Below are 224,443 nucleotides of genomic sequence, written 5' to 3'. Positions count from 1 at the left end.
GAGCATGGAGCCCTCGCACGCGATCCACCGCGTGCAGATCAACACGGATCGCGACTACTACGCACGGTTCCAGGCCGACGCCACGGCGGTCGTCGATGCGCTGTCCGGTCCGTGCGACTGACGCCGTCGCATTTGACCCGGTGCCGTCCAGGGCGGAGCCACCGATCGCCCGCCTAAGCTGAAGCCGTGGCGCAGAGCATCTACATCACCTCGGCCGAAGGACACACCGGCAAGTCGACGATCGCCCTCGGGACGCTCGACGCCCTGATGCGCGTGTCGCCGCGCGTGGGGGTGTTCCGCCCGATCGCGCGCTCGGTCACCGCGCGCGACGAGATCCTCGAGCTGATGCTCGCGCACGACGGCGTGCACCTCGACTACGAGGACTGCATCGGCGTCACCTACGACGACGTCCGCGCCGACCCGGAGGGGGCGCTGTCGACGATCGTCGCGCGATTCAAGGCCGTCGAGGCCCAGTGCGACTCGGTCGTGATCATCGGCAGCGACTACACCGATGTCGCCAGCCCCGCCGAGCTCGGATTCAACGCCCGCATCGCCGCGAACCTCGGCGCTCCCGTCCTGCTCGTGCTCAGCGGGCGTGACCAGCAGCGTCAGGCCGAGCAGCTCGGCACCACGACCGCACGCGCCGCCGCCGCCGTCGGGCAGATCGCCGCGCTCGCGCTCTCCGAGCTCGTCGAGGAGCGGGCGGAGCTGTTCGCGGTCGCCGTGAACAGGGCCGACCCCGATGCTCTGGGCGGGATCATCGACGCGGTGCACGCCGTGCTCCCCGACGACCGCACCCCGGTGTGGGCGATCCCGGAGGACCGCGCCCTGGTGGCACCGTCGATCCGCGGCATCCTCGCCGCCGTCGACGGGAAGCTCCTCCAGGGCGACGACGACCGGCTCACCAGGGAGGCGCTGACGATCGTCGTCGCCGGCATGTCCATGGTGAACGTGCTCCCGCGCCTCACCGAGGAGGCGGTCGTGGTGATCCCCGCCGACCGCACCGAGGTGCTGCTGGCCGCGCTGCTCGCCGATTCGTCCGGCACCTTCCCGCGCATCGCCGGGATCATCCTCAACGGGCCGTTCCCGCTGCCGGAGCCGATCGCGCGGCTGCTCGACGGATTCGCCTCCTCGGTGCCGATCATCACGACCGACCTCGGCACCTACGACACGGCGGTGCGGGTGATGGGCACCCGGGGGCGGATCTCGGCCGACTCCCGCACCCGCTACGACCGCGCGCTGGGGCTGTTCCAGGCGCACGTCGACATCGCGGAGCTCACCGAGCAGCTCGGGCTCGCGACGGCGCACGTCGTGACGCCGCTGATGTTCCAGTACGGACTCATCGAGCGCGCCCGCGCCGACCGCCGCCGCATCGTGCTCCCCGAGGGCGACGACGACCGGATCCTGCGCGCTGCAGCCACTCTGCTCGCCCGCGAGGTCGCCGACCTCACGATCCTGGGCGACGAGGCGGCGGTGCGCGCGCGTGCCGTCGAGCTCGGCGTCGACATCGCCGCCGCCCAGGTGCTCAGCCCCACCGATCCTGCGCTGGTCGAGCGCTTCGCGGCCGAGTACGCGCGCCTGCGCGCCCACAAGGGCATCACGCTCGCGCAGGCGGCCGACACCGTGACCGACGTGTCGTACTTCGGCACGATGATGGTCCACCTGGGCCTCGCCGACGGCATGGTGTCCGGTGCCGCGCACACGACGGCGCACACCATCCGCCCGTCCTTCGAGATCATCAAGACCAAGCCGGGCGTGAACGTGGTCTCCAGCGTGTTCCTGATGGCGCTCGCCGACCGGGTGCTCGTCTACGGCGACTGCGCCGTGATCCCCGATCCCACCAGCGAGCAGCTCGCCGACATCGCGATCTCCTCGGCGACGACCGCCCGTCAGTTCGGCATCGATCCGCGCGTCGCGATGCTGTCGTACTCGACCGGCGAGTCCGGATCGGGCGCCGACGTCGACAAGGTGCGCGCCGCGACCGCCCTGGTGCGCGAGCGGGCACCGGAGCTGCCGGTCGAGGGGCCGATCCAGTACGACGCCGCCGCGGACGCCGCGGTGGCCAAGGCCAAGCTGCCCGACTCGGCGGTGGCCGGGCGTGCGACCGTGTTCGTGTTCCCCGACCTGAACACGGGCAACAACACCTACAAGGCGGTGCAGCGCTCCGCGGGCGCCGTGGCCATCGGACCGGTGCTGCAAGGCCTCAACAAGCCCATCAACGACCTGTCGCGCGGGGCACTGGTCGACGACATCGTGAACACGGTCGCGATCACGGCGATCCAGGCGCAGGGCGCCGAGCGGACAGGGGATGCGGCATGAGCGCGATCCTGGTCATCAACAGCGGCTCCTCCTCGCTGAAGTACAGCCTGATCGACATCGAGCAGGAGAACCTGCTCGCGAGCGGACTGATCGAGCGCATCGGGCAGGAGGTCAGCCCCGTCGCGCACACGGTGCGCCCCGAGGCGGGTGGCGACGCCATGCCGACCCTGCTCGAAGCCACGTATCGCGACGAGCGTCCGATCGCCGATCATGCCGCCGCCTTCGAGATCATGCGCGAGCAGTTCGCCGCGCACGGCCCCTCCCTGGAGGAGCACCGGCCGGTCGCCGTCGGACACCGCGTGGTGCACGGCGGTGCACGCTTCTACGCGCCGACGCTGATCGACGCCGACGTGGAGCGGCAGATCGACGAGCTCGCGGTGCTCGCGCCGCTGCACAACCCCGCGAACCTCGCCGGCATCCTCGCCGCGCGCGCCGTGTTCGACGAGGTGCCGCACGTCGCCGTCTTCGACACCGCGTTCCACCAGACGCTCCCGCCCGCCGCGTACACCTACGCCATCGACGCCGCGCTCGCCGCGGAGCATCGGGTGCGCCGCTACGGCTTCCACGGCACGAGTCACCAGTACGTGAGCGAGGCCGCGGCGGCGTTCCTCGGGCGCGACCTGGGCGACCTCCGACAGCTCGTGTTCCACCTCGGCAACGGCGCCTCCGTGACCGCGATCGACGGCGGGCGCTCGGTGGAGACCTCGATGGGGCTCACCCCTCTCGAGGGGCTGGTCATGGGCACTCGGTCCGGCGACCTCGACCCCGCGGCGCTCGTGCACCTGTCGCGCCGCGCCGGCCTCTCCATCGACGATCTCGACGCGCTGCTCAACACCCGCAGCGGCCTGGCCGGTCTCGCCGGGCGCAGCGACATGCGCGACATCCTCTCCGGGGTCGCGGCGGGGGAGGAGGCGGCCGTCCTCGCCTTCGACGTGTACGTGCACCGGCTGCGCGCCTACGCGGGCGCGTACATCGCGCAGCTCGGGGGAGTGGACGTCATCTCGTTCACGGCCGGCGTCGGCGAGAACGCGGCGCCGGTGCGGGCCGCCGCGATGGCGACGCTCGGCTTCGCGGGGGTCGAGATCGACCCGGCGCGCAACGAGGCCGGGGATCGCGGCATCCGGCGGATCTCGACGGATTCGTCCGCGGTGACGGTGCTCGTGGTGCCGACCGACGAAGAGCTGCAGATCGCCCGGCAGACCGCCGAGCTGCTCTGATCCACCCGCGGGGGTTACCCGCCGGCGCGGCATCGCATTACGCTTGCACAGTGGCACGGAGAGGTGCCGGCCCGACGATCGACCTTCTCCTGGAGGCACTGTGCCAGAAGCACTGCCCGACCTGTTCCACGCCGACGGCGTGCTCTTCGACCTCGACGGCGTGCTCACACCGACCGCCGAGGTGCACATGCGCGCCTGGAAGACCGTGTTCGACGACGTCTTCGCCCGCTGGGACATCACTCCGCCGTACACCGACGCGGACTATTACGACTATGTCGACGGCAAGAAGCGCTACGACGGCGTCGCGAGCCTGTTGCGCAGCCGCAACGTCGAGGTGCCCTGGGGCGAGGTCGACGACGACCCGTCCGCCGAGACCATCTGCGGCATCGGCAACCGCAAGAACGCCGCGTTCGCCGCCTCGCTCCGCGGGACGGGCATCGCGCCGTATCCCGGATCGCTCGCCCTGGTCGAGAGCCTGCATTCCGCCGGCATCCCGCTCGGCGTGGTCTCGAGCTCCAAGAACGCCGAAGAGGTGCTGGGCGCCGCCGGCATCCGCTCGTACTTCCGGATCGTGGTGGACGGCGTCGTGGCCGAGCGCGACGGTCTCGCCTCCAAGCCCGCCGCCGACATGTTCGCCGCCGGTGCCGTCGCCCTCGGGGTGGACCCCGCGCGGTCCGTCGCCGTGGAGGACGCCACCTCCGGCGCCGCATCCGCCGCCGCCGCCGGTTATGCGACCGTGGTCGGCGTCGACCGTGGCACGGGTGCCGACGCCCTGCGTGCCGCCGGCGCGACCGTCGTGGTCGACGACCTCGCCGTCTTCCTCCCTCCTTCCCGCACCGACACCCCGGAGACCGCATGCGACGTACTGAGCGACCGGAGGGAGTCGAAGTGATCGACCGCGACCGTTTCCCCGTCGACCCGTGGCGCCTGATCGACACGCACTACTCGGAGGAGGGCGTCGGCGAGACGCTGTTCTCCGTCGGCAACGGCTACCTGGGCCTGCGCGGCAACCACATCGAGGGTCGCGGCGCGCAGGAGCACGGCACCTTCATCAACGGGCTGCATGAGACCTGGCCGATCCGCCACGCCGAGCAGGCCTACGGGTTCGCCGAGGTCGGGCAGACCATCGTCAACGCTCCGGACGCGAAGGTCATGCGCGTCTACGTCGACGACGAGCCCATCTCGCTCGATGACGCCGACATCCGCGAGTACCGGCGCACGCTCGACCTGCGCACGGGTGTGCTGGAGCGCCACGTCGTGTGGGAGACCCCGTCCGGCAAGCGCGTGCGCATGCGCGATGAGCGCATCGTGAGCTTCGAGGAGCGCCATCTCGCGGTCCTCCGCCTCGAGGTCGTGGTGGAGAACGCCGACGCCCCGGTCACGATCAGCTGCCAGCTACTCAACCGTCAGGACGGCGCGGGAGTCTACGCCGGCACCCCGATCGGGACGAAGGCCGCCGCCTTCGACCCCCGGAAGGCCGAGAAGATCGCCGACCGCGTCCTGGAACCGGCCGAGCACTGGCAGGACGGCATGCGCTCCGCGCTGTCGTACCGCGTCGCCGACTCGGGCATGACCGTCGCCGTGGTCGCCGATCACATCGTCGAGACCGAGAACGAGTACAACGCCCGCACCCTCGTGGAGCCGGACATCGCGAAGAACGTCTTCCGCGTGCAGGCGAAGGCCGGGGTGCCGATCACGGTCACGAAGCTCGTGAGCTATCACACCTCGCGCGGCGTGCCGCCGCGCGAGCTCGTCGACCGCTGCCGCCGGTCGCTCGACCGCGCCGCGCAGGAGGGCGTCGAGACCGTGTTCCTGCGTCAGCGGGAGTGGCTCGACGCGTTCTGGGAGCGCAGCGATGTGCGGATCGGCGAGCGCGACGACCTGCAGCAGGCCACGCGCTGGTGCCTGTTCCAGCTCGCGCAGGCCTCGGCGCGCGCCGACGGCGCAGGAGTCCCGGCCAAGGGCGTCTCCGGTTCCGGCTACAGCGGCCACTACTTCTGGGACACCGAGATCTACGTGCTCCCGTTCCTCACCTACACGACGCCGCGGTGGGCGTACAACGCACTGCGGGCGCGGGTGAAGATGCTGCCCGCCGCGCGTCGCCGCGCCGCACAGCTCAACGAGGCCGGGGCGCTCTTCCCCTGGCGCTCGATCAACGGCGAGGAGGCCTCGGCGTACTACGCGGCCGGGACCGCGCAGTACCACATCAACGCCGACATCAGCTTCGCGCTGGGCAAGTACGTCCGGGCGACGGGGGACGAGGAGTTCCTGCGGCGCGAGGGTGCCGACATCGCGATCGAGACCGCGCGGCTGTGGGCGACCCTCGGGTTCTGGCGCGCCGCGCGCCTCGTCGGGGAGACGGGTGCCGGCGACGGGATCGAGACCTTCCACATCCACGGTGTGACGGGGCCGGACGAGTACACGACGGTCGTGAACGACAACCTCTACACGAACGTCATGGCGCGCTACAACCTCCGCTACGCGGCGAAGATCGTGCGCGAGATCAAGGAGAGCTACCCCGACGACTACGTCAAGCTGGTCGACCGCACGGGCCTCGGCCCCGGCGAGGCCGAGGCGTGGGATCGGGCGGCGGAGGCGATGTACATCCCGTACAGCGAGGGCCTCGGCATCCACCCTCAGGATTCGCTCTTCCTGGAGCGCGAGGTCTGGGATCTCGCGAACACGCCGGCCGAGCAGCGACCGCTGCTGCTGCACTTCCACCCGCTGGTGATCTACCGGTTCCAGGTGCTCAAGCAGGCCGATGTCGTGCTCGCGCTGTTCCTCCAGGGCAATCACTTCACCCCGGAGGAGAAGAAGGCCGACTTCGACTACTACGACCCGCTGACCACCGGCGACTCGACGCTGTCGGCGGTCGTGCAGTCGATCCTCGCCGCCGAGGTGGGGTACCAGGACCTCGCGCAGAAGTACTTCGAGCAGTCGCTGTTCGTCGACCTGCACGATCTGCACCACAATGCGGCCGACGGCGTGCACGTCGCGTCTGCCGGCGGCGTGTGGACCGCTCTGGTGTGCGGCTTCGGCGGCATGCGCGACTACGCGGGCGATCTCAGCTTCGACCCACGTCTGCCCTCGGCCTGGCCGTCGCTGTCGTTCCCGCTGCAGTGGCAGGGGTCCGATCTGTACGTGACGGTCACGAAGGAGGAGCTGCGCGTGCAGGTGCGCAGCGGACCCCCGGTCCCGTTCAGCGTGCGCGACACCGCGTACATCGCCACCACCGACGACGAGGTCGTCGTGCCGCTCGCCGATCAGGGCCCCCTGATCCCCGGGCGCCCGACGCTGCGCCAGTTCGCCGACGCCCGCCGCGAGGACGGAACGCGGATGTCCGCCTCCGTCCCGGTGATCACGACGACGATCCCGGTGATCGAGACCCTCGACTGACGCTCGGGCCCGCCGAAGGTCGGTGGCAAGCCGTAGGCTGTTGAGGTGACCACAGCCCTCTACCGCCGCTACCGACCCGAGACGTTCGGCGAGATGATCGGGCAGTCCCAGGTGACCGATCCGCTCATGACGGCGCTGCGCGGAGACCGGGTCGGCCACGCCTACCTGTTCTCCGGTCCTCGCGGGTGCGGGAAGACCACGTCCGCGCGCATCCTGGCGCGCTGCCTGAACTGCGCCGAGGGACCGACCGACGTGCCGTGCGGCGTCTGCCCGAGCTGCGTCGAGCTCTCACGCGCGGGTGGCGGTTCGCTCGACGTCGTCGAGATCGACGCGGCGAGCCACAACGGCGTCGACGACGCGCGCGACCTGCGCGAGCGGGCGACGTTCGCCCCCAGCCGCGACCGGTACAAGATCTTCATCCTCGACGAGGCGCACATGGTGACGCCGCAGGGCTTCAACGCGCTGCTCAAGCTCGTCGAAGAGCCGCCGGAGCACGTCAAGTTCATCTTCGCGACCACCGAGCCCGAGAAGGTCCTCGGCACGATCCGCTCGCGCACGCACCACTACCCGTTCCGGCTCGTGCCGCCCGCCGCGATGCTCGAGTACGTCGCCAAGCTGTGCGCCGAAGAGGGCGTGATCGTCGAGCAGGGCGTGCTCCCGCTCGTCGTCCGCGCCGGTGGTGGCTCCCCGCGAGACACGCTGTCGCTGCTCGACCAGCTGATCGCCGGATCCGATGCGCCCGCCGGCTCCGAGACGGTCACGGTCGGCTATGCCCGCGCCGTGTCCCTGCTCGGGTACACGCACGCCGCTCTCCTCGACGAGATCGTCGATGCGCTCGCCGCGGGAGACGCGGCCGCCGCCTTCCCCGCGATCGACCGCGTGGTGCAGACCGGTCAGGACCCGCGCCGCTTCGTCGACGACCTGCTCGAGCGTCTGCGCGACCTCATCGTGATCGCCGCCGTCGGCGCCGGTGCCTCCGCGGTGCTGCGCGGGATCGCCGAAGACGACCTGGAGCGCATGCGCGCCCAGGCCGCGGCCTTCGGCTCGGCGCGACTCTCGCGCACGGCCGATGTGGTCAGTGCCGCCCTCGACGACATGTCGGGCGCGACATCGCCCCGCCTGCACCTCGAGCTCATGGTCGCCCGCGTGCTCGCCGGCGCGGCACCCGCGGTCGAGCGCGCCGCCGCTCCGGCCCGCGCCTCCGCTCCGGTCGCGCCCGCCCCGACCGTGTCGGCTCCGGCACCCGCGACGCCCGCTCCTACCGCGCCTGCACCTGTTGTGCCTACGGCTTCTGCGCCCGTCGAGCCGACCACGGTCGCCGAGCCGGCTGCGAGTGACAGCATCGCTCCGGAGCCCGTCGCCGCGCCCGAGCCCGCGCGCGCAGAACCCGTCTCCGCAGAACCCGCCGCTGCAGAGCCCGCCGCTGAACCCGCAGAGCCGGCCGCCCCGCAGGGGCCGGTCACGTTCGAGCGCATCCGCTCGTCCTGGCCCGCCGTGCTCACCCGGCTCGAGGACATCAGCCGCACCTCCTGGCTGCTCGCCACGGCCGTGCAGCCGCTGGCCTACGTGACCGACACCGAGGTCCTGACGCTCGGATTCACGAGCCAGCACGACGTCGCGAAGTTCAAGGGAACGACCCCGGGGTCCGGCCCGTCCGACCACCTGCGCTCCGCGATCGAGCAGGAACTCGGCGTCCGGGTGAAGTACCTGCCCGCGCCCATGCCCGCCGGCGGTGCGCCGCGACAGCCCGCAGCATCCGGGCCTTCGACGCCCGCCGACTCCGCTCCCGCATCGGAGCCTGCGTCAGCGAGGCCCTCCCGTCCGCAGGTCCATGGTGCCGCCGCCTCCGCGGTGACGGAATGGGCCGTGGCGCCGATCCCCACGACACGGGAGGAGCCGCAGGGCAGTCCGCCCGCCCCCTCGGCACCGCTCCCGGTCGACGACGAACCCGAAGAGGTCGAGGCCGCGGCGTCCGCCCCGGTGCCGCCGTCCGACGGTGCGGTCGATCGTGACGAGCCGCCGCTGCCCGGCGACGACGAGGCCCCCGCTTACGACGAGGAGCCGCCCTACGACCCGTCGTACGAGCCGCCCGTGTCCCGTCAGGCCCCGCCCGAGCGCGCCGCGCGACCGGCATCGCAGGCGCAGCAGCGCGCGGCGGCCGCCGCGCCGGTCGTCATCGAGCGCGCCCCCACGGTCGGGGGAGTGCAGCGCTACGGTGAGGCCGTGATCCGCCAGGTGCTCGGCGCGACGTTCCTTCGCGAAGAGCCCTACGAGCCCCCGACGAGGTTCAACTGATGTACGACGGCATCGTTCAGGAGCTGATCGACGAGTTCGGTCGGCTCCCCGGCATCGGCCCGAAGTCCGCCCAGCGGATCGCGTTCCACATCCTGCAGACGCCGACGTTCGACGTCGCGCGTCTCGCCGAACTGCTCGGCGAGATCCGCACCCGCGTGCGGTTCTGCGAGATCTGCGGCAACGTGGCCGAGCAGGAGCGGTGTGCCATCTGCCGCGATCCGCGCCGCAGCCAGGCCTTGATCTGCGTGGTCGAGGATGCGAAGGACGTCGCTGCCATCGAGCGCACGAGGGAGTTCCGCGGGCTCTACCACGTGCTCGGCGGCGCCATCAGCCCGATCGCGGGCATCGGGCCGGACGATCTCCGCATCGCCCAGCTCATGACGCGTCTCGCCGACGGCACGGTGCAGGAGGTCATCCTCGCCACCAACCCCAACCTCGAGGGCGAGGCGACGGCCAGCTACCTCAGCAGGCTGCTCACGACCATGCAGATCACGGTGTCCCGGCTCGCCTCCGGGCTGCCCGTCGGCGGCGACCTCGAATACGCCGACGAGGTCACCCTCGGTCGCGCCTTCGAGGGCCGGCGCATCCTGTGAACGCGAGCGGCGGCTTCTCGCGTCGCGGCTGGTTGCTCTTCGGAGCCATGGCGCTGCTGTGGGGCGTGCCTTATCTGTTCATCAGCGTCGCGGTCGAATCCATCTCGCCGCCCGCGATCGTGGCAGGGCGCACCCTCATCGCGGCGCTGCTGCTGCTGCCGTTCGCCATCCGGAGCGGAGCGCTGCGTGCGGCGCTGAAGCACTGGCCGTGGGTGCTCGCCTTCGGTGCGGTCGAGATGGCCGGTCCGTTCCTGCTGCTCGGCCACGCCGAGATGACGCTGCCCTCCGGCATGACCGGGCTGCTCGTCGCCACGGTGCCGCTGTTCGCGGCGCTGATCGCCCTCGGCGGCGGTGACCGCGGCGTGCTCCGTCCCGCCCGGGGCATCGGACTCCTCGTCGGCTTCATCGGCGTCGCGGTCGTGGTCGCGGGGCCCGGACTCTTCGGTGGCGAGGTGAGCCTGCTCGCGGCGGGGGAGGTGCTCCTGGTCGCCGTCCTCTATGCGACCGCGCCGTTCATCGTCGCGCGCAAGCTGAACGACGTGTCGTCGCTCGGCACGATCACGCTCTCGCTGCTGATGATCGGGATCTTCTACCTCCCCATCGGCCTGCTGACGCAGCATGAGGTCCCCACGCTGCCGTCTCTCGGCGCTCTGCTCGCCCTCGCCGTGATCTGCACCGCAGTCGCGTTCCTCGCGTTCTTCGCCCTCATCCGCGAGGTCGGCCCGGTGCGCGCCCCGCTGTTCACCTACGTGAACCCGGTGGTCGCGATCATCCTCGGGGCGATCGTGCTCGCGGAGCCGCTGACCCCCGGCCTGCTGCTCGGCTTCCCGCTGATCATCGTCGGATGCTGGTTCGCCGCGACGGGCGGCCGGCTCCGCCCGGTCTCTCCCCAGGCCCTCCCACCCTCCCTCTGACCCGCCCCGCGCCCCCGCCCCGCCCGCCTTTTCGCCGAGTGCACGGCTTGCTGTCGAGCGCACGGCTTATCCACGCGAAGTTCCCGTGCACTCGTCGAGGTCCCGTGCACTCGACACCCCGCACGCGCCCCGCGCCTGCACGCCGGGCGCGCGCCCCGCACCCTGCGCGCACCCCGCACGTGCCCGCGCCTCTTCGCTGAGTGCACGGCTTGCTGTCGAGCGCACGGCTTATCCGCGTGAAGTTCCCGTGCACTCGTCGAGGTCCCGTGCACTCGGCGCTCCGCACGCGCCCCCCCGACACATGCGCAACGGAGCATACGCGCCGATCGTAGAATGAGCGTGGGCGGATCCGCCCGACATCCCAGGGAGTGATCGTGGCCCTCATCGTGCAGAAGTACGGCGGCTCGTCCGTCGCCGACGCAGAGAGCATCAAGCGCGTCGCCAAGCGCATCGTCGACACGCGTCGTGCAGGCCACGACGTGGTCGTCGCCGTGAGCGCGATGGGCGACACCACCGACGAGCTGCTCGACCTCGCGAACGAGGTCGCGCCGATCCCCGCACCCCGCGAGCTCGACATGCTCCTCTCCAGCGGAGAGCGCATCTCGATGGCACTGCTGGCGATGGCGATCCACTCGATGGGCTTCGAGGCGCGCTCGTTCACAGGCAGCCAGGCCGGCATGATCACGGACTCGCAGCACGGTGCGGCTCGCATCGTCGACGTCACCCCGGTCCGTCTGCGCGAGGCTCTCGACGAGGGCGCGATCGTGATCGTCGCCGGGTTCCAGGGCTTCAACCGGGACACCCGCGACATCACCACGCTCGGCCGCGGTGGCTCCGACACCACGGCCGTCGCCCTCGCTGCGGCGCTCGACGCCGACGTGTGCGAGATCTACAGCGACGTGGACGGCATCTTCACCGCCGACCCGCGCGTGATCCCGAAGGCGCAGAAGCTCGACCACGTCTCCAGCGAGGAGATGCTCGAGCTCGCCGCCAACGGCGCCAAGGTGCTCTACATCCGCGCCGTCGAGTACGCACGCCGTCACGGCGTCCTCATTCACGCTCGGTCGACGTTCTCGTCGGCCGAGGGCACGTACGTTCTGGGCGAGGGAATGAAGAACCCTCGCGAAGCCGAGGGAGCAGTCATGGAAGAACCGATCGTCGCCGGGGTCGCCACCGACTTCAGCCAGGCCAAGATCACGGTCGCCGGCGTGCCCGACGTTCCGGGCAAGGCGGCCGAGATCTTCAAGATCGTCGCGAAGTCCGGTGCCAACGTCGACATGATCGTGCAGAACGTGTCGGCCACCGGCCGCACCGACATCTCCTTCACCGTGCCCAAGGCAGATGCCGCGGCTGCCCTCAAGGCCCTGGCCGGCGAGCAGACCGAGGTCGGGTTCCAGAACCTGATCCACGACGACCAGATCGGCAAGCTGTCGGTCGTCGGAGCGGGCATGCGCACGCACTCCGGCGTCTCCGCGACGCTCTTCGAAGCGCTGTCGGCCGGCGGCATCAACATCGAGATGATCTCGACCTCCGAGATCCGCATCTCCGTGGTGCTCCGCGACACCGACCTGACCGAGGCGGCACGCACCGTGCACACCGCCTACGGGCTCGACGGCGACGCCGAGGCCACGGTCCACGCCGGCACCGGCCGCTGATCTCGGCCAATCCTCTGCGCTTTCCTGCCGTGTGGGCAGCAGCGCGGAACCTCGCGGCGGCACCCCGTCGCACCACGGTAGACTCGCCGAAACCCTGACACCGGCGCCAGGCGCAGCATCAGCACCCCGACGCCGCGCCCGAAGCCTCGTACGCAGTACCGCACGACGCCAAGGAACATCATGACCCGCATCTCCGAATCAGGACTCTCCGTCGCCATCGTCGGCGCCACCGGCCAGGTGGGCACCGTGATGCGCGAGATTCTCGCCGAGCGGTCGTTCCCGATCCGCGACCTGCGCCTGTTCTCGTCTGCGCGCTCCGCCGGCACCGCGATCGAGTTCGGCGGCGCGACGGTCATCGTCGAAGACGTCGAGACGGCGGATGCCTCGGGCATCGACATCGCCCTGTTCTCCGCCGGGGCCACCGCGAGCCGCGCCTACGCGCCGCGCTTCGCTGCAGCGGGCGCCGTCGTCGTCGACAACTCGAGTGCCTGGCGCATGGACCCCGAGGTCCCGCTCGTGGTCAGCGAGGTCAACCCGCACGCGATCGACGAGCGCCCCAAGGGCATCATCGCGAACCCGAACTGCACCACCATGGCCGCGATGCCGGTCCTGAAGGCCCTGCACGCCGAGGCCGGCCTCGAGCGCCTCATCGTGTCCACGTACCAGGCCGTCTCCGGTTCCGGTCTCGCCGGCGCTCAGGAGCTCCTCGGCCAGGTCGAGGGCGTGCTCGCCCAGGGCGACACCCTCCGCCTCGTGCACGACGGCTCCGCGGTCGACTTCCCCGAGCCCGAGAAGTACATCGCGCCGATCGCCTTCGACGTGATCCCGTTCGCCGGCAACCTCGTCGAGGACGGCGACAACGAGACCGACGAGGAGAAGAAGCTCCGCAACGAGAGCCGCAAGATCCTCGAGCTCCCGGGTCTGCGCGTCGCGGGAACCTGCGTGCGCGTCCCCGTCTTCACCGGCCACTCGCTCTCGATCAACGTGGAGTTCGCCCGCGACATCACGCCCGAGCGGGCGCGCGAGGTGCTGAGCACGGCCCCGGGCGTCGTGCTCGACGAGGTCCCCACGCCGCTGCAGGCCGCCGGCAAGGACCCGAGCTTCGTCGGCCGCATCCGCGCCGACCAGTCCGCTCCCGAGGGCAAGGGCCTCGTGCTGTTCCTCAGCAACGACAACCTTCGCAAGGGCGCGGCACTGAACGCCGTGCAGATCGCCGAGGTGCTCGCCGAGCGTCTCACCCCGGTGAGCTGAGACCCGCATCCGCGCACGCCGTCGCATGGTCTGCGACGGCGTGCCCGCGAACTAGACTGGTTCGGTGACTGAAAACGTCGATGTCGTCCTGATCGGCGGTGGCATCATGAGCGCCACCCTGGGTACACTCCTGCACGAGCTGCAGCCCGAGTGGAAGATCGTCGCCTTCGAGCGACTCTCCGACGTGGCTCAGGAGAGCTCCAACCCGTGGAACAACGCGGGCACAGGGCACGCCGCCCTGTGCGAGCTGAACTACATGCCGCAGCAGGGCGATGCGCCGCTCGACCCCGCCAAGGCCGTGTCGATCAACGAGCAGTTCCAGCAGAGCCGCCAGTTCTGGTCGTCGCTGGTGGACAAGGGCGTGCTCGACGCCCCCTCGACGTTCATCAACGCGACCCCGCACATGACGTTCGTGCGCGGCGAGAAGGATGTCGCGTACCTCAAGAACCGCTACGAGGTGCTCAAGGAGCAGCCGCTGTTCGCGGGCATCGAGTACAGCGAGGACTCCCGCGTCATCAACAAGTGGGCCCCGCTGCTCATGCAGCAGCGCCGCAAGGGCGAGCCGTTCGCCGCGACCCGCGTCCCCGCGGGCACGGACGTCGACTTCGGCGCCCTGACCCATCAGCTCTTCGACCACCTCACCGACTCCGGCGTCACGCTGCGCACCAACCACGAGGTCCGCAGCCTGAAGAAGCAGAAGGACGGCACCTGGCTGGTCAAGTACCGCAACAGCCTCGGCCACACGCCGAACGAGGTGCGTGCGCGCTTCGTGTTCGTCGGCGCCGGCGGCTGGGCGCTCAAGCTGCTGCAGAAGTCGGGCATCCCCGAGATCAAGGGGTACGGCGTCTTCCCGATCGGCGGGCAGTTCCTCAAGACCTCCGACCCGAAGATCGTCTCGCAGCACAAGGCCAAGGTGTACTCGCAGGCCTCCGTCGGTGCTCCGCCGATGTCCGTCCCGCACCTCGACACGCGCGTCGTCGACGGCGAGGCCTCGCTCATGTTCGGCCCGTTCGCCACGTTCAGCCCGAAGTTCCTGAAGAACGGCTCGATGCTCGACATCGTGTCGCAGGTGCGCGCGCACAACCTGCTGCCGATGCTGCAGGTCGCGGTGAAGAACCCCGACCTCATCACGTACCTCGTCAGCGAGCTGCTGAAGAACCACGCCAAGAAGGTCGACAGTCTGCGCACGTTCATGCCCACCGCGAAGGATGAGGACTGGACGCTCATCGACGCCGGTCAGCGTGCTCAGGTGATGAAGAAGGACCCGAAGAAGGGTGGCATCCTCCAGTTCGGCACCGAGGTCGTCGCCTCCGCTGACGGATCGATCGCCGGTCTCCTGGGAGCTTCCCCCGGCGCCTCGACCGCCGTCCCGATCATGCTCGACCTCCTGAAGAAGTGCTTCCCGGCGGAGTACCCGGGCTGGGAGTCCGAGCTGCGCGCGCTGATCCCGACGTTCGGCCAGAAGCTCAACGAGGATGCGGCGCTCGCGGAGAAGTCCACGGAGGCCACCGCCGCCACCCTCGGCATCAACGTCTGAGACCGCACCGTGGCGAAGCTCTACTTCCGCTACGGCGCGATGAACTCCGGCAAGTCGACGGCTCTGCTGCAGGCCGCGTACAACTACGAGGAGCGCGGGCAGCACGTCCTGCTCGCGAAGCCGGCGATCGACACCAAGGGTGCGTCCGAGATCGAGAGCCGGCTCGGTGTCACCCGCCAGGTCGACTTCCTCATCGCTCCGGACGACGATGCGCGTGTCCTCTTCGCCGAGCATCGAAAGCGCATGCAGCACGCGTCCGATGACGAGCTGCTCCCCGGCGGCCCGACCGACGTCGCCTGCCTGCTGATCGACGAGGCGCAGTTCCTCACCCCGAGCCAGGTCGACGATCTCTTCCGCATCGCGGTGGAGGACGCCATCCCGGTGATGGCCTACGGCATCCGCAACGACTTCCTCACCCACGCGTTCCCCGGATCCGCGCGCCTCCTCGCGATCGCGCACTCGCTGGAGGAGCTCAAGACGATCTGCCGGTGCGGACGGAAGGCCGTGTTCAACGGTCGGGTCGTCGGCGGACGGTTCGTCTTCGACGGCGACCAGGTGGCGATCGACGAGGGGGCGATCGGATCGGCGTCGCCCGAGCTGACGACCTACGAGTCGCTCTGCGGCACCTGCTACCTCGAGGAGTCCGGCGGACGCCTGGGCTGAGAGGTTTCGTCTCGTCGCGGCGCCCGCGCTCGACGACCGGGTCGTGGGTGTGTTCCGGCGTGGGGGCTCGTCGCTGCGCGCCGGCGTACCCAGCCCCGGTCGTCGAGCGAGCGAAGCGGGACGTAACGTCGTCACTCCTGTTTTGCGTGGTCTGACCACACGGAGTAACCTGTGGTCAGACCACAGGAGGATCGATGGCGGAGCAGCCGGCACGTGCATGGCGACTCGTGCTCGAGCACATCGAGCGCGATCTCCTCGACGGCCGTCTGGGCCCGGGGGATCGCCTGCCGTCGGAGCGTGATCTCGCGACCGACCTCGGCGTGGGGCGGTCCAGCGTGCGGGAGGCGTTCCGCGTGCTCGAGGTCATGGGGCTCATCCGCACCGCGACCGGCTCCGGCCCGCAGTCCGGGGCCATCGTCATCGCCACGCCCACCGGTGGCATGTCGGCACTGCTCCGGCTCCAGGTGGCGGCGCAGGGGTTCCCGCTGGACGATGTGGTGCGCACCCGTCTGGTCCTCGAAGATGCGGTCGTCGCCGCGCTGGCCGGTGCATCCGACCGCGACACGGCTCGTGCCCGCGAACTGCTCGAGGCGATGGACGCTCCCGGTCTCGCGCCGTCGGAGTTCCTGGCGCTCGACGCCCAGCTGCACCTCTCGCTCGCGGAGGCCAGCGGCAACACGGTCATCGCCGCGATGATGGCCGGACTGCGCTCCTCGATCGAGTCCTACGTGCAGGCGGGGGTCGCCGTGATCCCGGACTGGGAGTCGATGGCCGCTCGTCTCCGTGCCGAGCACCGCGCGCTGGTCGCCGCGATCGAGGCCGGGGATGTCGATGCGGCCCGCGCCCGGGTGCACTCCCACATCACCGGCTACTACACGTCCACGGGGCTCACCCGTGACATCCCCTCCCCGAACTGAGAGGCACATCATGGTGCAGCGCCAGGTCCCCAATCCCGTCGAGCTCCTCGAGCTCATGAAATTCAAGAAGCCCGAGCTCGACGGACGCAAGCGCCGCCTCGACGCCGCGCTCACGATCGACGACCTGCGCCTGATCGCCAAGCGCCGCACGCCGAAGGCCGCCTTCGACTACACCGACGGCGCCGCCGAAGGGGAGCTGTCCCTCACCCGTGCACGTCAGGCGTTCCAGGATGTGGAGTTCCACCCCGGCATCCTGCGTCCGGCGCCGACCGTCGACACGAGCGTCGAGATCCTCGGCGGGCCGTCCGCCCTGCCGTTCGGCATCGCCCCCACCGGGTTCACGCGTCTGATGCAGACCGAGGGGGAGACCGCGGGCGCCGGAGCCGCGGCGGCCGCCGGCATCCCGTTCACCCTCTCGACGCTCGGCACCACCTCGATCGAGGGCGTGAAGGCCGCCAACCCGCACGGACGCAACTGGTTCCAGCTCTACGTCATGCGCGATCGCGAGATCTCCTACGAGCTCACCCGTCGCGCGGCGGCCGCGGGCTTCGACACCCTGCAGTTCACGGTGGACACCCCCGTCGCGGGCGCGCGTCTGCGGGACAAGCGCAACGGATTCAGCATTCCGCCGCAGCTCACCCTCGGCACCATCATCAACGCGATCCCGCGGCCGTGGTGGTGGTTCGACTTCCTCACCACGCCCAAGCTCGAGTTCGCGTCGCTGAGCACCACCGGCGGGACGGTGGGAGAGCTGCTGGATGCGGCGATGGACCCCACGATCAGCTACGACGACCTCGAGGTCATCCGCGGACTGTGGCCCGGCAAGATCGTCATCAAGGGCGTCCAGAACGTCGAGGACTCGGTGCGTCTGCGCGACGCCGGCGTGGACGGCATCGTGCTCTCGAACCACGGCGGACGTCAGCTCGACCGGGCCCCGATCCCCTTCCACCTGCTGCCCGAGGTGCGTCGAGCGGTCGGTGACGACTTCACGGTGATGATCGACACCGGCATCATGAACGGTGCGGACATCGTCGCCGCCGTGGCGCTGGGAGCGGACTTCACCCTGATCGGGCGCGCCTACCTCTACGGTCTGATGGCCGGGGGACGCCAGGGCGTCGACCGCACGATCGCGATCCTGCGCAGCGAGATCGAGCGCACCATGCGTCTGCTCGGGGTGGCCTCGCTCGCCGAGCTCGAGCCGGGACACGTGACCCAGCTCACGCGCCTGGTGCCCGTGTCGCGCGCGGCCGCCGAGGCCCGCACGCGCTGAGCACGCCCGCTGCGCCCGTGCCGGACGGCGCCCCGCCCGCGGTCAGGACTGCGGGGCCACGGCACGGGTGCGCGGCGGCCAGGGGATCAGCATGGACGTCGTGCGCCGGTACTCGGCATAGGCCGGGTACTTCGACGCGGTGATCGACTCCGTGAAGATCGTCGAGCCGATGAACAGCACGGTCAGCAGCGCCGGGCCGATGATGGTCGGATTCAGCACACCGCCGATCACCCCGGCTCCTCCGGCCACCGCGGCGGTGGCGCCGAGGGCGTAGAACGCCCACCACTGCGCCTGCTCGAAGAAGAAGTTCGGGTGGCGGCTGTAGCGGAACAGCCCGGTGGTCGCGAAGCCGGGTGCGAGAGTGCCACCGGCTTTCTTCTTGCGCTGGTGGAACACCCACTGCTGCTGGTCGGCGATGGTCTCGCCCACCAGGAAGGCCAGGAACACCGCCACGAACAGCGCATCCCATCCGGTGAGCGCGGAGGGGTTCTGCGCGGCGATCAGCGCCGGCAGGGTGATCAGCACCAGCAGCGTCATCTGATAGCCGATGATGAACAGCACGTTGAAGGTCTGGAACTGCCACGGCCGCATCCGCTTCCGCAGGATCGCCCACCGGTAGTCCTCCATGCCGGTGTAGCCGCCCTTGCGCGCGAAGTTGAAGGTCAGCCGGGCTCCCCACGCGGTCGCGAGCACTCCCATTAGCACCACGCGGGCGGATCCGTCACCGTTCGCGAAGGCGCCGGCGACGAAGATCCAGACGTAGGCCACCGGGACGATCGACCAGGCACGGTCGACCCAGGAGGTGTCGCGGGTGATCAGGGAGAGGACCCAGCACGCGGCGCTGGCGACCGCGGCGACGATGATGACGATCAGGAGGGCATCCATGACGCCATGCTAGGGCCCCGCGGCGACATGGCGCTGCTCCGCGTGTTGCGGCGCGCTCCTCAGAGCGTCGGGAGGAGGGTGTCGAGCTTGTCGGCGGTGTCTTCCCAGCCGTCGACCGCGATCGAGGGGACGCCGATGGCGAGGACCGGGTAGTCGTTGCCGCCTTCGTCGAGGCGGTCGCCGTAGAAGAGCATGTCGGTGAGGGCGATGCCGGTGCTCTCGGCGAGCTGCCGCATCCCGAAGGCCTTGTCGATGCCGGCCTGGGTGATGTCGATCGACGTCGATCCGCCCGAGCGCACCTCGAGGCCGGGCAGCCGCGCGGCGACGGCGTCGCGCAGGGCGCCGCGCTTCGCGCCGGAGGGGTCCCAGTCGTGCTTCGCGTCGCGCGGGGCGCGCTGGCCCAGCGCGGAGAAGGTGATCTGCGAGCCGCGGTCCTCGAGGATCTCTCCCCACGGCTCGGCCTCCCACAGTCCGAGGCGCTCGGCCTCTTCCCGCAAGGCCGAGAGCGCGGCGGTCTTGTCGTGTTCGCTGAGGTCGTGCGCGTACACAGCGACGAAGTCCGTGCCGTCGTAGCGCAGGTAGCGGGTGCCACAGGTGGGCAGCAGGTGCAGGCGGGCGAGGTCGGCAGGATCCGCGTCTCCGAGCTGCGCGATCACCTGGGAGCGGAACTGCGCCTCGTTGCCGCCCGAGATGATCGCGACGTCGACCGCGCGCAGCAGAGCCCGCAGGAGGTCGGCGATGCGAGGGTCGATCGGACCCTTGGACGGGGCGAGGGTGTCATCGAGGTCGAAGGCGACGAGAGCAGGCGCGGTCATGATGTCTCCAGCCTAGGAGGTCGGCGCCGCGAGGCGCGTGGGGCGAGCAGCAGGGCGCAGAGCACGGCGAGGAAGACGCCGAGCAGGGCGCCGGCGGAGTTCGCCACCACATCGGTCACGGTGGCCGCCCGGTGGGGGAGCGCGACGCGCTGCGCCGTCTCGATCGCCAGGGACAGCAGGGGCCCGACGAGGAGCGAGAGCACCGAGAGCCGCCGGGGGAGCAGGATGAAGGCGAGGATGCCCACCGGGACGAACACGAGGACGTTCGCGATGATCTCGAGACGCGTGAAGTCGAGCGAGGCCCAGCCGAGTCGATGCGCGGCGCCGAGGACGAGGTCCAGCAGATTCGGCATGGCCTCCTCGACGCGCGAGGGAGTGAGCGTGAGCGCGGCGAGGCCGGCGAGGAAGGGGATGCCGAGGGCGAGGGCCCAGACGCGCGTGCGGTGGCGCGGCGGCGGGAGCAGAGAGCCCATGCGTTCCCTTCGTGCACGATCCCGATACAGAGAAGGCCGCCCCTGAGGGCGGCCTTCCGGTGTCACTGGTCGGGGTGACAGGATTTGAACCTGCGACCTCTTCGTCCCGAACGAAGCGCGCTACCAAGCTGCGCCACACCCCGTTTGCAACCCTCCGAGTCTACAGGGAAATGCTCCGTGCGCCGAATCGAGGCGAGGATCAGTTCCGTGCGGTCAGCGTGAGCAGCGTCGCCTCGGGCCGGCAGGCGAAGCGCACCGGCGCGTAGATCGAGTGCCCGCACCCCGCGCTGACGTTGAGCGGCACCGTCCGACCGCCGTGCGACCAGGTACTGAGGCCCTTGGCCTGCTTGAGGGGGATGTCGCAGTTCGCGACGAGGGCACCGTATCCGGGGAGGCAGACCTGTCCGCCGTGCGTGTGACCGCCGAGGATCGCGTCGGCGCCCAGGTCCGTGAATCCGTTGAGCACCCGCTGATAGGGCGCGTGGGTGACGCCCAGCACCGGAGTGGAGGCATCGCGCGGACCGAGCCCGTCGATCGCCGCAGGCAGCACGTCGAGGCGGTCCCAGTCGCGGTGGGCGTCGTTCACACCGAAGAGGTCGACGGGAGAACCGGCGATCGTGAGTCGCGCGGCCGCGTTGTTCAGACTGGTCCAGCCCAGATCGTCGGTGAAGTGGCGATCCATCGCCTCGGTGTCGAGGAGCTCGGGCTCGTGGTGCTTCTTCGACGGTCCGAGGAAGTAGCGGAGCGGGTTCCGCGGCGAGGGTGCGGTGACGTCGTTCGAGCCGTGCACGAAGACGCCGGGGATGCCCGCGAGAGGCTCGAAGGCCCGGCGGATGCCGTCCAGTCCGTTCGCGTGTCCGAGGTTGTCGCCGGTGTTGACGATGAGATCCGGCCGCAGCTCCGCGAGCGACGCCAGCCAGTCCTGCTTGCGGTGCTGCCACGGCGCCATGTGCGCGTCCGAGATGTGCAGGATGCGCAGGGGAGCGGCGCCGGAGGGAAGTGCCGCGGCGCTGACCTCGCGCACCGTGAACAGGTACCGTTCGATGCCGATCCCCCAGGTCGCCGCGGCCACGCCGGCGGCCCCCACCGCGCCGAGCGCGATGAGGGCCGGGTGTGGCGCGCGGTGTGCGCCTACTCGCATTTCACGCTCACCGCGGTGGACTTGTTGGCCGCGGTGCCTGGCGCCGGGTTCGTGGAGCTCACGACCGATTCCGGAGGGTTGCAGGAGTTGTCGAAGTTCACCGAGGCGAACCCGGCACCGCCGAGGGCGGCGGCGGCCTGGGCTCTCGACATCCCGACGAGATCCGCGGGAACCGTTGTGCCCTGACCGTTGCTGGGCGAGATCGTGATTGTCGAGCCCCCCGCGGTCTGTCCCTGCGGGTCTTGCGCGACGACGATGTTCGTCGGCTTGTCGCTGTCGACGGAGGCGCCGACCGCGACGCCGAAGCCCCGACTCTTGAGGGTCGACTCGGCCTCCTCCATCGTCATGCCCACGACGTTCGGGACCTCTGCCATCACCCGACGGGTGAGCCTGTCGTCCGGACGTGGGAAGTCTTTTCCGCCATATGCCGCGTTGGCGGCGGCCTGGGCAGCCTTCGCCAACGGGTAGCGCATACCGTTGAGCTGGTAGTTCCCGGCCCACTTCTGGTAGATGTTCGACTGGCCCTTCCAACGACCTGCCCAGACCGCCGTGGCGACCTCGGTGCTGGACTCGATCATCATGGTGGACCAGCGGTCGTGCGTGCCGGTCTTGCCGATGAGCGGGGTCCCGTCGTATGGGTTCGCGTCGCGACCGGTACCGCCGTCCATCACGCCCTTGAGTGCGTATGCGGCGGTTGCGGCGACCTCGGGGGAGATCACGCCATCGGTGCACGACGCGGCCGGCAGCTCGCGGTCATTGCCGTCGGGACCGACCACGCGGTCGATAGCGCGCGGGGTGCAGTACTTACCACCGCTCGCGACGGTCGCGTAGGCGTTCGCCATGGCGAGGGGGGAGATAGCCTTCGGGCCGAGCACGTCGGAGACGACATTCTCCTTGGTGACCTTCGTGCCGTCGGCGAGCGTGACGCCCATCCGGTCTGCGACCTTGTTGATGTCGCAGATGTCGAGTTTCGACGCCATCGCGAAGTACCCGCTGTTCAGCGACTGCCGTGTGAAGTCCATGACGCTCGCGGTGTATCCGCCGCCTCCGCCGAAGTTGCCGATCTCCTTCGTGTCGGCGGTGAGGGTTCCTCCGCCGCACGACGCGGTCGTGAACTTCATGTTGGTCTGCACCCGGCCGTTGAGGACCTCGTTGACGGAGTGCCCCTTCTCGAGCCAGTCGATCAGCGTGAACAGCTTGTACACCGAGCCGACCTGGAAGCCGCCGGAGTTGCCGTGTTTCTGGTCGCCGGCGAAGACGAGCGAACTCTTCCCGAGGTCATTCGTCGCAGTCTCGTCGAATTGGGTGTTCTGCGTGATCGACAGGATGCGACCGGTTCCGACCTCGATCGAGACGCCGGCAGCGCCGAAGTAGTCGTTGTCGTAGTTGGCCGGGACGATGTCGCGCATGGCCTGGGCCGCAGGGGTCTGGACGCGCAGGTCGAGCGACGTGTAGATCTTGAGGCCGCCGCGGCGCAGCAGGTCGCGACGATCCTGCGGCTCGGCGCCGAAGGCCTCGTCGTTCTCGACGATGGACTTCACGTACTGGCAGAAGTAGGCGTTCGTTCCGGCCGCCGCGCAGCCCTGCGTCGGACGCTTGATCGCGGGCGTGATCGGCGTGGCCTTGGCCTCTTCGTACTGGGCCTTGGTGATCTTGCCGTCGTCGAGCATGCGGTAGAGCACGTAGTCACGACGGTCGAGGGTGTCCTTGAACCCGTCCTCCGCGGTGTTGTGCGCGACGCCCGCCTTGTCCGTCCAGGTGCCCTCGGGTAGGTCGATGCGGTACGTGTTCGGGTTCTGGACGATGCCGGCCAGCGTCGCGGCCTGGACCACGGTCAGCTTCGCCGCGGTCGTCGAGAAGTAGTACCGGGCCGCGGCTTCGATGCCGTAGACGGTGCCGCCGAAGTTGGCGATGTTGAGGTAGCCGAGCAGGATCTCGTTCTTCGAGTAGTCCTTCTCGATCTGGATCGCGTACCGCATCTCCTGCAGCTTGCGCTCGATGCCGTCGACACCATCGGCGTTCGTGGCGTCTTCCCAGCACTTGCGGAGTTCTTCGGTATACGTGTCGGAGGTCGTGTCGACCTTCTGCTCGCACTCCTGGATGCGCACGTTCTTCACGAACTGCTGGCTGATCGTCGAGGCGCCACGGCTGGACGTGCCGCGCACGTTGTCGACGAGCGCCTTCACGGTCGCGCCGAGGTTGACACCGCCGTGGCTGTAGAAGCTCTTGTCCTCGCTGGAGAGGATCGCGTCGTACAGCACCGGGGAGACCTCGTCGTACTTCACCGGGACGCGGTTCTGCTCGTAGAACGACGCGAGAGGGACGGGCTTGCCGTCCGGGTCGGTCGCGTAGATGGTGGACTGCTCCATAGGGGCGTTCACCTTGAGAACCTCGGGGAGCTCGTCGAAGAGGGTGAGCGCCTGGGTGCCTGCGAGGCCGGTCATCGCGAGGACGGGGGTGACGCTGGCAGTGACCAGGAGACCGGCTACGGCGCTCAGGCCGACGAGCCCGACGAGACCGCCGAGCACGCCTCTCACCGTGCGATTCTTTTGGGGCATACGCTTGATCGTAGGGGAGTTCCCTGAATACCGCCTTTGACGAGCCCGGCCCGGAAATCCGGTGTCGCGCCCCGATCGACAGGAGTGCCATGACCACGTGGGAGTACCTCACCACGCCGCTGCTCATCCACAACACCGCCGCGATCCTCAACAACTGGGGCAAGCAGGGCTGGGAGCTCGTGCAGGTCGTTCAGGGCCCCGAAGGCGGCCTCGTGGCCTACCTGAAGCGCCCTGTGACGTCGGACGCCTCGGCGAACGCCGGGCTCGCCGCCGCCGAGCAGGCCGCACGCCAGTTCGAGGGAGGCCAGGCATGAGCGTCGCCGCGCGCCTCGACGAGCTCGGCATCGAGCTGCCGGCCGTCGCCGCCCCGGTCGCCGCCTATGTGCCCGCCGTCGTCCACGGCGGACTCGTCTACACCTCCGGCCAGCTGCCGTTCGTCGACGGCGCCCTGCCCGCGGTGGGCAAGGTCGGTGCCGACGTCTCCGCGGAGGACGCGAAGTCCTACGCGCGCACGTGCGCTCTCAACGCCCTCGCCGCCGCGGCCGATGCCGCGGGCGGCCTCGAACGCATCGCCGGCGTGCTCCGCGTCGGGGGCTTCGTGGCCTCGGCGGAGGGATTCACCGGTCAGCCCGGCGTCATCAACGGTTCGAGCGAGGTCCTCGGCGAGATCTTCGGAGATGCCGGACGCCACGCGCGCGCGGCCGTGGGTGTCGCCGAGCTCCCCCTCGGCAGCCCGGTCGAGGTCGAGGTCACCTTCCTCCTCTCCTGACGGTTTCGTCACCGCAGCCTCACGCGAGAACGCCCCCTTCCCGATGTCGGGAAGGGGGCGTTCTGCGTCGAGTCCTACTTCACCTGTGCGGAGATGATGCTCATCACGGCGGTGTCGGCCAGCGTCGTCGTGTCGCCGACCTCGCGCCCCTCGGCGACGTCGCGCAGGAGGCGCCGCATGATCTTGCCGGATCGCGTCTTGGGCAGCTCTCCGACGATGTACACGTCGCGCGGACGGGCGATCGCACCGATCTGCTCGCCCACCCAGAGCCGCAGCAGCTGGGCGAGGCCGGCCGGCTCGTGCTGAGCGAGGTAGCTCTCCTTGATGATGACGAACGCGACCACCGCCTGTCCGGTCGTCTCGTCCGACGCTCCGACCACCGCGGCCTCGGCCGTGGCCTCGTGGGCGACGAGCGACGACTCGATCTCGGCAGTGGAGAGGCGGTGTCCCGAGACGTTCATGACGTCGTCGACGCGGCCCAGCAGCCACAGGTCGCCGTCCTCGTCGAGGCGGGCGCCGTCGCCGGCGAAGTAGTAGCCCTGGTCCTCGAACTTCTCCCAGTACGTCTCGCGATAGCGCTCGGGATCGCCCCAGATGCCGCGGAGCATGCTCGGCCACGGCTCGGTGATGACCAGCAGCCCGCCGTTGCCGTTGCCGACCTCGACGCCCTGCTCGTCGACGACGTCGATCGAGATCCCGGGGAGCGGCACCTGCGCCGACCCGGGCTTCGTCTCCGTGACGCCGGGGAGCGCGGAGACCATGATCGCGCCGGTCTCGGTCTGCCACCACGTGTCGACGATCGGCGTCTTGCCCGCTCCGATCACGTCGCGGTACCACATCCACGCCTCGGGGTTGATGGGCTCGCCCACGGAGCCGAGGAGGCGGAGGGACGAGAGGTCGAACTTCTGCGGGACGCTGCGGCCGACCTTCATGAACGAGCGGATGGCGGTCGGCGCGGTGTAGAAGATCGAGACCTTGTACTTCTCGATGATCTCCCACCAGCGACCGGGGTGCGGGGTGTCCGGCGTGCCTTCGTAGAGCACCTGGGTCGCCCCGTTGGCGAGGGGCCCGTACGCGACGTAGCTGTGTCCGGTGATCCAGCCGATGTCGGCCGTGCACCAGAACACGTCGGTCTCGGGGTGCAGGTCGAAGACGTACTTGTGCGAGTACGCGACCTGCGTGAGGTAGCCGCCCGACGTGTGCAGGATGCCCTTCGGCTTCCCGGTGGTGCCGGAGGTGTACAGGATGAAGAGGGGGTTCTCCGCGGGGAAGGCCTGTGCGGTGTGCTCGGCGGATGCCGCCGGGACCACGTCGTGCCACCAGAGGTCGCGACCCTCGGTCCACTCCACCTCGTTCTCGCCGCGCTTGACGACGAGGACGTGCTCGACGGTCTGTTGCTCTCCGTCGCCGCGATCGGCGAGAGCCTGGTCGACCGCGGGCTTCAGGGCGGAGACGCGGCCCTTGCGGTAGCCGCCGTCGGCCGTGATCACGAGCTTGGCGCCGGCGTCGTCGATCCGCGAGCGGAGGCTGTCGGCGCTGAAGCCGCCGAACACGACGGAGTGGATGGCGCCGAGACGCGCGACGGCGAGCATCGATGCGATCGCCTCGGGAATCATCGGGAGGTAGATCGCGACGCGGTCGCCCTGGCCCACGCCCAGCCCCTCGAGCACATTGGCGACGCGCTTGACCTCATCGGTCAGCTCCGCGTAGGTGATGCGGCGGGAGTCGCCGGGCTCGCCCTCCCAGTGCAGCGCGACGCGGTCCCCGTTGCCGGCTTCGACGTGGCGGTCGAGGCAGTTGTAGGCGACGTTCAGCTCGCCGTCCTCGAACCACTTCGCGAACGGGGGATTGGTCCAGTCGAGCACCTGGGTGAACGGCTTGTGCCAGTGCACCAGGTCGCGCGACTGCTCGCCCCAGAAGGCCTCGCGATCAGCAGCGGCACGCTCGTACAGCTCGGGCGATGAGATGGTCTGGGCGACGAACTCCTCCGACGGAGGGAACCGCCGGGTCTCGTCGAGAAGGTGGTCGATCTGGCTGCTCATCGGCAGGCGCTCCTTTGCGGCATTCGGTCGTTCGAGCACGGTCGTGGGGTGGACGACCGGGTCAGGGCGAATCTATCCCCGCGAGATTCGCTCGCATACTGCCGAAAGTCGGTAGTCGCGTTGGTTTTGTCAGGACGGTTGCCTTGCGTACACTCGACGACAGCCGAAATCACATTCCGGCCTTGGCGCGCCCGGTTCCCCCAATCGTGGCCCGCCGTGGGCGGCATCTCATTCCCCCCGTGAGATGCCGCCCATTTCCGTTGAGAGCGCTCCCGAGGCTTCGTCGTGACGCGCGTCCCATGCTCCTGCACGGGCGTCGGACGGGGCGATCTCTGCACAGCCCTCGAGCATCCCGGTCGCTCGCGAGATCTCGCCGTGCGGGTGCCGCCTACCGTCGCGGTATGCCCGATTCCTTCGTCATCCGGCCCCGAGAGGGGCAGCCGGCCGCGTCCGCCATGGATGCGGCGCCGGAACTCCATCTCGACCCGGCGTTCGGGCCGCTCCGCACGCACATCGACGACGCCGTGACCGATGTGTTCGTGAACGGTCCGACCGGACTCTTCCTCGACAGGGGAAGCGGCGCCGAACCGGTGCCGCGCTGGCGTGCGTCGGAGCGGGAGGTCCGCGATCTCGCCGTCGCGCTGGTCGGTCTCGGCGGGCGCCACCTCGACGACCAGGCGCCGTGCGTCGACGTCCGCCTCGACTCCGGCATCCGGGTGCACGCCGTGCTCGCGCCGGTCTCCACCTCCGGCACCGCGCTCTCGATCCGCATCCCTCGGGTGCGGGCCGCCGACCTCGAAGCGCTCGCCGCGCTGGGTGCGTTCGATGCGCACCAGCAGAGCTGGCTCCTCGGACTCGTGGCAGAACGCGCGAACGTCCTCATCACCGGGGGCACCGGGACCGGCAAGACCACCCTGCTCTCCGCGCTGCTCTCCGAGGTGTCGCCGACGGAGCGGATCGTGACGATCGAAGATGTGGCCGAGCTGCGGCCACGTCACCCCCATCACGTCGCGCTCGAGGCGCGGCAGGCGAACCTGGAGGGCGCCGGAGGGATCACACTCGCCCGGCTGGTGCGCGAGTCCCTGCGGATGCGGCCGGATCGGCTGGTGGTCGGCGAGTGCCGAGGGGAAGAGGTGCGCGAGCTGCTCACCGCGCTCAACACCGGGCACGACGGGGGAGCGGGCACCCTGCACGCCAGCGGGCTCCGAGACGTGCCGGCCCGACTCGAGGCGCTCGGCGCGCTGGCCGGGATGGATGCCGTCGCCCTGGGCCGCCAGGCGGTGAGCGCGTTCACGATCGTGCTGCATCTCGATCGCGCCCCGGGCGGGGTCCGCCGGATCTCGCAGGCCGGGCGCCTCGTGCTCACGGGCGACCGACTCGACATAGAGGAGGTGCGGCCGTGGTGAGCGTGGCCCGCCGCAGCCACGAGGCCAGGCACTCCGGAGCGGACGCCGCGACCTCGGTGCAGACCCTCGCCGTGCTGCTGCAGGCGGGCGCGGTGCCGCTGACCGCGTGGCGTCATCTCGCCGACACCGGTGATCCGCCCGCGACCGCCGTGGTCGACCGGGTCGATCAGGGCGTCCCGCTCCTCGCCGCCATCGAGGCCGAGGGAGGAGCGTGGCTCGATCTGGCCGCTGCCTGGGAGATCGCGACCACGGTGGGCGCCCCGCTCGCCGAGGTGCTGCGGATGATCGCCGAGACCCTGCGCGATGCGGCGGCCGCGGCCGACGACGTGCGCATCGCCCTCGCCGAGCCCGCCGGGACGGCGCGACTGCTGCTGTGGATGCCGTTCGCCGGACTGCTCCTCGGCTTCGCCCTCGGGTTCGACACCATCGGCGTGATCATCGCGAACCCGCTCGGCACCGCGTGCGTGGGCGCCGGACTGCTGCTGGTCCTGGCAGCACGGCTGTGGACGCGGCGATTGCTGCGACGGGCGCGGCCGGCGCCGGGAACGCCCGGGATGCGTGCGGAGCTGGTGGCGGTGGCCCTCGCCGGCGGTGCCTCCATCGAACGGGCGCTGCAGCTGGTCGCCGAGAGCTCCGTGTCGGAGGGGAGCGATGACCGCGTGCGCGCTGTTCTCGATCTGTCCCGTGCCGCGGGGGTGCCCGCCGCGGAGCTGCTCCGGGCGTCCGCCGCCCAGGACCGGCACGCTGCCAGGGTGCAGGGTCGCCTTCGCGCGGCGAAGCTCTCGACCCAGCTGCTCATCCCGCTCGGCGTGTGCACGCTGCCGGCCTTCCTCCTGCTCGGCGTGGCACCGATGCTGCTGAGCGTCCTCGCCTCGACACCTCTTCCGTCGTGACGCCCGTCGCCGACGACACCACCTCGTGCGCAGCACCACCCGATGCGAAGGCATCCCAGAGAAAGAAGGAACATCATGAAGAACATCCCCCGGCTGGACCGGCACCGCGCGGCCACGCTGTTCGGCGACGACAGCGGCGCCGCCACGGCCGAGTACGCCATCACGACCATGGCCGCGGTCGCGTTCGCGGGACTCCTCGTCGTCATCATGCGCTCCGACGAGGTCCGCGGCATCCTCACCGGCCTGGTGCGGCGGGCGCTGACGGTGTCGTGATGCGGAGGAGGAGTGTCGGCACCAGAGAAGAGGAGTGCCGCACGGCGGGTCGAACCGGGGACCGCGGATCGGTCGCGGCCGAGCTCGCCCTCGCCCTGCCGGCCGTGGTGCTGGCGCTTCTGCTGGGCGCCGGAGCGCTCGGAGCGGCATCACGACAGGTCGCGCTGCAGGATGCCTCCGCGGACGCGGCTCGTCTGCTGGGGCGGGGTGAGGGTGCGGATGCGGCGGAGCGCGTGGTGCAGATGGCGGTCCCCGGCGCGGGTCTGTCGTCGGCGCGCCGGGGTGACCTGGTGTGCGCCACGGCGTCGATGACCGCGTCGATCGGAGCGCTGGTCCGACTGCCGTTGCGGGCGTCGAGCTGTGCGCTCGACGGTGGTCTCTGATGGCCGGCTCGGCCCTCGCCGCCGGGGTGCTGACCGTCGCCGCCGCGCTCTCGCTCGGACTCGCGGCCGTCGGCGGCGCAGCGGTGACCGGGCAACGTGCGGCGGGTGCGGCGGATGCCGCGGCGCTCGCCGCAGCCGACGCCGCGAGCGGGGCGGTGCCGACCGGGGAGGACCCGTGCACCCTCGCCGCACGGGTCGCGAGCGCCGCCGGCGCCGCGCTCACGGGATGCTCCCTCGAGGGCTTCGTGGCGACCGTGGAGGTGCAGGCGGCGTACGCTGGACTCGCAGCCGTCTCCCGAGCCCGTGCCGGGCCACCCGAGGGACAGTGACGGCAGCGCGACCTCGCTCACTGTGAACGACCCCACACAGTGGTGTGTATGGTGTGCTTCGAAGAAAGGACGCACCCTTGGCTGAAGGCAAGAAGCTCGTCATCGTCGAGTCCCCGACGAAGATGCGGTCTATTCAGGGATACCTCGGCGACGGCTACGAGGTGCTCAGCTCCGTCGGCCACATCCGCGACCTCGCTGACAAGAAGGACATCCCGGCTGCCGACAAGCAGGCCTACGGGAAGTACTCCATCGACATCGACAACGGGTTCGACCCCTACTACGTCGTCTCCGATCGGAAGACCAAGACGGTCGCCGAACTCAAGCGCGCGCTGAAGAGCGCCGACGAGCTCCTGCTCGCCACTGATGAGGACCGCGAGGGCGAGGCGATCGCCTGGCACCTGCTCGAGACCCTGAAGCCCAAGGTCCCGGTCAAGCGCATGGTCTTCCACGAGATCACGAAGGACGCGATCCAGGCGGCCGTCGGCAACACCCGCGAACTCGACCACGACCTCGTCGACGCGCAGGAGACCCGCCGCATCCTCGACCGTCTGTACGGCTGGGACGTCTCGCCCGTGCTCTGGTACAAGGTCAAGACCGGCATCTCTGCAGGGCGCGTGCAGTCCGCCGCGACCCGTCTCATCGTCGACCGGGAACGCGAGCGGATGGCGTTCACCTCTGCCGAGTACTGGGACGTCGACGCGGCAGCCGCGGCATCCGGCACGTCGTTCAAGATCCGACTCGTCCGCGTGGACGGTGGCCAGCTCGCGCGCGGCACCGACTTCGACGACAACGGAAAGCTCAAGAAGGCCGTCGTCATCCTCGATGAGGCCACCGCGGCGGCACTCGCGCAGGCCATCGACGCCGTGGGTGCCGGCACGGTCACCAAGGTCGAGGCCAAGCCCGGAACCCGCAGCCCCTACGCGCCCTTCACGACCTCCACGATGCAGCAGGAGGCGGGTCGCAAGCTCTCGATGGGCGCGAAGCAGGCGATGGGTGTCGCCCAGCGTCTGTACGAGAAGGGCTACATCACTTATATGCGTACGGACTCCACGTCGCTGAGCACCCAGGCGGTGCAGGCGGCACGGAGCCAGGCGGTCGCGCTCTACGGCGATGCCGCCGTCCCGCTGAAGCCGCGCGTATACAAGTCCAAGAGCAAGAACGCGCAGGAGGCGCACGAGGCGATCCGTCCCTCGGGCGACAACTTCCGCACGCCCGCGTCGCTGTCCTCCGAGCTCGATCGCGATGAGCAGCGTCTCTACGACCTCATCTGGAAGCGTACGGTCGCCAGCCAGATGTCCGACGCGAAGTACGAGACCACCACGGTCACGATCGCCGTCGACGCGGCAGGGCAGAAGGCCGAGTTCACGGCGTCCGGAACCGTCTACACCTTCAAGGGCTTCCTCGAGGCCTACGAGGAGGGTCGCGACGAGAAGCGCGGCGATGCGGATGCCGCCGAGAACCAGTCGCTCCCGGCCGTCGCCGTCGGCGACGAGCTCGCGGTGTCGGATGCCGAGGCCAAGGGTCACCGCACCACGCCGAAGCCGCGCTACACCGAGGCTTCGCTCGTGAAGGTGCTCGAGGAGAAGGGCATCGGTCGTCCCTCGACCTTCGCCTCGATCCCCGAGACCATCCTCGACCGCGGCTACGCGGTCAAGCGCGGTCAGGCCCTCGTGCCGACGTGGCTCGCCTTCAGCGTCGTCCGCCTTCTCGAGGAGCACTTCGCCGAGCTGGTCGACTACGACTTCACGGCGGCGCTCGAAGACGACCTCGACACGATCGCCCGCGGCGAGCAGAACCGCGTCGAGTGGCTCAAGTCGTTCTACTTCGGATCCGACTCCCATGTCGGCCTCCGTCAGGTCGTCGACAACCTCGGCGAGATCGACGCCCGTGCGCTGAACTCCACGCGCATCACCGACACGGCCACGCTCCGCTTCGGCAAGTACGGCCCCTACCTCGAGGTCACCGACCCCGAGAACCCGGACCCCGAAGCCAAGCCGCGCATCGTGAACGTGCCGGAAGACCTCGCCCCCGACGAGCTGACGGCCGAGAAGGCGCAGGAGCTCATCGATGCTCCGGTCGCCGGCGATCGCGTGCTCGGCGAGAACCCCGAGAACGGCAAGATCATCGTCGTCAAGGACGGGCGATTCGGGCCGTACGTGCAGGAGAACGACCCGGTATCGGAAGACGCCGCGGTCGACGAGACGACCGGTGAGGTCGTCGAGGCCCCCAAGCCCAAGCGCGGAGCGAAGAAGGAGGCGGCTCCGAAGCCGCGCACCGCCTCGCTGTTCCGCTCGATGTCGGTCGACTCGATCGAGCTCGACACTGCGCTGCAGCTGCTGAGCCTGCCGCGCGTCGTCGGCGTCGACCCGGAGACGGGCGATGAGATCACGGCGCAGAACGGTCGCTTCGGTCCGTACCTCAAGAAGGGCACCGACTCCCGGTCGCTCGAGAGCGAATCGCAGATCTTCGACGTCACGCTCGAGCAGGCGCTCGAGATCTACTCGCAGCCGAAGTACGGTGCAGGACGCCGTGCTTCCAGTGCGCTCGCCGAGTTCGACGCGGACCCGGTCAGCGGGAAGCCGATCCGCATCCGCGACGGCCGCTTCGGCGCGTACGTGACCGACGGCGAGACGAACGTGACCATCCCGCGGGGTCAGAAGGTCGAGGACATCACGTTCGAGATCGCGGTGCAGATGCTCGCCGACAAGCGCGCCAAGGGCCCGGCCCCCAAGCGCGGCTCGGCGGCGAAGAAGGCTCCGGCCAAGAAGGCTCCGGCCAAGAAGCCTGCGGCGAAGACCGCTGCGTCCAAGAGCACGGCGTCCAAGAGCACGGCCAAGAAGGCTCCCGCGAAGAAGACCACGGCGGCGACCTCCGCAGCGCGTTCGGCTGCCGCCAAGAAGGCTGCGGCCACCCGCGCCGCCAACGCCGCGGCGAAGGCGGCGGAGAAGGCGGACTCGTGACCTCAGGCCGCGGCGTGTGGGTGACGCTCGAAGGCGGGGACGGCTCGGGCAAGACCACGCAGTCGAACCTGCTCGCGGAGTGGCTCGAGGGCGCCGGTCGCACAGTCGTGCGCACCCGCGAGCCGGGCGGCTCCGAGGTGGGCCAGCTCATCCGCGACATCGTGCTGCACCATCGCGGAGACATCGCCCCCCGTGCCGAGGCGCTGCTGTACGCGGCGGATCGGGCGCACCACGTCGCGACCGTCGTGCGACCCGCCCTCGACCGGGGCGACATCGTGCTGCAGGATCGCTACCTCGACTCGTCCGTGGCGTATCAGGGAGCCGGTCGGGTGCTGGACGCCACCGAGATCCGCGACCTCTCGCTGTGGGCGGCGGAGGGAGCCCTCCCCGACCTCACGCTCCTGCTCGACCTCGATCCTGCCGCCGCGCGCACGCGTCTGGACTCCGCCGACAAGCCCTTCGACCGGCTGGAGGCCGAGAAGGCCGAGTTCCACGGCCGCGTCCGCGACGCGTATCTGGCCCTCGCCGAGGCTGAGCCGGACCGTTTCCTCGTGCTCGACGCCGCCGCCTCCCCGGAGGAGATCGCCGAGCGGATCCGCGTGCGGGTCAGCGCGCTGCTGGACTGATCCACAGCCGCGGCCACGAGTGCCGTGCGCGTCGGTGGTCCCGATTAGGCTGAGTGCATGCCCCAGACCGTCGCCGCTCCCTTCCCGTGGGCGGACGTGTGGGGGCAGGACGCCGCCGTCGACACGCTCCGCGCCGCGGCATCCGACCCCTCTGCGCTCTCGCACGCCTGGCTGATCACGGGCCCGCCCGGATCGGGGCGCTCGACCCTCGCCTACGCCTTCGCCGCCGCGCTGATCGCCGACAGCCCCGACGACGAGACCGTGATGCGCCAGGTGCTCGCCGGCACCCACCCCGATGTCACCGCCCTGCGCACCGACAAGGTGATCATCACGATCGCCGAGGCGCGCAGCCTGGTGGAGCGCTCGTACTTCGCCCCGTCCGCCGGACGATACCGGGTCATCGTGGTCGAAGATGCCGACCGCATGGTCGAGCGCACCTCCAACGTCCTGCTGAAGGCCCTCGAGGAGCCGCCGGAGCGGACAGTCTGGATCCTGTGCGCGCCCAGCGAGGCCGATCTGCTGCCGACCATCCGCTCCCGCGTGCGGTCGCTGCGGTTGCGGGAGCCCGACGTCGCGGATGTGGCCCGACTCATCACCCTGCGCACCGGGGTCGACGGGGCCGTCGCCGAGCAGGCCGCACGGCATGCGCAGCGCCACATCGGCATGGCTCAGCGGCTCGCCACCGACGACGCGGCCCGGCGGCGGCGCGACGAGACCCTCCGGTCGGTGCTCGGCGTCCGCGGTGTCGGTGACGCGGTCGAGGTCGCCGGGCGGATCATCCAGGCGGCGACCGAGGATGCGAAGGCGCTCACGGCCGAGCGTGACGCCGCCGAGCGCGCGTCGCTGCTGCACACGATCGGCATCGCCGAGGGACAGGCGGTACCGCCGGCGCTGCGCACGCAGCTGTCGGCCCTCGAAGACGATCAGAAGAAGCGGGCCACCCGCAGTCTGCGCGACGGGATCGACCGCGTGCTCACCGACCTGCAGTCGCTGTTCCGCGATGTCGTGATGCTGCAGTTCGGGCGCGACGACCTCATCAACAGCGAGCTGCGGTCGGAGTTGACCGACCTCGCGGCCGCCTGGTCCGAGGCCCGTACTCTTGTCGTACTTGACCACCTTGCCGAGACGCGGCAGTCGCTGGAGCGCAACGTCGCCCCTCTGCTCGCCCTGGAGAGCTTGCTCGTGACGATCACGAGCGGGAGGAAACCGTGAACGATCGACCGACTTCCCGCTTCCGTCGTGCCGCCGCGGTCGTCGCCGGCCTGGCCGCCGCCGCTGTGGCGCTCTCCGGCTGTCTGTACGCCGCGATCCCCGAGCAGTCCTCGCGGCCGTCGACGACCGCCGCGCCCGACACCGAGGGCGTCGCGGAAGACCTGCTGCCCTTCTACTCCCAGGAGCTGGAGTGGACCGACTGCGGTCCCGGCTTCGACTGCACCGAGGTCACCGCGCCGCTCGACTGGGAGAACCCGGGCGACGGCGACATCACCCTCGCCGTGGTCCGCCACCGCGCCGAGGGCACGCCCGTCGGGTCGCTGCTGACGAATCCGGGCGGCCCCGGTGCGAGCGGTATCGACCTCGTCCTGAACAACCTCAGCTTCGCGGTCGGCGCCGACCTCATCAAGAACTACGACGTGATCGGCTTCGACCCGCGCGGGGTCGGTGCGTCGACGGCTGTGACCTGCTACGACGCGCCGGAGATGGACGACTACCTGTACGGGATCCCGGCCGCCGCCCGCGGCACCGCGGAATGGGAGGCCGAGCTCCTCGCCGCGCACAAGGGCTTCGCCGAGGCCTGCGACGCGAACAGTGACGGCATCCTGCCCCACATCACCACGATCAATGCGGCCCGCGACATGGATCTGATCCGTGCCGTGCTGGGCGACAAGCAGCTGAACTACCTCGGCTACTCCTACGGCACGTTCCTCGGTGCGACCTACGCGAAGCTCTACCCGGAGAAGGCCGGGCGACTGGTCCTCGACGGCGCCATCGATCCGGCTGTCCCCGGGCTCGAGGTGGGTGCCACCCAGGCTCTCGGCTTCGAATCGGCGCTGCGCGCCTACATGAAGAGCTGCCTCGACTCCGGCGAGTGCCCCTTCAACGGCACCGTCGACGAGGCGATGGCCGACCTCGGCGCCCTGCTGGCGAGCGTCGACCGCACGCCCCTGAAGAACGGCGACGGACGTCTTCTGGGCGCGGACTCCCTGATGACGGGCATCATCGTCGCGCTCTACTCGCAGGACAGCTGGGGATACCTCACCCAGGCGCTCGACGAGGCGCTGCAGGGAGATCCCACATCGGCGTTCGTCCTCGCCGATTTCTACAACAAGCGCGACAAGAGCGGTGCCTACACCGACAACTCGACCGAGGCGTTCCGTGCCTACAACTGCATGGACTACCCGGTGGAGGACGACCCGGCTGCCGAGGCGGCCATCGACGCCAAGATCGCCAAGGGCGCACCGACCATCGCCCCGTACTGGAGCGGTCCGGACTCGTGCGAGGTGTGGCCCTACCCGCCTACCGGCACGCGCGGCGAGATCACGGCGGAGGGCGCCGGACCGATCCTGGTGATCGGGACGACGAACGACCCGGCGACGCCGTACGAGTGGTCGGAGTCGCTCGCGAACCAGCTCGAGGAGGGCGTCCTCATCACCCGGGTCGGCGAGGGGCACACCGGATACAACAAGGGCAACGTCTGCGTCGACGACGCCGTCGAGGCGTTCCTGCTCGATGACGTCGTGCCGGAAGACGGGCTCCGCTGCGAGTGATGCGGGCTCGATTCGCGAGCGAGCGCGAGACAGGGTAATATCGGTGATCGCGCCGCTCACGCGTCGCACGCCGCTTTAGCTCAGTCGGCAGAGCATTTCACTCGTAATGAAAAGGTCGTCAGTTCGATTCTGACAAGCGGCTCCATCCAGAGAAGGCCCCCGGTGATCCGGGGGCCTTTCCTGTTGCGACGGCGTACCCTCGAAGCATGAGCAGAGCGCTTCTCATCGTCGACGTGCAGAACGACTTCACCGAGGGCGGCGCACTCGCCGTCGCAGGCGGTGATGCGGTGGCCACCGCCGTCACGACGTTCCTGGCCGCGCACGCCGCGGACTATCAGGTGATCATCGCCTCGCGCGACTGGCACGATGCCGACGGCGACAACGGCGGACACTTCGCCGAGACCCCCGACTTCGTCGATTCCTGGCCGGTGCACTGCGTCGCCGACACCGACGGCGCCGCGTACGATCCGCTCCTGGTCACCACGTCCGTGACGCATCATGTCCGCAAGGGCCAGGGTCGGCCGGCGTACTCGATGTTCGAAGGTGAGACGGAGGCGGGGGAGACCGTCGGCGCGATCCTGACCGCTGCGGGTGTGCTGAGCGCCGACGTCGTGGGCATCGCGACGGATCAGTGCGTCCGCGCCTCCGCACTCGACGCCATCGCGCACGGTGTCCGCGTCCGCATCCTCACCGACCTCGTCGCCGGCGTGGCCCAGGAGCCGAGCGAGGCGGCGCTGGCCGAACTTGTGCACGCGGGAGCGGAGCTCGTCGAGAGCGTCGACGCGTGAGCCGCAGCGTCCTGCTGCTGCGGGCCGTGAACGTCAGCGGCCGCAACAGTGTCCCGATGGCCCGCCTCCGCGAGGTCCTCGCCGCCGAGACCGACCTGTCCGACGTGTCGACCTACATCGCCAGCGGAAACATCATCTGTCGGACGCCCCCGGACCCGGACGCCGCCTGTGCCTCCGTGCGCGCGGTGATCCACGACGAATTCGGCGTGGACACCCCGGTCATCCACCGGAGCCATGCGCAGCTGGTCTCGTCCGAGTCGGCGCAGCCGTTCCCCGAGGGTGACGTGAAGTTCGTCCACGCGATGTTCCTGGAGGGGCCGCCCTCGCCCGATGCGGTCGAGGCGCTCGAGCAGCGGCTTCTCCCGGCGGAGCGTCTCGCGCTCATCGGGAACGACCTGTGGATCGACTACGGCGCCGGCGGTGTGCACTCCACGAAGCTCACCAAGGCGGTGTTGGACCGTGCGCTCGGAGTGGCTGGGACGGCGCGAAACCTCCGGACGACCCGCACGCTCATCGAGCTGACCGGGTGAGCGCTCCGGACGTGGTCGAGCTGGCGCTGACCTTCACCGGGCGGTGGCTGGTGCAGAACAGTCCCGCATCCCGCATCCCGAGCCACGGCACCGAGCTGTTCGGCACGTCGCACGCGATCGACTTCGTGCCCGTGGGGGCGGATGGGCGCAGCGCGCCGCGCGGGGTGTCGAGCCTGATCGGCACGGAGGCGCCGGAGTCGTTCGTGGGGTTCGGGCGGCCGATCCTCAGCCCGGTCGCGGGCGAGATCGTGGCGGCCCATGACGGAGAGGTGGACCACGTCGCACGTCGATCCCCGCTGTCGCTCCTGGCCTACGCGCTCAGTCAGCGCTCGCGCATCCACGGCGGGGCTCCGGCGATCGCGGGGAATCACGTCGCGATCCGTATCGGCGGTGCCGTGGTGCTCCTCGCGCACCTGCGGCGAGGGAGCGTCCGGGTGCGCCAGGGGCAGGAGGTGGGGGTCGGTGATCTGCTGGGGGAGTGCGGCAACTCGGGCAACAGCACCGAGCCGCACGTGCACGTGCAGGTGTCGGATTCGCTGACGGCGGAGGCACGTGGTGTCCCGCTCGTCTTCGTGCGGCCGGACGGCGGGCGATGGCTTCCCCCGAACGGCGATGTCGTCGACGCCTGAGAGGTCGCTCGGATCAGGTCGGCGTGGCACCCAGCTCGGTGCTCAGCGCGAGCGGTGGCATGTGCGGGTGCGTCTGCACGTCGACGCGACGGGCGCCGCACTCGTCGCAGCGCACATAGAGCACGATGCCCTCGCTCGTCGGATGCCGGGACTCCACGAGCCAGGCGTGTTCGTGCGTCTGCGTGGCGGGCCGGATGCGGGGGATCGGGAGGGTGTTCAGCGAGGTCATGCATCCAGCGTGATGTAATGGTCTTATGCATCTCAACCCTTACGGCGAATACGCGGTGCTGCTCGCGGCCTCGCTGGCAGATGACTGGCCGGAGGACCGAGCCGGCATCGAGGAGCGCACCCTCGCACTCGGGATGACGCAGACGTTCCCGCCGGCCCCGGACGATCACGAGAAGGTGCGCGCCGTCATCGACGACTGGCTCGCGATCGTCGACGAGCCCGATCCCGACGCGCGGGCGCTGCTCCTCAACGCCCAGCTCGCCGCCGCGGCCGCCTATCCGCGCCTGACGAACCACGACGGCGAGGGCTGGCACCTCCACTACCGCGACGACGTTCCGTCGCTGCCTTACGTGCTGCGAGCGATCATCAGCCTCGGCACATCACTGCACCTCGTCACGCGGGGGATGAGCAGGCTGGGCCGGTGCCAGGCCGCACCGTGCACGAACGTCGTCGCGGACGTGACCCGCAACGGCCGTCAGCGCTTCTGCTCGGTGCGCTGCGCGAATCGGGCGGCCGTCCGACGGCACCGGGCCCGCGCCTGACGTTCCCGCCCGGGGATCAGGCGGTCTGGCCGGAGTGCTTCCCCTCGCCGATCTCCTCGACGAGCTTCGCGTTGAACGCCGGCAGGTCGTCGGGCGTGCGGCTGGAGACCAGGCCCTCGTCCACCACGACCTCCTCGTCCACCCAGGTCGCTCCGGCGTTGCGGAGGTCGGTGGTCAGGCTCGGGTAGCTGGTGAGCGTCCGACCGTCCACGACATCGGCCTCGATGAGGATCCAGGCGCCGTGGCAGATCACGCCCACCGGCTTGTGCTGCTCGAAGAAGGCTCGGGCCAGGGCGATGGAGGGCTTGTCGAGACGCAGATGGTCGGCGTTGACGACGCCGCCGGGGAGCACGAGCGCATCGAACTGATCGGCCGACGCATCGGCGGCCTGGAGATCCACGGCCTGCTCGTGGCCGTTCTTGCCGGTGATGGCCGCGCCGTCGGGGGCGATCAGCGTCGCGCTCGCTCCTGCTGCGGTCACGGCATCCCACGGGCTGGTGAGCTCGCTGTCCTCGAAGCCGTCCGTCGCGAGGAACGCCACTCGGTTGCCGGTGAGAGTCATGATTCATCCTTTCGTCGAGGGTCGTCCGCCGTTCTCGGGGACATCTCGACCCTCTCCCGATCGACGGAGGGAGTGAAGGGGGTGGCCGATCGGGAGGGGTGGTGATACAGGGGAACGGGCGGCGAATCAGTAGCATCCAGATATGCGTCTCCGTCCCGCCCTCGTCCTCCTGCCGATCCTCGTGCTCCTCGCAGGCTGCGCTCCCGAGCCGGCTCCGACCCCCACTCCGTCCGCGACCTCGTCGACGCCGGCTCCCACCCCGACGCCGACCGAGACGGCGACGGCCACACCAGGTCCGTCCGAGCCCGCGGCGAAGTTCACGACGAGTCAGCTCGTGACGCTCTGCACCGACCGAACCCGTGCGCTCGCACCGGACGCGAAGTATCTGGCCGACATGGCGACCACCGAGTGGCTCGCCGACGTGTCGCTCTGGTTCGTGGTCATCCCCAAGACGCTGGGCGACCAGGACAGCGTGGCCGTGTGCGCCATCGGCGGCACACCGGATGCACCGACCTTCGAGCTCGAAGGCGAATCGCTGCCCTCGGGCGTGGCCGAGATCCGCGACGAGCTTCTCGCCGGCAACTCCGGCGGCGGGGAGTAGGCGCGGGGCGATCAGCCGAGCTGGTCGAGGACGAGCTCTCCGCGCGCGTTGAGGTTCTCCATCATGTGCTCGATCCGCTTGGTGTCGATCACGGGCATCTTGGCGTTCTCGAAGGCGAAGACCAGCGGGATGCTCGGGTGCATCCAGATTGTCAGGCGGCCGGCCGGGTTCCTCTCGTCCGACAGCCAGGTCATCATGAAGCTCTCATGGCGACGCAGCTTCGTCCCGATCACGATCTTCAGGTGCGCCAGAGTGATGTCGTCGACGTCGATCGGCGGGCGAGCGCTGTTGTACTCGAGTGTTCCCATGAGGTGCACACTACTCGCCCGGAACATTCCCGGTGGACACGCGCTGCGGTGGGCCCCGTGGGGCTCGAACCCACGACCCGCGGATTAAAAGTCCGATGCTCTGCCAACTGAGCTAGAGGCCCCTGCAGGAAAGTCTAGTGCGCACGACGAGGGGCCGTCGGCGGCACAGCACCGCCGACGGCCCCTTTCCTTCCCGGAGATCCTCCCCCTGCTCCCGAGAAGGGCGCGTGCCGGGTGTCCTCCCACCCGGCCATCCCGTGCTTACTCAGCCGGGGGCATCAGGACCGAGTCGATGAGGTACACGGTCGCGTTCGCGGTCTGCACGCCACCGCAGATGACGTTGGCGTCGTTGACCTTCCACTCGTCGCCGCTGCCGGTGACCTCGAGGTCGGCACCCTGCACGGTGGTGTGCGTGCCGGCGATGTCGGCGGGCTCGATCTGGCCGGGGACCACGTGGTACGTCAGGATCGAGCTCAGCGTCGCGCTGTCGGTCTTGAGGGCCTCGATCGTGGCGGGGTCGATCTTCGCGAAGGCGTCATCCACCGGTGCGAAGACCGTGAACTCGCCGCCGTTGAGCGTGTCGACGAGGTCGACGTCCGGGTTGAGCTTTCCGCTCACCGCGGCGACCAGCGTGGTCAGCAGCGGGTTGTTGGATGCGGCGACGGCGACCGGGTCCTGGGACATGCCCTGGATCGAGCCTGCGCCGTCCGGCACGGCGTCGGCGTAGGCCGCGCAGCCGGGGCCGACGAGGTTCGCGGCCGGGTCCATCTCCATGGGCGTCGACTCCGACGTCTCGGGAGCCTTCGTCTCGGTGGAATCGTCCGTGGTGCTGCCGCTGCCCATGGAACAGGCGGAGAGCAGGAACGCGCTCGCCAGGCCGAGGGTGATTGCCGCGGTGACCTTCTTCTTGGTGCTGAACATGTCGAGCTCCTTCAGAACTGAGCCACGGCCTCTCCGTGGCGTCGAGGGCTGTTCGGAGCACTCTCGGGATCGGATGGGAGAAATCTGAGAAATCTCCGAATCCGTTCGGATCCAATCCGATGACGCCCCCGGAGCGAACAGCTCCTGACAGAAGTGGGGACCTCATGGACCTGATCATCATCGGCCTGCTCGGCGGGCTCATCACCGGCATCTCGCCGTGCATCCTGCCCGTGCTTCCCGTGATCTTCCTCACCGGTGGCGCGCAGTCCGCGAAGTACGACGACGAGGTGGTGCCCGCCCGACGCAGCCGGCCCTACTTCGTGATCGCGGGGCTGGTGCTGAGCTTCACGCTCGTCACGCTCGGCGGTTCCCTGCTGCTCGGACTGTTGAACCTGCCGCAGGACATCATCCGCTGGGTCGGCATCGCCGTCCTGGTCGTCATCGGCGTCGGCCTCATCGTGCCGCGCTTCCAGCACATCCTCGAGCGTCCCTTCCAGCGGTTCGGGCAGCGCGAGGTGAAGAACCGGGGGAGCGGCTTCGGCGTCGGCCTGGCGCTCGGCGCCGTGTTCGTCCCCTGCGCCGGCCCGGTGCTGGCCGCCATCATCGTCGCGGGTTCGACGGGACAGATCGGTATCGGCACCGTGCTGCTCACCGTCTCCTTCGCGATCGGCGTGGCAGTGCCGCTGCTCATCTTCGCGCTCGCCGGTCGCAGCGTCGTCGAGCGCATCCGCTCCTTCCGGTCGAAGGAGCGCGGACTCCGCATCGCCGCGGGCATCGCGATGATCGCGCTCGCCGTCGGCCTGGTGTTCAACGTGCCGCAGGCACTGCAGCGGCTTCTTCCCGACTACACCGCGCCCCTGCAGGAGCAGATCGCCGACTCCGACCAGGTGAAGGATGCGCTGGATCTCGGCGGACTCGTCAACGAGGAGAACAAGGACCTCGACAAGTGCACCAACGGCGCGGAGGAGCTCGAGTCGTGCGGCACCGCGCCCTCGATCAAGGGCATCCAGGAGTGGCTCAACACGCCGAACGGCGAGGCCCTCGACCTGAAGGATCTGCGCGGCCAGGTGGTCCTGATCGACTTCTGGGCGTACTCCTGCATTAACTGCCAGCGGTCGCTGCCGCACGTCGTGGCCTGGGACAAGGCCTATCGCGACGCGGGGCTCCAGGTGATCGGCATCCACTCTCCGGAGTACGCGTTCGAGAAGGATCCCGGGAACGTCGCCGCCGGTGCTCGTGACTTCGGCATCGACTATCCCGTCGCGCTGGACAACAACCTGTCGACGTGGACGAACTACCGCAACCGGTACTGGCCCGCCCACTACCTGATCGACGCGGAGGGCACCGTCCGCCACATCTCGTTCGGCGAGGGCAACTACGCCGCCACCGAGTCCATGATCCGCGAGCTGCTGAAGGATGCGGACCCGTCCGTGAAGCTTCCGGCGGCGACGGACGTCGCGGACGACACCCCCGACGTCGGATCCACGACCAGGGAGACCTTCCTCGGATCCTCCAAGGACGTGAACTACGGCGGCGGTGGCGAATACCGGAGAGGGACGAACACCTACGCGTTCCCGAAGGATCAGCCCGCCGACAGCTTCGCCCTCGACGGCGACTGGACGATCGAGACGCAGTACGCGACGCCGGAAGGTGGCGACGGGGAGATCAACCTCGAGTACCACGCCGCCGAGGTCCGGATCGTGGTCGCCGGAACGGGTGACATCGTGGTGCGGCGCGACGACGGCTCGAAGGAGACGATCGCGATCGACGGGACACCGCGCTCGTATGAGCTGCTCAAGCAGAAGGACATCGACGAGGGCGCCCTCACGCTCGAGGTGCCGGCCGGCATCCAGGTCTATTCCTTCACGTTCGGGTGACGTCTGCGCGCGATCGGGGAGGAGATACGGCATGCTGGTGGAGATGGTCATCGATGGATTCGACGTTCCCGAGGACGGCGCGACGCAGGATGCTGTCGCCGACCTCCTCGTCCGCGTCGCCTCCGGTGATCAGGGTGCCTTCGCGGCCCTCTACGACACCCTCTCCTCCCGCGTGTTCGGCCTCATCCTCCGGGTGCTGGTCAACCGCGCACAGAGCGAGGAGGTGCTCCAGGAGGTGTTCCTGGAGATCTGGCAATCCGCTTCGCGCTTCGCTCCGAACAGAGGACAGGGACGAGCGTGGATCATGACGATCGCTCATCGTCGGGCCGTCGATCGGGTGCGTGCATCGCAGTCGAGCGCCGACCGGGATGTGCGGGCGGGGTTCAAGGACATCGGCGTCGCGCACGACAGTGTCGCGGAGCAGGTGGAACTGGGCATCGAAGGCGAGAAGGTCGTGGATGCACTCTCGGGGCTTCCCGAGGTGCAGCGCGAAGCACTCGTCCTCGCATACTACGGCGGTTACTCTCAGAACGAGATCGCGGCCCTCGTGGGGGCGCCGCTGGGGACGATAAAGACACGGATGCGAGACGGGCTCACCCGTCTGCGCACGGCGATGGGGGTGACGGCATGAACGAGAAGGACTTCGCAGAGCTCGCGGCAGGTGCCGCGCTGCACTCGCTCTCGGCGGACGACGAGCGCCGCTTCCGCGCAGCGCTCGCCGAGCACCCCGAGTGGCGGTCGATCGCCGAGGCGGATGCCGCGTCGGCGGGCCTCCTCGCCGACGCCGCCGCGCCCACCCCGCCGCCCGCATACCTCCGCTCGGCGCTGCTCGCACAGATCGCCGAGACGCCGCAGTCCGTCGTTCCGGAGACGGATGACGGGGCGCCGCTGACATCGCCGGCCGATGAGCCGACCATCGAGTCGGCCGACGAGCTGACCAACGAGGCCGTCCCGAAGCCCCGCCGCTGGGCGCGGACCGTCTTCGCGCTCGCCGCCTGCCTCGCCGTGCTGGTGGGCGTGGGCATCGGTGCGGTCACCCTGAACGAGCAGCTGAACCGTCCCGCGAGCGTCGTCGCGCTGCAGGAGATCGAGTCGGCCGGAGACGCCGAGCAGGCGACCGTCGCCCTCGACGACGGGGGCACCGCGACCGCGCACTGGTCGGCCTCCGCCGGCAAGGCCGTGCTGGTCGCCGACGGCCTCCCGAACCCGGGTGAGGGGCAGACGTACGAGCTGTGGTTCGTGCGTGGCGATGCTCCGGTCTCGGCGGGCGTCTTCGACGTCGACGGCGGCGATGCCACGGCGCTCCTCGCGGGTGACATGCAGGCCGGTGACGCGATCGCCGTGACGGTCGAGCAGGCCGGGGGCTCGCCGACGGGGCAGCCCACGACCGACCCGGTCATCGTCATCCCCACCGCCTGAGCACGACTGATCGCGCGTACCCTGGAGGGATGCCCGAGCAGCACCACCGCCCTGTGCGACGACCGACGAGCGCCTTCGACAACATCGTCGGTGCGCACGATCCCGCCGAGGAGACGCGGGTGGCGCATGCCACCGCCTCCGCCCTGCTGACCCGTGTCCGCGCGGACGAGAGCGGGGCGAGCGCCGAGCGGCTGGTCGCCTTCACCGCGGAGCACGGCATCGACGAGATCGCCGAGCTGTGGTCGAAGGCCCCGTCCCGCACGCTGCCGGGGTCCCTGTGGCGGCTGTACGTGCTGCAGCTCGCGATCCACGCCGACCCTCGCACGGCCGCTCTGCTGTACGACCGCGGACGGGTCGAGCTGCCGTCGGCGGACGCCGTGATCGCCGGGGCACCGGTGCCGGCGAGTCCGGACGAGCTCGTCGCCCTCATCGACACGATCCTCCGTGGCGCTTTCCGCGGAGACTTCGCGGTGGCCCTCGACCGCGCGGCCGCCTTCTGTCGGGTGCAGGCCTCGGGCGCGACCCATGCCGCCGACGACTACGAGCCGACCGAGCCCGCACGGGCCAGCGAGCTGACCACGCGGGCGCTGCGGCTGAGCAGCTATGCGCAGGATCTCGCGGCGGCCGCCGTGCTCTGGCGGATGGACGCACTGGCCTGAGCGGACCCGCTGCGCGAGTGGCCGCGTCCGGGAATGAGAAGACCGGGCCGCAAGAACGCCTCTCGGCGGAAGGCCGCTCGCAGCGGCAAAAAATGGAGCCCGGGGTTATGCGGCCCGGCCGTTCAATTGTAACGCGATGCAGCGCCGGGTATTCCCGCCCTCTAGGCTCGGATCATGACCGCGCGCTTCGCACTCATGATCGATCCGGTGGCCGCCGAGGAGCAGCGCGCCGACTACGCCGACACGTTCACGCAGGTCGATGCCGCGGCTCCGGCGCTCAGCGTCGGCGAGCTGAGCACCCAGCGCGGTGACGGCGTGTTCGAGTCGATCGGCGTCGTCGACGGGCATGCGCAGGAGGTCGTCCCGCACCTGGAACGGCTCGCGCACTCGGCGCGCCTGTGCGACCTCCCGGTGCCGAACCTCACCCAGTGGCGTCAGGCCGTCGACCGCGCGGCCGCCCAGCTCGGTGCGGGCGAGTCCGTCATCAAGCTCATCCTCAGCCGCGGCGTCGAGCACGGGCCCACCCCGACCGCGTGGGTGACGGCGGCACCGGCTGCCGACTTCTCCACGGTGCGGGAGAACGGCGTGCGGGTGGTCACGCTGGACCGTGGCTACGACCTCGGAGCGGCCGAGCGGGCGCCCTGGCTGCTGCTGGGGGCCAAGACCCTGTCCTACGCGGTGAACATGGCCGCGCTGCGCGAGGCCCACCGTCGCGGGGCGGACGATGCGATCTTCCTGTCGAGCGACGGCTTCGTGCTCGAGGCGCCGACCGCGTCGCTCATCCTGCGCTTCGGCGACCGTTTCGTCACGCCGGCGCCCAACGGCGGCATCCTGCACGGCACGACGCAGCTCAGCGTGTACGAGCACCTCGCGGAGCAGGGGTTCGAGGTCGGGTACGACCGCATCCCGGCATCGGATCTGGCGCGGGCGGATGCCGCGTGGCTCGTGTCGAGCGTCCGGCTCGCCGCGGCCATCACCGCCGTCGACGACGACTCCCTCCCGGTCGACCACACCCTCACGGCACAGCTGAACCGGTACCTGCTCTCCCCGCGCGACTGAGGCCTCACCTCCGAGGCGCTCAGGCGAAAAGGGCCCGGAAACCGAAGTTCCCAGGCCCTGAATCGTCGTGCTCAGCTCATCCGAAGCGGCCGGAGACGTAGTCCTCGGTGGCCTGCACGGACGGCGTGGTGAAGATGCTCGTGGTGTCGTCGTACTCGATGAGCTTGCCGGGCTTGCCGGTGCCGGCGATGTTGAAGAACGCGGTCTTGTCGGACACGCGGCTCGCCTGCTGCATGTTGTGCGTGACGATCACGATCGTGAACTCGTTCTTGAGCTCCCCGATCAGCTCCTCGATCGCGTAGGTCGAGATGGGGTCGAGGGCCGAGCAGGGCTCGTCCATCAGCAGCACCTGCGGCGACACCGCGATGGCACGGGCGATGCACAGACGCTGCTGCTGTCCGCCGGAGAGACCCGAGCCGGGCTTGTCGAGACGGTCCTTGACCTCGTTCCAGAGGTTCGCACCGGTCAGCGACTTCTCGACCAGGGCTTCCTGGTCGCTCTTCGACATGCGGCTGTTGTTGAGCTTCACGCCGGCGAGGACGTTCTCCTTGATCGACATCGTGGGGAACGGGTTCGGGCGCTGGAACACCATGCCCACCTGGCGGCGCACGAGCACGGGGTCGATGCCGGGGCCGTAGAGGTCCTTGCCGTCGAGCAGCACCTCGCCCTCGACGCGGGCGCCCGGGATGACCTCGTGCATGCGGTTGAGCGTGCGCAGGAAGGTGGACTTGCCGCAGCCGGAGGGGCCGATGAAGGCCGTGACGCTACGGGGCTGGATGTCGAGGGAGACGCCCTCCACGGCGAGGAAGTCGCCGTAGTAGACGTTCAGGTCGTTGACTTCGATGCTCTTGGACACTGCGGTTCCTTGCTTGTCGGGTCGAGGCTCAGCGGCCGGTCTTGGGGGCGAAGATCTTCGCGACGAGCCGCGCGATCAGGTTGAGCAGCATGACGATGATGATGAGCGTCAGGGCGGCGGCCCACGCGCGTTCGACATAGGCCTCCGCGGGGATGCCCTGGTACGCGTACTGCGAGTACGTGAACACCGGGAGCGTCTGCATACGGCCGCTGAAGAGGTTGTAGTTCATCGCGTCGGTGAAGCCGGCCGTGAGGAGCAGCGGGGCCGTCTCGCCGATCACGCGGGAGATGGCGAGCATCACACCCGTCGTGATGCCGGCGATCGAGGTCGGCAGGACCACCTTGACGATCGTGAGCCACTTCGGCACGCCGAGTGCGTAGGACGCCTCGCGGAGCTCGTTCGGCACGAGGCGCAGCATCTCCTCGGTCGAGCGCACCACGACCGGGATCATGAGCACAGCCAGCGCCACCGAGCCCGCGATGCCCATGCGGACACCCGGGCCGAAGATGAGCGCGAACAACGCGTACGCGAACAGACCCGCGACGATGGAGGGGATGCCGGTCATGACGTCGACGAGGAAGGTGATGGTGCGGGCCATGCGGCCGCCCTTGCCGTACTCGACGAGGTAGACGGCCGTCATCAGGCCGATCGGGATCGAGATGATCGCGGCGGCGAGGGTGACCAGGAGCGTGCCGATGATGGCGTGCAGGGCACCGCCGCCCTCGCCCAGGACACCGCGCATCGAGGAGGAGAAGAAGAGCCCGTCGAAGCGGGCCACGCCGTTGGCGACCACGGTGATGGCGACGGAGACCAGCGGCACCATCGCGATCGCGAAGGCCGAGGTGACGATACCGGTGATGAGGCGGTCGAGGGCCTTGCGCGAGCCTTCGATGATGCGCGACATCACGTAGATGAGCACCAGGTAGATGACGGCGCCGAGGACCACGGAGCCGGCGATGTTGAGGTCGGATCCGCTGGCGAGGGCCTCGAGCGCGAAGGGCGTGAAGCCGATCAGCAGCGACAGCCCGAGAAGCGCCCAGGGCGCCCAGCGGGGGAGGTGTCCGGAGCTGAGGGACAGCTGGGTGGGAGCGGCGCTCGCCGTGCGAGCCGTTTCGGGGGCGGTAACGGTCATGTCAGTTCGCTCCCGAGAATTCCTTGCGGCGGTTCACGAACCAGCGTGCGAGAGCGTTCACCGCGAACGTCACGACGAACAGGATCAGACCGGTCGCGATGAGGATGTTGATGTTGACCTGGTACGCCTCCGGGAACGTCAGCGCGATGTTCGCGGCGATCGTGGAGGGGTTCGTGGAGGTGAGCAGTTCGAACGTGACGGCCTTGCTCACCGAGAGGACCATGGCGACGGCCATGGTCTCACCGAGCGCGCGGCCGAGGCCCAGCATGGAGGCGGAGACGATGCCGGAGCGGCCGAAGGGCAGCACGGCCATCCGCACCATCTCCCAGCGCGTGGCGCCGAGAGCGAGGGCCGCCTCTTCGTGGAGGCGGGGGGTCTGCAGGAAGATCTCGCGGCAGATCGCGGTGATGATCGGGACGACCATGACCGCGAGCACCATGGCGGCGGTGAGGATCGTGCGCCCCGTGGGGGAGACGACACCGCCGAAGAAGGGGATCCACGACGCGTTCGTGTTCAGCCAGACGTAGATCGGCTGGACGGCGGGTGCGAGGACCAGGATGCCCCAGAGGCCGAACACGACCGAGGGGACGGCCGCCAGGAGGTCGACGATGTAGCCGAGGCCCTGGGCGAGGCGTCGCGGGGCGTAGTGCGTGATGAACAGCGCGACGCCGAGCGACAGCGGCACCGCGAGGAGGAGGGCCAGGAAGGCCGCCCACACGGTTCCGAAGAGGAGCGGGCCGACGTAGTCCCAGAAGTTCGTCTTGAGGAGCGAGGCGTCTTCGGCGGTCGCCGTGAACGCGGGGATGGACTGAACGATGAGGAAGATCGCGACCGCGGCCAGCGTGATCATGATCATGGATCCGGCGGCGACCGCCGTGCCGGAGAACCAGAGGTCACCGGCGCGCTTCTTCGCGACGATGCGCGTCGACGCCGGCGAGGTCGTGGCTGTCATGGGAGCTGCTTCCTGCTCAGTGGAGATCGGGTGTCTGACGCGAGCAGACGGTCTCCGGGACGCCGCGAGGCATCCCGGAGACCGTCACTGACTCACTTGATGAGGTCGATCGCAGCCTGGGCCTGCGTGCGCAGGTCGTCCGAGATCGGGGCGCTGCCGGCGTTGGTCGCGGCGACGTCCTGGCCCTCGGCGCTGATCGCGGTGGTGAAGAACGCCTTGGTCAGAGCGGCGACGTTCTCGTCCTCGTACTCGGTGCAGCCGATGAGGTAGCTGACGAGGAGCACGGGGTACGCGCCGTCGGCGGTCGTGGTGCGGTCGATCGCGAAGGCGAGGTCGCCGGCGGTGCGGCCCTCCTCGATCTTCGAGGCGTCGAGCGTGGCGGCGGCACCCTCGGCGGAGTGCGGGACGAACTTGTCGCCGACCTTGACGTTGACCGACGAGAAGTCGGCGGCCTGCGAGGAGTCGATGTAGCCGATGAGGCCCTGTCCGCCCTTGACGGCGTTGGCGACGCCCGAGGTCTTCTCGGCGGACTCGCCGGCGAGGTCGGCCGGCCACTCCTCGACGCTGCCCGCGGTCCAGACGTCACCGGCGGTCTGCGCGAGGTAGTCGGTGAAGTTGCCCGTGGTGCCCGACTTGTCGGAGCGGTGCACCGGCGTGATGGCGAGGTCGGGGAGCTTGGCGTCGGGGTTGTCCTTGGCGATCGCCGGGTCGTTCCACTTGGTGATCTTGCCCGCGAAGATCGACGCGATGGTCGTCGGGTCGAGGTTCAGCTCGTCCACGCCGTCCAGGGAGAAGACGATGGCGATCGGGGAGACGTAGGCCGGGATCTCGACGAGGTCGGATCCGTCGACGCACGCACCGAAGCCGCCCGCGGCGATCTCGTCGGTCTTGAACGCGCGGTCGGAGCCGGCGAAGTTCACAGCGCCCTGCTGGAACGACTCGCGGCCGCCACCCGAGCCCTGCGGGTCGTACTCGACCTGGGCGTCGGGGTTGGTCTTCTGGAACTCGGCGGTCCACGCCTGGATGGCGACCTGCTGCGAGGACGCGCCTGCGCCGACCAGGGAGCCGCTGACGGCTGCCGCGCTGGAGGTGGGCTCCTCGGTGGAACCGGTGCCGCCTTCGTTCGCGGCACAGCCGGCGAGGGCGAGAGCGGCCACGGCGCCGATGGCGCCGATTCGTGCGATTCGGGAGATCTTCACTGTGGATCCTTCGATCATGGATGGGTGGGGCCCGGTGCAGGGCACACAGTGACGCTATGGGCGACGGTTAACGAGACTCTCCCGAGCAGGTGAACGGCAGGTGAACGACGGGCGACTCTCTGGGGTGCGCCCGCGAGAAATCAGGGGTGCGTCAGACCTTGGGGATGTGTGTCTCGATCGCGATGATGCCCGAGCCGGGGTTCGTGGCCGACAGATGCACGACGGAGAATGCCGCCGGCTCCAGGTCCGAGGCGCTGCCGAGATACGAGCCGTGGACGGTGCCGGTGGCCAGGGCGATCTCCGACAGCAGGGCGGGGAGCACCGGTCCGTGGCTGCACAGCACAGCCGGCTTGCCGGCACGGACCCGTCGTCCGACGATGCTGCGCAGGTCGGCGACGCCGTCCTCCCAGGCGTCCTGACTGATCTTCTCGGTCTTCACGGGTTTGCGATCGAGGGCCTTCGCGAGGGGGGTGACCGTCTCGACGCAGCGCACGGCATCACTGGTGACGATCTTCCGCACGCCGAACGCGCGCAGCGGGCCGACGATGGATTTCGCCTGCTTGCGGCCGCGGTCGGTCAGCGGTCGTGCGGCGTCCGACAGGTCCCAGTCCGAGCGGGACATGGCCTTCGCGTGCCGCAGCGCGATCACGGGGAAGGTGCGGAGCACGCCGTCGTCGACGAGGTTGGAGAAGAAGTCGAGGATCTCCAGGTCGACGGGGTAGCTGAGACGCGAGCGAGCCTTCTTGACGCTGACCCACTCCAGTGCCGCGATCTCCCGATTCGGCACGAAGGTCGATTCGCGGATCGCGTCATCGGTCGCCTCCGCGGCCCAGTAGTGGACCACCTTCTGCTTCTGGGAGGCGAGGTAATACCTGCTGACGCCGACCGGCACGCCGAGCGAGACGCGGATGCCGGTCTCCTCGTGTACCTCGCGCACGGCGGTCTCGGCGAGCATCTCGCCCGGGTCGACCTTGCCCTTGGGCAGCGTGATGTCGCGGTACTTGGTGCGGTGGATCAGCAGGATCCGCAGCTTACCCTCGACGATGCGCCACACCACGGCCCCGGCCGCGTACACGGCCTTGTCCGCCCACTTCGGCCGCGTGGCCGTGTCGGGCGGGAGCTGCAGCTGCCGCCCGGTCATCGAACCGCCCGTGCGCGACGTCGCCGCTGGATCAACCCCATGGTCTTATCCTGCAGGTCGATCAGCGGCTTGCCGTCGGCGCTCACGGCGTGGCGCTCCCAGACGCCGCCGGCGCCGAGATGCCAGGACGAGGTCCCGTCGTCCATCGCGAGGTCGAAGAACGCCTGCAGCTCCTTGAGGTGGGCGGGGTCGGTGACCCGCACCAGCGCCTCCACGCGACGGTCGAGGTTGCGGTGCATCATGTCGGCGCTGCCGATGTACACCTGCGGGTCTCCGGCGTTCTCGAACGTGAAGATCCGCGAGTGCTCGAGGTAGCGGCCGAGAATGCTGCGCACCGTGATGTTGTCGCTGATGCCCTCGAGGTCGGTGCGCAGGCTGCAGATGCCGCGCACCCAGACGTCGACCTTCACCCCGGCGGCGCTCGCACGGTAGAGCGCGTCGATGATCTCCTCGTCGACCATCGAGTTCACCTTGATGCGGATGTGCGCGGGGATCCCGGCCTCGGCGTTCCGGCGCTCGGCGTCGATCTGGCGGACGAGCCCCTTCCGCAGGTGGAGCGGAGCCACGAGGAGGCGCTTGAACTTCTTCTCGATCGCGTAGCCGCTGAGCTCGTTGAAGAGCCGCGTGAGGTCCTTGCCGACCTGCGCGTCGGCGGTGAACAGTCCGAAGTCCTCGTAGATGCGACTGGTCTTCGGGTTGTAGTTTCCGGTGCCGACGTGCGAGTAGTGGCGCAGCGTCCCCTCTTCCTCGCGGATCACGAGGGCGAGCTTGCAGTGCGTCTTCAGGCCGACGAGGCCGTACACGACGTGCACGCCGGCCTTCTCGAGCTTGCGGGCCCAGACGATGTTGTTGGCCTCGTCGAACCGGGCCTTCACCTCGACCAGCGCGAGCACCTGCTTCCCCGCCTCCGCCGCGTCGATCAGCGCCTGCACGACGGGGCTGTCGCCCGAGGTGCGGTACAGGGTCTGCTTGATGGCGAGCACGTGCGGGTCGCGGGCCGCCTGTTCGAGGAATGCCTGCACGCTGGTCGTGAACGACTCGTACGGGTGGTGCACGAGGACGTCGGACTTGCGGATCGCCTTGAAGATGTCGGCGCGGTTGCTCGAGCCCGCAGGCTGGAAGGCCACGGCCGTGGTGGGGAGGTGCGGCGGGTAGCGCAGATCCGGACGGTCGATGCGGGAGAGGTCGAACAGCCCGCGCAGGTCGAGCGGGCCGGGGAGGCGGTAGACCTCCAGGTCGGTGATGTCGAGCTCCCGGACCAGCAGGTCCATCGTGACCTCGTCCATGTCGTCCGTGATCTCGAGACGGATCGGCGGGCCGAAGCGGCGGCGCAGCAGCTCCGCCTCCAGCGCCTGGATGAGGTTCTCGCTCTCGTCCTCCTCGATCTCCACGTCCTCATTGCGGGTGAGGCGGAAGGCGTGGTGGTCGAGCACCTCCATGCCCGGGAACAGGTCGCCGAGGTGGTTGGCGATCAGCTCCTCCAGGCGCAGGAAGCGCTTGATCTCGCCGCCACCGGGCACCTCCACGAAACGGGGGAGCATGGGCGGCACCTTGAGGCGCGCGAACTCCTGGCGACCCGTGCGGGCGTTGCGGATGCGGATCGCGAGGTTCAGCGACAGACCGGAGATGTACGGGAACGGATGGGCCGGGTCCACGGCGAGCGGCATCAGCACCGGGAAGACCTGGAGCTGGAAGTACTCGGACAGCGCGGAGCGCTCGTCGTCGGTCAGCTCGGACCAATCGGTGATCTCGATGCCGGAGTCGGCCAGGGCCGGGCGCACGAGCGAGGTCCAGGCCTCCGCGTGACGCAGCTGCAGGGCGTGGGCCTCGCGGGAGATGTCGGCCAGTGCGTCGACGGGCGAGCGGCCGATGTTCGTCGGCACGGCGAGGCCGGTCATGATGCGGCGCTTGAGTCCGGCGACGCGGACCATGAAGAACTCGTCGAGGTTGCTGGCGAAGATCGCCAGGAAGTTCGCCCGTTCGAGCTCGGGCAGCGACGGATCCTCGGCGAGCTCGAGCACGCGCTGGTTGAACGCGAGCCAGCTCAGCTCCCGATCCAGGTAGCGGTGGTCCGGGAGCTGGGAGTCGGGCGACTCGATGGCGTCGAAGTCGTCGTCTTCGGCGTCACCGAGGCCGGCGTCGGCGAGTGCGGGATCGATCATGGGGTACATCTAAGCACCGAGAGGTGACGCGCGTGTGAACGGAGTCGTTCCTCAGCCGGCCGCGACGAGGCTGTCGTCCTCGTTGACGTTGAACCGATAGCCGACGTTGCGCACCGTGCCGATGATCTGCTCCTGGTCGCCGAGCTTCGCCCGGAGCCGTCGCACGTGCACGTCGACCGTGCGGGTGCCGCCGAAGTAGTCGTAGCCCCAGACCTCGCTGAGCAGCTGCTCGCGGGTGAACACTCGGGACGGGTGGGTGGCCAGGAAGTGCAGCAGCTGGAACTCCTTGTAGGTGAGGTCCAGCGGTCTGCCGCGGAGCTTCGCGGAGTAGGACTGCTCGTCGATCGTGACGCCGGACGCCTGCACGCGCGCGGGCTCGGCGACCTCGTCGCGCCTGGCCAGCGCGAGACGGAGGCGGGCGTCGATCTCGGCGGGGCCCGCCGTGACGAGCAGCACGTCGTCGATGCCCCAGTCGCCGGAGAGGGCGCTCATGCCGCCCTCCGTGACCACCAGCAGCAGCGGCGCGTCCTGACCGGTGGCCCGCAGCAGACGGCAGAGGGACTTCGCGGCGACCAGATCGTGACGGCCGTCGACGATCACGACGTCGTACTCCGGGGCGTTCACGAGCTGCGACGGCTCGGCCGGGATCTGGCGCGCACGATGGCTCAACAGCTCCAGGGCGGGTAGGACCTGCTCCGAGAGCGGAGCGTTGGTCAGAACCAGGACCAGGGCCACGCGCACTCCTCACCGACGCGGATCGACGTCGTGCCGCCATGATACCGGGAGCGGATGCGCAACAATGGTGTCATGACGGAACCAGCACTCGCACCGCGCAACGCATCCGTCGGTGTGGTCGTCGTGTGGGCGACGGCGTTCGTCGCGACCGTCGCGATCGGCATCTTCGTCCCGGAGGAGTGGCGCGTCCCCTGGATGCTCGTGGGCTTCGGCGGCGTCGTGCTGCTGTCGTTCGCGGTGCAGCTCTGGTACGGCCGCACGCAGGGATTCATCTTCCGGGTGGCGAGCAGCGTCACCGGCGCCCTGCTGCTGATGGGGCTCATCTCGGTCGGATTCGGCCTCGCGGCCCTGATCCCCTCCTGACTCTCCTCACCCCGGGCGTGGCGCGGTAAGGTGGAGCACATGGACATCATGGCGCTCGAAATCTTCTTCATCGGCCTGCTGGGCCTCGCGAGCCTCGCTATCGTCTTCGTCTCGGCAGTGGTGCTGCGCAACCTCTTCCGCGGCCAGCGCTGACGCGATCGTGATCGAGCTGCCCACCGACCTCCCGGCCGATCTCGCCCCGCTCTCGTGGCTGATCGGCGTGTGGGAGGGCACCGGCGTCATCGACTATCCCGTCGGTGAGGAGCGCCTGCAGGGCGAGTTCACCCATCGGGTCAGCTTCAGTCATGACGGCGGCCCGTTCCTCAACTACTCGGGCACGGCGACCTTCCTGACCGAAGACGGAGCCCCGGCGGCAGCGCTGCTCGCCGAGACCGGCTTCTGGCGCCTCGCCCGTCCGGCGACCGAGGCGGATGCCGGTCCCGCGCTGCTTCCGCCGACGGCGCCCGCGGTCACCCGCACCGTCGACGACGTCGAAGAGTTGCGCGCACCGAGCGGCGGCTTCCCGATCGAGGTGTCGGTCGCCCACGCCGACGGCGCGCTCGAGCTCTACATCGGCGAGATCAACGGTCCCCGCATCGACATCGCGTCGGATGCGGTCGTGCGCAGTGCGGGTGCGAAGGTGCACACGGCGTCGTCGCGCATGTACGGCCTCGTCGACGGTCACCTGCTGTGGGCATGGGACATCGCCGCGCTCGGCACCCCGCTGCGCTCGCACGCGTCGGCTCGCCTGGCGAAGGTCTGACATGCGCGGCTTCCGCCAGATCGACGGCGCCGTCGCGGACGGCGACCTGATCGCGCATTTCGGCGATGCCTTCCGCGAGCAGCGGCGTCTCGCCGACGGCGCGGCTCTCGTTCCCCTCGGCGACCGCACCGTGATCGAGGTCGCCGGACCGGAGCGGCTGAGCTGGCTCGACTCGATCACCTCGCAGTCGGTCGGCCGTCTCGCGCCGGGGGAGAGCACCGAGCTTCTGGTGCTCGACCCGCAGGGCCGCGTCGAGCACGCGGCCGGTGTCCTGGACGACGGTGCGTCGACCTGGCTCATCGCCGATGCCGGTGACGCCGAGGCGCTCGCCGGGTGGCTGACCCGCATGAAGTTCCGCACCCAGGCCACGGTCGAGCTCCGGTCCGACCTGGCGCTGGTCGGCTACATCGACGGTGGAGCCGTCGCATCGGCCGCAGCCGCCGCGGCATTCGCGCCCCAGGGGATGCCCCTCGTCTGGGCCGACCCCTGGCAGCGGATCAGCGCCGGAGGACACCAGTACGCCGAGGTCGCCGAGCATCCCGCCGCCGACTTCGCCTGGCGGATCGCGATCCTGACGGACGAGGGAGCGGATGCGCTCGTCACGACGCTCGACCGCGATGCGCTCGCGGGTCTCCTCGCCGCCGAGGCGCTGCGCGTCGCGGCCTGGCGCCCGCGCTGGGCGACCGAGGTCGATGACCGCTCGCTGCCGCACGAGTCCGACTGGATCCGCAGCGCCGTGCATCTGAACAAGGGCTGCTACCGCGGGCAGGAGACGGTCGCCAAGGTGCACAACCTCGGGCACCCGCCGCGTCGTCTCGCCGCCCTCCACCTCGACGGCAGCGATGCGGTCCTCCCCGAGGTCGGCGCGCCGGTGTTCGCGGGCGACGACGAGATCGGTCACGTCACCTCGGTGGCGCGTCATCACGAAGACGGTCCGATCGCGCTCGCCATCCTCTCGCGCCGTGCACCCGTCGGCGACCTCGTGGTGCGTGCCGACGGCATCGACATCGCGGCGTCCCAGCAGGTCATCGTGCCGGCTGACGCCGGTGCCGTGGCGGACATCCCGCGTCTCACGCGGCTGTCCCGGCGCCCGTCCGCGCCGGACCCGCGCGACGCCGGCGCCGCGAGCTGAGACTCAGTCGGAGCGGGGAGCGACGGCGGCCCAGGGCAGCGTGAGCTCGCCCAGCCGCCAGCGGGTGCGCCCGCCGAGCACCGGCCAGCCCTGATCGCGCAGCGCGGTCACAGCCGCCAGGAAGCGTTGCGTGGCGCCGAACGTCGACAGCGGCGCCGCCCGATCCCACTCGCGGTCGAGTTCGATGAGCAGAGCGTGGATGCGCTCACCGGGGACGTTGCGGTGGATCAGCGCCTTGGGCAGACGCTCCGCGACGATGCTCGGCCGCTCCAGGTCGGCGAGTCGGAGGGAGATCGTGAAGCGCAGCGGCGCCGCCTGCGCGTCGACGTCGATCCAGCTCGAGACGCGACCGATCTCGTCGCAGGTGCCCTCGAACAGCAGCCCTCCGGGAGCGAGGCGCGAGGCCATCCGGGACCAGGCGTCGGGCACGTCCCGCTCGTCGTACTGACGCAACACGTTCATGGCGCGGATCACTGCGGCCCTGCGCCCATCGGGCAGCGGCACCTCGAAGCCGCCGCGGGCGAAGGACACGGGCAGGTCGCGGGCGAAGGGCGTGCGTCCCGCGCGCACCTCGCCCAGCTGCGCGTCGGCCGTCGCCACACGGGCGGGGTCGATCTCGAGTCCGCGCACCTCGACGTCGTCGCGCACGCGGACCAGGCGCGTGGCGAGCTCGAACGCCGTGACGCCGCTCGCGCCGTAGCCGAGGTCGACGACCAGCGGATCGGATGCGCGGCGCAGCGCGTCGCTCGCCGCGATCCAGCGGTCGTTGCGCCGTAGCCGGTTCGTCCCCGTGGTGCCGCGGGTCGGCCGACCGAGGGGAGATGACGCCATGTCTCCATCCTCCCAGGATCCGACTCGGCTCCCGGCCGCGCGCGGATAAACTGGCCCCATGACTGCGACGCGTACCCTCATCCTGCTCCGCCACGGCCGAAGCGAGTGGAACGAACTGAACCTCTTCACCGGCTGGGTGGACGTCCGCCTCAACGAGCAGGGCGAGAAGGAGGCCCGCCGCGGCGGCGAGCTGCTCGCCGAGTCCGGCATCCTGCCCGATGTGCTGCACACCTCGCTGCTGAGCCGTGCGATCCAGACAGCGAACATCGCGCTCGACGCCGCCGACCGCCTGTGGATCCCCGTGACCCGCTCCTGGCGCCTCAACGAGCGTCACTACGGTGCGCTCCAGGGCAAGGACAAGGCGCAGACGCTCGAGGAGTTCGGTCCTGAGCAGTTCCAGCTGTGGCGCCGCTCGTTCGACGTGCCGCCGCCCGTGCTCGACGACGAGAGCGAGTTCAGCCAGGTCAATGACGTCCGCTACGCGGGCATCGACGGCGAGGTGCCACGCACCGAGTCGCTCAAGCTCGTCATCGACCGTCTGCTGCCGTATTGGGAGAGTGCGATCGTTCCCGACCTCGAGGCCGGCAAGACGGTGCTCGTCACGGCGCACGGCAACTCGCTGCGCGGACTCGTGAAGCACCTCGAGGGCATCAGCGACGACGACATCGCCGAGCTGAACATCCCGACCGGCATCCCGCTCGTCTACGAGCTCGACGAGAACAACGTCCCCACCGGACCGGGCCGCTACCTCGACCCCGAGGCCGCCGCCGCCGGTGCCGCCGCCGTCGCGGCCCAGGGCAAGAAGTAAGGCCCGACACCCCGGGCACACGCCGAAACCCCCTGCTGCAGACATCTGCAGTAGGGGGTTTCGGCGTGAAAGCGGATCTCGCGTGCGACTCAGACGTGCCCGAGCGTTCTAGGATCTGAGCGATTCCGCGGGTTCGATGCGTGCCGCTCGATTCGCTGCGACGATGCTCCCGAGGATTCCGGTGGCCAGGCCGATGAGTATCGCGACGGGGGCGAGACGCATGTCGAACACCGGAGCCCATCGCTGGCTGATGGTGATGGTGAGGAGGGCTATCAGCCCGACGAAGAATCCAGCCACCCCGCCCAGCACCCCGACACATGCCGCTTCGACGGAGATGAGCAGCCCGATGTCTCGATTTCTGGCACCGAGTGCTTTGCGCAGCCCCACCTCGCTGCGGCGGGTGTTGACGCTGAGGGTCGTGGCATTCGACAAGGCAGCGATCGCGATGAGGACCGACAGCACGGTGAAGGCGAGCAGCGTGACCTCGACGCCCTGTTCGATCTGACTGCGCAGCTCCGTCGGGTCTGTCGGTGCACTGATGCGTACGTGATCGGGCTGAAACGGATTCAAGGCGACCGGGGCCTGCTCGGCGACGCGCTGGGCCGCGCCGGGCTGCGTGAGAAGCAGCGCGGACACTTCGTGACCGTCGACGGGGTCGTAGCCGGCGTCAGCGGAGAGGAGCGCTTCTCCCACGAGGAGTGGCAGACGACGGGAATCCTCGATGAGCCCGATCACACGGTAGGACTCGTCGTCGAGGCGGACGACCGGGCCTGCGTCCAGTGGCCCGATCTGGAGCTGGTCCGCGAGCGCGCGCCCGAGCACGATCTCGTCGTGTGCCCATCGACCGGGGCCGCGGCCGGCGGCGTACGCGATGGTGATGGCACCGGCGCGCTCGACGTCGCCCCAGATGATGTGCGGCTGGATCGTCCTGCCCTCGGCGTAGGTGGTGATCCCCGTCGGCGGGAGGTCCGCGATGGCCATGGCCGCCTGTACTCCGGCGACGTCGGAGACTATCCCCTCGACCTCGTCCTCGGGCGGTGCTCCGTCCGAGGACGAGTCCCATGACGCGGTGACCTCCCTGTTCAGCTGGGCATCGAAGGTGGCCGAGACCTGTGCTCTGGACGAGGAGGATATTCCGAGCGTCGTCAGGGCTAGAGCCACTCCCAACGCGACGGCGAGAAGCAGCCCGATCGTTTGAACCGGACGGGAGATGATCGAGGCCCACGCATCGCGCAGGACATCGAAGGCCGTGATCCGCGCGGGAGATCCTGGACGGACGCGTCCAGCGTGGCAGTCCACAGACGGCGCGTGTCCGGGTTCGCTCGTCTGACCGCAGTCGACGGTCCCATCCGATACGGTGATCCGCCGGTCTGCGACGGCCGCGACCGATTGATCGTGGGTCACGACGATGACCGTCGCCCCCCCGCTGGTGCAGTTGCTGCAACTCGTCAATGACCAGCCGAGAATTCTCCTGGTCCAGGTTTCCGGTCGGTTCATCGGCGAGGATGACGGGTGCTGAAGTGGCGATCGCACGCGCGATCGCCACGCGCTGCCGCTGGCCACCCGACAGACTGCGGGCCACTTCGGTTGCGCGCTCGGCGATGTTCGAGGATGAGAGCGCTGCCCGGGCGATTCCGCGTCGAGCGGACAGCGGCACCCCTCGATACATGAGCGCGAGCTCGACGTTGTCAAGGACGGAGCGGAGGTCGAGCAGATGGAACGCCTGGAAGATGAAGCCGAACTCCTTGGCACGATGTGCCGCCAGCGCAGCGTGATCGGTGAAGAGCACAGGTTCACCATCGAGGAGGTACAGCCCCTCGGACGGGGCATCCAGAAGCCCGATGATGTTCAGCAGGGTTGACTTGCCGCCGCCGGAGGGACCGACTATGGCCACGAACTCGCCCTGATCGATACGGACGTCGACTCCGCGCAGCGCGTGGACGGCGGGAGCCCCCTTCGGGCGGTACACGCGGCTCACGTTCTTCAGCTCGATCGACGACATGCGCTCAGCCGACCCGCACCCGATCATCAGCACTCAGCTCGACCGAGCCTGTCGCCTGCACGGCGACGATGCCCCGCAATGAGCCGATGATCCGCACGGGCACTTCGATCAGCGTTCCGTCGGCCTGTCGTTTGACCACCACGCCTTTGCCATCTCCACGGTCGACGACGGCGCTCACAGGGAGGAGCAGCGCGTCATCCGCAACCACGGATCTGGTCACGACGACTGTTGCGTCGGACCCACGTGCGACCTGAGGCTGACGTTCGCTGAAGGTCGCCGTCGTCGTCGTCATCTCCGCTCCGTCGACGGTCGAGGAAGACACTTTCCCTATGGCGCCCGGCAGTTCTGAACCGTCGAGCCTGATAGTGGCCGGCGCGCCGTCAGCCACGCCCTCCGGCGGTGACCCGGCGATCTCGATTCTCACGAGGACAGAGGTCGAGCCGAGTACAAGGTCAGCGGCTTCCGGGTCGCCGACCCGCTCGCCCACGTCGATGCCATCGATGACGAGCGCGGGAGAGTCCGTGATCGCTGCCAGCTCGGCGATCGGCATGTACGGATCGGAGATCGGCGCGGCCGCCCCCTCCGCATCGGCTGCCGGGCGTATGCGCCTCGGGACCGAATAGCCGGCCTCGGTGTAGAGCTCGGCGACTGCTCGGGCTGTCTGTGGACCGAACCTGCCATCCGCATATCCCAGGTGGCCGGCATCGACGAGAGCGATCTGCAGCTGACGCACATCCGGGCCGACGTCTCCGAACGCCATGTCACGGTAGAACTCGAATGGCGACTCGGCGACGAACACGGGTCGTCCGTTCACCTCCGTCAGCAGCTCGCCGGAACTCTTCTCTCCGCCGACGGCGACGGGAGCGCCGGTGATGACGGATCGAGGCGCTCGCGCATCCGCGGGAAGGGTCAGCGGATGCTCGCTCGACGAGGCGACGGTTCCCTGGAGGACGATGTCATCCGAGAGCGACCCTTGCTCAACTGTGCCGAAGATGGGCTTCGAGTCCGGGGGAGCGGCATCTGCCTCGCGTTGCTGGGGGGATTGAAACGCTGATGCCAGCAACCATGCCGCGCCGCTCAGGAGGATGAGACTGGCGATCGCGATCGTCACGGCCCCGTAGCGGAATCGCGTACCCGCCCGCCGTTCAAGGAGCGGGAGGCGCATTCTCGGCGATCAGGCTGAGGGTCTCGCGGTGCCGCGCTTCCAAGGTGGCTCGGTTGCGGTCCAGAGTGGCACGATTCTCCGAGATCAGCTCTTCCTGGAGTGCCCACTCCGCGTCGTACAGCGCCTCTGAGTAGCCGCTGGACTCCATGCACGTGGCGTCGGCGACGGCGACGGTGACTTCCTCAGCGGTCGGCTTCGAGCCTTCTTCCGCGGACGTCTGGTCGATCCCCTGCGGCAAGCCGAACTGGTCGCTGAGTTGTGGCGTGGGCATCTCCTGGGGCGAGTCGGGAAGAGACGGAATTCCCAGCGGGAGCATGCACTCACGCCAATCCGCAGCCGCGGCCACCACATCCGGGGTGGTCGCAGCCTCTTGGGCCGCACGGACGACGAGACCATGAGCGAAGTACTGCTCGTCCAGGAGGAGAGGCCGGTCCTCGCGGACGGTGGCTATACAGGCGGACATCGCGGCGTTGAAGTCAGCGTCTCGGTTCAGCGTGCTCGTCTGCGATTGGAACGCGGCCCACGTGCGTGCGCTTGCACTGTCGCGAAACGCATTCCGGTATCCCCACTCTCGGGCGAGCCGTTCATCGAAGAGCTTTCGCCCGCTTGTGCTCATGGTCTCAGGGAGTGGTTCACTCATGTCCTGCCAGGGCACAGGCCATTCGTATCCAGCCCTTGCCAGGCACGGCCGGACCAACAGCTGTTCGGCATAGTTGTCGATCCTGCCGTCAGCTTCCGCATACTCATCGAGTGGCAGCACCCAGAGCTCGCGATTGGGCTGCGGACCGACGTCCCCATCGCTTGCGTCGAGGGATGACGGGGCGGGCCCGGGAGTGGCCGGCCACGAGCTGTCGGCGTCAGTGAGCGATTCGCCTGACTCCGGAGTGCAGCCCGATATGAGAGTGGCGGCCAGTACACAAGCCGAGGCCGCCATCAGCCGAACAAGGGTGCGACGTAGTTGCATGTTCCGCATCCGAGTTCCTACATGAACCATCCGGACGACGCGGTGTTGTCGTAGCCGTAGTCCGACGCGCGGTTGTCGCCGGCCTTGATGGGCAGACAGAACCACGGGCTTCCACTCTTGCTGCCTGCGTTGTTGAAGACGCATGCCTGGGAGTAGTTGCCGTTGTTGTAGAAGGAACTGACGGTGTTCCCGACGGTGATAGAGGTGCCACCGTATCTGTACCCGTGCATGTTGGGTACCGAGTTGTACCAGTACAGCATCTGCCAAGATCCGCCGGCCGTCGTGTAGCCGGGGTCGCCCCACACGCACGCGGCTCCGGAGGCACAGCTCGCGGGAGCGGAGTACGTCGGCGCGGCGGAGGCGGACACGGTGACGGATCCGCCGCAGATGACTCCGAGAGCCACGGCGCTGAGCGCGAGTTTCGTGATCCGACCTTTGATCGAAATCGACATCAGTATCCCCTTTGACACGTCATGGGTAACATTTTACCGATGACTGTACTGGTGACAGAACTTTGAAGCAAACGTGACCCTTCATCAGACCGTGAATTGGGCTGTGAATGGAGAAGCCCCCGATGCGATGGCATCGGGGGCTTCTCCGTCTCTCGACGAGAGTGTCAGGCGTGGCCGAACTCCTGCTGGCCGAGCTCCTGCTGCTCGACGGCGAGGGGGATGTCCTCCTCCTCGACCGCCCAGTCGCCGGTGGCGAGGTACACGACCTTCTTCGCGACGGCGACCGCGTGGTCGGCGAAGCGCTCGTGGTAGCGGCTGGCGAGCGTGGCGTCGACGGTCGCCGTGGCCTCGCCCTTCCAGTTGTCGCTGAGGACCTTCTCGAACACGGTGGCGTGCAGCTCGTCGACGTCGTCGTCCGCATTGCGGATGGCGTCGGCGAAGCGCAGGTCCTGGGTGCGCAGCAGCTCCGAGAGCGTGCGGGCGACCTCGACGTCGAGCTCGCCCATCTTCACGAAGGTGCCCTTGAGGCCCTTCGGGATGGCGCGCTCGGGGAAGCGGAGGCGGGCGAGCTGGGCGATGTGCTCGGACATGTCGCCCATGCGCTCGAGCGAGGCGCTCACGCGCAGGGCAGTGACGACGATGCGCAGGTCGCGGGCGACCGGCTGCTGGCGGGCGAGGATCTCGATGGCCTGCTCGTCGAGGGCGACGGCCAGCTCGTCGATCTTCGCGTCGTCGGCGATGACCTCTTCGGCCAGGGCGACGTCGCTGGTCGCGAACGCCCGAGTGGCCTTGTCGATCGAGACCGTGACGAGGTCGGCGATCTCGACGAGGCGGTTCTGGAGGTCCTCGAGGGACTGGTGGAAGACTTCGCGCATGTTGGGGCGCAACCTTTCATTCGGATCTCGGCTGTGGCAGCGCGAGACGGCGGGTCGTCCGCACGAGAGCAGGTCTGTGCTCCCGCACAAGCCCGAAGCGATTGTCTGCTTCGAAGGTTAACGAACGGTGCCCAGCACGTGAATAGTACTTCTCCTGTTCCCGCCAGGGCGCGGAAACCCGCCGGACGGACGGTGAACGCACTCTACGCTGGTGTCATGACCCTGCCGCAGCTCGCGCTGTCTTCGCTCGCCATCGGGCTGGTGATCGGCGTCGGCCTCTCCCTCCTCGTGGTGTGGGCGTACCGGGCGAGGGCGCGTGTGCAGGAGGAGACGTCGCTGGCGATTCCGACCGGCATCACCGACGTCCTGCGGAGCATGGACGATGCCGCGGCCATCGTCGACACGTCCGGTCTGGTGCTCGCCTCCTCGCAGGCGGCCGCCCGCTTCGGCATCGACGTCGGCTCGACGCTCGACAACCCGGAACTCCGCCAGCTCGTGCGGGGTGTGCGGGAGAGCGGCGGCTCCGTCACGGAGTCGATGCGTCTCACCCGCGGCGGGCTCAGCCTCGATCCGCGCCTGGTCTCGGCCCGTGCGAGCGTGATCGGCACGCGCCTGGTGCTGCTGATCATCCGCGACGTCACCGAGCAGGAGCGTCTCGACCAGATGCGTCGCGACTTCGTGGCGAACACCAGCCACGAGCTGAAGACCCCTGTGGGCGCGGTGAGCCTCCTCGCCGAGGCCATCGAGTCCGCCGCCGACGATCCGGCGCAGGTGCGCATCTTCGCCGCGCGCATCTCGGCGGAGGCAGGGCGGCTCGGGCAGCTGACCGGGCGCATCATGAGCCTCTCCCGGCTGCAGGCGGAGGACGGTCTGACGAAGGTCGGTCCCGTCTCCATCGACGAGGTGGTCGCCTCTTCGATCGAGGCCCACGTCGTGCAGGCCGATTCCGCCGGGGTCGAGCTCGCCCGAGGCGGCGATCGCGGCGTCTGGGTGCGCGGTGACGCGCAGATCCTGATCGAGGCGGTCGGCAACCTCATCGCCAACGCGATCGTCTACTCGCCCCGCGGCTCCCGAGTCGGGGTCGGCATACGCGCGGAGGACGGAGTGGTCGAGATCGCCGTCTCCGACCAGGGCATCGGCATCGCCGAGGCCGACCGCGAGCGTATCTTCGAGCGGTTCTACCGGGCCGACGAGGCCCGTTCCCGACGCACGGGAGGTACCGGACTCGGGCTCTCCATCGTCAAGCACGCCACCCAGCGTCACGGCGGGGAGGTGCGCCTGTGGTCCCGTCCGGGGCGCGGCTCCACGTTCACGATCCGGCTTCCCCGGATCGACGCCCCCGACAACGTCGACGCGGGTAAGAAAAGCAAGAAGAAGCGCGCACGGAAGGCGGCCAAGGCCGCCGCATCCACGCGCGTCCGAAACGGAGAGAGAGCATGACCCGTATCCTTCTCGTCGAAGACGAGCCCGACCTCGCCGATCCGCTCGCCTACCTGCTGCGACGCGAGGGCTACGAAGTGGAGATCGCGGAGGACGGCCCCGGCGCGCTGGCGGCCTTCCGGGAGCGCGGTGCCGACATCGTGCTGCTCGACCTGATGCTGCCGGGGATGCCGGGCACCGAGGTGTGCCGCCAGATCCGCTCCACGTCGGCCGTGCCGATCATCATGCTCACGGCCAAGGACTCCGAGGTCGACATCGTGGTGGGGCTCGAGCTCGGAGCCGACGACTACATCACCAAGCCGTACTCGTCGCGCGAGCTGCTCGCCCGTATGCGGGCCGTGCTGCGCCGGGTCGTGCAGGCCGACAGCGAGCTCGACGAGCGGGTGCTCGACGGCGGCCGGGTCTCGCTCGACATCGACCGGCACACCGTGGCCGTCGCCGGCGAGCAGATCAACATGCCCCTCAAGGAGTTCGAGCTGCTCGAGGTCCTGATGCGCAACTCGGGGCGCGTCCTCACGCGCGGCCAGCTCATCGACCGGGTGTGGGGGAGCGACTACTTCGGCGACACGAAGACGCTCGACGTGCACATCAAGCGCATCCGCTCGCGCATCGAGGAGAACCCGAGCGAGCCGGTCATGCTCGTCACGGTGCGCGGCCTCGGCTACCGCTTCGAGGGCTGAACGCAGAGGAGGCCGGCACCCCGTGGGGTGCCGGCCTCCTGCATGTTCAGCGGGGTCAGTCCGCGGGTGCCGGAGCAGCCGTGTCGGTCGGGGTGGGCTGCGGGGTGCTCACCGTCTCCGAGGGGACCAGGTCCGAGTAGTAGGGGAGCGAGCCGTCGAGGACCGGGATGTCGGCCTTGACGCCCGTGGAGTCACCGGACTGGAAGTGCATCTCGACCGTCGCGCCCGGCTTCGTGTCGAGGCCGACGATCCGCAGCGGCTCGTCGTTGGCGCCCAGGCTCACCGTGCCGCCCGCGGGGACGCTGACCGTGAGGTTCTCGCCGCCGGCGATCGAGATCGTGAGCGTCGCGCTGTCGTCGGTGGGGTTCACGATGGCCGCGATGAGGTTGCCCACCGAGCCGTCCTCCGTGGCGATGACGAGGGCGTTGCGCACGTCGATCGGCCCGTCGGCGTCGGAGACGTTCACGCCGTCGGAAGCCGGGTACTCGATCTTCGTCGACTGGGGGGTGATGAACGTGCACCCGGTCGCGCCGAGCAGAACGAGGGCGCTGAGGGCTGCAGACGCAACAAGGCGCGATTTCACGGGTCCTCCTGAGGTCCGGCGGGATATCCGCATCCATTCTATGGGTAAGTCGTGAGGGGCCCGTGGCCCAGGGGGCGCGAACCTTAGCGCATCTCCCCTGTGGTATCCTTGAGGTTGCCGAAAGGACACGTTTTTATGCTTTTTGAGGTTGGCGAAACCGTCGTCTATCCCCACCATGGCGCTGCGACCATCATCGAGGTCAAGGAGCGCATCATCAAGGGTGAGGCGAAGAAATACCTGAAGCTCAATGTCACCCAGGGTGACCTCATCATCGAGGTGCCCGCCGAGAATGTCGACCTGGTCGGCGTTCGCGACGTCATCGGCAAAGAGGGCCTCGATCATGTCTTCGAGGTGCTGCGTGCGCCCTTCACGGAAGAGCCCACGAACTGGTCCCGCCGGTACAAGGCGAACCTCGAGAAGCTCGCCTCGGGCGATGTGATCAAGGTGAGCGAGGTCGTGCGCGACCTGTGGCGCCGTGACCAGGACCGCGGACTCTCCGCCGGTGAGAAGCGGATGCTGGCGAAGGCTCGTCAGATCCTCATCTCCGAGCTCGCGCTCGCGGAGAAGACGGACGAGGACAAGGCGGGCGCACTGCTCGACGAGGTCCTCGCCTCCTGAGTTCTGCACGAAGGGGCGGATGCTGCGGCATCCGCCCCTTCGTCGTTCCCGCCACGCGGTAGCGTGAGACGGTGAGCTTGCTTCCCGTCCCCGACATCGCGATCGTCGTCGTCGCCGCCGGTTCCGGCACCCGCCTGGAGGCGGGCGCCCCCAAGGCCCTGGTCGGGATCGACGCGCATTCGATCCTGCGCCACGCGCTCGACGGCGTCTTCGCCGCACGCCCCGCGCAGGTGATCGTGGTGGCACCCCCCGGCCATGAGGGCGACGTCCTGGCAGAGCTGGAGGCGGCCGCGGGGGAGCGGCGGGAACTCGGCCGTGTCGTCACCGGCGGCGACACCCGTCAGCAGTCCGTCGCGGCAGGACTCGCGGCGCTGTGGGGCGACGTGAAGACCGTGCTCGTGCACGATGCGGCCCGCGCACTGACACCGCCGACGCAGATCGATGCCGTCGCGGCCGCCGTCACAGCGGACGAGGGCGTGATCCCGGTGCTGCCCGTCGTCGACACGCTCAAGAAGGTCGCAGACGGGGCCGTGCTGGCCGCCGTCGACCGGTCGGAGCTCGCCGCGGCGCAGACGCCACAGGGATTCCCCCGGGCCGCGCTCGAAGCGGCGTATGCCGCAGCGCTCGCCGACGGCGCCGAGTACACGGACGATGCCGCGCTGTTCGCGGCGGCGGGCCACCGCGTGCGCCACATCGACGGATCGGCGCGCGCGTTCAAGATCACCACTCCCGCCGACCTCGACCGGGCCCGGCACCTGCTGGAGGCGTCGGCGCCGACGTCTTCGGTGCCGCTCTCCGCGCCGATCGGCCGCCTCGGCGTGCCCCGGGTGGGCATCGGCACCGACGTCCACGCGTTCGGTGGCGAGGGCGTGCTGTGGCTCGCGGGGCTCGAATGGCCGGGGGAGCAGCCACTGTCCGGTCATTCCGATGGCGACGCCGTCGCGCACTCGATCGTGGATGCCCTCCTGGGCGCGGCAGGGCTCGGCGACATCGGCGAGCACTTCGGCACCGCGCACCCGCAGTACGCCGGAGCACACGCGGACGTCTTCCTGACGCGCACCCGAGAGCTGCTGGAAGACGCCGGGTTCGAGATCGGCAACGTCTCGGTGCAGCTGCAGGGCAACCGCCCGCGGTTCAGCCCCCGGAGAGCCGAGGCCGAGGCGGTGCTCTCCGCTGTCCTGGATGCTCCCGTGTCCGTCACGGCGACGACCACGGACGGGCTCGGCTTCCCGGGCCGAGGCGAGGGCATCGCGGTGACCGCCGTCGCCATGGTGGTTCCACGCCGCCGGAGCACGTGACGGACGGCGGAGGATTCCCTTCGATCCGTCCGCGCGACGTCATGACTTCCGCGAATCCGCCGCACAGGGCGGGCGCCCAGCGGTCGCCGAGTAGGCTTGAGCGGTGACTCTCCGCCTCTACGACACCCGCGCTGCTCAGCTGCGCGACTTCGTGCCTCTCGATCCCGAGAACATCACGATGTACGTGTGTGGACCCACGGTGCAGTCCGGCCCTCACATCGGACACGTCCGGGCGGCCCTGAGCTTCGACCTGCTGCGTCGCTGGCTCGAGCTCCGCCACGGCCGTGTGACGTTCGTGCGCAACGTCACCGACATCGACGACAAGGTGCTCGCCAACGCGACCGCGTCCGAGCCCTGGTGGGCGCTCGCGTATCGGATGGAGCAGGAGTTCACCGCGGCGTATGCCGGCGTCGGAATCCTCCCGCCGACCTACGAGCCCCGGGCGACGGCGTCCGTTCCGCAGATGCAGGAGCTCATCGCGCTGCTCATCGAGCGCGGGCACGCGTACCCCGCTCCGGACGGCTCGGGCGACGTGTACTTCGACGTGCGCTCCTGGTCCAAGTACGGATCCCTGACGCATCAGTCGCTCGACGCCATGGAGGCGGCGGAGGACGCGGATCCGCGGGGCAAGCGCAACCCCCAGGACTTCGCGCTGTGGAAGGGTGCCAAGCCCGACGAGCCCGCGGATGCGACCTGGGAGTCGCCGTGGGGTCAGGGACGCCCCGGCTGGCATATCGAGTGCTCCGCGATGTCGAAGCGCTATCTCGGTGCCGAGTTCGACATCCACGGAGGCGGCCTCGACCTGCGCTTCCCGCACCACGAGAACGAACTCGCCCAGTCGACGGCCGCCGGCGACGGCTTCGCACGGTACTGGGTGCACAACGGCCTCGTGACCGTCGACGGGCAGAAGATGTCCAAGTCGCTGGGGAACTTCACCCTCGCGGCCGACGTGCTGTCCGCGCACGACCCGCTCGTCGTGCGCTACGCCCTGGCGTCGGCGCACTACCGGTCGAGCCTCGACCTCACGGACTCGTCGTGGGCCGAGGCCGAGGCGGCGCTCGGACGCATCGCCGCATTCCGGCAGCGTGCTGCGCGCGCGGCCGGAGGCGGGTTCGGGTGGTTCGCATCGCAGAGCCTGCCCGAGGCGTTCGCGGCGGCGATGGACGACGACCTGGGCGTGCCGCAGGCCCTCGCCGTTCTGCATGAGACGGTGCGTGCGGGGAACTCGGCGCTCGACGCGGGGGAGACGGATGCGGCGCTCGATGCGCTGCGGGCCGTCATGGCGATGACGTCGGTCCTCGGCCTCACGCCCGCATCCGACGCGAAGAACCACGCGTCGGAGACTGCTCTGGACACGCTCGTCCAGACGATGATCACTCAGCGCGCACAGGCACGCGCTGACAAGGACTGGGCGGCGGCGGATCGCATCCGTGACGCGATCGCCGCCGCAGGAATCACGCTGGAGGACACTCCGGCCGGAACTCATTGGAGTATCGATGGCTAAGCCACAGCGCCCCGGCGCGAACAAGGGAAACAAGAAGGGCCCGACCAAGGGCACCGGCGGGCTCGGGCGCAAGGCGCTCGAAGGCCGCGGACCGACCCCGAAGGCTGAAGACCGCGCCTGGCACCCGGCGGGCAAGCGCAAGGCCGCGGCCGAGCGCTACGCCGCATCGGGCGGCAAGGGCAAGCCCGGCCAGCGGCAGACCTCGGGCGGCAACCCCAACCGCTCCGCCCGGGCGAAGGACAACACCACCGACACCGAGATCGTCACCGGGCGCAACTCGGTGCTCGAGGCGCTGCGGGCGAAGATCCCGGCGACGGCGTTCTACATCGCGCAGCGCGTGGAGATGGACGACCGCGTCAAGGAGATGCTGTCGATCGCCACCCACCGCGGTATCCCCGTGATGGAGGTCACCCGTCAGGAGCTCGACCGCATGGCCGGGTTCGACGGCGTGCACCAGGGCGTGGCCGTCAAGGTGCCGCCCTACGAGTACGCGCACCCGCAGGACCTTCTCGAGCAGGTCATCGACAAGGGCGAGGTGCCGCTGTTCGTCGCCCTCGACGGCGTCACGGACCCGCGCAACCTCGGCGCGATCATCCGCTCCGCCGCGGCTTTCGGCGGGCACGGCATCATCCTGCCGCAGCGTCGTTCGGCGGGCGTGAACTCGGCGGCGTGGAAGACGAGCGCGGGCGCTGCGGCACGCATCCCCGTCGCCCTCGCGACGAACCTCACCACGCAGCTCAAGGAGTTCAAGAAGCAGGGCGTGTTCGTGCTGGGCCTGGACGGCGACGGCGATGTCTCGCTCCCCGACCTGCAGCTGGCCGACCGCCCCGTCGTGATCGTCGTCGGCTCGGAGGGCAAGGGGCTGTCGCGTCTGGTCACCGAGACGTGCGACCAGATCGTGTCGATCCCGATCTCTGCGGCCACCGAGTCGCTGAACGCGGGCATCGCCACCTCCGTCGCCCTGTACCAGGTGGCGACGGTCCGCGCCGCGAAGAAGTAGACGTTCGAGGAAAGGCAGATCATGGCTCGCATCATCGTGCTCGGCGGGACCGGCTACGCCGGTCGTCACATCGTCACGGAGGCGGTGAGCCGTGATCATGCGGTGATCGCGATCTCCCGTTCGGTGCCGACCGATCCGGTGGCGGGAGCCGCCTACGTGCAGGGCTCCGCCCTGGACATCGCGTCGATCGCCGACACCTTCGTCGGGGCGGATGCCGTGGTCTCCGCGCTCTCGCCGCGCGGAGACATGGAGGATCGTGCGCTCGAAGCGCTGACGAACGTCGTGGATCAGCTCGCAGGCACTCCCACGCGCCTCGGTGTGGTCGGTGGTGCCGGCGGGAGCCTGGTCGCCCCCGGCGGACCGCGCCTGTTCGATCAGGGCTTCCCCGAGGAGTACAAGCACGAGGCGCAGGTCGGTATCGACTCGCTCGCCCTCCTCGAGGCGACGGACGCCGGTCTCGACTGGTTCTTCATCCACCCGGCAGAGGTCTTCGGTCCCTGGGCCGAGGGAGAGCGCATCGGCACCTACCGGGACGGCGGCGACGTGCTCGTCCGGGATGCGGACGGCAAGTCCTACATCTCCGGCGCGGACTTCGCGGTCGCCGTGGTCGACGAGATCGAGCAGGGCAACCACCACCGCGAGAGGTTCACGGTCGGCTACTGAGTCCCGCCCATCGGCGTCGGCGGGTCAGACCAGATCCCGCCAGTCGATGTCCTCATCCTCGTCATCCGCCACGGGCGTCACGCCGGTGATGACGGGCAGGCTCATGGTCTCCGTCGGCGGACCCATGATGGTGGCCTCGTCGCGTCGGTGGCGGAGCACCTCGTTGATGTAGCTCGTCAGGACCTCCGCGAGGGGGACCGAGCGCCCCTGCGCCTGTGACAGGTACCAGCGGTGCTCCAGGACCTGGTGGAACACCTCGGCGGGCTCGAGCTTCGCACGCAGCTCGTAGGGGATCGCCCGCACCACGGGCTCGAACACGCGGGTGAGCCACTCGTGCGCGTACATCTCCTCATCCGCCCACTGCTTCGTGGACCGCGCCCGGAACTCGTCGAGGTCGTTGAGCAGCCGTCGGGCCTGGTTCTCCTCGACGTCCAGTCCGGTCAGCCGGATGAGGCGACGCTGGTGGTGGCCGGCGTCCACGACCTTGGGCTGGATCTCGACGACGGTGCCGTCCGCCGTCGTCGACATGGACATCTCGTCGATGTCGAACCCCAGGGCGTTGAGTCGCTCGACCCGTTCCGTGATGCGCCAGGTCTCGGCGGCGGAGAACGACTCCTGGGCGGTCAGCTCCGCCCAGAGCGAGCGATACGACGACACGATGCCGTCGGCGATGGCGATGGCGTCCACGCCGTGCTCGAGGCGGCCGCCCGCCGCAAGGTCCATGATCTCGCCAGCGATGTTCGTGCGGGCCAGGTCCAGGTCGTAGGCGCGCTGGCCGTCGGTCAGCCCCTCTTCGTGGAGCTCGCCGGTCTCGGCATCGACCAGGTAGGCGGCGAAGGCGCCGGCGTCGCGGCGGAAGAGCGTGTTCGAGAGGGAGACGTCGCCCCAGTAGAAGCCGACGTTGTGCAGGCGCACCAGGAGCAGCGCCAGGGCGTCGACGAGTCGTGTGGCGGTGTCCGGACGCAGCACGCGGGTGAACAGCGCGCGATACGGCATCGAGAAGCGCAGGTGCGAGGTCACGAGGGCCGCGGGCAGGGCCTCACCGTCGGCATCCGTGCGTCCGGCGATCACCGCGACGCGATCGACGCAGGGCACGTCGAGGCGGGCGAGGTTGCCGAGCATGTCGTACTCGCGCTGGGCCATCTCCGCCGTGGTCTCCTTCACGGCGATGACCCGGCCGGAGAGGTCGGCGAAGCGCACGAGGTGGCGGGAGAGCCCCTTCGGCAGCGACACGATGTGCTCGGACGGCCACTTCGCGAGGGTGGTGGACCAGGGGAGGGAGAGGAGTCCCGGGTCGATCTTGCTGGCCGTGATACGCAGCGAATCCTGCATGACACTCCCTGGTCGAGGTGGAGACGAAAGAGACGCGGCGCAGGCGACCGAAGTCAGCCTGCGCCGCGTCTGTGGATCCGATCAGGCGGAGACGACCGGCTTGTCGTTCAGGCGCTCGCCGGACTCGATGTCGAACGCGTGCACGTGGCCCGGGTTCGCGGCCAGCGTGACCGTCTCGCCGGCGTTCGGGTGGCTGCGGCCGTCGACGCGGGCGACGATGTCGCTGCGCTTGCCGTTGATCTCGGTGTGGCCGTAGAGGTAGCCGTCGGCGCCGAGCTCCTCGACGAGGTCGACGACGACCGGGAGGCCCTTGCCGTCGGCCGGTCCGACCGTGATGTCCTCGGGGCGCACGCCGACCGTGACCTGGCTGCCGTTGGCACGGCCCACCGTGTCGCGGTCGAGCGGGACGATCTCGGAGCCGAAGTGGATGCCGCCGTCGGCGAGGTCGGCCGCGAACAGGTTCATCGCGGGCGAGCCGATGAAGCCGGCCACGAAGACGTTGTTCGGCTTCTCGTACAGGTCACGCGGGGAGCCGACCTGCTGGAGCAGACCGTCCTTGAGGACCGCGATGCGGTCGCCCATGGTCAGGGCCTCGGTCTGGTCGTGGGTGACGTAGACCGTGGTGACGCCGAGGCGACGCTGCAGCGACGCGATCTGCGTACGGGTCTGCACACGGAGCTTCGCGTCGAGGTTCGACAGCGGCTCGTCCATGAGGAACACCTGCGGCTGACGCACGATCGCGCGGCCCATGGCGACACGCTGACGCTGACCACCCGAGAGGGCCTTCGGCTTGCGGGTCAGGTAGGGCTCGAGGTCGAGGAGCTTCGCAGCCTCGAGCACGCGAGCGGCACGCTCTTCCTTGCCGACGCCGGCGATCTTGAGCGCGAAGCCCATGTTCTCGGCGACGGTCATGTGCGGGTACAGGGCGTAGTTCTGGAAGACCATCGCGATGTCGCGGTCCTTCGGCGGGACGTCGGTCACGTCGCGGTCGCCGATGAGGATGCGACCGGCGTTGACCTCTTCGAGGCCGGCCAGCATGCGGAGGGACGTGGACTTACCGCAACCGGAGGGACCGACGAGGACGAGGAACTCGCCGTCTCCGACCTCGAGGTTGAGCTTGTCGACGGCCGGACGGGTTCCGCCGGGGTAAAGGCGGGTGGCCTCGTCGAAAGTCACAGATGCCATTGTGGTTTCTCCTTCACCGGCAGGTACGTGCCGGACGATCCGTTGTGAGAAGCGGCGGAATGAACCGCCGTGACCCGTCTTTGGGTCGGGATCAGTATGACACGAACGGCGGTACCTGGGTATTTCTCAGCCTCACTGGTTAGCATCGAACTCGGCCGCGCGCTGCGGCGATCGTCGCCGAGCGGCGGTCGGGGCCAACCCGGACCCCCCTTGAGACTCACAAGAGGAACGATGTCGAGCGACGAAACGCCGAACGTCCCCACACCCCGCAATTCTCGCGAGGCCGTGCGGGAGAAGGCCCAGCAGGTGCACGCCCAGCAGTCACGGGCGCGTCTCATGCGACGGATCATCATCGGCGCGGTCGCGATCGTCGCGGTGGGTGCGATCGGCACCGCGGTGACGCTCGCGGTGTCGGCTCAGGTCTCCAAGCCGCGGCTCACCCCGACCGGCATGCAGTCCGACGGCGTCGTCCTCACCGACATCACCTCCGTCGCAGGATCCGAAGAGGTCCCCGCGAGCCCGGACCCCGAAGCGACGGAGACCGGCGCGTCGGCCTCGCCGACCCCGCAGCCGACGTCCTCCGAGAAGGTCGACATCCACGTCTACGTCGACTACCTCTCCCCGGACGCCGGCAAGTTCGAGCGTGCCAACGCCCGTCAGCTCGCCGGATGGATCAACGAGAACGCGGTCACGGTCAGCTACCACCCGGTCGCGCTGCTCACCGCCAGCTCCAACGGGACGAAGTACTCGCTGCGAGCGGCGGCCGCTGCGGCCTGCGTGGCGACGCACTCGCCGGCGCAGTTCTACCGGTTCAACCACGACCTGCTCGACAAGCAGCCGGACGTCGGCAGCGACGGTCTCTCCGACGAGGATCTCGCGGACCTGGCCGGTGCGGTCGGCGTCGACAACAGCAAGACCGTCCGGTCGTGCATCGAGGACGGCGACTTCGTGAGCTGGGCGAAGGAGGCGACGACTCGCGCTCTGGACGGTCCGCTCGCGGGATCCGATGACCTCGTGCTGACGGCGGGCGCGATGATCGTCGCGAACGGCGAAGCATATGTCGGCGCCCTCGAAGACCCCGCCGAGTTCTCGCAGTTCGTCCTCAGCGTCGCGAGCGACGCGTCGCGCGCGACCGAGACGCCGACGCCGACGCCGACCGACACGTCGACCCCCGCCCCGTAGGTCGGAGCGGAACCGATGCCATCGCTAAGCTGGTGGCATCCGCCGACTTGGCGCAATTGGTAGCGCACCGTACTTGTAATACGGGGGTTACGGGTTCGAGTCCCGTAGTCGGCTCGTCATGCGAAGGCCCGCGTCCCCGGGAACACCGGGACGCGGGCCTTCGTCGTCTCGGCGTGCGTCGGGCTACCGCGTTCGGCGCCCGGACGCCGGACAGTCACAAGCCCGAGTTCAGTCGACGCGCCCGTTCGAGCACGTCGACTGTGCGGCGGAGTTCCCCTTGATGTCGTCGGGGAGGGCGATGGGCGTCTCCGTGGACGGCGTCTCCTCGGCCGGCGTCGTCGGCTCCTCGATGATGACGCCGTCGTTGCTGGTGTTCTTGTGGGTCACTTCCAGGCGCTGGTTGGCGGCGATCGCGTCCCACATGACCCGCGCGGACCCGTAGTTCGGCACGACTCTGTTGGGGTTGTCCGGGTCGGTCGACGACGGGTACTGCAGGAAGACGATGTCCTCGAACGAGACATCCTTCACCGCGAGGCCGATCTGGACGAGCGTCATCGGGTTCGTCAGCGAACTGCTCGCCTGGATGTTGCTCAGGGCCGCATTGGAGAGCCGGAGCATCGTCGGCACATCGCCGAGCACCTCACCGCTGATCAGCTTCTTCGCGAGGTTGGACATGTACTGCTGCTGGTTGCCGATGCGGCTGAGGTCGCCTCCATCGCCCACACCGTGGCGGGTCCGGAGGAACTGCAGCGCCTCGTATCCCTGCAGGGTGTGGGTGCCCGCTGCCAGGTCGAGGCGGGTGTGATAATCCCGGATCGGCGAGGCCAGGCAGACGTCCACTCCGCCGATCGCGTTGGTGATCTCGATGACCCCGCCGAAGGTCACCGACGCCGCGAAGTCGATGCTCTGACCTGTGAGCTCCGTGACGGTCGTCGCCACGCAGTTGATCCCGCCGTACATGTAGGCGCTGTTGAGCGGCTGCTTGCTCATCGCCGAGGTCTTGCTGCCGTCCTCTCGCGTGCACTCGGGAATCGGGATCATGAGGTCGCGGGGCAGGCTCACGGCCGTGATGCGTCTCGGCTCCTCCGAGACATGCACGAGCAGGTTGACGTCGTTCAGGTCGCCTTCGGCATCAGGTCCGTCGCATCTGCCGGGGAACAGGTGTGCGTACTCGGGCTCGCACACGTCCAGACCCATGAGCAGCAGATTGAATCCGCCTTCGTACTCGCGGATGTCCGGCGGGACGGGGCGCTGCCCCTCGAGCTCCACCGCGTCGGCGGTCGCCGTCCGGTAGAGATCCGAGACCACGAATGCGGCGACGCCTGCGCCGCTCACCAGCACGACGGCCAGGGCGATGCCGACGAGCTTCATCAGCTGGCTGAGCGGGCCGGGGGTGTGCTGCTGCCCGTGCCGGGAGACCGTCGTCCTCCGGAATGTCCTGTCTCGCGCCACGAAGATCCCCCGTCAGTGTCCGTTCCCTGTGCGGGACCTGCATCGCGCCAGCTTAGACGGCGATCCGGGAGAAATCATGACCGCACTCGGGGGCGGCAGCGGCGGATGCGACATCGCGACGGGACGTGACGACTGGCCGTGCCGCGGCCGATCCGGGGTGGGAGCCGCCCCCGAGCGCTCCGGTCACACGTCCGCGCGGGGCGTCCTCCGGTGCATCAGGACCGCGCCCGCGACCAGGGCGAGCAGGCCGAACACGACGGCGGCGATCGGAGTCGCGGAACCGGTCGCCGCGAGCGACCCTCCGCGATCCGGAGTCGGGCCGGGGGTGGCCGGCACGACAGCGGCCTCCCGTTGCACGGTCACCGTCTGGGCGGCATCATCGATGTCCTTGTGCTCCGCGCGTAGGATGCCGGTCGCATCCCTTCCTTCGTAGAGCTCCTCGAAGGCGACGAGGGTCTCACCCGCGAACCCTTCCGGCACGGTGAACGGTACCGAGACGGTGCCGGTCGGCGCGGCCGGGGTGAACGTCGTCGACCCCGTGATGCCGGTCGATGATCCGTCTCGCTTGCGCATCAGCTCCCCGCGGACGGTGTATTCCGCACCCGGTACGAGGTTCTCGTAGGCGACGGTGTCGGTCACCGTGCCGCCGTTCCAGGCGAGGACCTGGTCGCCGTCGGCCGCATCGACCAGGGAAGTGCTGATCGCCGGCACGGTGGCCACGGGCTGCGCGGCCCAGGCGGCGGTGGCTTCGGCGGTAACCTTCGCGGTGTACGGCGCCACCAGGATGATCGACTGGGCGTGATCCTCCGCTGTCGGGGTGCTGCCCGGGGTGGCGGGCACCGAGATCACGGCACCCGTGCTGCGAGAGCCGTCTACGGTCACTCGCACGGTGGCGTTCCCTGCTGCGGTCGTCTCCCGCAGATCCAGGTAGAGCTCCTGCCCGTCGACGACCACGTTCACGTCGATCGGGGCCCCGGTGGCATCGGTGACCGTCATCGCGGGATCGACGGAGACCGCGGCAGGGGCGCGGTCCGTGCTCACGGTGAACGGTCCCACGAGGGTCCCGGCGCGCTGCCCGGAGCTCGGAGCCGCCACCGCTGCGGTGACGGCGAGATCCTCGCGAGTCAGCGCCGGGGCGGCATTCGCTCCGTCGACGAGGTGCCAGTAGGCGGCCTCCGAGTCGGGCGTCTCCCAGGACCACGAGGCATCGAAGTCCAGGTCGGTGTACCGCCAGATCGCGTACTGCGTCGCCTCGATCGCATCGTTCCGGGAGATGCCGGGCGCTCCTGCCGCCACCCCGAAGCTCTCGAGGCTGACGGCGGGATAGCTGTTCGCGAGCACCCAGAGCACCTTGCCCTGGATGGCCGGATCCGCGAAGTGGTTGTCGCCGAGGAAGGTGTCGAGGTCGCCGGCGCTGCCCGTGAGCCGGGTCTTCGCGGACACGGCATGTTCGATGCAGTAGGCCCAGTAGTCGGGCTCCCCGGTCTGGACTCCGCCGGACCAGATCGGGAAGATCCCGGTCCCGCCGTATCCTTCCCTGCTGCCGATGTAGACGGTGTCTCCCGAGTCGACCTCCGCCGCGGCCGCCGCGCTGACGGCTCCGGGGGCGACGGCGGCGCCGAGGACGAGAAGCGCGCCGGCGAGCCATCCTCCCGCTCGAATCGATCTCCTGGCTTGCGTAGTGCTCCTCATGTGTCCTCCAACGGAACGGGTAGGGGTCGTCACAGAGGAATGAGTCGGAGAGGGCCCGAAGGTGACGCGGGGGCGTCGACCTTCTGCGTCGGAGCGCATACCGGAGTATTACACTACTGTCTGTTATGTTACTTAGACAGTCTTCCTGGTGCTCGACAGAGTCTCCAGATCCATACCGCGCAGGTGGTCGGCACCCCGCTCCGGCCACCTGCGCTTACCTCCCGGAACGCGGATCGCGGGGCACTCCAGGGAGGAGACATCTATGAGCAGCGCATCCGACACGGTGATCGCCACGGCCGAGTGGCAGCACGACTACCCGTACACGAAGAAACTCTCCCGAGCGGCATACGAGCGCGAGAAGCGCCTGCTGCAGATCGAGCTCCTCAAACTCCAGGCCCATATCAAGCACTCCTCCGAGCGGGTGCTCATCCTCTTCGAGGGGCGTGACGCGGCCGGCAAGGGCGGCGCGATCAAGCGCTTCATGGAGCACCTCAACCCGCGTGGGGCGCGGGTCGTCGCCCTCGACAAGCCGACCGACGCGGAGCGGACGCAATGGTACTTCCAGCGGTACGTCTCCCACCTTCCCTCGGGCGGCGAGATCGTCCTGATGGACCGCTCCTGGTACAACAGGGCAGGCGTCGAGAGGGTCATGGGGTACTGCTCGACGGCGGAGTACGGAGAGTTCATGCAGACCGCTCCGGAGTTCGAGCGGATGCTGGTGGGGTCGGGGATCCGCCTCATCAAGCTGTGGTTCTCGGTCGGCGAGGCCGAGCAGAGAAGACGGTTCCAGCGACGCAGCGAAGACCCCGTGAAGCAGTGGAAGCTCAGCCCCACGGACCTCGCCAGCGTCGACCGCTGGGTCGACTACACGACGGCGAAGGAGGCGATGTTCTTCCATACGGACACGCCGGCCAATCCGTGGATCGTCATCAAGTCGAACGACAAGAAGCGGGCGAGGCTCGAAGCGATGCGGTGCGTGCTCAACCGGTTCGACTATCCGGGCAAGGATCCGCTGATCGCCCACGCGCCGGATGCGCGGCTCGTCGGCCGCCCCTCGCAGATCTACGACGAGGGCGAGTCGCCGACCGAGGAGGACCGGCCGGACCAGGGGAGTCCGCCCGCAACATGACGTCATGCGGGAATGCGTCGGGTGCCGACCGCGGTTGTCACCGACATGACTCGTATCGGCACCAGTGACCTCGACGTTCTCCCTCTCTCGCTCGGCGGGAATGTGTTCGGCTGGACGGCCGACCGCGACACCTCCTTCGAGGTGCTCGACGCCTTCGTCGACGGGGGCGGCGACTTCATCGACACCGCAGACTCCTACAGCTCCTGGGTGGAGGGCAACGAGGGCGGCGAGAGCGAGACGATCATCGGCGAGTGGCTCGCCTCCCGCAAGCCCTCGGGCGTCGTCGTGGCGACCAAGGTCAGCCAGCATCCGCAGTTCCGAGGGCTCGCCGCGGCGAACGTGCGGAAGGCCGCCGAGGCCTCTCTCGCCCGCCTCGGCGTCGACGAGATCGACCTCTACTACGCCCACTTCGATGACGAGACGGTCCCGCTCGAGGAGACCGTGGGAGCGTTCGGACAGCTGGTCGAAGACGGCCTGGTGCGCCACATCGCGGTGTCGAACTACTCCGCCGACCGCATCCGCGAGTGGGTCGAGATCGCGCGTCGGACCGGGGTCGCTCTGCCCGTCGCTGTGCAGCCCCACTACAACCTCGTGCATCGCAATGAGGTGGAGGACACGATCATCCCGGTCGCGGAGGAGTTCGAGCTCGGGCTCGTCCCGTACTTCTCGCTGGCGAGCGGATTCCTGACGGGCAAGTATCGCTCGACGGATGCCGCGGACCAGACCTCCCCGCGGGCACAGGGGGCTGCGAAGTACGCGACCGAAGCCGGGCTGCGGATCATCGATGCGCTCGAGGAGATCGGTGACGCGCATGACGCATCGATCGCGGCGACCGCCCTGGCGTGGTTGCGAGCACAGCCGACCGTGGTCGCGCCGATCGCGAGCGCACGGAACGTCGAGCAGGTCCCCGACCTCCTCGCCGGTGCGCGTCTGGAGCTCTCCGCCGATGAGGTGCAGCTGCTCGACCGCGTCTCGGAGTGGACACCCGCGCAGACCTGAGGCGGCGGGCGGGCGTCAGACGAGGCCGAGCCGGTGCGCCAGGATGACCGCATGGATGCGGTCGCGGGCGCCGAGCTTCGCCAGCACCCGGCCCACGTGGGTCTTCACCGTGGACTCGCCCACGTAGAGCGTCTGAGCGATCTCGGAGTTCGTCATACCCTGCCCGATCGCGAGGAAGACGTCTCGCTCGCGCTCGGTGAGCGACGCGAGCGCTTGGGCCTCGGCAGCATCCGGGGCCGGTGAGCCCGAGGACCCGAGCTGCGGGGTCACGTGCTCCATGAGCATCCTCGTGATCCGAGGGGAGAGCGCCGCGTCTCCACGGTGCACCGCGCGCACGGCGGCGATCATCTCGTGGCGCTGCGCATCCTTCAGCAGGAATCCGCTCGCACCGGCACGGATCGCGCCGAAGGCGTATTCGTCGAGATCGAACGTGGTCAGCACGAGCACCTTCGTCTGCGGGCGGTCGCGCACGATCGCCCCGGTGGCGGCGATGCCGTCGAGCTCGGGCATGCGGATGTCCATCAGCACCAGATCGGGAGCGAGGATCGCGCTCTGGGTGATCGCCGATCGTCCATCCACGGCCTCACCGACCACGACGATGTCGTCCTCCGCTTCGAGCACCATCCGGAAGCCCACGCGGATCAGCTCCTGGTCATCCACCAGGAGCACCCTGATCGCCTGCGTCATCCGTCTTCCTCCGTCGTGTCCTCGTTCGCGGTGGGGGTGTTCCCCGCCGCGGGCAGCACCGCGTGCAGAACCCATCGTCCTCCATCGGCGGGGGCGGAGCGGAGCGTTCCGTGCACGTGCAGGGCGCGCTCCGACAGCCCGCGCACGCCGAAGCCGTCGGACCCGATCGTGCCCGAGACGCCGTCGTTCACGATGTCGATCGTCACCGTCTCCGCCGTGTACTCCAGGCGCACGGAGATCGCCGTCGCGGTCGGCGCGTGGCGCATGGCGTTGGTCACACCCTCCTGGACGATGCGTCCGATCGCGTGCGCGACGGCGGGGGAGACCTCCGCCTGCCCGATGACCGTGAGCGTCGCCGGGTAGCCGGCCCGCTGGGCGCCCTCGACCGTGTCCCGGGGCGGTGCCGGCTGCATCGGCGCCAACGGCAGCGGGGACTGGTCGTCGCGCAGCACGCCGAGCATCGCGCGCATCTCGGTGAGGGCGGATCGCGCCGTGTCGGCGACGGACGCGGCGGCCTTGCGTGCCTGCTCGCGATCCGGGGTCGCGGCCGCGCCCTCCGACAGCGCGACGATCACCGTCAGCGAATGCGACACGATGTCGTGCATCTCCCTGGCGATGCGGGCGCGCTCCGATGCGGCCGCGAGCTGGGCCTGCTGGTCGCGCTCGATCAGCAGCTGGCGCGAGCGGTCGATCACCGCGGCGAGGTAGCGCTTGCGGCCGCCGACGTTGACTCCGACCAGCGTGCCGATCAGCCCGAGTGCGACGTAGCCGAGGGCGGTGTCGAGTCCGACCTGCAGCACGGTCGCACCGCTCAGCATCAGCAGTCCGGTCAAGCCGAGGAACCAGGCGGCACCGATCCCGTAACAGATCCAGGCGGTGCGGGAGGACCGGTACACGGCGAGGCCGTAGCACGCGACGAGCAGGAGCACGATCCCGCCGGACATGCCCGTGAACAGTCCCACGGTGCCCAGGATCACCGCGGCGATGAAGGGGCCGAGTGGTGCGCGCCGGCGCCACAGCAGGGTGCTGCATCCGATCACGACCATCGTGAGGGTGGCGATGTTCAGCGCGATGTAGGTGGCTTCGGGCAGAGACGACGCGGCGATCGGCGCTGCCGGGGTGAGGGAGAGGAACAGGCAGAGCAGCGTGAGCAGCACGTCCGCGAAGAGGGGGTGCCGCGCCCAGAACCGTCGGAACAGGCCCGGGGCACGCGGAAGCCGCAGCTCCTCGTCCTCACGGATCGAGTCGCTGCGGCCTCGCGTTCTGCTCACCGGGTCGACTTTACGCGTCGCGGGTGCGCAGGACGCCCCAGGCCACGAGCGCTCCGCCGGCAACCCAGCAGCCCAGCGTCAGGAAGGCGATCGGCGCGTCGAGCGCGGCACCCTCGCTCGGCAGGATCGCGCTCTGCGCGGCCGAGACCGGGAGATAGTTCGCCGCCTCGATGAGCCACGCCCACCCTTCGCCCGCGAAGGAGAAGAATCCCACGACGATCGGCAGCACGAACAGCACGCCGACGGTCGCGGCGATCGCTCCGGCGCCGGAGCGCAGGATGAAGCCGAACGCCACACCGAGCAGGGCGAAGACGGCCATGGCGAGTGAGGCCACCACGATCGGCAGGATCGATGCCGACGGGTCCGACCAGTCGATGCCCTCGTCCCGCGAGGCCAGGATGAGCGAGACCGCGGCGGCCGCGATACCGAAGATCACCAGTGACGACACGAACAGGAACACGGCCAGCACGATCGACTTCGCGGCGAGGACGGAACCGCGAACCGGATTCGCCGTGAGGGTCGAGCGGATCATGCCCGTCGAGTACTCACCGGTGACCGAGATCGCCCCGATGATGCCGGCGAGCAGCATGGTGAACTGGATCGGCATGACGACGGCCTGGATGCCCGGTGATTCGACCGCCTGCGCGATGAGCACGGAGATCCCGATCGTGAGGGCCGCGGCGATCCCGATGGACCACCACGTCGAGCGCAGGGTGGCGAGCTTGATCCACTCGCCGCGCAGGGCACGCACGAATGTGAGCCGTCGACCGGTGTCGACGCGCGTCCGCGTGGGCGCGGGAGCCTGTGTCGTGGTCATGAGATCTCCTTGGTGCGGTACTCGACCGAGTCGCCGGTGAGGGCGAGGTAGGCGTCTTCGAGGGAACCGGTGGTCGGGGTGAGTTCGTGCAGCGGGATGCCGCGATCGGCCGCGAGGTCGCCGATGCGGGCAGCGGGCAGTCCCACGATGTCGAGCAGGTCGGGCGCGGAGCTCACGATCTCGACGTCGGGGCCGCCGACGGCAGCCGCCAGATCGGCGGGTCGCGGCGTGCGCACCCGCACGGTGTTGCGCGTCCAGGAGCGCACGAGCTCGGCCAGCGGAGCGTCCGCGAGCACCCGGCCACGACCCATCACGATGACGTGATCGGCGGTCTGGGCCATCTCGCTCATCAGGTGGCTCGAGAGGAGCACGGTGCGTCCCTCCGAGGCCGCGTGCCGCACGAACTGCCGCACCCAGCGGACGCCCTCGGGGTCGAGGCCGTTGACCGGCTCGTCGAGGATCAGCGTGTGCGGGTCGCCGAGCAGCGCCGAGGCGATACCCAGGCGCTGTCCCATGCCGAGCGAGAACTTCCCGGCGCGCTTGCGGGCGACGGAGTCGATACCCGCGAGCTCGATGACCTCGTCGACGCGCGACGCGGGGATGCCGTGGGTGGCCGCCATCGCGCGGAGGTGGTTGCGTGCGGTGCGGCCGGTGTGCACCGCCTTCGCGTCGAGCAGCACGCCGACCTCGGTCAGGGGCGCCCGCAGCTTGCGGTACTCGCGGCCCGCGACGGTGGCACGTCCGGACGTCGGGCGGTCGAGACCGACGATCATCCGCATCGTGGTCGACTTCCCCGCCCCGTTGGGGCCGAGGAAGCCGGTGACACTGCCCGGCTGGACGGTGAACGACACGTCATCGACGGCCGTCTTGTCTCCGAACCTCTTCGTGAGGCCTTCTGCTGTGATCATGGTGTCCACGCTACGGGCGGCCGTCCTGGTCCCGCGTCCTCCTCAGGTACTTTCCTGAGGGCCGGACCTCCACCCGGCGGCGGACCTCGCGTCAGGCCCGGGGACGGGCCTGCACCCGCGCGGCCATCTCGTCGGAGGCGAGGACGGCCTCGTCGACGATCTCCTTCGACGCCGGCGCGGTCAGCCAGTCGTGGCTGAGGGAGGCCGGGATGAGCAGCGGCATGCGATCGTGCAGGTCGACCAGGTGAGCCGGGGCGGGGCGCATCACGATCGAGTAGCAGGTGAACCATTCTCCGTCGGCGGTACGACCGCGCTGCGTGACGGCAGCCATGCCGAACAGTGTGCCGTCGTCGACGATGAACTCGTTCCACTGCCGCGAGGGCTTCTGCATCTCGTACCAGCTGGTCGCCGGCACGATCGCGCGCGAGCGTGCCCCGCCGGGGCGCTCCTGCAGTCGCTCCGAGCGCGTGTTGATCGACGGGAACTTCGCCGGCTCGCCGTTCACGAGGAAGCCCCACCAGGCGGGTTCCAGGGTCGGGGCGGCATCCGGCTGCACGACCAGCGGGTTGAGGTTCCGCAGGTTCTTGCCCGTCGGGCGGACGGTCTCACCCGCGTTCTCGCGCGCCCACACGCGCAGGCCCTCGAGCACCGCGTCGTCGGCGGCTTCGAGGAGTTCCGTGTCGGTGAACCGAGGATCCAGACCGTAGCTCGCGCACATGCCGCCAGCGTAGACCCGGGCTTCGACATCCGCCGGCGCAGGAGCGATCGGATGCTCGGGTAGGGTCGACTGGTGCCAGAATCCCGTCGCCTCCCCGCTCCTCTGGCACTCGGCGGGGCGGTCGCCATCGGCGTCATGACGGCGATCCAGGCACGGATCAACGGCGTGCTCGGGGTCCGGGTCGACGACGGCATCGTCGCCGGATTCCTCTCCTTCTCGGTGGGACTCGTGGCCCTGGCCGTGGTGATCACCTGCATCCCGTCCGCGCGGCGCGGCGTCGCCCGGCTGTGGAACGGCATCCGTCGTCAGACGATCCCCTTCTGGATGCTGCTCGGCGGTGCGTGCGGGGCTCTCACCGTGTCCACCCAGGGGCTGACCGCGGGAGTGCTCGGCGTCTCGCTGTTCACCGTCGGCGTCGTCGCCGGGCAGACCCTGCACGGCCTCGTGCTCGATCGGATCGGGTTCGGTCCGGCCGGCGTCGTGGCGATCACGCCGGGCCGTGTGGCCGGCGGTGCGCTGGCGCTCGCCGCGGTCGGCATCTCGCTCTCCGGCGACGTGCTCGCCTCCGCACCGCTGTGGATGCTGCTGCTGCCGTTCGCCGCCGGTGTCGGCATCGCGTGGCAGGCGGGGACGAACGGACGTCTCGCGCAGCGCGTCAGCTCACCGCTCTCCGCGACGCTCATGAGCTTCATCACGGGAACCGTGGTGCTCGCCGTCGCCGCAGGCGTGAGCATCGCCTTCCGCGGCATGCCGAACGCCCTCCCCGCAGAGCCGTGGCTCTACCTGGGCGGCTTCCTCGGCGCCGCCTACATCCTGCTCGGGGCGTTCATCGTCGCGCACACGGGCGTGCTGCTGATGGGGCTGGGGTCCGTGCTCGGGCAGCTCGTGACCTCGGTCGTGATCGACCTGATCTGGCCGCCCGCGGCCGGACCCGCGCTCTGGCAGGTCATCGCCATGGTGGTCGTCGCCGTGGCCTCGGTCGTGGTCGCCGTGCCGTGGCGGCGCCGGCGCTGAGCGTTACTTCTTCTTCGCCTTCTTGTCCGACGAGGACTTCGCGCCGGCCTTCGGCATCCGGGTGACGAGCTTCCGCGCGTCGACGGCCTTGCGGCGCCCCGGCTTCTTCCCCTCGGGTTTGCCGCCGACGTAGAGCCAGCCGAGGAGCTCCTCGTTCTTGCCGAGACCGTGCGCCTTCGCGACCGCCTTCGCACGGGTGTAGTGCCCGGTGCGCCAGATGACACCCCATCCGGCCTCGTCGAGCAGCAGGCTGAGGGCGTGCGCGACACCGGAGGCGACGGCCTCCTGCTCCCAGCGCGGGACCTTCTCGCTCTTCTGATAGCTCGCGACGACGGCGATGAGCAGCGGTGCGCGCAACGGCTTCGTCGAGGGGGAGGCGTCTCCCTGCGCCTTGGCGATGGCCGCGCCCAGCGCCTCTCGGTCGTCGCCGCGCAGCTCGATGAGCCGCCACGGACGAAGCGACGAGTGATCGGCCACGCGACCGGCGGCGGCCACGAACGTCAGCAGCTCCTCACGACTCGGCGACCGCTCATCGACCTTCGACCAGGACTGACGCGCGCGGACCGCGTCGAGCGCGCTCACGAGGCTTCGGGGGTGAAGTTCAGTGCGATCGAGTTCATGCAGTAGCGATCGCCGGTGGGCGTTCCGAACCCGTCCGGGAAGACATGGCCGAGGTGCGAGCCGCAGTTGGCGCAGCGGACCTCGGTGCGCACCATGCCCAGGCTGTCGTCCTCGATGAGCTCGACCGCGTCGGGGCGGATCGACTCGTAGAAGCTCGGCCATCCGCATCCGGAGTCGAACTTCGTGCCGCTCTTGAAGAGCTCGGCGTTGCACGCCCCGCAGGTGTAGAGGCCCGCGCGCTCCTCATCGAGCAGCTCACCCGTCCAGGCCCGCTCGGTCGCGGCCTGACGCAGCACGGCGTACTGCTCTTCGCCGAGCTCGTCGCGCCACTCTTCTTCGGTCTTGTCCACGCTGTACGACATGTGTCCTCCTGAGTCGCCTCCATTCTCCCTCCTGTGACGGGGTGCCGGGTGCGCCGCGTCAGAATGGACGGATGACGGACGCTGTGCAGGAGCGCTACGCACGATTCGCCCGCGAGGAGGCGCCGGGCCGGAGCGCGCTGTACGCGGACTGGGCAGCGGGGGTCGCCGACGACATCGCCGTGCGGCGGGTCCTGCTGCGGATCCCCGAGTCGAGGCGGCAGCCGCCCCTGGTGTTCGCGGTGACCCGGCTGCTCGGAGTCGGGCTCGTGGGGTACCCGCACTGGCGGAGCTTCGTGCTCCGGCATGCGGACGAGATCGTCGCGGAATGCACGGAGCGCTCGCTGCAGACCAACGAGCCGCTGCGCCTGGCAGCGCTCCTGCCGGTGCTCACCGAGATCGAGGGACCGATCGCGCTGCTCGAGATCGGGGCGTCCGCCGGGCTCTGCCTCTACCCCGATCGCTATTCCTACCGCTTCACGGATGAGCACGGCGGGCTCCGTGCCGGTCTCGATCCGGCGGACGGGATGTCCGCCGTGGTTCTGGAGAGCCGGGTGACGGGCGCCCTTCCCCCTCTGAGGATGCCGGATGTCGTCTGGCGCGCGGGCATCGACCTCGCCCCGCTCGACGCGACGTCGGAGCGCGACCGGCGGTGGCTGCGGGGGCTGGTCTGGCCGGGGGAGGCCGGCCGGGAGGAGCGGATCGACGCCGCGCTCGACATCGCCGCCTCTGATCCGCCGCTGCTGGTCCGCGGCGATGCCTCGGTGCAGCTCGACGCGCTCGCGGCCGAGGCCCCGGCCGGTGCCACGCTCGTCGTCACGACGCCCGGTGTGCTCGTGCACATCCCGCGCGCCGAGCGCGAAGCCCTGATCGCACGCATCTCGGGCCTTCCCGGGCACTGGATCACGATCGATCCGCCGCGGCTCCTCGACGTGTGGGAACCGCGCGTCGGGGACGACTGGCCGGGGTTCGTCGTGTCGATCGACGGGCACGTCCGGGCGGCGGCGGATCCGCTCGGGCGTTGGTGGGAGTGGCGAGCGGCTCTCCGCGCCGACGCGTCCTAACCTGGACCCATGCTCGGAGACCTGACGGAGCGCGATCGCGCGATCCTCGCCCTCGAAACGGCCTGGCCGCGTCATGGCGGGGCGAAGGAGGAGGTCATCCGCGCCCAGCTGGGCATGAGCGCCGCGCGTTACTACCAGCTGCTGGGGCGGCTGATCGAGTCCGACGCCGCACTCGAGTACGACCCGATGCTGGTGCGCAGGCTGCGTCGGATCCGCGATTCCCGCGCAGCACGGCGCACGTCGCGGATGCCCGGCTTCGTCGGCTGATCGACCCGAAGTCGCGCCAGGACCGCTCGCACTCGCGCCGCGGAACGGATTGACAGGTGCGTGCCGCTAGCATCGAGGGGTGTCAAAGCCCACCCGCGATCGCTTCGATGACGTCCCCCGTTCCTCCGGACGCGTGGGCGCGCACCGTGCCGAGGCCCCGGGCATGAACGGCTGGGTCGTGCTGCTGTGGTCCTTCGTGGCCGCTCTCGTGCTCATCATCGCCGGGATCTTCGGCTCCCTGGTCGTCATGGGCCGCGTCTCACTGTTCCCCGAGGCGGCGCCGACCCCCGTCCCGACCCCCGTCGAGACGGGTGTGGTCGACCCCAGCATCTCCGTCATCATCCTGAACGGGACACCCGATGAGGGCCTCGACACCCAGATGCGCGAGACCCTGATCAACAACGGCTGGGCGTCGGACGACGTCCTGGCCGGTGACAGCTCGAGCACGGACTTCCCGACCACGACGGTCTTCTACGTGAACGACGAGGACGAGCTGGCGGCCATCGGCCTGGCGAATCTCCTCGACGGTGCTGCCGTGCAGCAGAGCGACTACTACTCCGGCCAGACCGAGGACGGGCAGAAGCAGTTCACCGTCGTGATCGGGCTCGACCGATCGACCTCCGCGCCGCCGACGCCCGCCGACACTCCGGCCTCCTGACCTCGCGGCGCCTCCGTATCCGGCGGCTTGCACTCGAAGGTGTCGAGTGCCAGAATGGCGTTAGCACTCTCTCACTCTGAGTGCTAAACCCAACGTCTACGTCCAGGAGGGACGAAAAAACTCATGGCAAAGATCATTGCTTTCGATGAGGAGGCCCGCCGCGGCCTCGAGCGCGGCCTCAACATCCTCGCCGACGCGGTCAAGGTGACCCTCGGCCCGCGCGGTCGCAACGTCGTCCTCGAGAAGAAGTGGGGCGCCCCCACGATCACGAACGACGGTGTCTCCATCGCCAAGGAGATCGAGCTGGACGACCCGTACGAGAAGATCGGTGCGGAGCTCGTCAAGGAGGTCGCCAAGAAGACCGACGACGTCGCGGGTGACGGCACCACCACCGCCACGGTCCTCGCTCAGGCTCTGGTCCGCGAGGGTCTGCGCAACGTCGCAGCCGGCGCCGACCCCATCTCGCTCAAGCGCGGCATCGAGAAGGCCGTCGCCGCGATCACCGAGGAGCTCCTCTCGAGCGCCAAGGAGATCGACTCCAAGGAGCAGATCGCCGCTACGGCGTCCATCTCCGCTGCAGACCCCGCGATCGGCGAGCTCATCGCCGAGGCGATCGACAAGGTCGGCAAGGAAGGCGTCGTCACCGTCGAGGAGTCGCAGACGTTCGGCACCGAGCTCGAGCTCACCGAGGGCATGCGCTTCGACAAGGGCTACCTGAACCCGTACTTCGTCACGGACCCGGAGCGCCAGGAGGCTGTCTTCGAGGACCCGTACATCCTCATCGCGAACCAGAAGGTCTCCAACATCAAGGACCTCCTGCCCATCGTCGACAAGGTGATCCAGGACGGCAAGGAGCTCGTCATCATCGCCGAGGACGTCGAGGGCGAGGCTCTCGCGACGCTCGTGCTGAACAAGCTCAAGGGCATCTTCAAGTCGGTCGCCGTCAAGGCTCCCGGCTTCGGCGACCGTCGCAAGGCGCAGCTGCAGGACATCGCGATCCTCACCGGCGGCCAGGTCATCACCGAAGAGGTGGGCCTCAAGCTCGAGAACGCCACGCTCGACCTCCTGGGTCGTGCACGCAAGGTCATCGTCACCAAGGACGAGACCACGATCGTCGAGGGTGCCGGCGAAGCCGAGCAGATCGAGGGTCGCGTCACGCAGATCCGTCGCGAGATCGAGAACACCGACAGCGACTACGACCGTGAGAAGCTCCAGGAGCGCCTCGCGAAGCTCGCCGGTGGCGTCGCCGTCATCAAGGCGGGTGCCGCGACCGAGGTCGAGCTCAAGGAGCGCAAGCACCGCATCGAGGACGCCGTCCGCAACGCGAAGGCAGCCGTCGAAGAGGGCATCGTCCCCGGTGGTGGCGTCGCGCTGATCCAGTCCGGCACGAAGGCCCTCGACGGCCTGACGCTGACGGGTGACGAGGCGACCGGTGCGAACATCGTCCGCGTGGCCATCGAGGCTCCGCTCAAGCAGATCGCGCTGAACGCCGGTCTCGAGCCGGGCGTCGTCGCGAACAAGGTCTCCGAGCTCCCCGCGGGCCAGGGCCTCAACGCGGCCACGGGCGAGTACGTCGACATGTTCGCCGCCGGGATCATCGACCCCGCCAAGGTGACCCGTTCCGCGCTGCAGAACGCTGCTTCGATCGCGGCGCTGTTCCTCACCACCGAGGCCGTCGTCGCGGACAAGCCCGAGAAGTCGTCCGCTCCGGTCGGCGACCCGTCGGGTGGCATGGACTTCTGATCCATCGCACATGACAGAACGCCCCTGGCTCCGGCCAGGGGCGTTCTGCGTTGATCGGGGTGCCTGTGGGCGGGTGCGGGTGGTGCCGTCAGTGGAACAGGCTGGCCGAGTACTGGTCGGCATCCGCGTACTGCGTGGCCACGGACCCCAGCGACGTGCCGATGGAGTCGAGGACCTGCTCGACGTGCAGCTGCGCTCCCTGCCATTGCTCGGCGCATCCCTGGAACGCGTTCGACGCGTTTCCGACCCAGGTCGTCTGCAGCTGGCGGAGTTGGGCCATGAGCGTCGCGGACTCGGTCTGCAGTCGCTCGATGGTGGCGCGGGTCGCGCCGTGCGCCGCGTGGACGGCCTCGGTGTCGACGGTGAAGACGGACATGTGGACTCCTTCTCGTTGGGCTTCCGACGCTAGGCGTGCGCGACAGCCGACGCTCCGCACGGTGCGGCCGGCCGGCGCCCGCTGTGCGGAACCGGAAAGCCGCGGCGGCCGTGCAGAAGCACCCCGCCGTCGGCTCAGCCCCTCGGCGAGCGGACGGAGCTAGGGAAGCTCCAGCCGATCCAACGGCTGCGTGTCCTCGAGAAGGTGCTCGGGGGTGGCGCGGGCGGGAGCGAGGGGGAGCGTCACCGTGAAGGTCGCGCCGCCCCCGGGAGTCTCGGAGACCGCGACGCTGCCGTGCAGCGCCTTGACGATCGAGGCGACGATCGCGAGGCCGAGTCCCGACCCGCCGGTCTCGCGCGCGCGAGAGGTGTCGGCACGCCAGAAGCGCTCGAAGATCTGCTCCCGGATCTGCGGGGGGATGCCCTCGCCATGGTCCACGATCGCGATCGATCCCGTGCCGAGCACGCGGTCGGAGTCGACGACGATCTCGATCGGTCCGTCCTCGGGCGAGAAGCGGCGGGCGTTCCCCAGCAGGTTCGTGACGACCTGACGTACCTTGTTCTCCTCGCCGAGCACGATCGGAGGGGTACGCACGGGGATGTCCGGGATCTCGGTGAAGTCGATCGCCGGTGCCTGCTCCTGCTGCTGACGGGGGCGACGACGCAGGCGCGAGAGGGCTGTGCGGGACAGCCCGCGCGGTGCCGGAGGGGTCGACGGCTGGGGATCGGCGGAGGGCGCTTCCCGGAGCGGGATGGGTGCCATGGCCTCGACGGTGCGGTCGATCACCGTGACCGTCCGGCCGGGGGCGGCCGCGCGCAGGTCGAGGGCGGCGTCCCTGGCGATCGGACGGAGGTCCAGCGGCACGATCTCCGGTTCGCGCTCCTCGTCCAGCCGGGCGAGGGCGAGGAGGTCCTCGACGAGGACGCCCATCCGGATGGCCTCCTTCTCGATGCGCTCCATGGCCCTGGCGGTGTCTTCCTCGCCCTTGATCGCGCCCATCCGGTACAGCTCCGCGTAGCCGCGCACGCTCACCAGCGGTGTGCGCAGCTCGTGGCTCGCGTCGCCGATGAACCGCCGCATGTGCTGGACCGTGCGGTCGCGCTGCGCGAGCGAGCGGTCCACGCGATCGAGCATCGTGTTGATCGCCGCGTTCAGGCGGCCCACCTCGGTGGTCGGCTCGAGATCGGTCAGGCGCTGTCGGAAGTCGCCGGCCGCGATCGACATCGCCGTCGCCTCGACCTGTCCCAGTCGGCGGAACGTCAGCGTGACGAGTCCGCGGGTGAGGAGCGCGGCGACGAGGATCGTGATCAGCGCGATCGTGATGTAGATCCCGAAGTACTGACTGATGATGCGGTCTGCGGGGGCGAGCGGCATCGCGACCAGCTGGATGCGGATGGTGCCGCCCTCCGAGCCCATGACGGCGACGGCGGCGTGGAACACCTCGCCGTCCGACCCGTACATCTGCAGGACCTGGTCGGTCTTGGCGTTGGCCTCGGCGAGCGTGAACTCGGCGGGGAACAGGGGGGCGTCGCCGGCGGTGCCCCGCGCGGTCGCACGGAGCGCGCCCTCCGCGTCGTAGATGGCGAACGAGAAGTCCCGCGGCTGCTCGTCACGCGGGGTGTAGGTGGTGACCCCGTCCACGTTCGCCGTGTCGAAGTAGCGGTCGACCAGGTCGCTGGACACCAGGGCGGGCAGCTGCGTGTCGATGTTCTCGACCAGGGCGTTGCGCAGCAGCGGGACCGTGCCGATGCCGGCGACGAGGAGGCCGAGCGCGAGCACGGCGACCGTCACGCCGGTGACCTTCGCCCGAAGGCTGATGCGACGCCACCAGCTGGTGACCGCATCGGGCTTGTGCGCCATGCGGTCCTCCCTGGTGCGCCGACTCCGCCCCGAGGCGCTGTCGATGATGGTGCGGTGGTCGTCAGACCGTCTTGCCGACCTTGAGCATGTAGCCGAAGCCGCGCTTGGTCTGGATCAGCGACTCCTCCGTGTGCGGGTCGATCTTGCGGCGCAGGTACGAGATGTAGCTCTCGACGATGCCGGCGTCGCCGTTGAAGTCGTACTCCCAGACGTGGTCGAGGATCTGCGCCTTCGACAGCACCCGGTTCGGGTTGAGCATCAGGTAGCGCAGCAGCTTGAACTCGGTCGGGCTGAGCTCGATCGGCTCCTTGCCGACGTGCACGTCGTGGGTGTCCTGATCCATGGAGAGCTCGCCGGCACGGATGATGGACTCCTCGTCGGCCTGCATCGTGCGGCGGAGGATGGCCTGGGCCCTGGCGACGATCTCGTCGAGGCTGAACGGCTTGGTGACGTAGTCGTCGCCGCCGGCGTTGAGGCCCTCGATCTTGTCGTCGGTGCCGTCCTTCGCGGTCAGGAACAGGATGGGTGCCGTGAAGCCGGCGCCGCGGAGGCGCTTGGTCACGCTGAACCCGTTCATGTCGGGGAGCATGACGTCCAGGATGATCAGGTCCGGCTCCTCTTCGAGGACGGCCGAGATCGTGGCGGCGCCGTTGGCGACCGTCTTCACCTGGAATCCGGCGAAGCTGAGACCCGTGGAGAGCAGGTCGCGGATGTTGGGTTCGTCGTCGACGACCAGGATGCGCGGAGCAGTCATGTCCCCATTATGGTGACTTCGGCCATGCGGATGCTGACTATTGTGCGGAACGGCGCGGAGTCGCCGTTCCCGAGGCGGGTCGCAGCCGTGTTCCGTGCGCGGCGGAACGGCGATCATCCCGCGGGCGGATGCGCCACACAGCCGGACACGCGAGGATCGTCTCATGAGCTCGAACGAGGACGCCATCGCCGCCCCCGCACCCGTCGCCGCCCCCGCACCCGTCGACACCCCGACCACGCCGCCACCCTCCGAGCAGGTGGCGTACCACCGTCTCGCGCGCCTGCGCCCGCGGTATCGCTGGTGGCGGATGATCGTGACCGGGCTCGTCGGTATCGCGCTCTACGTCGCGATCATGCTCCTGCTGATCGTGCCGTTGGTGATCGTGGCGATGTTCGTCCCCGGCGGGGACGCCGAGCTGCAGACCCTCCTCACCACCGCGCAGTACTTCGACCTCGAACGGCCCTGGCTCCTCGTCGCCCTGGTGCTGCCGCTGATCCTGATGATCCCCGCTCTGCTCGTGGCTTCCCGCCTGATCGAGGGGCGCGGCGTCGGACTGCTGTCCTCGGTCACCGGGAGGCTCCGGATGGGCTGGCTGGGGAAGAGCCTGCTGCTCGCCCTCGCGGTCTTCGTCGTCTACTTCGCGGTCGTCCTGGGGTGGTCCGCGGCCGTCGGCGAGACGATCGCGCCCGACTTCTCGCACCCCGGTCTCTGGATCATGGTGCTTCTCGTGCTGCTGCTGATCCCGTTCCAGGCGGCGGCCGAGGAGTACGTGTTCCGTGGATATCTGATGCAGCTGGTCGGTGGGTGGCTGCGCCATCCGGCCTTCGCGATCCTGCTGCCCGTCCCGCTGTTCGTGCTCGGGCATGGCTACGACGTCTGGGGTGCGGCGAGCGTCGGCGTGTTCGCCATCGTCGCCGCCTGGCTGACCTGGCGCACCGGAGGCCTCGAAGCCGCGATCTCCCTGCACATCGTCAACAACGTGCTGATCTTCCTGCTCGGCTCCGTCCAGCTCGTCGACGCGAACGCCACCTCGGGCACGCCCGTCGACCTGCTGGCCTCGACTCTCGCGATGGTGGTCTACGCGCTGCTCGCCGATCGGTGGGCGGGCCGCCTCGGAGTCGCGCGCACGGCGAGCGTCGCGTTCCCCACGGGGACGGCAGTCGGCGGTGCGCACGGAACCCATCACCTGGATCCCGTGCTGCGCGGCTGAGACGGTCGGCCGCGCGCCGGGGCATCAAGCGGCGATCGCGTCCGAATCCATGATCGTGTAGCTGTAGCCCTGCTCGGCGAGGAAGCGCTGGCGGTTCTGCGCGTAGTCCTGGTCGATGGTGTCGCGTGCGACGAGGGTGTAGAAGCTCGCGGTGTGGCCCGACTGCTTCGGTCGCAGGAGGCGACCGAGTCGCTGAGCCTCCTCCTGACGCGACCCGAACGATCCGGACACCTGGATGGCGACGGATGCCTCGGGCAGGTCGATCGAGAAGTTCGCCACCTTGGAGACCACGAGCAGCGAGATGTCGCCCTCACGGAAGGCGCGGTACAGCTCCTCGCGTTCGTCGACCGGGGTCGCGCCGGTGATCTGGGGTGCGTTCAGCGCCTCGGACAGCGACTCGAGCTGATCGAGGTACTGCCCGATCACGAGGATGCGCTCACCCTCGTGCTTGGCGATGAGCTCGCGCACGGCCTGCACCTTCGCCGGAGCGGATGCCGCGAGGCGATACCGCTCGTCGTCGGTCGCGGCCGCGTACTCGAGCCGGTCGCTCGGCGGGAGGTCGACGCGCACCTCGTAGCAGGCGGCGGGGGAGATGAACCCCTGCGCCTCGATCTGCTTCCACGGGGCGTCGAACCGCTTCGGACCGATCAGGCTGAACACGTCGCCCTCGCGGCCGTCCTCGCGCACGAGGGTCGCCGTGAGACCGATGCGACGGCGGGCCTGCAGGTCGGCGGTGAGCTTGAACACGGGAGCCGGGAGCAGGTGGACCTCGTCGTACACGATGAGTCCCCAGTCGAGAGCATCCAGCAACGCCAGGTGCGCGTACTCGCCCTTCCGCTTCGCCGTCAGGATCTGGTACGTCGCGATCGTGACCGGCTTGACCTCCTTGGCCTGGCCGGAGTACTCGCCGATCTCCTCTGGGGTCAGGCTCGTGCGCTTGAGGAGCTCGTCGCGCCACTGGCGGGCGGACACCGTGTTCGTGACGAGGATCAGCGTGGTCGTCTTGGTCGCGGCCATGGCTCCGGCGCCGACGATCGTCTTGCCCGCGCCGCAGGGGAGAACCACGACACCCGAGCCGTCCTTCGAGAAGGCGTCCACCGCGTCCTGCTGGTACGGGCGGATCTGCCAGCCGTCCTCGGCGAGGTCGATCTCGTGCGGCGTCCCCGGCGTGTAGCCGGCGAGGTCTTCCGCCGGCCAGCCGATCTTCAGCAGCTCCTGCTTGATCTGCCCGCGCGCCCAGGCGTCGACCACGAAGGTCTCCGGGGACGGGTGCCCGATCAGCAGGGGCTGGATGCGCTTGTTGTGGGCGACCTGCGTCAGCACGGCGGGATCGGAGGAGCGCAGGATCAGCGTGCCCTCGTCGTCGCGCTCGATCACGAGTCGTCCGTAGCGGTTCACCGTCTCGCGCAGGTCGACCGCGACCGACGGCGGCACCGGGAAACGCGACCAGCGGTCCAGCGTCTCCAGCATGTCCTCGGCGGTGTGTCCCGCAGCGCGTGCGTTCCACAGCCCGAGCCGCGTGATCCGATAGGTGTGGATGTGCTCGGGCGCCCGTTCCAGCTCGGCGAAGATGGCGAGCTCATGGCGCGCGCTCTCCGCGTCGGCGTGGGCGACTTCGAGCAGCACGGTGCGATCGCTCTGGACGATCAGGGGGCCATCAGACATAGCTGACCAGTTTACCGGTCGCGCGAGGCATCGGGCCCTACGGCGCGACGATCGTGGCTGCGAGGATGCTCGACACCGGCAGGGTGCGCTCGACGTCGGCCGCACGATCCCGTCCGCGGAGGCGGCCACCGCCCATGCCGGTCGCCTCCAGGAGGAGTTCCCTCGTCGACCCGTCGGGCATCCCGACGGTGACCTGGAGGACGGACTTCGCGCGGACGGCGGCCTCGAGCTCCCGATCCAGCCAGGCGGCATCGGCGTCGGGCCCCTGGTGGGAGCGCAGTCGGGCGATCAGGGACGACAGGTCGGGTGCGCCGGTGCTCGGGGACGCCGCCGGCGGTGCCGGGTGGCGCTCACGGATCACGAGGGCGCCGTCGGAGTCGACGAGCGTCGCCGGGTACCGGGCGTCGGTGAGCGCCCAGTACACCGTCTCGCGGCTCACGCGGGTGGTGAGCGACTCGACGTGCGCGCTGAGCGCGAGCGGACGCAGCGACTGGTCCACGGCCATCGCCTGGATGAGGTGAGGGTCGGAGCTCTCGATCCTCGTGCGGCCTGTCTCTTCATCGGTCGAGACGCGGACGAGCCCGTGCCGCTGCGCGGTCTGTCCGATCAGATAGCCCAGCGGCTGTGGGATGCCCGTGAGCGAGATGGCGCCCAGGAAGTCGAGGATCGACTGCTCGGTCTCGCCCGCGACGAACGCATGTGCCACGGACTCCGAGGTGAAACGGTACGACGAGGCCTGGGCCGCGGACTCGCGGGCCGCGATCGTGCGGAGCCGCACGTCCAGGGCGGGCTCGAGCGGACCGGGGGCGATCGCCGTGAGGTCGTTCTGGAGGAAGATCCGGTCGACCTCGGTCGGCAGCAGGCGAGCGAGTGCACCGGCGTCGGGGGCGTCTCCGCGGCGCAACCCGGCGGCCCACTCCGGTTCGGTGCCGTCCTCCGCGATCAGACCGAGGAGTCGCGCCGCCTCGTGCAGCGTGCGGGACCGCTCCGGCCACGACGGGTCCCAGGGATGGGCGAGGGGCCACTGCTCCGGGGGGATCCATCCGCCGTCCGGGGAGCGGACGCCGCGAGGAAGCGCGTCGCGGAACGAGGCGGCGAGCACGCTCCAGCGTTCGACGGCCGACGAGCGCAGCCAGTCCTCCGCGGATCGGCTCGAGCGCAGCCGACGCTCGGCGGTGACCGCCAGCCCCGCTTGGAGCGCGACGGCGACGAGAGTGTCCACGAGGTCCACCGCGACACCCGACTCGGCGAGCTGGCGCTTCTCACCGGAGCTCACCCCTCCGCCGATCAGTAGCGCGAACGGGCGCTCCCGCGTGATGAGGAGCAGGTCGGCGAGCACGGCGACGGTCGTGAACGCACGCTCCGCGGCGTGGGCGGAGGCGGTCTCGGAGGAGACACGCGTGGTCTCCGGCCCCGGCGGAGGTTCCGGCGCGGTGCGTCCGGCGAGGGCCGTGACCACGGGCGGATACGGTGTGCCGTCCGGGCGCAGGAGTGCGAGGGCGATCAGCTGCTCCTGCTCGGGGCCGGCGCTTCCGCCCGACACCGCGTCGAGCAGCGCCCTCGCCTCCGCCGCCGTGAGCGAGGGGAGGAGCCTGGCCAGAGACGCCGGATCGAGCAGGGACTCGGCGGCGTCGAAGAAGTCCTGCCACCCGGCATCCGGTCGTACGCCGCGTGCGGAGAGGAGGCTGAGCAGCTCGTCGTCGCGCGCGGCCGCCAGCCAATCCGCCAGCGGTCGTGCGTGAGTGCTCATCGCCGATGCCTCACGAACGCGAAGACGCGCGGCCCTTTCGGATGAAGCTCATCGTCAGCAGCGCGATGATCATCAGGAAGGCGAGCGGAAGCCCCCAGTAGGGGATCGCGGCGATGAAAGGCCAGGCGCCCTCGCCGAACGAGTCCTGATTCATGCCCAGTGCCGTGCCGATGATGATCGCGAAGAAGCACACCACGGATGCTGCGGCGATTCCGAGCGCGGTGAACGCCAGGATACGATCCAGCCGGCGGATGGGAACCTCCGGTTCGGAATTGTGCGTGCTCATCCGCCTCAGCCTACTCGCACTGGGCTTCTGATCCGTGCGGCCTGCGACCGGTAGGCTGGAGAGGACGCGCACGAGCGCGTCCACCGTTCTGCACACAGATCTCAGCGAGGTTCTCCCATGCCCACCGGCAAGGTCAGGTTCTACGACGAAGACAAGGGTTTCGGCTTCATCGCCAGCGATGACGGCCAGGACGTCTTCCTGCACGCCTCCGCGATGCCTGCCGGCGCCGCGGTGAAGGCCGGTGCACGCGTGGAGTTCGGCGTGGCCGACGGGAAGCGCGGGCTGCAGGCGCTGTCCGTGCGCGTGCTCGAGGCGCCGCCCAGCCTGTCGAAGGCCAAGCGGAAGCCCGCAGACGACATGGCGATCATCGTCGAGGATCTCGTGAAGCTCCTCGACGGCATCGGCGGGGATCTGCGCCGCGGGCGCTACCCCTCCTCCGGACACGGCCGCAAGATCGCGGCCGTCCTGCGCAAGGTCGCTGATGACCTCGAAGCCTGACGCCGACGCGCGTCTCCTCGACGCCCACGATCTCGCCCTTGCTGCCCTGCGCGAGATCACTCCCGCGTCCTCCATCGGTCCGGCCGCCGGCTACCTTCCCGAGGAGGACGGCTCGGTCTCGTTGCGTTTCGAGAACCGTCTCCCCGGCTACCCCGGCTGGTACTGGACTGTGACGGTCGCCCGCGTGGACGACGAGGAGCCGACGGTGCTCGAGGTCGAGCTTCTCCCCGGCGAGGGCGCGCTGCTCGCGCCCGAGTGGGTGCCCTGGGCGGAGCGCCTGGCCGAGTACCGCGCGCACCAGGTCGAGCTCGCGGAAGCCGCGGCCGCTGATGGCGACACGTCGGTCGAGGACGCCGTTCTCGGTGACGACGAAGAAGCACTCGACGATGACGACGACGACCTCGATGACGGCGAGGCGGACATCCTGCACGCGGGTGATCTCGACGGCGTCGACATCGACGAGCTCGACGTCGACGCATCCGACGATGACGACGACTCCGATGAGGACGAGTCCGACGACGAGGACGACTCCGACGAGGACGACGCCGAAGACGACGACGCGGAAGACGACGACGCCGACGTCCGGGATGCGGACGCCGGCGAGGTCGACGAAGAGGAGTGAGCCGGGGCGCTCAGCCGCCCAGGTTCTCCAGCACGTAGTCGATCGAGCGGGTCAGCTGCCGCACGTCCTCGGGCTCGATCGAGACGAAGGTCGCCACGCGCAGCTGGTTGCGGCCGAGCTTGCGGTACGGCTCGGTGTCGACGATGCCGTTGGCGCGCAGGGTCTTCGCGATCGCCGCGGCGTCGATGCTGTCGTCGAAGTCGATCGTCGCGACGACGGGGGAGCGGTGCGCGGCGTCCACGACGAACGGGGTCGCGACCGCTGAGGCCTTCGCCCAGTCGTACAGGATCGACGAGGACTCGGTCGTGCGGGCCGCCGCCCAGCTGAGGCCGCCGTTGTCGAGGATCCACTGCAGCTGGCTGTCGAGGAGGTGCAGGGTCGTCAGTGCCGGGGTGTTCAGCGTCTGGTTCAGGCGGGAGTTGTCGACCGCGTTCTTGAGGCTCAGGAACTCCGGGATGTAGCGGCCGGAGGCGGCGATGCGCTCGATGCGCTCGACGGCGGCGGGGGACACCGCGGCGAACCACAGCCCGCCGTCGGAGCCGAGGTTCTTCTGCGGAGCGAAGTAGTACACGTCGGCCTGGGTCGCGTCGAAGTCGATGCCGCCGGCGGCGCTGGTCGCGTCGATGACGGTGAGAGCGCCGTCCGCGTCGACGCGCTGGATCGGTGCGGCGACGCCCGTCGACGTCTCGTTGTGCGGCCAGGCGTACACGTCGACGCCCTCGACGACCTCGGCGGCGGTGAGGGAGCCGGGCTCGGCCTTGCGCACGTCGGGTGCCTCGAGCCACGGGGCGGCGGCGGAGGCCGCGAACTTGCCGCCGAACTCGCCGAACACCAGGTTCTGGCTGCGACGCTCGATGAGGCCGAAGGCTGCGGCGTCCCAGAACGCGGTCGAGCCGCCGTTGCCGAGGATGATCTCGTAGCCCTCGGGAATGCGGAAGAGCGCGGCGAGCTGCTCGCGGACGCTGCCGACGACGTTCTTCACCGGCGCCTGGCGGTGCGACGTGCCGAGGATCGTGGACCCCGAGGCGAACAGCGCCTCGAGCTGCGCCGGGCGCACCTTCGAGGGACCGCAGCCGAAACGGCCGTCAGCGGGCAGGAGGTCACGGGGAATCTCGATCGCCATGCGTCGATTCTAGGGGGCGCGCGGGGCTTCGCCTGCCGGGCGACGATCCGATGTCCCTCCGGGAATGTAGGCTTGCCTAAGAACCTCGGAGGGCCTGCACATGACCGATCTGATCGACACCACGGAGATGTATCTCCGCACCATCCTCGAGCTCGAGGAGGAGAACATCGTGCCGCTGCGCGCCCGCATCTCCGAGCGTCTGGGCCACTCCGGCCCGACGGTCTCGCAGACCGTGGGTCGCATGGAGCGCGACGGACTCGTCATCGTCTCCGAGGACCGCACTCTCGAGCTCACCGATGCCGGCCGCCGCAAGGCCGTCGACGTCATGCGCAAGCACCGCCTCGCCGAGCGCCTCCTGTCCGACGTCATCGGACTCGACTGGGCGTTCGTGCACGAAGAGGCCTGCCGCTGGGAGCACGTCATGAGCGAGCAGGTCGAGCGCCGACTCGTCGAGCTGCTCGGGCACCCGACCGAATCCCCGTACGGCAACCCGATCCCCGGACTCGACCAGCTCGGAGACCTGCCGGCGCGCACCTTCGACGAGGGCGTCATCGGCCTCGTGCAGCGACTGAACGCCGCGGGTGCGCCCGTGGAGGGCACGGTCCGCCGTCTCGCCGAGCCCGCGCAGGTCGACCCCGAGCTGCTGGAGCAGCTTCGTGAGGCCGGTGTGGTTCCCGGTGCCCACGGCGACTTCCGCTTCAGTGAGGGCTACGTCCTCATCCAGATGGACGGCAAGGAAGACGGACTCGAGCTCCCGGTCGAGCTCGCCTCGCACATCTTCCTCGTGGGCGAACCGGCCTGATCCGCCGCGGAATCCTGCCTCCGAGGCCGGCTCTCACGTGACCGTGCTCCGGCCTCTCCGAGGATTGTCAGGTTCCCGGGGTGACATGATCGTTATCTTCCGGTAACCTCGGTCGAGTCGTCAGCGAAGAAGCCCGCTGCCGGCACACCGCGAAGATTCGCCTTCCAGGCTCGTCGTCTTCACGGCAGGAACGCACAAAGTACCCGAGATACATTCGTGCCACGAGAGCAGAGTGCCGACGAGCCAGCGCTACCCGAAAGCGTGAAGGCCCAGGAGGACCACGTTTTGGCCGCAGACATCGAACCGCCCGCGAAGAAGACATCTGAAGACCGAGTACCCGCCCGCCGCACCGGTGCGCGCGTGAACGCTCGCAAGGCCGTCAAGCCACTCCGCTCCATCGCCATCTTCGGGGCCGTCGGTGCACTCGTCGCCGGTATCGCCCTCCCGGCCTTCGCGTCATCGTCGAAGCCGACCGAGGAAGCCGCCACCACCCTGCAGCAGCTCGCTGCCGTGGACGCACAGTCTCTCGTCGTGGCCTCGCAGGCCACCGCCGCCCCGCTCAGCCGCAGCACCTTCAGCGCGACCACTCCCGAGGAGATCGCGAAGAAGAAGGCCGAAGAGGCCGCCGCAGCCCGCGCCGCCGCCGCCGCGTCTACCGCATCGGCGGGCGCGCAGTTCAACTCCGCGGGCTACGCGCTCACCTCGCCCGGTTCCGGCGAGGTGCGGTACCCGCTTCCGATGGGCTCCTGGAACGTCAGCCGCACCGTGGGCGGCGGACACAACGGTGCCGACATGCTCGCTCCTGCCGGCACTCCGATCTACGCGGCCGCGGCCGGCGTCGTCCGGGCATCGGCCGAGAGCATCGGCGGCTACGGCGTGTGCGTCATGCTCGACAGCGTCGTGGGCGGTCAGCGCGTGCAGACCACCTACGGTCACATGATCTACGGCTCGCGCCAGGTGCAGGCCGGTCAGACGGTCGCCGCCGGACAGCTCATCGGCTACGTCGGTAGCACCGGTCGCTCGACCGCCAACCACCTCCACTTCGAGGTCTGGATCAACGGCGGACTCGTCGAGCCCATGTCCTGGCTCTCCGTCAACGCCGGCTGATTCCCGGACACGCCTTCCTCCATTCACCCGCCGTTTCGCCCTGCACCCAGGGAGATGGGTTAGCCTGATCCCGTTGTCGTACAGGTGGGAGAGGCAGATGGAGCGAATATCGAGCATCCGAACCATGGATGCCCTCGGTCGTCACGTCCTTCTGCATAGCCCGCAGGGAAGCCACGGCGTTGCCGTGCGCGAAAGGCGCTGTCTTTAGACGGCGCCTTTTTTCGTCCCCGCGATCGCTCTTCCTCCTGCGCGACCTCGTGTAAGTCGAGAGTGCCGGGAAGCCGTCCCGGCGGATCGAGAGGATGACGAATGCGCACACTGGTCCTGAATGCCGGATACGAGCCGCTTGCGATCGTGTCGTTCAAGCGAGCCCTGGTCCTCGTGATGAACGACAAGGCGACCGTGATCGAACGCGTGGAGGAAGACCCCGTCTGGGGCACCCACGGCGTCTACGATCGCCCGGCGGTCATCATCCTCGCCCGGTACGTCCGGGTGCCGACGAGCAGACGCGTGCCGGTCACGCGTCGAGGCGTGCTCCGCCGCGACAACCACCGCTGCGGCTACTGCGGCAAGGCGGCATCCACGATCGACCATGTGCTGCCGCGTTCGCGCGGGGGAGCGGACTCGTGGGAGAACCTCGTCGCCTGCTGCCTGCGCTGCAACAACGTCAAGAGCAACCGCACCCCGCAGGAGATGCGCTGGGAGCTGCGGTTCACTCCGCGTCCGCCCCACGGCACCGCCTGGACCGTGCGCGGCACCGAGCGCAGCGACCCCCGATGGGAGCCGTACCTGGCGCTGGCCGCCTGAGCCTCGGGCCGGCGGGGGCCCGCTGACGGGAGCCTGAGACGTCGAAGAGGGGCCACCCTCCGGGCGGCCCCTCTTCGACGTCGTGCCCGCGACAGGATTCGAACCTGCGACCTGCCCTTTAGGAGAGGGCTGCTCTATCCCCTGAGCTACGAGGGCGTGCGTCCAGTCTAAGCGACCGGGCGCACGCCGCCGCTTTTCAGTCCAGCCCGCGACGCCACAGCTTCGAGGGCCACCAGATCGCCTTGCCGATGTCGTACGTGAGCGCCGGCACCAGCAGCGACCGCACGATGAACGTGTCGAGCAGCACGCCGAACGCGACGATGAACGCCAGCTGGACCAGGAACAGGATCGGAATCACCGACAGCGCCGCGAAGGTCGCTGCCAGGACGAGTCCCGCCGAGGTGATGACCCCTCCGGTGATCGACAGGCCGCGCAGGATCCCCTCCCTGGTCCCGTGCGCCTTGGACTCCTCGCGCACCCTCGTCATGAGGAAGATGTTGTAGTCGATGCCGAGCGCGACCAGGAACACGAAGCCGAACAGCGGCACCGCCGGATCGGCTCCGGGGAACGCGAAGATCCCGTTGAAGACCAGCGCGGAGACCCCCATCGCGGTGCCGAAGGACAGCACTGTCGTCAGGATCAGCAGCACCGGTGCGAGGATCGAGCGCAGCAGCAGCATCAGGATGAACATGATCACCACGAGGATGACCGGGATGATGAGGTTCCGGTCGTGGATCGACGCATCGTTCGTGTCGATGGACGTCGCGGTCACGCCTCCGACGAGGGCCTTCACATCGGTGAGCTCACTGCGCAGCTCGCGCACGGTGGCGGCGGCGGCCTCCGAGTCGGCCGCATCCGTCAGCGTCCCCTGCAGGAGCACGTCGCCGTCGACCGTGGTCGGATCGGGGACGGGCGTGCCGGGAGGGCCGACGGCCGTGATCCCGTCCGCGGTCACGGGAGCCGTGCCGCTGGGCGAATCCGCGGCGGTCACGGACACGGTGTCGACGCCGTCGTTCGCCAGGAGGATGTCGGCGGCGTCCTGCAGCTTGTCCTGATCGACGACCACGTACACCGGGCTGCCGGATCCGCCCGGGAAGTGCTCGCCGAGCGCGACCTGCCCGTCGCGGGCCTCCGATGCGCCGAGCACGAGGTCGGACTGCGGGACACCGTTCGCGTCGAGCTGGGTGATCCCTGCGGCGCCGGCCAGGAGCACGAGCGTGGTCACGATCCAGATCACCCGCGGCCGCCGCTTGATGAGGCCGGCCAGTCGGGCCCACAGCCCGGTCGTGCGCATGCCGTGCTCCTCCGCCACCACCTCGGGCTCGAAGCGCGGGCGCCGCGGCCAGAACACCGCGCGGCCGAAGAGCAGCAGCAGCGAGGGGAGCAGGGTCAGCGCGGAGAGCATCGCGAACACGATGCCGATCGCCGCGACCGGGCCCAGGGTGCTGTTCGACTTGAGGTCGCTCAGCAGCAGGCAGAGGAGTCCCGCGATCACGGTGCCGCCCGAGGCCGCGATCGGCTCCACCGACCCCTTCCACGCCGCGATGACCGCGGTCCCCTTGTCCTGCGCGACGCGCAGCTCCTCCCGGAACCGCGCGACGAAGAGCAGGGCGTAGTCCGTCGCTGCGCCGATCACGAGGATGAACAGGATGCCCTGCGTCTGCCCGCTGAGCAGCAGGATCTCGAACTTCGCGAGCCACCAGACCACGAGGAGGGCCACGCAGAGCGCGAACAGACTCGTCGACAGCACGACGAGCGGCAGCAGGAACGAGCGGTAGACCAGCACCAGGATGACGAGCACGGCGAGGAGCGCGACGCCGAGGAGCAGCCCGTCGATGCCGGCGAATCCGGCGACCAGATCGGCGCTGAATCCGGCCGGTCCGGTGATATAGACCGTGACGCCGTCCGGGACCGCAGCGCGCAGCTCGTCGCCGAGAGCGGCCGTCGCATCGGACAGCTCGGCGTCTCCCTCGATCGGGATGAATGCCTGGACGGCCTTGCCGTCATCGGAGGCGAGCGCGGGCGAGACGTCGTCACCCACACCCTCCACACTCGGGGCGTCCGCGACGGCGTCCGAGATCGCGTCGAGCTCCGACGCGGTGAGCTTGTCGTCGGAGGTGAACACCGCGATGGCGGGAATCGCGTCGCTGTCGTTGAACTCGCCGAGGAGCTGCTGCACCTCGGTCGCAGCGGCCGACTCGGGAAGGTAGGTCGTCTGGTCGTTCGAGGAGACCTCGTCGACCTTGCCGAACAGCGGTCCGCCCAGCGACGCACCGACCAGCCACACCAGGATCAGTGCCACCGGGAGGAGCACACGCACCCAGGAGTGTCGGCGTGAGCGCTCCCTGGTGGGTGGGATCGGGGCGGTGTCAGGGCGGGACATCGGGTTCCTTTCGAGGACGGGGTCGGGTGTCGGGGAGTCAGGAGACCCACGCGAGGATGAGGATCATCGTCGCGAGGAATCCGGCGAAGTAGTTGAGGGCGATGAAGCGTCGCCAGGCGCGATTCGTGGATGCGGAGGTCTCATCGGTGACGTTCCACCACGGTGCCGCGTTCACGATGTAGGGGACGGCGAGGACCGCGGCGAGGGGACCGGGCCACGGCGTCAGGAGCATCGCCGCTCCCGCGATCGCCCAGAGCGAGAGGGACAGCCGCACCGTCGCCCGCGCGCCGATGACGGTCGCGATCGAGGAGATGCCCGCCTCCCGGTCGGGACCGATGTCCTGCACGGCGCCGAACGCGTGCGCCGCCATGCCCCAGAGGAAGAACGCGCCGAGCGTGATGACCGTCGCCGCGCCGACCTGTGCGCCCGCGAGGGCGAGCCCGACGACGGCGGGGCTGACGAAATGCGTGCTCGAGGTCAGCGAGTCCAGGAACGGCCGCTCCTTGAACCGCAGCAGGGGAGCGGAGTAGGCGATCACCGCGAACACGCTGACCGCCAGCCAGAACCAGGACGCCGGGTTCCCCACGATCACGAGGTAGACCAGGAACGGGACGTTGGTCGCCGCCGCCGCCCACAGGGTCGCGCGGTGGATGCGGGGAGAAAGCAGCGCACCCTCGATGCCGCCCTTGCGCGGGTTGGCCAGATCGGAGGCGTAGTCGAAGACGTCGTTGATCCCGTACATCGCGAGGTTGTAGGGGATCAGGAAGTACAGGGTGCCGATCACCAGTGTGAGGTCGATCTCGCGGGTGCTGAGGAAGTAGGCCGCCGCGAAGGGGAACGCCGTGTTGATCCAGCTGATCGGCCGCGACGAGAGCACGATCTGCGCGAAGTCGCGCCCGAACGTGTGCGACGGCGTGGGGTCGGCGCTCATCCGCGTCCTCCGTCGTCGGGGTTCGTCCCGTCCTCGCGCGCTCGCCGCCGGGCGCGCAGCGCCGTCCAGAGTGCCGGCAGGAGCAGCGCGCCCGCCAGCGGATAGGCGAAGTCCTCGAGCGGCGCCAGCCCGATGTGCAACCCGAGCAGCGGATCCTGCGCGTAGTGGAACAGGCCGCTCGCGATCATCACGGTGTCGAAGACGGCGGTGAGCAGGAAGAGCAGCACCACGGTCGTCACCACCGCCGCGGGCAGGGGGCCGCGGCGGCGCGAGGCGAGAGCCAGCGCGACGCCGCCGATCGTGGCGGCGAGCAGGAACAGGATGGCCAGCTGGAGGTAGGTCATGAGCGACCGCCTTCGGTACGCCGCTTGCGTCGATGGGTCAGGAGGCGTGCGGAGCCGGTGTAGATCACCATCGTGCAGACCACGAGGAAGAGCAGGAACACGGGTTCCTCGATCGGCAGCTCGGGGGCCAGCACCACACCCGTCGCGATGGCCGCGTCGCCTCGGAGGAAGATGCCGTTGGCGATGCCGGCCACGTCCCAGAGGAGGAAGAACACGAACCCGACGGCCGTCACGACCGACGCCGAGACCGCGTCCCGCCAGAAGAACAGCCGGAACCGCCAGTCCAGCAGCAGCATGCACCCCAGCGAGATCAGCAGGGCGGTCAGGTACACCGCGCCCATCACGGACGCTCCGTCCCGACGGCGGACGGCTCGGGGACGGCGAGCGGCCCGGGGGAGTGATCGCCGCGGATCCGCTTGAGCACGATCTCCGCACTGATCAGGCACATCGGCACTCCCACGCCCGGCGCCGTCGTGGCGCCCGCGTAGAAGAGGCCGCGCACGCGACGGGACGCGTTCTGGGCCCGGAACATGGCGCTCTGCGACAGGATGTGCGCGGGGCCCAGCATCCCGCCCCGCCACGAGCGGTAGTCGTCGCGGAAGTCCGCCGGACCCTTCGTCTCGCGGACGACGATGCGCTCGCGGAGGTCGGGGATGTCCGCCCAAGCGGCGATCTGGTCGATCGCGGCATCGGCCGCGCGTTCGACCTCCGGCGAGCCTCCGCCGTCGGATCCGCCGTGCCCGAGGTCCACGTCCGCGGGGACGGGCACCAGCACGAAGAGGTTCTCGTGGTCCGCGGGAGCGACGTCCGGATCCGTGGCGCTCGGCCGGCACACGTAGGTCGATGCCGGGGTGGGCACGGACGGATCGGGGCCGAAGATGGCGTCGAAGTTCGCGTCCCAGTCGTCGGTGAAGAACAGCGAGTGGTGCGGCAGCTCGAGCAGGGCGCCGCGCACGCCCAGCATCACCAGCACCCCGCCCGGTCCACTGGTTCGGCGCGCCCACCACGACTCCGGGTAGGTCTGCAGGGAGCGCGGCAGCAGCGCGGTCTCGGTGTGGTGCAGATCCGCCGCGGACACGAGGATGTCGGCCTCCTCGACGTGCGCGTCCCCCGACGCATCGACCCAGGCGACCCCGGTCGCATGCGTGGCGCCGTCGTGATCCCGGGTCCGGATGCCGGTGACATCCGCTCCGGTCACGATCCGGACGCCCGCCTCGAGGGCGAGGGCTTCGATCCGCTCGACCACGCGCCAGAAGCCGCCCTGGGGATAGCTGACGCCCTGATCGAGGTCGAGAGCGCTCATCAGGTGGTACATCGCGGGGGCGCTCCGCGGATCGGTGCCGAGGAACACCGCCGGATAGCCGAGGATCTGACGCACGATCGGGTGGCGGAAGCGGCGTGCGGCGAAGGACTGCAGCCGCGTGCCGAGCAGCGTGAACAGGCGGGGGAGCGCGCGCAGCACCTCCGGGACGGCCAGCGACCGCATCCGGGTGAACGGGTTGTAGAGGAAGTACTTCTGCGCCATCGCTCCGGCATGGTGCGCGGAGTCGAGGTAGGCGGAGAGTGCCCGCGAAGATCCGGGCTCCAGCGACTCGAACAGTCCACCGACCGCGGCGCGACCGGCGGGCACGGTCACGGCTTCCGCAGACCCGGGGGAGCGGAAGACCCGGTAGCCGGGGTCGAGCAGACGGAGGTCGAGCTGCTCCTCGGTGGTGGTGCCCATCATGGCGAAGAAGTGGTCGAAGACCTCGGGCATGAGGTACCACGAGGGTCCGGAATCGAAGCGGAATCCCTCGCGCTCGATCGTCCCGGCGCGCCCGCCGACGCGATCGTTCTTCTCGAGGACGACCACTTCGTGCCCGTCCCGCGCGAGCAGGCCGGCCGTCGCGAGCCCGGCGACACCCGCGCCGATGACCACGACCCGGCTCATCGGTCGCGTTCCATCGCCGTGGTCAGGACCGATCGAGCGGCGAGCACGGCCTTGATCGGATCGGGGACCCGCACGCGGCGCTGGTACAGCTGGTCGGCGGGTGTCTTCGCGACGCGTCGGGTGAGCGCCGCGAACAGCGCGAGGGCGCTGCGGACGGCCGCCCGGGAGTCCTTCGGCAGCAGGGGGATCGCGGCCCGGGCGTCGGCGAGCTGTCGGTCGATCGTGTCGACCCAGGCGTCGCGGTCGGCGTCGGTCAGGCGCTCGGTGCCACCGAGGTATCCGCGCCGCAGCCGATCCGTGTCGTCGGCGAGATCGCGCAGGAAGTTCACGTTCTGGAACGCGGCGCCGAGCTGCCGAGCCCCGCGGTGCAGCGTGTCGAGCTCGGAGGGAGTGCGGTCGGCGTCCCGCAGGAACACCTGCAGACACATCAGCCCCACGACCTCCGCGGAGCCGTAGACGTAGGCCGCGTGGGCGTCCGCGTCGTATGCGGCGAATCCGGAGTCCCGGGCGATGTCGGCCCGCATGGAGTCGAAGAAGGGCCGGGTGAGGTCCTCGCCGATCCCGCACTCGCGCGCGGTCCGCGCGAAGGCATGCAGGATCAGGTCGCTGCTGTATCCGCTGCGCATCGAGCGGTGCGTCTCGGCGACGTACGAGTCCAGGGCGGCCGACTGCGCGGTGGCGTCGAGTCCGGCCTCCGCCGCCACCCCGTCCACGATCTCGTCGGCGATGCGCACCATGGCGTAGATGTTGCGGACGTGCTGACGGTGCCGCTGCCCGAGAAGGCGCGTCGCGAGGCCGAACGACGTCGAGTAGGTGCGGATGACGTCGGTGGTCGCGATCTCGGCGGTGCGGTTGAAGCGGCGCAGCGCGGTGTCGTCGCCCGGCTGGGCGGGGTTCGCGGTCATCGGCGTCGACCCTCGACGCGGGAGGCCAGGCCGCGAACCGTGCGTCCGGCGGCGGTCGAGAGCGTGCCGGCAGACTCCGCGCGGGAGAGGGCGCTCGACACGGCGTCGAGGTGCTCGCGCACGAGGCCCTGCACGAATGCCTCCGCACCGCACTCGCGCAGACGATCGCGGGTGTAGGCGCCGTCGGCGAGATCGAGGTCGGACCGCCCGAAGTGCAGCTCGATGCTGTCCCAGTGGCTCGTCAGGCGCGCATACGCGATGATCGCCGTCTCCTTGCCCTCGCGCAGGTCGGAGAAGGCGTCCTTCCCGTGCTCCTCCGGGTCGCCGAACACCGAGAGCAGGTCGTCCTGCAGCTGATACGCGAGACCGAGCCGGTGGCCGATCGCCGTGAGCTGCTCTTCGGCGGAGGGCGAGGATCCGGCCAGCACCGCTGCGGCGCGCAGGGGAAGGACGAAGGAGTAGGTCGCCGTCTTGTAGGCGCTCGTCGACAGAATGGTGCGCAGGTCGGGGGCGATCACCCCGTCGCTCAGGGCCACGTCGGCGTGCTCCCCGGCGACCGTCTCGAAGATCGTCTGCTCCAGCAGGGAGAGCAGCCGCTCACGGGCCTCCGGCGCCACGTCGGCGCGCGCGAACCCGAGCACCGCGGACGACAGCAGGAGGTCTCCGAGGAGGATCGCACTCGAGCGCGCCCAATGCAGGGCGGGCTCGCCGGACTCTTCCGGACGCCCGGCCGCGAGCGTGCCGATCAGGTTCGGTCGCCGACGTCGGATCAGGTCTCCGTCGATCACGTCGTCGTGCAGGAGGAAGGCGAAGTGGAGCAGCTCGACATGGGCGGCCACATCGATCGCGCGCTGCGTCTCGTCCTCCGAGAGCGGACCGGGCGCCAGCGCGTGCAACAGGTCCATGAGCAGGCGGGGGCGGATGAGCTTGCCACCGAGGACGTGCTCCGCCGCCGTCTCCCAGAGGTCGACGAATTCACTGCCGTACTGCTCGGCCGCAGCGCGGCGCTCGGAGAGGCGGTGTCGCAGCGCCTCTCCGATCCGCGTCCCGAGCGTCTCCTCCGTCGCCGTCGCACTCATGCGTCAGACCTCACCGAGGCGGCGCAGCAGGGGCAGCTGCTCGACGAGCCAGGGGCTGAAAGCGAACGGAGCGTGTGTGACGGCTTCGAGCACGGCGGGCGCCTCGACCCAGGTCCATTCCGCGACCTCGGCCGGGTTGGCGGAGGGCGTGCCCTCGATGACCGCGACGTGCACCGGGCAGATCTCGTTCTCGACGATGCCGCTCGCGTCGACGGCGCGGTACCGATAGTCCGGGAGGGCGAGTCGGATGTCGGAGAGGCCCAGACCGAGCTCGGCGAGGCCGTGTCGACGCACCGCGTCCGTCATCGCCTCGTCCGGTCGCGGGTGTCCGCAGAAGCTGTTCGTCCAGACCCCGGGCCAGGTCCGCTTGGACAGCGCGCGGCGGGTCATCAGCAGGCGTCCCTCGGTGTCGAGGACGTAGCAGGAGAAGGCCAGATGCAGGGGAGTGTCGGTGGTGTGGACCTCGCTCTTCGGCAGCGTGCCGACGGCGGTCCCGTCTTCGGCGAGGAGGGTCACGTCGTCCATGGCATCTCCCTGACCTTGAGCCTCTCGAATGTAGCTAACTTGGTGAGTAATCAACTTAGCATGAAACTGTTGGTGTGTAACATGATCGCATGGACACGGAGCCCGGCACCACCCCGCGGATCGGCGCGCAGGATTCGCCGTCGCCGCAGGCGGGCGCCGTGAGCCGCGCGAACGAGGCTCCCGACGGTCTGAGCCACGCGGCGATCTACGACGTGGAAGCCAGCGATCCGCGCAGCACGCTGATCGACCGGACCGGCGTTCCTCCCGAGGATCTGAAGCAGATCGCACGGCTCATGGAGTCGCTGGCGAGCCTCCGTGAAGCCGAGCAGGTGCTCTCACAGGCGTCGCGTCGCTACATGCGCCTCAACGAGACCGACATGCGGGCGCTGCACTATCTGATCGTGTGCGCGAACAGGAATCTCGTGGCCACGCCGGGTGGGATCGCGCATCACCTCGGTGTCTCGACGGCCGCGACCACCAAGCTCCTCGACCGCCTGGAGCACGGAGGGCACATCAAGCGGGCACCGCATCCGACGGATCGCCGAGCGCTCCACATCACCATCACTCCGGAGACCCGGCGGGCGGCGATGGAGACGGTCGGCCGGCAGCAGGCCAAGCGTTTCTATTCCGCGGCGCGTCTGACGCCCGCCGAGCGCGATGTCGTGATCCGATTCCTCGCGGACATGACCGATGAGATCACTCTGCGCGACGAATCCTGGCTGCAGGAGACGACCGAATAGTCTTCCGCTGATCCGCCTCTCGGACGGAGATCAGTGAGCGGCGTGGTACGCGTCGAGGATGGGAGCGGGAATGCGCCCGCGCTCCGAGAGCGTGTAGCCGTTGTCGTTCGCCCACGCCCGGATGGCCGCGACCTCCGGGTTGCGTGCCTGCCGCTTACGGGGCGCGGAGGTGCGCGGGGCGCTGGAAGAACCGGCACGCCGTCCGGCGGCGATATAGGGCTCCAGCGCCTTTCGCAATTCCTCGGCGTGGTCCGCGTTCAGGTCGATCTCGTAGGAAGCGCCATTGAGAGAGAAATGCACTGTCTCGCCGTCGCCGACCTCCAGGACACTGCCATCGATGTCGTCGACCAGCTGATGCACAATTCGTCTCGCCATGCGTGCGACTTTACCTCCCGAGAAGAAATGCAACAAGGCGAGAATTGTGCATTGTCACAATTCATTTCCTCGGTCGTCAGGGGAGGAGCCCCGCGCGTCGTGCTCGGGTCACCGCGGCATGGCGGGTGGAGGCGTCGAGTTTCGACATCGCGGTGCCGAGATAGGCCTTGACCGTGCCCTCGCGCAGTCCCAGCTGCGAGGCGATCTCCGCATTCGTCGAGCCCAGCGCGGCGCACGCGAGCACGTCGGTCTCGCGGGGGGACAGGTGGATCGTCGGCACCGTTCCCGTGGTGACCGGTGCCGCCTCCCCCGCGAGCGCCACGAGGCGTCGCTCGACCTGCGCGATCCGGGCGCGGATGTCGGCGTCGTCGACCGAGGCGGCGATGCTCCGCAGCTCGGCGAAGCTCTCGCGGAGCTCCTCGCGCTGCGGAGGTGCGACGACCTCGGTCCCGGCGACGCTCGTCTGCAGGCGTCGCTGCACCTCGTCACGGATGCGCAGCTCGTCCGCGACCGACTGCGCCACCTGCATGGCGGGCGCCGTGGTCACGCCGCCCACCTGCTCCTCGTCCCATCCGCCGGCGTAGAGGACTCCGCGGGATCGTCCCTGCACGATGATGGGGAGGGCGAGGAGGGTGCGCAGTCCCTCGCCGAGCACGAACACGTCGTAGTCGTGGGTGATCTGCTGGGAGGAGCCGTAGTCGCTCGTCATCCGCGGGCGCAGCTCCATCATCGCCCGCCCGCCGAGGCCGCGCTCGGGGCGTACGCGCAGTCCGTCCAGCGATCGGGTGCGTGCGCCGACGATGCTCGTGACGCTGACCACGCCCTCTTCGATCAGGCCGCCGAACGCGACCGGGAAGCGTGTACGCCTGGCGAGCTCGCGCACCGCGTTGGCGACGAGTTCCGCCTCTGGTTCGAGGGAGAGCGGTGAGCTCACGAGTACCTACTTCCGGGGGTGACGACGTCGTTCCCCGTTTCGTAGCGTCGACCCTACCACTCGCACGGTGTCCTCGTGCGAGGACCGGACATGTGGCAAGGAGGCCCCATGAGCGACCAGACGCACGCAGAACAGAACGGCGCGATCGACTACATCGCCGTCGAGCAGTCCCCGACATTCCTCCGGTTGAAACGGACGCAGAGATCGTTCATCTTCCCTCTCGCCGCTTTCTTCCTCGTGTGGTATTTCGTCTATGTGCTCCTCGCCGCATTCGCGACGGAATTCATGGCGCAGCGCGTGTGGGGGGATATCACCGTCGGACTGCTCCTCGGTCTCGGACAGTTCGTCACGACGTTCGGCATCACGATGGCGTACGTCTCCTTCGCGAATCGCAAGCTCGACCCGTTGGCGACCGAGATCCGTGAAGACCTCGAGAAGGCGCAGGCCCAGGCATGAACGGCATCCGCACGGCGACGGACGTCACCTTGGAGATCAACCCCGTCTTCAACATCTCGATCTTCCTGGCCTTCGTCGCGGTGACGCTGTTCATCGTGATCCGGGCCAGTCGGAACAACAAGACCGCGGCGGACTACTACGCCGCCGGACGCTCATTCACGGGACCGCAGAACGGCTTCGCGATCGCGGGCGACTACCTCTCCGCGGCGTCGTTCCTCGGCATCTGCGGCGCGATCGCGATCAACGGGTATGACGGGTTCCTCTACTCGATCGGCTTCCTCGTGGCCTGGCTCGTGGCGCTGCTGCTCGTCGCGGAGCTGATGCGCAACACCGGCAAGTTCACGATGGCGGACGTGCTGTCGTTCCGTCTCCAGCAGCGTCCGGTGCGCATGGCGGCCGCGATCACGACCCTGGCGGTGTGCTTCTTCTACCTCCTGGCCCAGATGGCCGGCGCCGGCGGGCTCGTGTCCCTGCTGCTCGGCATCGACGGTCGGGTCGGGCAGTCGATCGTGATCGCCGTCGTCGGCGTGCTGATGATCGTGTACGTGCTGATCGGCGGCATGAAGGGGACGACCTGGGTGCAGATCGTGAAGGCGTTCCTCCTGATCGGCGGAGCGGTCGGCATGACCATCTGGGTGCTCGCCATAAACGGCTTCAGTCTGAACACGGTGCTCGAGGCCGCGGTTGCGAACTCCGACAAGGGCGACGCGATCCTCGCCCCGGGACTGCAGTACGGCGCGAACCCCTGGGACTTCCTGTCGCTCGGCATGGCGCTCGTCCTCGGCACCGCGGGCCTCCCGCACGTGCTGATGCGCTTCTACACCGTGCCGACCGCCAAGGAGGCTCGTCGCTCGGTGGTGTGGGCGATCTGGCTGATCGGTGGCTTCTACCTGCTGACGCTGGTCCTCGGCTACGGGGCCGGCGCGCTGGTCGGAGCAGACGTCATCGCGGCCGCGCCCGGTGGCGTCAACTCCGCGGCGCCGCTCCTGGCACTCCGGCTCGGCGGCCCGGTGCTTCTCGGCTTCATCTCGGCGGTCGCGTTCGCGACGATCCTCGCCGTGGTCGCCGGGCTGACCATCACCGCCGCGGCCTCGTTCGCCCATGACATCTACGCGAACGTCATCCAGAAGGGGCGCAAGGACGCGGCGGGCAACCCGGTCGAGGCCGACCCCAACGGCGAGGTGCGGGTCGCGCGTCGCACCGTGATCGTGATCGGCATCCTGGCGATCCTCGGTGGCATCGGCGCACAGGGTCAGAACATCGCCTTCCTGGTCGCGCTGGCCTTCGCCGTCGCGGCCTCGGCGAACCTGCCGACGATCCTGTACTCGCTCTTCTGGCGCCGGTTCACCACGCGCGGCGCCGTGTGGAGCATGTACGGCGGTCTCGGCTCGGCGATCCTGCTCATCGTGCTCTCGCCCGTGTTCTCGGGAACGCCGACGTCGATGATCCCCGGGATCGACATCGCCGTGTGGCCGATGAACAACCCCGGCATCGTCTCCATCCCGCTCGGCTTCCTGCTCGGCTGGCTGGGAACGATCACGAGCACCCGGAAGGAGTCTCCGGAGCTCGCCGCGGAGATGGAGGTGCGCTCGCTGACCGGCTTCGGCGCGGAGAAGGCCGTCGAGCACTGACGGATACCGGCACCGATCATCAGCCCGAGGCGTGGACCCGGCGGCCTACTCGCCGGGTCCACGTCGTGCGTCGGGGCTGGTCAGCCGGCCTCGAGATCGAGAAGGAACCTCTTGCGTTCCGGGTGCGCGCCGTAGTGCCCCGGGGTGCCGTCGGACCGGACCACCCGATGCACGGGCACGATGATCGAGAACGGCGTCAGGCGGCAGGCCGTGCCGACCGCGCGCGCCGCACCGGGATGCCCCCGCGACCACGGCGACCTCCCCGTAGCTCATGGTCTGGCCCCACTCGATGCTGCAGATGGTCTGCAGTGCCGTCAGCGGGAAGCCCTCCACGAGTCGCCAGTCGAGACGGAGGTGCTCCTCGAACCGGACGGGCCGGCCGTCGAAGTAGTCGGACAGCAGGTGCGCGAGCTCATCGGCGGCGCCCGGGTCGGGCTCCGGCACGGCATGAAGCTGCCGGGAGACGCCCTCGAGGAGCCAGGGGACTGACGGGTCCTCGGACTCGGAGAGGTCGAATCGCACGATGCCCTCGTCGGAGAACACCGCGAGGGCATCGCCGAACGGCGTCGGCGCGAAGTCGTAGCGGAAGGTCATGCCACCATCCTGACCGTCCGCGAGGACACCGGCGTCCGCGCATCCTGCGCTTCGTGGAGAACGTGGAGCGGCCGCATGCGTGGGAGGAGGAGTGCGAATCTCCCGTCGAACGGCGGAAATTCGGCGGAAACCCGCCCGGGATACCCCGCCTCGCGCGGTCACGCGCCTAGGGTGTCATTGTGTGGCGACGTGAAGACAAGACGGCGGATGACACAGCGGTGGACGCTGCTGTGTCGATCGGCGATCTGCACGAGACCACGACGGGCTTCGAGATCGCGCACGCGGCCGAGGCGGAGCGCACCAGATTGAGGGCCGAGGCCGCCGATCTCGGTGGTCCGTCGCCCCTGGTCAGCTTCCGCGACAGCCCGGAGTCGGGCATCGACATCTCCAAGGCGCATCCCGGCAGCCTCCCGCAGTTCATCACCGGGAAGTCGACTCTCCTGTCGAACCTCTTCCGTGACGAGGTGGGGCTGCGCACGGCGCGACTCGCCGCCGAGCGCATCACCGCCAAGAACACCGAGCTCCGCACGGTCCGCGGGATCGAGGCCGTCCACCTCGCCGTCGGCGTCGCGCGGTGGCGCATCGGGGGAGCGGGGTTCGCCGCGCCGGTGCTGCTGCGTCCGCTCGCGATCCGTCGTCACCACTCCGACTTCGAGCTCAAGCTCCAGGGCGCCTTCGAGGTGAATCCCGAACTCGTCCGGATCGCACGGGAGCACTTCGGGCTCACGATCGATGCCGCGGCGCTCGCCGCTCTCGCCTACGACGGCGGCATCTTCAAGCCGCAGCCCGTGGTCGACAGCCTGCGGGCGATGACGCGCTCGATCGACACGTTCTCGGTCGAGCCGCGACTGGTCGTGTCCACCTTCGCCGACGTGTCCGGGGCGATGTCCCGCGATGCGGGGACCCTCGACCACGTGGTCCTCAATGCGCTGGGCGGACACGTGGGAGACCGCGAGCGGGTGACCGCTCCTCGTGCCACGCCGCACCACACCGGGCCCGACGACCGCGCCCCGGCATCCGACAACCTCCTCCTCGACGCCGATGCCGAGCAGGAAGCCGTGCTCGCGCGCATCGCCGCAGGGCACTCCCTCACCGTCTCCACGCTCCCCGGCACCGGCGGGACGCAGACCGTGATCAATGCGCTCGGCGAACTGGTGCGCGGTGGCAAGCGGGTGCTCGTGGTCTCCGCGCGCCGCTCGACGCTGGACGGCGTGCGACACCGGCTCGCGGGCATCGGCCTCGACAGCCTCGCGATCTCACCCGCGAGTGTGCGCCGCGACCTGGTCCGGGCGATCGGCCGCAACGAGAAGGCCACGGCGCCCAAGGTCAGCGACGTGGACGACGCGCTCGTGCGCCTGCGCACGGTCCTGCGCGACTATCGGCAGGCGCTCATCGCCCCGGCGGCCGGCATGGACGCCTCGGTCCTCGACGCGACCCGCCAGCTCACCCGGCTCGCCTCGCTCCCGGTGCCCCCTTCCACGACCGCACGACTCGGGGTCGAGGCGCTGCGTCGCCTCGCCGCCGACCGCTCCGACGCCGCGGCGGCCCTCGCGCAGGCGGCCCGCCTCGGCGAGTTCCGGTTCGGCCCGAACGACTCGCCCTGGTACGGGGTGACCTTCTCCAGCACCGAGGCGGCCCGCGCAGCCCACGAGCTGGCCGGTCGACTGCACGGGGACAGCGTTCCTGCTCTCCTCGAGCGCGGCTACGAGCTGATCGCGCAGACGCACATGCGGCCGTTCGCGACCATCGACGAGCTCGGCGAGTACCTGCGTCTGCTGCAGGGCATCCGCGACTCCCTCGATCGGTTCAGCCCCACGGTGTTCGAGCGCCCCCTCGGGGAACTCATCCAGGCGCACGGCTCGCGTCGCGACGCCCCGGGGCTCTCGGGCGCGAACCGTCGGCGTCTGCGTCGCCTGGCGAAGGAGTACGTGCGTCCGGGCGTGCACGTGACCGAGATGCACGAGGCGCTGCTGCGGATCCAGACCCAGCGCACCCAGTGGCAGCGGTTCGTCGAGGCCGGCGTCGCGCCGGAGATCCCGCTGGGTCTCGCCGACGTGTACGTGGCCTGGCAGCGTGTCGAGGCCGAGCTCGCCGAGCTCGACGCCGCGCTGGGACGCCGTGAGCCCCTGGCATCCCTCCCGGTGGCGCGCCTGGTGCGCACGCTGGCCGGACTCGCCGCGAAGTCCGACGTCTTCGAGAACCTCGTCGAGCGCGCACAGCTGCGCGACCGACTCGCCCTGCTGGGGCTGGAGCCGCTGCTGGCGGAGCTCTCGGTGCGCCACGTCTCCGAGTCGCAGGTGGGGGAGGAGCTCGAGTTCGCCTGGTGGCAGTCGTTCCTCGAGCGCGCGCTGCAGGACAACCGCGCGCTCCTCGGCGCCAACACGGCCGTCGTGGATCGCCTCGAGCGCGACTTCCGGCTGGTCGACGAGGCGCACGCCGCGATGGCCGGTCCACTGCTGGCCTGGCAGCTCGCGAACCAGTGGCGCATCGCGATCGTCGACGAGCCTCAGCAGTCGCAGCATCTCCGTCGTGCGCTGACCCAGTCCGCGGCGACCACCGCGCAGGTGGTCAGTGCGGCGCCCACGCTCGTCGACGTGCTGGCTCCGGTCTGGATCTCGTCCCCGTACCTGGTGCCGGAGATCCCCGAGTCGGTCGAGTTCGACACCGTCCTCCTGGTCGACGCCGCCGCGATCAATCTCGCCGAGGCCGCGCCGGCGATCCGCCGTGCACGCCAGATCGTGGCGTTCGGCGATCCGGTCACCCAGCGTCCGACGCCGTTCCACATCGCCGTCGATCCGGAGGAGTCGTGGGAGGCCGAGGTGCCCTTCGACGACGTCTCCGTCTTCGAGCGCCTGTCCGAGCTCCTGCCCGTGATGACCCTGACCCGCAGCTATCGCGCCGGCGGGGAGGATCTCGCCGAGCTCATCAACGACGCCTTCTACGGCGGCGAGATCGTGTCCCTGCCCTGGGCGGGCTCGTACCTCGGTCGCGGCAGCCTCACGGTCGACTACGTGGAGGGCGGCACCGGTACTCCGGACCCGATCTCCGGCGCGGTCGAGAGCCCGGACGCCGAGGTCGCCCGCGTGGTCACCCTGGTCGTGGAGCACGCCGTGCACCGTCCGGCCGAGTCGCTCATGGTCGTGACCGCCAGCGCCCGGCACGCCGAGCGCGTCCGTGCCGCGGTCACATCCGCGTTCGCCGGCCGCTCCGATGTCGCGGACTTCGTCGGGCGCGACACCGCCGAGCCGTTCGCGGTCCTCACGCTCGAGGAGTCGGTCGCCGAGAGCCGTGACCGTGTGATCTTCTCGCTCGGGTTCGGCCTCACCAAGCACGGTCGGGTGCTGAGCGACTTCGGGGATCTGTCCACGCCCGACGGCGAGCGGCTCCTCACGGTCGGCATGACGCGCGCGCGTCGCTCGATGGTCCTGGTCTCCTCGATCCGTCCCTCCTCCTTCGACGACGGCCGCCTCGAGCACGGGGCCGCCACGCTGATGTCCATCCTCGGGGGCCTCGCCGCCCGCAGCCGGGACGCGCGGCTGGAGGATCTGGCCGACCCCCTCACTCTCGCCCTGGCGCGGGAGCTCCGACGGCTCGGGGCCTCCGTCGACGTCGACTACCGCGGGCTGCTGCCGCTGGTCGCGCAGCACGGCGGCAAGGCTGTCGTGATCGAATCCGACCCGGAGACGCGCGGGGAGTCCCTGCGCGAGACGCTGCGGCTCCGCCCGCATGTGCTCCGTCGGCTCGGCTGGCACTACGTGCGCGTGCACGCCTTCGACCTCTACAGCGACCCGGCGACGGTGGCCCGGCGGATCGCCGCGGTGCTCGGCATCTCCGACACCGCTCCGCGCGTCGAGAACGACACCCAGCCGATCGATCTCGCCGACCGCGAGCATGACTGAGGATTCCGACGCGTCAGTCCCACGCCAGCGCGTGGTGCGGGTGGCGGGATCGCGTCGCGCGCGCCTGACGCCGGTGCCGGGGAGTGACCCGGAGCCGGAGACGACCGCGGACGAGAAGCCGCGGATCGTGACCGGCGTGAAAGGGCCGAAAGGCCCCAACGACGACCGTCTCGTGCAGGACGTGCCGCCGCACTACTGAGCATTCCGTCGCCGGGAGCTGAGCATTCCGTCGCCCGGAAAGCGAAGACGCACGGTTCCCTCGGGCGGGAACCGTGCGTCGAACAGCGCTGTGGGGGTCAGGTGCTGTCAGGCGCCGCGCTGTGCCTTGAGCAGATCGCGGATCTCGATGAGCAGCTCGGACTCGGTCGATGCGGCCGGCTCCTCCTCGGGCTCCTCGGCCGGGGTGCCCTTGCGTGCCTCGACGCGGGCCTTGAACGTGTTCATGGGCAGCACGAAGACGAAGTAGACGACGGCGGCGACGGCGAGGAAGCTGATGATCGCCGAGATCAGGTCGCCGATCGGGAACGTGACCTTCTCGCCGTAGATGTTCGTGAGGATGATGCCGAACTCACCGGCCGCGTCCGCCTTGAGGAAGAGCGAGATGAGCGGGTTGATGATGCTGTTCACGACCGCCGTGACGATCGCGGTGAAAGCGGTGCCGATGACGACGGCGACCGCCAGATCGATGACGTTTCCGCGCAGCAGGAAGTCCTTGAAACCTTTGAACATGGGGTCCCCCAACAGATAAGCGCCTCAGTTCGAGGCGGGAGTCGACGCAGCGGCCGGTTTGGCGCTCGTCGTCGAATCCGACTTCGATGATGCCGAACCATCCTTCGAACCACCGGATTTGGCGCGCGAGTCCGTGCGATAGAAGCCCGACCCGTTGAAGGTCACGCCGATCGAGCCGTACTGCTTCCGCAGCGCTCCGCCGCACTCGGGGCACACGGTGAGAGCGTCGTCGGCGAAGCTCTGCACGGCGTCGAACTGGTGACCGCACGATGTGCAGGCATAGGCGTAGGTGGGCATGGGGGTCCTTGCGGTTCAGCGTCGCCGGGGCGACAGGGTGAGAGTCTGCGACGGAGTCACGACGCCGTTCACCGGCTGGTCGTGCACCTCGCGCGGGAGTTCGTCGAGTACCTCGGAATCATAGATGACCGCGTACACGGGCGGGCACTTCTCCATGGAGCCGATGGTCTTGTCGAAGTAGCCGCGCCCCCAGCCCATGCGCATGCCGGTGCGGTCGACCGCGGCGGCGGGGACGATCATCAGGTCCACGTCGTTCACCGCGATCGGACCGAGCACCTCGCCGGTGGGCTCGGGCAGACCGAACAGGCCCTCCGCGACCTCGTCGTCGTCCGTGGCGACGGCCCAGTCGAGGAGCCCGTCGGCGCGGGTGACGGGGAGCAGCACGCGGATGCCGCGGCGCACGGCCCGGGTGACGAACTCCCTCGTGCCCGGCTCCGTCGTCGTGGAGAGGAAGCAGGAGATCGCGCGGGCGCCGAGCTCGTCGACCAGGGCATCGAGGCGTTCGCCGATCGCGGCGGCCGCGGTCTCGCGCTGCGAGTCGGAGAGGAGCTGACGTCGCTCGCGCAGCTCGGCGCGGAGTGCGCGCTTGGCGTGTTCCACGTCATTCGACATGGCTCCGAGTCTACGGCGATGCTCACCACTAGGCTGGGAGGATGGCCGACCACAAGATCAAAGCCGTCATTCCCGCGGCAGGACTGGGGACGCGATTCCTGCCTGCCACCAAGGCGATGCCCAAGGAGATGCTCCCCGTCGTCGACAAGCCGGCGATCCAGTACGTCGTCGAAGAGGCGGCCGACGCGGGCATCGACGACATCCTCGTCATCATCGGTCGGAACAAGAACGCGATCTCCAACCACTTCGACTCGGTGCCCGAGGTCGAGGCGAAGCTGATGGAGAAGGGTGACACCGGTCGGCTCGAGCGCGTCATGAAGTCGAGCGACCTCGCCGACATCCACTTCGTCCGTCAGGGCGAGCCGAAGGGACTCGGGCACGCGGTCCTGCGCGCCCGCACCCACGTGGGCGACAGCTCCTTCGCGGTGCTCCTCGGCGACGACCTGATCGACGAGCGCGACCCGCTCCTCACCGACATGATCGCCGAGCACGAGCGCTCCGGCGCCGCCGTGATCGCGCTGATGGAGGTCGACCCGGCCAACATCCACATGTATGGTGCGGCCGCGGTCGAGCCGATCGAAGGACAGGATGCGGTCCGTGTGACCGGGCTCGTAGAGAAGCCCGCGCAGGAGGACGCACCGTCCAACCTCGCCATCATCGGCCGCTACGTGCTGCCGGCCTCCGTGTTCGAGATCCTCGAGCGCACCGAGCCGGGCAAGGGCGGCGAGATCCAGCTGACGGACGCCCTCCAGGAGCTCGCGACCGACCCCGACGGCCCCGGCGTGGTCGGTGTCATCTTCGGCGGTCGTCGCTACGACACGGGTGACCGCGTCGACTACATCAAGGCGATCGTGCAGCTCGCCTCGGACCGCGAAGACCTCGGGCCCGAGCTGCGGCCCTGGCTCAAGGAGTTCGCGGAACGCCTCTAGGCGAATCTGCGGGGTCGGTGCGGCATGGATCTGGCGGCGGGAATGCGACACGGACCTGTGGAACTGCGGCTCGTCCGAGCGAAGGATGCGCGACCGCTGCAGCAGGAGCTGCTGGCCAACAGGTCCTGGCTCCAGCCGTGGGAGGCGACGGTGCCGTACGGCTCCGTGTCCTTCGACATGAGGCTCAGCATCCGTCGGCTGCTGCAGCAGTACCGCGACGGATCGGGCTATCCGTTCGTCATGGAGTACGACGGTGAGGTCGCCGGTCAGCTCAACGTGTGGGGTGTCGCGCGCGGCTCCCTCTGCTCGGCCACGATCGGGTACTGGGTGAGCGAGCGCTTCGCAGGGCGAGGTATCACCCCGACCGCCGTCGCCCTGGCCACGGACGCGTGCTTCACGGAGTACGGCCTGCACCGGATGGAGATCTGCATCCGTCCCGAGAACGCGGCGAGCCTGCGCATCGTCCAGAAGCTGGGCTTCCGGTACGAGGGGTTGCGTCGCCGTTACATCCACATCGACGGCGACTGGCGCGACCACTACGCGTTCGCGTTGACGAGGGAAGACGTGCCACAGGGCGTCCTGGCGCGCTGGCTCAACGGTCAGGTGCCACCGGACGCGGCGACGATCCCGCCGTCCGACCGCATCGCCCTCTGAGACGCGCCTTCCCTGCGGATCCGCAGAGACTCGCCGCGACACGCGCCGCTCTGCACGGCGCAGCCCCCTCTCTGCCCTTAGCGTGGTCACTATGGACGGGCCGGTGCTGAGCGGAGGAGTGATCGTGCTCGTCGCCGTGCTCCTCTGGATGCTCTATCTGCTCCCGTCGTGGCGTGGTCGCTTCCAGTACAACGCTTCGGAGCGCAACGCTGTCCGTCTCAATCAGGCGCTTCGCGTCCTCGCCGAGACGAGCGAGACGCCCGGTGAGGTGCGCTTCGAGCTGAACGCCCGCACGGCGCTCGCTCAGCAGAAATTGGCCAAGCGCGTGCAGTCCGAGCGGGAGGCCGCAGAACTTGAGGCGCTCCGCGAGGAACTCGCCGCGACCAGAGCCGACCCGGTGATCCGTCGGGCACGCGCACGGCGACGTGTCCGCGTGACGGCGACCAGCACCCTGCTGCTCGGGCTCATCATCGCCGGTCTCGGCGTGTGGCAGCTCCTGGCCGCGGGAAGCTCGGCGCTGCTCTGGATCGGCGGAGCCGCGATCCTGGTGGCCGGGGTCGCCCTGCAGCGTATGGCCGCCGTCGCCGCCCGCGTCGCGCGTGCCACCCACGTCGTCGCCGCGCCGGCCGCTCCGCGCGTCGCGCCCGAACTGCACGACCAGGGCCGAGCGACGTGGACACCTCGTCCGCTGCCGGAGCCTCTCGTGTCGGTGTCGGGATCGCGTGCCCAGGCGGCACAGGCCCAGATCGAGGCGCAGGAGGAACGGCGCAAGGCGGCACGGGTGGCAGCCCTGCGGGAGCGTGCGGAGCAGATGGCTCCGGAGGCGCCGGTGGAGCTGCCCGCTGCATCTTCCCCCTACGCGCGGATGGGGTTCGTCGACGATGCCGAGATCGAGGCGCACGTGCGCGATCTGCTCTCGCGTCGGGCCGCCGGATGACCGTTCGCGGCGCGAACAGCCTCTCCGCCGTGATAGCGTAGATGTCGTTCAAGGGCCTATGGCGCAGTTGGTAGCGCGCCTCGTTCGCATCGAGGAGGTCAGGGGTTCGAATCCCCTTAGGTCCACAGAACATGGAAGCCCCCGGGAGAGATCCCGGGGGCTTCCGTCATCTCCGGGACACCCGAAGCGCGCGGCGGCTCACGGCCGCGACGCGAGTCCGGCAAGCAGTTCCAGGACGCACAGCGCGGCGAGCCGGACGGTGCGGGCATCGTCGGCGTCCGCCGCCGCGTCGACCTCGGCGAGGTCGGCGCTGACAACACGGGGATCCGCGGCCACGGCACGGGTGAGCGCCCGCAGCTCCCAGGCCTGCAAGCCGCCCGGCACACTCGCGGGGCAGCCCGGTGCCACGGAGCGGTCGCACACGTCGACGTCGATGTCGAGGTGGACGCGCGGGTCTGATCCGGCTCCGGCGATCTCGAGGGCTTCCGCAGCCACATCGTCGATGCCGCGGCGACGCAGCTCGTCGAGCGTGATCACGCGGATGCCCCAGGCGGCGGCCCGCTGGGCGTAGGCGGACGAGTTCGCGAAGTCGGCGATGCCGATCTGCACGATCCGTGTGGGGTCGACCGCGGTGGTGGATGACGACGCGGCGGGGGTGTCTTCCACGAGGCGCCGCACGGGCGTGCCGTTGGAGATGCCGTCGCGGAGGTCGAAGTGCGCGTCGAACGTGATCAGCCCGGTCGCCCGGGCGCCCAGCGCCACCGGGTAGGTCAGCGAGTTGTCGCCGCCGAGTGCGATCACGAGCTTCGCCGCCACGGAGAGCTCTCGCACGCGGGAGATCGCCCGGGCCTCGCCCTCGGATCCGTCGGGTTCGGCGACGTCGCCGGCATCGGCGATGCGGAGCACCTCGTCGAGATCGACGATCGGCGGTCCCATCAGCGTCGTCCCGTAGCGGGGGAGCGCCTCGCGGATGGCCGCCGGGGTCGCGTGCGCGCCGGTCGGCGAGAGCGACGTGCGCCAGGTCGGCACACCGAGGAGAACCGCATCCGCCGTGCCGTCGAACGCGGGCCAGGATCCGGCGCGGGGCCAGAGCGGGTCGTGACTCAGCTGTCGAGGGGTGGACGTCATGTCAGACTCCGGGGATCAGGGCGTGGGCGATGGTGAAGATGGCGAGACCCGCGAGCGCTCCGACGAACGTGCCGTTCAGGCGGATGTACTGCAGGTCGCGCCCGACCATGAGCTCGATCTTCTCGGTGGTCTCGGCGGGGTCCCAGCGTTCCACGGTGTCGGTGATGATCGACGCGATGTCGTGCCGGTAGCGGTCGACGAGGAACACGGCGGCATCCGACACCCAGGTGTCGACGCGGTGCTGCAGCGCGGCATCCGTGGTCAGGCGCTCGCCGACCTCCTGCAGCGCCTGCACCGCGCGACGACGCAGCCCGCTCTCGGGGTCGGCGAGGGCGGTGAGGAGTCCGTTCTTCGCGGTGTTCCACGCCTCCGCGGCCAGCGCGCCGACGCGCGGGCTGTCGAACAGCGAGGCCTTGGCGTTCTCGAGCTTGGCCCGCGTGGCCGGATCGTTCTGGAGGCTGTCGGCGAGACGGCTGAGGTAGCCGTCGACCGCGAGCCGAGCCGGGTGGCGGGGATCCGCCTGCACCGCGTGCACGAACTTGACCGCCTCGTTGTAGACCGTGTCGTCGACGAAGCGATGGGCGAGTTTCGGCACCCATCCGGGAAGGCGGCGCGAGACGAGTCCGCTGAACGACTCCGCGTTCGCATCGAGCCAGCGGGCGATGCTGTCGGCGGCGAGGTCGACGGCACCGTGGTGCGCATCCGCCTCGACGATCTTCTCGAGCCAGGCGCCGGCCGGCGGCCCCCACTCCGGCTCGACGAGGTGCTCGCGCGCGAGGTCTGAGATGAGGTCGCGCACGTCGTCGTCGCTCAGCGCGTTGAGCACGGCGGTGGCGATCGTCGCACCCTCGGCCCCCACGCGCTCGGCGTGCGGGGTCTCTCGCAGCCACTCGCCGGCGCGGAGGGCGATCTGCGTGCTGGACAGCTTGGTGCGTACGACATCGGCCGCGAGGAAGTTCGTCTCGACGAACTCGCCGAGGGTGCGGCCGATCTCGTCCTTGCGGTTCGGGATGATCGCGGTGTGCGGGATCGGGAGTCCGAGCGGACGCCGGAACAGCGCGGTCACCGCGAACCAGTCGGCGAGCGCACCGACCATGCCGCCCTCGGCCGCGGCGCGGACGTAGCCCAGCCAGCCGATCCGCTGCTGGAACGCGAAGGCGATCACGAACACGACGGCCATGAACACCAGAGCGCCGAGCGCGACGGCCTTCATGCGTCGGAGCGCGCGCAGGCGCTCCTGATCGGACGGCGAGAACTGCGTCATCGGTGTTCGCGGCATGACGTCATCCTTTCACGCTGCTGCGCGGGTGGCGCAGAGCGCCGGAAGCGCGGTGTCTCGGGGGTCAGACAGCCGCGGGGTCCGTGAGACGAGTAGCCTCAAGGGGTGATCGAAGACATCAAGAAGCGGGCACTGCACCGCACCAGCATCCTCGAAGGTCAGATGCGCGGCGTCGCGCGGATGATCGAGAACGAGGAGTACTGCATGGACATCATCACGCAGTCCCGTGCCATCCAGCGCTCCCTGGAATCCCTGAACCGGCTGCTGCTGGAGAACCACCTCCGCACGCACGTCACCCACATGTTCGACGAGGGCGGCGAGGAGCGCGACAAGGCCGTCGTGGAACTGCTCAAGGCGTTCGACTTCGACTCGAAGTAGCCGACGCCGAGCATTCAGATCGGTCGCCTCTTCGATGATTCGCAACGGAAACCGTTGCGAATCGGGGATGAGACTTCCGATATCGCTATACCTCGGGCCGATCCTGTGCCAGACTCGCCGCAAGCGATTCTCAATGGGGAGGCTCCATGCCCGGCACTCTGCCTGCGTCGACGACGACGCTCGACACACCCACAGCCACCGGTGCGGTCCGCATCCACGGCGTGACGAAGCGATACGGCTCCGCTGTCGCCGTCGATGATCTGACCCTGGACGTGCAACCGGGGGAGTTCCTGTCGCTCCTCGGGCCGTCCGGCTGCGGCAAGACGACCACGCTGCGCATGATCGCGGGTTTCGAGTATCCGGATGCGGGGGACATCAGCATCTCGGGTCGCAGCGTCCTGAACCTGCCGCCGTATCGGCGCGAGGTGAACACCGTCTTCCAGGCCTATGCGCTCTTCCCGCACCTCACGGTCGCCGAGAACGTCGCCTACGGGCTGCAGCAGCGGCGTGTGCCCAAGGCCGAGCAGCGGGAGCGCGTGAGCGAGGCACTCGACATGGTGCAGCTGCGGGCGTTCGCCGATCGCAAGCCGACGCAGCTCTCCGGCGGCCAGCAGCAGCGCATCGCCCTGTCGCGGGCCCTCATCAACCGTCCCAGCGTGCTCCTGCTCGACGAACCGCTCGCGGCCCTGGACCGCCAGCTGCGCGAGGAGATGCAGCTCGAGCTGAAGCTGCTGCAGGCGCGGCTCGGAACCACGTTCGTGTTCGTCACGCACGATCAGGCCGAGGCGCTGTCGATGAGCGACCGGATCGCCGTGATGCGCGCGGGACGGATCGAGCAGCTCGATGCCCCCGCCGCGATCTATGCGGAACCCGCGTCGGCCTACGTCGCCTCGTTCATCGGGCAGCAGAACTTCGTGCACGGCACGGTGCGTGCCGACGGGACCGCCGTCGACACCGCGATTGGGACGATCTCCGGTCGCTGGGGCGGGGAGCGGGTCGCGGCGGGCCAGCCGGCCGTCGCCGCCATCCGTCCCGAGTACGTGCGGCTCGAGCAGGGCGAGGGTGCGGGGGTCCCCGGGCGGGTGCTCGGCGTCTCGCACCTCGGCGAGACCCTGCAGGTCGCGGTGCGCATCGGGGAGGACGCCACCTTCCTCTCGCGGATGCCGGCGCCGACCGCGCCCGCGGTGGAGGTCGACGACGACGTCCGGTGCGTGTGGAGCCCCGCCGACGCGCGACTCTTCGCCGCCGACGGTATCCCGACCACCGCCACGCACGTGATCGCGCTCCCCAAGGAGGGTGGCCGGTGACGGGCGCTCCTCCGGTCCGCGTGCTCGCTCATCGGAGCGCCGCCCGGGTGATCCGGACCGAGCTGACCCGTCGGGGGTTCCTCGCCACGGCGATGATGGCGGGCGGCGCGGTCCTGCTGACCGCCTGCACGCCCGGCCAGAACGCGGCCGCGGTGCACGCGAAGGGCGGCCCGCTCGAGGACAAGCTCTCGATCTACAGCTGGGGCGACTACGACGCCCCGGAGGTGCTCGAGCAGTTCACCGCCGAGAGCGGCCCGCGTATCGTGCTCGACGCCTTCAACTCGAACGAGGAGCTGATCGCCAAGCTGGTCGCGGCGCGCGGGACCTCGGGGTACGACATCGTGGTGCCGACCGGCGTCTTCGTCGGGCCGATGGCCGAGAACGGGCTGCTGCAGAAGTTCAACCTCGACCTGCTGCCGAACATGAAACACGTAGCGCCGGAATTCCGCGGCCGCTCCTGGGACCCGGGCAACGAGTACTCGGTGTGCAAGGCGTGGGGGACGACCGGGTTCGTGTACGACAAGCGGGTCATCTCGCGAGAGCTCACGACCTGGAACGACTTCATCGATGCCGCACAGAACGAGGCGTCGGGCTCGACCTCGGTGCTCGACGACCCGGCCCCGCTGCTCGGGATCTACTTCTGGGCCAACGGCATCGACTGGACGACCACCGACCCCGCCGACCTCGACGCGGTCGAGAAGTTCCTGGTGAAGGATCTCGCACCGCACGTCTCGGCGTTCGACTCGTATCCCGGCGGATCGTCGATCCCGCAGGCCTCGCACGCGCTGCTGCAGTCCTACAACGGCGATGCGCGGCTCGGCATCTTCGAGTCCGACGACCCCGACCGCTGGCAGTGGGTGCTGGGGAGCCCGGCGACCGAACTGTGGATGGACAACTGGGCGATCGCCGCCGGCGCCCCGCACCCCGAGGCGGCCCACGCGTTCATCGACTTCGTGCTGCAGCCCGACGTGCAGCTCGCACAGGTCGACTACATCGGCTACGACACGGGCATCAGCGGCATCCGCGACGAGGCGGAGGCCGCGGGACTGGAGCGACTGGACATGGTGTTCTTCGACGAGGAACAGGTGCAGACCATGCACGAGGGCAAGCTGACCGAGGCGCAGGACCGCGTCGTCGAGATCTGGAACTCGATGAAGGCGGCCGCCGGTGCCTAAGCTCAAGTTCGGCCTCGCGATCCCCGCGTGGATCTGGCTGCTCATCTTCTTCGTCGCCCCGATCTTCATGGTGATCGTGTTCAGTTTCGGCTACAAGCCGAGCATCTTCGCCACGCACGCCCTCGACCACCTCTCGTTCGACCGGTACCTCGAGGCGCTCTCGCCGACCTTCTTCAGCACGTTCCTGAACACCCTGTGGATCGGCATCCTCGGCACGCTCCTGTGTCTCGTGATCGGTGGACCCGTCGCGTACTGGATCGCGGTGAAGGCGCCGCCGTCGAAGCGCGGACTGCTGCTCGCGCTCGTCATGGTGCCGTTCTGGACCAACTTCCTGGTGCGGACGATCGGCTGGCAGGTGATCCTCGCGCCCGAGGGCTGGCTGTCGCAGCTGCTGCAGGGCATCGGGATCATCCCCGGTCCGCTCGACCTGCTCTACTCCCGCGGCGCCGTGCTGCTCGGTGTCGTCTACAACTACCTGCCGCTGATGATCCTGCCCCTGTTCGTGGCTTTCGACCGCGTGTCGGGACCCCTGCGCGAAGCGAGTAAGGACCTCGGAGCGAACAGCGTCACGACCTTGCTGCGCGTGACCGTGCCGCTGGCCCGGCCCGGCATCATCGCCGGCGTGCTCCTCGTCTACATCCCGCTGATGGGCGACTACATCACGGCGACGGTGCTCGGTGGCGCGAAGGGCAACATGATCGGGCAGGTCGTGGCGAGCCAGTTCCAGACCGCGCAGAACTGGGCACTGGGCTCAGCGATGGCCGTGCTGCTGATCATCGTCATCATGCTCTCGATCGCGGTCGCCGCGGGGCTCCTCTGGCTCGTGACGCTGCCGCTGAGACAACGCAACCGCCTCGTCCTGGGGGAGGGATCATGACCGACACGAAGATCGCATCGCCGACACCGCGCGTCCGTCGAGGAGCGGGACGCTTCCTGCTGCCGATCTGGGCGGGACTCGTCTTCCTGTTCCTGTTCCTGCCGATCCTCGTGATCATCGTGTACTCGTTCAACGTGGGGCGCCTGCTGGTGTCGTGGGACCACTTCGGCTTCGACTCGTTCCTCGCGATCGTGAACAAGCCCGCGATCCGCGACGCCGTGCTCGTGTCGGTGCGCACCGGGCTGCTGGCCGCTCTGCTCGCCACGGCGCTCGGCACGCTCGCCGGCATCGCGATGGCACGCAACCCCGGCAAGTGGGTGTGGTGGTTCCTCGGGCTCCTGCTGCTCGTGTCGGTCACGCCCGAGATCGTCGACGCCGTCGCCCTGCTGCCGTGGCTGGTCTTCCTCGGACAGGATGCCGGGATCGGCATCTTCAACGACGGCACGATGCGTCTCGTGGTGGGACAGTCGCTGTTCTCGATCGCGATCGTGTCGTACATCGTGCGAGCGCGCCTGGTCGGACTCGACGCCCGCCTGGAGGAGGCCTCCGCCGACCTCTACGCCCCGCCCGTGCGCACCTTCCTCAAGGTCACGCTGCCGCTGGCGATGCCCGCCGTGCTCGCCGGATTCCTGCTCTCGTTCACGCTGAGCCTCGACAACACGGTCGTCTCCGCGTTCGTGCAGGTCTCGGGGACGACACCGTGGCCGGTGTACGTGCTCAGCGCGCTCCGCAGCGGACTGCGTCCGGAGATCGCGGCCGTGTCGACGATCATGCTCGTGCTCACGCTGCTCGCGCTCGCGCTGGTGGCCGTCGTGCTCAAGAGGGCGGGGGACTCGGCTACCGAGATCGCCCGCACCATGGCGGGAGGCTGACGGTGGGATACGCGGATCTGGTCTTCACCGGCGGAGCACGGGGAGGACGGGTGTTCCTCGCGGACGCCGCCCGCTCCACCGCGCACGCGGTCGCCGTGACGGACGGACGGATCAGTGCCGTGGGGCACGACGTATCGGCGCTGATCGGCCCGGACACCGAGGTCGTCGACCTGGCGGGCGGGCTGCTGGTGCCCGGCTTCCAGGACGCGCACGTGCATCCGGTGTGGGGAGGACTGGACATGCTGCGCTGCGACCTGTCCGGGTTGGCGACGCGCGAGGAGTACCTCACCCGGATCGCCGAGTACGCGCAGGAGCATCCGGACGACGAGTGGGTCCTCGGTGGGGGCTGGCAGATGTCGGCGTTCCCCGGTGGAACGCCGACCGCCGCCGACCTCGACGCCGTGCTGCCCGATCGGCCGGCCTTCCTGCCCAACCGCGACGGCCACGGGGCGTGGGTCAACTCCCGTGCGCTGGAGCTGGCCGGCGTCACCCGCGAGACAGCCGACCCCGCGGACGGGCGGATCGAACGGGACGCGTCCGGCGCCCCCAGCGGCACGCTCCATGAAGGCGCGATGGGCCTCGTCAACCGCCACCTGCCCGTCGAGTCGCCCGAGCGCCTGGTGGAGGCCCTGCTCCAGGGACAGCGATACCTGCACTCCTATGGTGTGACCGCCTGGCAGGACGCGATCGTCGGCACGGAATACGGCGATGCGGGCGATCCGCTCCCGGCCTACCTGACCGCGGCCGCATCCGGCGCACTCACCGGACGGGTCGTGGGCTCGCTGTGGTGGGACCGCTCACGGGGCCTGGAGCAGATCGACGACATCGTGCGCCGCCGGGACGAGAGCACGGCCGGACGATTCCGCGCCCGCAGCGTGAAGATCATGCAGGACGGCGTCGCCGAGAACTTCACCGCCGCGATGCTGGAACCGTACTGCGACGGCCACGGGCATCCGCGCGAGGACTCCGGGATCTCGTTCGTCGAGCCCGAGCTCCTCAAGGAAGCGGCCACCAGGCTCGACGCGCTCGGCTTCACGCTGCACTTCCATGCGATCGGCGACCGCGCGGTGCGCGAGTGCCTCGATGCGGTCGAGGCCGCGCTCCTGCACAACGGCCCGCGGGGAAACCGGCACCATATCTCGCACATCCAGGTCGTGCACCCCGACGACATCCCGCGGTTCCGGGCGCTCGACGTCACCGCCAACATGCAGATGCTGTGGGCGACGCTGGAGCCGCAGATGGTGGACCTCACGATCCCGTTCCTCGGGGAGCAGCGCACCACCTGGCAGTATCCGTTCGGTGATCTGCTGCGCTCCGGTGCCGCGCTCGCCGCGGGGAGCGACTGGTCGGTGAGCACGCCCAACCCGCTCGCGGCGATCCACGTGGCCGTGAACCGCCGGTCGGCGCCGACGGAGTGGGAGGGCGACTACGAGCCGTTCCTCCCCGAGCAGTCGATCGACCTCGCCACGGCGCTCGTCGCCTACACGGCGGGCTCGGCGCGGGTGAACCACCTCGACGACACCGGCACGATCGCGGTGGGGATGCGGGCCGACCTCGCGCTGCTCGACCGTGACCCGTTCGAGCATCCGGTGGAGGAGATCGGGCTGACCGAGGTGCGCGGCACCTGGGTCGAGGGCGTGCGGGTGTACGACTCCGCGGTGTGAGGGGAGCGTGGGGCGTTTCGTCTCGCTGCGCTCGCTCAACGACCGGGGGCTGGTGGGCGTTTCGTCTCGCTGCGCTCGCTCAACGACCGGGGGCGCTCGCTCAACGACCGGGACGGTACCGGTCGTTGAGCGAGGAGCGCAGCGACGAGACGAAACGTCGCGACCTCAGCCCGCGGCGGCCTCGTCGGCCACGGAGAGGGCGTCGTCGAGGATGCGGAGTCCGCGCACCAGCTCCTCCTCGGTGATCACCAGCGGCGGGGCCACGTGCATGCGGTTGAAGTGCGTGAACGGCCAGACCCCGGCCTTCTTGGCTGCGGCGGCGAAGGCACCCATGGGCGCGGCGTCCGCCCCCGAGGCGTTGAACGGCACGAGAGGCTCGCGCGTCTCCTGGTCGCGGACCAGCTCGACCGCCCAGAACAGTCCGAGGCCGCGGACATCGCCGACGCTCGGGTGCTTCTCGGCCCAGGAGCGCACGGTCGGACCGACGATCCGCTCGCCGAGGTCGCGCACGCGCTCCAGGATGCCGTCCCGACGGAACACCTCGAACGTCGCCACACCGGCGGCGCAGGCCAGCGGGTGCCCGGAGTAGGTGAGTCCACCCGCGAACGGCATCGTGTCGAAGGCGCTCGCGATGCGGTCGGAGATGACCACGCCGCCCAGCGGCACGTAACCGGAGTTCACGCCCTTCGCGAAGGTGATCAGGTCGGGCTGCCCGTCGAACGCGTCGATGCCGAACCACTCGCCGAGCCGCCCGAATCCGACCATCACCTCGTCCGCGATGTACACGATGCCGTAGCGGTCGCACAGCTCGCGCACACCCTGCAGGTAGCCGGGCGGCGGCACGAGCACGCCGTTCGTGCCGACGACCGTCTCGATGATGATCGCCGCGATGGTCTGCGGTCCCTCGAGCTGGATCGTCTGCTCGAGGTGCGCGAGCGCCCGCTCCGACTCCTGCTCCGGAGTCTCGGCGTGGAACGGCGAGCGGTAGAGGTACGGGCCGAAGAAGCGCACGGCACCCGAGTCGACGGTGTCGTTCGCCCAGCGGCGAGGGTCGCCCGTGAGCGAGATCGCCGTCGACGTGGAGCCGTGGTAGCTGCGGTACATCGACAGCACCTTGCGGCGGCCGGTGAACTGGCGGGCCATGCGCACCGCGTACTCGTTGGCCTCGGCGCCGCCGTTGGTGAAGAACACCTTCTCCAGGCCCTCCGGCGCGACCTCGGCGATGAGGCGGGCGAGCTCGCCCCGCACGTCGTTCGCGATCGAGGGCTGGATCGTCGCGAGACGCCCGGCCTGCTGCTGGATCGCGGTGACCAGGTCGGGATGCTGGTGCCCGAGGTTCAGGTTCACGAGCTGGCTGGAGAAGTCGAGGTAGGCATTGCCCTCGTAGTCCCAGAACGTCGAGCCCTCGCCCGCGGCGACGGGCAGCGGGTCGATCAGGCCCTGTGCGCTCCAGGAGTGGAACACGTGGCCGCGGTCGTCCGCCCGCACCTGCGCCTCGGCCTCGGGGGCGGGGAGCGGGTGGGAGACGCCGTGGCGGTCGGTGAAGTTCGTCATCGTGATCGCTCCTTCTCAGTGGTTGCTCGGGAAGCCCAGGTCGATCTGGGAGGGCGTGTGGTCGGGCCACCGGGTGGTGACGACCTTGGAGCGCGTGTAGAAGTGCACCGACTCCGGGCCGTAGATGTGCGAGTCGCCGAACAGCGAGTCCTTCCATCCGCCGAACGAGTACGCACCGATCGGCACCGGGATCGGAACGTTCACGCCGACCATGCCGACCTCGATGTCGAACTCGTACTGGCGGGCCGTGCCGCCGTCGCGCGTGAAGATCGCGGTGCCGTTGCCGTAGGCGTTGTCGTTCACGAGGGCCACCGCGTCGGCGTAGGTGTCGACGCGCACGACCGACAGCACCGGGCCGAAGATCTCGTCGTCGTAGACCTTCATGCCCGGGGCGACCTGGTCGATCAGGCTGACGCCGAGGAAGAAGCCCTCGGAATCGAACTCCTTCTGCGTGCCGTCGACCACGACCGTCGCTCCCTCGGCCGCGGCTCCCGTGACGTAGGAGGCGACCTTGTCGCGGTGCTCGCGCGTGATGAGCGGACCCATCTCGCTCGCGGCTTCGGTCCCCGGACCGATGGTCAGCCCGTCGATCCGCGAGGCGATCGCGGCGACGAGATCATCGGCGATGTCGCCGACGGCGACGAGCACGGAGACGGCCATGCAGCGCTCACCGGCGGAACCGTAGGCGGCCGAGACCGCGGCGTCGGCCGCCGCGTCGATGTCGGCATCCGGCATCACGACCATGTGGTTCTTCGCGCCGCCGAGCGCCTGCACCCGCTTGCCCGCGGCCGAGGCGCGCTGGTAGATCGAGCGGGCGATCGGGGTGGAGCCGACGAAGCTGACCGCGTCGACCCGGGGCGAATCGAGGATCGCGTCGACGGCCTCCTTGTCGCCGTTGACCACGTTGAGCACGCCGTCGGGCAGTCCCGCCTCGGCGAAGAGCTTGGCGAGCCAGACGGAGGCCGACGGGTCCTTCTCGCTCGGCTTGAGGACGACGGTGTTGCCGCACGCGATCGCCGAGGCCACCATCCACAGCGGCACCATGACCGGGAAGTTGAACGGGGTGATCGCCGCGACCACGCCCGCCGGCTGCTTGACCGAGTGCACGTCGACGCCGCGGGAGACCTGTTCGCTGCGCTCGCCCTTGAGCAGGTGCACGAGGCCGGCGGCGAACTCCACGTTCTCGATGCCGCGCGACACCTCGCCGGCCGCATCCGAGAGCACCTTGCCGTGCTCGGACGTGACGATCGCGGCGAGCTCGGGGGTGCGCTCCTTGAGGAGCTGGCGCAGGCGGAAGAACACGTCGGCGCGCTTGATCAGGCTCGTCTCGCGCCAGGCGGGCAGGGCGGCCGCGGCGGCGGCGATCGCGGACTCCACCTCGGCGGTCGAGGCGAACGCGACCTGCTTCGACACCTGGCCGGTGGCGGGATCGAAGACCTGGCCGGTGCGGGCCGCCGCTGCGGTCTCCGCTCCGTTGATGACGTGACGGACGATGTCCACGATGTTCCTCCGAGGGCTGAAGAATGCCGGATCGAACACTCTGACCGGGGTTCGATACGCTGATACCTCTCAAGGATCACAGAGCAGTGGAGGGGAGCGGGATGTCAGACCGTCAGGACTTTGACGCGTATCGGACAGATCGTCCGGAGCGTCCGGACGCGCTGCTCACGGTGGCGGATGTGCTCGCCGAGCCGGTCGTGCAGGCCGGTGCCCCCGCCGTGATCGTCGGCGGAGACGCCCTCGATGCCGCGGTGCGCTGGGTGCATGTCTCCGACAGTGCCGGAGTCGCCCGTCTGCTGGACGGCGGCGAGCTGCTGCTCAGCACGGGGGCCGGGTGGCCGACCGGCGCCGAGGAGCTGCGTTCCTTCGCCCTCGGGCTGCACCGGGCGGGGGTCGCGGGCATCGTGGTCGAGCTCGGCTCCGGCCAGGCCCGCATCCCGGACGCCGTCGTCGGGGTGTGCGCGGAGCGCGGGCTCGCTCTGATCGCGCTGACCAGCGAGATCAAGTTCGTCGCCCTCACCGAGGCCGTGCACCGGGCGCTGATCGCCGCGCAGACCATGGCGCTGCGCGAACGTCAGCACCTGCACGAACTCTTCACCGCGCTCAGCCTGCGGGGCGCGCCCGCCGATGTCGTCGTCGCCGAGACGGCGCGAGCGCTCGGTGCGCCGGTCGTGCTGGAGAATCTGGCGCGCGAGGTCATCGCGCACGAGACGCTGCGAATGCCGGTGGCCGAGGCCCTGGGAAAGCTGCGCTCCGCCGATCGTGTGCCGGTGCAGGCGCGCGGCGTGCGCTGGGGGACCCTGCTCGCGCTGCCCGGTCCGGCGCATCCGGCCGGCCGGCTCACCGTGCTCGAGCAGGGAGCGACGGCACTCGCCTTCGGGTGCCTCGCGGACGGGGATGACTCCGAGTGGTCGCTGCTCGCCCAGCGCGGACTCATCGACGATCTGCTCGGAGCGCGCTTCGCGAGTCCGGATGACATCGAAGCCCGCCTCGCGACCAGCGGACTCCTGTTCCCCGGGCGCCAGTGCCACGGCATCGTCGCCCGCGGGACGGAGCCGGGCCGACAGCTCGCCTTCCGCGCCGCGCAGCTCGGGGTCGCTGCGGTCACCGCGCGGGTGGGGGATGACGACGTCGCGCTGCTGTCGCTCCCGGCATCGGCGCCGCTCACCGATGCGCTCGCCGAGCGGATCGCGGGGCCCGCCCGCACGATCTTCGTCGGCCCTCCGGCCGAGGACGTGCTGGGGCTGCTCGCCTCGCTGCGCGCCGCGCGAGATCTGGCGGCGAGTGACCGCTCCGAATCCGGACCGCGCGTGCGCCGCGTCGACGACCGTCCGTTGGAGCGCTTCGTCGCCTCGCTCCGTGACGATCAGCGCCTGCTCGCGCACAGCGAGCGGATGCTGGCGCCGGTCGTGGCGTACGACCGTGACCGTCGCGGCGACCTGCTCGACGTGCTGTCGGCGCTCGTCACCCACCCCGGCAATCGTTCCGCAGCGGCCGCGGCGAGCCATCTCTCACGGTCGGTCTTCTACCAGCGGCTCACGCTGATCGGCGATCTGCTCGACGCCGACCTCGACGACGGTGAGACGCTGGCGGCGCTCCACCTCGCTCTGCTGGCGAGGCGGAGCACGGCACCGACCGGCTGACCGCTGCCTACGACGGTCAGAGCACCGACTGCGCGCGCGTCAGCACATCCCGCAGGATCTGCTCGATCTCGCGGAACTCCGCGGGGCCGACGGTGAGCGGTGGTGCGAGCTGGATCACGGGGTCGCCGCGGTCGTCGGCGCGGCAGTACAGCCCGGCCTCGAACAGCGCAGGGGAGAGGAAGCCGCGCAGCAGCCGCTCGGACTCGGCGTCGTCGAAGGTCTCCTTGGTGGCCTTGTCCTTCACGAGCTCGATGCCGAAGAAGTACCCGTCGCCGCGCACATCGCCGACCAGTGGCAGGTCATGCAGCTTCTCGAGCTCGGCGCGGAACAGCGGGGAGTTCTCGCGCACATGGGCGTTCAGGCCCTCCTCGTCGAAGATCGCGAGGTTCTCCAGAGCGACCGCGGCCGACACCGGGTGCCCGCCGAACGTGTAGCCGTGCGGGAAGGAGACGTCGCCGTGCGAGAAGGGCTCGTAGATGCGGTCGCTGATGATGGTCGCCCCGATGGGGGAGTAGCCGCTCGTCATCCCCTTGGCGCACGTGATCATGTCGGGAACGTACCCGAGTCCGGTGCAGGCGAAGGTGTGCCCGAGACGGCCGAAGGCGCAGATGACCTCGTCGGACACCAGCAGCACGTCGTGTCGGTCGCAGATCTCGCGGACGCGGGCGAAGTAGCCCGGAGGGGGCGGGAAGCAGCCGCCGGAGTTCTGCACCGGCTCCAGGAAGACCGCGGCGACGGTGTCCGCCCCTTCGAACAGGATCATCTCCTCGATGCGGTCGGCCGCCCAGCGACCGAAGGCCTCGAGGTCGTCAGCGGGTCCGCCCATCTCGGCCGCGCGGTAGAAGTTGGTGTTCGGCACGCGGAAGCCGCCGGGGGTGACCGGCTCGAACATCGACTTCATGGCCGGGATGCCGGTGATCGCCAGGGCGCCCTGCGGGGTGCCGTGATATGCCACCGCTCGCGAGATGACCTTGTGCTTGGCGGGCTTGCCCTGCAGCTTCCAGTAGTGCTTGGCCAGCTTGAACGCGGTCTCGACCGCCTCGCCGCCGCCGGTGGAGAAGAAGACGCGGTTGAGATCGCCCGGCGCCTCGTCGGCGAGTCGGTCCGCCAGCTCGATCGCCGCCGGGTGCGCGTACGACCACAGGGGGAAGAACGACAGCTCGGATGCCTGCGCCGCCGCAGCCTCCGCCAGGCGGCGCCGCCCGTGCCCGGCGTTCACGACGAAGAGCCCGGCGAGCCCGTCGAAGTACTCCTTGCCCTTCGCGTCCCAGATCCGATGCCCGTCGCCCTTGACGATGATGGGAACGCCGGACTCGGCCATCGTCGACTGCCGGGTGAAGTGCATCCAGAGATGGTCCTTGGCCATCGTCTGCAGTGCGGACTCCGACGGGATGGTGCGTGCGGTGCTCATCTGGTCCCCCAGTTGTAGAGCTGCTTCTGCAGCTTGGCGTAGATGAAGGTCTCGGTGGAGAGGACGCCCTCGATGGGGCGGATGACGTCGTTGATGAGGGCGAGCAGATCGTCGTCGTCCTCGCAGACGACCTCGGCCAGCACGTCGAAGGAGCCGACCGTGATGACGACGTAGTCGACGGCGTCGATCGCGGAGATCGCCTCGGCGACGCGGCGCGCATCGCCGGACACGCGCACGCCGATCATGGCCTGGCGGTGGAAGCCCAGCTGCATCGGATCGGTGACCGCGACGATCTGCATCACGCCCGACTCGGTCAGCCGCTGCACGCGCTGTCGGACGGCGGCCTCGCTGAGCCCCACCGCTCGCCCGATGTCGGAGTACGAACGGCGCCCGTCCTCCTGGAGCAGCTCGATGATCGTCTTGGAGATGGCATCGAGCGAGGGATGCTTCTTCATCGAACCCATGGTGCGATCCTCGCACTCACGAGGTCGTCAGGCAACCGATTCCGCGGTATCGGAGTGTCTGGTCAGCGGAATCGGGTGAAAACGGCTCAGCTCTCGAGCGGGCCGAGCAAAGCGCTCGCCGCGGTCGCGTGCGCGGATTCCGGGTCGGAGGGATGGAAGGCGCCGGCGAGGACGTCGCGGTAGAGCCGCGAGAGCTCGTTCGCCGAGAAGTAGGAACCGCCGCCCGCGACGAGCATCGCCTCGTCCACGACGTGCTTGGCCATCGTGATCGCCCGGTGCTTGACCCCGGAGAGCAGCGGGAACCAGCGGCCGCCATTGTCGACGAGCTCGTCCACATCGCGGGCCAGCGCGGCGATCTGCGGCGGCAGCGCGTCGTAGGCGAGGCCCATGTCGGCGATGCGCCAGCGGATGTCCGGGTCCTGGCTGTACGCGAGTCCGGTCTTCTTCGAGTGCCGCTTCTGCGCGGTCGACACCGCGAGCTCCAGCGCGCGCCGGGCGACGCCGGTGTAGACCGAGGCGAGGAGGATCTCGAAGACCGAGAAGATGCCGAACACGATCGGGTCGGGGCTCGGACCGGGATCGATGCGTCGCACCACATGCGCGGCATCCGCCGTCGCGCCGTTCAACCGCGTGGTCCGGCTCTGCGTGCCCCGCATGCCCAGGGTGTCCCAGTCGTCGGAGGTGGTGACGGCATCCGTCCGCTCGACGAAGGCGAACACGAGCTTCGGCGCATCGGGGCTGGTGGTGTCGAGACCGTGCAGGCCCAGCTGCGTCCAGACCGGGGCGAGCGAGGTGAAGATCTTGGTGCCGGTGAACGCGTAGCCGCCGTCGGCGTCGGGCACGGCCGCGGTGTCGCTGCCGAACAGCACCAGGTCGTTGCCGCCCTCGCTGATACCGAAGGCGAAGACCTCGCCCGCGACCGCGCCGTCCTGCACGAATTCCAGCCCGGGCACGCCGCGGTCGGAGAAGACCTTCGCGACGCCCGTCCACACGAGGTGCATGTTGATGGCCAGGGCCGTCGCCGGCGCGGCACCCGCGAGACGCTGCTGCAGGATCGCGGCCTCGGCGAGTCCGAGTCCCGCGCCTCCGCGCTCCGTCGGCACCAGGATCGACAGGTAGCCGGCGGCGCGCAGCTCGTCGAGGTCCTCCTGGGGGAAGGTGTTCTCGCGGTCATGGATCGGCGCGCGCTCCCGGATCCGCTCGATCAGATCGTCGGGAAGGAACGCGGTCGGGTCGAAGTCGCTCACTTCAGTACCTCCAGGAGCTGTCGGATGGATTCCTCCGGGCGGTCGCGGTGCAGGGAGTGTCCTGCGCCCGCGACGACGGACAGGGTGGTCAGGGGGTTCGTGGCGAGGACCTCGTCGGCGAGGTCGCCCGTGAAGATGCTGTAGACGGCGGGGTCGGCGCCGATCACGTGCGTGGGAACCGTGAGGCGTGCGGCATCGGCTCGCACGTCCCAGGGATGGTTCTGGACGCTGGTCTGCTCGACGGCCCAGGCGCTCGCGCGCAGCACCGCGTCGACCTTGAGCTCCTGGTCCTGCGGGTGCCAGTGCGGATGCTCCTGCTGCACGACCTCGAGCCGGGTGTCGGCGAACGCGCGCTCCTGGCTCTTGCGCACGATCGCGGCGTCGCGCCCGTCGACGTGGATCGCGGGGTCGATGAGGACGAGCCGCCGGGTCCACTCGGGGGCGGATGCCGCGGCGACCGTGCTGGCGGCACCGCCCAGGGAGTGGCCGATGACCGCGTCCCAGGCGTCGGCGCCCTCGGGCAGGGTGGCGGCGAGATCGGCTCCGAACGCGGCGACCGTGTAGTCGAGGGAGCGCGGAGCGCCGCCGTGTCCTCGCAGATCGACGGCCGTCGCGTGCCATCCCGCTTCGGCGAGGGCATCGCCGAGTCGCCACATCAGCGCGCCGGAGGACCCCAGCCCGTGGACGAGGAGCGCGCGTCGAGAGGCCGACGGGGCGCCCCAGGAGATGCGGGGCAGGGTGAGCGGTGCAGGCATGGCACCAGCCTACGACCGGCGATCAGACGAGAGGCGAGAGCGGCGGGAGGTCGGCCGCGATCGTCAGCACGCGCTCCGCGGCGGCGTGTCCGGCCGACAGGCGGGCGGCGAGGTCGGCGCCGTCGAGCGTCGCCGCCAGGAAGCCGGAGGCGAAGGCGTCGCCCGCACCGACCGGCTCGACGACGTCGACCACGGGGGCGGGGACGAACACCGGCTCGGCGTCGCCGTCGAAGGCGGTCGCGCCGACGTCGCCGTCCTTGACGATCAGCAGGGCGCAGTTCGGGAGGAACGCGCGGATCTCGGCGGGCGTCACGGTGCCCCAGATGCGCTCGGCCTCGTCGCGACCGACGAAGGTGATGTCGGCGGCGTCCGCCAGGCGGGCGAGCGTCTCCGCCGCGTCCTCCCTGCTCCACAGCGGGCGGCGGTCGTTGACGTCGAAGGACACGAGGGCGTTCGCCGCGCGGGCGTCGTCGAAGAGCCGGTCGACCATCTCCCGGCACGAGGTCGAGAGCGCGGGCGTGATCCCGGTGGTGTGCACGATGCGCACGCCCTCGAGGCGCTCCGCCGTCAGGAAGCCCGGCTCCATGCGGGAGGCGGCCGATCCGCTGCGGTAGTAGTAGACGCGCGAGGACTCGACACCCGGATCCTTGAACATGACCCCGGTGGGGGCGGAGCCGTCGCGCTCGACCCACAGCTCGACGCCGCGTCGCTCGAGCTCGGTGGCGATGCGGTCCCCGAGCGGGTCGTCGCCCAGACGCGAGGCCCAGGCGACCCGGTGCCCCGTGGCGGCGACGCCGGCGGACACGTTGGACTCCGCGCCGGCGAGGCCGACCGTCGCGTGCGTGGCTTCGGCGAGGCCGGCATCCGTCGGGGTGATCAGCGCCATGGTCTCGCCGATGCAGACGATCTCGGGAACGGACGTCGAGGAGGAGGGAGTGCTCATGAAGGAGTGACCGCCAGGGGTTCGGTGTCGGGATGCGGGCTCGCGTCGCGGTGACGCAGATCGGGGAAGGAACGGACGAAGACGATGGAGACGAGCAGGCCGGCCGCCGCGAAGATCGTGGCGGCGAGGTACGCGCCGCGCGAGTCGCCGACGTCGACGAGGAAGCCCGCGGCGGCGGACCCGGCGGCGGCGCCGATGAGCTGGCCGGTTCCGGCCCAGCCGAACGCCTCGGCGGTCTCGCTGAACTTCACGCTGGCCGAGGTGATGGCGAAGAGGACGGCGAGTGCGGGGGCGATGCCGATGCCGGCGAGGATCAGGGTCCCGCCCAGCCAGAAGACGTTCAGCATGACCATGGTCAGACCGAGCCCGACGGTGACGATCAGCAGTCGGCGGGCCATGGCCCACGGACCGATCGGGATGTGGCCGAAGGCCAGGCCCCCGGCGAGGCTTCCAGCGGAGAACACGGCGAGCACGAGACCGGCCGTGAGGCTTCCATGCTCGAACGTGGCGACCACGCCGACCTCGACCGCCGAGCAGGCCCCGATGAGCAGGAAGCCGATGACGGTGGCCAGCAGCACGGGCGGCTTGAGCACGACCTTGCCCAGGGCGTTCCGGCTGCGCGGGATGCGCACCCGGCCGACCTCGGGGGAGAGGATGAACCAGGCGCCGCCGCCGACGAGCACGATGGCGACCAGCAGCAGACCCTCGGTGGTGCCGATCTGCGTGGAGACGAGGGTGATGACGACCGGCGCCAGGACCCAGATGATCTCCTGCAGCGAGGCGTCGAGGGAGAACAGCGGCGTGAGGTTCGACGAGTTCACGAGCTTCGGGTAGATCGTGCGCACCGCGGCCTGGACCGGCGGGGTGGAGAGCCCGGCCACCATGCCGAGCGCCATGTAGCCCGGCACGTTGAGGGGGAGGGTGGCGAGACCCAGCACGGCGAGGACGCAGACGGAGAGCGTGAGGGTGAGGACGCGGCGCATGCCCCAGACGCCCATCCAGCGGCTCGTGATGGGGCCGGCCACGGCCTGGCCCACACTGGTCGCGGCGAGGACGAGACCGGCGGATCCGTAAGACCCGGTCTGCTGCTCGACGTGCAGCAGGATGGCGAGGGACATCATCCCGTTGGGGAAGCGCGCGGTCAGCTGAGCCGCGATCATGCGCGCCACTCCGGGCGTGCGAAGAAGGTCCCGATATCCCGCCACGAGACAACGGTACCGGCCCGCGGGTGCGGTCGTGGCAGGGGTCCTCCGACGACACGCCGCGACACGCCGAAAGGCGATTTCCACAGGAATCCGAATGTCCGAGGCCGGGCGTAGCGTGCCACCTGTGGATGGATCGCTCACAGGGCGTTCCCAGCCGCGATTTCACGCGGTTCGAGCGCCTCGCGAAGAGGCCCCGGCCTGTGGAAGAAACGGTGGAGAACCTGTGTTGTACCCGTGGAGAACGGTGGATAACTACACGGATGTAACTACTACCCCTTGTGGTCGCCCCCAATGTCGGTCCCCATATGTAGTATTGAAGTCCCGGCAGGGGGTCTACCGGGAAACAGCCTGATGAGAAGCGGGCCAGAGATTTGAGGGGTTACGAAAAGATGTCGATCACGGTCTACACAAAGCCTTCCTGCGTTCAGTGCAACGCGACCTACCGTGCCCTGGATGCCAAGGGCATCGAGTACGAGATCCTCGACCTGTCGGAGGACCCGACGGCGCTCGAGCAGGTCAAGGCGCTGGGCTACCTGCAGGCACCCGTCGTCGTCACCGACGAGGGTCACTGGTCGGGCTTCCGTCCCGACAAGATCGACGAGCTCGCCTCCCGTCTGGCGTGACACCCCATGAGCGCCGTCGCGACCGCAGCGCCGCTCCTGATCTACTTCTCGAGCGTGTCGGGTAACACCGCGCGGTTCATCGAGAGACTCGGGCTTCCTTCCCGACGCATCCCCCTCCACCGGAACGAAGAAGACCTCGTCATCGACGAGCCCTTCGTGCTGGTCACCCCCACCTACGGCGGGGGTGCGGGACGGGGCGTCGAGAAGGGCGCCGTCCCCAAACAGGTGATCCGGTTTCTCAACGACGAGCGCAACCGGCGTCACATCCGCGGAGTGATCTCCGCGGGGAACACCAACTTCGGCGATGCCTTCTGCCTCGCCGGTGACATCATCAGCCGCAAGTGCAACGTGCCTCACTTGTATCGGCTCGAGATCTTCGGCACACAAGACGATGTGGATCGCGTGAGCGACGGATTGGAACGACGGTGGCAGCTTCAGTGACCGAGACAGTGGCATTCAAGGCGAACCCCTCATTCGAGGGTCTCGACTATCACGCCCTCAACGCGATGCTCAACCTGTACGACGCGAACGGGAAGATCCAGTTCGACGCCGACAAGCGCGCCGCGCGGGAGTACTTCCTGCAGCACGTGAACCAGAACACGGTGTTCTTCCACTCGCTCAAGGAGCGCCTGGACTACCTCGTGGAGAAGGAGTACTACGAGGGCGCCGTCATCGAGAAGTACTCGTTCGACTTCATCCAGAAGCTCAACGACCTGGCGTACTCGAAGAAGTTCCGCTTCGAGACCTTCCTCGGCGCGTTCAAGTACTACACGAGCTACACGCTCAAGACGTTCGACGGGAAGCGCTACCTCGAGCGCTTCGAGGACCGCGTCGTCATGACCGCGCTCGGCCTGGCCGACGGCGACGAGAAGCTCGCCGTGAACCTGGTCGAGGAGATCATCTCCGGTCGCTTCCAGCCGGCCACCCCGACCTTCCTCAACGCCGGCAAGGCGCAGCGCGGCGAGCTCGTCAGCTGCTTCCTGCTGCGCATCGAGGACAACATGGAGTCGATCGCCCGCGGCATCAACTCCGCTCTGCAGCTCTCCAAGCGCGGCGGCGGCGTCGCCCTGCTGCTGTCGAACATCCGCGAGTCGGGTGCCCCGATCAAGCAGATCGAGAACCAGTCGTCGGGCATCATCCCCGTGATGAAGCTCCTCGAAGACAGCTTCAGCTACGCCAACCAGCTCGGCGCGCGTCAGGGCGCCGGTGCGGTGTACCTCAACGCCCACCACCCCGACATCATGCGCTTCCTCGACACCAAGCGCGAGAACGCCGACGAGAAGATCCGCATCAAGACGCTCTCGCTGGGCGTCGTGGTTCCGGACATCACGTTCGAGCTCGCGAAGAACGACGAGGACATGTACCTGTTCTCGCCGTACGACGTCGAGAAGGTCTATGGTGTGCCGTTCGGCGACATCTCGGTCACCGAGAAGTACCGCGAGATGGTCGACGACCCGCGCATCAAGAAGACCAAGATCAACGCGCGCGAGTTCTTCCAGACCGTCGCCGAGATCCAGTTCGAGTCCGGCTACCCGTACGTCATGTTCGAGGACACGGTCAACAAGGCCAACCCGATCAAGGGTCGGATCAACATGTCCAACCTCTGCAGCGAGATCCTGCAGGTGAACACGCCGACCACGTACAACGACGACCTGTCGTACGACAACATCGGCAAGGACATCTCCTGCAACCTCGGCTCGATGAACATCGCGCTGTCGATGGACGCCGACGACCTCGGACAGACGGTCGAGACCGCGATCCGTGCCCTCACCGCGGTGAGCGACCAGAGCCACATCGGCTCCGTGCGCTCCATCGAGGACGGCAACGACCGCTCGCACGCCATCGGCCTCGGCCAGATGAACCTGCACGGCTACCTGGCTCGTGAGCACGTGTACTACGGCTCCGAAGAGGGCATCGACTTCACGAACATCTACTTCTACACGGTGCTCTTCCACGCGCTGCGGGCGTCGAACAACCTCGCGATCGAGCGCGGTACGACGTTCGACGGGTTCGAGGACTCGACCTACGCGTCGGGCGCGTTCTTCGACAAGTACATCGACCAGGCCTGGGTCCCCGCGACCGAGAAGGTCAAGGAGCTGTTCGCCGGCAAGCACATCCCGACCCAGGACGACTGGGCCGAGCTGAAGGCGTCGATCCAGAAGCACGGCATCTACAACCAGAACCTGCAGGCCGTCCCGCCGACCGGTTCGATCTCGTACATCAACAACTCGACGTCGTCGATCCACCCGATCGCGTCGAAGATTGAGATCCGCAAGGAAGGCAAGCTCGGTCGCGTCTACTACCCGGCGGCGTTCATGACGAACGACAACCTGGAGTACTACCAGGACGCGTACGAGATCGGCTACGAGAAGGTCATCGACACGTACGCCGCGGCCACGCAGCACGTCGACCAGGGCCTCTCGCTGACGCTGTTCTTCAAGGACACCGCCACCACGCGTGACATCAACAAGGCGCAGATCTACGCATGGCGCAAGGGCATCAAGACGATCTACTACATCCGTCTGCGTCAGCTGGCGCTCGAGGGCACCGACATGGCCGAGTGCGTCTCGTGCATGCTCTGACCCGCCTGCGTGTCGACTCGCTCCGCCCGCTCAACGACTGATTCTAGGAAAGTCATGACTCCCGAAAGACTCAAGCTGGTCTCCAGCGTCCAGGCGATCAACTGGAACCGCATCCAGGACGACAAGGACCTCGAGGTCTGGAACCGTCTGGTGAACAACTTCTGGCTGCCGGAGAAGGTGCCGCTGTCGAACGACGTCCAGTCGTGGAACACGCTCACCCCCGACGAGCAGCTGCTCACCATGCGGGTGTTCACCGGTCTCACGCTGCTCGACACGATCCAGGGCACCGTGGGTGCGGTGTCGCTGATCCCCGACGCGATCACCCCTCACGAGGAGGCGGTGTACACGAACATCGCGTTCATGGAGTCGGTGCACGCGAAGAGCTACTCCTCGATCTTCTCGACGCTCGCGTCGACCAAGGAGATCGACGAGGCGTTCCGCTGGTCCACCGAGAATCCGAACCTTCAGAAGAAGGCTCAGATCATCATGGACTACTACCAGGGCGACGACCCGCTCAAGCGCAAGGTGGCCTCCACCCTGCTGGAGTCGTTCCTCTTCTACTCGGGGTTCTACCTGCCGATCTACTGGTCGTCGAAGGCGAAGCTGACGAACACGGCCGACCTGATCCGCCTCATCATCCGTGATGAGGCCGTGCACGGGTACTACATCGGCTACAAGTTCCAGAAGGGTCTCGAGAACGAGACCCAGGAGCGTCGTGACGAGCTCAAGGACTACACGTTCTCGCTCATGTACGAGCTCTACGACAACGAGGTGCAGTACACGCAGGACCTCTACGACGGCGTCGGTCTGACCGAAGACGTCAAGAAGTTCCTGCACTACAACGCCAACAAGGCCCTCATGAACTTGGGCTACGAGGCGATGTTCCCCTCGACCGTCACGAACGTGAACCCGGCGATCCTGTCGGCCCTGTCGCCGAACGCGGACGAGAACCACGACTTCTTCTCGGGGTCGGGCTCGTCCTACGTCATCGGCAAGGCGGAGGCCACGGAAGACGACGACTGGGACTTCTGATCCCCGTGTAGGTTCCGCGGAGATCGTGCAATAGCCATGTTCTACCTTGCAAAGGGACGCGGGATCATTCGATCCCGCGTCCCTTCTTGCAACTTGTCCTAGTTGGCAAACCCTGAGAGCTGGTGGTCTACGTGGTCCGCAAGGCACGCAAGAGGCCGAACGAGATCGTCGTTCCGTGGCCCAATGGAGTAACGACCGACGTCGCCGGGCGTGCGGCACAAGCTTTCGCTCTCGAACTTCGTCGACTAATCGGGGACGACTCGATCCGATCCGTTGCGGCGTTGTGCGGGGTCAACCACGAGACCGTTCGAGGGATCTTGGAGGGCCGTGTGTGGCCGGACATTCACACCGTTGCGCTTCTAGAACATGGCCTTGACTTTCCTTTGTGGCCCCGCAAAGCTCCAGCTCGTATGTCAAAGCGGCACCTAATACCGAGACCGAAACCGCTCGGGTTCTGACGCTGCAGCACGGCGCGACTCGAGTAGCGCAACTTCCGCCTAGGCCGTCGACGCTAGTTGCTCGGCGAGCGTTTGATCTCGCGATATATCGTCGACCGCGCGACGCCGAGTGCCGCGGCGATGTCATTGACGGAGGACTCTCCTGCGTTGAACGCTGAGCGAGCAAGGCGGGCCTGGTCGGGGGAGAGGGCGCGCGGACGACCGCCCATGCGCCCTCTCGCACGCGCAGAAGCCAGGCCAGCAACAGTCCGCTCGCGAATGAGATCGCGTTCGAATTCCGCGAGTGCGGCGAACACATGGACGACGAGGCGTCCGCCGGCGGAGCTGGTGTCGATGGTCTCTCTGAGCGATCTGAGGGCGACACCTCTGGATTGCAGATCCTCAACGAGGTCGATGAGGTCATGCACTGAGCGGCCCAGTCGGTCGAGACGCCAAACGACGACTGTGTCACCGGATCGGAGTAGGTCGAAGAGATGGGCAAGCTCTAGGCGCTCCCCACTCGCGGACGCCTTCTCCGTGAGGATCCGGTCGCAGCCCGCTTCGAGGAGCGCGTCGAACTGCATCTGCAAATTCTGTTCGCCGGTCGAGACCCGTGCGTAGCCAAAGACTTGGCCCATGACGGAACTGTATCGAAACCCGTCATCGGTGTCAGCTACTGCATCATTGAATATGAGACGGGTTGTGAGACGAGCACGGCGCAGATTTATGCCGGATCGCCGGAATCTCAGGGCTGGGTCATAAACGGTCGATATTGCGACAACGTCGTGCCCCGACTCCGTGGCAGCGGGGGCGGCCGCTGTATTTAGACGTTGCGGTAGGCGTGGACTGACCGGTCAATCTTCACCGTGTCTGATGCAGTCGCCCATGTGGCGGACGCCGTACTCGTCCTCCCATTCGCGCCAGTCGATCTCTCCGTCGATCACATACTCACGTTTCCAGTGTTTGGCGTTGCGTCTGAAGACCTCGTTGCCTTGACCTCACAGCTAGTTGTCGGCGATTCGGGTCAACGTGTAGGGAGTCTTGAAGGCAGCTTCAAGCTGTGGTCGCATGGCCGACAAGAACCGCTTCCCGGCGGCGTTCAAAGCAAGCGCCGTTCCTCGGCTCGCGAGGCGGGAGGCAACGATCTTGTGACCCACTCCGTTCGGGAGTCCCAGGTGCTCCTTGGCGTAGTCATCGACGGCCTTTGCAATGGTGACACTTGTCGCGAGGTCTTTCGAAGGAATCGATTTCCCTTGCTCGGCCAGCAACTCGTTCACGGTCTCTAGGTAGGTCGCGCGGTCGATGAGATCTTCGATGGCCTTGCCCTTGGGTAGCTGGAAGATGTGACTTTGCGGAACACCTTCAGCTTCTAGTTGCTTCTTCTTGATGTCGCCTGATTCGTCCCCGTCAACCAGGAATGTCGTGATGAGCGCCACGGAGCTGATGGCTCTCGGCGCCGAAAGATTGGAGAGCCCGAAGGCAACCTGGAAGTCGAGCTGGGATCCGTTGGTCGCGTTACGCAAGAGTGTGGGAAGCAAGATCATCTCGCTGACGCCCTCCGCGAGGACCGCGCGGCGGAAGGCTGAGAACGCGGCTGCTTCGGCGCCCATCGCGAAGAGCAGATGCGAAAAGCCGGGATGTTCATTCGTCCAGAAGTTGTTCGCGAGGATGCTGGTCCCGGGGTCATCGGGATTGCGCGAGACCACACGGATGCCGGTTCCCAGATCGAGGGGGAGACACCCCGGCGAATGGGTCGTATAGATCACCTTGTGAACTTTGAGCTCGTGAGTGAGCACTCGCACGAGATCTGCTTGCGCGTCGTAATGGAGGTTTCGCTCTGCTTCGTCGACCAGGAGCACCGGGGGAACATCGAGATTGGCGGCGAGGAGGAAACAGACGAGACCGAGAAAAGTTCGGAGCCCGTCGCTGCGCTCAGCAATCGGCGTGACCACGTAGTCGGGGCTGTCCAGCTCCAGAATGTTGACCTCCAACACACCGCCCTGGTTGAGCCTCAGCTCAATCGTGAGCTCAGACTGTGTCCACATCGGTTGGAGCCTCTCGCGAAGAGTCTCGTTCATGCGGCGTTCCAACGTGCGCATGATTGCTGGATCGCCTCCCGTCGTGGCCGCCCACACCTCTCCCGCGCTAGTCCCCGCGACACTGACGAGGTTGAGCAAAGGAGACGGAGGGCTTTCCCGCAGCGATGGGTCTTCGAGGTGGTAGGACTCAGACAGCTCTGGGTCGTTGTCTCCGAACAGGAGGAACTTCGGAACACGCTGCATGAGGGCTGCGCGGATTGTGTCCTTCGGGTGCGCACGTTCGCCCGACACAGCGGCGGCCCGGAGTGCGGTCGCTGCGTTCTCGCTGGCTGTGCGCAGCGCGGAAAGGGCTCGCGGTTTGGAGTCTTCCCCGTCGATCTCATTCGCAAGGGTGCTGAGAGCTTCGGCTGCGATACGCAACGATGCGACGCGTTGAGAGGTCCAGACCGTGTCTGACGGGTCGAGCGAGTGCTCTGCCGCTTCGATGGCGTCGTTCGGAGCTTCGATCTGAAGGTCGTCGAGTAGGTCGTATGCCGCTTCCATCCGAGAGGCGGCCTTGGCGAGCAGCGTGGAGGCGGCCTCGAACGGTCGCGGGTTTCGCTTCACTGTCGATTCGAGGCCGGTTGTCTGCTGGTCGTTCGTCTGACGATTGAGTCGGAACTGAGCGACTGTCTTGAGAGAGACAGGGCGGTCGGCGTCCAGATCTAGTTGACTCAGCGCTTCGATGTCATCGGCTTCAACACGGTAGTAAGCGCGGACGACAAGTGCGTCGTCCGCCGGACGCTGACGTCGATTCTGATCCCGGAGCAGGAGTGCAGGATCCTCAAACTCGCCAGTAAGCCAGGCGAGTCCTCGCAGAACGCTGGTCTTGCCGGCTTCGTTGGGACCGATGAACGCGATGGTCTGGCCGTCCACATTGCAGGATGTCTGGTCGAGCCGCTTGAACCCGTTGAACTCGATCTTCGACAGCTGCATGCCACGTCCCCCACCCGTTTATAGCTTCATATTGGCACCTCAGTTCGGCGGAGCGACGAACACGAAGATCAGTTCACTCCGCCGGGAGCGCGCTCTCGCTAGTGTCTCGCTTCGCAAACGCGAAGCCTGTTCGGGCAATAGACATCTTTACTCTGGCGCGAATCTCAGATGGGTGGCGGGTGGCGGGTGGTCGCGGTCGCAAGTGACATACTCGATCCCGGGTGGTCGCGGTCGGTCTAGTCGAAGTAGTGGCCGGGAGCTCCAGATGACTGCGCGCACGCCAACTCTGCATAGCCAAACCTCGCACCGCGTGGGAGCGATATGTCTCCGCGCAGCTCCCGACAAGTCGGGCTTCGTATAGGTGATCCTTACCTAACTCTTTCGCCGGGAGGGGTTTCTTTGTATGGTCAGTCCTATGAAGCATCGATGGCCGCTCGTTCTCATCGTCGTTGTGCTGGCCGCTGTGATTCTAGGCTTCCTGTTCGTCTTCTTCGCGGGACCGCAGGTAGGTATCTCTATCAACTAGTTCGACTCATGCAATCGAGGGGGAAAGCATGCGGGTATCGTTCGTTGTCGGCGGCCTTTTGGCTGTCGGTGTTCTCGTTCTCACTGTCGTTCCTGGCCAACCGGGCAGCGCCGCAACCACGAACTGTAAGGCCGAGGAAGTTGCCCTTGAATCACTGGAGCAACTGAATGCGACGAAGTGCGACCTATCGGGCAAGGGCTTGGACCTAGGCGATGGGCGGATCGCCGAGATTCCGGCGAAAGAAGAAGCGGTCTCGGCTCACTACCTCGGTGACGGATCCGGACCCGCCCCTTCGGATTACACGATCGCTGTCGATTCGGCGGGCCAGGTGGGGGTCACTATCGATGACGACGATGGCGAAAGCCTTCGGTACGGTTCTGCGGAAGCGCTCAGGTCTGCGACACCCGATGTGAAGGATCGCGTACCTCCCCTCGAAGGCATGGAGCGACTCCTCCCTGACGGCGCCCGTGCCAACGATGAGCAGTGCTCAACGGGGCAAACCCCGGGCCAGCCCTGGTCCTGGGCCGGGGTCTATAAGTGGAAGTGGTCGACCTGGCCGGCACCGACCGACCCGTCCATGCCTACTTGGGGTGTGCCGGTTCACACAGCAGCCCAGTGGATCGAAGACGGAAAGAACGTCTGTGGCATCGATACCGAAGAGGCGAGCTCGGGCGGATTCAACGTGTGGCCTATCAGGCAGGAATACCTCGGGATCACCGCCACCGACCGGCCGGGCGTCACCGTGGCCTCTAGTACCAACGTCACGTGCGGGCCTCGTGACAACAAGAACACCATCGGGTTCAAGGACTTCGTCCAGGACCCCAGCCAAGGCCGAATCCTTGCAGTCGCGTGCACTTTCTATTGGCTCGGAGCGGCAGAAGAAAGTGATGTCGCATTCGACATCTACCGCAACTGGAACCCCAATGTTGCTTCATGCACGACGCCATACCCAGGCAACGGCGCCTCCGTCTTCGACATGCACACCGTAGCGCTTCATGAGCTGGGTCACGTCTTCGGACTCGGCCATGCCGCAGCGGGATCGGGCCAAATCATGCGGCCAAGCTTCAGCCCGTGCGAACGACAGCACGGACTCGGGATCGGTGATTGGTGGGAGCTCTGGATGTACCACTAATCCGCTGGCCAAACGACGGCAGGCCCCCACCCAGCCGGGAGGCTAGGTGGGGGTCTTCACGCTCACAGCTCGGGCGAGATAGGCGGCCTCAACTCCTAATGAAGAAGGACGGGCTTCTGGGCCAGTTGCGCACGCTCAGCGAGCCCGGTCAGGCGGTCACAATCTACGAGGAAACGGCGGCGGCTGTCCGCGAGGCGAAGACTGTTGCGTCACGTGAGCGCGCGGTGAAGGCCTTCCTCGCGTTGCCCGTTACGCGCGATGCCGCTGATGAAATGCGCGCGATGATCAAGGTGATGGCGCAGGACAAGAAGCGCACAGAACTTGCGTTGGGTCTTCTGCTGCTGCGCGCCTATGTCAGCGAGCTGTCCTCAACTGCCGTGAGGACACTCCGTCCGCTGGTGTCTGCGTGGGCGGAGGAGGGTGAAGGGCTCGTCGCCAAGAAAGACATCTCATGGCTCGTCGACAGGGGTTCGCGACGAAGAAGTCGCCCCTGAGGGACGTCGTAAAGCGCATGTCCGGGCGGGGCTGACGCATTGATCCCGATCTGAACGACTGTGTCGATGCGAACAGTGGGCTGGAGCGCGCCCGGGAAGCCGAGCCCCGACGAACGCGAGGTTCTTCCAAAAGGGGCTGTGCGTGCGCGCTACGCAGACCCTTTCGCGTCAAGCGCCGGGGGAGCCGCGCAGTCGCAGGGAAAACACGCTGAGGTAGTAGCGGTCGATGGCGAGTTCGGTCCACCCCTCGATGTGTTCAGGACGTCGGAGGATGAAACTCCACGTTTGGCATCCCGCCCTTCGGGAACCATGCCGGCGGGACGACGCTGAGAGGGAAGTTCGACAACCTGATGAGCAAATCACTGCGCACTCCGGCCGACCTGAATGCAGGTCGGCCGGAGTCGTTTTCGGGAGCTCGCCACCGGTGGTCCTCAGAGCGGACTGGTGTCTTCGCGCCGCCGGGCACCAGATGCCTTCAGTGCGGATGGTGACACCGCGACGGATCCGTCGCGATCATCGTGCACTCTGGTTCACGAACGAAGCGTTCACGATCCGTTGCACGAGCTCGTCCTTCACCGCGGAGGACTCCAGGGCGTCGATGATGGCGACGTTGCCGTCGGCGGTGATCGTCTCGAGTGCCGTGCCGTCGTCGTCGAACTCGACTGTCGCTCGCGTCGTGCTGAAGAGTTCGGGCTTGGCGAGGTACAGAGCCAGAATCGGATCGTGGGGGTTGTTGCCCTCCTCGTCGTTGAACTTCCACCAGACGCTGATCTCCTGGGCGAGGACGTCTCCGAGAGGTCCGGACTCGGCGATGCGGGCGACGTCAGCGGAGTCGAGGAGGATCTTCGTCGTGAGTTCCAGCCCGCCGACGTGGATGTCCATGCCGGATGAGAAGACACGTCGAGCGGAATCCACGTCGCACTTGATGTTGTGCTCGGCGATGCGGTTCGTCCCGAAGTCGGCTCCCATGATGACGAGCCGGCGAACGTTCTCTTCGAATGCCGGATCCGCGTCGAGCGCCGCGGCGATGTTCGTCAACGGACCGATGGCGAGCACATCGACCTCACCAGGTGCGGTCGCGGCCGTCTTCACCAGGTAGGACACGGCGTCCGCGTCGACGGCTTCCATCGCAAGGTCATCGAACAGCGCACCCTCATGTCCTGTCCACCACACTTCGCGACCGCTGCGTGCGTCTGCGGCGCCGGCTGCGATGGTGAGCTCGGTGTTCGCGCCCGCGAGGCGGAGGTAACGTCGGGCGAGTCGGGCTCGAAGGATGGTGTCGCCGTAGACAGTGGTGACCCCTTCGAGGGCGAGTTCTGGTGAGCCGACGATGAGCGCGAGCGCCAGGGCGTCGTCTACGTCGGAGCCGATGTCGGTGTCGAGCAGGAGGTTCATTGGGTCCTTTTCAGCAGGTGTTCGATCAGGGAGAGGGATCAGCCCTTGCTGCCGGTGGAGGCGAGCGAGGCGGTGAAGTGACGTTGGAAGATGAGCAGCAGCACCAGCGGGACGATGGTGAGGAGAATGGCGCCGGCGAAGATCGCGCCGAAGTCCACCTTTTGCGCAGTCGCGAGGTTGCTCAGTGCGATCGGACCGAGCATGACGTCCGACCGGGTCGCGATCAGCAGGGGCCAGAGGTAGGCGCTCCATTGGAAAAGGAACAGTGTGAAGCCGGCGCCGATGAGTGCGGGCTTCGACAAGGGGAGGTAGATCCTCCAGAAGATCCCCCACCAGGAGAGCCCATCCACTCGAGCCGCCTCGGCGAGTTCAGTCGGGATTCCCAGGAAGAACTGCCGCAGGACGAAGATCGCGAAGCCGTTCGCGATGCCGGGGAGGATGAGCCCGAGATAGCTGTTGGCAAGGCCCCAGTCGCGGAAGAGGTTCGCGAGCGGTACTGCGATGGCGTCGAACGGAACGAGGAAGCTGAGGACGATGATCGCGAACACTGCGGCGGCGCCTCGGAACTTCAGCTGCGCGAGCGCGAATGCTGCCATCGCGCTGAGGAGGAGTCCGACCAGCACCGTCACGAACGTCACGAGGACCGAGTTGAACACGCTGCGTCCGAACTGGCCGGTGAGTAGCGTCTCGTAGTTGTCCAGGGTAAACGTCCGCGGGATCAGGATGTGGGGAGTGAAGGGGTAGACCGATCCGAAGATGTCCCCGCTCGTGCGGAAGCTGCCAGTGAGCATCCAGACCAAGGGGAGCGCGAACAGGATGCCGGCGATCCACGCGACGACAGCCACGACGACCCGTCGGACCCGGGTGGTTCCCATCTGGTTGGGCAGCGTCATGATTCCTTCTCCCGTCCCAGAAGCCGGAACTGCAGGGCGGTGATTGCGACGAGTACGAGGATCAGGATGGTGACCTCGGCTTGACCGAGGTGGACGTCGCCGAGGACGAAGGTGTTGTTGTAGGTGTCGTACATGATGAGTCGGGTGCTCCCGGCTGGTCCGCCACGAGTGAGGATCGCCACGGGAACGAACGCGATCAGACTTGCGACCGTATCGGCGACGACGACGAACGCGAGGGTGCGGCGAAGATTCGGGAGAGTGATGGAGAAGAACGCCCGCCACCAGCCGGCCCCGTCGATCGCCGCTGCCTCGTAAAGTTCGCGAGGGATGTCCTGCAGCCCAGCCACGATGAACAGAGTCCAATAGCCCACTCCGATCCAGGACATCAGGATGATGATGGCCAGCAATGCCTGGTCCGGTGAGGTCAAGAAGGGCTGCCCGGGGATGCCGACCGCTTCGAGAGCCGCATTGATGGGTCCTTGCGGTTGGAATGCCACCCCCCAGACCACGGTGGCGACGGCGGCCGGAGCTGCCACCGGGACGAAGATGAATGCCCGAACGATCCCCAGCCCGGGGAACCTCTCGTTGAGGAGAAGCGCGAGGAAGACGGCGGAGACCACCTGGAACGGAATGATGATCAGCAGGAACAGCCCCGTGACGCTCAGCACTCGCGCGAAGTCGCCGTTCGCGAACAAGGCCGCGTAGTTCTCGAACCCCACCCAACGAGGTGGCGTGAGTTGACTCGCGCTGCGTTGGAAGCTCTCGATGATCGCTTCTGCCGTGGGGATGGCTCGGAGGATGAACAGCAGAACCAGGGTGGGGGCGAGGAACGCCAGCGCGATCTTGGTCCTCCCGAACCCGCGGCGGCGCCGTGAGGCGGGCTGGGTGCCCGCCTCACGGTCTGCTCGCTGCTTGAGAAGAGTCACTTCGAGCGATCCCACAGGCCCTGCAGCTCGTTCTGCGCGTTGCTGAGGGTGGCCTTGACATCCTGACCGTTCCGGATGTCCTCGAATGCGCGACCCGTCACATCAGCCATCTGCGTGAACCCGGGGGAGTTCGGACGGTTGACGGCGATGTTGTTGAGCTGGTCTGAGGTGAGCTGTGCGAGCCCGGCCGTGTGCTCGCCGTCGCGCGCGTCGAGGCCGCCGAGGAACTTGTCGAACGAGTCGTTGAACGTCGGTGAGGTTCCTGTCGCGGCGGCGGCTGCACTGTTGCCCGCCTCTGTGAGACCGAGGAACTTCACGAGCGTCTTCGAGGCTTCGAGGTTGTCTGTCGCCGGGTTGATGCCGAGGTTCCAGGAACCCGTCGACATCGCCCCGTCGCCACCCTCCCAGACGGGATTCGCGGCGACGCCGTAGTTCACTGCGGGGGTCTCGCCCGTGTTGACCCCGATCTGCCACGGGCCGCTGACGATGTATGCCGCCTGCCCGGTGGCGAACAACGCGGGCATCTGTTCGGTGGCGACGCCTCGTGGTGCGATGCCGTCCTCGAACAGGCTCGAGTACCAGTCCATGGCGGACACCCAGCCGTCATTGTCGATGTCTGCGGTCAAGAGGTCATCTCCGGTCACGCCGGAACCGCCACCCGCAGACTCGATCAGCGGCTGCAGCTGGTAGTAGCGGTTGATCTGGTCGAAGAGCAGACCCCACGTGGCGCCTGCTGCCTGCGCCTTCTTCCCGTTCTCGGCGAGTTCCTGGTAGGTCGATGCCTGAGCGAGATCCTGGGAAGGGTAGGGAATCCCGGCGGCGTCGAGCAGATCCTTGTTGTAGTAGAGGAACTGCATGGACGTCCACAGCGGCACCGACCACAGCTTGCCGTCGAACGTGTTCGCGTCCTTCGTGGCCGGCAGGGAATCCGAAGCGACCAGGTCAGCGAAGTCGTCGGTCAAGTCGACCAGGTAACCCTTGTTCGCGAGTGCGCCGACCGCTCCCGAATCGACCGCGTACACATCGACGCTGTCGTCGCCACTTCCGACTCGTTGCTCGATGAGGTTGTTGTACTGATCGAATGGGACGTACTCGTACTCGACGGTGATGTCGGGGTACGCCTTGGCGAAAGCGTCCAGAGCCGGCTGGACGTTCTTCTGGGGGTCTGCCATGAGCAGGGTGATGGTTCCGGAGTCCGCGTCGCCGCCACCTCCACCAGTGGAGGCGCAGCCGGAGACTCCGACAACGGTAGCCGCAACGACGGCTACGGCAATGTAGCGATTGTGCTTACGCATGTTCTCTCTCGTGCTTTCTGTTGGGTGCGATCTCGGATCAGGTGTTCGGGTACGAGGTGATCCGAGTCGATGAGCCGTCCACGAGTGCGGACAGCGCCGCCCTGGCACCGGCCCAGGCGACCGACGCTGTTGCGGCAGTCGAGGCCCATTCCACGGCGTGGTCGAGATCAGTGCTGAGGGCGAGGGCGGCTGCCAGCGTGCCGACGAACGTGTCACCGGCCCCTGTGGTGTCCACGACGGCATCTGCTTTCCCGGCCTGACGCAGCCAGGCGCCGGACGCATCCGCGATCGCCGCGCCCCGGCTGCCGAGAGTGACGACGACGGAGCGGGAGCCGTATCGAGCTCGGATCGTCTCTGCCAGAGCGGTCGGGTTTCCCGTCCACGTCGGAGCGGTGAGCATCTCCACCGCTTCGTGCTCGTTGACGATGAGCGGATCCGCGTATCTCAATGCAGTGCTGCTCAGCGGCACGACGGGGCCGTTGTTGATGATGAGCCGTGCCCCGGACCGCTCCGCGAACGCGCAGAGCGCCTCGACCGCGGTGCTTCCGAGTTCGCTCTGTGCGACAGCGACATCGGGACGCTGCGCGAGGACGAGATTCGACGGCGACACGTAGGCGTTGGCCCCGAGGCCCACCACGATGGAGTTCTGTCCATCGTCGGCGACGGCGATGTACGCACGGCCGGTGGGACGACCGACGACCTGCTTCACAAGCGTCGTGTCCACCCCCACCTCCTGGAGCGAGGCCATCGCCTCTGCTCCCGCGGGATCGCCGCCGACGGCACCGACCATCTGGACCACGATGTCCCCCCGACCGGCGATCGCCGCGGCATATGCCTGGTTGGCGCCCTTCCCGCCCTGGAAGAAGTCGATCGAGTCGGTCACGACGGTCTCGCCGGGGAGGGGGTGGCGCGCGACTCGGGCCACCTCATCCTGGTTGATGGCGCCGAACACGAGAACGACGGGTCGATGCGACATTGCTGCTCCTTGGCAATCTACTGGAGTAGATCTCGGAGTTGTCTACTCCAGTAGATTCGATCTGAAGGACTTTTTACCACCACCTTGTCGGAACGCACAACCCCCACCTGATAACTGGCTACAGTGAGAACATGACACGCGCGAACCGCACCGATGTCGCGCGCAGGGCCGGCGTCAGCACGACGGTTGTCAGCTACGTGATCAACGACGGTCCTCGCCCGGTCGCCCCCGACACCAGAGCGCGCGTCCTCGCCGCGATGGAAGAGCTGAACTACCGCCCGAATGCATCGGCTCGTGCGCTCAAGCTCGCACGGACGAATGTGCTCGGTTTGTTGATGACCGACATCACGAACCCCTACTTCTCGGAGTTCGCGCGCTACTTCCAGGACCACGCGTTCGCTCACGGACGCGGGCTCATGATCGCGAACACCGGCCAGGACGGCGTGAAGGAGCTCCCTGAACTGAACAACATGCTGGCGCGCGAGGTCGACGGCATCGCCATCTACGGCGTCGTCCGCCCCGAAACGCTGGACACGATCGTCGCCGCGGGGATCAAGGTCGTCTCGATGGACTGGCATCTCGAGCGCCCGGACGTGCCCTCCGTCGGAATCGACGACTACGGCGCGACAAGGCAGGCGATCGAGCACCTGCTGTGGCACGGACACGAGGAGGTCGGTCTCATCGGAGGCGCCGGTGACCTCACGTTGCGGCCGAAGGCTTGGCTCGATGTGATGGGCCCCCGCGTCAGTACGCGAAGGCTCGAGGAGTTGCGTGTCGATGCGGAGTTCACGAGAGAGGGCGGCCACACCGCCGCACTCGAACTCCTGAGCCGGCAGAATCCTCCCCGAGCCATCTTCGTGTCCTCGGATGTTCAGGCATTCGGGGCTTTGAGAGCGATTCAGCGTTCGGGCCTTCGCGTCCCTGAGGACGTCGCAGTGATCTCGCTGGATGGAACGAACGCATCGGCGTACACCGTGCCGTCGCTCACCGCGATCCAGGTGCCGCTCGAACTCATCGCGCGGTACTGCATCGAGAAGCTCACGACGAACGACGTGCAGGTGGCGCACATCACGGTGCCCCATACGCTCACCATCCGGGAGAGCTGCGGTTGTTCCGTCTGAGCGCGCCGTAGACAGGCCTAGTCGACAGGGGCGGAGTCGACGGCCGTCCAACTGACAGCGGTGACGGCTTCCGTGCGCACAACCGTGGCGAGAGCGTCCTCGATGGCGCGGTCGTCGCGCTCGTCGCTGTGGACGGAGGCGGTGATGAGGACAGACCCGTCGGCTTCGTCGGTGGCCGCGATGGATCGCACGGTGAGACCGGGCTGATGGATCGCCTCGAACACGAGCGCGCGCACGACCGGCTCCGCGGAGACGGGGCAGCGCACCTCGAATCTGTAGTCGACCTCAGCGGTCTCCGCACCGACGCTGCGCGTTCGCCGATCGAGGATGCGCCCCAGCGGTCGCAGGAGTGTATTGGCGAGCATGATGAGCAGTGTCCCGCCGGCGGCGACCACGTAGAGGCCGCCGCCGGCGAGAGCTCCCACGGCTGCAGACGCCCACAGGGTCGCCGCAGTGTTGAGCCCGGAGATCGATGCGCCCTGCTTCATGATGACCCCGGCACCGAGGAAACCGATGCCGGACACGATCTGCGCGGCGACCCGGGTCGGATCGGCGTCAGGACCGTGGAAGCTGTATGCGCCCATCACCACGAACAGCGCCGCACCGAGACTGACCAGAGCGTTGGTGCGAACTCCGGCGGTCCGGGCCCGCCACTGGCGTTCCAGGCCGATGAGAGCCCCGCAGCCCACGGCGAGCAGCACTCGGATGGCGATGTCGTAGGTGATGGTCATGGTGTGCTCCGATTCAGATCCAGGTGCCGTACGTGCGAACGAACACGTTCTTGAGCAGTTGCGTGAGCGCGCAGTACGCCGCGAGGGTGGCGATCAGCCAGGGGAAGTAGTCCCACGGCAGGGAGACGAGCCCCAACTGGTGTCCCCATCCGGAGAACGGCAGCACCAGGCCGAACACGCAGACGGTGCCCGTGGCCAGCAACACCGGCAGGCTCGCGGTGGACTGCAGGAACGGCACCTTCTTCGTCCGCAGCATGTGGACGATGAGGGTCTGGGAGATGATCGACTCGATGAACCAGCCCGACTGGAACAGCGCGGCGTGGGCGGGGCTGTTGGCCTGGAAGACGAACCACATCACGGCGTAGGTGGTGAGGTCGAACACCGAGGAGATCGGGCCGATGCGGATCATGAACCGCGACAGGCTGCTCGAATCCCAGGACCGTGGCTTCTCGAGGTCCTCCTTGTCGACGCGGTCCCAGGGGAGCGTCAGCATCGACAGGTCGTAGGCGAGGTTCTGCACCAGCACGACCAGCGGGATCATCGGGATGAACGGCAGCAGCGCGCTGGCCACCAGGACCGAGAACATGTTGCCGAAGTTCGACGACGCCGTCATCTTGATGTACTTCATGGTGTTCACGAATGTGCGCCGTCCCTCGATCACTCCTTCTTCCAGCACCCTCAGGTCCTTTTCGAGCAGGATGATGTCCGCCGACTCTTTGGCGATGTCCACCGCGGTATCCACCGAGATGCCCACATCGGCGGCGCGCAGAGCGGCGGTGTCGTTGATCCCGTCGCCGAGGTAGCCGACCGTGTGCCCGTGGAGGCGCATCGCCTCCACGATCCGTGCCTTCTGCGCCGGCGCGACCTTCGCGAACACCGTCGTCTCCTCCGCCAGCGCTCCCAGCTCGTGCAACGTGAGCGCATCCGTCTCCGCGCCCAGCACGATCGTGCCTGCCTCGACGCCGACCTTCTCGCACACCGATGCCGCGATCACCGCGTTGTCGCCGGTGATCACCTTGACCGTCATGCCGTGCGTCCGCAGGCTCGCGATCGCGGGACCTGCGGTCGCCTTGGGCGGATCCAGGAATGCGAGGAATCCCAGCAGCGTCAGCTCCGTCTCGTCCTCGCGGGTGTACTCGATGCGCTCGCGGTCGACGAATTCCCTCGTCGCGACCGCGAGGACGCGCAGCCCCTGCTCGTTCTGGTCGGCGACGAGCTGGTCGATCTCCGCCAGCCGCCCAGCCGAGAGTGGACGGTCCCCGGCGGCGGTCCGCTCGGCTGTGCACGTGGCGAGCACTTCCTCGGCAGCGCCCTTGGCGATCAGCAGGTGGGTGTCCCCCCGATCCACGACCACCGACATCCGCCGTCGCTCGAAGTCGAACGGCAGCTCATCGACGAGTCTCCACTCGCGACGGATCCGGTCGAGTTCGTCAGGCGCCGCTGCCGCGAGCACGGCTTCATCGAGCAGATTGCGAAGTCCGGTCTGGAACAGCGAGTTCGCGGCAGCGTGGTCCAGCGTCGTGTCGCTGGACACCCCGGTCGTGTCGACGTGCCGCTCCAGGACGATACGGTCCTCGGTCAGCGTGCCGGTCTTGTCGGTGGCGAGGACGTCGATCGCTCCGAGGTTCTGAATGGAGTTGAGCCGCTTGACGATCACCTTCCTCTTGGCCATGAACTGCGCTCCCTTTGCCAGGTTGGCCGTGACGATGAGGGGCAGCATCTCCGGGGTGAGCCCGACCGCTGTCGTCACTCCGAACAGCAGAGCGGTCGTCCAATCCTTCGTGAGTCCGTTGATCACGAAGACGACGGGAACCATGACCAGCATGAACCGGATCAGAGTCACCGTGACCTTGCGGATGCCCGTGTCGAACGCGGTCTCGGGTCGAGAACCGACGATCGCCGACGACAGGCTCCCGAAGGAGGTCGCGCGTCCGGTGCCGATCGCGACCCCGGTGCCCGATCCGGAAACGACCGAGGTGCCCATGAACCCGAGGTTCGGAGCCTCCATCAGCGTCGCCTCCGTCACGTCGGCGGCGGCGGCGGACTTCTCGGCGGTCAGGGCCTCGCCCGTGAGCATCGACTGGTTCACCTGCAGGTCCTTGGCGCGCACGATGCGCACGTCCGCGGGGATCATGTCGCCGGCGGCCAGCTGGATGATGTCGCCACGCACCACGTCCTCGACAGGGATCTCCGAGGTGATCGGGACTCCATGTGAGGCCCGGGTGACCGCCGTCGTGGTCCGCACCATCGCCTTCAGCTGCTCGGCTGCACGGGAGGACCGGTACTCCTGCCAGAAGCGCAGACCAGCGCTGACGAGCACCATGACGCTCACCGTGATGACGCCCGTGAAGTCGGCGCCGTCGGCCGGGTCGGCGAAGACGATGTCGGTGAACACCATCACGACGACCAGGAACAGGAGGATGAGGATGAACGGGTTGGTGAACGTCGACAGCAGCTGGATGATGGCCGGCGCGGGCTTGCCGTGGTCGACCGTGTTGGCGCCATAGCGGGCGCGCCGGCTGCGGACCTCGTCAGCGTTCAGTCCGTTCGGATCCGTCGTGAATGACGCGATCGTCGCCTCGACGGGCAGCCGGGCGGAGTCCACCAGCACACGCTGCTGGCTCGTCGGGATCGAGCCGCGCCGTAGCTCTTCGCGGCGGTGCGTATCGAGCGTCAGAGTGTCGCCGCCCTGGGTGCGGTTCATGGGGGAAATGGGGGGACGGAAGTAAGGCCGCATGGGAGTATCTCCTCGGAAAATGAGCGCGCCAGAGCATCGGCTCGCCCGGGGGCGGAGGCGCGCGGAAAAGGGTGATGCCCGTGGAGACGACGAGGACGTAGCGTGTCAGAAGGACCGCAGAGGTGCCGGCCCACGAGCGCAGAATGATCGACTATCGCCATCGCTCATCGGGTCACCTCCTTCGCGGTCGGCAGTCCAGCGCAGACGCAGGAGTGTGAGGCTGGCAGCCCCAACGGGAGTCACTTCCACGTAAGAGTTTCGGCACTGCACGACGTATCCCGCCGGAGCGGGAAGCCACTTGGGATCACCCCTTAAGCCGGGGAAACCTGTCCTGATCTTGGGCGTCTCTCGACGTCGTCAGATCAGTGGCCTGTGTTCGTGCAGGAGCCTCACCTAACGAAGCACTGCGGAGGAGAGCGTATCAGTTCGAGCTCGGATCGACAATGTCTGCGCGTAACAGATGACCTGTCCGCGCGATCCGAGACCGCGCCGGTGCGCTATCCGTCGGTCGATGTCGGGTGACCCGGGGTGGAGTTCTCCGCGCGCTGGGTCGAGGCGCGGGTGTGGCGCAGCAGCGGCAGCTCGACGGAGGTGCCGGGCTCCACCTCGCCCTCGAGCAGATCGATGAGCAGCCGCACGCAGGCGGCGCCCGCGTCGCCTCCGCGGGCATCGACTGAGGTGATCGGCGGCTGCAACGCCTCGTTGGCCTGACTGTCGACACAGGATGCGAGCAGGAAGTCCACTCCGATCCTCCGGCCCGAGGCCGTGATGGCCGGCGCGACCGTGGCGGCGACGCCGTCGCCCGCCGCGACGAGGGCATCGGTGGCAGGGTGGTCGCGGAGGAGCTCCGTGGCGGTGCGCCGCAGGTCTTCAGGTGCCGCGCCGAACGGCGAGTCGACGATCACCGGTGTGATGGACCGCTCCCTGCACCAGCCGATGTAGGCGTCGCGGATGTTGAGCGACCACTCCGAGACGGTCGTCGACGCGATCAGCGCCGGAGCCTGTGCCCCCTCCGCGGCGAGATGGTCGAGCAGCTCGATCGCCTGCGCCGCGTGATCCGACCACACCACGCCCGACGGCTGACGGCCGCCGGGGAAGTGCTCGGACGACACCGTCATCAGCCCTGTGGCCATGAGCCGGTCGAGAGTCGTGTCGCTCTCGACCGGGTCGATCAGGACGAGGCCGTCGACGTGCGGCACGTGCGACGCCCGTTCACGGTTCCCCGCCACGATGAGCGTCACGTCGTAGTCGCGCTGGGCGGCCGCGTTGACCGCGCCGTACACGAACGAGAGATAGTGCTCGCTGCGCACCAGCACCTGGGGGATGTAGAGCCCGATCGCACCCGTCGTGGCGGTCCGCAGCGAACGCGCGGACCGGTTGATCGAATACCCGAGCTCGGCGGCGGCGGCGATCACGACCTGCCGTGTCTCCTCGGAGACCCGCCCGCCGCCGCGGAGAGCGTCGGACACGGTCGTCTTCGACACACCGGCCGCCTTCGCCACATCCACAATCGTCGCCGATGCCACGCGCCCCTCCCGAGTCTTCGCCATTGTCTCAGAAACCTTCCCTCTCAGAAGATCTGCCATCCCTCGCGCGTCACCTGGCAGGGTCCGCCCGCGTGGAACTGCAGCTGTCCACGCTCGACATCGATGCCGATCGTGAGCAGCGTCTCCCACCGGTGCTCGAACGTGAGCGTCGGATCGGGGTGGCAGCACACGGCGGCGCCGTCGGCCTCATGCACGAGCATCGCCTGCGCCCTCGCCACCGGATCCGCGGTGCGGAGCCGCGCGCTGCGGTCGCGCAGATGCGTGAGACGCGGGAAGGTGCTCGACTTCGCCGGCACCAGCTCGCCCTCGGCGAGCACGCCGTCGAGGAAGTGGTTGGTGTGCACGAGCAGGCCGTCCTCGTCGGGCTCGACGACGGCTGCACCGCTCGGGCTCAGCTCGATCGACACCGCGCGCCCGCCCTCCGCATCGCCGGCGACCACGGTCAGCACCGTCGATGCGCTCACGGGGGCGGAGCGGGCGATGCGGATCGCGTCGTCGACGTCCTCGGCGCCGTCGAGCACCGCCCTGGCCACCGCGTGCACGGGGACGCCGATCCCCTTGCCGTCGTCGTCGTGATTGAGGATGTTGAAGTGCGAGCCGAGGCCGGCGTCGTTCACACCGACCTTGCCGAGGATGCCGAACTCGGTGAAGTAGCGCACCTCCCGGTCGGCGCGGACGCGGGCTCGCACCACGAGCTGATCCTCGTTGGACACGTCGTGCCAATCCCAGGTCTGCATCGTCCAGGGGGCACGCCCCTCGTCGAGCGTCACGACCGTGGAGCACTCCCCCTCGCCGATCGCGCCGACGGTCGCGAGGATCTCGGTGCGGGCGTTGAGCACCCCGATCTCCCACGGCTCCACGCCGGCGCCTTCGGCCAGACCACGTGCCTCCGCGCCGAGGGCGGGCGACCAGCGCTCGATGTTCTCGAGCGCGGTGAGGCCGATGCGGGGCAGGTCGTCGGCGGTCACTCCGACCACCGTGAAGAGCTCGCGGTAGCTGCGCAGGTTCCAGGCGATCCCGTCCGCACTGAAGCGTCCGATCGCCACACCGCGTGCGAAGGGATCGACCTCATCGGTCTCGAAGCGGCGAATCGCCATGGGGTGTTCCTCTCAGGTCGTGGGGGATGCGCGTGCCGACCGGCACGGCGGAAGGGATGGTGGTCGGCGGGGTCACGTCGCCGCGCGCAGGACGGCGTCCCACGCGACCTCGGAGGCGATGGTGCCCAGCGCGATCGAGTTGACGGCCTGCTCGCCCAGGCGCGTGCTGCCGGCCGGCGGCAGCGTCACCTCGTCGGTGGTCAGCGCGAACAGGGTGTCGCCGTCATGGTTCGTGTGGAACGGCTGGATCGCGCGATGCATCGACGAGTGCACCTGTCGTGCGAACAGGCGCAGCTCCTTGTCGTCGAGCGCGACGTTGGTGACGACGGCCGTGATGGTCGTGTTCCCCGGCGATGTCGTCGGGGTGGTTCCGGTCGCGAGCGCCTGCTCGTAGTCGACGAAGGGGTGCCGGCGCTCCCCGGTCGCCGCGTCGTAGTTGCCGCGGACCACGGCGCCGGTCCGGTCGACGATCACTCCGACCGGATTGACGATCGTGACGACGAGGATCCTGATCGCGCCGATCTGCCGGAACGCGACTCCCTGCCCCGAGAACTCCGTGCGGGACGGATCGATCTTCCCCGTGGAGGCGGAGACCCCCGCTCCCACCCGCCCCACGGCGACGGTGTCGGTGCGTGCGGCGCGCAGCGCGGCCTTGCCGAGTGCGGCATCGGGCATGATCCCGGTCGGTCGGGCGGCGAGGTCGTAGATGACCGCACCGGAGGCCGAGCGCAGCGCCTGCCAGCCGACCCGTCCCTCCGCACGGGACAGGAGCTCCTCGTCGACGCCGGTCGCTGCCGCGAGACCGTAAGACGAACCGCCCGCGAAGCAGATCGCGTCGTTCACCTCCTCGTAGCGCCCGATGATCCCGATGGCACCACCGCGGGCGTCCACCGAGGTGCGCAGGCCGCGGTCGAAGGCCAGGACGGTCGCCCCGGTCGGTCCCTCGGCGTACTCCGCCGTGCCGATCGAGACGCCGGGGAAGTCGAACGCGACCTGTCCCCGCCCGACGCCGTGCGTCGGCACGAGCTCGACGTCGTCGTTGCCGATGCGGTCGCCGGCGACCGGGAGGGGGACGAGGCGGTGGAGGGCGTCGGGATCGGCGAGTGCCGGATCGATGAAGGTCATGCTGTCTCCTCGGAGGGGATCGGTCGGTGGGACTGCCGGGTCACCGGGCGGCGCACAGGACCGCGTCCCATGCGAGTTCGGAGGCGAAGGCGCCGAGGGCGAGCGAGTCGACGGGACTCGACCCTGCCGGCGCTCCGGGGGCGAGGTCGACCTCGTCGGTGGTCAGCGCGAAGAGCGTGTCGCCGTCGAGCGCCGTGTGGAACGGCTGGATCGCCCGATTCATGGACGAGTGCACCTGACGGCTGAAATGGATGAGCTCGTGCTCGGTGAGCTTCACATTGGTGACGACGGTCGTGATGGTCGTGTTGCCGCGCTGCGCCTCCGGCCGCTCGCCGTCGACGGACTGGGCCTTCTCGATCGCGGCGAGATAGTCGGGTTCGAGGCGCCCGCGGGTGCCGTCCTCCGTGCGGTAGTTGCCGCGGACGACATCGCCCGCCCTGTCGACGATGACGCCGACCGGGTTCGGCACGGTGACCACGAGCACGCGCACATCGCCGATGCGTCCGAACGCCGCGCCCTGACCCGTGATCTCGGTGCGGGCGTAGTCGATCTTGCCGGCCGATGCCGAGGAGCCGGCGCCGACGCGTCCGACCGGGACCCGGCCGTGCGCGGCATCTCGGACGGCAGCGCGTCCGAGCGCCGCATCGGGGATGATGGCGGTCGTCCGCGCCGAGAAGTCGTAGATGACCGCGCTCGACACGAGGGCCAGGTCGTCGACGCCGCCACGGTTGCCGCCGCGGGCGCGCAGCTCGTCGGCCACTCCCGACCCCGCCGACAGCCCGTACACGGACCCGCCGGCGAGGCAGAGCGCGTGCGCGAAGTACTCGTAGCCGGAGCTCATGCCGATCGCGCCGCCGCGGGCGTCGATCGCCATGCGCGCACCGCCCGGAACGTGCACGACCGTGCATCCGGTCGGCCCTTCCGGGTAGGTGGCGACGCCGACCTCGATACCGGGGAAGTCGTACTCGACGACGTCGCCCGTGGTTCCGGGGACGGGAGTGAGCGCGACGTCGCCGTTGAGCGTGCGAGGACCCCAGTCGGGGATGCCGGCCAGCCGGGGAGCGGGGGTGACGGATGAGGGGGTCATAGTGCCTCCAGGAGTTGGCGGGAGTATTCGTGGGCCGGTTCGGCGTAGAAGCGTTCGGTCTCGGCGAGTTCGACGATCTCCCCGAGCCGCATCACGGCGATGCGGTGCGCGATGTAGCGCACGGCGGCCAGGTCGTGGGAGATGAACAGGGCGGCGAACCCGTGCTCGTCCTGCAGATCGCGCAGCAGGTTGAGGATCTGGGTCTGCACCGAGACGTCGAGCGCACTGACCGCCTCGTCGAACACGATGAACGGGGGATGCGTGATGAGGGCGCGGGCGATCGCGACGCGCTGACGCTGCCCACCGGACAGCTCGTGCGGGTAGCGGTCGGCCAGCGACACGTCGAGCCGGACGTCGCGCAGCATGCTCTCGACCGCATCGCGGTGGGATCCTAGGCTGCCGCCCTGCAGCGCCGCGAGCGGCTCCGCGATCGACGCCACCACCGGAAGCCGCGGATCGAGCGACCACAGCGGATTCTGGGGGACCAGTTGCCGACGTCCGCGTGCCGACTTCGGCGTGCCCAGCGGCTCGCCTTCGAACAGGACGCGCCCGCTCGTGGGCTTCTGCAGCGCGAGCGCGACCCGGCCGGTGGTCGACTTGCCGGACCCCGATTCGCCGACCAGCCCGAGCGTCTCGCCGCTCTGGATGTCGAACGACACGTCGCGCATCGCCTCGACCCGGCGACGGGAGGAACCCCATCCGCTCGTGAACGTGCAGGACACGGCATCCAAGGACATGACCGCGCTCATCAGCGTGCTCCCTTCCTGGCCTGGGCGATGACGCCCGTCTCGATCCGCTCCCCTGGCCGTGCGCTCGCCGGATCGGCGCTCGCGAGGGCGATCGTGTAGGGATGCGTGGGGTTCTCCAGCACGGTCGCGGCCGGACCCTCCTCGACCACCGCGCCGGCGAACATGACGGCGACGCGTTCGCACCAGCGTCCGACGGAGCGCAGATCGTGGCTGAGCCAGACGACGGTCGTCCCCTGCTCGTCGGCGATCTCGAACAGGAGGCTGGTGACCTCGTGGCGGACACTCGAGTCGAGCGCAGCGGTCGGCTCGTCCGCGACGAGCACGCGGGGGCTGCGCGCCAGCGTCATCGCGATGACGACGCGCTGGGCCATTCCGCCGGAGATCTGATGCGGGAACAGGCGGAGCACGCCGCGGGGGTCGCGGATGCGGACCCGATCGAGCAGCTCGGCGGCGTCGGCGTCCGTGCGCACGATCCCCGGCAGCGCCAGACGCAGCTGCCGGCCGATGCGCATCGTCGGATCGAGCGAGGACACCGGGTCCTGCGGGATCATCCCGACGACGTCGCGGCGCAGCGTGCGCACCGCGTCCACATCCATCGACAGCACGTCCTGACCGTTCACCCGGACGCTGCCCGAGGTGACCGACCCGTTCGAGGGGAGCAGGCGGGGGATGAGTGCCGCCACCGTCGACTTGCCGGAGCCGGACTCGCCGACCAGACCCAGGCGCCGGCCGGGGGCGACCGAGAGCGTCGCGTGGTCGAGGGCGCGCACCAGCCCGCCGTCGCGGCGGACGTACTCGACGACGACATCGTCGATCTCGATCGCGTTGCGCACGGCAGGCGATGGTGGCTGCAGGTCGGAGGTCATTCGAGGTTCCTCGTCTCGCGGGGTTCGAAGAGGTCGCGCAGGCTGTCGCCGAGGATGGTGATCGCGAGGATCGCGATCACCAGGACGATGCCGGGCGCCAGCAGGAGGATGGGCGAGGTGACCATGTAGATCGCCCCCTCGCGGATGAGGAGCCCGAGCGAGGACGCCGGAAGCTGCACGCCGTAGCCGAGGAAGCTCAGCCCGCCCTCCACCAGGATCGCGACGGACAGCGCGTACGTGCCCTGCACGGCGATCGTGCCGGAGACGTTGCGCAGCACGTGCCGCACGAGGATCCGCGGGGTGCTGACACCGGCGATGATGCCGGCCGTGATGAAGTCGCGCCCGGCGACGGACCGCGCCTCCTGCCCGACCATCCGCGTCATGAGCGGCACCGTGACCAGCACGATCGCGGCGACGGCCGTGGTCACACCGGGACCCACGGCGGTCGCGACGAGGATCGCCAGCACGATGGCGGGGAACGCGTAGAGGATGTCGCCGATGCGCATGATGATGCCGCCGGTCAGACCGCCGTGGTACCCGGCGATCATGCCCGCCGTCGCGGAGACCACCGCCGTGATCGCGACCGCGAGCACGGAGAGCGCGAGGGTCGTCGCGACGCCTTGGAACAGGCGGGGCAGGAGCGAGCGGCCGAGGGAATCGGTTCCCAGCGGCCAGCCCGGAGCGGGCGGGGCGAGCCGGGGGCCGACGATCGTCGAGGAGTCGCCGCCGATGTGCAGGAAGGTGCCGGCGACGCCGACCAGCAGGACGCCGATCAGCACCCCGAGCGCGATGCGGCCGAGCACGTCGATGCCGCGGAACGTCGTGGACAGGCGCCGGGCGCGCACCCCGATCAGGCCGGTGGCGGGGGGAGTGGGGGTGTTCATGCGAGGCCTCTCTTCCGGCCGGGCGTGACGCGAGGATCCACGAGAGCGGTGACCACGTCGATCAGGAGACTGCACAGGACGAAGATGACGGTCGCGAGCAGCACGCCCGTCTGGACGACGGCGATGTCACGACGACCGAGCCCCTGCACGAGGTAGGAGCCGAGTCCCGGCACCGAGAACACGCTCTCGACCAGGACGGCCCCACCCAGCAGGTAGGCGAAGATCGTCGCCGTGAAGGTGAAGACCGGGATGAGGGCGTTGCGCAGCACATGGTGTCGCACGATGAACGTCGGACGCTCGCCACGGGCGACGGCGGCGAGGATGTGCGGCTCCACCAGCACGCCCATGACCGCGTCCCGCGTGGTCCTGGCCGTCGCAGCGACGCAGAACACCGAGAGCACGAACGCGGGGAGCAGCAGCGAGACGAGCGCTCCGCCGAAGTCGTCCCGCGGCGACACGAAGCCGGTGACGCTGAGGCCGAGGTCGAACCGCGAGAAGAGGTAGACCACGAGCGACCCCAGCACGATCTCGGGGATGCTGATGCCGATGCTGCCGAGCAGACGTCCCGTGATCGCCGATCGGCCTCGGGCGGGCCGGGTGCCGGCGTAGATGCCGAGCGGGATGCCGACGGCCAGGGTGATGATCATCGCCATGACGGCCAGCAGCACCGTGGTGGGGGCGCGCAGCGCGAACTCGTCCAGCACCGGCGCTTGGCTCGCGACCGAGATGCCGAAGTCGCCGTGCAGTGCCGAGGTCATCCACGCCCAGTACTGCTCGGGCAGGCTGCGATCGAGACGGAAGGTCTCCCTGACCGCATCCTTGGCCGCTTCGGAGGCGAGCGGGCCGAGCAGCAGCTGGGCGAAGTCGCCGGGGAGACTGCGGACCGCGACGAAGATCAGGATCGACGCGCCCACGACGACGGCGAGGGCCGTCATCAGCCTCCCCGGCAGCATTCGCAGAATACGCATGGACTACTGCGCCTCGCGGAGTCGGAAGTCGGAGACGAAGCGCAGCACGTTGCCGTAGCCCTCGTTCGTCGCGATGGTCGGGCTCAACGAGTCGGAGCGGAAGGCCACCTGCCCAGGGCGGTTCACGAGCGGCACCATCTGCGCGTTCTCGTCGACCGCCGCGCACAGGTCGGTGAACACCGCGGCGCGCTCGTCACCCAGCGGGGTCTCCGCGGCCTTCGTGATGAGGGTGTTGATCTCGGGTGTCGGGGCCATGAACCGCGCCGTGAAGCCGGCGGTGTCGGTGTTCCACCAGTTCGTCACGAGCGACGCGTCGCCGTAGCCCGCGAACCAGCTGATGCTGAGGTCGGTGTCGGCCGGGACGGCGGCGTCGCCGTACAGAGCCTCGGACCAGATGCCGTCGTCGAGGATCTGCACGTCGAGGTCGATGTCGAACGCGGCGAGCTGCTGCTGGATCACCTGGGCGATCGCGCCCGGTCCTGCCTCGCTGTTCCAGGTCTTGAGCGTGAGGCTCAGGTCCTTCGCGCCGGCGTCGCTCAGCAGGGCGCGGATCTCGTCGTCGCTGATGGTGGCGGAGGGCAGGTCGGCCGGGTCGCAGGCATCGGGGAGGGCGAACGGCGTGACGCCGGTGGGCTTGGCGTTTCCGGCGAGGGCGACGTCGGAGATCTGCTGCCGGTCGATGATCGCGTTGACGGCGAACCGCACGCGCTCGTCCGCGAGCGGGGAGTCCGGGTCGGCGCCGTTGAGCACCAGGTAGAAGAAGTCGGTGTTCTGCTGGTTGACCACGGTGGCGGATGCGGTCTGCGCGAGCAGCGACGCGGCATCCGGGTTGTTGAACACCACGTAGTCGGCGCTGCCGTCGCGGATCGCCGCCAATCGCGCCGCTTCGTCGGGTACGACCTGCAGGGCGATGGTGTCGGGGGAGTACTCGGGGCCGCTGTAGTGCGGGTTCCGCTCGAACGCCCACGACTGGTCCTGCACGTGCGAGGTGGGCATGTAGGGGCCGCTGCCGACGACGTCCGTCTTGAGGTCGACCTCTCCCGAGTCGATCTCGGCGATCGGCAGGATCGACGTCGCGGCGTGGGCCAGCAGACCGAACAACGGGGAGTAGGGCTTCGTGAGGTGGAGGGTGACCTCGCGCTCGCCCGTCGCCTCGACCGAGGAGATGACGGATGCCTGCGCCGACCACGCGCCGCCGGCGCCCTTGAGTCGTTCGAAGCTGCCGGCCACGTCGGCGGGGGTGACGGCGCGGCCGTTCGAGAACGTGGCCCCCTCGCGCAGCGTGAACACGTACTCGGTGGGGCTCACCTCCTCCCACTTCTCGGCGAGGCCGGGGGTGGGAGCGAAGTTCTCGTCGAGCCCGACGAGCGTCTCGTAGGAGAGCCCGAGGATCATCCACGAGCGGGCGGTGTCCGCCAGCTGCGGGTCGAGGCCGGCGGCTTCGACGCTGTCGTAGTCGACGGCGACGGTCAGCGCACCGCCGGTCGGGAGCGCGGTGTCGGCGGAGGCGAGGAAGCCAGGCTTCGCTTCGGGGGCGGTGCCAGTGTCGGGGGTGGCAGCGGCGGAGCAGCCTGCCAGAACCAGGGCGGTCGTGAGGGCGAAACCGATCGCGGGGATCTTCGTGCGCATTGTCGGAATCCTTCGAGGGTCGATGGTGCGGGAGTGGTGCGGGAGGGTGCCACAGTCGTGCGCGGATCGAGTCGGCGACTCTGCCGGATCGTTCCGGCGCTCTTGCAAGCTAGCCTCCGCCGACCGCGTCGTCAAGAGACGATTTTGGAAGTTCCCGGATTGAAACACTCCCGTAATCTCAACGATCGGATCGTTCCGGCATGCTTGACGCCTCGCCCAGCCGCTCGCTACAGTGCGAGCAGGCCGGATCGTTCCGGCACGTGAGCCGCCTCCCGGCGCGACTCATACGATGAGAGCAATCGCCGCCGACGAAGGGGTATCCGTGAACGCGAACCGCGTCGTCGTCGACAGCATCGTCCGTTACCCGGTGAAGGGGCTCGCGGGCGTGCCGACCGTCGACCCGGTGCGCCTCGAGCTCGGCCGCGGCCTGCGCTGGGATCGATCCTTCGCCATCGCCCGCGAGGCCTCGATCCCCGACGATGCCGGATGGCGACCGCGCGAGGACTTCTTCCATCTCGCCAGGCACGAGCACATCGCGAGGATCGCCGTCGATCTCGCCGACGCCGAGACCGGCGCACCGATACTCACGGTCACCACCCCGGACGGGGCGGTGGCGTCCGGCAGGCTCGGCGATCAGCGTACCGGCGCGGCGTCCGCCGCGTCCGAGATCGACGACCTCCTCCGCCGCACACTCGCCGACGAGCGCTCGACGCCCCGGTTGATCGCCTCCACCGCCGCAGGGCTGTGGGACTGGCCGCGCGCGCACCTCTCGATCATCAACCTGGCGACGCTTGAGGAGCTCGGACGGGAAGCCGGAGAGCCCGTCGACCCGCGTCGCGTCAGGGGAAACCTCTACCTCTCCGGCCTCGAGCCCTTCGAGGAGTTCGATCTCGTCGGACGCCGGATCCGCGTCGGCGACGTCGAGCTCGAGGTGTTCCAGCCGACCGATCGCTGCCGCGCCACCACGATCCGCCCGGTCGACGGGGTTTCCGACCTCAACGTCCCCGCGCTCCTCGGATCCCGTTACGGACACATGTTCTGCGGCGTGTACGCCCGCGTCGTCAGCCCGGGCTCGCTGCGTGCGGGCGATGTCGTCGTCGACACCGGCCGCCCGGCCGACCCCGCGCCCGCGGGTGAACCGGGGTGGCCGCGCACCGCGCACGTGGTGGAGCGGCGGGAGGAGTCCGACGATGTCGTGAGCTTCTGGCTGGCGGACCCGCTGCACCTCCTGGACGCATCGGCACCCGGCGCGCACGTGCGGCTGCACCTCGCCGGCGGCCCCACCCCGAACTGGCGCTCGTACACGATCTCGGCGGTGGAACCCGGGCGGTTCCGCATCAGCGTCAAGCGGGACGGTCGTGTCTCCTCGCTGCTGCATGACGCCTATCCGGTCGGCACCGAGATCGTCGTGACAGGACCGCACGGCACCGCGGCCGCAGACGACGGGTCGCGCGATCTGCTGCTCGTCAGCGCCGGCATCGGCATCACGCCGACCACCGCCCTGCTGCGGTCGCGAGCGGCGCAGGCGAAGACCGGGCGCGTGCGCGTCGTGCACACCGAGCGCTCCGCCGCCTCGCTGCCGCTGTGGTCCGAGGCATGTCAGGCGGTCGCGGCACTCGCGGACGGCACAGCGACGCTGCATGTCACCCGCGATGCCCCGCCCGCCGCCCCGGCCGGCTTCACCACTGTCGCCGGCCGGCCGGACAGCGCCGCCCTCGGGTCCGCGATCGCCGACCTCGACCTCGACTCCGCCGACGCTTTCGTGTGCGGCCCCGGCGTTTTCGCGTCCGGTGTGCGCGACATGCTCGTCGACCTCGGCTTCGCCGCCGAGCGCATCCGCATCGACGCGTTCTACTCGCCCATCGCCCCCGACTGGGGTCCTCCGCGAAGCCCCCGCGCGGAGGACCCCTTGCCCATCGCGTCCGCCGCCGGCTCCTTCGTCTGGGAGCCGACGGACGGCACCCTCTTGAACGCGGCGGAGCAGGCCGGTCTCGACTGGCCGAGCGAGTGCCGCGTCGGTGTCTGCGGTACGTGTGCGCGCGCCGTCACCCAGGGCGAGTTCGAGTACCTCAACGATCCTCTCTTCGACCCCGGTCCCGGCCGACTGCTCGTGTGCAGCGCCGCCCCGCTGACCCCGCTGCACCTCGACGGTGCACGCATCGAATCCCCCCTCGATCCCACTGGAGCATCATGACCACCGAACGGTCGACCACCTCGCACCCGACACCGCTCATCCCGGAAGCCCCGCCTCAGCTGACGGAGGCGGATGCCGCCCTGATCGCCCGCGAGCACTTCGGCGTCGCGGGGACGGCGCGCAGCCTCGGCAGTCACGAGGACCGCAACTTCCTCGTCGACACGGGCGCCGAGCGCCTGCTGCTCAAGATCGCCAACCCGGCCACCTCGATCGGGGAGGTCTCGGCGCAGTCGGCGGCGGCCGCGCATCTCGCGCAGCACGCGCCCGGCGTGCGCGCCCCGCAGACGCGTCCGACCGTCGACGGTGCGACGGTCGCCCTGGTGGCGCATGCCGGCACCGTGCTGCACGTGCGGCTGCTGGACTTCCTCGACGGCGGGACCCTCTCCGGAGGCGGCCACCTCAGCGCATCGGTCGTCGATGCGCTCGGAGCGCTGGCAGCGCGTGTCGACGTCGCGCTCGCCGACTTCGACGAGCCGGGAACCGCGCGCCCGCACCAGTGGGATCTGCGGCAGTCCCGGTCGGTGCTTCCCGAGCTGTTCGGTCATCTCGACGACGGCGTGCTCCTGGCCCGCCTCGAGACCATCGCCGAGCGCGCCTGGGCCGCGCTCGCTCCGCTGGAGGAGGCGCTCCCCGTGCAGGCCGTGCACGGGGACCTCACCGACGACAACGTCGTCTGGAGCGACCCCGTGGTGCGCATCCCGGACGGCGTGATCGATCTGGGCGACCTCAACCGCACGTGGTCCGTCGCCGGACTGGCGATCACGCTCTCCTCTCTCCTCCATCACGACGGCGTCGACCTGCCGGGCGCTCTCCGCGCCCTGCGCGCCTATCACCGGGTGCGGCCGCTCAGCCTCGATGAGGCGAGCGCGCTGTGGCCGCTCGTGATCCTGCGCGGCGTGCAGCTCGTGGCGAGTGGGCACCACGTCGTGTCCCGCGAGCCGGACAACGCCTACGCCGTCGAGAATCTGCGCCACGAGGAGGCCATCCTCGCCGCGGCGACGTCGGTGCCGCTGGCCGTGGCGACGCGCCTGGTGCACCGCGCCCTCGGGCTCCCGTCCGCCGTCGCCACGCTGCCTCCGTCCGGTCCGCTGCTGCCGGGGGTGGCCGCGGATGCCGCCGTCGTGCTCGACCTCTCCCCGGCGAGTGCCGACTTCGAGGACGGCTCCTGGCTCGACCCCGCGACCGAGGCCTGGATCGCGCGGGCGGCACTCGTCTCGGAGGCGAGTGCGGCGATCACCCGGTTCGGCGAGGCCCGCCTCACCCGGGCGTCGCGGTACGCCGAAGACGCGCCGGCCACCGTGGCGACCGGCATCGACATCGCACTGAACCGCACAGCCGAGCTCATCGCGCCCTGGACCGGTCGCCTCTCCCGCACCGACCACGGACTCGTGCTGCGCGGCGACGGCGACGCCGAGGGGGTGCGGCTGGAGCTGATCGGCGCGTCCGTCGACGGCGGCCCGCTCGCGGACGCCGCCGCGGACGATGAGCGCCCCGTCACCCGGGGAGACGTGCTCGGAACCACCACGCTCCACCTCACGGTCCGCACCGTGCGAGTCGGCGGCGCCCTCGCCGACGTGGACGCACCGGTGCCCGCGTTCGTCGAGGCGGCGATGGCCGATGCCTGGCTCGCCGTGATCGCCGATCCGTCCGCACTCCTGCCGGGGCACCCCGCCGCCGCCGAGCGCGACGACTCCGCCGCATTGCTCGCGCGCCGCGACCGCGTGTTCGCCGAGGTGCAGGAGCACTACTACGACGCGCCCCCGATCATCGCCCGCGGGTGGAAGCAGTATCTGATCGACACCGACGGTCGCGTCTACCTCGACATGGTCAACAACGTCACCGCGCTCGGGCACGCCCACCCGCGGATCGCCGACGCCGCGAGCCGACAACTGCGCACGCTGAACACGAACTCGCGGTTCCACTATCCCGCGGTCGTCGAGTACGCGGAGCGCCTCGCGGAGCTGACTCCCGCGCCGCTCGACACGGTCTTCCTCGTGAACAGCGGGTCGGAGGCGGTCGACCTCGCGCTGCGCCTCGCCAGAGCGGCGACCGGACGGCGTGACGTGCTCGCCGTCCGGGAGTCCTACCACGGCTGGACCGACCTCGCCGATGCGGTGTCGACCTCGATCGCCGACAACCCCGCCGCCCTGGCGACCCGCCCGGACTGGGTGCACACGGTCGATGCGCCGAACACCTACCGCGGAGTCCACCGCGACGCGGCGGCCTCGCGCTACGCATCGGAGGCGGTCGCCGAGATCGAGCGGCTCGCGGCAGAGGGCCGTGCGCCGGGGGCGTTCGTCGCCGAGACGTTCTTCGGCAACGCGGGCGGCGTCGCCCTGCCGGACGGCTACCTCGCCGCCGTCTACGGCGCGATCCGCGCACACGGTGGCCTCGTCGTCGCCGACGAGGTGCAGGTCGGCTTCGGACGCCTGGGGGAGTGGTTCTGGGGCTTCGAGCAGCAGGGCGTGGTGCCCGACATCGTCGCGGTCGCGAAGGCCATCGGCAACGGGCATCCGCTCGGCGCCGTCATCACGACCAGGGAGATCGCGGCGGCGTATCGACGTGAAGGATACTTCTTCGCGTCGACCGGCGGCAGCCCGGTCTCGAGCGTCATCGGATCGACCGTGCTGGACGTGATCCGCGACGAGGGACTCCAGGAGAACGCGCGTGCGGTCGGAGCGTATCTGCGCGAGCAGGTGCTCGGCCTGGGACACCCTCTGGTCGGTGCCGTCCACGGCTCCGGTCTCTACCTCGGCATCGAGCTGGTCCGCGACCGCGAGACCCGGGAGCCGGCCACGCAGGAGACCGCGGCCGTCTGCGAGCGGATGCGCGGACTGGGTGTGATCGTGCAGCCGACGGGTGACCACCAGAACGTGCTGAAGATCAAGCCGCCGATGTGCCTCGGTCGCGACGATGTGGATGCGTTCGTCCGTGCGTTCGCGCGCGCACTGGAGGTCGGCGCCTAGACGCGAAGGCGGTTCTCCGCGCGCACACATCCGATTACGCTCGGTCTCCGAACAAGGGGTGACGCACCTCCACCGGTGAACGAGGAGACGGACATGGCGCAGCGCGGCAGCGGGAGACGGTTCATCGTGTGGGCTGCGCTGGCGGGGGTGATCGCCGGGGCGGTCTTCCTCGCGACCGCGGAGCTGTTCGCGCTGCTGTTCGCACGGGCCGCGAGTCCGATCCTCGCGGTCGGCGGCTTCGTCATCGACATCGTGCCGCAGCCGTTCAAGGAGTTCGCGATCGCCACGTTCGGCGAGTACGACAAGGTCGCGCTGCTGGCGGGGCTCGGTCTCGCCGTCGTGATCGCGTCGGCGGTCGGCGGCATCCTCCAGCTCGTGCGCCCACCGCTCGGCGTGGTGGCGCTGGCCGTCGCCGGCGTGCTCTCGACCGCGGCGATCGTGACCCGCGCGGCCGTGACACCCCTCGCGTTCCTCCCGCCGCTGCTGGGAACCGTCGCCGGCTCGGTGATCCTCGTGCTGCTCTCCCGCCACCTGCGCGCCTGGCGCACATCGGCGGCTCCGGCATCCGTCGATGAGACCGCGCAGGGCGGCTTCGACCGCCGCCGCTTCTTCGTGCTCGCGGGTCTGGCCGGTGTCGCGGCCATCGCGGTCGGCATCACCGCGCGAACGGTCAGCATGGCCATCGCCTCGGTCGAGTCGATCCGCAGCGCCCTCCGGCTCCCGTCGCCGCGCACGACGGTGACGGTGCCCTCCGGTGCCGAGCTCGACATCCCGGGGCTGAGTCCGTTGTACACGCCCAACGCCGACTTCTACCGCGTGGACACCGCGCTGACGGTGCCGACCATCGACCCGTCGACGTGGCGCCTGGTGATCGACGGCATGGTCGACCAGCGTGTCGAGATGAGCTTCCAGGATCTCCTCGACATGGGGCTGGACGAGTACTCGATCACGCTGACCTGCGTCTCGAACGAGGTCGGCGGCGAGCTGGTCGGCAGCGCGAGGTGGCTCGGTGTGCCGGTGCGCGACGTGCTGAGGAAGGCCGGAGTGACGTCGGATGCCGACATGGTGCTGTCGCGCAGCATCGACGGCTACACGGCGAGCACCCCGCTGGCGGCGCTGACCGACGAGAACCTCGACGCGATCCTCGCGGTGGCGATGAACGGCGAGCCGCTGCCGCTCGTGCACGGTTTCCCCGTGCGCATGGTCGTGCCCGGTCTGTATGGCTACGTGTCGGCGACCAAGTGGCTCACGCAGCTCACGGTGACGACATTCGCGGCCGATGAGGCCTACTGGACGCCGCGCGGCTACAGCGCCCAGGCGCCGATCAAGTTCTCCTCCCGGGTCGACACCCCCAAGGTCGGCGAGGCCGTCGATGCGGGCAGGATCCCGATCGCCGGTGTGGCCTGGGCGCAGTCCGTCGGCATCGAGCGCGTGGAGGTGAGCATCGACGACGGCGACTGGGTTCCGGCGACGCTCTCGGCTCCCGTCAACGACGACACCTGGGTGCAGTGGTTCATGGAGTGGGATGCGACGCCGGGAACCCACTACGTCGCGGTCCGCGCGGTCAACAGGAACGGCGACCTGCAGATCGAGGAGCGCGCGCCCATCGCCCCGGACGGATCCTCCGGATGGCAGCGTTCGCTGGTCCGGGTCACCTGACCGGTGGAGCGCCCGATCGCGTCCCTCTAGGGTGGAGCCATGCCGCAGACCCTCGCGCACGTGATCACCGTCTCCGATCGCTCGTTCGCGGGTGAGCGTGAGGACCGAGGAGGCCCGCTCGCGGTCGGCCTGCTGCGGGAGGCGGGCTTCGACTGCCCGGATGCCGAGATCGTGCCGGACGGAGCGTCGTCCGTCGAGGATGCCCTGCGCCGGGCGGTCGCCTCGGGCGCGCGGGTGATCGTCACGACGGGTGGCACCGGCGTCGGACCGCAGGATCAGACCCCGGAGGGCACGCGCCCGGTGATCACCCGCGAGATCCCCGGCATCGCCGAGGAGCTGCGCCGCAGCGGCCTCTCCGACACCCCGCTGTCCGTGCTCTCCCGCGGGCTGTCCGGAATCGTCGATCCGGAGGGCGCGCTCGTCGTGAACCTGCCGGGATCGACGCGGGCCGTGGAGTCCGGCGTGCCGGTGGTGCTGGGTGTCGCCGCGCACATCGTCGACCAGGTGGCGGGCGGGGACCACTCGTGAACGATGTCCGACGTGCTGCGGTGACCGAGGAGCCGCTCGATCTCGACGTGCATCTGGCGGCGGTCGAAGACCCCGCGCTCGGCGCCGTGACCACCTTCGTCGGGCGCGTGCGCGACAACGATCCGGATGCTGCGACCCCGGTCGTCGGTCTGGAGTACAGCGCCCACCCCGACGCCGAGGCGACGCTGCGGCGGATCGCGGCGGAGGCGGGAACCGTCGGCGATGGCGGGCGTGTGGTCGTGGCGGTCAGTCACCGCATCGGGCGACTCGACGTCGGCGATGCCGCCGTCGTTATCGCAGTCGCCTCCGAGCATCGGGCGGAGGCGTTCGAGGTGTGCCGCGCGGTCATCGAGGACATCAAGCGCGACCTGCCGGTGTGGAAGCGTCAGCTCGAGGCCGACGGCTCGACGTCGTGGAAGGGCATCGGCGGCTGAGCCCTGCGACCGGTGCCGCGGAGGTCGGGTGGGCGGAGGGTCAGCCGCCCGCGAACGGCGGCAGCACGTCGATGAGCTGCACGTCGCCGAGATCGTGGTCGTCGTCGGTGCGCACGCCGTCGACGAGCACGGCGCAGCGCGGAAGGATGTCGGCGAGTGCCGGATGCTCCGCGACGACGGCTCGACGCAGGGCGATGAGGGTGGGTTCGTCGCGCTCCTCGACGTCGGCGCCGGCGGCCTCCGCGGCGGCCGCGAAGTAGCGCACCCGTGTCATCGGGAGGATCCGGGGGTCGAGGCGTCGGTCTCACCGGGGCGCACCCAGTCGCCGGACCGTCCGCCCGATTTCGCGACGATGCGGACGTCCTCGATCATGACGGAGCGATCGACGCCCTTGACCATGTCGACGATCGCGAGCGCGGTGACGGAGACCGCGGTCAGCGCCTCCATCTCGACGCCGGTGCGGTCGGCCGTGCCGACGGTCGCCTCGATCAGCACGCCGGTGTCGACGATCTCCAGCTCGACGCCCGCGCGGTGCACGCCGATGACGTGCGCGAGCGGGAGCAGCGTCGCCGTCGCCTTGGCCGCCTGGATGCCGGCGATGCGGGCGACGGCGAGGACGTCGCCCTTCGGCACGGTGCCGTCGCGGAGCGCTGCGACGACGTCGGCGCTGCAGCGCACGAAGCCCCGTGCCGTCGCGGTGCGCACGGTCGGCTGCTTCGCGGTCACGTCGACCATGTGGGCGCGGCCGGCGGCGTCGAGGTGAGGGAAGCTCATCCGACCAGCATGACATCGATCACGTCGCCGACGGCGACAGCGGGGACCTCGGCCGGCACGATCGCGAACGCGTGCGCGCGCGCGAGCCCGCCGGCGAGGTGCGAGCCCGAGCCCCCGGAGGTCGCAGGGCGCACCGTGCACGCGGCCAGGTCGACGACGGCCGGGAGGTACTGTCGGCGATCCGGCGGGGTCGTCCACGCGGCGTCGGCCGTGAACGGCGCTCTGGCGCGCTGGATGTCGGTGCGCCCCTGCAGGGCGAGCAGCGCGGGGCGGACGAAGACCTCGAAGGAGACGGCCACGCTGACCGGGTTCCCCGGCAGGCCGAACACCAGGGAGCCGGTCGTCAGCACGCCGAACGCCTGGGGCTTGCCCGGCTGCATCGCGACGTTGACGAACTCCACGTGCCCCTGTCCGTCGAATGCCCCGCGCACGGGCTCGTAGGCCCCCGCGCTGACGCCGCCGGTGAACACGATCACGTCGGCGCCGCGGTCCACGGCATCCGCGGTGACGCGCTGCACGGCCTCGGGGTCGTCCGGCACGCGCGCGAGCAGCACCACCTCGGCGTCGGCGTCGGCGACGAGCTGCGCGAGCAGCGGTCCGTTCGAGTCGGGGATCCGGCCGCGGGCGGCGGGCTCGCCGGGAGCGAGCAGTTCGCTGCCGGTGGAGACCACGGCCACGCGGGGAGCGCGAGTCACCACCACCTCGGAGACACCGGCGGCGACGGCGGCAGCGAGCTGGAACGCACCGAGGCGCTCGCCCGCGTGCACGACCTCGTCGCCGGCGTGCAGGTCGGCCCCGCGGCGTCGCATGAACACACCGGGTGCGGCCGGAGCGCGCAGCACCCGCACCTCGCCCATCGAGTCGGCCAGGCCGCCGGCGGTGTCCTCGAACGGCACGATCACATCGGCGTCCGAGGGAGTCGGCGAACCGGTCATGATGCGGGCGGCGTCGCCGGGACCGAGCGGCGGGTCGTCGGACACCCCGGCGGGCAGGTCGGCGACCACGCGCAGCGTGATCGGGGCATCGGGGGAGGCGGTGGCGACATCGACGCCGCGCACCGCGAACCCGTCCATCGCCGAGTTGTCGAAGAGCGGGATGTCGTGGGCCGCGGTCGCCGGCTGCGCCAGGGTGCGGCCGGCGGCGTCCGACACGGAGCGTGTCTGCGCAGGCAGCACCCGCACGGCTCCGAGCACCCGCGCGAGCTGATCCTCCACCGAGCGCCGACCGCTCATGCGGTCACCGCCGATGCGGGGTGGATGACGATCTCGTGCTGACGGGCCGACAGGGCGTCGATCACCGCGAGCCGACCGAGCAGCGGCTCTCCGCCGCCGGTGACGAGCTTCACGACCTCGGCCGCGAGGATCCCGCCGACCTGCACGCACAGCGCGCCGAGCACGCCCACCTGCGCGCACGACGGGGGCTCGCCCTCGGTGCCCGCGGGGAAGAGGTCGGCGAGGACCACCGGTTCACGCTCCGGCGGGTTCGACCAGAAGACGGTGGCCTGCGCGTACCACTCCTGCACGGCGCCCCACACCAGCGGGACGCCGTGCGCCTCCGCGGCGGCGGCGACCTCGCGCCTGGTCTCGAAGGAATCGCTCGTGTCGACCACCACATCGGCGTCGGCGAGCAGGCGCCGGGCGTTGGCGGCGTCGAGGCGCTCGGGAACCTGGGTCACATCGGTCCCCGGTGCGAGGGCGGCGATCGCCCGCGCGGCTGACGCGGTCTTGGGGGTGCCGATGTCCTCGACGCGATGTGCGAGCTGGCGCTGCAGATTGGTCAGTTCCACGACGTCGTCGTCGATCACGACGATCGACCCCACCCCCGCGGCCGCGAGCGCGAGCAGCACCGGTGAGCCGATCCCGCCGGCGCCGACGATCGCGACCGTGGCGGCGGCGAGTCGCCGCTGCCCTTCTTCGCCGATGCCGACGAGCACCGCATGCCGAGCGGTGCGCACGAGTTCGGCCGGTTCCAGCGCCGGTGCCGGTGCGACGAGAGGATGCATGGGTCCAGCGTAGGCCTCGAGTCCGCGGCCCCGGCGGAGTCGTCGTCCGGCGTCGATGGCGGCATCGGGGTTGGTCGCCCCGCAGCGTGAGGCATTGCGGGCTCCGCAGGAGCGGAATTATGTAAGCGAATTAGCCGCACCTGCGGTATATTGCTCTCATGCAGACGTATCGAATCGCGCGCGCAGCCCAGCTGCTCGGCGTGAGCGACGACACCGTTCGCCGCTGGATCGACCAGGGGCTGCTCCCCGTCACCGATGCGGTGCCGGCCGAGATCCCCGGTGATGCCGTCGCCGCGCGCGCCGTCGCCCTCTCAGACGAGGCGAAGGACGCGGGCGACACGCATTCCAGCGCGCGCAACCGGTTCGTCGGCATCGTCACCCGCGTGCAGATCGAGGGGCTGATGGCCCAGGTCGACATCCAGTCCGGGCCGCACCGCATCGTCTCGCTGATGTCGTCGGAGGCCGCACGCGAACTGCGGCTCGAAGTCGGCTCGCTGGCCACCGCATCCGTCAAAGCGACCCAGGTCGTCATCGAAATCCCGAAGGGCTGAAATGGACCGCTCACTCCGTCGATCCGCCACCGCGGTCGTCGCCGCACTCGCACTCGCACTGACCGGGTGCGCCGGCACCGCCGATCCGGCACCCTCGACCGCCGCTCCGGCGCCGGAGAGCAGTCTGACCGGCGACCTCGCGGTCTACGCCGCCGCCTCGTTGAAGGGTGCCTTCGACGCGGTCGCCGAGGCGTTCACGGCAGAGAACCCGGACGTGACCGTCACGCCCGTCTACGACGGCTCTTCGACCCTCGTCACGCAGATCATCGAGGGGGCGCCGGCCGATGTGTTCGCGTCCGCCGATGAGGCGAACATGGACAAGGCCGCCGATGTCGCGGTCGATCCGACGCTCTTCGCCTCGAACACGCTCGTGATCGCGGTGCCCGCCGGAAACCCCGGAGGTGTCGAGACGCTCGCCGACCTGGCCGGTGTCACGACCGTGCTCTGCGCGCCCGAAGTGCCCTGCGGTGCCGCGTCGGCGAAGCTCCTCGATGCGGCGGGCGTCACGGTCGAGGCCGCGAGCCTCGAGCAGAACGTGACCGCCGTGCTCACCAAGGTCGCGACCGCGGAGGCGGATGCCGGGCTCATCTACGCCACCGATGTGATCGGTCGGGACGACATCGAGGTCATCGTCCCCGATGGTGCGGACGAGGTCGTCAACCACTACCCGATCGCGGCGCTCGCCGACGCGCCCAACCCGGACGCCGCCGCGGCGTTCGTCGCGTTCGTGCTCTCGGACACGGGTCAGAAGATCCTCGCGGACTTCGGCTTCGGGGCGCCATGAGCTCGGCAGGCGCGCGGGGATACGCCCCGCGCGCCCTTGCCGTTCCCGCTCTGATCGGTCTCGCATTCCTGATCCTCCCGCTGGCGGCGTTGATCGCTCGAGTGGAGTGGTCCACGTTCATCGCCGACGTGACCTCGGAGGCGGCGCTCTCCGCGCTCGGGCTCTCGCTTGGTACGGGGCTCGTCGCCACGCTCCTGTGCATCCTGGTCGGCGTGCCCCTCGCGCTGTTCATCGCCCGCTCGGGCCCGCGAGCGGCCGCGGTGCTGCGTGCCGCCGTGACGGTGCCGCTCGTGCTGCCGCCGATGGTGGGCGGCGTCGCGCTGCTGTACCTGTTCGGGCGTGCGGGGTCGCTGGGGGGTCTCGGTCTGTCGTTCAGCACGCCGGCCGTGGTCCTCGCGCAGACGTTCGTCGCTCTGCCGTTCCTCGTGCTCGCCGTCGAAGGAGCCGTGCGCACGTCGGGGGTCGACTACGAGCGCACCGCCGCAGCGCTCGGAGCCGGTCGGTGGACGATTCTGCGGCGGATCACGCTCCCGCTCGCGGCACCGGGAATCGTCGCGGGCGTCGTGCTGTGCTTCGCTCGCGCGATCGGCGAGTTCGGGGCGACCGCGCTGTTCGCCGGCAACCGACCCGGCGTCACCCAGACGATGCCGCTCGCGATCTACACGGCCTTCAACGGCGCCGGCGTGACGCAGGGGGCCGCCGTCGCGCTCGCGCTGCTGTTGCTCGTCACGGCGATCGCCGTGCTCCTGCTCGTGCGCGGCTGGCGTCCCGGGGCGGCGCGATGAGTGCCCAGGAGCACGCCGCCACGTGTGCGGGCGGGATGCGCGCACACGTCGTGGTCGCCCGTGAGCACTTCGCCGTCGACGTCGTCCTCGACGTGTGCGAAGGGGAGACGGTGGCCGTGATGGGGCCGAGCGGTGCGGGAAAGTCCACGCTGGTGCAGGCTCTCGCCGGTCTTGTCGAGTTGACGGCGGGGGAGATCACCGTCGCCGGTCGCATCGTCGACCGCACGGCCGCGCCGCGGGTGCGCACGGCGCCGATGGACCGCGGGGTCGTGCTGCTCGGGCAGGATGCGCGGCTCTTCCCGCACCTGTCCGTGCGGGAGAACGTCGCGTTCGGTCCTCGGTCCGCCGGCGTCGATGCGCGCGTCGCTCGAGAGTCGGCGGACGACTGGCTCGTGCGGGTCGGTCTTCCCGGAGCGGGTGGTCGGATGCCGCGGGAGCTCTCCGGCGGGGAGGGGCAGCGCGTCGCGGTCGCCCGTGCTCTCGCGGCCGCGCCGCGCGCTGTGCTGCTCGACGAGCCGCTGGTCGCCCTCGACCCCGAGACGGCGAGGGACATCAGACGGATGCTGCGCGACCAACTCGCCGACACCACGACCATCGCTGTCACCCACGATGCGGAGGATGCGGTCGCGCTCGCCGACCGACTCGTCGTGCTCGAGGCCGGGCGCGTCACGCAGGAGGGCCCCGTGCGCGAGGTGCTGGCCGCGCCGGCATCCGCGTTCGTCGCCGCCGTCGCGGGCGTCGAGCGGATCGTCGGCGTCGCGAGTGAGGGACGCTGGCGGCGCGGCGACGTGACGCTCTCGAGTGCGGATGCCGCCTCCCTCGCGCTCGTCCCCGCGGACGGGGTGGCACTCGCGGCGGTGTTCCGTCCGGAGCATGTGCGTGTGATCGACGACGCCGCGGGGGACGCGAACGCCTGGCGCACGCGGATCACCCGACGGGAGCCATCGCTGTCCGGGGTCCGCGTGCAGACCGAGTTCGGTGCGGTCGAGCTCTCCGAGGCCGACGCGGCGGGGCTCGTGCCGGGGGATCCGATCCGCCTCCGCGTCGCCCCGGAGCACGTCCGGTTCGTCGTGCTGCCGTGAGTGCCCGATGTGCAGCCGGTCCCGGTGGCCGGAACGCGGGTTAGTCTCGACAGATGACGGGATCGAAGGGGGCGTGATGGCAGCCGTACCGGTCGTGATCGGCACACGCGCGCCCGATTCGGCTCCTGGTGCCGTTCCCGCTCCGAACGGAGCGCTCGTCGACACGCACGGACGCGTGCATCGCGATCTGCGCATCTCGCTGACCGACCGCTGCTCGTTGCGCTGCACCTACTGCATGCCCGAGCAGGGCAACGAGTGGCTCGCGCGCACCAGCATCCTCTCCACGGACGAGATCGTCGAGGTCGCCGCCGTCGCGGCGTCGCTCGGGATCCGCACCTTCCGGTTGACCGGCGGAGAGCCGCTGCTGCGTGCGGACATCGTCGAGGTGGTGCGGCGGCTCGCTCGCATCGAGGGGCCGGAGGGTCCCGTCGAGGTCGCGATGACGACGAACGGCATCAGCCTCGCGCCGAAGCTTCCGGCGCTGATCGAGGCAGGGCTCACGCGGCTGAACATCAGCATCGACACGCTCGACCGCCAGCGCTTCGCCGATCTCACCCGGCGGGATCGCCTCGACGATGTGCTCGAGGGGATCGCTGCCGCCGCGGCATCCGACCTGCGTCCGCTCAAGCTCAATGCAGTCGCGATGCGCGGAGTGAACGATGATGAGCTCGTCGACCTGGTGGAGTTCGCGACGGGTGTGGGAGCGCAGCTGCGCTTCATCGAACAGATGCCGCTGGATGCCGGCCACACCTGGGATCGCGCCTCGATGGTCACCCGGGAGGAGATCCTGGCGTGGTTGCGAACGCGCTGGCGTCTCGACCCCGTCGCCGGGCGGGGCGGCGCCCCGGCCGAGAAGTGGAGGCTTAACGGCGGCCCGCACCAGGTCGGAGTCATCGCGTCGGTCACCGCACCGTTCTGCGGGGCATGCGACCGTCTGCGGCTGACGGCCGACGGCCAGCTCCGCAACTGCCTGTTCTCGATCACCGAGTACGACCTGACGGGAGTGCTCCGCGCGGAGGGCTCGATCGATCCCGTCGACCGCTCCGACCGGATCGCGGCTCTGCTGCAATCCTGCGTGCGCGGAAAGCTGCCGGGGCACGCGATCGACGACCCGTCATTTTTGCAGCCGCAACGAGGGATGAACGCCATCGGAGGCTGAGGCCCGTAGCATGCAGGGCGCTCGGCTCTCCAACTTGTGTGACTTCAACGCAAGGTCCAGATGGTCGTAGGTCAGGCGCGCATTTCGCCCGACGGCCCGGTCCGGCAGGCAGAGTCTTTTGCGTGCTCAATCACCGGACACGGATACCCGCGACGAGCGATCTCGAGAGCTGGTGCGGTCGAGCGTGACGCCCGTCCACGATTGCGGGTCGCCCCCGGACCTATGATCCTGTTGCGGTATCTGACCCTCATGGCTTCCGGCGTCCGGTGGACAACCGTTCCGCGATCGTCATTTTCGTCATGACCGGGTTGATCTCGTGCCTGTCGATGCAGTCCGCCATCATCTGGGCCGTCAGTTCAGCCAGGTGGTTGTGGTTTGCCTGCATCGCGGTGATGGGAACAGACGCCCGCTCGGCGAGGATCCCGTCCATCATCGTCGCGATCATCAGGTCGTCGGGTACGCTCGCGCCGACTCTGGCTGTCGCCGCCAACGCGCCGACGGCGAACAGGCTGGAGGTGGTGAGGACGGCGTCGGGGGCGACGGGTTTGTCGAGCATCGAAATCATCGCGGCGGTGGCGGCCTCCACTCCGCCTTGGGGTTCGACGATGCGGATGTGCATCTTGCCGCCATGCTCGTCTACGTGATGCCGGTAGGCAGGCACGATGCTCCGGGTGAACATGTTGACCGTCGACGTCACGAGAAGCCCGATCTCGTCCGCGCCCCGCTGTCGAAGGTGGGCCAACAGCCGGGCGGTCGATGCGTGGTAGTCGATTCCGACCCAGTGCTTGAACTGCTCGTCGGATGGGTCTGGATCGAACGAAACCGTAGGGATGCCGCGTGAGAGCAACTCGTGGAGGACTTCGTCGCCATCGTTCGGGCTGACGAGAACCGCGCCGTCGAGAGTCACCCGATGGTCGGAGAGGTCCTTCATGTCGTTGACGGCGATGACGGTCATGCCCCGCTCCATGCATGCGATCGTGAGTGATCCCACCATCTGGGCTACGGAGACTGTACCCAAGCGAAAGCTGCGAAGGGCCTCCGGAGGTCGCACGAGGAGGCCGATCAGGCGGCCATTCGTCCTCTTGCGCGGGCTGTATCCCAGTGCCTCTGCGGCCCGTACAACTCGGTCGCGAGCTTCTTGAGATACCGGCCTCCCGCCCCCGAATACCTGCGAAGCCGTGGTCACGCTCACCTTGGCCAAGGTGGCGACCATGGTGAGCGTGACCGGGACAGGGCGTTCATCCGTCAAGCGTTGAGCTCCTCGAGAGTCAGCTTCGACCCCTCACGCATAGCGAGGACTGCGATTGTCACCACTACTGCCGCTGCGCATGCATAGAGAGACACAGCCAGGCTCGACTCTCCGGCCGCGAGATAGATCGCAGTGGCGGCGACGGGTGCGGTTCCGCCCCCGATCGCGGCACCGATCTGATACGACGCGCTGATTCCTGAGTATCGAACTCCGGCGGGAAACTGCTCCGCCATCATGGCCGGAAGGGGACCCTGCATGACAACGGTCAAGACCCCCGCGATCACGAAGCCGAGAATCGTGAGCGGCATCGACATCTGATGAACGAGAGGGAAGAACGCAAACATGAATCCGGCCATGAGCACGGCGCCTGTCGCGATTGTCGCCCGGCGTCCGATCTTGTCGGACAGGCGCCCGAAGAACAGCGGGAAGGCTGACACAGCAACACTGTAGGTCAGCTGCGCCGTCAACGCTTCGTTCGATTCGTAACCGATGCTTTTGGCGTACGTCAGGAAGAACGTATACCCCAGGTAGGCGATGGTGTTGTAGCCGATGGCGAGGAGGATCCCCAGGACCAGCGGACGTCGGTGCGACCGAAGGACCGCGACGATGGGAAGCTGGGCGACCTCTTCCGCGCCCTCCTGAGTGAAGAGGGTGTCTTCGCCCTGCAAACGGAGTCGCAAGATGAGGCCGACGATGACAAGCGCTCCTCCCAGTAGGAAAGGGACTCGCCACGCCCATTCGAGCAACTCGTCCGCCCACACCCAGCTCACAGTGGTGAACACGATGACGCCGAGCAGGCCACCGACGCCTTGACCCATGCTGGTGAAACTGCCCCAGAGGCCGCGGCGGTTCTCCGGGGCGGACTCGATGCCGAAGAGCGCGGCGCCGCCCCACTCGCCGCCAGCAGCGAATCCCTGCACCAGGCGCAATACCACGAGGAGAATCGGTGCCAACGGTCCCACCGTGTCGAAGGTCGGCAGACATCCGATGCCGACCGTGGCGATGCCCATCACGATGAGCGTGAGAATTAGCATCCGGCGACGCCCGAGCCGGTCGCCAAAGTGTCCGATGACGAGTCCGCCCAACGGGCGTGCGAAGAATCCGACGCCGAAGGCGGACAGTGCAAGCAACGTGCCGATTAGTGGGTCGTCGGAGGGGAAGAACAGTGGGCCGAATACGAGCGCGGCGGCGAGGCCGTACACGAGGAAGTCGTAGTACTCCATTGCGGTGCCGAAGCCACTGATGAAGAACGTCCGGAGGGGGTTTGGTGACTGCTCGCTGGCGGCAGCCTGCGATTGGTCGGTGGATTGAGTCATTTGTCGGGCCTTTCGGTTAGCGAGCGAAAGCCATCGGGTCGATGGTCGAGATGATCCCGTCATTGCAGATCATCGCCGCATTCACTCGAGCGAAGTCGAACGTGTATGGATGGTTGTGGGCGGGTAGGACGGTGAAGTTTCCGGACGCGAGGTCGGCGGGGGAGAGGCTGTCGGCAAGGTTCTCGTGGATGATGGTCGTGGTGCCGCTCGCGTCGAAGCGTGGTATCGACAGCACAGTCTCTGGGCTGGTGCCTCGCTCGAGCAGCTCGATCACAACTTGCGTGACGGCGCTGATGATGCGCCGGCCCCCGGTTGCGCCGAGGGCGAGCTCAGGCACTCCGTGGCGAGTGACGACCATCGGCCCCATGTTGGCCAGCGGGCGTGCCTGTCCGCGCACACTGTTAGCGGCACCAGGGGCGGGATTGAACCACGCCATCGCGGCGTCGAATAGGAGGCCGGTGCGCGGGCATGCGAACGCGGAGCCGAACGCGTTCGCCGCCGTGTGCGTGATCGCGACTACGGTGCCTGTTTCGTCGCAAGCCGAGATGTGTGTGGTCCCGGAGGTGGGCTCGGTTGACGTAGAGGGTGTCCACGCTGGTGGCGCACTTTCGCGCTGACATGCCCAGGGGTCGTGCAGGGCGGTGTCGGCGTAGGCGATCCAGGGAGGCGTAGACCCGGTGGCTGGCGCTGGACTGGAAGCGGCGAGTGCCGCGAGAGATGATGCGTAGTCGGGGGATAGGAGACCCTCAACGGGGACGGAGGTATGCTCCGGATCCGCGAGCCAGTGATACCGGTCGGCGAACGCGTGCCGGGTGATCGAGTTCAGCCGTAGCACGCGCTCGCGCTCGCCCCGAGGGGGGCTGCGTCTGAGCGTCGCCTGCCACGCCAGGAGAATCTGCAACTCGGTCATGCCGCCGGTCGGGGCTTGCGGCACCCAGAGCTGGTGCCCGAGGAAGTCCCGGCTGAGCGGTGTCACTATGTCAGGCGCCGAGGCCGCGAGATCTTCGGCAGCGAGTAGCGAGCCGGCCTCCCCGGCTGTCTGCAGCAGCTTCTGCGCGAGAGCCCCAGTGGTGAGTGTGCTGAGGGGCTGTCCGATAAGGTCCCTCAGCGTCCGGGCGAGGACAGGCTGACGGACGCGCTCAGGTTCTTCGAAACTCATGCCGTTGAACGCGACAGATGAGGAGCCGATGGGCAGGCCTTCGCGAGTCAGGAAGGTCGATCGGAGGTAGGGATCGTGACGCAGGCGATCGATGTTGGCGAGGACGGTGCTGGTGAACCATGCATCGGCGACGAATCCCTCATCGGCTGCAGTGATCGCCGGAGCGAGTACCTGTGCACGGTCAAGGAGACCGAAGCGTTCCTGTGCCGTGAGGAGACCGAGGAGCGTGCGGGGCACGCCGTGCGCGTGCGGTCCGGTGACGTTCGCATCGCTCTCCACCCGTCCCACGCCCACGGCGCCGACGGGGCCGACGCCACAGAGAGGGGTGAAAAGTTCCGTGTCCGCTGCCGCAGGCGAGACCGGACCGAACTCGATTGAGATGGGCGTTTCGCCGCGAATCGCGAGCAAGAGAAAACCTGATCCCGCGAGCGTGGTCTCGGTGGGCTCGACGACCCCCGCCACCAACGCGGCTGCGACTGCTGCGTCCACCGCATTGCCTCCAGCCTCGAGCATCTCAAGACCCGCACGAACGGTTGACTCGTGCGGTGCAGCAACGGTTCCCCTTGCCGAGACTCGTCGGACGTAGGCGGGAAGTGACGTGAGCCGGTGGGAGTGGGTGGCCACGAGATCTCCTTTGATGAGTGTGATGGCCTCAAGTATCGGAATGCGGTCCAGTGAGGGTGTGGGTTTTTGCGTGTTTTGCGCTTCACGTGCGACTAGCACGGTGAACGAGCTGTTTCGAACAGCCTTGTTTTGGCGATCTCGATGGTGCAGAGGTCTGCGAACTTCGCCCGCCTGCTACGTGCCGCCAGCAGTGCGCCTTCGGGATTGAAGTCGGAAGGCGGTTCCTGTCTCGCCCCGTCCGGCGGGCATCAGCGGTTTGCCGCAACGAGACAGAGTCGGGACGTGATCGTAGAGCCGTGTCGCAGTTTGCTTGGCTTTGCGCCTTGCTATGCCTGCGCTCTAGGAACCAGGCGTTGACATCGAATCTTGCGTGCAGTACGTTCGTGCAACACGAGTAGAGTGCAAAGCAATTCGAGTAGATTCTGAGGCGAGATGATTCGTATCGTTCTTGACACTGACCTCTCGATGGGTGCGCCCGGCTCCGAGATCGATGACGGGTTCGCCCTGGCGTTGGCGCACGCGGATCCGGATGTTGCCATCGAGATGATCACCACCGTGAACGGCAATACTGATGTGACGACCGCGACTCTCCTGTCGTTGGAGTTGGTGGAACGTCTGGGGTTGGGCGAGGTTCCGGTGTTCCGCGGGGCGGCCGCTCCACTGATACGTCCCGACCGGCGACGTGTCGCATCCGCAGATGTGCTGTCTGAGTACGGGCGCCATAAGCCTGCTGAAGGTTACGCGGCGGTGGAGATGGTTCGCCTCGTGATGCAGAACCCTGGGCAGATCACCATCGTGGCTATCGGTCCGCTCACCAACGTTGCGACCGCGCTGAGCCTCGAGCCGCGTTTCGCTGGCGCCGTTCGGTCTATCGTGATCATGGGCGGAGCATTCCTCCGACAGGGATTCCACACGGAGATGCCCGGAGAGTTCAACGCTTGGGTCGATCCCGAGGCCGCTCATGCCGTACTGCACTCTGGCGCGCCAGTGCGATGGCTAGGTCTCGATGTCACGCTTCGCCTGCGTCTGACCCGTGAGCACGCTGCACGTATGGCTGCGTCCGCTGGGGCGTTCGCCGCATTCGCCGGTGTGTACGCCGAGCACTGGATCGACCGGCTTGCTGCGCTGTACCCGGATGACCCTGCGAACGCAGACTCGGCTGCACTACACGATCCGCTCGCTGTTGCGGTGACTACTCGACCGGATCTTGTGACCTGGCGTGACGCCTATGTCGACATCGTCACCGGTGATGGGATCGCCCGGGGAATCATGGTCACGGATCTTCTCTATGGATCGGACGCTCGAACGCCGAACTGCTCCATCGCCACGGACGTCGACGTCGAAGGTTTCGTCACCCATTTCCTCACATCAATCCACGGGTTGTGACCCGAAGCTGAGTACTCCCAACCCTCAACGAAGAGAGAAAACGATGCGCACCACTCATCCAAGCGTGTACTTTGCCGCGACTATAGTCACCACCGGAGTGCTTGCACTCGCTGGCTGCTCTGGCTCAAGTTCGACGGCCCAGACTACGCTCGACGGGATTCCGGACGAGGATCCGACTGCTACGGTCAAGGTCCTCACGATCTTTGACCTTCAGACAGATGGGCTTCAATCGGTCGTTGATGCGTTCGAGAAAGCGCACCCAACGATCAAGATCGAGTGGCAGACTGTGCCGTTCGATGCCTTGAACAGCACCATAGATGCGAATGTTGCTAACAAGCAGGGTAACCCTGACGTGTACTGGGCCGACCAGCCTCGGATCTCCGCTCTCGCTGCGCGTGGGGAGGCGGAGGACCTGACTAAGGTATTTTCCGAGTATCAGGACCAGTTCCTCGAGTCCGCCTACGACTCCGGCATCTACCGGGACAAGCTCTACAGTCTTCCTCTCGCCAACTCGACGCAGCTGCTGTACTACAACAAGAACTTGCTAGAGGCGGCAGGCATCGCAAGCCCCTCGGCGCTCGTAGACAAGAGAATCACGTGGGAGCAACTGACGGCAGATGCGGCGCAGTCCGTAGATGCCGGAGCCGAGAACGGGTTGCTATTTGGCCAGTTTGACCGGTACTACCAGCTCGAATCCCTCCCGGTATCCCTCGGCGGCTCGATTGGTGCATCAGGGTCGGAAAATCTGACCCCGGATGTCACCTCCGATGCATGGGTGAAAGCCATGGACTGGTACGGCGCGCTCTTCACTGACGGCATTTCACCGCGGGCGATGACCGCTGATCAGACGGATTCCACATTCGTGAGCGGCAAGGCCGCGTACATGGTCGAAGGTCAATGGCTTCTTCCGCAGTTGCAAGACGCTTCTTTCGACTGGGGGGTCGCACCCCAGCCCGCCTTCGACGGTGGCAAGGCAGTCACGGCGACGGGGTCGTGGTCGATCGCCATGAATCCCTTCAGCAAGGAGAAAGAGGCAGCAGCCATCTTCATGAAGTGGATGGCCATCGACGACGGTGGTGGAGTCATCGCCTACCGTTCCAATCCTGATCTGCCAGCCAGCGTTCAGGGCAAAGACATCTATTTCGGCCAAGAGCTCTTTGCTTCGGAACAAGGTGCGAACGCTGCCGCCATCATTGACTACGAAACGACAAACACCGCAGTCAATCGTGTTGCTACCGTCGGATACATCGAGTTCGAGACGATCATGAATCAGACCTTCTCGGACATCCGCAACGGTGCCGACCCGCGGCAGGCGCTGCAGAAGGCGTCGGACGACATCACAGCCGCCTGGGCAAAGTACAAAGGATAGGCCTCGGTCGTCATGCAATCCTCATTGAAGATCCCTATGGCGCGGGTCGAAAAACCGCGCCATAGGGGCCGCCGTCGCCAAGCGTTCTGGGCCTCTGTCTTCCTCGCTCCGGCAGTGATCGCGCTCCTCGTGCTGCGGGTCATCCCTACAGCTGGCGCGGTTGAGTCCAGCCTCTACGAGTCGTTCCCCGGAGGCCTGATCCCGGCAACCTTCGCGGGCTTCTCTAACTTTCAACAGCTCTTTGACGACCGCAATTTCATCGACACTATCTGGCGCACGCTCGCCTTCAACGTGATCATTAACCCGCTTCAGATCCTGCTTGCCCTCATGATCGCCGTTCTCATGATCCAGAAGATCAAGCTCGGTGGGTTGTGGCGTACGTTGGTCTTCATTCCGGTAACGGTACCCATGGTCGGCTCCTGCATCGCGTGGGGGGCGGCGCTCGAACCCCGCGGTCCAATCAATGCCCTTCTCGCGGTCCTGGGTGGCAAGCCTCAGCCCTTTCTGACCTCGCCCGAACAAGCTCTCGCCTGCATCATCGTCGTCGCATCCTGGATCGGTGTGGGTTACTGGATGCTGTTTCTTATTGCAGGGCTCCAGGCAATCCCCGACGACATCTACGAGGCAGCGCGCCTGGATCGGGCGGGCCCCATCCGCACGTTCTTCACAATCACGGTTCCTTTGCTTCGGCGACCGCTACTGTTCGTCCTCGTCGCTGACACGGTTGCAAACTTCGTGTTGTTCATCCCCGTACAGCTCCTGACCGGAGGGGGACCACAATCATCGACCACGATGCTGATGTTCGACGCCTATCGCACCACGTTCACATACGGCAGCCGGAACACCGGTGCCGCTCAGGTGATCATCCTCACGATGATCATGCTCGTGTTCGTTCTGATTCAGTTCCGCCTCCTCAGAGAGGAGCGTTCGAAATGACCCAAACACTGATTCGCGACGAGTCAACGTTCGGCAGGGTGCCGGGACGCTCGGGGAGCATTTCGCGACGTCCGCGCCGGCGACCTCCCTCGACGTCGACCGTCGTCTACACGGCCGTTGCAGCGTTCGTCGGAATGGCCTTCTTCCTTCCTGCTCTCTGGATTCTCATCGGGTCTTTCCGCCCGAGCGCCGCTATTCTCGACAGCTTGTTCCCGTTGAGCTGGGGCCTCCTCGTTCCCACCGATGTGACTCTCGACAACTACGTCACGCTCATCGTCGACGACGGCTTTGGGCTCGCGCTGATTAATTCACTCATCGTGTGCGTGGCGAGCGTGGTCGTCGGGCTAGCAGTGTCGATCACCGCAGCGTATGCCTTGTCCGTCTTCCGCTTCCGGGGTCGAGAAGCGATCTTTGCGATCGTCGTAATCAGCTTCATGATTCCGTTCGAGGCGATTGCCATCCCGCTCTCTCAGCAGTTCACAGGATGGGGGCTGGGAAATACCCTGGTCGGGCTCATCCTCCCTGGACTCGGCAACGGACTAGCGATCTTCAACCTTCGGCAGTACTTCCTGGGAATCCCCGCTTCGTACCGCGAGGCCGCGATGATCGATGGAGCGTCGGAGCCGCGCATTCTCTTCTCGATCTACACTCGAATGAGTGGACCGGCGCTCACAAACTCGGCATTGCTGATCTTCCTCGGACAGTGGACGGCATACTTGTGGCCGCTCCTCATGGTGTCGGACAACGACCTGCAACTCGCTCCCGTAGCGTTGGCGACCACGTTCGGTGAGCACACGGCCGACTACGGCGCGAATTTCGCCGGGGCGGTGCTGCTCTCGATCATTCCCGCCGTATCGATATTCGTCCTCCAACGCTCTTTCGGGCGTCTGTCTATTGGAAGTGGAGAAAAGTGAACCAGCAGCATCCGGCAGCCATCGTCGTAGTCGGCTCCGCGAACATGGACTACATCGTGTCCGTATCCGCGGCGCCAGGGCCCGGCGAGACCGTCCTCGCTCAGTCGCTTCTCGTTCAATCGGGGGGCAAAGGCGCCAACCAAGCCGTGGCGGCCGCCCGGTTGAGTGGTGACGTTCACTTCATCGGCGCGGTCGGCGACGATGCCGATGGGGCGACACTCGTGAGAACGCTGCGTGCGGAAGGCGTAGATACGACACACGTAGAAATCATCAACCGCGTCCGAACCGGCTTGGCCCTAGTCTCAGTGTCTGACGGCGCCGAGAATTCCATCACTGTCGTGCCGGGAACGAACTTCGCGGTCACGCCCGACCGCGTCGCTCGCGTGGTGGAACGCATTGCAGGCGAATCAGAGGGCGCCGTGGTGGTGACACAGGCAGAGCTGCTTCCAAGCGTGACGGAAGCCGCCATCGTTGCGGCCGCCGCGGTGGGCGCCAGGAGCATCGTGAATTTGGCGCCTTACCGACCTCTACCCCTTGCTGTGCTGGCTCAGTGTGATCCGCTCGTTGTCAATGAGACTGAGGCGTCCTCTCTGGTCGGTTGGCCGGTCCGCGATGTCGCGAGCGCCAAGCTGGCGTTGGCGCAGATCGCAGACTCGACCAGCTCAGTCGTGATCACACTCGGTTCGCAAGGTGCGTGTTGGTCAGATTCCTCAGGTATGGGACACGTTCCGGCTCCACTCGTTCCCGACATGGTGGATACGACGGGAGCTGGCGACGCCTTCGTTGGAGCGTTGGCCGTGCAGCTCGCGAACGGCGAGAGCCTCCATCATGCGGTCGAGGTGGGGGTCCTAGCAGGGTCCTTCTCTGTGCAGAGACCCGGTGCCCAATCCTCGTATGGTTCCGCGGCTGAACTTGACCTCGTCAACTTCAACAGTACGTCCACATCCTCCTAGACGCTCGACAGGATTCTCATGGCGATAACGCGATCAGATGTTGCTCTTCGAGCCGGCGTGTCGCCGGCGGTGGTCAGCTACGTCGTCAACCGGGGACCTCGTCCGGTTTCGGCCGCGACGAGGGCGAAGGTGGAGTCCGCGATTGAGGAACTCGGATACCGTCCGAACGCTATCGCCAGCGCGCTACGCGGTGGCACGACCCGATCCGTCGGCCTGCTCACGCCCGGTCAGCACAACCCGTACTACGCAGAATTGGTTGAGAGCATCGAGCAGGAGTTCACCGAACTCGGATACCTGGTTCTGACCGCGAGCACTGGCCATGATCGCGTCCAGGAGGAAAGGTATTTGCATACCTTTGTGGATCGGAAAGTTGACGCAATGCTGCTCACCTCGAGCGTGACCCTCGCACGGTCGGGTGCCGGCGCGTTTGACGACATCCCGGTGGTCGTTCTAGACAACGTCTCAGAGGGATCAGGTCTATCTGGAATTGGATGGGATGAAGCGGCCGATGCGGCCACGGCGGTCGAACATCTTCAATCTCATGGCTACCGCGAGATCGGCTGCGTGGCCGGGCCTCCCCGCGACCCGATCAGTTCGGCACGCATGCAAGGCTGGCATGCCCAACAGCAACTCGCCGGCCTCCCGCACGGTAGCGATCTCGTCGTAGCCAATGAATATTCTGAAGAGGGCGGATACTCGGCGGCCAAGGCGCTTCTTCAACGCCGATCCGACCGGAGAACTGACCATCCTTCCCGGCCCAGGGCGTTGTTCGTTTCTTCTGATGTGCAAGCCGTAGGAGTTCTCTTCGCGTGTTTCGAGCTCGGCCTTAGGGTGCCCGAGGATATCGCCGTAGTGTCATATGACGGCACGCGCGCGGCAACCTTCACGGTTCCTCCGCTCACGACACTTCGTCAGGATGTGCGATATGCGGCGGGCCTCGCTGCGACCCACACAGTCGAGCGCATCGCGTCTCCGTCTACGTCGCCGCTGAGATTGACGCTCCGGGGCAACCTGGTGATTGGACGAAGCTGCGGATGTGAGATACGCGACCATCTGCCGTCTGCTCGCGATGCTCAGGACAGCACCGACAGGTGACCGAATCGGCACGGCGAGTGCGTGTGAGCGAACTCCGGTCGAAGGTCGGTTGGCACTTCTTTGTTTTCGCCTTCCTGGGCCGTGTTCCTCTTGCGATGAACGTGATCGGTGTGCTGACGCTCGTTACATACGCCCGTGGATCGATCACCGACGGTGGAATCGCTTCCGCTGTACTCGGGTTGTCTTCCGGGCTTGCCGGGCCGATCTTAGGAGCTGCCGCAGACCGATGGGGTCAACGCCGAGTCTTGACGGTCGTGGCGGGTGTGAACAGCGCAGCGCTCATCGGGCTGATCGTTGTCAGCTATTCGCACAGCGGCCTTTGGATTCTCCTCGGAGCCTGCGTAGTTGCAGGTGTCTCAAGTCCTCAAGTCTCGCCCTTGGCTCGCGTTCGGTGGATGGCGCTTCTCGGCCAATCCGGACCAGGTCAACGTCCAGAGGATCGAAGCCGACTAGCCGCGGCGATGAGTTATGAAGGAATGGTTGACGAGGTGTCGTTCGTCGGCGGGCCGATCCTCGTGGGAGTGCTGGCGACCATGGTCGCCCCGTCAGCTCCCCTCGCGGTGAGCGCTGCTGTCACCTTGGTATCTGTGTTGGCCTTTGCTTGGCACCCCACCGCGGTGGGTCTCAATCAAGGGCCAAAACTTGCTCTGCGGCCGTCGTTGCCTGGAAGAAGAGTGGCACCCACGTCGCCTTCCCTCCTGCTAGCAATCGCGGGCATGGTTTTCCTGGGTGGATTCTTCGGCGCATCGCTCGTTTCGCTGACCGAGTTCTTGGGCGAGCGGGGCGTCTCGGAGCAGACGGGATTGATCTATAGCTTCATGGGTATTTCGTCGGCCGCATCTGCTTTTCTGATGTCTCGGTTGCCCAGACGGTTCAGTCTCCAAGCTCGATGGGTGGCGTCGTCAGTAGTCATTTTTGTCGCTGCCTTCAGCATGCCTGCCATCGATTCGACGTGGGTCATGTGCGTGATCCTGCTCGTTGCCGGCGTCGCAGTTGGCTCACTCTTGGTGACCCTGAACACAATAGGAGCGACGGCAGCCGATCCTCGCAGATTTGCTTTGACTATGGTGCTCCTCACTAGTGGGATCACGGTTGGACAAGCAGCGGGATCAGCAGCCACTGGGGTGATAGCAGAGAACGCCGGGTATCCGGCCGCCGCCATCGTCACCGTCCTCTTTGGGATCGCCGGCGTCCTTACGGCCACCGCTACATTCGTTCGCCGACCGCGCTACGTATGAGCCACCGAGAGCCGCGCCTCGATGAACCGAGCGGGGGCAATTCACTCGGAGGGTGAAGCGTCTAGCTTGATCCGCCCGGCTTAGTAATCATCAGGACGAGGATCACGAGCCAAAGAAGATTCAGAGTTCCGGCGTAGGCCATCGCACGTAGCCGTTCGCGCTTCTCTGTTGGTGGATTGAGGAGCATCTCTCGCTGCATCGGAATGATCTTCCAGAGCAGGAGGGTGCCCCCGACTGCGACCAGGCCAATGGAGATCAAGATCCACAGCTCTCCGAGGCGACCGAGAACAAGCGCAAGGATGAAGCCAACGACCGGAGTGATGACGGCCAGGCGGCCGTAGCCCCTAGTTATTCGGTGCATCGCGATCGCCGCAGGGTGGCCGCCAGACTCTGCGTAGGGCTTTGCTGCGTCGGCCATTGCATATCGTGGGAAGACGCTCGCCGATACGGTCACCCCGCCGATGAATACAATCGCCGTCGCCACGTGAATCACGAGTAGTACATACTCCATTGGGTCTCCAGCCGGTCGAGGGTCTTAGGTTTATGGGATCAGGGGATCTCCGTCAGGCGTCATTACGAACCACGCGCCGCCGTTGAGGTAGCGGTCCTGGCCGCTGTGTTCGCCAGGTGCCTTGTCTGCGGCGAATCGGTACAACGGCCAACCGTTGTAGGTGACCACGTTTCCACCCGAAGGATTTGGCAAGGTGCCGAGCAAGTCCTTGTCTACGCCGTTGCCCGCGCTTGGCGTCTCGCTGTCGATCGCAGTGAGGGCGGGCCAGTTCGTGGCGCACGTAAACGTGCAGCTCACTGCGTTCGCGTCGTCGGGCTCGAAGACATAAAGCACGGCGCCTTTGCCGTCCACGAGTACGTCGCCGAGGTCGTTGGTCTGCAGGACGGAGATAGTTGACGCGCGGTTGGCAATGTCCACGGGGTCGACCGCACACCCTGGGAGTGTCACGAGGAGTGATAGGGCCACGAGTGGCGGTACTAGACGCATGCGAGCGAGGGGCATACATGCAGTCTAACTGTAAGTAGGTCTAGAGTGAGACGATCATCGAGATGAAAGGGGGGGCATGGTCGATGAAAAGGGCAAGGCACAGCGCCCATCAGTGAGCCCTGCGCTAACGATGATTCTCCAGGCGCGTCTCGTAGAGAACCGCGTCGAGACCGAGCTCAAGGGCATGGGGTTGTCGTTGCGGCGGTTCGGCATTCTCGGACACGTGCGCGCTTCACCTGGAATCTCATTCAGCGCACTGGCCCGGCGGGCGGACATCAAGGTACAGAGCCTGCCTCCGATCATGAATGCCTTGTTGGAGCAGGGCCTCGTGGTGACGGTTGGAGGGGTGGAGCAAGGGCGCGCCGCCGCGATTGAGCTCACTCCGGAAGGGAGCAGGGCCCTCGAGCGAGCAACATCGGTACTGGAGGGTGTCGACAGGGAACTCTTCGCCAATGGCGATTGGAAAGAGCTGGGGGAAGTGCTGGGCCGAGTGGCTGAAGCGTTTCTCCGGGGAAACGCGACCGCCGCTGGGTCACCCGAGTAGCGCTCGCCCGAACCAGTCATTCTCGTCGACTACGCCGGGAAGAATTGCGAACAGTGCGCTGGACGTGGGAACTGTGAAGCGCGCTAGCGCATCCGATTCGGCCAATCGCTGTTGAATCGGGATGAAGCTCGTTCGCGGGTCTGATTGGTAGGAAACGAAGAGGAGGCCGGCATCCTCATCTCCGGCGTCCCCGGACGGTTGTCCGCTGGAGTATGAATACGAGCGTCGCAACATCTCCTCGCCGGCACCACGACGAGGAGCGGCAAGCCGGATGTGGGCATTGGCTGGGATCACGGGCGTTCCTGATGGGGTGATCGCATCTAGATCTACGGGATCGAACTCGTGCTTGGCTCCCAGCGGTGCCCCGGTCGAGATGTGCCGGCCGACAGAGGTGTCTCTCGCCTCCTCTGATGCGCCCTCCCAATCGCGGAGTAGCATGCGGAACCTCCGTACGGCAACGTAGCTGCCGCCTGTCATCCACGTGGGAGAGGTCCCGTCGACCCAAACGGCGCCCCCTATTGATGCGCGGCTGACTGCGATGTTGTTGGTGCCGTCGATTTGCCCCATAAGATTCCTGCCATTGGTGCTGCTGGTCGAAGCCGCTACACCACGGAACCCGTTCATTTGCCATTTCGGGCGCAGCATCTTTCCGGCGGCCCTGCGAACCGTGCGCGTTGCTCCGCCGAGGTAGACCGCGTCGTTCGAGCAGAGTTGAACAAAGACTCCGCCGTGAGATGACAGCTCGTCGAGCTGATCACCGGGGAAGAGGGGGAGATCTACCAGTGGTGGGGGGCGACGGAAGCCGAGCTGATCAAGGGCGGCGCCTCCTAGGCCTACCGTCATCGTGAACATGCCTGGCGTGGAGCCATGCGTGACCATCGACGTGTCGACAGCCGTGTGCCCTGAAGCGAGATCCGCTGCAATCTGAGTCCAGGCCCGCATGACCGCAGCGAGGTCTGCGGCCGTGGCTCCGTCGTCGAGATCGAACGCGAGGAAAGTTGCGTGCGTGGGGGTGGGGTCAGCGATTCCAGGCTGGTGTGGGCCGAAGAACGGCACGACGGCCGGAGTGGAGGGTGTCGCGCTGGGAGGGCTTGTGGGCATTGGGCTGTTGGTGATGTGAGTTCCCACGATCACACCACCTGCTGCGGCCCCTATCGTTGATGCTCCGCCGATTAGAAACGCGCGTCGGGTGGGTCTTTTGGGCTCGGCCATTAGTCCGTGATGTTTCTGTTTTTGAGTAGTCCAGCGGTTCCGCTCACGATTGCAACCGCGTATAGACCAGTGGCGATCAGGGACGGAAGATAGGGATCGCCGTTGAATCCAGACGTCGCGATGGTGGTGAACGCTGATGCGGGGAGGAGGCCTTGGCCGAAAGGTGCGGCGGCGTTGAGTAGGTTCTCAAAGAGGGCATAGACCAACCCCGTGGCGAGGGCCGCGATGGGAGAGCGCAGCCAGACAGCGAGGGTGCTTCCTGCGAGCGAAAACGCCACCATCCCGAGTGCAAGGTTGCCGAGGGCTCCAAGCGCAGAGGCGATCCCGCCAGCCCACGCGGCGGTGTCGACCCGCCATATGGCTGCACAGACGAAGCTAGTGACGGCAGCGACCACCGCCCCGATGATGCTGGCGATCGCTGCGGCTGTGGCAAGGGCGAGCCAGTTTCCGACTAACCAACGTGTGCGCTGTGGCTGGTAGACCAGGGCGAGGCGAATGAAACCCGATGAATACTGGCTGGTTATATGCATGATCGCGATCGCGAGCACAACAATTCCTGTGATCATCACGGGTCGTCCGATGATCTGCGCCAAGGTCTCTCGGCCAGCGAGATCGGCCAGGGTGGTCGGAGGGTCGGTCAGACGCGAGCCACCGGGCGCGGCGGCGGTCGCAAAAGTGAACGTGATGGCCGTGATCGAAAACAGGACAATTGCACCCAGACCCGGGAACAGGAGAGCCGGGCGTGCCAACATCGTCCAGGCCGAGCGGAAGGCGCCAATCATCGTGTTACCTCGTTCATCGCGACCTCGTGTTCTCTGGCATTTCCCGTGGGATCGCCTGTGAGAGCCAGGAACGCATCTTGCAAAGTGGGCCGCTGGACGGCTATTTCTGACAGTGTGATCCCGACTCCGGTGGCCAGCCGGTTAAGCCTCTCGCCCAGACTGGCGCTGCCGGTCACGGCCACGGTGACATCATCGAGTTTTCGTCCTGACTGTCCATCCCGCTCGAATGCCGCCAGGACTGAGGCAAGCGCAGCCGGTTCGTTGACGCGGCACCGGATCGTGGTGGGGACGGCCCGCAGCATCTGGTCGGGCGGCCCGTTGAAGAAGACGTGGCCGCGGTCCATCGCCACAAGATGATCGCACAGCTCTTCGATCTCGTCGAGTGCGTGACTGGCGATGATCACGGTGATCCCTTCCGCTGCCAGGGAGTGGAGAAAAGCACGCAATTCGATTGTTCCGCGTGGGTCCAAGCCGTTCGTCGGCTCGTCCAGGATGACGATGCGCGGTTGCCCGAGTAGAGCTGCCGCGAGCCCCAAGCGCTGCTTCATACCGAGCGAGAACGTCCCTACGCGCTGTTCGGATGCTGCAAGCAGCCCGACACGGTTCAGCGCTTGATTGACGAGCGATGGCGACCAGGCTGCAAGACGGGTCAACGCGAGCAGATTATTCCTTGCGGTCAGGCCAGGTACAAACCCCGGGGAGTCGATGAGCACTCCGATGGGGGCTGCATCAGGGTGTTCCGGGTCGAGGTCGACGCCCTCGGGGCGAACCACCAGTGTTCCTCCAGATGGAGCAATAAGACCGCACAGTAGTCTCAGCGCCGTCGTCTTGCCGGCTCCATTTGGGCCGATCAATCCGGTCACGCCGCCGCGCGGGACGGTGAAGGTCAGTGGGCCAATGAACGAAGAGGTTGAAAGCGTGGCAGTTGCATCCTCGACGATGATGGCCGCGTTGGCCCGCTCGTGCTCGGTAAGTGGCGGGCTGTTGACGGCGGTGAAGGGGACAGTGCGTGTTTCGCGAGTGTCCACCCGCCGCGCGTGCCAGAGGGCAAGCAAGCCGCCGACGCCGGGGATGATCGCCAGCCACTTAGCAGACCGAGGGAAAGGCAACAGTAGAGCGAGCACGATTGTCGAAACGTAGAGCAGCCCATGGATTGGTCCGCCCGTCGATGTGACGACCGGCGATTGGATCGAGAACCGGTTCGACAAGATGACCACCAAGGACACGAGCTCAAGTGCCGAGACAATCCTCATCACGACTGTCGCCCCGTTGATCCTGCTGCCATGATCGAACGCCATTTCCTACCTCCACTTGCAGTCTAACTGCAAGTTATCACGCTTCCGCAGAGACCAGGCGTCGAGTGCATCAACTTACAGTCATACTGTAAGTTGAGGAACGCCTACTCCTCTGACGCCGCCAACCCATCCCAGGGCCGACGGCGTCGGTCTAGGAAGTTCTCGCATATGCGCTCCGCGCGCTCACAACACGAAGGACACCTCATGAGTGACGACGACAGCAAGACCCCCTACTTCACGCTTTGGAATGTCTTCGGCGCAGCTCCCGTCAGGCCCGAGCTCGAAGAACAGTCGATCCGTGATCTTTCCGAGTTCGTAGAATCGCTGCAGGCCGACGACATCGTTGTTCGTGGTTTCTACGATGTTTCTGGCCTGCGCGCAGGTGCCGACGTCATGATCTGGTTGCATGGAGCTAGCCCAGCACAGCTTCAAGCGGCAGCGCGTGCTCTACGGCGTCAGGCGGCTTTCGTCGGAGCCTTGCCGGTCTGGAATGCTCTTGGAGTTCATCGTGACGCGGAGTTCAATCGCAGCCACGTTCCGGCGTTCGCACGCGGGGTCGAGCCTGCTGCGTGGGTAACCGTGTACCCGTTTAACCGCAGCTACGAGTGGTACCTCCTGCCCGAAGAGGAACGGCGCGAGCTCCTGGCTGAGCACGGCCGCGCGGGTGCCCCCTATCGGTCTGTGCTTACGAATACCGTGGCGTCGTTCGCGCTCGGCGACTATGAGTGGATCCTTCCACTGGAAGCAGACGACCTCATCGACCTCGTCGACCTAATGCGAACTCTGCGTTCAACGGGGGCGCGACGCCACGTCCGCGACGAGATTCCGTTCTTCACCGGGCGGCGCATTGAACCCGCAGACGTGGCGGAGTTGCTCGGTGCCTGACCTAGCCATTTCGCGAACGGCGCGACCGGCGCGCAGGCTAGGGCTCTTCGGCGCCTATCTAGCGTTGACGAAGCCCCGAGTGATGGAGCTGTTGCTCCTGACGACTGCGCCAACGATGATTCTGGCGAAACGCGGCGTCGTAGATTTCTGGTTACTCTATGCGACTTTGATCGGAGGCGCAGCGAGCGCCGGAGCGGCCGCTGTCTTCAACATGTACATCGATCGCGATATTGATGCGCAGATGAGTCGGACCGTGGGGCGCCCTATCGTCACTGGAGAGATCTCCCCGCGTTCTGCCCTGGCATTCGCGTGGTCGCTCGCTGTATTCGCTACGGTGTGGTTCACCGTGGCGGTCAATCCGTTCGCTGCAGTCCTCTCCGCCGTAGCCATTTTCTGGTACGTCGTCGTGTACACGGTGATCCTGAAACCTCGTACGGTGCAAAACATCGTACGGGGTGGGATCGCTGGTTGCTTCCCTGTTCTCATCGCGTGGGTTGCTGCGACGGGAGACCTTGACTGGCCAGCGTTGACACTCTTCCTCGTGATCTTCTTCTGGACCCCGTCACACTATTGGCCGCTGTCGATCCGGTATGGCGCGGACTACCGGCGGGTAAGCGTACCAATGCTTGGTGCTGTCCGAGCGCCGCCTCAAGTTGCAACCCAGATTCTTGTCTACGCGACGGCGACGGTCTTGTGCGCAATCGCACTGATCCCCATTGCCTCCATGGGCATTGTCTATACGACGGTCTCGGTGCTCTCTGGGGGGTGGTTCGTCTGGCGCTCCGCTACCTATCTGGTGGCGACCCGGTCGAGCACCCCGAAGAACGCGCGTCCAATGAGGGTGTTCGTGGCGTCGAATGTCTATCTGGGGCTCTTGTTCATGGCCATCGCAGTTGATGCGCTGGTGCGGGGCTGACAGCCCCCGGCGCTCGGGGGGTAGGTTCTGGCTCCGACGCTGCGAAAGCGAGTCGTTGTGGGCCGGATCTCTTGGGATCACTTCATTGCCGGTCGCCCCGAGGGGGAGACCGGCAATGAGTCGGGACTAAGGATTGATTCGTTTGGCCGAGACTTCGGTCTTTGGCAGCTTGCCGGCGCGGGACACTCCACGTAGTTCATCGCCGTCTACGGTCATGTCGAACTGGAGGTTGAGCCGCATGGGTTTGCGGACGCTCTGCTTCCAGGCGACATGTTCACCATCCCATCTGAGGTCCTGCATGTCGACGGTGTCGCCGCTTCCCTCGGCCTGTCCGACGAGCACCCCCGATTCTTCGGTGAACGTGAACACGGCCTTGAGGGAGCCGATTGGGGTCTTCATGGTGGCGTCCCACGATCCGATGACACTCATTCTTGTTCCTCTCAACTCCGCCTTCAGGCGGCCACAGCCGTGGTCGCTGCGACGGTCGCGGGGGCATGCAGCGTGATGCCGCGCCGTTCATACTGGAAGAGCTCTTCCACCTTGTGTGCGATCTCTGCGCCGTAGTGCTGTTCGGCGAGGTAGAGCCCGAGGTCGAGCCCGGAGGTAACACCCCCGCCGGAGATCAGATCACCGTCAACAACGACGCGCGCGTCTAGAACGTTGACGCCCATTGCGTCCATCACCTCGAGGCCGAGCCTGTGAGTGACTGCGGTGCGACCCTCGAGCACTCCGGCCATGGCCAGGAGGAGCGAGCCCCCGCACACAGTTGCCACCGTGACCCCGGTCTGGGCGAGTGCTTGCTCGATCGGGGGGACAATCCCGGTCTGAGCGGCGCGGGCGAGAATCACAGGGATCGTCTCTACTCCGTCGTCCGGGTCCCCCTCAGCCGGACCAGAGACACCGGGAACGATGACGTATCCGGGCAGTGTGGGGTCGAGCTGGGCCGTCGCCGAGAGCGTGAGCCCTCGACTCCCGCTGACGAACACGCGCGGTCCTTCTCCGCTTGAAACCATCTCGATGACGGCGTCATCATGTGCGAAATCGCTGGCGGCAACGATCACCTCAAACGGGGCAATGATGTCTAGCGGGTCGAACCCGTCGTACAGGACGAACTGAAAATGCATGAGGCTCCTAACAATGTTGTGATCCTGACCACTCTCGCTGCACGGTCAAGGTTGCGCCAGTGGCCAGATTGCCACTATTGTGTTGATTCTTGTCAGGAGGAGTTGTGCACACGGTTGCAGTTGTCGCAGTTCGCGACGCGATCGCCTTCGACTTGGCCACCCCAATCGAAGCCTTCGGATGGGCGCACCTGCCAAGCGGCGAGCAAGCCTATGAGGTTGTCGTGTGCGGAGACCCGACATCGAGTGGGCCGTTGACGATCACACCCGGGGCCGGATTGGCCGAGCTGAGTAGGGCGGATACGGTTATCGTGCCGGGGAGCAGGTTTCCGCACCAGCCTCAGCCGACCGCCGTACTGGACGCCATCCGCGACGCGCATGAACGCGGCGCCCGCGTGGCTTCCATCTGCGTTGGCGCGTTTATCCTCGCCCAAGCAGGCATCTTGGACGGAGGAGTTGCGACGACGCACTGGGCTGCCGCCGACTTGTTCCGTACGCTACATCCTCGGGTGGGACTGCAGCCTGACGCTATCTCTTGTGTGTACAACAACGTGTTCACATCGGCCGGCGCGGCCGCGGGCCTTGACCTTTGCCTTGAACTCGTCGCCCGCGACTACGGGCCGGATGTAGCGGCCGATGCGGCGCGTCACGCAGTTATGCCTCTCACTAGAGACGGGGGGCAGGCTCCGTTCATCGCCGGACCGAAGGATTCTGTTGATGACGATCTGAGCACGCTCACCACGTGGCTCGACGAGAGGTTCGAAGACACCATAACCCTGGCGATGATGGCCGCTCGCATCAACGTCAGCGTGCGTACTCTCAACCGTCGCTTTCACGCCGCGTACGGGTGCAGCCCGATGTCGTGGTTGCTGCTCCGCCGAGTTCGACGGGCACAAGAGCTTCTGGTTTCATCGCAGGAACCCATTGAAGAAGTTGCCCGCCTGGTTGGGTTTGCGTCGGCAATCACTTTTCGCGCGCAGTTTAAGAGCTTGGTAGGTGTGACTCCGACAAAGTACCGCCGTTCGTTTACTCGCGAGCCGCAAACTCCCGAGCCCCTTTAAGCGCTCACCGTGTCCGCGTTGGCGGGACTATTGCAACACGACGCGGACGTGGTGCTCGCGGATCGGTGGCCTGATCTGAAGCGTGTTGCCTGCGCCGCGGTCGACAAGCGAGGCTCCTGCCACCGCGGCAGTGGCGAGAATAGCGAGGACTACTGCCAGGTTCAGGGGGCATGCCAATGAGCGCGCCTGCAACTGCGGTGTCGGCGGATCCTGCGGTGATCTTCGCGGCTCCGATCCAAACGAGGATCTGCCCGCGCGCAGGGCTGCGGTTATGGATGTCCGGCCTGCGCCCTTACGTCTCGGGCCGTACTGCTCTCGATCTCGGCTGTTTGTGTCGTGTTACCCGGCGATGAGCGCAACCTGACCCGGCGCCCGCAGGGCCGCACTTCAGTCAGTTAGCGGATCGGGCTGAGCATCCCGTCGAGCAAGCGTGTGGGAAGAAGGCGCGCCAGTGGCACGACGAAAGCAGCGTCCACGCCGATGGTGTATCGCGTGCGGGGTCGTGCGGCAGTGGCAGCGCGCGCGACCCGCTTTGCGGCGACCATGGTAGGCGCGGCGCGCTTGAGGAATGCTGTCTGCGACTTGACGGCAGCGACGATAAGGTCGGCGTACAGTTCTTTGTGGGAGAGGGACATGCTCTCGCCGATCTTCAACGACAGAGCTCCGCTTCGTTCCGCCATGACGCTTTTCACGCCGCCAGGCTGGACGACGACCACTTGCACGCCATGCCGAGAGACCTCACGGCGTAGCGCATCGCTCATGGCTTCAAGCGCGAATTTCGACCCCGCGTAAGCGCCGTAGATGGGCAAGGCAGCAACCCCGCCAACCGAACTGATGTTGACGATACGTCCGTGGCTTCGTCGAAGTGACGGCAGGAGCCTCTGGATGAGCGCGACCGGTCCGAAGAAGTTAACCTCCATCTGGCGGCGCCAGTCGTCGATGGGAAGTACCTCGACGGGAGCGTTTATCTCGATTCCGGCATTGTTGATGAGGGCTCGAAGTGGCCGACGAAGCGGATCGTGTTCCACCCGCTCTGCGAGCGCCCGAATGTGGTCCTCGACGGTGACATCAAGTAATACCGGCTCGATTCGCTCGCTTCGCAGGCGATCAGAATCGTGTTGACTGCGGACGCCGGCCAACACGTGGTAGCCCTTTGCAGCGAGTTCGTGTGCAGTCGCGGCGCCGATTCCGGTCGACGCGCCAGTCACGACCATCAACTCGCCTCGGATTTCATCTGACTTAGTCATATGAAAAGACTACGAGTTCATGTGACAAAGTCAACCGGAAACTTGGTCTTGGCGCGATGCGAGAGCGTCTACAAGAATTCTGACGAGCTCGTCAGCGTCCACATGCCACTTCTTCTCCGCTAGATGTCCGCTGTTCTCGAGCCCTGCGATGCCGTGAGCGGTCGCAAGTAGAAGCGCTCCCATCGAAAGAGCAGCGTCTTGGCCTACGAGATCTGTGACGATGGCAATGAAGCTTGCGTCTACGCGAGTGGCAGACTCAGCTGTGGCGGCATCTTCTGCTGGCGTGCTGAACATCAGCGCATAGAGATGTGGTCGGCGGCGCGCCAGTGTGATCAGGATCATCGCGGCCTGTTCGAGCCGAGCGCGGGCGGGAACCGATCGCTCGGCTCGCAAGTGATCGAGCTGGCCTGAGATGGCGTCCCAGGCTTGGATGGCGAGTTCGTTGAGTAGCTCTTCTTTGTCGGCGAAGTGTCCGTAGAGCGCGCCTCTGGAGACGCCAGCGCCTGCTCCGACCGCCCGGAGGGTTACAGCGTCCGGGCCGCCTTCATCAAGGAGACCCGAGGCGGCTTTGAGGAGCGCGTTCCGGGTCTGCGCTGCGGTTTCGGAGCGAGTGGGCATGCCGCCGACTCTAGCTGACGCTGTCAGCCAGGCCGTGTCTCGCTTCCGCCTCAGCGCGGACGGGGTGACTGGGCATGCGGGTCGATCCGCGCGCGAGTCGTATTACTTGACGTTGCCGTGAGGTTGGACCCACAGGCGGCGGATGGTCTGTTCGTCCGACGCCTTCTCGGAGGTTGCCCAGACCCCTCGCGCGTGGGCGATGTGGCGGATGGTGAGGTCTTCGGCACCCTCCGCATCACCGGCAGCGATCAACTCCAGGATCTGGTGGTGCTCAGCCGCCGAGTCAGCGAGGGCCCGGCTCTCGGACGCGGCCAGCAACCCATACATGCGAGTCTGCGCGCGGAGGCGCCCGATTTCGGCGACGAGCTTTGCGTTGCCGGCGTAGGACAGGATTTCGAGATGAAACTGGCGGTCGACTTCGAGATAGCGAGTGAGGTCGCCGGTCTTGGCGGTCAGAACGATCTCGTCGGCCATCGCGCGCAGACGGCTGATCGCCGACGTGGGGACGTTTGGGGTCGCGAGCCTCACTGCGGGTGGCTCGATGAGCAGCCTCAGGTTAGCGATGTCGTCGAGGTCTTGCTCTGACACTTCGGTGACGCGGAAGCCCTTGTTGACGACGGCGGTGACGAGGCCGTCGTTAACGAGATCGAGCATTGCCTCTCGGACGGGCGTCGCCGAAACTTGGAAGCGTTCGCTGAGCGCGGGAGCCGAGTAGAGCTCTCCGGGTACCATTTCCCCGGAGATGATCGCGGCGCGAAGGGCAAGAGCGACCTCCTCGCGGATGCTCAAGCGTTTCGGGAGTGCAGTAACGGCTTGCTCGCTGACCCGGGGCATTCTGTTCTTCCTAACTCTCACTTAGCAATGTATAGTATTGTACGTACTACATGACCAAGTTCATGATGGTGTTTACTGTATCGCACAGTACGCAACGCCCTCATCGAGTAGGAGAACCAACGTGACGTACTCGCTCCCCGACACCTTCCCGACTCAGTTGTTCATCGACGGCCACTTCGTCGATGCGAGCGGGGGAGAAGTCCTCGTATCGCGGAACCCGGCAACGGGTGAACGCATCGCAGATGTGGCGGCTGCCGGCGAGGCTGACGTCGAGCGGGCGGTTTCAGCTGCACGCACCGCTTTCGCCTCGGGCGCATGGTCTCGCCTCCCGCTTCCCGAAAGGAAAGCGATCCTGTTTCGGTTCGCCGATCTCATCGACGAAAACGCAACAGACATCGCGGTCCTCGACGCCGTCGAAGCAGGCAAGCCGATCACGGACAACGTGGAAGGCGACCTGCCGGAGATCGCGGCCACGCTTCGGTGGTATGCGGAGGCGTCAGACAAGGTCTTCGGCCGCGTGTCTCCGACCACGGAAGGAGCGCTCGGGCTCGTGGTCAAGGAGCCCATCGGCGTCGTCGGCGCAGTGGTCCCGTGGAACTTCCCCGTGGCGGTGCTCATGATGAAGATCGCTCCGGCGCTTGCCGCTGGCAACTCCGTCGTGGTCAAGCCACCGGAGCTCGCGTCGTTGAGCGCGCTCAAGCTCGCCGAGCTGGCGCATCGAGCAGGAATTCCCAGCGGTGTCTTCAACGTCGTCCCCGGTCTCGGCGAAGTGGCAGGTCGTGCGCTCGGGCTGCACCACGAAGTCGACGTCATCACCTTCACCGGCTCGACCGAGGTCGGTCGGTACTTCCTCCAGTACGCCGCGCAGAGCAACCTGAAGCGCGTCGTTCTCGAACTCGGGGGCAAGAGCCCACAGATCGTGACGGCAAGCGTCGCTAGTGAGCTCCCGAAAGTCGCTGCAGACCTCGCGGCCGCAGCCTTCTGGAATGGCGGGCAGAACTGCACGGCAGGATCCCGGATCCTCGTGCACAACTCCATCAAGGACGAGTTCGTCCGGCTCCTCGCAGCGGAGTCGTCGGCCAAGCGCATCGGAAACCCACTCGACCCGGGCACCGAGATCGGCCCACTCATCGAGGAGTCTGCCCTGGAGCGTGTATCCCGATACGTCGACGAGGCTCGCACGACGGGAGCAGAGATCGTCACCGGCGGTGCGAGGGTCGCAGAGCTGCCGGGAGGCTTCTTCTATCCGCCCACAGTCGTCACCGGGCTCGGTGAGGACGCCCCATTGTGGCGAGACGAGATCTTCGGGCCCGTCACGCTCGTGCACGGGTTCGATACCGAAGACGAGGCCGTAGCGCTGGCGAACGACACCCCGTACGGGCTCGCCGCGACTATCTGGAGCAAAGACATCGACCAGGCAATTCGCATGGCTCGTCGTGTCAACGCCGGCATCGTCGCTGTGAACGGATACAGCGAAGGCGACGTCACGACGCCTTTCGGCGGCTACAAGCAGTCGGGCTTCGGTGGGAAGGACAAGGGTCTGGAAGCCTTCGATCAGTACACCGAGACCAAGACCATCTGGATCACGGTTAACGATTGATGCGGAAACCGACCGAACAGCTGGAGAATCGACGATGAGTTCCTTTACTTGGACCAATTGGGCCACGAATCAGTCCTTCGATGCCGCTGCGCGACTGCGTCCCGCGAATGAGCGAGAGTACATCGAAATGGCTCAGACTCTTGCGGCGGACGGGACGCCGTTCAGAGTTGCGGGCTCGGGGCATTCCTTTACGCCCATCGTCCAGACAGACGGTGTGCTGATGGACATCTCCGCAGTCAGCGGTGTGCTCGGGTTCGACTATCGAGACGCGACGGCGGACATCCTTGCGGGTACTCAACTCAAAGACATCGGGGACCCGCTCTGGCGTGCTGGACTCGCGTTGAAAAACCAGGGCGACACCGACACTCAAACGATCTCCGGAGCCGTCGCCACGGGAACGAAGGGATCCGGCGTCGCGTACGGGAGCATCTCGTCCTGCGTCGCGGGGATGACCATCGTCAACGGGAAGGGCGAGCTCGTCGAGATCGACGAATCGACCCCCGATTTCTTGCGGGCGGCACGCGTCTCCATCGGATTGCTCGGGGCGGTGACTCGGGTGCGCATGTCGGTGCAGCCGCGGTACCTCATCCGGGAGCACAACCGCGTCGAGTCGCTAGATGCCTTCCTCGAGAACTGGGAACGCTATCTGAACGACTATCGCCACGCTTCCATCTTCTACTGCCCGTCGGACGCTGCGGCGGCGATGTACGACCTCGGACCTCTTAAGACGGGGGACACCCTGGTCAAGCTGCTCACCGAGGAGCCGCTTGAAGAGGGGGTCGAGTACTCGGTGCAGGGTGAGCACGATCGCCGCATCGGCAGGTCTCATCTAGTGTTCCCTGACGTCACCACTGAGGTGTCGACGCATGTGGAGTCGGAGTATCAGCTCGATGCCGCCGTGTGGCTCGATGCGTTCATCGCTCTCAAGAACATCTGCGAGAAATGGCCGGAGGGTGTTTCTCCGATCCAGGTGCGATGGCAGAAGGCGGACGATGCCTATCTGTCGCCGCAGTACAACCGAGACACGGTTGCGATCTCGATCTCCGCGACGCGGCTCCCGGATTCAAACGTCTTCCTACGGAAGGCGCACGACGTGATGATGGAACACGGTGGACGGCCGCATTGGGGGAAGATGCACTACTCGACGGGCGCCGACATCGCACGGCTCTACCCCGAGCTCGACGAGTTCAAACGCATCAGGGAAGAGTTCGACCCAAGCGGACTCTTCCTGAGTCCCTATCTCGCCGACCTCCTCTCCATCTGACCGGCAAGTGAGGGGCCGGGGCCCATGGGCCCCGGCCCCTCACCTGTGCCTAAGGCGAAGAAGACCGTTGCTCTTCAATGTACAGGGTGATATTGTACAGAGCACATATCACAATAACGTGAGTGCTCGAGTTCTCGAGGCCGCGGGTTGGAGCACAGTCGCTCTGGGCCGCGTCGCAGTCAGCCTCTACGCTGACGACCAACGAAGAAGGATCAGGAAATGTCTCAAATCCCAGATCTCGTCGCGAGTGACCAAAAGAAGAAGCATCATGGTCTTCGTCCCAACTCCCTCGGCACCCCCGCGATCGTCTTCTACATCGTGGCGGCCGCCTCGCCCTTGACCGGGGTCGTCGGGCTTGTCCCGATCATGATCGGTCTGGGTAACGGGGCTGGCGCCCCCAGCACGTTCCTGTTCGCAGCCGGTGTTCTCCTGCTCTTCGCCGTCGGCTACCTCGCGATGAGCCGTCACGTGCTCAATGCCGGCGCGCTCTACTCCTACATCACCCTCGGGCTCGGTCGTGTGACGGGTCTTGGCTCGGCAGGGCTGACCATCTTCGCCTACAGCTGCATCCAGTTCTCCCTGTACGGCGGCCTGGGCTACTACCTCAACGCACTGGTGAAGACTTGGACCTCCGCGGACGTGCCGTGGTGGATCTTCTCTCTCATCGCGATGGTTCTCGCGCTTCTTCTCGGCATCCGAGGGGTGCACGCAGGTGGAGTGATCCTCGGAGTCTTCATCACCCTCGAGTGCGCCACGCTGCTGCTGCTTGCAGTGGGGATCATCGGAAACCCCGGAGGCACGGGAACGACCGAATTTACTCTGGAGCCCTTCAGCCTCCCTGTGGTCTTCGCCGCGGGGATCGGTGTGGCGATCATGTTCGCTCAGACGACGTTCATCGGCTTCGAAGGCAGCGCCATCTACGCGGAGGAAGCCAAGAACCCCCAGCGGACCATCCCGCGGGCGACGTACTTCGCGGTCATCTTCATGGCAATCATCTACGCGGGCACCTCGTACCTCGTCGTGAGCGCTCTTGGCCCCTCGAACGCTCAAAGCGTCGCTCTCGAGCAGGGCGGCAACCTGATCTTCTTCGTCAGCTCCGAGGCGCTCGGCCCATGGGCCGCTCACATCTTCCAGGTGCTGATCGTCACGGCGATCTTCGCGGCGGCCGTCACCTTCCACAACAACATCGCGCGGTACCTCTACGTCCTTGGCCGGCAGGGCCTCATCTCGGAGAAGCTCGGACGTACCCTCCCCGGGCGCAAGACCCCGTACTACGCGGCGGTTGTGCAGACCATCAGCGCTGTGATCGTGGTCGGGGGCTTCGCTCTTGCGGGGCTTGACCCGTACACCACGCTGTTCACGTGGCTGGCGGGTATCGGCACGATCGCGATCATCGGAGCGCAGACCGTCGCGGGTGTGGCCATCTTCGTCTTCTTCCGCAAGACGCAGGTCGACAAGCGACTGTGGCACACGGTGATCGCCCCACTGCTGGCAGTGATTGGGTTGCTGAGCCTTCTCGTGATCGCGTGCGCCAGCATTGAACTGCTGCTCGGCACCTCCGGTCCTTTGACGCTGCTGTTCATCGTCCTGCTTCTGGCGGCGCCGATCGCCGGCGTGGTCTACGCGCTCTATCTGCGCCGTGCAGAGCGGGAGAAGTTCGAACAGATGCGGGTCATGCTGACCTCAGATGGGTCGACCGAGACTCTCGCAATCGTTCCGAAAAAGCATCGGCTGCCCAAGCGCCGATAACCCCGTGATCGTTCCCTGGTGCTGTGAGGCCGCAAGGGGCCGATACGACAAATAGAAAACGACTCGGTGGTACCATGTCACCGAGTACATTCCATAAAGATAAGTGAAGTGAGATAGCTATGGCTGCTTGGACCGGCGTCGTCGTCGCCAGTACCCTCCCGTTCAACTCCGACCTGTCCGTGGACTACAACACGTTCCAGGACCATGTCCGATTCCTTGCCGAAAACGGTGTCGACGGCGTCGTGCCCAACGGTTCTCTGGGCGAATACCAGACATTGACGCCCGAGGAGCGTGGACGAGTCCTTGAAGCTGCCGTCGAGGCGGCGCCCGAAGGATTCAGCGTCGTCGCAGGCGTGGGGGCCTACGGGGCGAGTGAGTCGCTCTTCTGGGCCGAGCACGCTCGAGACGCGGGTGCGCAGGCTGTGCTCGCGCTGCCCCCGAACGCCTACCGTGCCAGCGACGAGGAAGTCGTCGATCACTACCGAACGGTGGCGCAGGCGGGCCTCCCGATCGTCGCGTACAACAACCCGTTCGACACGAATGTCGACCTGACGCCGGAGCTCTTGGCTCGTCTCGCCGATATTCCCGAGGTCGTCGCGGTGAAGGAGTTCTCGGGCGACATCAGGCGGATCACCGCGATCCAGCGGCTCGCGCCGCGACTCGACGTGCTGGCCGGTGCCGACGATGTTGTGTTCGAGGCAACCCTGATGGGAGCCGTCGGCTGGACAGGCGGATTCTCAAATGCGATTCCCGAGCTCTGCGGACGGCTCTATCGATTCGGCGTCGAGGGAAACGTGCAGGAAGGGCGTGAGCTCCTGAAGGTTCTGCAGCCCGCGTTCCGATGGGACACTGAGCACGTGTTCGTGCAGGCGATCAAGCTGGCTCAAGAGGTGGCGGGGCGCTGGAGTGGCCCCTCGCGACAGCCGCGCCAGCCACTCGACGAGCACACGCGCCGCCAGGTCATCGCGGACGTCGAGTTGGCGCTGACGGCCAGCCTCTGAACGACCGGGCGCCGCCGGCCGACTCCCGGTCGGCGGCGCCGAACACTGAGAAGGAAAGTAATGAAGATCACCGCAGTCGAGCTCTACGGCTACTCGCTCACCTACGCCCACGGGCAGTACATGATGTCGGGAGGTCGCTCAGCCAGTACCCAAGACTCGACCCTGGTACGCATCCGCACAGATGAAGGAGCGGATGGTTGGGGCGAAGTCTCGCCCCTCGCCGGAACATACCTGCCCACGTTCACCGGCGCCGTTCGGGCGGCACTCACTCTTGTAGCCCCGAGCCTGGTGGGGGAGGACCCGACGAATCTCAACCGTATTCACCAGGCGCTGCGGATGCAGCTATTGGGAAACGAGGCAGCGAAAAGCGCCGTCGACATCGCGTGCTGGGACCTGCTGGGAAAGGCCGCTCGCCTCCCCGTCTCCACACTTCTGGGCGGCGTGCTGCAGGAGAGCTTCCCGCTCTACGAAGCGGTTCCGCTCGCGTCACCGCAGGAGATGGTCGACTTCGTCGCAGCCCGGCGCGCTGCCGGTATCACGCAGTTTCAGCTCAAAGTCGGCAACGATCCGATCGATGACGCTGCGCGTACGCGCGCCGTCGTGGAGAGCGTGCCCTCGTCCGTGACCGTCATCGCAGACTCGAATGGCGGGTGGAACATCCCCGACGCGATCACGGCGGTGCGCGCGATGCAGGATCTGCCCGTGTATGTCGAGCAGCCATGCCGCAGCACGGTCGACAACGTGGTGGTCAGTCGCCAGAGCAGTCTCCCTCTCGTGCTCGACGAGTCGATCGTCACCCTCGACGATCTGGTCACGGCGAAGTATGAAGCCGGAGCTGGATCCATCAACATCAAGCTCAGCCGAGTGGGCGGCATTACGCCGGCCGCACGCATGCGCGACCGTGCCGTGGATCTCGGTCTTTCCGTGTCGATCGAGGACACGTGGGGTGGCGACGTCACCTCGGCGGCGACCAGCCACATCGCTGCCAGTACGGCAGAGCGCGACCTTCTGACGACCTCCTTCTTCAACAACTGGACCGTGGAGAAAATCGCCGATGGGCCCCGGTCTGTCAACGGACGTGGTTCGGCGCCGACAGGCCATGGCCTGGGGATCACAGTCGATGTCGACGCGCTCGGAGCACCACTGGCGCGGTTCTGACTTGACTACTAACGCTACGGAGAAAAACGAATGTCTACTGTCATCGAAAAGACCACCGCCGCTGACGCTGCGCTCGTTGCACGACGTGCCAGCGATGCCTTCACCGTATGGTCGGGACTGCCGGCGCCGCAGCGTGCGCGCCACCTGATCGCGATCGCAGACGGGCTGGAGTCGAATCGTGAAGCTCTCATCGAGGTGGCGACGGAAGAGACCGGGCTTGCGGCAGGCCGCCTCGGGGGCGAACTCACGCGAACAGCAGCTCAGCTGCGCCTCTTCGCGACGACGATCGTCGAAGGCGGTTACGCGGATGCGAGACTGGATGAGTCCGACGACCACTTCGTGCTCGGGCGACGCCCCGATTTGAGACGAGTCCTGGTCCCACGCGGCCCGGTCGTCAACTTTGCCGCGAGCAACTTTCCGTTCGCGTTCTCTGTGGTCGGGGGCGATACTGCAGCCGCTCTCGCCGCAGGATGCAGCGTTGTACTCAAAGCGCATTCCGGTCATCCGCAGCTGTCGAGGCTGACCCACCGGGTGGCCTCTGACGCGCTGAGAGTGAGTGGTGCGCCCGAGAACGTGCTGCAGATCGTGTACGGCCAAGAAGCAGGAATGGCCCTCATCAAAGATCCGCATATCAAGGTGGGCTCGTTCACCGGATCACTTCATGTTGGCAGGCTCCTGGCAGACGCGGCTGCAGCCCGTACCGACCCCATCCCCTTCTTTGGCGAGCTTGGTAGCGTCAATCCGGTCGTGATCACCGATGATGCCCTGGCTGAGCGCTCTTCGATCATTGCAGAAGAGTTTGTCGGCAGCGTGAGTGGGTCGGCGGGGCAGCTGTGCACTAAGCCTGGCATCGTCTTCGCGCCGTCGGCCCGATCGGTCGAAGCGGAGATTGTGCGAGCTGCAGCTCAAGTGCCGGAGCAACGGCTGCTTAACAAGAGCATCAGCGACAGCTACGAACGGCGTCGGCGAGAAGTGTTGTCGGCGACGGGTGTGAGGACCATCGTGGAGGGGGCACTGCGCCGAGACGAGGCAGGCAATGCCTGGGTGACTCCGACGATTGTCGCGGTCGGCGTCCGAGATTTCCGAGACGCGGGAGCGCACCTGCAGGAAGAAGCGTTTGGTCCGCTCTCGGTGATCGTGGAGTCGGGACAAGACGCAGATTACGCCGGACTGCTGGCGGAGTTCTTCGAAGGTAACCTCACCACAACACTGCACGTCGGCGAATTTGAATCAGGTGAGTCTCTCGGGGAGATCATCCAACAGGCCGCACTGACAAGCGGTCGTATCATTTTCAACGAGTGGCCCACCGGCGTTGCGGTCACCCCTGCGATGCAGCACGGCGGGCCGTGGCCTGCAACGACAATCGATTCGACGTCGGTCGGAACCGCTGCGATTCAACGATTCCTTCGCGGGGTTTCATACCAAAACGCACCACAAGGGCTGCTGCCTGCAGAGCTGAAGGACTCGAACCCACTTTCGATCCCCCGTAGAGAAGACGCGTCAGGGTCTTCGCGTTGGTGGGGGGTGCTCTGAGTCATGAGCACCGGGCCTTCCACATCCCTCGTACGGGGGACTGGAGTCAGAGCTGAGGTCTCGCGGTCCTGGTTGCTCGTTGCAGCGGGAGCCGGCGCCGACTTCACCGCTGCCGCGCTGAGCCCAGCGGACCAGATCATCCTCGACATAGAGGACGGCGTCGATCCGAAGGAAAAGCACGCAGCCCGAGAGCGGGTCGCTGGATGGCTCCAGTCCGGAGGGTCTGCGTGGGTGCGCATCAACGATCGTTCCACTGCGTACTGGGAAGACGATGTGCAAGCCTTCCGCGCGGCGCGCGGGTTGAGAGGTATCGTGCTTGCCAAGACCGAGTCGTCAGCGGACGTCACGGACACGGCGGCCGCGTTTGGCGGTGGCGTTCCGGTGATTCCGCTCGTCGAGTCGGCGCTGGGCGTCGAAGAGAGCGTCGCTATCGCGAGAGCCGACGGCGCCTTTCGACTTGCCTTCGGTAGCGGCGACTATCGACGCGACACTGGCACGAGCGCTGATGACCTCGCTATGGCCTACCCCCGATCGAGGCTCGTGGTCGCAAGCCGAATCGGCGGCCTCCCGGGGCCGATCGATGGACCGACCGTGAGCTCTAGCCACCCCATCATCCGCGAGCAGTCGGCTGCCGCCGTTGCACTTGGAATGACCGGACGCCTGTGTCTTTCGCAAGAACAGCTACCCGTCGTCAATGAAGTCGTCAGCCCATCCGCCTCTGACATCGTCTGGGCCAACGCGTTCATTCGCGAGTTCGAGGCACGGGGGAGCGTGGTGCGCGATGGAAGCGACTTGCCGCGGCTCAAGCGAGCCGAGAAGATTCGGAACCTGGCCAACGAGTTCTCAAGCAAAACAGGCGCCTTTTCGTAAATAGCATCATTCTTTCGGCCGGTCATCGAGTGATGCATGCAGCTCCTCATTATAGTGTGTGAAATGTGACAGATAACACCGTGTTGAGAATCTTGGCGTCGCCACAGGACACAGGTCTGGGTGGAACGTCTGTCTCCTCGGGAGCGCTTCTCGAGTGGATAGACAGGGCTGGCTACGCGTGCGCGGCTGGTTGGGCTGGCGCCTACTGCGTGACGGCATATGTAGGGAACGTACGTTTCACGCGCGCCATCGCCCCAGGCTGCCTCGTGGAGCTAGCTGCACGAATAATCCAAACGGGCAGAACGAGTATGCAGGTGCGAGTAACTGTCCACGCGGTGGATGTAACGACAAGGGAGCGACACCATGCGCTCGACTGTTTGCTCGTCTTCGTGGCCGTAGACCAGAATCGAGTGCCACAGGAGGTGCCCCAGTGGACCCCGTCTGACGACCTCGGGGCCCTCCTTCAGCGCCGGGCGGAGGAGCGCCTCGATGTTCGCAGGGCCATTCGCGACATCACCCTGAGCCAGAGCTACTCGGAGCGTGGTACCACACCCCGCTCTCGTCTTCGCTTCCTTGTCGCACCGGGGGATGCGAACTGGGGCGGAAACGCGCATGGCGGAACGGTCATGCGGTGGATCCACGATGCGGCGTACTCCGCCGCAGCGCGGTGGGCTGGCCTCGACAGTGTGGCGGTCTACTCGGGTGGTATTCATTTCGTCCGCCCGATTCGCATCGGCGCCATCGTCGAGATCGATGCCCGGATCATCCACATCGATGACCAGGGGATGCATATTGCAACGAGAGTCTCATCGGCGCCCGCAGAAGCGCCAGACAAGTTGGCGCTCACCACCGTCTCCATGAGCATCTACACCAACGCCGCCTCGGGTGAACGGCCGCACACGATTGCTCCGCTCGAGCTGCGTAGCGACGAGGACGAGAGGCTCCATGCTCATGCAATGGACGTGATCGCCTTGAGGCAGAGCATCACTGACCTCCCTATTTGAACTCGTGGTATCAGGCGGAGGGGAATGACCAATGAACGAGGAGTCGACAGTGATTTGTGAGCAATGTGGCGCAGGCGCCCCCAACTCATCCGACGCGTGCGCAGGCGATGCGGACAACGGGGGCGTGGCTCGGTCCGCCGGCGAGCATCCTGTGGTGACGGAAGCAATCATCGTGCTCGGTTATGACTGAGCTTCGAAACTACGGCGATGCGCCGCCGCAGCCACCCTCATGTTGTTGCTGGTCTTTATGCTTGAAGCCCACCCCGCGAGCGTGGCCGTGAAGAGACCCAAGTACGCCTACAGAGGCGCGGTGATCTTTGTAGGGGTGGCTGCTGCGCTGTCGGTTGTTATTGCGTTGCTGAGTCCTTGGCTTATCCGGCTCATCTTCTAGTGGGGCAGCCCCATGGTCTGAGGTTGCTTCAGGCACCGCGAAGCGGGCTCGAAGCCTCCCCAGCTCCACCGCCGACGGTCCGTTGCGACATGCAGGCGGACTTGTGCGGGCCTACTTGCGATTCAGTTCACCGGCCAGGTATTGAGACAGCTGTCATCGGTCGGGTGTCGGATGGTCGACGTCTGGAAGTGGAGGTGCCGACCTTCTCATGCAGAGGCAAGCGCTCCTGCTGCGGCGTCCAGTACGTCGGCGTTGAGTGAGAAGTACGCCCAGCGTCCACGCTGCTCACGTGTGACAAGCCCCGCCTCTGCGAGGAGCTTCATGTGGTGCGACACCGTCCCCTGCGAGAGGCCGACAGGGTCGGTGAGGTCGCGGATGCACGCTTCCCTACCCTCGCCGGCCGCGATGAGCGACAGCAAGCGCACTCGTGTCGGATCGCGGAGGGCCTTGAACACTCGCGCAACCCGCTCCGCATCCTCGGCAGTGATGGTCATTGAATGAACCGCAGAACCCAGGGTGCGGTGAGTTTGCGGGGCGGGATACCGGGCATGCATCCACGCTACGTGCCGAGACCAGCACGCTTCGAGTGCGATGCCCGCAGTCCATAGTGCCGTGGTAGCAGTGGGGTGTTCATTCGGGCGTACTGAGGATCAGGACTGTCGTGGCGGCGGCTTATACAACCGCGATATATAAGCCGTCGCAACGAGGATCCACGAAAATGCCAAGTCCTGCCAAGGTGACCTTGGCTGGAGAGATCCCTGTCATAGAGCGGGAAAGCAGGCCCCTGCCAAGGTTGCCAAGTAGCAATAGTTCTTCATGAGAGAAAAGTAAGTAAGTAGTAAAGAGGCAACTTCTCTCCGAACCCCCTATGGGGGCATCCTCCGCACTTGGCAACCTTGGCAGGCTACCCGCTTGGCCTACTCCCGACGGGTATCGGAGCCTGTTTCGACCTTGGCAGGTAGCTTGGCGGCCCTTGGCCAGGACGGAACTTCAGGATGTTGGTTGACGTGCCAGGGAAGTGCCGCGGGGTAGGAGGCGGCCACGGCGTGAGTCTCCAAGTCAAATCACCGAGTTGGTGTGCCGGGCTGCGTCACGCAGGCCGCGCCTCAGGTACAGGACAATTCCACAGTGGTTCAACGAAGTACGTGTCGTGCACGACAGATATCGAGAGGGTCAGGGTCACCAGGGGCGATACGTCAGTCCGCGTCCCACATCGTGTAGGTGATGACGCCTGCGGGGAGCCCCTCGAGAGGTTTCAGCAGTTCGCTCTCGACGCCCACGATGCGACCGGTCGTGGTTGAGATGAAG

The 224,443-nt window shown here is 68.1% G+C and carries 214 protein-coding genes, 6 tRNA genes, 3 pseudogenes and 1 riboswitch (2 of these 224 running past the window's edge); of the genes and pseudogenes, 115 read left to right on the top strand and 108 right to left on the bottom strand.

All coding sequences use genetic code 11. The features are described 5' to 3' along the window. The 14 genes from AC07VM_RS02720 to AC07VM_RS02655 form a co-directional block, all read left to right on the top strand. Positions 1-121, top strand: partial view of a hypothetical protein gene (locus AC07VM_RS02720; protein WP_494909899.1) — the final stretch only. 596 nt of this gene lie to the left of the window's left edge; only the last 121 of its 717 coding nucleotides appear in the window; its start codon lies beyond the left edge, outside the window; it ends in the stop codon at positions 119-121. A gap of 65 nt (positions 122-186) precedes the next feature. Then, on the top strand, positions 187-2,319 hold the full coding sequence (gene pta / locus AC07VM_RS02715; RefSeq protein WP_494909898.1) for a phosphate acetyltransferase: 2,133 nt from the start codon (positions 187-189) through the stop codon (positions 2,317-2,319). Further along, on the top strand, positions 2,316-3,536 hold the full coding sequence (locus tag AC07VM_RS02710; RefSeq protein ID WP_494909897.1) for an acetate/propionate family kinase: 1,221 nt from the start codon (positions 2,316-2,318) through the stop codon (positions 3,534-3,536). Before pta ends, AC07VM_RS02710 begins: the two co-directional genes overlap by 4 nt. 100 nt (positions 3,537-3,636) lie before the next feature. Beyond that, positions 3,637-4,428, top strand: a complete 792-nt coding sequence (locus AC07VM_RS02705) for an HAD family hydrolase (RefSeq protein ID WP_494909896.1) — start codon at positions 3,637-3,639, stop codon at positions 4,426-4,428. Continuing rightward, entirely contained in the window at positions 4,425-6,932 is a 2,508-nt protein-coding gene (locus AC07VM_RS02700; RefSeq protein WP_494909895.1) for a glycoside hydrolase family 65 protein, read from the top strand. The genes AC07VM_RS02705 and AC07VM_RS02700 overlap by 4 nt, the downstream gene beginning before the upstream one ends. A 45-nt stretch (positions 6,933-6,977) precedes the next feature. After that, a complete protein-coding gene (locus tag AC07VM_RS02695; protein WP_494909894.1) occupies positions 6,978-9,227 on the top strand; it encodes a DNA polymerase III subunit gamma and tau in 2,250 nt (749 codons plus the stop codon). Next, positions 9,227-9,820 (top strand): recombination mediator RecR, encoded by a 594-nt coding sequence (gene recR, locus AC07VM_RS02690; protein WP_267415562.1) that lies wholly within the window; start codon positions 9,227-9,229, stop codon positions 9,818-9,820. Before AC07VM_RS02695 ends, recR begins: the two co-directional genes overlap by 1 nt. Further along, entirely contained in the window at positions 9,817-10,734 is a 918-nt protein-coding gene (locus AC07VM_RS02685) for a DMT family transporter (RefSeq protein WP_494909893.1), read from the top strand. Before recR ends, AC07VM_RS02685 begins: the two co-directional genes overlap by 4 nt. Before the next feature lie 374 nt (positions 10,735-11,108). Then, complete coding sequence (locus AC07VM_RS02680; protein WP_029258718.1) at positions 11,109-12,389, top strand: aspartate kinase; 1,281 nt, start codon at positions 11,109-11,111, stop codon at positions 12,387-12,389. Positions 12,390-12,569: 180 nt separating this feature from the next. Continuing rightward, positions 12,570-13,640, top strand: coding sequence for an aspartate-semialdehyde dehydrogenase (locus AC07VM_RS02675; protein ID WP_494909892.1), 1,071 nt, complete (start codon positions 12,570-12,572; stop codon positions 13,638-13,640). A 64-nt stretch (positions 13,641-13,704) separates the two neighbouring features. Then, complete coding sequence (locus tag AC07VM_RS02670) at positions 13,705-15,177, top strand: malate:quinone oxidoreductase (RefSeq protein WP_494909891.1); 1,473 nt, start codon at positions 13,705-13,707, stop codon at positions 15,175-15,177. A 9-nt stretch (positions 15,178-15,186) separates the two neighbouring features. Continuing rightward, entirely contained in the window at positions 15,187-15,840 is a 654-nt protein-coding gene (locus AC07VM_RS02665; protein ID WP_494909890.1) for a thymidine kinase, read from the top strand. Between the two features lie 194 nt (positions 15,841-16,034). Continuing rightward, positions 16,035-16,757 carry a FadR/GntR family transcriptional regulator gene (locus AC07VM_RS02660; protein WP_267415557.1) on the top strand — a complete coding sequence of 241 codons (723 nt, stop codon included), beginning with the start codon at positions 16,035-16,037 and terminating at the stop codon, positions 16,755-16,757. Positions 16,758-16,767: 10 nt separating this feature from the next. Beyond that, positions 16,768-18,027 (top strand): alpha-hydroxy acid oxidase, encoded by a 1,260-nt coding sequence (locus tag AC07VM_RS02655; protein WP_494909889.1) that lies wholly within the window; start codon positions 16,768-16,770, stop codon positions 18,025-18,027. Positions 18,028-18,069: 42 nt separating this feature from the next. Here AC07VM_RS02655 and AC07VM_RS02650 read toward each other — a convergent pair whose 3' ends face one another. From AC07VM_RS02650 to AC07VM_RS02625, 6 genes are all read right to left on the bottom strand, one after another. Continuing rightward, on the bottom strand, positions 18,070-18,912 hold the full coding sequence (locus tag AC07VM_RS02650) for a DUF1295 domain-containing protein (protein WP_494909888.1): 843 nt from the start codon (positions 18,910-18,912) through the stop codon (positions 18,070-18,072). Between the two features lie 59 nt (positions 18,913-18,971). Beyond that, on the bottom strand, positions 18,972-19,727 hold the full coding sequence (locus AC07VM_RS02645) for an HAD-IIB family hydrolase (RefSeq protein WP_494909887.1): 756 nt from the start codon (positions 19,725-19,727) through the stop codon (positions 18,972-18,974). Beyond that, a complete protein-coding gene (locus AC07VM_RS02640; protein WP_494909885.1) occupies positions 19,724-20,200 on the bottom strand; it encodes a VanZ family protein in 477 nt (158 codons plus the stop codon). Before AC07VM_RS02640 ends, AC07VM_RS02645 begins: the two co-directional genes overlap by 4 nt. Positions 20,201-20,266: 66 nt before the next feature. After that, positions 20,267-20,343: transfer RNA gene (locus tag AC07VM_RS02635), tRNA-Pro, on the bottom strand. Positions 20,344-20,399: 56 nt separating this feature from the next. After that, positions 20,400-21,341, bottom strand: a complete 942-nt coding sequence (locus tag AC07VM_RS02630) for a metallophosphoesterase (protein WP_267415552.1) — start codon at positions 21,339-21,341, stop codon at positions 20,400-20,402. Further along, positions 21,332-23,899, bottom strand: a complete 2,568-nt coding sequence (locus AC07VM_RS02625; protein WP_494909884.1) for a transglycosylase domain-containing protein — start codon at positions 23,897-23,899, stop codon at positions 21,332-21,334. Before AC07VM_RS02625 ends, AC07VM_RS02630 begins: the two co-directional genes overlap by 10 nt. Before the next feature lie 89 nt (positions 23,900-23,988). Here AC07VM_RS02625 and sp36 point away from each other — a divergent pair, with 89 nt between their 5' ends. Together sp36 and AC07VM_RS02615 are read left to right on the top strand one after the other, a co-directional pair. Then, on the top strand, positions 23,989-24,213 hold the full coding sequence (gene sp36, locus AC07VM_RS02620) for a Sp36 family protein (RefSeq protein ID WP_267415550.1): 225 nt from the start codon (positions 23,989-23,991) through the stop codon (positions 24,211-24,213). Beyond that, on the top strand, positions 24,210-24,668 hold the full coding sequence (locus AC07VM_RS02615; RefSeq protein ID WP_494909883.1) for a RidA family protein: 459 nt from the start codon (positions 24,210-24,212) through the stop codon (positions 24,666-24,668). The genes sp36 and AC07VM_RS02615 overlap by 4 nt, the downstream gene beginning before the upstream one ends. Before the next feature lie 74 nt (positions 24,669-24,742). Here AC07VM_RS02615 and acs read toward each other — a convergent pair whose 3' ends face one another. Further along, positions 24,743-26,710 (bottom strand): acetate--CoA ligase, encoded by a 1,968-nt coding sequence (gene acs, locus AC07VM_RS02610; RefSeq protein WP_494909882.1) that lies wholly within the window; start codon positions 26,708-26,710, stop codon positions 24,743-24,745. Between the two features lie 401 nt (positions 26,711-27,111). Here acs and AC07VM_RS02605 point away from each other — a divergent pair, with 401 nt between their 5' ends. From AC07VM_RS02605 to AC07VM_RS02545, 13 genes are all read left to right on the top strand, one after another. Then, positions 27,112-28,116: a TadA family conjugal transfer-associated ATPase gene (locus AC07VM_RS02605; protein ID WP_494909880.1), complete on the top strand. Its 1,005-nt coding sequence runs from the start codon at positions 27,112-27,114 to the stop codon at positions 28,114-28,116. Further along, positions 28,110-29,009, top strand: a complete 900-nt coding sequence (locus AC07VM_RS02600) for a type II secretion system F family protein (protein ID WP_494909879.1) — start codon at positions 28,110-28,112, stop codon at positions 29,007-29,009. Before AC07VM_RS02605 ends, AC07VM_RS02600 begins: the two co-directional genes overlap by 7 nt. A 75-nt stretch (positions 29,010-29,084) precedes the next feature. Continuing rightward, entirely contained in the window at positions 29,085-29,282 is a 198-nt protein-coding gene (locus AC07VM_RS02595) for a DUF4244 domain-containing protein (protein WP_494909878.1), read from the top strand. Next, on the top strand, positions 29,282-29,665 hold the full coding sequence (locus AC07VM_RS02590; protein WP_494909877.1) for a TadE family type IV pilus minor pilin: 384 nt from the start codon (positions 29,282-29,284) through the stop codon (positions 29,663-29,665). The genes AC07VM_RS02595 and AC07VM_RS02590 overlap by 1 nt, the downstream gene beginning before the upstream one ends. Next, positions 29,665-29,994, top strand: a complete 330-nt coding sequence (locus AC07VM_RS02585) for a helicase (protein WP_267415543.1) — start codon at positions 29,665-29,667, stop codon at positions 29,992-29,994. The genes AC07VM_RS02590 and AC07VM_RS02585 overlap by 1 nt, the downstream gene beginning before the upstream one ends. 77 nt (positions 29,995-30,071) lie before the next feature. Beyond that, entirely contained in the window at positions 30,072-32,954 is a 2,883-nt protein-coding gene (gene topA, locus AC07VM_RS02580) for a type I DNA topoisomerase (protein ID WP_494909875.1), read from the top strand. Next, positions 32,951-33,580, top strand: a complete 630-nt coding sequence (gene tmk / locus AC07VM_RS02575; protein WP_494909874.1) for a dTMP kinase — start codon at positions 32,951-32,953, stop codon at positions 33,578-33,580. The genes topA and tmk overlap by 4 nt, the downstream gene beginning before the upstream one ends. Positions 33,581-33,637: 57 nt before the next feature. Next, positions 33,638-34,792: a DNA polymerase III subunit delta' gene (locus tag AC07VM_RS02570; protein WP_267415540.1), complete on the top strand. Its 1,155-nt coding sequence runs from the start codon at positions 33,638-33,640 to the stop codon at positions 34,790-34,792. Further along, positions 34,789-36,345 (top strand): alpha/beta hydrolase, encoded by a 1,557-nt coding sequence (locus AC07VM_RS02565; protein WP_494909873.1) that lies wholly within the window; start codon positions 34,789-34,791, stop codon positions 36,343-36,345. Before AC07VM_RS02570 ends, AC07VM_RS02565 begins: the two co-directional genes overlap by 4 nt. A 69-nt stretch (positions 36,346-36,414) precedes the next feature. Continuing rightward, positions 36,415-36,490: transfer RNA gene (locus AC07VM_RS02560), tRNA-Thr, on the top strand. Positions 36,491-36,551: 61 nt separating this feature from the next. Then, positions 36,552-37,133 (top strand): isochorismatase family protein, encoded by a 582-nt coding sequence (locus tag AC07VM_RS02555; RefSeq protein ID WP_494909872.1) that lies wholly within the window; start codon positions 36,552-36,554, stop codon positions 37,131-37,133. Next, on the top strand, positions 37,130-37,663 hold the full coding sequence (locus tag AC07VM_RS02550) for a DUF1697 domain-containing protein (protein WP_494909871.1): 534 nt from the start codon (positions 37,130-37,132) through the stop codon (positions 37,661-37,663). Before AC07VM_RS02555 ends, AC07VM_RS02550 begins: the two co-directional genes overlap by 4 nt. Continuing rightward, positions 37,660-38,292, top strand: coding sequence for a M23 family metallopeptidase (locus tag AC07VM_RS02545; RefSeq protein WP_494909870.1), 633 nt, complete (start codon positions 37,660-37,662; stop codon positions 38,290-38,292). Before AC07VM_RS02550 ends, AC07VM_RS02545 begins: the two co-directional genes overlap by 4 nt. Positions 38,293-38,305: 13 nt before the next feature. Here the strand turns inward: AC07VM_RS02545 and AC07VM_RS02540 are convergent, their stop codons facing one another. Next, positions 38,306-38,521: a hypothetical protein gene (locus tag AC07VM_RS02540; protein ID WP_494909869.1), complete on the bottom strand. Its 216-nt coding sequence runs from the start codon at positions 38,519-38,521 to the stop codon at positions 38,306-38,308. Between the two features lie 25 nt (positions 38,522-38,546). On the opposite strand from AC07VM_RS02540, the gene AC07VM_RS02535 reads away from it, so the two are divergent. Beyond that, positions 38,547-39,062 carry a CGNR zinc finger domain-containing protein gene (locus tag AC07VM_RS02535; RefSeq protein ID WP_267415534.1) on the top strand — a complete coding sequence of 172 codons (516 nt, stop codon included), beginning with the start codon at positions 38,547-38,549 and terminating at the stop codon, positions 39,060-39,062. A 16-nt stretch (positions 39,063-39,078) separates the two neighbouring features. Here the strand turns inward: AC07VM_RS02535 and AC07VM_RS02530 are convergent, their stop codons facing one another. Next, positions 39,079-39,624 (bottom strand): type 1 glutamine amidotransferase domain-containing protein, encoded by a 546-nt coding sequence (locus AC07VM_RS02530; protein WP_267415533.1) that lies wholly within the window; start codon positions 39,622-39,624, stop codon positions 39,079-39,081. A 142-nt stretch (positions 39,625-39,766) separates the two neighbouring features. Here AC07VM_RS02530 and AC07VM_RS02525 point away from each other — a divergent pair, with 142 nt between their 5' ends. After that, the gene (locus AC07VM_RS02525) at positions 39,767-40,225 is read left to right on the top strand and encodes a hypothetical protein (RefSeq protein ID WP_267415532.1); all 459 of its coding nucleotides are present in this window, start codon (positions 39,767-39,769) and stop codon (positions 40,223-40,225) included. An 11-nt stretch (positions 40,226-40,236) separates the two neighbouring features. Here AC07VM_RS02525 and AC07VM_RS02520 read toward each other — a convergent pair whose 3' ends face one another. The 3 genes from AC07VM_RS02520 to AC07VM_RS02510 form a co-directional block, all read right to left on the bottom strand. After that, a complete protein-coding gene (locus tag AC07VM_RS02520; RefSeq protein WP_267415531.1) occupies positions 40,237-40,533 on the bottom strand; it encodes a DUF7882 family protein in 297 nt (98 codons plus the stop codon). A gap of 49 nt (positions 40,534-40,582) precedes the next feature. Beyond that, positions 40,583-40,655 (bottom strand) — tRNA-Lys (locus tag AC07VM_RS02515). Positions 40,656-40,794: 139 nt separating this feature from the next. Then, entirely contained in the window at positions 40,795-41,454 is a 660-nt protein-coding gene (locus AC07VM_RS02510; protein WP_494909868.1) for a fasciclin domain-containing protein, read from the bottom strand. Between the two features lie 164 nt (positions 41,455-41,618). Between AC07VM_RS02510 and AC07VM_RS02505 the strand changes: the two genes are divergently transcribed. The 5 genes from AC07VM_RS02505 to AC07VM_RS02485 all read left to right on the top strand — a co-directional run bounded on the left by AC07VM_RS02505 (position 41,619) and on the right by AC07VM_RS02485 (position 46,468). Further along, complete coding sequence (locus tag AC07VM_RS02505) at positions 41,619-43,331, top strand: cytochrome c biogenesis protein DipZ (RefSeq protein ID WP_494909867.1); 1,713 nt, start codon at positions 41,619-41,621, stop codon at positions 43,329-43,331. Between the two features lie 31 nt (positions 43,332-43,362). Continuing rightward, positions 43,363-43,962: an ECF RNA polymerase sigma factor SigK gene (gene sigK / locus AC07VM_RS02500; protein ID WP_267415528.1), complete on the top strand. Its 600-nt coding sequence runs from the start codon at positions 43,363-43,365 to the stop codon at positions 43,960-43,962. Continuing rightward, positions 43,959-44,750, top strand: coding sequence for an anti-sigma factor (locus tag AC07VM_RS02495; protein ID WP_494909866.1), 792 nt, complete (start codon positions 43,959-43,961; stop codon positions 44,748-44,750). Before sigK ends, AC07VM_RS02495 begins: the two co-directional genes overlap by 4 nt. 29 nt (positions 44,751-44,779) lie before the next feature. Further along, the gene (locus AC07VM_RS02490) at positions 44,780-45,409 is read left to right on the top strand and encodes a DNA-directed RNA polymerase subunit beta (RefSeq protein ID WP_267415526.1); all 630 of its coding nucleotides are present in this window, start codon (positions 44,780-44,782) and stop codon (positions 45,407-45,409) included. Between the two features lie 174 nt (positions 45,410-45,583). After that, positions 45,584-46,468 (top strand): aminodeoxychorismate lyase, encoded by an 885-nt coding sequence (locus AC07VM_RS02485; protein WP_494909865.1) that lies wholly within the window; start codon positions 45,584-45,586, stop codon positions 46,466-46,468. Between the two features lie 76 nt (positions 46,469-46,544). On the opposite strand, the gene pstB is transcribed toward AC07VM_RS02485, so the two are convergent. The 7 genes from pstB to AC07VM_RS02450 form a co-directional block, all read right to left on the bottom strand. Further along, positions 46,545-47,324: a phosphate ABC transporter ATP-binding protein PstB gene (pstB, locus tag AC07VM_RS02480; protein WP_267415524.1), complete on the bottom strand. Its 780-nt coding sequence runs from the start codon at positions 47,322-47,324 to the stop codon at positions 46,545-46,547. A gap of 28 nt (positions 47,325-47,352) precedes the next feature. Next, positions 47,353-48,456 (bottom strand): phosphate ABC transporter permease PstA, encoded by a 1,104-nt coding sequence (gene pstA / locus AC07VM_RS02475; RefSeq protein WP_267415523.1) that lies wholly within the window; start codon positions 48,454-48,456, stop codon positions 47,353-47,355. Position 48,457: 1 nt separating this feature from the next. After that, complete coding sequence (pstC, locus tag AC07VM_RS02470; protein ID WP_267415522.1) at positions 48,458-49,408, bottom strand: phosphate ABC transporter permease subunit PstC; 951 nt, start codon at positions 49,406-49,408, stop codon at positions 48,458-48,460. 92 nt (positions 49,409-49,500) lie between these two features. Further along, positions 49,501-50,607, bottom strand: coding sequence for a phosphate ABC transporter substrate-binding protein PstS (gene pstS / locus AC07VM_RS02465; RefSeq protein WP_267415521.1), 1,107 nt, complete (start codon positions 50,605-50,607; stop codon positions 49,501-49,503). A 151-nt stretch (positions 50,608-50,758) separates the two neighbouring features. Further along, positions 50,759-51,748, bottom strand: a complete 990-nt coding sequence (locus AC07VM_RS02460) for an NUDIX hydrolase (protein ID WP_494909863.1) — start codon at positions 51,746-51,748, stop codon at positions 50,759-50,761. After that, complete coding sequence (locus tag AC07VM_RS02455) at positions 51,745-53,910, bottom strand: RNA degradosome polyphosphate kinase (RefSeq protein WP_267415519.1); 2,166 nt, start codon at positions 53,908-53,910, stop codon at positions 51,745-51,747. The genes AC07VM_RS02460 and AC07VM_RS02455 overlap by 4 nt, the downstream gene beginning before the upstream one ends. Before the next feature lie 51 nt (positions 53,911-53,961). Next, complete coding sequence (locus tag AC07VM_RS02450; protein ID WP_267415518.1) at positions 53,962-54,645, bottom strand: winged helix-turn-helix transcriptional regulator; 684 nt, start codon at positions 54,643-54,645, stop codon at positions 53,962-53,964. Between the two features lie 72 nt (positions 54,646-54,717). Here AC07VM_RS02450 and AC07VM_RS02445 point away from each other — a divergent pair, with 72 nt between their 5' ends. From AC07VM_RS02445 to ygfZ, 3 genes are all read left to right on the top strand, one after another. Continuing rightward, complete coding sequence (locus AC07VM_RS02445) at positions 54,718-55,008, top strand: hypothetical protein (RefSeq protein WP_267415517.1); 291 nt, start codon at positions 54,718-54,720, stop codon at positions 55,006-55,008. 160 nt (positions 55,009-55,168) lie between these two features. Next, positions 55,169-55,771, top strand: coding sequence for a heme-binding beta-barrel domain-containing protein (locus tag AC07VM_RS02440; protein ID WP_267415516.1), 603 nt, complete (start codon positions 55,169-55,171; stop codon positions 55,769-55,771). A gap of 1 nt (position 55,772) precedes the next feature. After that, the gene (ygfZ, locus tag AC07VM_RS02435) at positions 55,773-56,903 is read left to right on the top strand and encodes a CAF17-like 4Fe-4S cluster assembly/insertion protein YgfZ (protein ID WP_494909861.1); all 1,131 of its coding nucleotides are present in this window, start codon (positions 55,773-55,775) and stop codon (positions 56,901-56,903) included. A gap of 3 nt (positions 56,904-56,906) precedes the next feature. Here ygfZ and AC07VM_RS02430 read toward each other — a convergent pair whose 3' ends face one another. Beyond that, positions 56,907-57,734, bottom strand: coding sequence for a class I SAM-dependent methyltransferase (locus AC07VM_RS02430; RefSeq protein WP_494909860.1), 828 nt, complete (start codon positions 57,732-57,734; stop codon positions 56,907-56,909). A gap of 58 nt (positions 57,735-57,792) precedes the next feature. Here AC07VM_RS02430 and AC07VM_RS02425 point away from each other — a divergent pair, with 58 nt between their 5' ends. Beyond that, positions 57,793-58,542: a phosphoglyceromutase gene (locus AC07VM_RS02425; RefSeq protein ID WP_267415512.1), complete on the top strand. Its 750-nt coding sequence runs from the start codon at positions 57,793-57,795 to the stop codon at positions 58,540-58,542. 108 nt (positions 58,543-58,650) lie between these two features. On the opposite strand, the gene AC07VM_RS02420 is transcribed toward AC07VM_RS02425, so the two are convergent. The 6 genes and pseudogenes from AC07VM_RS02420 to phoU form a co-directional block, all read right to left on the bottom strand. Next, positions 58,651-60,039 (bottom strand): ABC transporter permease, encoded by a 1,389-nt coding sequence (locus AC07VM_RS02420; RefSeq protein WP_494910743.1) that lies wholly within the window; start codon positions 60,037-60,039, stop codon positions 58,651-58,653. Between the two features lie 49 nt (positions 60,040-60,088). Beyond that, positions 60,089-60,544 (bottom strand): annotated as a pseudogene (locus AC07VM_RS02415) (ABC transporter ATP-binding protein); the annotation flags it as partial. A gap of 4 nt (positions 60,545-60,548) precedes the next feature. Further along, positions 60,549-61,655 carry a peptidoglycan-binding protein gene (locus AC07VM_RS02410; protein ID WP_494909859.1) on the bottom strand — a complete coding sequence of 369 codons (1,107 nt, stop codon included), beginning with the start codon at positions 61,653-61,655 and terminating at the stop codon, positions 60,549-60,551. 34 nt (positions 61,656-61,689) lie between these two features. Next, complete coding sequence (locus AC07VM_RS02405) at positions 61,690-62,469, bottom strand: hypothetical protein (protein ID WP_494909858.1); 780 nt, start codon at positions 62,467-62,469, stop codon at positions 61,690-61,692. A gap of 221 nt (positions 62,470-62,690) precedes the next feature. Further along, complete coding sequence (locus AC07VM_RS02400) at positions 62,691-63,125, bottom strand: peptidase inhibitor family I36 protein (RefSeq protein WP_494909857.1); 435 nt, start codon at positions 63,123-63,125, stop codon at positions 62,691-62,693. Between the two features lie 164 nt (positions 63,126-63,289). Continuing rightward, entirely contained in the window at positions 63,290-64,000 is a 711-nt protein-coding gene (gene phoU / locus AC07VM_RS02395) for a phosphate signaling complex protein PhoU (RefSeq protein WP_021199093.1), read from the bottom strand. 216 nt (positions 64,001-64,216) lie between these two features. Here phoU and AC07VM_RS02390 point away from each other — a divergent pair, with 216 nt between their 5' ends. Further along, on the top strand, positions 64,217-65,440 hold the full coding sequence (locus AC07VM_RS02390; protein WP_494909856.1) for a sensor histidine kinase: 1,224 nt from the start codon (positions 64,217-64,219) through the stop codon (positions 65,438-65,440). Next, positions 65,437-66,120, top strand: a complete 684-nt coding sequence (locus tag AC07VM_RS02385) for a response regulator (protein WP_267415510.1) — start codon at positions 65,437-65,439, stop codon at positions 66,118-66,120. The genes AC07VM_RS02390 and AC07VM_RS02385 overlap by 4 nt, the downstream gene beginning before the upstream one ends. A gap of 55 nt (positions 66,121-66,175) precedes the next feature. On the opposite strand, the gene AC07VM_RS02380 is transcribed toward AC07VM_RS02385, so the two are convergent. Beyond that, on the bottom strand, positions 66,176-66,703 hold the full coding sequence (locus AC07VM_RS02380; RefSeq protein WP_267415508.1) for a DNA modification methylase: 528 nt from the start codon (positions 66,701-66,703) through the stop codon (positions 66,176-66,178). Between the two features lie 135 nt (positions 66,704-66,838). On the opposite strand from AC07VM_RS02380, the gene AC07VM_RS02375 reads away from it, so the two are divergent. The 5 genes from AC07VM_RS02375 to AC07VM_RS02355 all read left to right on the top strand — a co-directional run bounded on the left by AC07VM_RS02375 (position 66,839) and on the right by AC07VM_RS02355 (position 71,786). Further along, positions 66,839-67,321 carry a CarD family transcriptional regulator gene (locus AC07VM_RS02375; RefSeq protein ID WP_017201416.1) on the top strand — a complete coding sequence of 161 codons (483 nt, stop codon included), beginning with the start codon at positions 66,839-66,841 and terminating at the stop codon, positions 67,319-67,321. 71 nt (positions 67,322-67,392) lie between these two features. Next, a complete protein-coding gene (ispD, locus tag AC07VM_RS02370; protein ID WP_494909855.1) occupies positions 67,393-68,619 on the top strand; it encodes a 2-C-methyl-D-erythritol 4-phosphate cytidylyltransferase in 1,227 nt (408 codons plus the stop codon). A 103-nt stretch (positions 68,620-68,722) separates the two neighbouring features. After that, on the top strand, positions 68,723-70,123 hold the full coding sequence (gene cysS, locus AC07VM_RS02365; protein ID WP_494909854.1) for a cysteine--tRNA ligase: 1,401 nt from the start codon (positions 68,723-68,725) through the stop codon (positions 70,121-70,123). Next, the gene (rlmB, locus tag AC07VM_RS02360) at positions 70,116-71,123 is read left to right on the top strand and encodes a 23S rRNA (guanosine(2251)-2'-O)-methyltransferase RlmB (protein ID WP_267415505.1); all 1,008 of its coding nucleotides are present in this window, start codon (positions 70,116-70,118) and stop codon (positions 71,121-71,123) included. Before cysS ends, rlmB begins: the two co-directional genes overlap by 8 nt. Positions 71,124-71,144: 21 nt before the next feature. Next, the gene (locus tag AC07VM_RS02355) at positions 71,145-71,786 is read left to right on the top strand and encodes an NAD(P)-dependent oxidoreductase (RefSeq protein ID WP_494909853.1); all 642 of its coding nucleotides are present in this window, start codon (positions 71,145-71,147) and stop codon (positions 71,784-71,786) included. Between the two features lie 24 nt (positions 71,787-71,810). On the opposite strand, the gene AC07VM_RS02350 is transcribed toward AC07VM_RS02355, so the two are convergent. Continuing rightward, positions 71,811-73,118 (bottom strand): DUF4032 domain-containing protein, encoded by a 1,308-nt coding sequence (locus tag AC07VM_RS02350; RefSeq protein WP_267415502.1) that lies wholly within the window; start codon positions 73,116-73,118, stop codon positions 71,811-71,813. A gap of 81 nt (positions 73,119-73,199) precedes the next feature. Next, positions 73,200-74,303: an ABC transporter ATP-binding protein gene (locus AC07VM_RS02345; protein WP_494909852.1), complete on the bottom strand. Its 1,104-nt coding sequence runs from the start codon at positions 74,301-74,303 to the stop codon at positions 73,200-73,202. Positions 74,304-74,534: 231 nt separating this feature from the next. Between AC07VM_RS02345 and AC07VM_RS02340 the strand changes: the two genes are divergently transcribed. Next, positions 74,535-75,485 carry a DsbA family protein gene (locus AC07VM_RS02340; RefSeq protein ID WP_494909851.1) on the top strand — a complete coding sequence of 317 codons (951 nt, stop codon included), beginning with the start codon at positions 74,535-74,537 and terminating at the stop codon, positions 75,483-75,485. A gap of 41 nt (positions 75,486-75,526) precedes the next feature. Then, positions 75,527-75,599, top strand: a tRNA-Thr gene (locus AC07VM_RS02335). A gap of 114 nt (positions 75,600-75,713) precedes the next feature. Here AC07VM_RS02335 and AC07VM_RS02330 read toward each other — a convergent pair. After that, complete coding sequence (locus AC07VM_RS02330) at positions 75,714-76,937, bottom strand: LCP family protein (protein ID WP_494909850.1); 1,224 nt, start codon at positions 76,935-76,937, stop codon at positions 75,714-75,716. A 183-nt stretch (positions 76,938-77,120) separates the two neighbouring features. Continuing rightward, positions 77,121-78,629, bottom strand: coding sequence for a VaFE repeat-containing surface-anchored protein (locus AC07VM_RS02325; RefSeq protein ID WP_494909849.1), 1,509 nt, complete (start codon positions 78,627-78,629; stop codon positions 77,121-77,123). Between the two features lie 232 nt (positions 78,630-78,861). On the opposite strand from AC07VM_RS02325, the gene ppk2 reads away from it, so the two are divergent. Further along, positions 78,862-79,758, top strand: a complete 897-nt coding sequence (gene ppk2, locus AC07VM_RS02320; RefSeq protein ID WP_416383348.1) for a polyphosphate kinase 2 — start codon at positions 78,862-78,864, stop codon at positions 79,756-79,758. 45 nt (positions 79,759-79,803) lie between these two features. Beyond that, positions 79,804-80,757 (top strand): aldo/keto reductase, encoded by a 954-nt coding sequence (locus AC07VM_RS02315; protein ID WP_494909848.1) that lies wholly within the window; start codon positions 79,804-79,806, stop codon positions 80,755-80,757. A 15-nt stretch (positions 80,758-80,772) separates the two neighbouring features. On the opposite strand, the gene AC07VM_RS02310 is transcribed toward AC07VM_RS02315, so the two are convergent. The 5 genes from AC07VM_RS02310 to AC07VM_RS02290 form a co-directional block, all read right to left on the bottom strand. Further along, a complete protein-coding gene (locus AC07VM_RS02310; RefSeq protein WP_267415494.1) occupies positions 80,773-81,444 on the bottom strand; it encodes a response regulator in 672 nt (223 codons plus the stop codon). After that, positions 81,441-82,715: a sensor histidine kinase gene (locus AC07VM_RS02305; RefSeq protein ID WP_494909847.1), complete on the bottom strand. Its 1,275-nt coding sequence runs from the start codon at positions 82,713-82,715 to the stop codon at positions 81,441-81,443. Before AC07VM_RS02305 ends, AC07VM_RS02310 begins: the two co-directional genes overlap by 4 nt. Positions 82,716-82,725: 10 nt before the next feature. After that, positions 82,726-83,532, bottom strand: coding sequence for an ABC-2 transporter permease (locus AC07VM_RS02300; RefSeq protein WP_267415491.1), 807 nt, complete (start codon positions 83,530-83,532; stop codon positions 82,726-82,728). Then, positions 83,529-84,440: an ABC transporter ATP-binding protein gene (locus AC07VM_RS02295; protein WP_494909846.1), complete on the bottom strand. Its 912-nt coding sequence runs from the start codon at positions 84,438-84,440 to the stop codon at positions 83,529-83,531. Before AC07VM_RS02295 ends, AC07VM_RS02300 begins: the two co-directional genes overlap by 4 nt. Positions 84,441-84,531: 91 nt before the next feature. Then, a complete protein-coding gene (locus tag AC07VM_RS02290; RefSeq protein ID WP_494909845.1) occupies positions 84,532-85,158 on the bottom strand; it encodes an SOS response-associated peptidase family protein in 627 nt (208 codons plus the stop codon). A gap of 102 nt (positions 85,159-85,260) precedes the next feature. Between AC07VM_RS02290 and AC07VM_RS02285 the strand changes: the two genes are divergently transcribed. Further along, positions 85,261-86,172, top strand: a complete 912-nt coding sequence (locus AC07VM_RS02285; RefSeq protein ID WP_494910742.1) for a DMT family transporter — start codon at positions 85,261-85,263, stop codon at positions 86,170-86,172. Positions 86,173-86,175: 3 nt separating this feature from the next. On the opposite strand, the gene AC07VM_RS02280 is transcribed toward AC07VM_RS02285, so the two are convergent. Beyond that, the gene (locus AC07VM_RS02280; RefSeq protein ID WP_267415488.1) at positions 86,176-86,754 is read right to left on the bottom strand and encodes a nitroreductase family protein; all 579 of its coding nucleotides are present in this window, start codon (positions 86,752-86,754) and stop codon (positions 86,176-86,178) included. After that, entirely contained in the window at positions 86,751-87,155 is a 405-nt protein-coding gene (gene msrB / locus AC07VM_RS02275; protein ID WP_267415487.1) for a peptide-methionine (R)-S-oxide reductase MsrB, read from the bottom strand. Before msrB ends, AC07VM_RS02280 begins: the two co-directional genes overlap by 4 nt. 71 nt (positions 87,156-87,226) lie before the next feature. On the opposite strand from msrB, the gene AC07VM_RS02270 reads away from it, so the two are divergent. From AC07VM_RS02270 to groL, 4 genes are all read left to right on the top strand, one after another. Further along, positions 87,227-88,216 carry a DUF2332 domain-containing protein gene (locus AC07VM_RS02270; protein WP_494909844.1) on the top strand — a complete coding sequence of 330 codons (990 nt, stop codon included), beginning with the start codon at positions 87,227-87,229 and terminating at the stop codon, positions 88,214-88,216. Positions 88,217-88,225: 9 nt separating this feature from the next. After that, entirely contained in the window at positions 88,226-88,483 is a 258-nt protein-coding gene (locus AC07VM_RS02265) for a DUF3263 domain-containing protein (RefSeq protein ID WP_267415485.1), read from the top strand. A 79-nt stretch (positions 88,484-88,562) separates the two neighbouring features. After that, positions 88,563-89,141, top strand: coding sequence for a LytR C-terminal domain-containing protein (locus AC07VM_RS02260; protein ID WP_494909843.1), 579 nt, complete (start codon positions 88,563-88,565; stop codon positions 89,139-89,141). Positions 89,142-89,264: 123 nt separating this feature from the next. Beyond that, a complete protein-coding gene (groL, locus tag AC07VM_RS02255) occupies positions 89,265-90,884 on the top strand; it encodes a chaperonin GroEL (RefSeq protein WP_267415484.1) in 1,620 nt (539 codons plus the stop codon). An 88-nt stretch (positions 90,885-90,972) separates the two neighbouring features. Here groL and AC07VM_RS02250 read toward each other — a convergent pair whose 3' ends face one another. The 3 genes from AC07VM_RS02250 to AC07VM_RS02240 all read right to left on the bottom strand — a co-directional run bounded on the left by AC07VM_RS02250 (position 90,973) and on the right by AC07VM_RS02240 (position 93,874). Next, on the bottom strand, positions 90,973-91,260 hold the full coding sequence (locus tag AC07VM_RS02250) for a WXG100 family type VII secretion target (RefSeq protein ID WP_494909842.1): 288 nt from the start codon (positions 91,258-91,260) through the stop codon (positions 90,973-90,975). 159 nt (positions 91,261-91,419) lie between these two features. Continuing rightward, positions 91,420-93,120 carry a sensor histidine kinase gene (locus AC07VM_RS02245; protein ID WP_267415482.1) on the bottom strand — a complete coding sequence of 567 codons (1,701 nt, stop codon included), beginning with the start codon at positions 93,118-93,120 and terminating at the stop codon, positions 91,420-91,422. A 61-nt stretch (positions 93,121-93,181) separates the two neighbouring features. After that, positions 93,182-93,874 carry a response regulator transcription factor gene (locus tag AC07VM_RS02240; protein WP_017828926.1) on the bottom strand — a complete coding sequence of 231 codons (693 nt, stop codon included), beginning with the start codon at positions 93,872-93,874 and terminating at the stop codon, positions 93,182-93,184. A gap of 163 nt (positions 93,875-94,037) precedes the next feature. On the opposite strand from AC07VM_RS02240, the gene AC07VM_RS02235 reads away from it, so the two are divergent. Beyond that, on the top strand, positions 94,038-95,084 hold the full coding sequence (locus AC07VM_RS02235) for a CPBP family intramembrane glutamic endopeptidase (RefSeq protein WP_494909841.1): 1,047 nt from the start codon (positions 94,038-94,040) through the stop codon (positions 95,082-95,084). 24 nt (positions 95,085-95,108) lie between these two features. Here the strand turns inward: AC07VM_RS02235 and AC07VM_RS02230 are convergent, their stop codons facing one another. The 3 genes from AC07VM_RS02230 to AC07VM_RS02220 are packed head-to-tail and all read right to left on the bottom strand — an operon-like array spanning position 95,109 to position 98,785. Continuing rightward, a complete protein-coding gene (locus AC07VM_RS02230; protein WP_267415480.1) occupies positions 95,109-96,749 on the bottom strand; it encodes a DNA repair helicase XPB in 1,641 nt (546 codons plus the stop codon). 37 nt (positions 96,750-96,786) lie between these two features. Continuing rightward, positions 96,787-98,499, bottom strand: a complete 1,713-nt coding sequence (locus AC07VM_RS02225) for a helicase-associated domain-containing protein (protein WP_494909840.1) — start codon at positions 98,497-98,499, stop codon at positions 96,787-96,789. Positions 98,500-98,509: 10 nt separating this feature from the next. Further along, positions 98,510-98,785, bottom strand: coding sequence for a multidrug ABC transporter ATPase (locus AC07VM_RS02220; protein WP_267415477.1), 276 nt, complete (start codon positions 98,783-98,785; stop codon positions 98,510-98,512). A 117-nt stretch (positions 98,786-98,902) separates the two neighbouring features. Here AC07VM_RS02220 and AC07VM_RS02215 point away from each other — a divergent pair, with 117 nt between their 5' ends. Further along, on the top strand, positions 98,903-99,283 hold the full coding sequence (locus tag AC07VM_RS02215; RefSeq protein ID WP_047522525.1) for a cold-shock protein: 381 nt from the start codon (positions 98,903-98,905) through the stop codon (positions 99,281-99,283). Further along, positions 99,267-99,905, top strand: coding sequence for a DUF3027 domain-containing protein (locus AC07VM_RS02210; protein ID WP_494909839.1), 639 nt, complete (start codon positions 99,267-99,269; stop codon positions 99,903-99,905). Before AC07VM_RS02215 ends, AC07VM_RS02210 begins: the two co-directional genes overlap by 17 nt. 10 nt (positions 99,906-99,915) lie before the next feature. On the opposite strand, the gene serC is transcribed toward AC07VM_RS02210, so the two are convergent. Then, positions 99,916-101,028 carry a phosphoserine transaminase gene (gene serC / locus AC07VM_RS02205; RefSeq protein ID WP_494909838.1) on the bottom strand — a complete coding sequence of 371 codons (1,113 nt, stop codon included), beginning with the start codon at positions 101,026-101,028 and terminating at the stop codon, positions 99,916-99,918. 100 nt (positions 101,029-101,128) lie between these two features. Between serC and AC07VM_RS02200 the strand changes: the two genes are divergently transcribed. The 3 genes from AC07VM_RS02200 to AC07VM_RS02190 all read left to right on the top strand — a co-directional run bounded on the left by AC07VM_RS02200 (position 101,129) and on the right by AC07VM_RS02190 (position 103,744). After that, positions 101,129-101,830 (top strand): iron-dependent transcriptional repressor DtxR, encoded by a 702-nt coding sequence (locus AC07VM_RS02200; protein WP_267415469.1) that lies wholly within the window; start codon positions 101,129-101,131, stop codon positions 101,828-101,830. Between the two features lie 360 nt (positions 101,831-102,190). Beyond that, on the top strand, positions 102,191-102,937 hold the full coding sequence (locus tag AC07VM_RS02195; RefSeq protein ID WP_267415468.1) for a M23 family metallopeptidase: 747 nt from the start codon (positions 102,191-102,193) through the stop codon (positions 102,935-102,937). 309 nt (positions 102,938-103,246) lie between these two features. Beyond that, positions 103,247-103,744 carry an HNH endonuclease gene (locus AC07VM_RS02190; RefSeq protein ID WP_267415467.1) on the top strand — a complete coding sequence of 166 codons (498 nt, stop codon included), beginning with the start codon at positions 103,247-103,249 and terminating at the stop codon, positions 103,742-103,744. Positions 103,745-103,827: 83 nt separating this feature from the next. Here AC07VM_RS02190 and AC07VM_RS02185 read toward each other — a convergent pair. From AC07VM_RS02185 to idi, 9 genes are all read right to left on the bottom strand, one after another. Continuing rightward, positions 103,828-103,900, bottom strand: a tRNA-Arg gene (locus AC07VM_RS02185). A 40-nt stretch (positions 103,901-103,940) separates the two neighbouring features. After that, a complete protein-coding gene (locus AC07VM_RS02180; RefSeq protein WP_494909837.1) occupies positions 103,941-106,127 on the bottom strand; it encodes an MMPL family transporter in 2,187 nt (728 codons plus the stop codon). Between the two features lie 37 nt (positions 106,128-106,164). Then, positions 106,165-107,058 (bottom strand): prenyltransferase, encoded by an 894-nt coding sequence (locus tag AC07VM_RS02175; protein WP_494909836.1) that lies wholly within the window; start codon positions 107,056-107,058, stop codon positions 106,165-106,167. Continuing rightward, on the bottom strand, positions 107,055-107,402 hold the full coding sequence (locus AC07VM_RS02170; protein WP_494909835.1) for a lycopene cyclase domain-containing protein: 348 nt from the start codon (positions 107,400-107,402) through the stop codon (positions 107,055-107,057). Before AC07VM_RS02170 ends, AC07VM_RS02175 begins: the two co-directional genes overlap by 4 nt. Beyond that, positions 107,399-107,743 (bottom strand): lycopene cyclase domain-containing protein, encoded by a 345-nt coding sequence (locus AC07VM_RS02165; RefSeq protein ID WP_494909834.1) that lies wholly within the window; start codon positions 107,741-107,743, stop codon positions 107,399-107,401. Before AC07VM_RS02165 ends, AC07VM_RS02170 begins: the two co-directional genes overlap by 4 nt. After that, on the bottom strand, positions 107,743-109,332 hold the full coding sequence (gene crtI / locus AC07VM_RS02160) for a phytoene desaturase family protein (protein ID WP_494909833.1): 1,590 nt from the start codon (positions 109,330-109,332) through the stop codon (positions 107,743-107,745). Before crtI ends, AC07VM_RS02165 begins: the two co-directional genes overlap by 1 nt. After that, positions 109,329-110,237 carry a phytoene/squalene synthase family protein gene (locus tag AC07VM_RS02155; RefSeq protein WP_494909832.1) on the bottom strand — a complete coding sequence of 303 codons (909 nt, stop codon included), beginning with the start codon at positions 110,235-110,237 and terminating at the stop codon, positions 109,329-109,331. The genes crtI and AC07VM_RS02155 overlap by 4 nt, the downstream gene beginning before the upstream one ends. After that, positions 110,234-111,316, bottom strand: coding sequence for a polyprenyl synthetase family protein (locus tag AC07VM_RS02150; RefSeq protein WP_494909831.1), 1,083 nt, complete (start codon positions 111,314-111,316; stop codon positions 110,234-110,236). Before AC07VM_RS02150 ends, AC07VM_RS02155 begins: the two co-directional genes overlap by 4 nt. 3 nt (positions 111,317-111,319) lie before the next feature. Beyond that, a complete protein-coding gene (idi, locus tag AC07VM_RS02145) occupies positions 111,320-111,841 on the bottom strand; it encodes an isopentenyl-diphosphate Delta-isomerase (RefSeq protein WP_494909830.1) in 522 nt (173 codons plus the stop codon). A gap of 89 nt (positions 111,842-111,930) precedes the next feature. Here idi and AC07VM_RS02140 point away from each other — a divergent pair, with 89 nt between their 5' ends. Further along, complete coding sequence (locus AC07VM_RS02140) at positions 111,931-112,581, top strand: MarR family winged helix-turn-helix transcriptional regulator (protein ID WP_267415458.1); 651 nt, start codon at positions 111,931-111,933, stop codon at positions 112,579-112,581. Between the two features lie 30 nt (positions 112,582-112,611). Here AC07VM_RS02140 and AC07VM_RS02135 read toward each other — a convergent pair whose 3' ends face one another. Next, a complete protein-coding gene (locus AC07VM_RS02135; RefSeq protein ID WP_494909829.1) occupies positions 112,612-112,956 on the bottom strand; it encodes a histone-like nucleoid-structuring protein Lsr2 in 345 nt (114 codons plus the stop codon). A 76-nt stretch (positions 112,957-113,032) separates the two neighbouring features. Continuing rightward, positions 113,033-113,890: a LuxR C-terminal-related transcriptional regulator gene (locus AC07VM_RS02130; protein ID WP_494909828.1), complete on the bottom strand. Its 858-nt coding sequence runs from the start codon at positions 113,888-113,890 to the stop codon at positions 113,033-113,035. Between the two features lie 108 nt (positions 113,891-113,998). Between AC07VM_RS02130 and AC07VM_RS02125 the strand changes: the two genes are divergently transcribed. Together AC07VM_RS02125 and AC07VM_RS02120 are read left to right on the top strand one after the other, a co-directional pair. Beyond that, positions 113,999-114,346: a DUF485 domain-containing protein gene (locus tag AC07VM_RS02125; RefSeq protein ID WP_494909827.1), complete on the top strand. Its 348-nt coding sequence runs from the start codon at positions 113,999-114,001 to the stop codon at positions 114,344-114,346. Next, complete coding sequence (locus AC07VM_RS02120; protein ID WP_267415454.1) at positions 114,343-115,977, top strand: monocarboxylic acid transporter; 1,635 nt, start codon at positions 114,343-114,345, stop codon at positions 115,975-115,977. The genes AC07VM_RS02125 and AC07VM_RS02120 overlap by 4 nt, the downstream gene beginning before the upstream one ends. A gap of 45 nt (positions 115,978-116,022) precedes the next feature. On the opposite strand, the gene AC07VM_RS02115 is transcribed toward AC07VM_RS02120, so the two are convergent. Continuing rightward, on the bottom strand, positions 116,023-116,571 hold the full coding sequence (locus AC07VM_RS02115; protein ID WP_494909826.1) for a hypothetical protein: 549 nt from the start codon (positions 116,569-116,571) through the stop codon (positions 116,023-116,025). Positions 116,572-116,789: 218 nt separating this feature from the next. On the opposite strand from AC07VM_RS02115, the gene AC07VM_RS02110 reads away from it, so the two are divergent. Together AC07VM_RS02110 and AC07VM_RS02105 are read left to right on the top strand one after the other, a co-directional pair. Continuing rightward, the gene (locus tag AC07VM_RS02110; RefSeq protein WP_494909825.1) at positions 116,790-120,470 is read left to right on the top strand and encodes an AAA family ATPase; all 3,681 of its coding nucleotides are present in this window, start codon (positions 116,790-116,792) and stop codon (positions 120,468-120,470) included. Next, a complete protein-coding gene (locus AC07VM_RS02105) occupies positions 120,463-120,669 on the top strand; it encodes a hypothetical protein (RefSeq protein WP_267415451.1) in 207 nt (68 codons plus the stop codon). The genes AC07VM_RS02110 and AC07VM_RS02105 overlap by 8 nt, the downstream gene beginning before the upstream one ends. 107 nt (positions 120,670-120,776) lie before the next feature. Here AC07VM_RS02105 and mscL read toward each other — a convergent pair whose 3' ends face one another. Genes mscL through AC07VM_RS02090 form a run of 3 tightly spaced genes read right to left on the bottom strand, consistent with a single transcriptional unit; the run spans position 120,777 to position 122,108 of the window. Then, the gene (gene mscL, locus AC07VM_RS02100) at positions 120,777-121,199 is read right to left on the bottom strand and encodes a large conductance mechanosensitive channel protein MscL (protein ID WP_267415450.1); all 423 of its coding nucleotides are present in this window, start codon (positions 121,197-121,199) and stop codon (positions 120,777-120,779) included. Positions 121,200-121,223: 24 nt separating this feature from the next. After that, the gene (locus AC07VM_RS02095) at positions 121,224-121,496 is read right to left on the bottom strand and encodes an FmdB family zinc ribbon protein (RefSeq protein ID WP_267415449.1); all 273 of its coding nucleotides are present in this window, start codon (positions 121,494-121,496) and stop codon (positions 121,224-121,226) included. Between the two features lie 15 nt (positions 121,497-121,511). Continuing rightward, entirely contained in the window at positions 121,512-122,108 is a 597-nt protein-coding gene (locus AC07VM_RS02090) for a 5-formyltetrahydrofolate cyclo-ligase (RefSeq protein WP_494909824.1), read from the bottom strand. A 41-nt stretch (positions 122,109-122,149) separates the two neighbouring features. On the opposite strand from AC07VM_RS02090, the gene galU reads away from it, so the two are divergent. From galU to AC07VM_RS02070, 4 genes are all read left to right on the top strand, one after another. Beyond that, complete coding sequence (gene galU, locus AC07VM_RS02085) at positions 122,150-123,037, top strand: UTP--glucose-1-phosphate uridylyltransferase GalU (protein WP_494909823.1); 888 nt, start codon at positions 122,150-122,152, stop codon at positions 123,035-123,037. A gap of 42 nt (positions 123,038-123,079) precedes the next feature. Continuing rightward, positions 123,080-123,691 (top strand): GNAT family N-acetyltransferase, encoded by a 612-nt coding sequence (locus tag AC07VM_RS02080; protein ID WP_416383319.1) that lies wholly within the window; start codon positions 123,080-123,082, stop codon positions 123,689-123,691. Positions 123,692-123,782: 91 nt separating this feature from the next. Further along, on the top strand, positions 123,783-124,628 hold the full coding sequence (locus tag AC07VM_RS02075) for a hypothetical protein (RefSeq protein WP_267415445.1): 846 nt from the start codon (positions 123,783-123,785) through the stop codon (positions 124,626-124,628). A gap of 52 nt (positions 124,629-124,680) precedes the next feature. Next, positions 124,681-124,753, top strand: a tRNA-Ala gene (locus AC07VM_RS02070). A 73-nt stretch (positions 124,754-124,826) separates the two neighbouring features. Here the strand turns inward: AC07VM_RS02070 and AC07VM_RS02065 are convergent. Further along, positions 124,827-125,756 (bottom strand): arginase family protein, encoded by a 930-nt coding sequence (locus AC07VM_RS02065; RefSeq protein WP_494909822.1) that lies wholly within the window; start codon positions 125,754-125,756, stop codon positions 124,827-124,829. Position 125,757: 1 nt separating this feature from the next. Beyond that, positions 125,758-127,035 carry a DUF445 domain-containing protein gene (locus tag AC07VM_RS02060; protein WP_494909821.1) on the bottom strand — a complete coding sequence of 426 codons (1,278 nt, stop codon included), beginning with the start codon at positions 127,033-127,035 and terminating at the stop codon, positions 125,758-125,760. A 105-nt stretch (positions 127,036-127,140) separates the two neighbouring features. Here AC07VM_RS02060 and AC07VM_RS02055 point away from each other — a divergent pair, with 105 nt between their 5' ends. From AC07VM_RS02055 to AC07VM_RS02030, 6 genes are all read left to right on the top strand, one after another. Further along, on the top strand, positions 127,141-127,413 hold the full coding sequence (locus AC07VM_RS02055; RefSeq protein WP_267415442.1) for a metal-sensitive transcriptional regulator: 273 nt from the start codon (positions 127,141-127,143) through the stop codon (positions 127,411-127,413). Between the two features lie 146 nt (positions 127,414-127,559). After that, a complete protein-coding gene (locus AC07VM_RS02050; protein ID WP_267415441.1) occupies positions 127,560-128,720 on the top strand; it encodes an ABC transporter ATP-binding protein in 1,161 nt (386 codons plus the stop codon). Beyond that, positions 128,717-129,895, top strand: coding sequence for a polyamine ABC transporter substrate-binding protein (locus tag AC07VM_RS02045; protein ID WP_267415440.1), 1,179 nt, complete (start codon positions 128,717-128,719; stop codon positions 129,893-129,895). Before AC07VM_RS02050 ends, AC07VM_RS02045 begins: the two co-directional genes overlap by 4 nt. Further along, a complete protein-coding gene (locus AC07VM_RS02040; RefSeq protein ID WP_267415439.1) occupies positions 129,888-130,772 on the top strand; it encodes an ABC transporter permease in 885 nt (294 codons plus the stop codon). Before AC07VM_RS02045 ends, AC07VM_RS02040 begins: the two co-directional genes overlap by 8 nt. Next, positions 130,769-131,644 carry an ABC transporter permease gene (locus AC07VM_RS02035; RefSeq protein ID WP_494909820.1) on the top strand — a complete coding sequence of 292 codons (876 nt, stop codon included), beginning with the start codon at positions 130,769-130,771 and terminating at the stop codon, positions 131,642-131,644. Before AC07VM_RS02040 ends, AC07VM_RS02035 begins: the two co-directional genes overlap by 4 nt. Positions 131,645-131,646: 2 nt before the next feature. Continuing rightward, positions 131,647-133,308, top strand: a complete 1,662-nt coding sequence (locus AC07VM_RS02030; RefSeq protein WP_494909819.1) for an amidohydrolase — start codon at positions 131,647-131,649, stop codon at positions 133,306-133,308. Positions 133,309-133,473: 165 nt separating this feature from the next. Here AC07VM_RS02030 and AC07VM_RS02025 read toward each other — a convergent pair whose 3' ends face one another. Both AC07VM_RS02025 and AC07VM_RS02020 read right to left on the bottom strand, forming a co-directional pair. Further along, positions 133,474-134,862 carry an aspartate aminotransferase family protein gene (locus tag AC07VM_RS02025; RefSeq protein ID WP_494909818.1) on the bottom strand — a complete coding sequence of 463 codons (1,389 nt, stop codon included), beginning with the start codon at positions 134,860-134,862 and terminating at the stop codon, positions 133,474-133,476. A gap of 15 nt (positions 134,863-134,877) precedes the next feature. Then, positions 134,878-136,362, bottom strand: coding sequence for a CoA-acylating methylmalonate-semialdehyde dehydrogenase (locus AC07VM_RS02020; RefSeq protein WP_494909817.1), 1,485 nt, complete (start codon positions 136,360-136,362; stop codon positions 134,878-134,880). Between the two features lie 101 nt (positions 136,363-136,463). Between AC07VM_RS02020 and AC07VM_RS02015 the strand changes: the two genes are divergently transcribed. Continuing rightward, the gene (locus AC07VM_RS02015) at positions 136,464-138,005 is read left to right on the top strand and encodes a PucR family transcriptional regulator (RefSeq protein WP_494909816.1); all 1,542 of its coding nucleotides are present in this window, start codon (positions 136,464-136,466) and stop codon (positions 138,003-138,005) included. Between the two features lie 16 nt (positions 138,006-138,021). Here AC07VM_RS02015 and AC07VM_RS02010 read toward each other — a convergent pair whose 3' ends face one another. The 6 genes from AC07VM_RS02010 to AC07VM_RS01985 all read right to left on the bottom strand — a co-directional run bounded on the left by AC07VM_RS02010 (position 138,022) and on the right by AC07VM_RS01985 (position 144,030). Then, complete coding sequence (locus tag AC07VM_RS02010; protein WP_494909815.1) at positions 138,022-139,416, bottom strand: aspartate aminotransferase family protein; 1,395 nt, start codon at positions 139,414-139,416, stop codon at positions 138,022-138,024. Next, a complete protein-coding gene (locus tag AC07VM_RS02005) occupies positions 139,413-139,880 on the bottom strand; it encodes an Lrp/AsnC family transcriptional regulator (RefSeq protein ID WP_267415432.1) in 468 nt (155 codons plus the stop codon). Before AC07VM_RS02005 ends, AC07VM_RS02010 begins: the two co-directional genes overlap by 4 nt. A gap of 86 nt (positions 139,881-139,966) precedes the next feature. After that, positions 139,967-141,127 (bottom strand): acyl-CoA dehydrogenase family protein, encoded by a 1,161-nt coding sequence (locus AC07VM_RS02000; RefSeq protein ID WP_494909814.1) that lies wholly within the window; start codon positions 141,125-141,127, stop codon positions 139,967-139,969. Then, positions 141,124-141,882 carry an alpha/beta fold hydrolase gene (locus tag AC07VM_RS01995; RefSeq protein ID WP_494909813.1) on the bottom strand — a complete coding sequence of 253 codons (759 nt, stop codon included), beginning with the start codon at positions 141,880-141,882 and terminating at the stop codon, positions 141,124-141,126. Before AC07VM_RS01995 ends, AC07VM_RS02000 begins: the two co-directional genes overlap by 4 nt. 22 nt (positions 141,883-141,904) lie before the next feature. Continuing rightward, a complete protein-coding gene (locus AC07VM_RS01990; RefSeq protein WP_267415429.1) occupies positions 141,905-142,825 on the bottom strand; it encodes a sugar kinase in 921 nt (306 codons plus the stop codon). Beyond that, positions 142,822-144,030 carry an MFS transporter gene (locus tag AC07VM_RS01985; RefSeq protein ID WP_494909812.1) on the bottom strand — a complete coding sequence of 403 codons (1,209 nt, stop codon included), beginning with the start codon at positions 144,028-144,030 and terminating at the stop codon, positions 142,822-142,824. Before AC07VM_RS01985 ends, AC07VM_RS01990 begins: the two co-directional genes overlap by 4 nt. A gap of 389 nt (positions 144,031-144,419) precedes the next feature. On the opposite strand from AC07VM_RS01985, the gene nrdH reads away from it, so the two are divergent. The 4 genes from nrdH to nrdF are packed head-to-tail and all read left to right on the top strand — an operon-like array spanning position 144,420 to position 148,267. Then, the gene (gene nrdH, locus AC07VM_RS01980) at positions 144,420-144,653 is read left to right on the top strand and encodes a glutaredoxin-like protein NrdH (protein ID WP_028503264.1); all 234 of its coding nucleotides are present in this window, start codon (positions 144,420-144,422) and stop codon (positions 144,651-144,653) included. A gap of 6 nt (positions 144,654-144,659) precedes the next feature. Then, positions 144,660-145,094 carry a class Ib ribonucleoside-diphosphate reductase assembly flavoprotein NrdI gene (gene nrdI / locus AC07VM_RS01975; protein WP_494909811.1) on the top strand — a complete coding sequence of 145 codons (435 nt, stop codon included), beginning with the start codon at positions 144,660-144,662 and terminating at the stop codon, positions 145,092-145,094. After that, positions 145,091-147,235 (top strand): class 1b ribonucleoside-diphosphate reductase subunit alpha, encoded by a 2,145-nt coding sequence (nrdE, locus tag AC07VM_RS01970; protein WP_267415425.1) that lies wholly within the window; start codon positions 145,091-145,093, stop codon positions 147,233-147,235. Before nrdI ends, nrdE begins: the two co-directional genes overlap by 4 nt. 54 nt (positions 147,236-147,289) lie before the next feature. Continuing rightward, positions 147,290-148,267: a class 1b ribonucleoside-diphosphate reductase subunit beta gene (nrdF, locus tag AC07VM_RS01965; RefSeq protein ID WP_267415424.1), complete on the top strand. Its 978-nt coding sequence runs from the start codon at positions 147,290-147,292 to the stop codon at positions 148,265-148,267. A gap of 511 nt (positions 148,268-148,778) precedes the next feature. Here the strand turns inward: nrdF and AC07VM_RS01960 are convergent. Continuing rightward, positions 148,779-149,342: a recombinase family protein gene (locus AC07VM_RS01960; protein ID WP_494909810.1), complete on the bottom strand. Its 564-nt coding sequence runs from the start codon at positions 149,340-149,342 to the stop codon at positions 148,779-148,781. A 366-nt stretch (positions 149,343-149,708) separates the two neighbouring features. Continuing rightward, positions 149,709-151,718 (bottom strand): AAA family ATPase, encoded by a 2,010-nt coding sequence (locus tag AC07VM_RS01955; protein ID WP_494909809.1) that lies wholly within the window; start codon positions 151,716-151,718, stop codon positions 149,709-149,711. A gap of 554 nt (positions 151,719-152,272) precedes the next feature. On the opposite strand from AC07VM_RS01955, the gene AC07VM_RS01950 reads away from it, so the two are divergent. Then, on the top strand, positions 152,273-153,376 hold the full coding sequence (locus AC07VM_RS01950; protein WP_494909808.1) for a matrixin family metalloprotease: 1,104 nt from the start codon (positions 152,273-152,275) through the stop codon (positions 153,374-153,376). Between the two features lie 98 nt (positions 153,377-153,474). Further along, positions 153,475-153,870, top strand: a complete 396-nt coding sequence (locus AC07VM_RS01945) for a hypothetical protein (protein WP_494909807.1) — start codon at positions 153,475-153,477, stop codon at positions 153,868-153,870. 513 nt (positions 153,871-154,383) lie between these two features. Here AC07VM_RS01945 and AC07VM_RS01940 read toward each other — a convergent pair. From AC07VM_RS01940 to AC07VM_RS01920, 5 genes are all read right to left on the bottom strand, one after another. Next, the gene (locus tag AC07VM_RS01940) at positions 154,384-155,265 is read right to left on the bottom strand and encodes a nucleoside hydrolase (protein ID WP_494909805.1); all 882 of its coding nucleotides are present in this window, start codon (positions 155,263-155,265) and stop codon (positions 154,384-154,386) included. Positions 155,266-155,303: 38 nt separating this feature from the next. After that, positions 155,304-156,158 (bottom strand): carbohydrate ABC transporter permease, encoded by an 855-nt coding sequence (locus tag AC07VM_RS01935; RefSeq protein ID WP_494909804.1) that lies wholly within the window; start codon positions 156,156-156,158, stop codon positions 155,304-155,306. After that, entirely contained in the window at positions 156,155-157,099 is a 945-nt protein-coding gene (locus AC07VM_RS01930) for a carbohydrate ABC transporter permease (RefSeq protein ID WP_494909803.1), read from the bottom strand. The genes AC07VM_RS01935 and AC07VM_RS01930 overlap by 4 nt, the downstream gene beginning before the upstream one ends. After that, positions 157,081-158,256, bottom strand: a complete 1,176-nt coding sequence (locus tag AC07VM_RS01925; protein ID WP_494909802.1) for an ABC transporter substrate-binding protein — start codon at positions 158,254-158,256, stop codon at positions 157,081-157,083. The genes AC07VM_RS01930 and AC07VM_RS01925 overlap by 19 nt, the downstream gene beginning before the upstream one ends. A gap of 160 nt (positions 158,257-158,416) precedes the next feature. Next, entirely contained in the window at positions 158,417-159,355 is a 939-nt protein-coding gene (locus AC07VM_RS01920) for a PfkB family carbohydrate kinase (RefSeq protein ID WP_494909800.1), read from the bottom strand. Positions 159,356-159,486: 131 nt separating this feature from the next. On the opposite strand from AC07VM_RS01920, the gene AC07VM_RS01915 reads away from it, so the two are divergent. Beyond that, a complete protein-coding gene (locus tag AC07VM_RS01915; protein WP_494909799.1) occupies positions 159,487-160,476 on the top strand; it encodes a LacI family DNA-binding transcriptional regulator in 990 nt (329 codons plus the stop codon). A 17-nt stretch (positions 160,477-160,493) separates the two neighbouring features. Here the strand turns inward: AC07VM_RS01915 and AC07VM_RS01910 are convergent, their stop codons facing one another. The 11 genes from AC07VM_RS01910 to AC07VM_RS01860 form a co-directional block, all read right to left on the bottom strand. After that, positions 160,494-161,207 (bottom strand): MgtC/SapB family protein, encoded by a 714-nt coding sequence (locus AC07VM_RS01910; protein ID WP_494909798.1) that lies wholly within the window; start codon positions 161,205-161,207, stop codon positions 160,494-160,496. A 13-nt stretch (positions 161,208-161,220) separates the two neighbouring features. Further along, complete coding sequence (mgtA, locus tag AC07VM_RS01905; RefSeq protein WP_494909797.1) at positions 161,221-163,911, bottom strand: magnesium-translocating P-type ATPase; 2,691 nt, start codon at positions 163,909-163,911, stop codon at positions 161,221-161,223. Between the two features lie 269 nt (positions 163,912-164,180). Beyond that, positions 164,181-164,352: riboswitch (M-box (ykoK) riboswitch) on the bottom strand. Positions 164,353-164,441: 89 nt separating this feature from the next. Further along, the gene (locus AC07VM_RS01900) at positions 164,442-165,494 is read right to left on the bottom strand and encodes a LacI family DNA-binding transcriptional regulator (RefSeq protein WP_494909796.1); all 1,053 of its coding nucleotides are present in this window, start codon (positions 165,492-165,494) and stop codon (positions 164,442-164,444) included. A 20-nt stretch (positions 165,495-165,514) separates the two neighbouring features. Continuing rightward, positions 165,515-166,588, bottom strand: coding sequence for a C45 family autoproteolytic acyltransferase/hydrolase (locus AC07VM_RS01895; protein WP_494909795.1), 1,074 nt, complete (start codon positions 166,586-166,588; stop codon positions 165,515-165,517). 72 nt (positions 166,589-166,660) lie between these two features. Continuing rightward, a complete protein-coding gene (locus AC07VM_RS01890; protein ID WP_494909794.1) occupies positions 166,661-167,713 on the bottom strand; it encodes a P1 family peptidase in 1,053 nt (350 codons plus the stop codon). 40 nt (positions 167,714-167,753) lie between these two features. Further along, positions 167,754-168,800 (bottom strand): P1 family peptidase, encoded by a 1,047-nt coding sequence (locus AC07VM_RS01885; RefSeq protein WP_494909793.1) that lies wholly within the window; start codon positions 168,798-168,800, stop codon positions 167,754-167,756. Next, positions 168,797-169,549, bottom strand: coding sequence for an ATP-binding cassette domain-containing protein (locus AC07VM_RS01880; RefSeq protein WP_494909792.1), 753 nt, complete (start codon positions 169,547-169,549; stop codon positions 168,797-168,799). Before AC07VM_RS01880 ends, AC07VM_RS01885 begins: the two co-directional genes overlap by 4 nt. Next, complete coding sequence (locus tag AC07VM_RS01875) at positions 169,549-170,415, bottom strand: ABC transporter ATP-binding protein (RefSeq protein ID WP_494909791.1); 867 nt, start codon at positions 170,413-170,415, stop codon at positions 169,549-169,551. The genes AC07VM_RS01880 and AC07VM_RS01875 overlap by 1 nt, the downstream gene beginning before the upstream one ends. After that, positions 170,412-171,299 carry an ABC transporter permease gene (locus AC07VM_RS01870; protein ID WP_494909790.1) on the bottom strand — a complete coding sequence of 296 codons (888 nt, stop codon included), beginning with the start codon at positions 171,297-171,299 and terminating at the stop codon, positions 170,412-170,414. Before AC07VM_RS01870 ends, AC07VM_RS01875 begins: the two co-directional genes overlap by 4 nt. Further along, positions 171,296-172,267 carry an ABC transporter permease gene (locus AC07VM_RS01865; protein ID WP_494909789.1) on the bottom strand — a complete coding sequence of 324 codons (972 nt, stop codon included), beginning with the start codon at positions 172,265-172,267 and terminating at the stop codon, positions 171,296-171,298. The genes AC07VM_RS01870 and AC07VM_RS01865 overlap by 4 nt, the downstream gene beginning before the upstream one ends. A 3-nt stretch (positions 172,268-172,270) precedes the next feature. Further along, positions 172,271-173,896, bottom strand: coding sequence for an ABC transporter substrate-binding protein (locus AC07VM_RS01860; RefSeq protein WP_494909788.1), 1,626 nt, complete (start codon positions 173,894-173,896; stop codon positions 172,271-172,273). Between the two features lie 322 nt (positions 173,897-174,218). Here AC07VM_RS01860 and AC07VM_RS01855 point away from each other — a divergent pair, with 322 nt between their 5' ends. From AC07VM_RS01855 to AC07VM_RS01835, 5 genes are all read left to right on the top strand, one after another. Further along, positions 174,219-176,090, top strand: a complete 1,872-nt coding sequence (locus AC07VM_RS01855) for an MOSC domain-containing protein (RefSeq protein ID WP_494909786.1) — start codon at positions 174,219-174,221, stop codon at positions 176,088-176,090. Further along, the gene (locus tag AC07VM_RS01850) at positions 176,087-179,056 is read left to right on the top strand and encodes an aminotransferase (protein WP_494909784.1); all 2,970 of its coding nucleotides are present in this window, start codon (positions 176,087-176,089) and stop codon (positions 179,054-179,056) included. Before AC07VM_RS01855 ends, AC07VM_RS01850 begins: the two co-directional genes overlap by 4 nt. Before the next feature lie 93 nt (positions 179,057-179,149). Beyond that, positions 179,150-180,715, top strand: a complete 1,566-nt coding sequence (locus AC07VM_RS01845) for a molybdopterin-dependent oxidoreductase (protein ID WP_494909783.1) — start codon at positions 179,150-179,152, stop codon at positions 180,713-180,715. A 39-nt stretch (positions 180,716-180,754) separates the two neighbouring features. Next, positions 180,755-181,243, top strand: coding sequence for a MogA/MoaB family molybdenum cofactor biosynthesis protein (locus tag AC07VM_RS01840; RefSeq protein WP_494909782.1), 489 nt, complete (start codon positions 180,755-180,757; stop codon positions 181,241-181,243). Then, positions 181,240-181,677, top strand: coding sequence for a molybdenum cofactor biosynthesis protein MoaE (locus AC07VM_RS01835; RefSeq protein ID WP_494909781.1), 438 nt, complete (start codon positions 181,240-181,242; stop codon positions 181,675-181,677). Before AC07VM_RS01840 ends, AC07VM_RS01835 begins: the two co-directional genes overlap by 4 nt. A gap of 40 nt (positions 181,678-181,717) precedes the next feature. Here AC07VM_RS01835 and AC07VM_RS01830 read toward each other — a convergent pair whose 3' ends face one another. Genes AC07VM_RS01830 through AC07VM_RS01815 form a run of 4 tightly spaced genes read right to left on the bottom strand, consistent with a single transcriptional unit; the run spans position 181,718 to position 184,453 of the window. Continuing rightward, a complete protein-coding gene (locus AC07VM_RS01830) occupies positions 181,718-181,951 on the bottom strand; it encodes a MoaD/ThiS family protein (protein WP_494909780.1) in 234 nt (77 codons plus the stop codon). Further along, positions 181,948-182,451, bottom strand: a complete 504-nt coding sequence (gene moaC / locus AC07VM_RS01825; RefSeq protein WP_494909779.1) for a cyclic pyranopterin monophosphate synthase MoaC — start codon at positions 182,449-182,451, stop codon at positions 181,948-181,950. Before moaC ends, AC07VM_RS01830 begins: the two co-directional genes overlap by 4 nt. Next, entirely contained in the window at positions 182,448-183,683 is a 1,236-nt protein-coding gene (locus AC07VM_RS01820; RefSeq protein ID WP_494909778.1) for a molybdopterin molybdotransferase MoeA, read from the bottom strand. The genes moaC and AC07VM_RS01820 overlap by 4 nt, the downstream gene beginning before the upstream one ends. After that, a complete protein-coding gene (locus AC07VM_RS01815; protein WP_494909777.1) occupies positions 183,680-184,453 on the bottom strand; it encodes a HesA/MoeB/ThiF family protein in 774 nt (257 codons plus the stop codon). The genes AC07VM_RS01820 and AC07VM_RS01815 overlap by 4 nt, the downstream gene beginning before the upstream one ends. A gap of 158 nt (positions 184,454-184,611) precedes the next feature. Here AC07VM_RS01815 and AC07VM_RS01810 point away from each other — a divergent pair, with 158 nt between their 5' ends. The 5 genes from AC07VM_RS01810 (at position 184,612) to moaA (ending at position 188,814) form a co-directional block, all read left to right on the top strand. Further along, the gene (locus tag AC07VM_RS01810; RefSeq protein ID WP_494909776.1) at positions 184,612-185,004 is read left to right on the top strand and encodes a TOBE domain-containing protein; all 393 of its coding nucleotides are present in this window, start codon (positions 184,612-184,614) and stop codon (positions 185,002-185,004) included. A gap of 1 nt (position 185,005) precedes the next feature. Beyond that, positions 185,006-185,788, top strand: a complete 783-nt coding sequence (modA, locus tag AC07VM_RS01805; RefSeq protein ID WP_494909775.1) for a molybdate ABC transporter substrate-binding protein — start codon at positions 185,006-185,008, stop codon at positions 185,786-185,788. Beyond that, a complete protein-coding gene (locus tag AC07VM_RS01800; protein WP_494909774.1) occupies positions 185,785-186,573 on the top strand; it encodes an ABC transporter permease in 789 nt (262 codons plus the stop codon). The genes modA and AC07VM_RS01800 overlap by 4 nt, the downstream gene beginning before the upstream one ends. Then, positions 186,570-187,655: an ATP-binding cassette domain-containing protein gene (locus AC07VM_RS01795; RefSeq protein WP_494909773.1), complete on the top strand. Its 1,086-nt coding sequence runs from the start codon at positions 186,570-186,572 to the stop codon at positions 187,653-187,655. The genes AC07VM_RS01800 and AC07VM_RS01795 overlap by 4 nt, the downstream gene beginning before the upstream one ends. A gap of 76 nt (positions 187,656-187,731) precedes the next feature. Then, complete coding sequence (gene moaA / locus AC07VM_RS01790) at positions 187,732-188,814, top strand: GTP 3',8-cyclase MoaA (protein ID WP_494909772.1); 1,083 nt, start codon at positions 187,732-187,734, stop codon at positions 188,812-188,814. Positions 188,815-189,061: 247 nt separating this feature from the next. Here moaA and AC07VM_RS01785 read toward each other — a convergent pair whose 3' ends face one another. The 4 genes and pseudogenes from AC07VM_RS01785 to AC07VM_RS01770 all read right to left on the bottom strand — a co-directional run bounded on the left by AC07VM_RS01785 (position 189,062) and on the right by AC07VM_RS01770 (position 193,162). Beyond that, positions 189,062-189,769, bottom strand: a complete 708-nt coding sequence (locus tag AC07VM_RS01785) for a substrate-binding domain-containing protein (RefSeq protein ID WP_494910741.1) — start codon at positions 189,767-189,769, stop codon at positions 189,062-189,064. A gap of 144 nt (positions 189,770-189,913) precedes the next feature. Then, positions 189,914-190,027 (bottom strand): annotated as a pseudogene (locus AC07VM_RS01780) (LacI family DNA-binding transcriptional regulator); the annotation flags it as partial. A gap of 32 nt (positions 190,028-190,059) precedes the next feature. Next, positions 190,060-191,379, bottom strand: a complete 1,320-nt coding sequence (locus tag AC07VM_RS01775; RefSeq protein WP_494909771.1) for an MFS transporter — start codon at positions 191,377-191,379, stop codon at positions 190,060-190,062. A gap of 16 nt (positions 191,380-191,395) precedes the next feature. Further along, positions 191,396-193,162 (bottom strand): gamma-glutamyltransferase, encoded by a 1,767-nt coding sequence (locus tag AC07VM_RS01770; RefSeq protein WP_494909770.1) that lies wholly within the window; start codon positions 193,160-193,162, stop codon positions 191,396-191,398. Positions 193,163-193,594: 432 nt separating this feature from the next. Between AC07VM_RS01770 and AC07VM_RS01765 the strand changes: the two genes are divergently transcribed. From AC07VM_RS01765 to AC07VM_RS01735, 7 genes are all read left to right on the top strand, one after another. Next, positions 193,595-194,548 (top strand): nucleoside hydrolase, encoded by a 954-nt coding sequence (locus AC07VM_RS01765; RefSeq protein ID WP_494909769.1) that lies wholly within the window; start codon positions 193,595-193,597, stop codon positions 194,546-194,548. A 97-nt stretch (positions 194,549-194,645) separates the two neighbouring features. Then, positions 194,646-195,917: an ABC transporter substrate-binding protein gene (locus tag AC07VM_RS01760; RefSeq protein ID WP_494909768.1), complete on the top strand. Its 1,272-nt coding sequence runs from the start codon at positions 194,646-194,648 to the stop codon at positions 195,915-195,917. Positions 195,918-195,953: 36 nt separating this feature from the next. After that, positions 195,954-196,853: a carbohydrate ABC transporter permease gene (locus AC07VM_RS01755; protein WP_494909767.1), complete on the top strand. Its 900-nt coding sequence runs from the start codon at positions 195,954-195,956 to the stop codon at positions 196,851-196,853. Then, on the top strand, positions 196,850-197,767 hold the full coding sequence (locus tag AC07VM_RS01750; RefSeq protein ID WP_494909766.1) for a carbohydrate ABC transporter permease: 918 nt from the start codon (positions 196,850-196,852) through the stop codon (positions 197,765-197,767). The genes AC07VM_RS01755 and AC07VM_RS01750 overlap by 4 nt, the downstream gene beginning before the upstream one ends. Beyond that, on the top strand, positions 197,764-198,720 hold the full coding sequence (locus AC07VM_RS01745; RefSeq protein ID WP_494909765.1) for a ribokinase: 957 nt from the start codon (positions 197,764-197,766) through the stop codon (positions 198,718-198,720). Before AC07VM_RS01750 ends, AC07VM_RS01745 begins: the two co-directional genes overlap by 4 nt. An 18-nt stretch (positions 198,721-198,738) precedes the next feature. Then, on the top strand, positions 198,739-199,815 hold the full coding sequence (locus AC07VM_RS01740; protein ID WP_494909764.1) for a LacI family DNA-binding transcriptional regulator: 1,077 nt from the start codon (positions 198,739-198,741) through the stop codon (positions 199,813-199,815). A gap of 23 nt (positions 199,816-199,838) precedes the next feature. Further along, complete coding sequence (locus AC07VM_RS01735; protein ID WP_494909763.1) at positions 199,839-201,053, top strand: MFS transporter; 1,215 nt, start codon at positions 199,839-199,841, stop codon at positions 201,051-201,053. A 61-nt stretch (positions 201,054-201,114) separates the two neighbouring features. Here the strand turns inward: AC07VM_RS01735 and AC07VM_RS01730 are convergent, their stop codons facing one another. Beyond that, positions 201,115-201,564, bottom strand: a complete 450-nt coding sequence (locus AC07VM_RS01730) for a hypothetical protein (RefSeq protein ID WP_494909762.1) — start codon at positions 201,562-201,564, stop codon at positions 201,115-201,117. Between the two features lie 30 nt (positions 201,565-201,594). Beyond that, positions 201,595-201,981 (bottom strand): COG4315 family predicted lipoprotein, encoded by a 387-nt coding sequence (locus tag AC07VM_RS01725; RefSeq protein WP_494909761.1) that lies wholly within the window; start codon positions 201,979-201,981, stop codon positions 201,595-201,597. A gap of 145 nt (positions 201,982-202,126) precedes the next feature. Here AC07VM_RS01725 and AC07VM_RS01720 point away from each other — a divergent pair, with 145 nt between their 5' ends. Then, entirely contained in the window at positions 202,127-202,594 is a 468-nt protein-coding gene (locus AC07VM_RS01720) for a MarR family winged helix-turn-helix transcriptional regulator (RefSeq protein ID WP_494909760.1), read from the top strand. Here the strand turns inward: AC07VM_RS01720 and AC07VM_RS01715 are convergent. From AC07VM_RS01715 to AC07VM_RS01705, 3 genes are all read right to left on the bottom strand, one after another. Then, positions 202,583-203,722, bottom strand: coding sequence for a Dyp-type peroxidase (locus AC07VM_RS01715; RefSeq protein ID WP_494909759.1), 1,140 nt, complete (start codon positions 203,720-203,722; stop codon positions 202,583-202,585). The two genes, AC07VM_RS01720 and AC07VM_RS01715, sit on opposite strands and share 12 nt — an antisense overlap. An 83-nt stretch (positions 203,723-203,805) precedes the next feature. After that, positions 203,806-204,588: a hypothetical protein gene (locus AC07VM_RS01710; RefSeq protein WP_494909758.1), complete on the bottom strand. Its 783-nt coding sequence runs from the start codon at positions 204,586-204,588 to the stop codon at positions 203,806-203,808. Next, complete coding sequence (locus AC07VM_RS01705) at positions 204,585-205,886, bottom strand: ABC transporter ATP-binding protein (RefSeq protein WP_494909757.1); 1,302 nt, start codon at positions 205,884-205,886, stop codon at positions 204,585-204,587. The genes AC07VM_RS01710 and AC07VM_RS01705 overlap by 4 nt, the downstream gene beginning before the upstream one ends. Before the next feature lie 201 nt (positions 205,887-206,087). Here AC07VM_RS01705 and hemQ point away from each other — a divergent pair, with 201 nt between their 5' ends. Together hemQ and AC07VM_RS01695 are read left to right on the top strand one after the other, a co-directional pair. Beyond that, positions 206,088-206,768, top strand: a complete 681-nt coding sequence (gene hemQ / locus AC07VM_RS01700; RefSeq protein ID WP_494909756.1) for a hydrogen peroxide-dependent heme synthase — start codon at positions 206,088-206,090, stop codon at positions 206,766-206,768. Then, a complete protein-coding gene (locus tag AC07VM_RS01695) occupies positions 206,761-207,684 on the top strand; it encodes a heme o synthase (protein ID WP_494909755.1) in 924 nt (307 codons plus the stop codon). Before hemQ ends, AC07VM_RS01695 begins: the two co-directional genes overlap by 8 nt. 126 nt (positions 207,685-207,810) lie before the next feature. On the opposite strand, the gene AC07VM_RS01690 is transcribed toward AC07VM_RS01695, so the two are convergent. Both AC07VM_RS01690 and AC07VM_RS01685 read right to left on the bottom strand, forming a co-directional pair. Further along, positions 207,811-208,113, bottom strand: coding sequence for a hypothetical protein (locus AC07VM_RS01690; RefSeq protein ID WP_494909754.1), 303 nt, complete (start codon positions 208,111-208,113; stop codon positions 207,811-207,813). Positions 208,114-208,136: 23 nt separating this feature from the next. Beyond that, positions 208,137-208,808, bottom strand: coding sequence for a DJ-1/PfpI family protein (locus AC07VM_RS01685; protein WP_494909753.1), 672 nt, complete (start codon positions 208,806-208,808; stop codon positions 208,137-208,139). Positions 208,809-208,912: 104 nt separating this feature from the next. Between AC07VM_RS01685 and AC07VM_RS01680 the strand changes: the two genes are divergently transcribed. Next, complete coding sequence (locus AC07VM_RS01680; RefSeq protein WP_494909752.1) at positions 208,913-209,866, top strand: GlxA family transcriptional regulator; 954 nt, start codon at positions 208,913-208,915, stop codon at positions 209,864-209,866. Between the two features lie 395 nt (positions 209,867-210,261). Here AC07VM_RS01680 and AC07VM_RS01675 read toward each other — a convergent pair whose 3' ends face one another. The 3 genes from AC07VM_RS01675 to AC07VM_RS01665 all read right to left on the bottom strand — a co-directional run bounded on the left by AC07VM_RS01675 (position 210,262) and on the right by AC07VM_RS01665 (position 212,565). Continuing rightward, a complete protein-coding gene (locus tag AC07VM_RS01675; protein ID WP_494909751.1) occupies positions 210,262-211,113 on the bottom strand; it encodes an SDR family NAD(P)-dependent oxidoreductase in 852 nt (283 codons plus the stop codon). Positions 211,114-211,143: 30 nt separating this feature from the next. After that, positions 211,144-211,731, bottom strand: a complete 588-nt coding sequence (locus AC07VM_RS01670; RefSeq protein ID WP_494909750.1) for a TetR/AcrR family transcriptional regulator — start codon at positions 211,729-211,731, stop codon at positions 211,144-211,146. 102 nt (positions 211,732-211,833) lie between these two features. Then, positions 211,834-212,565 (bottom strand): GntR family transcriptional regulator, encoded by a 732-nt coding sequence (locus tag AC07VM_RS01665; protein ID WP_494909749.1) that lies wholly within the window; start codon positions 212,563-212,565, stop codon positions 211,834-211,836. 121 nt (positions 212,566-212,686) lie between these two features. Here AC07VM_RS01665 and AC07VM_RS01660 point away from each other — a divergent pair, with 121 nt between their 5' ends. The 9 genes and pseudogenes from AC07VM_RS01660 to AC07VM_RS01620 all read left to right on the top strand — a co-directional run bounded on the left by AC07VM_RS01660 (position 212,687) and on the right by AC07VM_RS01620 (position 222,744). Next, positions 212,687-214,165, top strand: a complete 1,479-nt coding sequence (locus AC07VM_RS01660) for an aldehyde dehydrogenase family protein (RefSeq protein ID WP_494909748.1) — start codon at positions 212,687-212,689, stop codon at positions 214,163-214,165. Positions 214,166-214,199: 34 nt separating this feature from the next. Then, positions 214,200-215,429, top strand: a complete 1,230-nt coding sequence (locus AC07VM_RS01655) for a D-arabinono-1,4-lactone oxidase (RefSeq protein ID WP_494909747.1) — start codon at positions 214,200-214,202, stop codon at positions 215,427-215,429. A gap of 219 nt (positions 215,430-215,648) precedes the next feature. Beyond that, positions 215,649-217,178 (top strand): APC family permease, encoded by a 1,530-nt coding sequence (locus tag AC07VM_RS01650; protein ID WP_494909746.1) that lies wholly within the window; start codon positions 215,649-215,651, stop codon positions 217,176-217,178. Positions 217,179-217,297: 119 nt separating this feature from the next. Beyond that, positions 217,298-218,179, top strand: a complete 882-nt coding sequence (locus AC07VM_RS01645) for a dihydrodipicolinate synthase family protein (protein ID WP_494909745.1) — start codon at positions 217,298-217,300, stop codon at positions 218,177-218,179. Positions 218,180-218,239: 60 nt separating this feature from the next. Further along, entirely contained in the window at positions 218,240-219,337 is a 1,098-nt protein-coding gene (locus AC07VM_RS01640; RefSeq protein ID WP_494909744.1) for a mandelate racemase/muconate lactonizing enzyme family protein, read from the top strand. 30 nt (positions 219,338-219,367) lie between these two features. Further along, the gene (locus AC07VM_RS01635) at positions 219,368-220,870 is read left to right on the top strand and encodes an aldehyde dehydrogenase (NADP(+)) (protein WP_494909743.1); all 1,503 of its coding nucleotides are present in this window, start codon (positions 219,368-219,370) and stop codon (positions 220,868-220,870) included. Between the two features lie 3 nt (positions 220,871-220,873). Beyond that, entirely contained in the window at positions 220,874-221,740 is an 867-nt protein-coding gene (locus tag AC07VM_RS01630) for an HpcH/HpaI aldolase/citrate lyase family protein (RefSeq protein WP_494909742.1), read from the top strand. Between the two features lie 65 nt (positions 221,741-221,805). Next, positions 221,806-222,069, top strand: a pseudogene (locus AC07VM_RS01625) (acyl-CoA thioesterase); the annotation flags it as partial. A 6-nt stretch (positions 222,070-222,075) separates the two neighbouring features. Continuing rightward, a complete protein-coding gene (locus AC07VM_RS01620; RefSeq protein WP_494910740.1) occupies positions 222,076-222,744 on the top strand; it encodes an acyl-CoA thioesterase in 669 nt (222 codons plus the stop codon). A gap of 597 nt (positions 222,745-223,341) precedes the next feature. Here the strand turns inward: AC07VM_RS01620 and AC07VM_RS01615 are convergent. Together AC07VM_RS01615 and AC07VM_RS01610 are read right to left on the bottom strand one after the other, a co-directional pair. Continuing rightward, positions 223,342-223,629 (bottom strand): ArsR/SmtB family transcription factor, encoded by a 288-nt coding sequence (locus tag AC07VM_RS01615; protein ID WP_494909741.1) that lies wholly within the window; start codon positions 223,627-223,629, stop codon positions 223,342-223,344. A 702-nt stretch (positions 223,630-224,331) separates the two neighbouring features. Beyond that, a protein-coding gene (locus AC07VM_RS01610; protein WP_494909740.1) for a hypothetical protein crosses the window boundary here: on the bottom strand, positions 224,332-224,443 show its 3' portion. The gene runs 872 nt beyond the window's last position; 112 of the gene's 984 nt are visible here — the last part of the coding sequence; the start codon falls outside the window, past its right edge; the stop codon is at positions 224,332-224,334.

This window comes from Microbacterium sp. GW821-FHT01D02, assembly GCF_059422585.1.
This window is presented reverse-complemented; position numbering and strand designations above follow the sequence as displayed.

Excerpts from the sequence above, each read along its gene's own strand:
- AC07VM_RS01750 (WP_494909766.1), top strand. The coding sequence starts at position 196,850 with ATGACCCAAACACTGATTCGCGACGAGTCAACGTTCGGCAGGGTGCCG.
- phoU (WP_021199093.1), bottom strand. The coding sequence starts at position 64,000 with ATGCGCGAAGTCTTCCACCAGTCCCTCGAGGACCTCCAGAACCGCCTC.
- rlmB (WP_267415505.1), top strand. The coding sequence starts at position 70,116 with ATGGCTAAGCCACAGCGCCCCGGCGCGAACAAGGGAAACAAGAAGGGC.
- AC07VM_RS02225 (WP_494909840.1), bottom strand. The coding sequence starts at position 98,499 with ATGAGCACTCACGCACGACCGCTGGCGGATTGGCTGGCGGCCGCGCGC.
- nrdF (WP_267415424.1), top strand. The coding sequence starts at position 147,290 with ATGACTCCCGAAAGACTCAAGCTGGTCTCCAGCGTCCAGGCGATCAAC.
- AC07VM_RS02530 (WP_267415533.1), bottom strand. The coding sequence starts at position 39,624 with ATGACTCTCACCGGCAACCGAGTGGCGTTCCTCGCGACGGACGGCTTC.
- AC07VM_RS02445 (WP_267415517.1), top strand. The coding sequence starts at position 54,718 with ATGACGGAACCAGCACTCGCACCGCGCAACGCATCCGTCGGTGTGGTC.
- AC07VM_RS02630 (WP_267415552.1), bottom strand. The coding sequence starts at position 21,341 with ATGCGAGTAGGCGCACACCGCGCGCCACACCCGGCCCTCATCGCGCTC.
- AC07VM_RS02175 (WP_494909836.1), bottom strand. The coding sequence starts at position 107,058 with ATGAGCGCCGACCCCACGCCGTCGCACACGTTCGGGCGCGACTTCGCG.
- AC07VM_RS01765 (WP_494909769.1), top strand. The coding sequence starts at position 193,595 with ATGATTCGTATCGTTCTTGACACTGACCTCTCGATGGGTGCGCCCGGC.
- AC07VM_RS02270 (WP_494909844.1), top strand. The coding sequence starts at position 87,227 with ATGACGGACGCTGTGCAGGAGCGCTACGCACGATTCGCCCGCGAGGAG.
- AC07VM_RS01850 (WP_494909784.1), top strand. The coding sequence starts at position 176,087 with ATGACCACCGAACGGTCGACCACCTCGCACCCGACACCGCTCATCCCG.
- AC07VM_RS02350 (WP_267415502.1), bottom strand. The coding sequence starts at position 73,118 with ATGCAGGATTCGCTGCGTATCACGGCCAGCAAGATCGACCCGGGACTC.
- AC07VM_RS02425 (WP_267415512.1), top strand. The coding sequence starts at position 57,793 with ATGACTGCGACGCGTACCCTCATCCTGCTCCGCCACGGCCGAAGCGAG.
- AC07VM_RS02120 (WP_267415454.1), top strand. The coding sequence starts at position 114,343 with ATGAACGGCATCCGCACGGCGACGGACGTCACCTTGGAGATCAACCCC.
- AC07VM_RS01635 (WP_494909743.1), top strand. The coding sequence starts at position 219,368 with ATGTCTACTGTCATCGAAAAGACCACCGCCGCTGACGCTGCGCTCGTT.
- AC07VM_RS01920 (WP_494909800.1), bottom strand. The coding sequence starts at position 159,355 with ATGTCGCATCGACCCGTCGTTCTCGTGTTCGGCGCCATCAACCAGGAT.
- AC07VM_RS01935 (WP_494909804.1), bottom strand. The coding sequence starts at position 156,158 with ATGACGCTGCCCAACCAGATGGGAACCACCCGGGTCCGACGGGTCGTC.
- nrdI (WP_494909811.1), top strand. The coding sequence starts at position 144,660 with ATGAGCGCCGTCGCGACCGCAGCGCCGCTCCTGATCTACTTCTCGAGC.
- AC07VM_RS02155 (WP_494909832.1), bottom strand. The coding sequence starts at position 110,237 with ATGACCGCGAACCCCGCCCAGCCGGGCGACGACACCGCGCTGCGCCGC.
- AC07VM_RS02595 (WP_494909878.1), top strand. The coding sequence starts at position 29,085 with ATGAAGAACATCCCCCGGCTGGACCGGCACCGCGCGGCCACGCTGTTC.
- AC07VM_RS02520 (WP_267415531.1), bottom strand. The coding sequence starts at position 40,533 with ATGGGAACACTCGAGTACAACAGCGCTCGCCCGCCGATCGACGTCGAC.
- AC07VM_RS01675 (WP_494909751.1), bottom strand. The coding sequence starts at position 211,113 with ATGACTAAGTCAGATGAAATCCGAGGCGAGTTGATGGTCGTGACTGGC.
- AC07VM_RS01900 (WP_494909796.1), bottom strand. The coding sequence starts at position 165,494 with ATGGCGAAGACTCGGGAGGGGCGCGTGGCATCGGCGACGATTGTGGAT.
- AC07VM_RS01615 (WP_494909741.1), bottom strand. The coding sequence starts at position 223,629 with ATGACCATCACTGCCGAGGATGCGGAGCGGGTTGCGCGAGTGTTCAAG.
- AC07VM_RS01730 (WP_494909762.1), bottom strand. The coding sequence starts at position 201,564 with ATGGAGTATGTACTACTCGTGATTCACGTGGCGACGGCGATTGTATTC.
- AC07VM_RS02200 (WP_267415469.1), top strand. The coding sequence starts at position 101,129 with ATGACCGATCTGATCGACACCACGGAGATGTATCTCCGCACCATCCTC.
- AC07VM_RS02345 (WP_494909852.1), bottom strand. The coding sequence starts at position 74,303 with ATGGCATCTGTGACTTTCGACGAGGCCACCCGCCTTTACCCCGGCGGA.
- AC07VM_RS01880 (WP_494909792.1), bottom strand. The coding sequence starts at position 169,549 with ATGAGCGCGGTCATGTCCTTGGATGCCGTGTCCTGCACGTTCACGAGC.
- acs (WP_494909882.1), bottom strand. The coding sequence starts at position 26,710 with ATGAGCAGCCAGATCGACCACCTTCTCGACGAGACCCGGCGGTTCCCT.
- AC07VM_RS02080 (WP_416383319.1), top strand. The coding sequence starts at position 123,080 with ATGCGACACGGACCTGTGGAACTGCGGCTCGTCCGAGCGAAGGATGCG.
- AC07VM_RS02390 (WP_494909856.1), top strand. The coding sequence starts at position 64,217 with ATGACCCTGCCGCAGCTCGCGCTGTCTTCGCTCGCCATCGGGCTGGTG.
- AC07VM_RS01655 (WP_494909747.1), top strand. The coding sequence starts at position 214,200 with ATGAGTTCCTTTACTTGGACCAATTGGGCCACGAATCAGTCCTTCGAT.
- AC07VM_RS02525 (WP_267415532.1), top strand. The coding sequence starts at position 39,767 with ATGCGTCTCCGTCCCGCCCTCGTCCTCCTGCCGATCCTCGTGCTCCTC.
- AC07VM_RS02300 (WP_267415491.1), bottom strand. The coding sequence starts at position 83,532 with ATGACCACGACACAGGCTCCCGCGCCCACGCGGACGCGCGTCGACACC.
- AC07VM_RS02075 (WP_267415445.1), top strand. The coding sequence starts at position 123,783 with ATGGACGGGCCGGTGCTGAGCGGAGGAGTGATCGTGCTCGTCGCCGTG.
- AC07VM_RS02210 (WP_494909839.1), top strand. The coding sequence starts at position 99,267 with ATGACCTCGAAGCCTGACGCCGACGCGCGTCTCCTCGACGCCCACGAT.
- msrB (WP_267415487.1), bottom strand. The coding sequence starts at position 87,155 with ATGTCGTACAGCGTGGACAAGACCGAAGAAGAGTGGCGCGACGAGCTC.
- AC07VM_RS02625 (WP_494909884.1), bottom strand. The coding sequence starts at position 23,899 with ATGCCCCAAAAGAATCGCACGGTGAGAGGCGTGCTCGGCGGTCTCGTC.
- AC07VM_RS01740 (WP_494909764.1), top strand. The coding sequence starts at position 198,739 with ATGGCGATAACGCGATCAGATGTTGCTCTTCGAGCCGGCGTGTCGCCG.
- AC07VM_RS02115 (WP_494909826.1), bottom strand. The coding sequence starts at position 116,571 with ATGACCTTCCGCTACGACTTCGCGCCGACGCCGTTCGGCGATGCCCTC.
- AC07VM_RS01895 (WP_494909795.1), bottom strand. The coding sequence starts at position 166,588 with ATGGCGATTCGCCGCTTCGAGACCGATGAGGTCGATCCCTTCGCACGC.
- AC07VM_RS01955 (WP_494909809.1), bottom strand. The coding sequence starts at position 151,718 with ATGCAGCTGTCGAAGATCGAGTTCAACGGGTTCAAGCGGCTCGACCAG.
- AC07VM_RS02505 (WP_494909867.1), top strand. The coding sequence starts at position 41,619 with ATGGACCTGATCATCATCGGCCTGCTCGGCGGGCTCATCACCGGCATC.
- groL (WP_267415484.1), top strand. The coding sequence starts at position 89,265 with ATGGCAAAGATCATTGCTTTCGATGAGGAGGCCCGCCGCGGCCTCGAG.
- AC07VM_RS02455 (WP_267415519.1), bottom strand. The coding sequence starts at position 53,910 with ATGATCGATCCCGCACTCGCCGACGCCGGCCTCGGTGACGCCGAAGAC.
- AC07VM_RS01995 (WP_494909813.1), bottom strand. The coding sequence starts at position 141,882 with ATGCCTGCACCGCTCACCCTGCCCCGCATCTCCTGGGGCGCCCCGTCG.
- AC07VM_RS01910 (WP_494909798.1), bottom strand. The coding sequence starts at position 161,207 with ATGACCATCACCTACGACATCGCCATCCGAGTGCTGCTCGCCGTGGGC.
- AC07VM_RS02640 (WP_494909885.1), bottom strand. The coding sequence starts at position 20,200 with ATGGGCTCTCTGCTCCCGCCGCCGCGCCACCGCACGCGCGTCTGGGCC.
- AC07VM_RS02420 (WP_494910743.1), bottom strand. The coding sequence starts at position 60,039 with ATGAACCGACCGGAAACCTGGACCAGGAGAATTCTCGGCTGGTCATTG.
- AC07VM_RS01640 (WP_494909744.1), top strand. The coding sequence starts at position 218,240 with ATGAAGATCACCGCAGTCGAGCTCTACGGCTACTCGCTCACCTACGCC.
- AC07VM_RS02710 (WP_494909897.1), top strand. The coding sequence starts at position 2,316 with ATGAGCGCGATCCTGGTCATCAACAGCGGCTCCTCCTCGCTGAAGTAC.
- AC07VM_RS01940 (WP_494909805.1), bottom strand. The coding sequence starts at position 155,265 with ATGAACCTCCTGCTCGACACCGACATCGGCTCCGACGTAGACGACGCC.
- AC07VM_RS02090 (WP_494909824.1), bottom strand. The coding sequence starts at position 122,108 with ATGTCGAATGACGTGGAACACGCCAAGCGCGCACTCCGCGCCGAGCTG.
- AC07VM_RS02165 (WP_494909834.1), bottom strand. The coding sequence starts at position 107,743 with ATGGGCGCGGTGTACCTGACCGCCCTGCTGATCTCGCTGGGGTGCATG.
- AC07VM_RS02140 (WP_267415458.1), top strand. The coding sequence starts at position 111,931 with ATGGACACGGAGCCCGGCACCACCCCGCGGATCGGCGCGCAGGATTCG.
- AC07VM_RS02540 (WP_494909869.1), bottom strand. The coding sequence starts at position 38,521 with ATGACCTCGCTGAACACCCTCCCGATCCCCCGCATCCGGCCCGCCACG.
- AC07VM_RS02250 (WP_494909842.1), bottom strand. The coding sequence starts at position 91,260 with ATGTCCGTCTTCACCGTCGACACCGAGGCCGTCCACGCGGCGCACGGC.
- AC07VM_RS02025 (WP_494909818.1), bottom strand. The coding sequence starts at position 134,862 with ATGACGAACTTCACCGACCGCCACGGCGTCTCCCACCCGCTCCCCGCC.
- AC07VM_RS02215 (WP_047522525.1), top strand. The coding sequence starts at position 98,903 with ATGCCCACCGGCAAGGTCAGGTTCTACGACGAAGACAAGGGTTTCGGC.
- AC07VM_RS02290 (WP_494909845.1), bottom strand. The coding sequence starts at position 85,158 with ATGTGCGCGAGCTACGGTCTGGATCCTCGGTTCACCGACACGGAACTC.
- AC07VM_RS01670 (WP_494909750.1), bottom strand. The coding sequence starts at position 211,731 with ATGCCCACTCGCTCCGAAACCGCAGCGCAGACCCGGAACGCGCTCCTC.
- AC07VM_RS02645 (WP_494909887.1), bottom strand. The coding sequence starts at position 19,727 with ATGACCGCGCCTGCTCTCGTCGCCTTCGACCTCGATGACACCCTCGCC.
- AC07VM_RS02095 (WP_267415449.1), bottom strand. The coding sequence starts at position 121,496 with ATGCCCACCTACGCCTATGCCTGCACATCGTGCGGTCACCAGTTCGAC.
- AC07VM_RS02180 (WP_494909837.1), bottom strand. The coding sequence starts at position 106,127 with ATGTCCCGCCCTGACACCGCCCCGATCCCACCCACCAGGGAGCGCTCA.
- AC07VM_RS02495 (WP_494909866.1), top strand. The coding sequence starts at position 43,959 with ATGAACGAGAAGGACTTCGCAGAGCTCGCGGCAGGTGCCGCGCTGCAC.
- AC07VM_RS01845 (WP_494909783.1), top strand. The coding sequence starts at position 179,150 with ATGGCGCAGCGCGGCAGCGGGAGACGGTTCATCGTGTGGGCTGCGCTG.
- AC07VM_RS01685 (WP_494909753.1), bottom strand. The coding sequence starts at position 208,808 with ATGCATTTTCAGTTCGTCCTGTACGACGGGTTCGACCCGCTAGACATC.
- AC07VM_RS02005 (WP_267415432.1), bottom strand. The coding sequence starts at position 139,880 with ATGGGTTCGATGAAGAAGCATCCCTCGCTCGATGCCATCTCCAAGACG.
- AC07VM_RS01840 (WP_494909782.1), top strand. The coding sequence starts at position 180,755 with ATGCCGCAGACCCTCGCGCACGTGATCACCGTCTCCGATCGCTCGTTC.
- moaC (WP_494909779.1), bottom strand. The coding sequence starts at position 182,451 with ATGAGCTTCCCTCACCTCGACGCCGCCGGCCGCGCCCACATGGTCGAC.
- AC07VM_RS02190 (WP_267415467.1), top strand. The coding sequence starts at position 103,247 with ATGCGCACACTGGTCCTGAATGCCGGATACGAGCCGCTTGCGATCGTG.
- AC07VM_RS02060 (WP_494909821.1), bottom strand. The coding sequence starts at position 127,035 with ATGCCGCGAACACCGATGACGCAGTTCTCGCCGTCCGATCAGGAGCGC.
- AC07VM_RS01820 (WP_494909778.1), bottom strand. The coding sequence starts at position 183,683 with ATGAGCGGTCGGCGCTCGGTGGAGGATCAGCTCGCGCGGGTGCTCGGA.
- AC07VM_RS01755 (WP_494909767.1), top strand. The coding sequence starts at position 195,954 with ATGGCGCGGGTCGAAAAACCGCGCCATAGGGGCCGCCGTCGCCAAGCG.
- modA (WP_494909775.1), top strand. The coding sequence starts at position 185,006 with ATGGACCGCTCACTCCGTCGATCCGCCACCGCGGTCGTCGCCGCACTC.
- idi (WP_494909830.1), bottom strand. The coding sequence starts at position 111,841 with ATGGACGACGTGACCCTCCTCGCCGAAGACGGGACCGCCGTCGGCACG.
- AC07VM_RS02490 (WP_267415526.1), top strand. The coding sequence starts at position 44,780 with ATGCCCGAGCAGCACCACCGCCCTGTGCGACGACCGACGAGCGCCTTC.
- AC07VM_RS01795 (WP_494909773.1), top strand. The coding sequence starts at position 186,570 with ATGAGTGCCCAGGAGCACGCCGCCACGTGTGCGGGCGGGATGCGCGCA.
- AC07VM_RS02485 (WP_494909865.1), top strand. The coding sequence starts at position 45,584 with ATGACCGCGCGCTTCGCACTCATGATCGATCCGGTGGCCGCCGAGGAG.
- AC07VM_RS02050 (WP_267415441.1), top strand. The coding sequence starts at position 127,560 with ATGCCCGGCACTCTGCCTGCGTCGACGACGACGCTCGACACACCCACA.
- AC07VM_RS02015 (WP_494909816.1), top strand. The coding sequence starts at position 136,464 with ATGTCAGACCGTCAGGACTTTGACGCGTATCGGACAGATCGTCCGGAG.
- AC07VM_RS02340 (WP_494909851.1), top strand. The coding sequence starts at position 74,535 with ATGTCGAGCGACGAAACGCCGAACGTCCCCACACCCCGCAATTCTCGC.
- AC07VM_RS02585 (WP_267415543.1), top strand. The coding sequence starts at position 29,665 with ATGGCCGGCTCGGCCCTCGCCGCCGGGGTGCTGACCGTCGCCGCCGCG.
- AC07VM_RS02675 (WP_494909892.1), top strand. The coding sequence starts at position 12,570 with ATGACCCGCATCTCCGAATCAGGACTCTCCGTCGCCATCGTCGGCGCC.
- AC07VM_RS02375 (WP_017201416.1), top strand. The coding sequence starts at position 66,839 with ATGCTTTTTGAGGTTGGCGAAACCGTCGTCTATCCCCACCATGGCGCT.
- AC07VM_RS02035 (WP_494909820.1), top strand. The coding sequence starts at position 130,769 with ATGACCGACACGAAGATCGCATCGCCGACACCGCGCGTCCGTCGAGGA.
- AC07VM_RS02650 (WP_494909888.1), bottom strand. The coding sequence starts at position 18,912 with ATGGATGCCCTCCTGATCGTCATCATCGTCGCCGCGGTCGCCAGCGCC.
- AC07VM_RS02235 (WP_494909841.1), top strand. The coding sequence starts at position 94,038 with ATGAGCTCGAACGAGGACGCCATCGCCGCCCCCGCACCCGTCGCCGCC.
- AC07VM_RS02315 (WP_494909848.1), top strand. The coding sequence starts at position 79,804 with ATGACTCGTATCGGCACCAGTGACCTCGACGTTCTCCCTCTCTCGCTC.
- AC07VM_RS01830 (WP_494909780.1), bottom strand. The coding sequence starts at position 181,951 with ATGACACGGGTGCGCTACTTCGCGGCCGCCGCGGAGGCCGCCGGCGCC.
- AC07VM_RS01690 (WP_494909754.1), bottom strand. The coding sequence starts at position 208,113 with ATGAGTGTCATCGGATCGTGGGACGCCACCATGAAGACCCCAATCGGC.
- AC07VM_RS01645 (WP_494909745.1), top strand. The coding sequence starts at position 217,298 with ATGGCTGCTTGGACCGGCGTCGTCGTCGCCAGTACCCTCCCGTTCAAC.
- sp36 (WP_267415550.1), top strand. The coding sequence starts at position 23,989 with ATGACCACGTGGGAGTACCTCACCACGCCGCTGCTCATCCACAACACC.
- AC07VM_RS02170 (WP_494909835.1), bottom strand. The coding sequence starts at position 107,402 with ATGACCTACCTCCAGCTGGCCATCCTGTTCCTGCTCGCCGCCACGATC.
- AC07VM_RS01815 (WP_494909777.1), bottom strand. The coding sequence starts at position 184,453 with ATGCATCCTCTCGTCGCACCGGCACCGGCGCTGGAACCGGCCGAACTC.
- AC07VM_RS01810 (WP_494909776.1), top strand. The coding sequence starts at position 184,612 with ATGCAGACGTATCGAATCGCGCGCGCAGCCCAGCTGCTCGGCGTGAGC.
- mscL (WP_267415450.1), bottom strand. The coding sequence starts at position 121,199 with ATGTTCAAAGGTTTCAAGGACTTCCTGCTGCGCGGAAACGTCATCGAT.
- AC07VM_RS01705 (WP_494909757.1), bottom strand. The coding sequence starts at position 205,886 with ATGGCGTTCGATCATGGCAGCAGGATCAACGGGGCGACAGTCGTGATG.
- AC07VM_RS01960 (WP_494909810.1), bottom strand. The coding sequence starts at position 149,342 with ATGGGCCAAGTCTTTGGCTACGCACGGGTCTCGACCGGCGAACAGAAT.
- AC07VM_RS02535 (WP_267415534.1), top strand. The coding sequence starts at position 38,547 with ATGCATCTCAACCCTTACGGCGAATACGCGGTGCTGCTCGCGGCCTCG.
- AC07VM_RS01785 (WP_494910741.1), bottom strand. The coding sequence starts at position 189,769 with ATGACCGTCATCGCCGTCAACGACATGAAGGACCTCTCCGACCATCGG.
- AC07VM_RS02660 (WP_267415557.1), top strand. The coding sequence starts at position 16,035 with ATGGCGGAGCAGCCGGCACGTGCATGGCGACTCGTGCTCGAGCACATC.
- AC07VM_RS02105 (WP_267415451.1), top strand. The coding sequence starts at position 120,463 with ATGACTGAGGATTCCGACGCGTCAGTCCCACGCCAGCGCGTGGTGCGG.
- serC (WP_494909838.1), bottom strand. The coding sequence starts at position 101,028 with ATGGCGATCGAGATTCCCCGTGACCTCCTGCCCGCTGACGGCCGTTTC.
- hemQ (WP_494909756.1), top strand. The coding sequence starts at position 206,088 with ATGAGTGACGACGACAGCAAGACCCCCTACTTCACGCTTTGGAATGTC.
- AC07VM_RS02605 (WP_494909880.1), top strand. The coding sequence starts at position 27,112 with ATGCCCGATTCCTTCGTCATCCGGCCCCGAGAGGGGCAGCCGGCCGCG.
- moaA (WP_494909772.1), top strand. The coding sequence starts at position 187,732 with ATGGCAGCCGTACCGGTCGTGATCGGCACACGCGCGCCCGATTCGGCT.
- AC07VM_RS01875 (WP_494909791.1), bottom strand. The coding sequence starts at position 170,415 with ATGACCTCCGACCTGCAGCCACCATCGCCTGCCGTGCGCAACGCGATC.
- AC07VM_RS02570 (WP_267415540.1), top strand. The coding sequence starts at position 33,638 with ATGCCCCAGACCGTCGCCGCTCCCTTCCCGTGGGCGGACGTGTGGGGG.
- AC07VM_RS02135 (WP_494909829.1), bottom strand. The coding sequence starts at position 112,956 with ATGGCGAGACGAATTGTGCATCAGCTGGTCGACGACATCGATGGCAGT.
- galU (WP_494909823.1), top strand. The coding sequence starts at position 122,150 with ATGGCCGACCACAAGATCAAAGCCGTCATTCCCGCGGCAGGACTGGGG.
- AC07VM_RS02240 (WP_017828926.1), bottom strand. The coding sequence starts at position 93,874 with ATGACTGCTCCGCGCATCCTGGTCGTCGACGACGAACCCAACATCCGC.
- AC07VM_RS02310 (WP_267415494.1), bottom strand. The coding sequence starts at position 81,444 with ATGACGCAGGCGATCAGGGTGCTCCTGGTGGATGACCAGGAGCTGATC.
- AC07VM_RS01710 (WP_494909758.1), bottom strand. The coding sequence starts at position 204,588 with ATGATTGGCGCCTTCCGCTCGGCCTGGACGATGTTGGCACGCCCGGCT.
- AC07VM_RS01945 (WP_494909807.1), top strand. The coding sequence starts at position 153,475 with ATGAAGAAGGACGGGCTTCTGGGCCAGTTGCGCACGCTCAGCGAGCCC.
- AC07VM_RS02400 (WP_494909857.1), bottom strand. The coding sequence starts at position 63,125 with ATGTCGATTTCGATCAAAGGTCGGATCACGAAACTCGCGCTCAGCGCC.
- AC07VM_RS01865 (WP_494909789.1), bottom strand. The coding sequence starts at position 172,267 with ATGCGTATTCTGCGAATGCTGCCGGGGAGGCTGATGACGGCCCTCGCC.
- AC07VM_RS02220 (WP_267415477.1), bottom strand. The coding sequence starts at position 98,785 with ATGAGCACGCACAATTCCGAACCGGAGGTTCCCATCCGCCGGCTGGAT.
- AC07VM_RS02590 (WP_494909877.1), top strand. The coding sequence starts at position 29,282 with ATGCGGAGGAGGAGTGTCGGCACCAGAGAAGAGGAGTGCCGCACGGCG.
- AC07VM_RS02460 (WP_494909863.1), bottom strand. The coding sequence starts at position 51,748 with ATGACCGGGCGGCAGCTGCAGCTCCCGCCCGACACGGCCACGCGGCCG.
- AC07VM_RS02265 (WP_267415485.1), top strand. The coding sequence starts at position 88,226 with ATGCTCGGAGACCTGACGGAGCGCGATCGCGCGATCCTCGCCCTCGAA.
- AC07VM_RS02510 (WP_494909868.1), bottom strand. The coding sequence starts at position 41,454 with ATGTTCAGCACCAAGAAGAAGGTCACCGCGGCAATCACCCTCGGCCTG.
- AC07VM_RS02230 (WP_267415480.1), bottom strand. The coding sequence starts at position 96,749 with ATGTCTGATGGCCCCCTGATCGTCCAGAGCGATCGCACCGTGCTGCTC.
- AC07VM_RS01630 (WP_494909742.1), top strand. The coding sequence starts at position 220,874 with ATGAGCACCGGGCCTTCCACATCCCTCGTACGGGGGACTGGAGTCAGA.
- nrdH (WP_028503264.1), top strand. The coding sequence starts at position 144,420 with ATGTCGATCACGGTCTACACAAAGCCTTCCTGCGTTCAGTGCAACGCG.
- AC07VM_RS01720 (WP_494909760.1), top strand. The coding sequence starts at position 202,127 with ATGGTCGATGAAAAGGGCAAGGCACAGCGCCCATCAGTGAGCCCTGCG.
- AC07VM_RS02655 (WP_494909889.1), top strand. The coding sequence starts at position 16,768 with ATGGTGCAGCGCCAGGTCCCCAATCCCGTCGAGCTCCTCGAGCTCATG.
- AC07VM_RS02150 (WP_494909831.1), bottom strand. The coding sequence starts at position 111,316 with ATGAGTGCGACGGCGACGGAGGAGACGCTCGGGACGCGGATCGGAGAG.
- AC07VM_RS01890 (WP_494909794.1), bottom strand. The coding sequence starts at position 167,713 with ATGACCTTCATCGATCCGGCACTCGCCGATCCCGACGCCCTCCACCGC.
- pstC (WP_267415522.1), bottom strand. The coding sequence starts at position 49,408 with ATGACAGCCACGACCTCGCCGGCGTCGACGCGCATCGTCGCGAAGAAG.
- AC07VM_RS01925 (WP_494909802.1), bottom strand. The coding sequence starts at position 158,256 with ATGGCAGACCCCCAGAAGAACGTCCAGCCGGCTCTGGACGCTTTCGCC.
- AC07VM_RS01870 (WP_494909790.1), bottom strand. The coding sequence starts at position 171,299 with ATGAACACCCCCACTCCCCCCGCCACCGGCCTGATCGGGGTGCGCGCC.
- pstA (WP_267415523.1), bottom strand. The coding sequence starts at position 48,456 with ATGACCGTTACCGCCCCCGAAACGGCTCGCACGGCGAGCGCCGCTCCC.
- AC07VM_RS02295 (WP_494909846.1), bottom strand. The coding sequence starts at position 84,440 with ATGATCACAGCAGAAGGCCTCACGAAGAGGTTCGGAGACAAGACGGCC.
- AC07VM_RS02125 (WP_494909827.1), top strand. The coding sequence starts at position 113,999 with ATGAGCGACCAGACGCACGCAGAACAGAACGGCGCGATCGACTACATC.
- AC07VM_RS02325 (WP_494909849.1), bottom strand. The coding sequence starts at position 78,629 with ATGAGGAGCACTACGCAAGCCAGGAGATCGATTCGAGCGGGAGGATGG.
- AC07VM_RS02245 (WP_267415482.1), bottom strand. The coding sequence starts at position 93,120 with ATGGCGCACAAGCCCGATGCGGTCACCAGCTGGTGGCGTCGCATCAGC.
- mgtA (WP_494909797.1), bottom strand. The coding sequence starts at position 163,911 with ATGAACCGCACCCAGGGCGGCGACACTCTGACGCTCGATACGCACCGC.
- AC07VM_RS02555 (WP_494909872.1), top strand. The coding sequence starts at position 36,552 with ATGAGCAGAGCGCTTCTCATCGTCGACGTGCAGAACGACTTCACCGAG.
- AC07VM_RS02065 (WP_494909822.1), bottom strand. The coding sequence starts at position 125,756 with ATGACGTCCACCCCTCGACAGCTGAGTCACGACCCGCTCTGGCCCCGC.
- AC07VM_RS01860 (WP_494909788.1), bottom strand. The coding sequence starts at position 173,896 with ATGCGCACGAAGATCCCCGCGATCGGTTTCGCCCTCACGACCGCCCTG.
- AC07VM_RS02355 (WP_494909853.1), top strand. The coding sequence starts at position 71,145 with ATGGCTCGCATCATCGTGCTCGGCGGGACCGGCTACGCCGGTCGTCAC.
- AC07VM_RS02010 (WP_494909815.1), bottom strand. The coding sequence starts at position 139,416 with ATGAGCACCGCACGCACCATCCCGTCGGAGTCCGCACTGCAGACGATG.
- AC07VM_RS02615 (WP_494909883.1), top strand. The coding sequence starts at position 24,210 with ATGAGCGTCGCCGCGCGCCTCGACGAGCTCGGCATCGAGCTGCCGGCC.
- AC07VM_RS01665 (WP_494909749.1), bottom strand. The coding sequence starts at position 212,565 with ATGCCCCGGGTCAGCGAGCAAGCCGTTACTGCACTCCCGAAACGCTTG.
- AC07VM_RS01990 (WP_267415429.1), bottom strand. The coding sequence starts at position 142,825 with ATGAGCACTCCCTCCTCCTCGACGTCCGTTCCCGAGATCGTCTGCATC.
- crtI (WP_494909833.1), bottom strand. The coding sequence starts at position 109,332 with ATGAGCCGGGTCGTGGTCATCGGCGCGGGTGTCGCCGGGCTCGCGACG.
- AC07VM_RS01915 (WP_494909799.1), top strand. The coding sequence starts at position 159,487 with ATGACACGCGCGAACCGCACCGATGTCGCGCGCAGGGCCGGCGTCAGC.
- recR (WP_267415562.1), top strand. The coding sequence starts at position 9,227 with ATGTACGACGGCATCGTTCAGGAGCTGATCGACGAGTTCGGTCGGCTC.
- AC07VM_RS01775 (WP_494909771.1), bottom strand. The coding sequence starts at position 191,379 with ATGACTCAATCCACCGACCAATCGCAGGCTGCCGCCAGCGAGCAGTCA.
- AC07VM_RS01650 (WP_494909746.1), top strand. The coding sequence starts at position 215,649 with ATGTCTCAAATCCCAGATCTCGTCGCGAGTGACCAAAAGAAGAAGCAT.
- AC07VM_RS01950 (WP_494909808.1), top strand. The coding sequence starts at position 152,273 with ATGCGGGTATCGTTCGTTGTCGGCGGCCTTTTGGCTGTCGGTGTTCTC.
- AC07VM_RS01885 (WP_494909793.1), bottom strand. The coding sequence starts at position 168,800 with ATGACCCCCTCATCCGTCACCCCCGCTCCCCGGCTGGCCGGCATCCCC.
- AC07VM_RS02385 (WP_267415510.1), top strand. The coding sequence starts at position 65,437 with ATGACCCGTATCCTTCTCGTCGAAGACGAGCCCGACCTCGCCGATCCG.
- ygfZ (WP_494909861.1), top strand. The coding sequence starts at position 55,773 with ATGCGCGGCTTCCGCCAGATCGACGGCGCCGTCGCGGACGGCGACCTG.
- sigK (WP_267415528.1), top strand. The coding sequence starts at position 43,363 with ATGCTGGTGGAGATGGTCATCGATGGATTCGACGTTCCCGAGGACGGC.
- AC07VM_RS02430 (WP_494909860.1), bottom strand. The coding sequence starts at position 57,734 with ATGGCGTCATCTCCCCTCGGTCGGCCGACCCGCGGCACCACGGGGACG.
- AC07VM_RS01800 (WP_494909774.1), top strand. The coding sequence starts at position 185,785 with ATGAGCTCGGCAGGCGCGCGGGGATACGCCCCGCGCGCCCTTGCCGTT.